Annotated in this window: 218 protein-coding genes, 2 tRNA genes, 1 other RNA gene, 2 pseudogenes, 1 riboswitch and 1 other annotated feature (1 of these 225 only partly in view); of the genes and pseudogenes, 77 read left to right on the forward strand and 146 right to left on the reverse strand. The window is 55.0% G+C overall.

From position 1 onward, the window contains the following. Positions 1-21 precede the first annotated feature (21 nt). On the reverse strand, positions 22-642 hold the full coding sequence (locus ACTJJA_RS07995) for an L-threonylcarbamoyladenylate synthase (protein WP_003856793.1): 621 nt from the start codon (positions 640-642) through the stop codon (positions 22-24). Further along, the gene (gene rnm / locus ACTJJA_RS08000) at positions 639-1520 is read right to left on the reverse strand and encodes an RNase RNM (RefSeq protein ID WP_440667302.1); all 882 of its coding nucleotides are present in this window, start codon (positions 1518-1520) and stop codon (positions 639-641) included. Before rnm ends, ACTJJA_RS07995 begins: the two co-directional genes overlap by 4 nt. Before the next feature lie 139 nt (positions 1521-1659). Here rnm and trpL point away from each other — a divergent pair, with 139 nt between their 5' ends. The 8 genes from trpL (at position 1660) to yedF (ending at position 9942) form a co-directional block, all read left to right on the forward strand. Beyond that, positions 1660-1704, forward strand: coding sequence for a trp operon leader peptide (gene trpL, locus ACTJJA_RS08005; protein ID WP_106993556.1), 45 nt, complete (start codon positions 1660-1662; stop codon positions 1702-1704). Beyond that, positions 1681-1775, forward strand: a sequence feature (Trp leader region). (Overlaps the previous gene by 24 nt.) Before the next feature lie 23 nt (positions 1776-1798). Next, the gene (locus ACTJJA_RS08010) at positions 1799-3361 is read left to right on the forward strand and encodes an anthranilate synthase component 1 (protein ID WP_440667304.1); all 1563 of its coding nucleotides are present in this window, start codon (positions 1799-1801) and stop codon (positions 3359-3361) included. Then, on the forward strand, positions 3361-4956 hold the full coding sequence (trpD, locus tag ACTJJA_RS08015; protein ID WP_089600596.1) for a bifunctional anthranilate synthase glutamate amidotransferase component TrpG/anthranilate phosphoribosyltransferase TrpD: 1596 nt from the start codon (positions 3361-3363) through the stop codon (positions 4954-4956). Before ACTJJA_RS08010 ends, trpD begins: the two co-directional genes overlap by 1 nt. Before the next feature lie 3 nt (positions 4957-4959). Beyond that, a complete protein-coding gene (trpCF, locus tag ACTJJA_RS08020; RefSeq protein WP_440667306.1) occupies positions 4960-6318 on the forward strand; it encodes a bifunctional indole-3-glycerol-phosphate synthase TrpC/phosphoribosylanthranilate isomerase TrpF in 1359 nt (452 codons plus the stop codon). Between the two features lie 10 nt (positions 6319-6328). Continuing rightward, positions 6329-7522, forward strand: a complete 1194-nt coding sequence (gene trpB, locus ACTJJA_RS08025; protein WP_047647557.1) for a tryptophan synthase subunit beta — start codon at positions 6329-6331, stop codon at positions 7520-7522. Continuing rightward, a complete protein-coding gene (gene trpA, locus ACTJJA_RS08030; protein ID WP_440667308.1) occupies positions 7522-8331 on the forward strand; it encodes a tryptophan synthase subunit alpha in 810 nt (269 codons plus the stop codon). Before trpB ends, trpA begins: the two co-directional genes overlap by 1 nt. Before the next feature lie 169 nt (positions 8332-8500). Continuing rightward, the gene (gene yedE / locus ACTJJA_RS08035; protein ID WP_440667310.1) at positions 8501-9712 is read left to right on the forward strand and encodes a selenium metabolism membrane protein YedE/FdhT; all 1212 of its coding nucleotides are present in this window, start codon (positions 8501-8503) and stop codon (positions 9710-9712) included. Then, positions 9709-9942 carry a sulfurtransferase-like selenium metabolism protein YedF gene (yedF, locus tag ACTJJA_RS08040; RefSeq protein ID WP_039030671.1) on the forward strand — a complete coding sequence of 78 codons (234 nt, stop codon included), beginning with the start codon at positions 9709-9711 and terminating at the stop codon, positions 9940-9942. The genes yedE and yedF overlap by 4 nt, the downstream gene beginning before the upstream one ends. Positions 9943-9985: 43 nt before the next feature. On the opposite strand, the gene ompW is transcribed toward yedF, so the two are convergent. Next, positions 9986-10618, reverse strand: a complete 633-nt coding sequence (gene ompW, locus ACTJJA_RS08045) for an outer membrane protein OmpW (protein WP_421510487.1) — start codon at positions 10616-10618, stop codon at positions 9986-9988. Between the two features lie 183 nt (positions 10619-10801). Between ompW and ACTJJA_RS08050 the strand changes: the two are divergent. The 4 genes and pseudogenes from ACTJJA_RS08050 to yciA all read left to right on the forward strand — a co-directional run. After that, positions 10802-10891 (forward strand): annotated as a pseudogene (locus ACTJJA_RS08050) (YkgJ family cysteine cluster protein); the annotation flags it as partial. A gap of 25 nt (positions 10892-10916) precedes the next feature. Next, positions 10917-11660 carry a YciC family protein gene (locus tag ACTJJA_RS08055; RefSeq protein ID WP_010433027.1) on the forward strand — a complete coding sequence of 248 codons (744 nt, stop codon included), beginning with the start codon at positions 10917-10919 and terminating at the stop codon, positions 11658-11660. A 13-nt stretch (positions 11661-11673) separates the two neighbouring features. After that, entirely contained in the window at positions 11674-12213 is a 540-nt protein-coding gene (locus tag ACTJJA_RS08060) for a septation protein A (RefSeq protein ID WP_010433024.1), read from the forward strand. Between the two features lie 96 nt (positions 12214-12309). Further along, positions 12310-12705, forward strand: a complete 396-nt coding sequence (gene yciA / locus ACTJJA_RS08065; RefSeq protein ID WP_089600589.1) for an acyl-CoA thioester hydrolase YciA — start codon at positions 12310-12312, stop codon at positions 12703-12705. Between the two features lie 36 nt (positions 12706-12741). Here the strand turns inward: yciA and tonB are convergent, their stop codons facing one another. After that, positions 12742-13464, reverse strand: coding sequence for a TonB system transport protein TonB (tonB, locus tag ACTJJA_RS08070; protein ID WP_440667722.1), 723 nt, complete (start codon positions 13462-13464; stop codon positions 12742-12744). 221 nt (positions 13465-13685) lie between these two features. On the opposite strand from tonB, the gene ACTJJA_RS08075 reads away from it, so the two are divergent. Continuing rightward, positions 13686-13982, forward strand: a complete 297-nt coding sequence (locus ACTJJA_RS08075) for a YciI family protein (RefSeq protein ID WP_089600585.1) — start codon at positions 13686-13688, stop codon at positions 13980-13982. Positions 13983-14021: 39 nt separating this feature from the next. Here ACTJJA_RS08075 and ACTJJA_RS08080 read toward each other — a convergent pair whose 3' ends face one another. Further along, positions 14022-14975 (reverse strand): bifunctional helix-turn-helix transcriptional regulator/GNAT family N-acetyltransferase, encoded by a 954-nt coding sequence (locus tag ACTJJA_RS08080; RefSeq protein ID WP_440667314.1) that lies wholly within the window; start codon positions 14973-14975, stop codon positions 14022-14024. 418 nt (positions 14976-15393) lie between these two features. Here ACTJJA_RS08080 and ACTJJA_RS08085 point away from each other — a divergent pair, with 418 nt between their 5' ends. Further along, entirely contained in the window at positions 15394-16695 is a 1302-nt protein-coding gene (locus tag ACTJJA_RS08085) for a protein kinase domain-containing protein (protein WP_325839981.1), read from the forward strand. A gap of 167 nt (positions 16696-16862) precedes the next feature. Here the strand turns inward: ACTJJA_RS08085 and ACTJJA_RS08090 are convergent, their stop codons facing one another. The 8 genes from ACTJJA_RS08090 to ACTJJA_RS08125 all read right to left on the reverse strand — a co-directional run bounded on the left by ACTJJA_RS08090 (position 16863) and on the right by ACTJJA_RS08125 (position 23471). Continuing rightward, complete coding sequence (locus tag ACTJJA_RS08090) at positions 16863-17084, reverse strand: DNA-binding transcriptional regulator (RefSeq protein ID WP_325839980.1); 222 nt, start codon at positions 17082-17084, stop codon at positions 16863-16865. A 76-nt stretch (positions 17085-17160) separates the two neighbouring features. Beyond that, positions 17161-18330 (reverse strand): phage late control D family protein, encoded by a 1170-nt coding sequence (locus tag ACTJJA_RS08095; RefSeq protein WP_440667316.1) that lies wholly within the window; start codon positions 18328-18330, stop codon positions 17161-17163. Beyond that, on the reverse strand, positions 18327-18791 hold the full coding sequence (locus ACTJJA_RS08100) for a phage tail protein (protein ID WP_440667318.1): 465 nt from the start codon (positions 18789-18791) through the stop codon (positions 18327-18329). The genes ACTJJA_RS08095 and ACTJJA_RS08100 overlap by 4 nt, the downstream gene beginning before the upstream one ends. 10 nt (positions 18792-18801) lie before the next feature. After that, positions 18802-21252, reverse strand: a complete 2451-nt coding sequence (locus ACTJJA_RS08105; RefSeq protein ID WP_440667320.1) for a phage tail tape measure protein — start codon at positions 21250-21252, stop codon at positions 18802-18804. Next, the gene (locus ACTJJA_RS08110) at positions 21242-21364 is read right to left on the reverse strand and encodes a GpE family phage tail protein (RefSeq protein ID WP_440667322.1); all 123 of its coding nucleotides are present in this window, start codon (positions 21362-21364) and stop codon (positions 21242-21244) included. The genes ACTJJA_RS08105 and ACTJJA_RS08110 overlap by 11 nt, the downstream gene beginning before the upstream one ends. A gap of 32 nt (positions 21365-21396) precedes the next feature. Next, a complete protein-coding gene (locus ACTJJA_RS08115) occupies positions 21397-21690 on the reverse strand; it encodes a phage tail assembly protein (RefSeq protein WP_059288188.1) in 294 nt (97 codons plus the stop codon). A gap of 56 nt (positions 21691-21746) precedes the next feature. Further along, on the reverse strand, positions 21747-22265 hold the full coding sequence (locus ACTJJA_RS08120) for a phage major tail tube protein (RefSeq protein ID WP_062934593.1): 519 nt from the start codon (positions 22263-22265) through the stop codon (positions 21747-21749). A 12-nt stretch (positions 22266-22277) separates the two neighbouring features. Continuing rightward, complete coding sequence (locus tag ACTJJA_RS08125) at positions 22278-23471, reverse strand: phage tail sheath protein (RefSeq protein ID WP_440667325.1); 1194 nt, start codon at positions 23469-23471, stop codon at positions 22278-22280. A gap of 228 nt (positions 23472-23699) precedes the next feature. On the opposite strand from ACTJJA_RS08125, the gene ACTJJA_RS08130 reads away from it, so the two are divergent. Next, positions 23700-23822, forward strand: a complete 123-nt coding sequence (locus tag ACTJJA_RS08130) for a hypothetical protein (protein WP_255303433.1) — start codon at positions 23700-23702, stop codon at positions 23820-23822. Positions 23823-23862: 40 nt separating this feature from the next. Here the strand turns inward: ACTJJA_RS08130 and ACTJJA_RS08135 are convergent, their stop codons facing one another. From ACTJJA_RS08135 to ACTJJA_RS08160, 6 genes are read right to left on the reverse strand one after another with little or no spacing between them, the layout of a single operon-like run. Beyond that, positions 23863-24435, reverse strand: a complete 573-nt coding sequence (locus ACTJJA_RS08135; RefSeq protein WP_440667327.1) for a tail fiber assembly protein — start codon at positions 24433-24435, stop codon at positions 23863-23865. Continuing rightward, the gene (locus ACTJJA_RS08140) at positions 24435-26342 is read right to left on the reverse strand and encodes a phage tail-collar fiber domain-containing protein (protein WP_440667329.1); all 1908 of its coding nucleotides are present in this window, start codon (positions 26340-26342) and stop codon (positions 24435-24437) included. Before ACTJJA_RS08140 ends, ACTJJA_RS08135 begins: the two co-directional genes overlap by 1 nt. Positions 26343-26353: 11 nt before the next feature. Then, positions 26354-26884, reverse strand: a complete 531-nt coding sequence (locus ACTJJA_RS08145; RefSeq protein WP_440667331.1) for a phage tail protein I — start codon at positions 26882-26884, stop codon at positions 26354-26356. Then, positions 26877-27785: a baseplate assembly protein gene (locus ACTJJA_RS08150; RefSeq protein WP_440667333.1), complete on the reverse strand. Its 909-nt coding sequence runs from the start codon at positions 27783-27785 to the stop codon at positions 26877-26879. The genes ACTJJA_RS08145 and ACTJJA_RS08150 overlap by 8 nt, the downstream gene beginning before the upstream one ends. A 5-nt stretch (positions 27786-27790) precedes the next feature. Then, entirely contained in the window at positions 27791-28141 is a 351-nt protein-coding gene (locus ACTJJA_RS08155; protein WP_440667335.1) for a GPW/gp25 family protein, read from the reverse strand. Then, positions 28138-28773 (reverse strand): phage baseplate assembly protein V, encoded by a 636-nt coding sequence (locus ACTJJA_RS08160; protein WP_440667337.1) that lies wholly within the window; start codon positions 28771-28773, stop codon positions 28138-28140. Before ACTJJA_RS08160 ends, ACTJJA_RS08155 begins: the two co-directional genes overlap by 4 nt. Before the next feature lie 83 nt (positions 28774-28856). Between ACTJJA_RS08160 and ACTJJA_RS08165 the strand changes: the two genes are divergently transcribed. Continuing rightward, positions 28857-29927 carry a hypothetical protein gene (locus ACTJJA_RS08165; RefSeq protein ID WP_440667339.1) on the forward strand — a complete coding sequence of 357 codons (1071 nt, stop codon included), beginning with the start codon at positions 28857-28859 and terminating at the stop codon, positions 29925-29927. Positions 29928-29963: 36 nt separating this feature from the next. On the opposite strand, the gene ACTJJA_RS08170 is transcribed toward ACTJJA_RS08165, so the two are convergent. From ACTJJA_RS08170 to ACTJJA_RS08220, 11 genes are all read right to left on the reverse strand, one after another. Beyond that, complete coding sequence (locus ACTJJA_RS08170) at positions 29964-30416, reverse strand: phage virion morphogenesis protein (protein ID WP_440667341.1); 453 nt, start codon at positions 30414-30416, stop codon at positions 29964-29966. Beyond that, positions 30409-30876 (reverse strand): phage tail protein, encoded by a 468-nt coding sequence (locus tag ACTJJA_RS08175; RefSeq protein WP_125392021.1) that lies wholly within the window; start codon positions 30874-30876, stop codon positions 30409-30411. The genes ACTJJA_RS08170 and ACTJJA_RS08175 overlap by 8 nt, the downstream gene beginning before the upstream one ends. Beyond that, entirely contained in the window at positions 30839-31084 is a 246-nt protein-coding gene (lysC, locus tag ACTJJA_RS08180) for an Rz1-like lysis system protein LysC (protein WP_230201716.1), read from the reverse strand. The genes ACTJJA_RS08175 and lysC overlap by 38 nt, the downstream gene beginning before the upstream one ends. Further along, positions 30972-31397 (reverse strand): Rz-like lysis system protein LysB, encoded by a 426-nt coding sequence (gene lysB / locus ACTJJA_RS08185; RefSeq protein WP_354021785.1) that lies wholly within the window; start codon positions 31395-31397, stop codon positions 30972-30974. The genes lysC and lysB overlap by 113 nt, the downstream gene beginning before the upstream one ends. Further along, a complete protein-coding gene (locus tag ACTJJA_RS08190) occupies positions 31394-31903 on the reverse strand; it encodes a lysozyme (protein WP_440667344.1) in 510 nt (169 codons plus the stop codon). Before ACTJJA_RS08190 ends, lysB begins: the two co-directional genes overlap by 4 nt. After that, positions 31887-32108, reverse strand: coding sequence for a primosomal protein (locus ACTJJA_RS08195; protein WP_395014816.1), 222 nt, complete (start codon positions 32106-32108; stop codon positions 31887-31889). The genes ACTJJA_RS08190 and ACTJJA_RS08195 overlap by 17 nt, the downstream gene beginning before the upstream one ends. Beyond that, on the reverse strand, positions 32099-32302 hold the full coding sequence (locus ACTJJA_RS08200; protein ID WP_440667346.1) for a tail protein X: 204 nt from the start codon (positions 32300-32302) through the stop codon (positions 32099-32101). The genes ACTJJA_RS08195 and ACTJJA_RS08200 overlap by 10 nt, the downstream gene beginning before the upstream one ends. Then, the gene (locus tag ACTJJA_RS08205; protein WP_440667347.1) at positions 32302-32808 is read right to left on the reverse strand and encodes a head completion/stabilization protein; all 507 of its coding nucleotides are present in this window, start codon (positions 32806-32808) and stop codon (positions 32302-32304) included. The genes ACTJJA_RS08200 and ACTJJA_RS08205 overlap by 1 nt, the downstream gene beginning before the upstream one ends. A 99-nt stretch (positions 32809-32907) precedes the next feature. Next, a complete protein-coding gene (locus ACTJJA_RS08210; RefSeq protein ID WP_088126651.1) occupies positions 32908-33663 on the reverse strand; it encodes a terminase endonuclease subunit in 756 nt (251 codons plus the stop codon). A 3-nt stretch (positions 33664-33666) separates the two neighbouring features. After that, positions 33667-34734, reverse strand: a complete 1068-nt coding sequence (locus ACTJJA_RS08215) for a phage major capsid protein, P2 family (RefSeq protein ID WP_440667350.1) — start codon at positions 34732-34734, stop codon at positions 33667-33669. Positions 34735-34789: 55 nt separating this feature from the next. Next, on the reverse strand, positions 34790-35644 hold the full coding sequence (locus tag ACTJJA_RS08220; RefSeq protein ID WP_440667352.1) for a GPO family capsid scaffolding protein: 855 nt from the start codon (positions 35642-35644) through the stop codon (positions 34790-34792). Positions 35645-35811: 167 nt separating this feature from the next. Here ACTJJA_RS08220 and ACTJJA_RS08225 point away from each other — a divergent pair, with 167 nt between their 5' ends. Together ACTJJA_RS08225 and ACTJJA_RS08230 are read left to right on the forward strand one after the other, a co-directional pair. Further along, the gene (locus tag ACTJJA_RS08225) at positions 35812-37581 is read left to right on the forward strand and encodes a terminase ATPase subunit family protein (RefSeq protein WP_440667354.1); all 1770 of its coding nucleotides are present in this window, start codon (positions 35812-35814) and stop codon (positions 37579-37581) included. Position 37582: 1 nt separating this feature from the next. Continuing rightward, a complete protein-coding gene (locus ACTJJA_RS08230; protein WP_325840578.1) occupies positions 37583-38584 on the forward strand; it encodes a phage portal protein in 1002 nt (333 codons plus the stop codon). Positions 38585-38631: 47 nt separating this feature from the next. Here ACTJJA_RS08230 and ACTJJA_RS08235 read toward each other — a convergent pair whose 3' ends face one another. From ACTJJA_RS08235 to ACTJJA_RS08270, 8 genes are all read right to left on the reverse strand, one after another. Continuing rightward, positions 38632-39333, reverse strand: coding sequence for a retron Ec48 family effector membrane protein (locus tag ACTJJA_RS08235; RefSeq protein ID WP_325840579.1), 702 nt, complete (start codon positions 39331-39333; stop codon positions 38632-38634). Further along, positions 39330-40514, reverse strand: coding sequence for a reverse transcriptase family protein (locus ACTJJA_RS08240; RefSeq protein ID WP_325840580.1), 1185 nt, complete (start codon positions 40512-40514; stop codon positions 39330-39332). The genes ACTJJA_RS08235 and ACTJJA_RS08240 overlap by 4 nt, the downstream gene beginning before the upstream one ends. A 478-nt stretch (positions 40515-40992) precedes the next feature. Then, complete coding sequence (locus ACTJJA_RS08245; RefSeq protein WP_325840581.1) at positions 40993-41250, reverse strand: hypothetical protein; 258 nt, start codon at positions 41248-41250, stop codon at positions 40993-40995. A gap of 208 nt (positions 41251-41458) precedes the next feature. Further along, positions 41459-43771 (reverse strand): replication endonuclease, encoded by a 2313-nt coding sequence (locus ACTJJA_RS08250; RefSeq protein ID WP_440667357.1) that lies wholly within the window; start codon positions 43769-43771, stop codon positions 41459-41461. A 1-nt stretch (position 43772) separates the two neighbouring features. Next, on the reverse strand, positions 43773-44036 hold the full coding sequence (locus ACTJJA_RS08255) for a DUF5405 family protein (RefSeq protein WP_029883439.1): 264 nt from the start codon (positions 44034-44036) through the stop codon (positions 43773-43775). Positions 44037-44058: 22 nt separating this feature from the next. Then, a complete protein-coding gene (locus ACTJJA_RS08260; protein ID WP_045268999.1) occupies positions 44059-44277 on the reverse strand; it encodes a DUF2732 family protein in 219 nt (72 codons plus the stop codon). A 66-nt stretch (positions 44278-44343) separates the two neighbouring features. Then, on the reverse strand, positions 44344-44844 hold the full coding sequence (locus tag ACTJJA_RS08265) for a hypothetical protein (protein WP_029883441.1): 501 nt from the start codon (positions 44842-44844) through the stop codon (positions 44344-44346). Continuing rightward, complete coding sequence (locus tag ACTJJA_RS08270) at positions 44841-45011, reverse strand: hypothetical protein (protein WP_169810063.1); 171 nt, start codon at positions 45009-45011, stop codon at positions 44841-44843. The genes ACTJJA_RS08265 and ACTJJA_RS08270 overlap by 4 nt, the downstream gene beginning before the upstream one ends. Positions 45012-45108: 97 nt before the next feature. On the opposite strand from ACTJJA_RS08270, the gene ACTJJA_RS08275 reads away from it, so the two are divergent. Further along, complete coding sequence (locus tag ACTJJA_RS08275; protein WP_000184654.1) at positions 45109-45297, forward strand: hypothetical protein; 189 nt, start codon at positions 45109-45111, stop codon at positions 45295-45297. 2 nt (positions 45298-45299) lie between these two features. Here the strand turns inward: ACTJJA_RS08275 and ACTJJA_RS08280 are convergent, their stop codons facing one another. Continuing rightward, complete coding sequence (locus ACTJJA_RS08280; protein ID WP_000042568.1) at positions 45300-45539, reverse strand: hypothetical protein; 240 nt, start codon at positions 45537-45539, stop codon at positions 45300-45302. Between the two features lie 41 nt (positions 45540-45580). Next, positions 45581-45859, reverse strand: coding sequence for a regulatory phage cox family protein (locus ACTJJA_RS08285; protein WP_032665605.1), 279 nt, complete (start codon positions 45857-45859; stop codon positions 45581-45583). A gap of 119 nt (positions 45860-45978) precedes the next feature. Here ACTJJA_RS08285 and ACTJJA_RS08290 point away from each other — a divergent pair, with 119 nt between their 5' ends. Then, positions 45979-46278 (forward strand): helix-turn-helix domain-containing protein, encoded by a 300-nt coding sequence (locus ACTJJA_RS08290; RefSeq protein WP_032665606.1) that lies wholly within the window; start codon positions 45979-45981, stop codon positions 46276-46278. A 96-nt stretch (positions 46279-46374) separates the two neighbouring features. After that, the gene (locus ACTJJA_RS08295) at positions 46375-47385 is read left to right on the forward strand and encodes a phage integrase (protein ID WP_440667362.1); all 1011 of its coding nucleotides are present in this window, start codon (positions 46375-46377) and stop codon (positions 47383-47385) included. Positions 47386-47494: 109 nt separating this feature from the next. Here ACTJJA_RS08295 and leuE read toward each other — a convergent pair whose 3' ends face one another. The 3 genes from leuE to ACTJJA_RS08310 all read right to left on the reverse strand — a co-directional run bounded on the left by leuE (position 47495) and on the right by ACTJJA_RS08310 (position 48911). Continuing rightward, positions 47495-48130: a leucine efflux protein LeuE gene (leuE, locus tag ACTJJA_RS08300; RefSeq protein WP_109081352.1), complete on the reverse strand. Its 636-nt coding sequence runs from the start codon at positions 48128-48130 to the stop codon at positions 47495-47497. A gap of 69 nt (positions 48131-48199) precedes the next feature. Beyond that, a complete protein-coding gene (locus ACTJJA_RS08305) occupies positions 48200-48610 on the reverse strand; it encodes an Exc2 family lipoprotein (protein ID WP_421510495.1) in 411 nt (136 codons plus the stop codon). 127 nt (positions 48611-48737) lie between these two features. After that, positions 48738-48911, reverse strand: a complete 174-nt coding sequence (locus ACTJJA_RS08310; protein ID WP_017384232.1) for a YciY family protein — start codon at positions 48909-48911, stop codon at positions 48738-48740. Between the two features lie 143 nt (positions 48912-49054). Between ACTJJA_RS08310 and cls the strand changes: the two genes are divergently transcribed. Together cls and ACTJJA_RS08320 are read left to right on the forward strand one after the other, a co-directional pair. Further along, positions 49055-50515 carry a cardiolipin synthase gene (gene cls, locus ACTJJA_RS08315; protein ID WP_089599052.1) on the forward strand — a complete coding sequence of 487 codons (1461 nt, stop codon included), beginning with the start codon at positions 49055-49057 and terminating at the stop codon, positions 50513-50515. A 32-nt stretch (positions 50516-50547) separates the two neighbouring features. After that, positions 50548-50877 carry an HI1450 family dsDNA-mimic protein gene (locus ACTJJA_RS08320; protein WP_006810881.1) on the forward strand — a complete coding sequence of 110 codons (330 nt, stop codon included), beginning with the start codon at positions 50548-50550 and terminating at the stop codon, positions 50875-50877. A 31-nt stretch (positions 50878-50908) separates the two neighbouring features. Here the strand turns inward: ACTJJA_RS08320 and ACTJJA_RS08325 are convergent, their stop codons facing one another. From ACTJJA_RS08325 to ACTJJA_RS08355, 7 genes are all read right to left on the reverse strand, one after another. Further along, positions 50909-51778, reverse strand: coding sequence for an ion transporter (locus tag ACTJJA_RS08325; protein ID WP_182400729.1), 870 nt, complete (start codon positions 51776-51778; stop codon positions 50909-50911). Positions 51779-51792: 14 nt separating this feature from the next. Further along, positions 51793-52797, reverse strand: coding sequence for a murein tripeptide/oligopeptide ABC transporter ATP-binding protein OppF (gene oppF / locus ACTJJA_RS08330; RefSeq protein ID WP_440667366.1), 1005 nt, complete (start codon positions 52795-52797; stop codon positions 51793-51795). Next, positions 52794-53807 carry an ABC transporter ATP-binding protein gene (locus tag ACTJJA_RS08335; RefSeq protein ID WP_214605235.1) on the reverse strand — a complete coding sequence of 338 codons (1014 nt, stop codon included), beginning with the start codon at positions 53805-53807 and terminating at the stop codon, positions 52794-52796. Before ACTJJA_RS08335 ends, oppF begins: the two co-directional genes overlap by 4 nt. 11 nt (positions 53808-53818) lie before the next feature. Continuing rightward, complete coding sequence (gene oppC / locus ACTJJA_RS08340) at positions 53819-54727, reverse strand: oligopeptide ABC transporter permease OppC (RefSeq protein ID WP_014884161.1); 909 nt, start codon at positions 54725-54727, stop codon at positions 53819-53821. Between the two features lie 12 nt (positions 54728-54739). Further along, positions 54740-55660 (reverse strand): oligopeptide ABC transporter permease OppB, encoded by a 921-nt coding sequence (oppB, locus tag ACTJJA_RS08345; RefSeq protein WP_089599049.1) that lies wholly within the window; start codon positions 55658-55660, stop codon positions 54740-54742. Between the two features lie 84 nt (positions 55661-55744). Then, the gene (oppA, locus tag ACTJJA_RS08350) at positions 55745-57373 is read right to left on the reverse strand and encodes an oligopeptide ABC transporter substrate-binding protein OppA (protein ID WP_126545988.1); all 1629 of its coding nucleotides are present in this window, start codon (positions 57371-57373) and stop codon (positions 55745-55747) included. A gap of 772 nt (positions 57374-58145) precedes the next feature. Next, complete coding sequence (locus ACTJJA_RS08355; protein WP_256459347.1) at positions 58146-58793, reverse strand: YchE family NAAT transporter; 648 nt, start codon at positions 58791-58793, stop codon at positions 58146-58148. A 478-nt stretch (positions 58794-59271) separates the two neighbouring features. Between ACTJJA_RS08355 and adhE the strand changes: the two genes are divergently transcribed. Continuing rightward, entirely contained in the window at positions 59272-61950 is a 2679-nt protein-coding gene (gene adhE, locus ACTJJA_RS08360; protein WP_440667370.1) for a bifunctional acetaldehyde-CoA/alcohol dehydrogenase, read from the forward strand. A gap of 75 nt (positions 61951-62025) precedes the next feature. On the opposite strand, the gene tdk is transcribed toward adhE, so the two are convergent. Next, positions 62026-62640, reverse strand: a complete 615-nt coding sequence (gene tdk / locus ACTJJA_RS08365; RefSeq protein WP_010432994.1) for a thymidine kinase — start codon at positions 62638-62640, stop codon at positions 62026-62028. A gap of 550 nt (positions 62641-63190) precedes the next feature. On the opposite strand from tdk, the gene hns reads away from it, so the two are divergent. Next, a complete protein-coding gene (gene hns / locus ACTJJA_RS08370) occupies positions 63191-63604 on the forward strand; it encodes a histone-like nucleoid-structuring protein H-NS (protein ID WP_003856724.1) in 414 nt (137 codons plus the stop codon). Between the two features lie 205 nt (positions 63605-63809). Here the strand turns inward: hns and galU are convergent, their stop codons facing one another. The 3 genes from galU to rssA form a co-directional block, all read right to left on the reverse strand. Further along, the gene (galU, locus tag ACTJJA_RS08375; protein ID WP_100166113.1) at positions 63810-64718 is read right to left on the reverse strand and encodes a UTP--glucose-1-phosphate uridylyltransferase GalU; all 909 of its coding nucleotides are present in this window, start codon (positions 64716-64718) and stop codon (positions 63810-63812) included. 199 nt (positions 64719-64917) lie between these two features. Beyond that, positions 64918-65931, reverse strand: a complete 1014-nt coding sequence (rssB, locus tag ACTJJA_RS08380; protein ID WP_042716774.1) for a two-component system response regulator RssB — start codon at positions 65929-65931, stop codon at positions 64918-64920. A gap of 92 nt (positions 65932-66023) precedes the next feature. Next, complete coding sequence (gene rssA, locus ACTJJA_RS08385) at positions 66024-66926, reverse strand: patatin-like phospholipase RssA (protein WP_440667373.1); 903 nt, start codon at positions 66924-66926, stop codon at positions 66024-66026. Positions 66927-67039: 113 nt separating this feature from the next. Here rssA and ACTJJA_RS08390 point away from each other — a divergent pair, with 113 nt between their 5' ends. The 5 genes from ACTJJA_RS08390 to ACTJJA_RS08410 all read left to right on the forward strand — a co-directional run bounded on the left by ACTJJA_RS08390 (position 67040) and on the right by ACTJJA_RS08410 (position 68927). Continuing rightward, positions 67040-67498 (forward strand): YchJ family protein, encoded by a 459-nt coding sequence (locus ACTJJA_RS08390; protein ID WP_440667375.1) that lies wholly within the window; start codon positions 67040-67042, stop codon positions 67496-67498. Positions 67499-67546: 48 nt separating this feature from the next. Next, positions 67547-68389 carry a formyltetrahydrofolate deformylase gene (purU, locus tag ACTJJA_RS08395; RefSeq protein WP_010432980.1) on the forward strand — a complete coding sequence of 281 codons (843 nt, stop codon included), beginning with the start codon at positions 67547-67549 and terminating at the stop codon, positions 68387-68389. Positions 68390-68546: 157 nt separating this feature from the next. After that, a tRNA-Tyr gene (locus ACTJJA_RS08400) sits at positions 68547-68631 on the forward strand. A 35-nt stretch (positions 68632-68666) separates the two neighbouring features. Then, a tRNA-Tyr gene (locus tag ACTJJA_RS08405) sits at positions 68667-68751 on the forward strand. A 45-nt stretch (positions 68752-68796) separates the two neighbouring features. Then, a non-coding RNA gene (locus tag ACTJJA_RS08410) (RtT sRNA) lies at positions 68797-68927 on the forward strand. A gap of 84 nt (positions 68928-69011) precedes the next feature. Here the strand turns inward: ACTJJA_RS08410 and ACTJJA_RS08415 are convergent. After that, positions 69012-69455, reverse strand: coding sequence for an Lrp/AsnC family transcriptional regulator (locus tag ACTJJA_RS08415; RefSeq protein WP_440667377.1), 444 nt, complete (start codon positions 69453-69455; stop codon positions 69012-69014). 107 nt (positions 69456-69562) lie between these two features. On the opposite strand from ACTJJA_RS08415, the gene ACTJJA_RS08420 reads away from it, so the two are divergent. Further along, the gene (locus ACTJJA_RS08420; protein WP_440667379.1) at positions 69563-70459 is read left to right on the forward strand and encodes a DMT family transporter; all 897 of its coding nucleotides are present in this window, start codon (positions 69563-69565) and stop codon (positions 70457-70459) included. Here ACTJJA_RS08420 and narI read toward each other — a convergent pair. From narI to ACTJJA_RS08445, 5 genes are all read right to left on the reverse strand, one after another. Next, entirely contained in the window at positions 70456-71133 is a 678-nt protein-coding gene (narI, locus tag ACTJJA_RS08425) for a respiratory nitrate reductase subunit gamma (protein ID WP_010432973.1), read from the reverse strand. The two genes, ACTJJA_RS08420 and narI, sit on opposite strands and share 4 nt — an antisense overlap. Further along, entirely contained in the window at positions 71133-71843 is a 711-nt protein-coding gene (gene narJ / locus ACTJJA_RS08430) for a nitrate reductase molybdenum cofactor assembly chaperone (protein WP_440667382.1), read from the reverse strand. Before narJ ends, narI begins: the two co-directional genes overlap by 1 nt. Continuing rightward, the gene (gene narH / locus ACTJJA_RS08435; RefSeq protein ID WP_431138645.1) at positions 71840-73375 is read right to left on the reverse strand and encodes a nitrate reductase subunit beta; all 1536 of its coding nucleotides are present in this window, start codon (positions 73373-73375) and stop codon (positions 71840-71842) included. Before narH ends, narJ begins: the two co-directional genes overlap by 4 nt. Further along, positions 73372-77115, reverse strand: a complete 3744-nt coding sequence (locus tag ACTJJA_RS08440; RefSeq protein ID WP_440667384.1) for a nitrate reductase subunit alpha — start codon at positions 77113-77115, stop codon at positions 73372-73374. Before ACTJJA_RS08440 ends, narH begins: the two co-directional genes overlap by 4 nt. Before the next feature lie 381 nt (positions 77116-77496). Further along, on the reverse strand, positions 77497-78894 hold the full coding sequence (locus ACTJJA_RS08445; RefSeq protein ID WP_440667386.1) for a NarK family nitrate/nitrite MFS transporter: 1398 nt from the start codon (positions 78892-78894) through the stop codon (positions 77497-77499). A gap of 309 nt (positions 78895-79203) precedes the next feature. Between ACTJJA_RS08445 and narX the strand changes: the two genes are divergently transcribed. Continuing rightward, positions 79204-81000 (forward strand): nitrate/nitrite two-component system sensor histidine kinase NarX, encoded by a 1797-nt coding sequence (gene narX, locus ACTJJA_RS08450; protein WP_440667388.1) that lies wholly within the window; start codon positions 79204-79206, stop codon positions 80998-81000. Continuing rightward, complete coding sequence (gene narL / locus ACTJJA_RS08455) at positions 80993-81643, forward strand: two-component system response regulator NarL (protein WP_028018756.1); 651 nt, start codon at positions 80993-80995, stop codon at positions 81641-81643. Before narX ends, narL begins: the two co-directional genes overlap by 8 nt. A gap of 1 nt (position 81644) precedes the next feature. On the opposite strand, the gene ACTJJA_RS08460 is transcribed toward narL, so the two are convergent. The 7 genes from ACTJJA_RS08460 to nasR form a co-directional block, all read right to left on the reverse strand. Next, a complete protein-coding gene (locus ACTJJA_RS08460) occupies positions 81645-83051 on the reverse strand; it encodes a YchO/YchP family invasin (protein ID WP_440667390.1) in 1407 nt (468 codons plus the stop codon). 75 nt (positions 83052-83126) lie between these two features. Continuing rightward, complete coding sequence (locus tag ACTJJA_RS08465; protein ID WP_440667392.1) at positions 83127-85625, reverse strand: nitrate reductase; 2499 nt, start codon at positions 85623-85625, stop codon at positions 83127-83129. Beyond that, positions 85622-89608: a nitrite reductase large subunit NirB gene (gene nirB / locus ACTJJA_RS08470; RefSeq protein ID WP_440667394.1), complete on the reverse strand. Its 3987-nt coding sequence runs from the start codon at positions 89606-89608 to the stop codon at positions 85622-85624. Before nirB ends, ACTJJA_RS08465 begins: the two co-directional genes overlap by 4 nt. A 13-nt stretch (positions 89609-89621) precedes the next feature. Further along, complete coding sequence (locus ACTJJA_RS08475; RefSeq protein ID WP_042715167.1) at positions 89622-90410, reverse strand: ABC transporter ATP-binding protein; 789 nt, start codon at positions 90408-90410, stop codon at positions 89622-89624. 9 nt (positions 90411-90419) lie between these two features. Further along, positions 90420-91298 (reverse strand): nitrate ABC transporter permease, encoded by an 879-nt coding sequence (gene ntrB, locus ACTJJA_RS08480; RefSeq protein ID WP_440667396.1) that lies wholly within the window; start codon positions 91296-91298, stop codon positions 90420-90422. Positions 91299-91300: 2 nt separating this feature from the next. Next, positions 91301-92548 carry a CmpA/NrtA family ABC transporter substrate-binding protein gene (locus tag ACTJJA_RS08485; RefSeq protein ID WP_440667398.1) on the reverse strand — a complete coding sequence of 416 codons (1248 nt, stop codon included), beginning with the start codon at positions 92546-92548 and terminating at the stop codon, positions 91301-91303. Positions 92549-92775: 227 nt separating this feature from the next. After that, the gene (nasR, locus tag ACTJJA_RS08490) at positions 92776-93960 is read right to left on the reverse strand and encodes a nitrate regulatory protein NasR (RefSeq protein ID WP_440667400.1); all 1185 of its coding nucleotides are present in this window, start codon (positions 93958-93960) and stop codon (positions 92776-92778) included. A 73-nt stretch (positions 93961-94033) separates the two neighbouring features. On the opposite strand from nasR, the gene ACTJJA_RS08495 reads away from it, so the two are divergent. The 3 genes from ACTJJA_RS08495 (at position 94034) to ACTJJA_RS08505 (ending at position 96712) form a co-directional block, all read left to right on the forward strand. Continuing rightward, positions 94034-94387 (forward strand): DsrE/DsrF/TusD sulfur relay family protein, encoded by a 354-nt coding sequence (locus ACTJJA_RS08495; protein WP_431643490.1) that lies wholly within the window; start codon positions 94034-94036, stop codon positions 94385-94387. 106 nt (positions 94388-94493) lie between these two features. Next, positions 94494-96278 carry a methyl-accepting chemotaxis protein gene (locus tag ACTJJA_RS08500; RefSeq protein ID WP_440667403.1) on the forward strand — a complete coding sequence of 595 codons (1785 nt, stop codon included), beginning with the start codon at positions 94494-94496 and terminating at the stop codon, positions 96276-96278. A gap of 194 nt (positions 96279-96472) precedes the next feature. After that, positions 96473-96712, forward strand: a complete 240-nt coding sequence (locus ACTJJA_RS08505; RefSeq protein ID WP_010432930.1) for a DUF1883 domain-containing protein — start codon at positions 96473-96475, stop codon at positions 96710-96712. 29 nt (positions 96713-96741) lie between these two features. On the opposite strand, the gene ACTJJA_RS08510 is transcribed toward ACTJJA_RS08505, so the two are convergent. Both ACTJJA_RS08510 and chaB read right to left on the reverse strand, forming a co-directional pair. Continuing rightward, on the reverse strand, positions 96742-97437 hold the full coding sequence (locus ACTJJA_RS08510; protein ID WP_029485130.1) for a gamma-glutamylcyclotransferase: 696 nt from the start codon (positions 97435-97437) through the stop codon (positions 96742-96744). Positions 97438-97614: 177 nt separating this feature from the next. After that, complete coding sequence (gene chaB / locus ACTJJA_RS08515) at positions 97615-97845, reverse strand: putative cation transport regulator ChaB (RefSeq protein ID WP_440667406.1); 231 nt, start codon at positions 97843-97845, stop codon at positions 97615-97617. A 270-nt stretch (positions 97846-98115) separates the two neighbouring features. On the opposite strand from chaB, the gene chaA reads away from it, so the two are divergent. After that, positions 98116-99216, forward strand: coding sequence for a sodium-potassium/proton antiporter ChaA (gene chaA, locus ACTJJA_RS08520; RefSeq protein ID WP_010432924.1), 1101 nt, complete (start codon positions 98116-98118; stop codon positions 99214-99216). 115 nt (positions 99217-99331) lie between these two features. On the opposite strand, the gene kdsA is transcribed toward chaA, so the two are convergent. The 6 genes and pseudogenes from kdsA to hemA form a co-directional block, all read right to left on the reverse strand. Beyond that, positions 99332-100186: a 3-deoxy-8-phosphooctulonate synthase gene (gene kdsA / locus ACTJJA_RS08525; protein WP_029741601.1), complete on the reverse strand. Its 855-nt coding sequence runs from the start codon at positions 100184-100186 to the stop codon at positions 99332-99334. A gap of 36 nt (positions 100187-100222) precedes the next feature. After that, entirely contained in the window at positions 100223-101032 is an 810-nt protein-coding gene (gene sirB1 / locus ACTJJA_RS08530; protein WP_089599489.1) for an invasion regulator SirB1, read from the reverse strand. Between the two features lie 14 nt (positions 101033-101046). After that, a pseudogene (locus ACTJJA_RS08535) lies at positions 101047-101190 on the reverse strand (siroheme synthase); the annotation flags it as partial. Further along, positions 101166-101996: a peptide chain release factor N(5)-glutamine methyltransferase gene (gene prmC, locus ACTJJA_RS08540; RefSeq protein WP_440667408.1), complete on the reverse strand. Its 831-nt coding sequence runs from the start codon at positions 101994-101996 to the stop codon at positions 101166-101168. The gene prmC and the pseudogene ACTJJA_RS08535, both read right to left, overlap by 25 nt. Further along, entirely contained in the window at positions 101996-103078 is a 1083-nt protein-coding gene (prfA, locus tag ACTJJA_RS08545; protein WP_100166092.1) for a peptide chain release factor 1, read from the reverse strand. Before prfA ends, prmC begins: the two co-directional genes overlap by 1 nt. Before the next feature lie 41 nt (positions 103079-103119). Next, positions 103120-104376, reverse strand: coding sequence for a glutamyl-tRNA reductase (hemA, locus tag ACTJJA_RS08550; protein ID WP_010432912.1), 1257 nt, complete (start codon positions 104374-104376; stop codon positions 103120-103122). Between the two features lie 201 nt (positions 104377-104577). Between hemA and lolB the strand changes: the two genes are divergently transcribed. The 4 genes from lolB to dauA all read left to right on the forward strand — a co-directional run bounded on the left by lolB (position 104578) and on the right by dauA (position 108932). Beyond that, on the forward strand, positions 104578-105189 hold the full coding sequence (lolB, locus tag ACTJJA_RS08555) for a lipoprotein insertase outer membrane protein LolB (RefSeq protein ID WP_440667411.1): 612 nt from the start codon (positions 104578-104580) through the stop codon (positions 105187-105189). Beyond that, complete coding sequence (gene ispE, locus ACTJJA_RS08560) at positions 105186-106055, forward strand: 4-(cytidine 5'-diphospho)-2-C-methyl-D-erythritol kinase (protein WP_440667413.1); 870 nt, start codon at positions 105186-105188, stop codon at positions 106053-106055. The genes lolB and ispE overlap by 4 nt, the downstream gene beginning before the upstream one ends. Before the next feature lie 125 nt (positions 106056-106180). Beyond that, on the forward strand, positions 106181-107128 hold the full coding sequence (gene prs / locus ACTJJA_RS08565) for a ribose-phosphate diphosphokinase (RefSeq protein WP_003856663.1): 948 nt from the start codon (positions 106181-106183) through the stop codon (positions 107126-107128). A 124-nt stretch (positions 107129-107252) separates the two neighbouring features. Beyond that, positions 107253-108932 (forward strand): C4-dicarboxylic acid transporter DauA, encoded by a 1680-nt coding sequence (gene dauA, locus ACTJJA_RS08570; RefSeq protein ID WP_440667415.1) that lies wholly within the window; start codon positions 107253-107255, stop codon positions 108930-108932. Here the strand turns inward: dauA and ACTJJA_RS08575 are convergent. Together ACTJJA_RS08575 and ychH are read right to left on the reverse strand one after the other, a co-directional pair. Continuing rightward, positions 108918-109976 carry a MerR family transcriptional regulator gene (locus ACTJJA_RS08575; RefSeq protein ID WP_421510518.1) on the reverse strand — a complete coding sequence of 353 codons (1059 nt, stop codon included), beginning with the start codon at positions 109974-109976 and terminating at the stop codon, positions 108918-108920. The genes dauA and ACTJJA_RS08575 overlap by 15 nt on opposite strands. Before the next feature lie 120 nt (positions 109977-110096). Then, entirely contained in the window at positions 110097-110372 is a 276-nt protein-coding gene (gene ychH / locus ACTJJA_RS08580; protein WP_042713911.1) for a stress-induced protein YchH, read from the reverse strand. A 274-nt stretch (positions 110373-110646) separates the two neighbouring features. On the opposite strand from ychH, the gene pth reads away from it, so the two are divergent. Next, a complete protein-coding gene (gene pth / locus ACTJJA_RS08585) occupies positions 110647-111231 on the forward strand; it encodes an aminoacyl-tRNA hydrolase (protein ID WP_023336005.1) in 585 nt (194 codons plus the stop codon). Positions 111232-111357: 126 nt separating this feature from the next. Then, positions 111358-112452: a redox-regulated ATPase YchF gene (ychF, locus tag ACTJJA_RS08590; RefSeq protein ID WP_010432886.1), complete on the forward strand. Its 1095-nt coding sequence runs from the start codon at positions 111358-111360 to the stop codon at positions 112450-112452. 61 nt (positions 112453-112513) lie between these two features. Here ychF and ACTJJA_RS08595 read toward each other — a convergent pair whose 3' ends face one another. The 22 genes from ACTJJA_RS08595 to ACTJJA_RS08700 form a co-directional block, all read right to left on the reverse strand. Beyond that, positions 112514-112939, reverse strand: coding sequence for a hypothetical protein (locus tag ACTJJA_RS08595; RefSeq protein WP_023336006.1), 426 nt, complete (start codon positions 112937-112939; stop codon positions 112514-112516). A 14-nt stretch (positions 112940-112953) separates the two neighbouring features. After that, positions 112954-117318, reverse strand: a complete 4365-nt coding sequence (locus tag ACTJJA_RS08600) for an RHS repeat-associated core domain-containing protein (protein ID WP_440667419.1) — start codon at positions 117316-117318, stop codon at positions 112954-112956. Between the two features lie 3 nt (positions 117319-117321). Then, positions 117322-117762 (reverse strand): DcrB-related protein, encoded by a 441-nt coding sequence (locus ACTJJA_RS08605; RefSeq protein WP_440667421.1) that lies wholly within the window; start codon positions 117760-117762, stop codon positions 117322-117324. A gap of 75 nt (positions 117763-117837) precedes the next feature. After that, complete coding sequence (locus ACTJJA_RS08610; protein WP_440667423.1) at positions 117838-119760, reverse strand: type VI secretion system Vgr family protein; 1923 nt, start codon at positions 119758-119760, stop codon at positions 117838-117840. A gap of 65 nt (positions 119761-119825) precedes the next feature. Continuing rightward, on the reverse strand, positions 119826-120260 hold the full coding sequence (locus ACTJJA_RS08615; RefSeq protein WP_440667425.1) for a hypothetical protein: 435 nt from the start codon (positions 120258-120260) through the stop codon (positions 119826-119828). A 74-nt stretch (positions 120261-120334) separates the two neighbouring features. After that, positions 120335-122263 carry a type VI secretion system Vgr family protein gene (locus ACTJJA_RS08620; protein ID WP_440667427.1) on the reverse strand — a complete coding sequence of 643 codons (1929 nt, stop codon included), beginning with the start codon at positions 122261-122263 and terminating at the stop codon, positions 120335-120337. A gap of 105 nt (positions 122264-122368) precedes the next feature. After that, a complete protein-coding gene (gene tri1 / locus ACTJJA_RS08625) occupies positions 122369-123439 on the reverse strand; it encodes an ADP-ribosylarginine hydrolase Tri1 (protein WP_440667429.1) in 1071 nt (356 codons plus the stop codon). After that, positions 123420-123875, reverse strand: a complete 456-nt coding sequence (locus ACTJJA_RS08630) for a hypothetical protein (protein ID WP_440667431.1) — start codon at positions 123873-123875, stop codon at positions 123420-123422. Before ACTJJA_RS08630 ends, tri1 begins: the two co-directional genes overlap by 20 nt. Positions 123876-123907: 32 nt before the next feature. Next, positions 123908-124633: an ankyrin repeat domain-containing protein gene (locus tag ACTJJA_RS08635; RefSeq protein ID WP_256350462.1), complete on the reverse strand. Its 726-nt coding sequence runs from the start codon at positions 124631-124633 to the stop codon at positions 123908-123910. Between the two features lie 35 nt (positions 124634-124668). Continuing rightward, positions 124669-126087 carry a phospholipase gene (locus ACTJJA_RS08640; protein WP_440667433.1) on the reverse strand — a complete coding sequence of 473 codons (1419 nt, stop codon included), beginning with the start codon at positions 126085-126087 and terminating at the stop codon, positions 124669-124671. 32 nt (positions 126088-126119) lie between these two features. Beyond that, positions 126120-127538, reverse strand: a complete 1419-nt coding sequence (locus ACTJJA_RS08645) for a serine/threonine protein kinase (RefSeq protein ID WP_440667435.1) — start codon at positions 127536-127538, stop codon at positions 126120-126122. Between the two features lie 24 nt (positions 127539-127562). Further along, positions 127563-130178 carry a type VI secretion system ATPase TssH gene (tssH, locus tag ACTJJA_RS08650; RefSeq protein WP_440667437.1) on the reverse strand — a complete coding sequence of 872 codons (2616 nt, stop codon included), beginning with the start codon at positions 130176-130178 and terminating at the stop codon, positions 127563-127565. Between the two features lie 38 nt (positions 130179-130216). After that, positions 130217-131260, reverse strand: a complete 1044-nt coding sequence (gene tssG / locus ACTJJA_RS08655) for a type VI secretion system baseplate subunit TssG (RefSeq protein ID WP_440667438.1) — start codon at positions 131258-131260, stop codon at positions 130217-130219. Beyond that, positions 131257-133128: a type VI secretion system baseplate subunit TssF gene (gene tssF, locus ACTJJA_RS08660; RefSeq protein ID WP_421510534.1), complete on the reverse strand. Its 1872-nt coding sequence runs from the start codon at positions 133126-133128 to the stop codon at positions 131257-131259. Before tssF ends, tssG begins: the two co-directional genes overlap by 4 nt. A gap of 2 nt (positions 133129-133130) precedes the next feature. After that, on the reverse strand, positions 133131-133694 hold the full coding sequence (tssE, locus tag ACTJJA_RS08665) for a type VI secretion system baseplate subunit TssE (RefSeq protein WP_010432861.1): 564 nt from the start codon (positions 133692-133694) through the stop codon (positions 133131-133133). Further along, positions 133687-134499, reverse strand: coding sequence for a type VI secretion system accessory protein TagJ (locus tag ACTJJA_RS08670; RefSeq protein ID WP_440667440.1), 813 nt, complete (start codon positions 134497-134499; stop codon positions 133687-133689). Before ACTJJA_RS08670 ends, tssE begins: the two co-directional genes overlap by 8 nt. A gap of 9 nt (positions 134500-134508) precedes the next feature. Then, on the reverse strand, positions 134509-135495 hold the full coding sequence (locus ACTJJA_RS08675; protein WP_010432854.1) for a hypothetical protein: 987 nt from the start codon (positions 135493-135495) through the stop codon (positions 134509-134511). A gap of 16 nt (positions 135496-135511) precedes the next feature. After that, entirely contained in the window at positions 135512-136309 is a 798-nt protein-coding gene (locus ACTJJA_RS08680) for a PP2C family protein-serine/threonine phosphatase (RefSeq protein WP_042714629.1), read from the reverse strand. Beyond that, positions 136306-138069, reverse strand: coding sequence for a type VI secretion system-associated FHA domain protein TagH (tagH, locus tag ACTJJA_RS08685; RefSeq protein ID WP_440667442.1), 1764 nt, complete (start codon positions 138067-138069; stop codon positions 136306-136308). The genes ACTJJA_RS08680 and tagH overlap by 4 nt, the downstream gene beginning before the upstream one ends. Positions 138070-138150: 81 nt before the next feature. After that, positions 138151-138558, reverse strand: coding sequence for a putative T6SS immunity periplasmic lipoprotein (locus tag ACTJJA_RS08690; protein WP_440667444.1), 408 nt, complete (start codon positions 138556-138558; stop codon positions 138151-138153). Continuing rightward, positions 138549-139091: a hypothetical protein gene (locus tag ACTJJA_RS08695; RefSeq protein WP_440667446.1), complete on the reverse strand. Its 543-nt coding sequence runs from the start codon at positions 139089-139091 to the stop codon at positions 138549-138551. The genes ACTJJA_RS08690 and ACTJJA_RS08695 overlap by 10 nt, the downstream gene beginning before the upstream one ends. 57 nt (positions 139092-139148) lie before the next feature. Beyond that, complete coding sequence (locus ACTJJA_RS08700) at positions 139149-139631, reverse strand: Hcp family type VI secretion system effector (protein WP_010432842.1); 483 nt, start codon at positions 139629-139631, stop codon at positions 139149-139151. A gap of 272 nt (positions 139632-139903) precedes the next feature. On the opposite strand from ACTJJA_RS08700, the gene ACTJJA_RS08705 reads away from it, so the two are divergent. Next, entirely contained in the window at positions 139904-140119 is a 216-nt protein-coding gene (locus tag ACTJJA_RS08705; protein WP_440667448.1) for a hypothetical protein, read from the forward strand. Positions 140120-140312: 193 nt separating this feature from the next. On the opposite strand, the gene ACTJJA_RS08710 is transcribed toward ACTJJA_RS08705, so the two are convergent. The 10 genes from ACTJJA_RS08710 to ACTJJA_RS08755 all read right to left on the reverse strand — a co-directional run bounded on the left by ACTJJA_RS08710 (position 140313) and on the right by ACTJJA_RS08755 (position 152213). Beyond that, on the reverse strand, positions 140313-140978 hold the full coding sequence (locus ACTJJA_RS08710) for a hypothetical protein (protein ID WP_440667449.1): 666 nt from the start codon (positions 140976-140978) through the stop codon (positions 140313-140315). Positions 140979-141075: 97 nt separating this feature from the next. After that, the gene (tssC, locus tag ACTJJA_RS08715) at positions 141076-142575 is read right to left on the reverse strand and encodes a type VI secretion system contractile sheath large subunit (protein ID WP_028018712.1); all 1500 of its coding nucleotides are present in this window, start codon (positions 142573-142575) and stop codon (positions 141076-141078) included. A 3-nt stretch (positions 142576-142578) separates the two neighbouring features. Beyond that, positions 142579-143103 (reverse strand): type VI secretion system contractile sheath small subunit, encoded by a 525-nt coding sequence (gene tssB / locus ACTJJA_RS08720; RefSeq protein ID WP_010432827.1) that lies wholly within the window; start codon positions 143101-143103, stop codon positions 142579-142581. Positions 143104-143178: 75 nt separating this feature from the next. Then, positions 143179-144195 carry a type VI secretion system protein TssA gene (tssA, locus tag ACTJJA_RS08725; RefSeq protein WP_440667452.1) on the reverse strand — a complete coding sequence of 339 codons (1017 nt, stop codon included), beginning with the start codon at positions 144193-144195 and terminating at the stop codon, positions 143179-143181. A gap of 11 nt (positions 144196-144206) precedes the next feature. Then, positions 144207-144923 (reverse strand): type VI secretion system-associated protein TagF, encoded by a 717-nt coding sequence (gene tagF, locus ACTJJA_RS08730; RefSeq protein ID WP_010432823.1) that lies wholly within the window; start codon positions 144921-144923, stop codon positions 144207-144209. A 16-nt stretch (positions 144924-144939) separates the two neighbouring features. Beyond that, the gene (gene tssM / locus ACTJJA_RS08735) at positions 144940-148560 is read right to left on the reverse strand and encodes a type VI secretion system membrane subunit TssM (protein ID WP_440667455.1); all 3621 of its coding nucleotides are present in this window, start codon (positions 148558-148560) and stop codon (positions 144940-144942) included. 2 nt (positions 148561-148562) lie between these two features. Then, positions 148563-149801, reverse strand: a complete 1239-nt coding sequence (locus tag ACTJJA_RS08740) for a DotU family type VI secretion system protein (protein WP_089601490.1) — start codon at positions 149799-149801, stop codon at positions 148563-148565. A 17-nt stretch (positions 149802-149818) separates the two neighbouring features. Next, positions 149819-151162, reverse strand: coding sequence for a type VI secretion system baseplate subunit TssK (gene tssK, locus ACTJJA_RS08745; protein WP_420984640.1), 1344 nt, complete (start codon positions 151160-151162; stop codon positions 149819-149821). Positions 151163-151190: 28 nt separating this feature from the next. Further along, the gene (gene tssJ, locus ACTJJA_RS08750; protein WP_010432816.1) at positions 151191-151694 is read right to left on the reverse strand and encodes a type VI secretion system lipoprotein TssJ; all 504 of its coding nucleotides are present in this window, start codon (positions 151692-151694) and stop codon (positions 151191-151193) included. 24 nt (positions 151695-151718) lie between these two features. Beyond that, a complete protein-coding gene (locus ACTJJA_RS08755) occupies positions 151719-152213 on the reverse strand; it encodes a hypothetical protein (protein WP_010432813.1) in 495 nt (164 codons plus the stop codon). A 1002-nt stretch (positions 152214-153215) separates the two neighbouring features. Here ACTJJA_RS08755 and ACTJJA_RS08760 point away from each other — a divergent pair. Continuing rightward, a complete protein-coding gene (locus ACTJJA_RS08760; RefSeq protein WP_440667458.1) occupies positions 153216-155504 on the forward strand; it encodes an FdhF/YdeP family oxidoreductase in 2289 nt (762 codons plus the stop codon). A gap of 23 nt (positions 155505-155527) precedes the next feature. Next, a complete protein-coding gene (locus tag ACTJJA_RS08765; protein ID WP_440667460.1) occupies positions 155528-156424 on the forward strand; it encodes a LysR family transcriptional regulator in 897 nt (298 codons plus the stop codon). On the opposite strand, the gene ACTJJA_RS08770 is transcribed toward ACTJJA_RS08765, so the two are convergent. Both ACTJJA_RS08770 and ACTJJA_RS08775 read right to left on the reverse strand, forming a co-directional pair. Further along, positions 156403-157161, reverse strand: a complete 759-nt coding sequence (locus ACTJJA_RS08770; protein ID WP_440667462.1) for a phosphate/phosphite/phosphonate ABC transporter substrate-binding protein — start codon at positions 157159-157161, stop codon at positions 156403-156405. The genes ACTJJA_RS08765 and ACTJJA_RS08770 overlap by 22 nt on opposite strands. Further along, entirely contained in the window at positions 157154-158110 is a 957-nt protein-coding gene (locus ACTJJA_RS08775; RefSeq protein ID WP_440667464.1) for a fatty acid desaturase, read from the reverse strand. The genes ACTJJA_RS08770 and ACTJJA_RS08775 overlap by 8 nt, the downstream gene beginning before the upstream one ends. A gap of 156 nt (positions 158111-158266) precedes the next feature. Between ACTJJA_RS08775 and ACTJJA_RS08780 the strand changes: the two genes are divergently transcribed. From ACTJJA_RS08780 to ACTJJA_RS08795, 4 genes are all read left to right on the forward strand, one after another. Beyond that, positions 158267-159247, forward strand: coding sequence for a GlxA family transcriptional regulator (locus ACTJJA_RS08780; protein WP_440667466.1), 981 nt, complete (start codon positions 158267-158269; stop codon positions 159245-159247). 78 nt (positions 159248-159325) lie between these two features. Further along, positions 159326-160336: a type I glyceraldehyde-3-phosphate dehydrogenase gene (gene gap, locus ACTJJA_RS08785; protein ID WP_440667468.1), complete on the forward strand. Its 1011-nt coding sequence runs from the start codon at positions 159326-159328 to the stop codon at positions 160334-160336. A 281-nt stretch (positions 160337-160617) separates the two neighbouring features. Continuing rightward, entirely contained in the window at positions 160618-161322 is a 705-nt protein-coding gene (locus ACTJJA_RS08790; RefSeq protein WP_440667470.1) for a hypothetical protein, read from the forward strand. Positions 161323-161530: 208 nt separating this feature from the next. Then, a complete protein-coding gene (locus ACTJJA_RS08795) occupies positions 161531-162010 on the forward strand; it encodes an Hcp family type VI secretion system effector (RefSeq protein WP_218400947.1) in 480 nt (159 codons plus the stop codon). A 48-nt stretch (positions 162011-162058) separates the two neighbouring features. On the opposite strand, the gene ACTJJA_RS08800 is transcribed toward ACTJJA_RS08795, so the two are convergent. Next, positions 162059-163246, reverse strand: a complete 1188-nt coding sequence (locus ACTJJA_RS08800) for an MFS transporter (protein WP_089601478.1) — start codon at positions 163244-163246, stop codon at positions 162059-162061. 115 nt (positions 163247-163361) lie between these two features. Here ACTJJA_RS08800 and ACTJJA_RS08805 point away from each other — a divergent pair, with 115 nt between their 5' ends. Continuing rightward, the gene (locus ACTJJA_RS08805; RefSeq protein WP_440667473.1) at positions 163362-164318 is read left to right on the forward strand and encodes an AraC family transcriptional regulator; all 957 of its coding nucleotides are present in this window, start codon (positions 163362-163364) and stop codon (positions 164316-164318) included. 13 nt (positions 164319-164331) lie between these two features. Here ACTJJA_RS08805 and ACTJJA_RS08810 read toward each other — a convergent pair whose 3' ends face one another. Beyond that, a complete protein-coding gene (locus tag ACTJJA_RS08810) occupies positions 164332-165711 on the reverse strand; it encodes a carbohydrate porin (RefSeq protein WP_440667475.1) in 1380 nt (459 codons plus the stop codon). Positions 165712-165805: 94 nt separating this feature from the next. Then, entirely contained in the window at positions 165806-167164 is a 1359-nt protein-coding gene (locus tag ACTJJA_RS08815; RefSeq protein WP_440667477.1) for a glycoside-pentoside-hexuronide (GPH):cation symporter, read from the reverse strand. 366 nt (positions 167165-167530) lie between these two features. Between ACTJJA_RS08815 and ACTJJA_RS08820 the strand changes: the two genes are divergently transcribed. Next, positions 167531-169216 carry an alpha,alpha-trehalase gene (locus tag ACTJJA_RS08820; RefSeq protein WP_440667479.1) on the forward strand — a complete coding sequence of 562 codons (1686 nt, stop codon included), beginning with the start codon at positions 167531-167533 and terminating at the stop codon, positions 169214-169216. An 81-nt stretch (positions 169217-169297) separates the two neighbouring features. On the opposite strand, the gene ACTJJA_RS08825 is transcribed toward ACTJJA_RS08820, so the two are convergent. Both ACTJJA_RS08825 and ACTJJA_RS08830 read right to left on the reverse strand, forming a co-directional pair. Continuing rightward, positions 169298-171400, reverse strand: a complete 2103-nt coding sequence (locus ACTJJA_RS08825; RefSeq protein WP_440667481.1) for a TonB-dependent siderophore receptor — start codon at positions 171398-171400, stop codon at positions 169298-169300. A gap of 115 nt (positions 171401-171515) precedes the next feature. Beyond that, positions 171516-171770: a GlsB/YeaQ/YmgE family stress response membrane protein gene (locus tag ACTJJA_RS08830; protein ID WP_010432765.1), complete on the reverse strand. Its 255-nt coding sequence runs from the start codon at positions 171768-171770 to the stop codon at positions 171516-171518. Between the two features lie 206 nt (positions 171771-171976). Here ACTJJA_RS08830 and ycgR point away from each other — a divergent pair, with 206 nt between their 5' ends. After that, on the forward strand, positions 171977-172708 hold the full coding sequence (gene ycgR / locus ACTJJA_RS08835) for a flagellar brake protein YcgR (protein ID WP_440667483.1): 732 nt from the start codon (positions 171977-171979) through the stop codon (positions 172706-172708). A 35-nt stretch (positions 172709-172743) separates the two neighbouring features. Here ycgR and emtA read toward each other — a convergent pair whose 3' ends face one another. Then, entirely contained in the window at positions 172744-173355 is a 612-nt protein-coding gene (gene emtA / locus ACTJJA_RS08840) for a membrane-bound lytic murein transglycosylase EmtA (RefSeq protein ID WP_010432759.1), read from the reverse strand. A gap of 107 nt (positions 173356-173462) precedes the next feature. Between emtA and ldcA the strand changes: the two genes are divergently transcribed. Then, complete coding sequence (gene ldcA, locus ACTJJA_RS08845; RefSeq protein WP_109081398.1) at positions 173463-174377, forward strand: muramoyltetrapeptide carboxypeptidase; 915 nt, start codon at positions 173463-173465, stop codon at positions 174375-174377. A 97-nt stretch (positions 174378-174474) separates the two neighbouring features. Continuing rightward, the gene (locus ACTJJA_RS08850; protein ID WP_010432754.1) at positions 174475-176208 is read left to right on the forward strand and encodes a potassium/proton antiporter; all 1734 of its coding nucleotides are present in this window, start codon (positions 174475-174477) and stop codon (positions 176206-176208) included. 96 nt (positions 176209-176304) lie between these two features. On the opposite strand, the gene dadX is transcribed toward ACTJJA_RS08850, so the two are convergent. Then, positions 176305-177375: a catabolic alanine racemase DadX gene (dadX, locus tag ACTJJA_RS08855; RefSeq protein ID WP_440667486.1), complete on the reverse strand. Its 1071-nt coding sequence runs from the start codon at positions 177373-177375 to the stop codon at positions 176305-176307. Positions 177376-177384: 9 nt separating this feature from the next. Next, positions 177385-178683 (reverse strand): D-amino acid dehydrogenase, encoded by a 1299-nt coding sequence (locus tag ACTJJA_RS08860; protein WP_010432747.1) that lies wholly within the window; start codon positions 178681-178683, stop codon positions 177385-177387. A 322-nt stretch (positions 178684-179005) separates the two neighbouring features. Here ACTJJA_RS08860 and ACTJJA_RS08865 point away from each other — a divergent pair, with 322 nt between their 5' ends. Beyond that, complete coding sequence (locus ACTJJA_RS08865) at positions 179006-180538, forward strand: SpoVR family protein (protein WP_089601462.1); 1533 nt, start codon at positions 179006-179008, stop codon at positions 180536-180538. A gap of 106 nt (positions 180539-180644) precedes the next feature. On the opposite strand, the gene fadR is transcribed toward ACTJJA_RS08865, so the two are convergent. Beyond that, positions 180645-181364, reverse strand: a complete 720-nt coding sequence (fadR, locus tag ACTJJA_RS08870; protein WP_010432738.1) for a fatty acid metabolism transcriptional regulator FadR — start codon at positions 181362-181364, stop codon at positions 180645-180647. A gap of 201 nt (positions 181365-181565) precedes the next feature. Here fadR and nhaB point away from each other — a divergent pair, with 201 nt between their 5' ends. Further along, entirely contained in the window at positions 181566-183104 is a 1539-nt protein-coding gene (gene nhaB / locus ACTJJA_RS08875) for a Na(+)/H(+) antiporter NhaB (RefSeq protein ID WP_237844203.1), read from the forward strand. Positions 183105-183247: 143 nt separating this feature from the next. Beyond that, the gene (gene dsbB, locus ACTJJA_RS08880; protein WP_089598221.1) at positions 183248-183778 is read left to right on the forward strand and encodes a disulfide bond formation protein DsbB; all 531 of its coding nucleotides are present in this window, start codon (positions 183248-183250) and stop codon (positions 183776-183778) included. A gap of 115 nt (positions 183779-183893) precedes the next feature. Here dsbB and ACTJJA_RS08885 read toward each other — a convergent pair whose 3' ends face one another. The 3 genes from ACTJJA_RS08885 to ACTJJA_RS08895 form a co-directional block, all read right to left on the reverse strand. After that, positions 183894-184334: a YcgN family cysteine cluster protein gene (locus ACTJJA_RS08885; protein ID WP_089598220.1), complete on the reverse strand. Its 441-nt coding sequence runs from the start codon at positions 184332-184334 to the stop codon at positions 183894-183896. Positions 184335-184427: 93 nt separating this feature from the next. Continuing rightward, entirely contained in the window at positions 184428-185087 is a 660-nt protein-coding gene (locus tag ACTJJA_RS08890; RefSeq protein ID WP_010432726.1) for a fumarylacetoacetate hydrolase family protein, read from the reverse strand. Between the two features lie 47 nt (positions 185088-185134). Further along, on the reverse strand, positions 185135-185410 hold the full coding sequence (locus tag ACTJJA_RS08895) for a YcgL domain-containing protein (protein WP_440667490.1): 276 nt from the start codon (positions 185408-185410) through the stop codon (positions 185135-185137). Positions 185411-185533: 123 nt separating this feature from the next. Here ACTJJA_RS08895 and minC point away from each other — a divergent pair, with 123 nt between their 5' ends. The 3 genes from minC to minE are packed head-to-tail and all read left to right on the forward strand — an operon-like array spanning position 185534 to position 187350. Beyond that, a complete protein-coding gene (gene minC / locus ACTJJA_RS08900; protein ID WP_010432720.1) occupies positions 185534-186241 on the forward strand; it encodes a septum site-determining protein MinC in 708 nt (235 codons plus the stop codon). Between the two features lie 23 nt (positions 186242-186264). Next, positions 186265-187077, forward strand: a complete 813-nt coding sequence (minD, locus tag ACTJJA_RS08905) for a septum site-determining protein MinD (protein ID WP_089598218.1) — start codon at positions 186265-186267, stop codon at positions 187075-187077. Between the two features lie 3 nt (positions 187078-187080). Beyond that, positions 187081-187350 (forward strand): cell division topological specificity factor MinE, encoded by a 270-nt coding sequence (gene minE / locus ACTJJA_RS08910; RefSeq protein WP_010432714.1) that lies wholly within the window; start codon positions 187081-187083, stop codon positions 187348-187350. A gap of 73 nt (positions 187351-187423) precedes the next feature. On the opposite strand, the gene rnd is transcribed toward minE, so the two are convergent. The 5 genes from rnd to ACTJJA_RS08935 form a co-directional block, all read right to left on the reverse strand. After that, the gene (gene rnd, locus ACTJJA_RS08915; protein ID WP_440667724.1) at positions 187424-188539 is read right to left on the reverse strand and encodes a ribonuclease D; all 1116 of its coding nucleotides are present in this window, start codon (positions 188537-188539) and stop codon (positions 187424-187426) included. Between the two features lie 83 nt (positions 188540-188622). Beyond that, on the reverse strand, positions 188623-190308 hold the full coding sequence (fadD, locus tag ACTJJA_RS08920) for a long-chain-fatty-acid--CoA ligase FadD (RefSeq protein WP_440667493.1): 1686 nt from the start codon (positions 190306-190308) through the stop codon (positions 188623-188625). 203 nt (positions 190309-190511) lie between these two features. Continuing rightward, positions 190512-191093 carry a Slp family lipoprotein gene (locus ACTJJA_RS08925; protein WP_010432706.1) on the reverse strand — a complete coding sequence of 194 codons (582 nt, stop codon included), beginning with the start codon at positions 191091-191093 and terminating at the stop codon, positions 190512-190514. Positions 191094-191130: 37 nt separating this feature from the next. Further along, positions 191131-191826, reverse strand: coding sequence for a tRNA (adenosine(37)-N6)-threonylcarbamoyltransferase complex dimerization subunit type 1 TsaB (tsaB, locus tag ACTJJA_RS08930; protein ID WP_182400773.1), 696 nt, complete (start codon positions 191824-191826; stop codon positions 191131-191133). A 66-nt stretch (positions 191827-191892) separates the two neighbouring features. Beyond that, positions 191893-193803, reverse strand: a complete 1911-nt coding sequence (locus ACTJJA_RS08935; RefSeq protein WP_100166045.1) for an ATP-dependent DNA helicase — start codon at positions 193801-193803, stop codon at positions 191893-191895. Positions 193804-193936: 133 nt separating this feature from the next. Between ACTJJA_RS08935 and ACTJJA_RS08940 the strand changes: the two genes are divergently transcribed. Continuing rightward, on the forward strand, positions 193937-194281 hold the full coding sequence (locus tag ACTJJA_RS08940; RefSeq protein WP_440667496.1) for a RidA family protein: 345 nt from the start codon (positions 193937-193939) through the stop codon (positions 194279-194281). A 6-nt stretch (positions 194282-194287) separates the two neighbouring features. Here the strand turns inward: ACTJJA_RS08940 and ACTJJA_RS08945 are convergent, their stop codons facing one another. Next, complete coding sequence (locus ACTJJA_RS08945; RefSeq protein ID WP_440667498.1) at positions 194288-194479, reverse strand: YoaH family protein; 192 nt, start codon at positions 194477-194479, stop codon at positions 194288-194290. A 61-nt stretch (positions 194480-194540) separates the two neighbouring features. Between ACTJJA_RS08945 and pabB the strand changes: the two genes are divergently transcribed. From pabB to ACTJJA_RS08965, 4 genes are all read left to right on the forward strand, one after another. Beyond that, positions 194541-195869, forward strand: a complete 1329-nt coding sequence (gene pabB, locus ACTJJA_RS08950; protein ID WP_440667501.1) for an aminodeoxychorismate synthase component 1 — start codon at positions 194541-194543, stop codon at positions 195867-195869. A gap of 3 nt (positions 195870-195872) precedes the next feature. Then, positions 195873-196451, forward strand: a complete 579-nt coding sequence (locus tag ACTJJA_RS08955; RefSeq protein WP_440667503.1) for a CoA pyrophosphatase — start codon at positions 195873-195875, stop codon at positions 196449-196451. 184 nt (positions 196452-196635) lie between these two features. After that, entirely contained in the window at positions 196636-198000 is a 1365-nt protein-coding gene (gene sdaA, locus ACTJJA_RS08960) for an L-serine ammonia-lyase (protein ID WP_440667505.1), read from the forward strand. A gap of 130 nt (positions 198001-198130) precedes the next feature. Further along, the gene (locus ACTJJA_RS08965; protein WP_440667506.1) at positions 198131-199729 is read left to right on the forward strand and encodes an EAL domain-containing protein; all 1599 of its coding nucleotides are present in this window, start codon (positions 198131-198133) and stop codon (positions 199727-199729) included. Between the two features lie 6 nt (positions 199730-199735). Here ACTJJA_RS08965 and yoaE read toward each other — a convergent pair whose 3' ends face one another. After that, positions 199736-201295, reverse strand: coding sequence for a CNNM family cation transport protein YoaE (gene yoaE / locus ACTJJA_RS08970; RefSeq protein ID WP_010432680.1), 1560 nt, complete (start codon positions 201293-201295; stop codon positions 199736-199738). Next, entirely contained in the window at positions 201283-201492 is a 210-nt protein-coding gene (locus tag ACTJJA_RS08975; protein ID WP_371317566.1) for a protein YoaL, read from the reverse strand. Before ACTJJA_RS08975 ends, yoaE begins: the two co-directional genes overlap by 13 nt. Before the next feature lie 264 nt (positions 201493-201756). Between ACTJJA_RS08975 and manX the strand changes: the two genes are divergently transcribed. The 5 genes from manX to mntP all read left to right on the forward strand — a co-directional run bounded on the left by manX (position 201757) and on the right by mntP (position 205909). Then, positions 201757-202719: a PTS mannose transporter subunit IIAB gene (gene manX / locus ACTJJA_RS08980; RefSeq protein ID WP_010432678.1), complete on the forward strand. Its 963-nt coding sequence runs from the start codon at positions 201757-201759 to the stop codon at positions 202717-202719. A gap of 47 nt (positions 202720-202766) precedes the next feature. After that, complete coding sequence (gene manY, locus ACTJJA_RS08985; protein ID WP_008500490.1) at positions 202767-203567, forward strand: PTS mannose transporter subunit IIC; 801 nt, start codon at positions 202767-202769, stop codon at positions 203565-203567. Between the two features lie 12 nt (positions 203568-203579). After that, positions 203580-204431, forward strand: a complete 852-nt coding sequence (locus tag ACTJJA_RS08990) for a PTS mannose transporter subunit IID (RefSeq protein WP_006810994.1) — start codon at positions 203580-203582, stop codon at positions 204429-204431. A 54-nt stretch (positions 204432-204485) separates the two neighbouring features. Then, positions 204486-204944 carry a DUF986 family protein gene (locus tag ACTJJA_RS08995; RefSeq protein ID WP_089598210.1) on the forward strand — a complete coding sequence of 153 codons (459 nt, stop codon included), beginning with the start codon at positions 204486-204488 and terminating at the stop codon, positions 204942-204944. Between the two features lie 198 nt (positions 204945-205142). Further along, positions 205143-205333, forward strand: a riboswitch (yybP-ykoY riboswitch). 9 nt (positions 205334-205342) lie between these two features. Beyond that, the gene (gene mntP / locus ACTJJA_RS09000; RefSeq protein ID WP_010432671.1) at positions 205343-205909 is read left to right on the forward strand and encodes a manganese efflux pump MntP; all 567 of its coding nucleotides are present in this window, start codon (positions 205343-205345) and stop codon (positions 205907-205909) included. Here the strand turns inward: mntP and rlmA are convergent. The 7 genes from rlmA to mgrB form a co-directional block, all read right to left on the reverse strand. After that, positions 205906-206721 (reverse strand): 23S rRNA (guanine(745)-N(1))-methyltransferase, encoded by an 816-nt coding sequence (gene rlmA / locus ACTJJA_RS09005; RefSeq protein ID WP_440667510.1) that lies wholly within the window; start codon positions 206719-206721, stop codon positions 205906-205908. The two genes, mntP and rlmA, sit on opposite strands and share 4 nt — an antisense overlap. A gap of 68 nt (positions 206722-206789) precedes the next feature. Next, positions 206790-208490, reverse strand: coding sequence for a peptidoglycan glycosyltransferase FtsI (ftsI, locus tag ACTJJA_RS09010; RefSeq protein WP_249218130.1), 1701 nt, complete (start codon positions 208488-208490; stop codon positions 206790-206792). Positions 208491-208726: 236 nt separating this feature from the next. Then, positions 208727-208936 (reverse strand): transcription antiterminator/RNA stability regulator CspE, encoded by a 210-nt coding sequence (gene cspE, locus ACTJJA_RS09015; protein WP_001062678.1) that lies wholly within the window; start codon positions 208934-208936, stop codon positions 208727-208729. A 12-nt stretch (positions 208937-208948) separates the two neighbouring features. Continuing rightward, entirely contained in the window at positions 208949-209092 is a 144-nt protein-coding gene (locus ACTJJA_RS09020; RefSeq protein WP_052302290.1) for a DUF2627 domain-containing protein, read from the reverse strand. A gap of 526 nt (positions 209093-209618) precedes the next feature. Then, positions 209619-210608: an MBL fold metallo-hydrolase gene (locus ACTJJA_RS09025; RefSeq protein WP_440667513.1), complete on the reverse strand. Its 990-nt coding sequence runs from the start codon at positions 210606-210608 to the stop codon at positions 209619-209621. Between the two features lie 23 nt (positions 210609-210631). Then, positions 210632-210922: a YebO family protein gene (locus ACTJJA_RS09030; RefSeq protein WP_010432660.1), complete on the reverse strand. Its 291-nt coding sequence runs from the start codon at positions 210920-210922 to the stop codon at positions 210632-210634. A 74-nt stretch (positions 210923-210996) separates the two neighbouring features. Next, a complete protein-coding gene (gene mgrB, locus ACTJJA_RS09035; RefSeq protein WP_089598207.1) occupies positions 210997-211140 on the reverse strand; it encodes a PhoP/PhoQ regulator MgrB in 144 nt (47 codons plus the stop codon). Between the two features lie 159 nt (positions 211141-211299). Here mgrB and ACTJJA_RS09040 point away from each other — a divergent pair, with 159 nt between their 5' ends. Then, positions 211300-211539, forward strand: coding sequence for a YobH family protein (locus ACTJJA_RS09040; RefSeq protein ID WP_440667726.1), 240 nt, complete (start codon positions 211300-211302; stop codon positions 211537-211539). Between the two features lie 64 nt (positions 211540-211603). Here the strand turns inward: ACTJJA_RS09040 and kdgR are convergent, their stop codons facing one another. Then, positions 211604-212395, reverse strand: coding sequence for a DNA-binding transcriptional regulator KdgR (kdgR, locus tag ACTJJA_RS09045; protein ID WP_010432655.1), 792 nt, complete (start codon positions 212393-212395; stop codon positions 211604-211606). A 178-nt stretch (positions 212396-212573) separates the two neighbouring features. Between kdgR and ACTJJA_RS09050 the strand changes: the two genes are divergently transcribed. Continuing rightward, entirely contained in the window at positions 212574-213947 is a 1374-nt protein-coding gene (locus ACTJJA_RS09050; RefSeq protein WP_440667516.1) for an MFS transporter, read from the forward strand. A gap of 51 nt (positions 213948-213998) precedes the next feature. Here ACTJJA_RS09050 and htpX read toward each other — a convergent pair whose 3' ends face one another. From htpX to ACTJJA_RS09070, 4 genes are all read right to left on the reverse strand, one after another. Continuing rightward, complete coding sequence (gene htpX / locus ACTJJA_RS09055; RefSeq protein WP_010432647.1) at positions 213999-214880, reverse strand: protease HtpX; 882 nt, start codon at positions 214878-214880, stop codon at positions 213999-214001. A 192-nt stretch (positions 214881-215072) separates the two neighbouring features. After that, a complete protein-coding gene (gene prc / locus ACTJJA_RS09060; RefSeq protein WP_440667518.1) occupies positions 215073-217121 on the reverse strand; it encodes a carboxy terminal-processing peptidase in 2049 nt (682 codons plus the stop codon). A 19-nt stretch (positions 217122-217140) separates the two neighbouring features. Further along, positions 217141-217827 carry an RNA chaperone ProQ gene (proQ, locus tag ACTJJA_RS09065; protein ID WP_042717984.1) on the reverse strand — a complete coding sequence of 229 codons (687 nt, stop codon included), beginning with the start codon at positions 217825-217827 and terminating at the stop codon, positions 217141-217143. Between the two features lie 96 nt (positions 217828-217923). Continuing rightward, entirely contained in the window at positions 217924-218421 is a 498-nt protein-coding gene (locus tag ACTJJA_RS09070) for a GAF domain-containing protein (RefSeq protein ID WP_010432639.1), read from the reverse strand. Between the two features lie 132 nt (positions 218422-218553). Here ACTJJA_RS09070 and yebS point away from each other — a divergent pair, with 132 nt between their 5' ends. The 4 genes from yebS (at position 218554) to ACTJJA_RS09090 (ending at position 224303) form a co-directional block, all read left to right on the forward strand. Beyond that, the gene (yebS, locus tag ACTJJA_RS09075; protein WP_440667521.1) at positions 218554-219837 is read left to right on the forward strand and encodes a membrane integrity lipid transport subunit YebS; all 1284 of its coding nucleotides are present in this window, start codon (positions 218554-218556) and stop codon (positions 219835-219837) included. Beyond that, a complete protein-coding gene (locus ACTJJA_RS09080) occupies positions 219806-222439 on the forward strand; it encodes an MlaD family protein (RefSeq protein WP_440667523.1) in 2634 nt (877 codons plus the stop codon). The genes yebS and ACTJJA_RS09080 overlap by 32 nt, the downstream gene beginning before the upstream one ends. Before the next feature lie 56 nt (positions 222440-222495). Then, positions 222496-223959, forward strand: a complete 1464-nt coding sequence (gene rsmF, locus ACTJJA_RS09085; protein ID WP_440667525.1) for a 16S rRNA (cytosine(1407)-C(5))-methyltransferase RsmF — start codon at positions 222496-222498, stop codon at positions 223957-223959. A 104-nt stretch (positions 223960-224063) separates the two neighbouring features. Next, positions 224064-224303, forward strand: a complete 240-nt coding sequence (locus ACTJJA_RS09090; RefSeq protein ID WP_042717979.1) for a YebV family protein — start codon at positions 224064-224066, stop codon at positions 224301-224303. Between the two features lie 34 nt (positions 224304-224337). On the opposite strand, the gene pphA is transcribed toward ACTJJA_RS09090, so the two are convergent. The 3 genes from pphA to copD form a co-directional block, all read right to left on the reverse strand. After that, on the reverse strand, positions 224338-224976 hold the full coding sequence (gene pphA, locus ACTJJA_RS09095) for a protein-serine/threonine phosphatase (RefSeq protein ID WP_440667527.1): 639 nt from the start codon (positions 224974-224976) through the stop codon (positions 224338-224340). A gap of 463 nt (positions 224977-225439) precedes the next feature. Continuing rightward, positions 225440-225778 (reverse strand): YebY family protein, encoded by a 339-nt coding sequence (locus tag ACTJJA_RS09100; protein ID WP_010432621.1) that lies wholly within the window; start codon positions 225776-225778, stop codon positions 225440-225442. Positions 225779-225794: 16 nt separating this feature from the next. Then, positions 225795-226604, reverse strand: partial view of a copper homeostasis membrane protein CopD gene (copD, locus tag ACTJJA_RS09105; protein ID WP_440667530.1) — the 3' portion only. It continues 60 nt past the right edge of the window; the window shows 810 of its 870 coding nt (coding positions 61-870); its start codon lies beyond the right edge, outside the window; its stop codon occupies positions 225795-225797.

Raw genomic sequence — 226604 nt, forward strand, 5'->3', positions numbered from 1 at the left:
GTAGTATATCTGCTTACACCTTTACAAGAAAGGCTTAACATCACCCACGCCTTCACGAATCACTTCCGGCGCATCTTCGGTTAAGTCGACCACCGTGGTCGGCTGCTGGCCAAGATAGCCGCCGTGAATAATCAGCTCAACCACCTTCTCCAGACGATCTTTGATCTCTTCCGGGTCGGACTCGGTAAACTCACTTCCCGGCAGCATCAGCGAGGTGGAGAGCATCGGTTCGCCGAGGGTTTCCAGCAGCGCCTGCGCAATCGGATTCGATGGCACGCGCATGCCGATGGTTTTGCGTTTTTCCTGCAGCAGACGGCGCGGCACTTCCTTTGTCCCTTTCAGGATGAAGGTGTAGTTACCCGGCGTGTTGTTCTTAATCAGGCGAAACGCCACGTTATCAACATACGCGTAGGTCGACAGCTCAGAGAGATCGCGACACATCAGGGTAAAGTTATGGCCGTCCGGCAACTGGCGAATACGACAAATACGCTCCATCGCCCCTTTATCTTCAATTTTGCAGCCCAGCGCGTAGCCTGAATCGGTCGGGTAGACAATGACGCCGCCTTTGCGGACGATCTCCACGGCCTGGTTAATCAGACGTGGCTGCGGGTTATCAGGATGGATATAGAAAAACTGACTCATACTTCCCTCTCTTCAATTTGCTGCGGCTGTTCCCAGAGCTGCCAGACCGGCTGAACGCCAGCAGGCAACCAGAGCTTGCGCCCCAGTTCAATCCAGGCGCAGGGCTGATGGAAATCAGACCCTTGTGACCCAAGCAGGCCAAACTGGCGGGCATAGGTCGCGAGCTGTGCGCGCTCATTGGGCGCCTGCTGACACTGGGCGACTTCCATCGCCTCACCGCCACATTCGGCAAAGTGTGCCAGCAGTCTTTTCAGCCATTTAGCGGAAAGATTATACCGTCCCGGATGGGCCAGCACGGCCTTACCGCCAGAATGATGAATCACATCAATAGCTTGTTTTATTGTACACCACTGTGGCGGAACGTATCCGGTTTTCCCGCGCGCCAGATACCGTTTAAAGACGTCCGCCATGGTCGTTGCTTTACCTGCCTCAACCAGAAAACGGGCGAAATGACCGCGCGTCACGGCCCCGCCGTTCGCCAGCTTTTGCGCCCCTTCCAGCGCGCCCGGAATATGCGCCTTTTCCAGACGCTCACCGATCATCTCGGCGCGCTGATTGCGGCGTGTTTTTTGTTCTTGCAAAAACGCACACATTGCCGGATGGTCTATATCGATATTCAGGCCAACAATATGAATTTCGTGGTTTTCCCAGAGGGTTGATATCTCGACGCCGGGTATCAGATTCAGCGTCAGCCCGCTGCGGGCAATTTCGGCGCGCGCCGCCGGAATAGCATCTGTCGTATCGTGATCGGTTATCGCCAGCGTACCGACGCGCATTTCAACGGCGCGATGGACCAGATCTTCGGGTGTCAGCAGGCCGTCAGAGGCCTGAGTATGGCTATGTAAATCATAAATAATGGCGTAGGTGGTATCGCTCAAAGCACTTCCCATAACAGGTTGGAGACATCCGAAACCACCATGATACCGACTTAACGCGAAATTCTGAAATCAAGGGTTGACAACCAGCCATTGAACTAGTTAACTAGTACGCAAGTTCACACGAGAAAGGTATCTGAAAATGACAGCACATTTCACTCTGCACGGTTGGTGGCGCACTTCCTGATCTTCGGGCAGTGTCACACGTCTGCGAAATGCAAACAGATACCCAGCCCGCTACCCAGCGGGCTTTTTTTTGAACAAAAAATGAGAACACTATAATGCAAACAGCCAAACCACACCTCGAACTGCTGACCTGCGAGGCGGCCTATCGTCACAACCCCACCGCACTGTTTCATCAGGTTTGCGGAGCGCGTCCGGCTACCCTACTGCTGGAATCTGCGGATATCGACAGTAAAGACGATCTCAAGAGCCTGCTGCTGGTCGACAGCGCGCTGCGCATTACCGCTTTAGGTGACACTGTCACTATCAAGGCGTTATCAGAGAATGGTGCATCGCTGCTGCCACTGCTGGATGCCGCTCTGCCTTCAGGTATTGAAAATGAACGCCACCCCGAAATGCGCATTCTGCATTTCCCGGCGGTCAGCCAGCTGCTGGACGAAGACGCGCGGCTCTGCTCTCTTTCCGTTTTCGATGCCTTCCGCCTGCTGCAGAATCTTGTCACCGTGCCGGCAGAGGAACGCGAAGCGATGTTCTTTGGCGGGCTGTTTGCTTACGACCTGGTTGCCGGTTTCGAAGATTTGCCGGAAACGGAACAGGGTAACCGCTGCCCGGATTACTGCTTCTATCTGGCTGAAACCCTGCTGGTGATCGACCATCAGAAAAAGTACACCCGCATTCAGGCTAGCCTGTTCACGCCATCCAGCGCGGAGAAAGAACGCCTCGAACACCGTATCGCACAACTGGAACAGCAGATGCGCGAAGCTCCACCTGCGCTGCCGGTGCAGCGGGTGGAGAAAATGACGTGCGACGTTAACCAGACTGACGATCAGTACGGCGCCGTGGTTCGCCAGATGCAAAAGGCGATTCGCGCCGGGGAAATTTTCCAGGTTGTGCCTTCCCGTCGCTTCTCACTGCCCTGCCCGTCACCGCTCGCAGCCTACGACGTGCTGAAAAAGAGCAACCCAAGCCCGTATATGTTCTTCATGCAGGACAATGATTTCACCCTGTTCGGCGCATCCCCGGAAAGCTCCCTGAAGTACGACGCCACCAGCCGTCAGATTGAGATCTACCCGATTGCCGGTACCCGTCCACGTGGACGCCGTGCTGACGGCTCGCTGGATCGCGATTTGGACAGCCGCATTGAACTGGAAATGCGCACCGACCACAAAGAGCTCTCCGAGCACCTGATGCTGGTAGACCTTGCGCGTAACGATCTGGCACGCATTTGTACCCCTGGCAGCCGCTACGTGGCGGACCTGACCAAAGTTGACCGTTACTCCTTCGTCATGCACCTGGTCTCCCGCGTGGTGGGTGAGTTGCGCCACGACCTTGATGTTCTGCACGCCTACCGCGCCTGCATGAACATGGGCACCCTGAGCGGTGCGCCAAAAGTGCGCGCCATGCAGCTGATTGCCGCTGCCGAAGGACGCCGTCGCGGCAGCTACGGCGGAGCGGTGGGCTACTTCACGGCTCACGGTGACCTCGACACCTGCATTGTTATCCGCTCCGCTTATGTTGAAGACGGTATTGCCACCGTCCAGGCGGGTGCCGGGATTGTTCTTGATTCTGTTCCGCAGTCTGAAGCTGACGAAACGCGCAGTAAAGCGCGTGCGGTCCTTCGCGCCATTGCGACTGCACACCACGCACAGGAGATTTTCTGATGGCTGACATTCTGCTGCTCGATAATATCGACTCTTTTACCTATAACCTGGCAGATCAGCTGCGTGCGAATGGTCACAACGTCGTTATCTACCGCAACCACGTACCGGCGCAGACCCTGATTGACCGTCTGGCAACCATGCAAAACCCGGTGCTGATGCTCTCCCCGGGGCCAGGCGCACCGAGCGAAGCGGGCTGTATGCCGGAGCTGCTGACCCGTATGCGCGGCAAGCTGCCGATCGTCGGCATCTGTCTGGGACATCAGGCGATTGTTGAAGCCTACGGCGGCTACGTTGGCCAGGCGGGTGAGATCCTGCACGGCAAAGCCTCCAGTATTGAACATGACGGCCAGGCAATGTTTGCCGGGCTGCCGAATCCGCTCCCGGTTGCGCGCTACCACTCGCTGGTGGGCAGCAATATTCCTGCGGGGCTGACCATTAATGCCTCGTTTGAAGGCATGGTGATGGCGGTACGTCATGATGCGGATCGCGTCTGCGGTATGCAGTTCCACCCGGAATCGATCCTGACCTCCAACGGCGCGCGCCTGCTGGAGCAGACGCTCGACTGGGCGTTACAGAAGCTGGAGCAGACCAACACCCTGCAGCCGATTCTGGAAAAACTGTATCAGGCGCAGACCCTGAGCCAGCAGGAGAGCCACCAGCTCTTCTCCGCCGTGGTTCGCGGCGAGCTGAAGCCTGAACAGCTGGCGGCTGCGCTGGTGAGCATGAAAGTGCGCGGCGAAAGCCCGCAGGAGATCGCCGGTGCCGCCACGGCCCTGCTGGAAAATGCCGCCCCGTTCCCGCGCCCGGACTATCAGTTTGCCGATATCGTTGGGACCGGCGGTGACGGCAGCAACAGCATCAACATCTCTACGGCCAGCGCCTTTGTCGCCGCGGCGTGTGGGCTGAAAGTGGCGAAGCATGGTAATCGCAGTGTCTCCAGCCGGTCAGGCTCTTCCGATCTGCTCGCCGCGTTTGGCATTAACCTGGATATGAAAGCAGAGCGTTCTCGTGAAGCGCTGGATGACCTGGGCGTCTGCTTCCTGTTTGCGCCGAAGTATCACACCGGTTTCCGCCATGCGATGCCAGTGCGACAGCAGCTTAAAACCCGCACGCTGTTTAACGTGCTCGGCCCGCTGATCAACCCGGCCCATCCACCGCTGGCGCTGATTGGCGTTTATAGCCCGGAACTGGTTCTGCCGATTGCTGAGACACTGCGCGTGCTGGGCTACAAACGTGCCGCCGTGGTGCACAGCGGCGGTATGGATGAAGTATCGCTGCATGCACCGACGCTGGTTGCCGAACTGAACAACGGTGAAATTATGAGTTACCAGCTTGAGGCTGCTGACTTCGGCTTAGCGCCGTATCGCCAGGAAGCGCTGGCAGGCGGTACGCCGGAAGAAAACCGTGACATTCTCACGCGCTTATTACAAGGTAAAGGAGAGGTTGCCCACGAGGCCGCCGTGGCTGCCAACGTCGCTATGCTGATGCGTTTGCACGGTGAGGAAGACCTGAAGGCCAACGTTCAAAAAGTTCTGGACGTACTGCGCTCCGGTGCAGCTTACGATCGCGTTACCGCACTTGCGGCAAGAGGGTAAAGAATGCAGACCGTTTTAGCGAAAATCGTTGCCGATAAGGCCATCTGGGTAGAAGCCCGCAAGCAACAGCAGCCGCTTGCCAGCTTCCAGAATGACGTCGTACCAAGCCAACGACGTTTCTATGATGCCCTGCAGGGTGCGCGCACCGCGTTTATTCTAGAGTGCAAAAAAGCGTCCCCGTCGAAAGGCGTTATTCGTGACGATTTTGACCCGGCGCGTATTGCCGGTATTTATAAGCATCATGCGTCCGCCATCTCCGTGCTGACGGATGAAAAATATTTCCAGGGCAGCTTCGATTTTCTGCCGATCGTCAGCGGCATCGCGCCGCAGCCGATCCTGTGCAAAGACTTTATTATCGATCCGTATCAGATCTGGCTGGCGCGTTTCTACCAGGCCGATGCCTGTCTGCTGATGCTCTCGGTGCTTGACGACGAGCAGTATCGCCAGCTCTCCGCCGTCGCGCACAGCCTGAACATGGGCGTGCTGACCGAAGTGAGCAACGAAGAAGAGCTTGAGCGCGCGATTGCGCTGGAAGCCAAAGTGGTCGGCATTAACAACCGCGATCTGCGCGACCTGTCCATTGACCTGAACCGCACGCGCCAGCTGGCACCGCGTCTCGGGTCTGGCGTCACGGTCATCAGCGAATCCGGCATTAACAGCTACGCCCAGGTGCGCGAGCTAAGCCACTTCGCCAACGGTTTCCTGATTGGCTCCGCCATGATGGAGCATGACGATCTCAACGCGGCTGTGCGTCGCGTGCTGCTGGGTGAAAACAAGGTCTGCGGCTTAACCCGCGAACAGGATGCCCAGGCCGCGTACGAAGCCGGGGCGATTTATGGCGGGCTGATCTTTGTCGATTCGTCCCCTCGCGCGGTCAGCGAAGAGCAGGCGCGCAAGGTCATCTCAGCGGCTCCGCTCAGCTACGTGGGCGTTTTCCGCAATGCAGATAGTGAAGACGTTGCGGCAAAAGCCGAGGCGTTATCCCTGAGCGCGGTGCAGCTTCACGGCAGCGAAGATCAGGCGTATATCGATGCCCTGCGCGCCGCGCTGGCGCCTCAGGTTCAGATTTGGAAAGCGCAAAGCGTCGGCGAGACCCTGCCCGCACGTAACCTTAACCATGTGGATAAATACGTGCTCGATAACGGCCAGGGCGGCACCGGCCAGCGTTTTGACTGGTCACTGCTGAGCGGCGAAAAGCTGGACAACGCTCTACTGGCGGGTGGATTAAGCCCGGATAACTGCGTAGAAGCCGCCAAAACCGGCTGCGCAGGCCTCGATTTCAATTCAGGCGTAGAGTCCCAACCGGGTATTAAAGATGCCAACAAACTGGCCTCGGTTTTTAAAACTCTGCGTGCATATTAAGGAAGAGAAGATGACGACATTACTAAACCCGTATTTTGGTGAGTTCGGCGGGATGTACGTCCCGCAAATCCTGATGCCCGCGCTGCGCCAGCTGGAAGAAGCCTTTGTCAGCGCGCAGAAAGATCCGGCGTTTCAGGCGGAATTTACCGACCTGCTGAAGAATTACGCCGGTCGTCCGACCGCGCTGACCAAATGCCGCAACCTGACGGAAGGCACCAAAACCACGCTTTATCTGAAGCGTGAAGACCTGCTGCACGGCGGTGCGCATAAAACTAACCAGGTGCTGGGCCAGGCGCTGCTCGCGAAGCGTATGGGTAAAACCGAAATCATCGCTGAAACTGGCGCAGGTCAGCACGGCGTGGCCTCTGCGCTTGCCAGCGCCCTGCTCGGCCTGAAATGCCGAATCTATATGGGGGCGAAAGACGTTGAGCGTCAGTCTCCGAACGTCTTCCGTATGCGCCTGATGGGGGCAGAAGTGATCCCGGTACACAGCGGTTCCGCCACGCTCAAAGATGCCTGTAACGAAGCGCTGCGCGACTGGTCTGGCAGCTACGACACCGCGCACTACATGCTCGGCACAGCCGCAGGTCCGCACCCGTTCCCGACTATCGTGCGCGAATTCCAGCGCATGATTGGTGAAGAGACCAAAGCGCAAATCCTTGAGAAAGAGGGTCGCCTGCCGGATGCGGTGATCGCCTGTGTTGGCGGCGGGTCTAACGCCATCGGCATGTTTGCTGATTTCATTGACGACACCAGCGTTGGTCTGATTGGCGTCGAGCCTGCCGGTCACGGGATTGAATCCGGTGAGCACGGCGCGCCGCTGAAGCACGGTCGCGTAGGGATCTACTTCGGGATGAAATCCCCGATGATGCAAACCGATGAGGGCCAGATTGAAGAGTCATACTCTATCTCTGCGGGCCTCGACTTCCCGTCCGTTGGCCCACAGCATGCGTTTCTGAACAGCACCGGGCGCGCGGACTATGTCTCCATTACCGATGACGAAGCGCTGGAAGCCTTTAAAACGTTGTGCCGCAGCGAAGGGATCATCCCGGCGCTGGAGTCTTCACATGCCCTGGCGCATGCGCTGAAAATGATTAAAGAGAACCCGGAAAAAGAACAGCTGCTGGTGGTGAACCTTTCCGGTCGCGGTGACAAAGACATCTTCACCGTTCACGATATTCTGAAAGCACGAGGGGAAATCTGATGGAACGCTACGATAACATATTTGCAGAGCTGAAGTCCCGCCAGGAAGGCGCGTTCGTTCCCTTCGTCACCCTTGGCGACCCGGGTCCTGAGCAGTCGCTGAAGATTATCGATACCCTGATTGAAGCCGGTGCCGACGCGCTTGAGCTGGGTATTCCGTTCTCTGACCCGCTGGCGGATGGTCCGACCATCCAGAATGCGACGCTGCGCGCATTTGCCTCCGGCGTGACGCCAACCCAGTGTTTCGAGATGCTGGCGGCGATCCGCCAGAAGCACCCGACCATTCCGATCGGCCTGCTGATGTACGCCAACCTGGTCTTTAACCGCGGTATTGATGAGTTCTATGCCGAGTGCGCGCGCGTGGGCGTCGACTCCGTGCTGGTAGCAGACGTGCCGGTTGAGGAGTCTGCCCCATTCCGCCAGGCAGCGATGCGCCATAACGTTGCGCCGATTTTCATCTGCCCGCCGAACGCCGACGACGAACTGCTGCGCCAGATTGCTTCTTACGGACGCGGGTATACCTACCTGCTCTCCCGCGCGGGTGTCACCGGCGCCGAGAATAAAGCGGCGTTGCCTCTGCATCATCTGGTGGAAAAGCTGGCTGAATACCATGCCGCGCCTCCGTTACAGGGCTTTGGTATTTCATCCCCGGATCAGGTTGCTGCCGCAATCGATGCGAAGGCCGCCGGGGCGATTTCCGGTTCCGCCATCGTAAAAATCATCGAGAAAAACGTGGATAAGCCAGAGCAGATGCTGGCCGAGCTCAAAACCTTCGTGACAGAGATGAAAGCGGCAACGCGTAAAGCATGATGCACTCCCCGTCTGGCGCGACTGCCAGACGGTTCCCCTTTTACCCCTGTCGAGTTACGTCAAAATTGATCGCGTCGATATTCTCGGTGCGAATGACTTTTCAAACCCTGCCGTAAGCGTATGATTCGGTTTCTTTCTGTTTATACCTTCTGAGTTCAGAGGCTTACACATGTCATGGCAACATTTCAAACAGACTTACCTGGTTAAGTTCTGGTCACCTGTACCGGCCGTTATCGCGGCAGGTATTCTCTCTACTTATTATTTTGGCATTACCGGCACCTTCTGGGCCGTTACCGGGGAATTTACCCGCTGGGGCGGACAGCTGCTGCAGCTGGCTGGCATCCACGCTGAAGAGTGGGGCTACTTTAAGCTCATTCACCTGGACGGTACCCCGCTCACCCGCATTGACGGGATGATGATTATCGGGATGTTCGGCGGCTGCTTCGCGGCGGCGCTGTGGGCTAACAACGTGAAGCTGCGCATGCCGAAAAGCCGTATCCGCGTCCTGCAGGCGGTAGCCGGTGGGATTATCGCAGGGTTTGGCGCGCGTCTGGCGATGGGCTGTAATCTGGCGGCGTTCTTCACCGGGATCCCACAGTTTTCGCTGCACGCCTGGTTTTTTGCCGTGGCAACCGCAATTGGCTCTTACTTTGGCGCAAAATTCACGCTTCTGCCGTTTTTCCGCATTCCGGTAAAAATGACCAAAGTTAGCGCCGCATCGCCATTAACGCAAAAACCCACTCAGGCCCGCCGCCGTTTTCGTCTGGGTATGCTGGTCTTTTTCGCCACGATCGCATGGGCACTGTGTACTGCGCTGAATCAGCCAAAACTGGGGCTGGCAATGCTGTTCGGCGTTGGCTTTGGTTTGCTGATTGAGCGCGCGCAAATCTGCTTTACCTCGGCGTTTCGCGACATGTGGATCACCGGACGCACCATGATGGCCAAAGCCATTATTGCCGGGATGGCCGTGAGCGCGATCGGCATCTTCAGCTATGTTCAGCTTGGCGTAGAGCCGAAAATCATGTGGGCTGGCCCTAACGCGGTTATCGGCGGGCTGCTGTTTGGCTTTGGCATTGTGCTGGCGGGCGGCTGTGAGACTGGCTGGATGTATCGCGCCGTCGAAGGTCAGGTGCATTACTGGTGGGTGGGACTTGGGAATGTGATTGGCTCCACCCTCCTGGCCTACTACTGGGATGATATGTCACCCGTACTGGCGACGAACTGGGACAAGGTTAATCTGCTGAACACCTTTGGCCCACTCGGTGGGCTCGTGGTGACCTATGCCCTGCTGCTGCTCGCCTTTTTACTGGTTATTGCACAGGAGAAACGCTTCTTCCGTCGTGCCACCGTCAAAACTGCAACGCAGGAGAATGCTGCATGAAAGAGATCGTGCCTGACTATCGCCTCGATATGGTGGGTGAACCTTGCCCTTACCCGGCTGTCGCCACGCTTGAAGCAATGCCGCAGCTTAAGAAAGGTGAAATTCTGGAAGTGGTGAGCGATTGCCCGCAGTCGATCAATAACATTCCGCTGGATGCCAAAAACCACGGCTATACCGTGCTGGATATTCAGCAGGATGGACCAACGATTCGTTATTTGATTCAGAAGTAGTAAATGATATGCGCCCCGGACGGGGCGCATTGAACAGCAGGAATTAGAAACGATAACCCGCAGAGAACATAAATACCCACGGATCGAGGCGAGTGCTGATGCTTTGCTGCTGACCGCCCGCTTTGAAGCGCACATCGGTATCGATATCCATATACCAGACGGAGGCGTTGATTAACCAGTCGCGGTTAATCAGATAATCCAGACCTACCTGCCCTGCCATCCCCCACGAGTCTTTCAGGCTAAGGTCAGTCAGACCAGCTTCTTTACCGGTATCGTTAAACTTCTCATCAAAGAAGGTCGTGTAGTTCACACCCGCGCCAATGTACGGGCGCACCTTGCTGCTGGCATCACCAAAGTACCACTGCGCCATCAACGTCGGCGGCAGATGGTGCACCGTGGCGATATCGCCGGTCGGCCCAAGGCCAACGCGATGACGGAACGGCGTTGCGGCCAAAAGCTCAACGCCGATGTTTTCTGTCGCCATATAGGTAAAGGTCAAACCTAACTGGGTGTTATTGCTGACGTTAAAGCCGCCCATTCCCAGTACGCTATCGGAACCTTCAGTTGGGCGAACCGTTGCCGAACCGGCTCGAATAAAAAATTCGCCTGCTTCATGCGCATACGCGCCACCAGAGAGACTGCTTAATATAAGGGCTGCCACCGCTAATTTTTTCATATCCGCTCCATCGTTGTGGTTTTAAGTGCGGATGAGAATATACTCACAAAAGAGTATTAAGTGATCTATCACAGATCACATTAAAACCAGTAAGTTAACATTCATTGATCTGGGTTAATTTTTGATAATCAAACTTAACCCGCCAGGTGGGTTCTACATCAAATTTTAGTGATGAGCGAAAAATTACTGCCGCTTTACAAAGATATGCTTTTCCATACAAGCCTTGATGCTGCCACGGCACTCTTATCCGGTGTACAATTGCCGGCTAATTAACACCTGCAATACTCAAGGAGAGTGCATGTCTATCACGGCGAAGTCCGTCTACCGTGACACGGGAAATTTTTTCCGCAATCAGTTCATTACCTTTTTACTGATCGCGTTGCTATGCGCCTTTATCACGGTGGTGCTTGGTCATGCGTTCTCACCGAGTGAAGAACAGATTGCCAGCCTGAGCCAGGGCGACCATCTTGCCGATAGCGTGGGGTTATTTGAACTGGTGCAAAACATGACGCCGGAGCAACAGCAAATCCTGCTGCGGGCGTCCGCGGCATCGACATTTTCAGGTTTGATCGGTAATGCTGTTCTGGCGGGCGGCGTGCTGCTGATGATTCAGCTCGTTTCGGCGGGTCATCGCGTCAGTGCCCTACGCGCCATTGGCGCCAGCGCGCCAGTGCTCCCTAAGCTGTTCATCGTCATCTTTTTAACCACGCTGCTGGTACAAATGGGGATTATGCTGGTCGTGGTGCCGGGTGTATTACTGGCTATCGTGCTCTCTTTCGCGCCGGTAATGATTGTGCAGGATAAGATGGGTATCTTTACTGCGATGCGCAGCAGCATCAGACTGGCGTGGGCGAACATGCGTCTGGTGGCACCTGCTGTGATCGGCTGGCTCCTTGCCAAAACGCTACTGTTATTATTTGCACCGAATTTTGCCGTGTTAACGCCGAACGTTGGCGCGGTCGTTGCTAATACGCTGAGCAACCTGATATCAGCAGTTCTGCTGGTCTACTTGTTCCGCCTGTATATGTTAATTCGTCAGTAATTGGGATCGTAGAATGAAGCAGTTTCTTGATTTTTTACCGCTGGTCGTCTTTTTTGCGTTTTACAAGCTGTACGACATTTATGCCGGAACGACGGCGCTGATTATTGCTACCGCTATCGTGCTGATTTACAGCTGGGTGCGTTACCGCAAAGTTGAAAAAATGGCGCTGATCACCTTCATTATGGTGGCTGTATTTGGTGGCCTGACGTTGTTCTTCCACAATGATGAATTCATCAAATGGAAGGTCACGGTGATTTACGCGCTGTTTGCCGGTGCGTTGTTGATCAGCCAGTGGGTAATGAAAAAGCCGTTGATCCAGCGCATGCTGGGCAAAGAGCTTACGCTGCCGCAAGAGGTGTGGTCCCGTCTGAATGTCGCCTGGGCGGTGTTCTTTATTCTCTGCGGCCTCGCCAATATCTACATTGCTTTCTGGCTACCGCAGAACATCTGGGTCAACTTTAAGGTCTTTGGGCTGACCGCGTTGACGCTTATCTTCACGCTGTTGAGCGGTGTCTATATCTATCGACACATGCCTCAGGACGACAAGCACTGATCCTCACGCCCGGAACATGCGCGTTCCGGGCTATTTTCTCCCGTTAAAAATCATAGTAGCATCCCGCCTGAAGTCTTCAGTTACGAGTTTAAAACAATGACAACAAATGACGCCCCTCAGGGCGAACTGGTTTTACGCACACTGGCAATGCCCGCGGACACGAATGCCAATGGCGATATTTTCGGCGGCTGGCTAATGTCGCAGATGGATATGGGTGGGGCAATTTTAGCAAAAGAGATTGCGCACGGGCGGGTGGTGACTGTCCGGGTGGACGGCATGACCTTCCTGCGCCCGGTCGCGGTGGGGGATGTGGTGTGCTGTTACGCGCGCTGCGTGAAACGCGGCAACACGTCAATTTCCATCAACATTGAAGTATGGGTGAAAAAGGTCTCTTCCGAACCGATTGGACAGCGTTACAAAGCCACGGAAGCGCTGTTTATTTATGTGGCGGTCGATAACGCGGGTAAACCGCGTCAGCTCCCTCAAACCTGATTGTCAGACAAAAAAGCCTCCTTACGGAGGCTTTTTTCATTCCATCTGCGCCCCGCCGTTCAGGCGGAAAACAATATTCACTATCAATCCACTGCCCGGCTTACCGGCTTCATAGCGCCATTTACGCATCGCTGCCTTTACATCACGCTCAAACATATTTGAGGGCTGTGCAGAGAGGATTTGCACATTGTCAACGCGGCCATCTGAGGTCACGTCAAACTTCACCCGCACGCGCCCTTCAATACGGAGCGCCTGAGCACGCGCCGGATAGGTAGGCTGGTTGCGGCTGAGCGCCCTTGGCCCCGCAGGCGCTGTAACGGTCGGCTTCGTGGCCGTTGCGGTGTTGTTCATCACCGGACGCGAAGGAGCAGTATTCTCTGCCGGCTGCGTTGGTCGCGTCTCGACCGGGCGTACTTCGCGTTTCGGACGCTCTTCGACTTTCTTCACCGGTTTTGGCTTCGGCTTAGGTTTCGGCTTAGGCTCCGGTTTGTGGATCACCACCGGCGCTTCCTTCGGAGGTTCCGGGACAGGCTCGGGTTCAGGTTCAGGTTCCACAACCGGCTGTGGCGGCGGAGGCGCAACCTGCGGCGGCTCAAGATCCGCTGGCGAAACCATGGTCACGGAAATTGGCTGCGCGGGCGCTGGCATTTCAATAACCTGATGAACCGAGGTATAGAGTAAACCCGCCACAACGGCACCGTGAATCACGACAGAAAGCAGCGTCGGCCAGGGAAAGCGGCGAGGTAAATCAAGGGTCATCGAAGTCATAATCATCAACGTTAAAAAACCGAACCCTGATTTTAAATGCAAATAGCAATCATATTCAATAAGACACTTTGTCTAAGCGCAATTAAAGCGCCAGAGCGGCGAAAAAAGGGGCATTTAGATCAGGGATTTAACATTGTTTTTATCTTTACATTGCAGTCATTTGCCCTTTCACATAACGTAACTGGCACTTTTAATGGTTAAGGAGCTTCGCCGTGCTTTATGTGATTTACTCTGAAGATGTCGCTGAATCCCTGGAAAAACGCCAGTCTGTTCGCCCTGCCCACCTGGCACGCCTACAGCTGCTGCAGGATGAAGGCCGCTTATTGACCGCGGGGCCTATGCCTGCGGTAGACAGCAACGATCCTGGCGCCGCGGGTTTTTCTGGCTCTACGGTCATTGCCGAGTTTGAATCTCTGGAAGCGGCAACCGCCTGGGCTGACGCCGATCCGTATGTGGCTGCCGGTGTGTACGAAAAAGTCACGGTGCGCCCGTACAAAAAAGTCTTTTGATGCCTCAAGGCTCCGCAAGGAGCCTTTTTTATCGCACCGTTAAACCTGTTTGAACCGGGTGAACTGCTGTTCAATGATACGACTGCCCCACTGATCGCCTTCCCACTCTTTCGCTAGCGTAAAGCCAAAGGATTCGTAAAGACGTCGGGCTGCGGTCAATTTATTGAACGTCCAGAGATGCACGGCTGAAAACCCCTCGCTGTCGCAAAACGTCATGGCCTCGCTCAACAGTTTTTTGCCAACCCCATGACCCCGGCAGCCATCGTCCAGAATAAACCAGCGCAGATGCGCCTCACCCGGCTCTAAATCTTCGCCATCAATGGCGACAGACCCTACAATTCTGCCGTTCATCACGGCTAGCCAAACCTGGTTGCACGGCTTCTCGAGGCGTCCGCTAAATTCAGCAAGCCCCGCAGCAACTTTGGCTTCAAAGAAGCTGCCAAAATTATGCTCGCGTGCGTAATAGCTGCCGTGCATTTCCGTGATGCGGCCAATCATGCCGGGAAGGTAACCTGAAACAATCACTGGGGCCGTAGGCTGTCGCTCAGCGCCGCTCTCCCGGCAGGCCAGCAGCGCGTTGGCGTAGAGCGACAGTCCCTGAGAAATGGTTTCCTGCTGTATGGGATCCAGTGATTGTATCGCTGAAATGACCCGTTCACTCCCGTAGGCATTAATCTGCTCAACGGTCTTGCGCCCCTTTGCAGTCAGCCGGAGACTTTTGGCCCTGGCATCTTGCGCAGAAACACCCTCCTCCAGTTCGCCTGCAGAAATAAGGCGCGACAGCATCCGGCTGACGCTGGATTTTTCCAGACCCAACAACCGCACCAGCTGACCTGCGGTCATCTCCTTATGCAGCTCAATTTCCACGAGGGTGTGTACGGCCGAGGGCGAGTAATGCGTAGAGGCCAGCGTGGAGGCCATAAAGCCCAGCTCTCTGACCATCAGACGTGACGCAACGCGAATGTCGCTAACTACAGGGGGTTCAGTATGCATTATTTTCTCCGTCATTTGGTTGTACTATACAACCAAATGGCGGAGCATTGTCAAGGATATTAAAAGGCTCCCTCAGGAGCTTTTTTATAACGTCTCAAACTATTGAAATAAAAGGATTTATTTCAGTTCACGTCCACATATCGACCACATCGATACTAAAAGCCCTGCTTATGCAGGGCTTTTGTTTTGACTTCCACTGATATGTAAGAACAAATTTTGAAAGGAACGAGGATACAGCTGACTGCCAACGAGGAGCGGAATCTTACAGCTGTAATTTATCTCACAATAACCTATCAAAACGTATACCGCAGGAATCCCGATTCAATCTGCCATACATTCGTATCCTAAAAATTTGATAATTTGTGAGATAATAATGAACTGCTAAAGGAACTTCATTTACATCACTATGGGACAGAAAATGGTTGGTAGCGTGTGGAATGACAAAATAGATGCGAAGAATGCTGGCTGGATAGCGGATGGTGACAAGAAAAGTGGTGGCCAAGGCGAGGCATGGCCAGCTGTTCGTTCTGACATTAGAGCATTTTTAAAAGTCTTGAAAAGTCAGAAAGACTCTGAACGACGAGCTCGTATGTATCGGGAAGCAGTTGCTCTCTATACCTATGAACACGAAGGAATTCCATCACTTATAGAAAGTAATTGCCATCTTTATAAACAAATGGAATACAAGCTATATTTGGTTACAGAATTGGTTCAAGGTCCAACATTACGTGAGTATATTGAGAAAAATGGGACTATGCCATTTCAACAGGCGGTTGATATGACAGATCGCCTCTTGGATATAGTCGAATACTATCATTCCCGAGATGGCATCCACCGAGATATAAAACCAGATAATATTATACTGCGTAATAGTAATCCGGCAGATGCAGTATTGGTAGATTTCGGTCTAGCTTGGCAACCTCAAGATGAGGACGCTCATGCTACTTCTGATAGCCAAGAGCTAGGTAATCGTTTCTTGCGGCTTAATGAGCTTGCGCCAGACAGTCCTAATAAACGAGATCCTCGAAGCGATATTACCTTTGTAGTAGGTATTTTATTTTACGTATTAACAGGAAAAAACCCGAATGTTTTAGAAGAATCTGAGACTGGACGTCGACCTCATCAACGTGAAGGAGTATCTGAAAGCATTCATGCCGCTACTAATAGTTGGGCACTTTCAATGCTTGCATTGTTTGACCGTGGATTTTCACCACTATTAAATAGCAGATTTCAAACAGCACAAGAATTAAGACAGGAGTTGAAGAGAATGAGCGGAGATAAGCCACCATTAGAGGATGATGAGATTCTTTTAGAAATAAAAAAGAGGTTGGAGGCGCAAGGAGCTGAAATAAATAAGACATATTTCAGTAAAATAAAGGAGGCTGTAAGAGAAATAATTATAGTTCGGAATAAGATCGTAGAAGAGATCGGAGATCACCTGTCCGGAGTTGAAACTGGATACTATAAATATGAACCCCGTCACTCTTGGTTAAACATAGGATTTGATACCCCGGGAACTTCGTATCCTCGTTTCCGACCTACATTCGACTTTCAAATTATTGCTGATGAACTCAGCATTTCTGTGTTTTCAGAAGACCGGGAAGGCGTTGCTCAAGTTATCTGGCGCACACCTGTTACAAACTCTGATTTTGGTGATGTCTTCCGCAATAAAATCAAAGAGATTTTTGTTGCTGGCTTGCGCGCAATTTTTAGTCAATAGCTTGTGACCATTGATGTCAATTTTTCCATAATGCTTTAAAGAGTTATGATGATTATCTGCTTATCAATTAACACATAGTAGGGTTTGTGGGATACGCCTCTGGCACCTTACCGGCCTTCACTAGTTTAAACGATAAAAGGTCCCGCATTTGCGGGACTTTCTTTTGGTCACATCCAGTGGATTTGTTGCTGACCTGATTGCGTCGGGTGCGGCGGCACTGGCACTACCTTACCCGGTGAAACGATAAAACGCGAAAGAGTTTCGGTCGTGACAAACGTGCAACTACAGTTGATGTTTGTGCACTGGTGATACCGCTCTTTGGTCGTGTCAGTAAAGTAGCGGCTTGTGCGAGCGTGAGCGGCGAAATGGCATTTTGGACAGTGAAACATGGCAAGCACCTCATTTAATTTCCGATTCGTTAATTTTACTCAATTTATTCTTATATAACAAATGGTTAAATAAATATCACTGCGTTAACTCTTCGCTTTCGTACTCCACATCCGAAACCTTAACCTCAAGCTCTAAGCCCGTTGTGTACCCGTTCCCGTTGAGGTTATGCACCACCCGGCTGATTATCCACGCCTGATCATCTATGACGCGCTTAAACCCTTTCACCGCGATCGGCGTTTCAGGAAATAAATCTGCCCGGCCAATAGCCAGCGAGATTGAAAACTCCGCAACGCCGCGCTGCAGCTTGTCCCACTTTGCCTGAGCGGCGCGCATGGCCTGCGCCTTTGTTGCGTATATGGTCGTCAGCTCCAGCACGTTGTCAGACTCCCCGACCATGTACTCGCCCTCGCGTGCTTCCTGCTCTTTTTTGGCTTTTGCCTTTGCCGGTGCTTTGGTCGCTTTGGGATGCTGCAGCGCGCGCAGGTGCTTTTCTTTGGGCTTACGCTTAAGCTTGACCTTTTGCTTTTGCGGCTTCGGGTCTCTGGTGTGCAGCCATTTGGCCGTAACGCCGGTGTAGGCTTCGCGGTCAGCAATCGCAAACTGGTGCCGGTCGCCGTCGCCGCGTTCAAGTGTCATACGCGGAATGGGCTTCCCGCTGGCCGTCTTACCGCTTCCGGCTTTCAGAAATAACAGATTCCCCGCTTTTACCGAAACCGCCGCACCGTTCCGGTCAGCCAGACGGGACAGAAACACCGCGTCGGATTCCTGAGTCTGGTCAATGTGAGGGACGGGGATCGCTTTCAGCGTGTCGGCCACGCTGACCTCCAGCTTATTGCGCGCCGCGATTGTCTCAACAATGACGCCGAGCGTGGTGTCATGCCATGACTGTTCCCGGCGGGAATTGAGCGACCCGCGAAAATCAGCGCTGCGCCCCCGGATGGTCAGCGTATCAGGCGCGCCCCGGTGCTCGATTTCATCGACCGTAAAGGTGCCTTTTTTTATCAAGGCGCTACCCTGCCAGCCCAGCCACAGCGTTAACGTTGCGCCGCGCGGAGGCATAGCGATTTGACCGTCGGTATCATCGAGCTCGATGTCGAGCTGGTCGGCCTCGAATCCGCGATTGTCCGTCATGGTCAGGCTGATTAGCCGGTCGCTGAAATCCTGCGTAATATCTTCGTTATCCTGCTTGAGCATAAACGCCGGGGCAATCTTTGCACCGGCCTGAATATTCATACCCGTAATCATCCCGCCAGCCCTCCCAGCCAGTTAACGGCAGACGTCACCAGATTGTCGGCCTGCGTTTTCAGGTCGCCGTAAATCGCCGCGAGCGACTCATCGACCCGTTTCAGCGACAGGCTAAACTCGATTTTTCTGGCCGCGCCGTCGCTGAATAATTCGCTGTGCGTGTGGGTCACTTTATCGATGACATACATGCCGTGGATCATGCCCGTTCCGTCAATCAGCGGCCACGCCCTGCCTTCGTCGGCCATCAGCTCGATGGCGGTCAGTGACAGACGGCCGCCGGTGATTTCCGGGTACAGCACGCCCGACAGTGTGCGCGAGGTTTCCCCCTCCCCGAGAAACTGATAAGCCGGGGGTTTGCCGATGCGGTCATTTGACGCCCAGCGGTACTCTTTCGAATACTGCATTGACTGATGTGGCAGCGTGCGGCGCTCAAACACAAATAAACCTAACACCATTAACATGCTTTAGCCCTCATCCATCGTGACGCATACTTGAGCGCTGACGCGCACGGTTTTGCTGGTCGAGTCTTTCGACGGCTTCGCGGAGCTGCCGGTCAAGGTCTGTACCCGGTGCGATGCCACCATGTAGGGTGATGTTATATTCTGGTTTGCTCTGATCTACGTAGGTCTTCCCGGCAGGAACCGGCACCGGGTGATACCACTGAGAATCGCCAAAGAACGAGGCTGGTTTGATACTGGACTCTTTACCTGAACCCGTTGCCGCATTGGCTTTTGCGGCTTTCTGGTCAAGGTCGCTCGACTCTTTATTGATAACCCCGAGTTTCTCCAACAGCCAGTTAACGCCGCCGCGCAGTTTGTTGAAACTATTAAGCGGTAACATCAGCGCGTCGGCCAGTGCCTTACCGAACAACACCCCCGCATTTTTACAGCTATCGAGCGTCTCCTGCGTTGCCTTAACCGGCGCTATCAGGTCAGTGAACCACTGCCAGACCCCGCGCAGTTTTTCGATGATGGAATCAAACACCGGCGCGAGCGGCGAGAAGATTTCAGCCACCGGCGCAAAGGCCGCTCTAAGCCCCTCCACCACACCCGAAAAGAATGCGCTTATTGGCTCCCAGTATTTACGGATAAGCAGCGCCCCGGCCACAAATGCCGCAACCACAGCCACAACCGGCCAGGTAACAGCAACGAGCACAGAGACAATGGCACTCCCCATTGCGGCCAACGTTGTACCGAGAAAACCAGCAGCTGCGATAATCGCGTTTATGCCTGTAATAACAGGCCATGCTATCAGGCCAATCCCGCCGAGCACCCCAATCAGCGCAAGCCCACCGGCGACAAGGCTAAACAGTGTTTGTGTCAGTTCAGGGTTCGCTTTCGCCCAGGCGGAAACCTTACCAAGCCACTCCGTCGCGGAAACCGTCAGGCGGCGCAATGCTGAATTTTCTTTGTCGAAAACCTCAATCTGCAGGTCTTCCCATGCTGACTGCAGGTTTTTCAGATCGCCGTCGAGGTTGTCCGTCTGTATTTTCGCAATGAGCTCTGTCGTGCCTTTAGAATCACGTATGGTCTGGCGTTTCTTATCGAGCGAGCCATCACCGGCAGCGGCGACGAGTTTAATCGCCCCCTTCATTGCCTCCTCACCAAAGATGACTTTCAGGTATTCGCCCTGCTCCGCCGTACCGAGCTTGTTTTTCGCAAAGGACTTGTGAATATCTTTGAGGATTTTCTCGACCGGCAGCATGTTCCCTTTGCCGTCGCGGGTTTTCACGCCTAATTCTGAAATCGCCTCAACAGCCTTACCCATAGGAGCCTGCAGACGGTTGAAAATGGCACTCGCGCCCGTACCGGCCATGGAGCCTTTAATCCCGTTATCCGCCAGAATGCCGAGCATGGCGGTCGTGTCTTCGATGCTCGCACCTGCAGCCTCAGCAATTGGCGCAACATATTTCATCGCCTCGCCCAGCTCGACGAGGCCGGTGTTTGATGACGTAAATCCTTTCGTCATCACATCCGCGACGCGCTCAATCTCGGTGGTCGGCAGGTTAAATGCCGACTGCATGTTAGTGATAATGTCGGCGGCTTCTGCGATATCCACGTCGGCCGCGAGGCTCAGGTTTACGGTCGAACCGGTCGCAGCCAGCACGTCATCGGCGTTATAGCCCGAGCGTGCGAGCGTGGTCTGGGTGCGCGCTACATCACCCGGCGAAAAGGCGGTTGTCGCACCGATATCACGCGCCTGTTGACGAATGGCCGCGAGCTTATCGTCGCCCTTATCGAGCCCGAGGATCGCCTGCGTGCCTGACATCTGCTTATCAAAACCGATACCCGGCGCAATAAAGCGTGACGCACCATAAAGCCCGGCGGTCGCCACCCCGACGCCCACCATCCCGGCATTACGCGCACCGGCGGCGAGCTGTTGCCCGGATTCATAGCGGCTTTTTACCGCGCTGAGTCTGGCCTGTTGCTGACTGACGCGCGCCAGTGCATCACGTTGCCGGTTAAGCTGCGCGGTTGTTTCGCTGATGCTGGATTTCAGACGGCGCTCATCCGCCGACAGCGTGCGGGTGTTTATGCCAGCCTGCGCGAGCTCGGTGCGCTGGCGCTGTACCGACTGCCTGAGCCCGTTATATTTGAGCTGCAGGTCAGCGGCGGATTTCTTTGCCGCCTCCATCGCGCGCGCCTGCGCGTTAGTGGGGTTTTCGGTGTTTTTAAACTGGACGGCCAGTGCTGCGGCCTCCTGTTTCGCTTTGTTAAGCGACTGACCGGTCACGGCAAGCTGTGCGCTCGCTTTCCTGAATCCGTCAATTCGGGACGCCTGCGCATTCAGATCGCGCAGGGTGTTTTGAGAAGTGCGGATATCGCCAGCAAGGGATTTACTGGCGTTCTGGATAGCTTTGAGCGGTCGGCTTGCCCGGTCTACTGCGTTAAGCAGCACCTCAAGTCTGACGTTATTGCTCATGGTGGTTTCCGCTTCGCTGCAGCGCCTTATCGCGCCATGTGATGAGCTCGGTCACGCTTAGGGAATAAAGCTCTGATGGCTGCCAGTGAAAAATCACCGCGATATCCGCCATCAGGTCATCGACCGAAAGGTTGTCGGGGAATTTCAGCGAGCCGAAGATGGCGACAAAAAACCAACCACCTTACCGGCGAACAAAATCAGGTCTGATGCTTCCAGACGCGTGACCTCATGCTCGGTGAGTGCCGGGTACGTCATGCGCGGCAGCACCTTAATCAGCGCGTCAACGTCAGAGTTAGCCAGCGAGGCCAGACTCACGCCGCGCAGGGTTCCCGCGTTGGGTTTTGTGACCGTAACCTGCTCGATTTTCTGCTCACCGCGCATGATGGGGTTATCGAGGATCACAATGTTCGGGTTTTCGGTTTCGTTGATGTTTTCCATGATGTTTCTCTCGTCAAAGTTAAATGACCGGCCAGCATTGCCGACCGGTTAAGGGGTTACAGGCCAATCGCCTTACGGTGTTCCGCCAGACGGTCGACGCCGTCGACTTTCATCACCATGTTGATGACGTCAATCTCGATGACCTCTTTGCCGTCAATCGTGAGCTGGTAGTACGCGCACTCGGTCGACATTTTGGTCGTGCCGCTTTCGCCCTGTTTGTTTTCGCCGCCGTCGTACTCTTTGTGACGGCCACGCATGACCACCTCAACGGCAGAAATTGCGCCGGTGTCATCGCGCTGGTATGAGCCGGTGAAGCGCAGCGGGACGGTGTCCGCACCCGGTGACGCGTACTGCGCCCACAGTTCGACGTCAGGCAGACCGCCCAGCGTCCACTCAAGCGACAGCGCATCGTCATCGAGGCCAAGGTCAATCGACACCGAGCCCGGCATCCCGCCGCCGCGATATTTCTCAAGCTTGCGGGTCAGCTTTGGCAGGGTGACGGATTCAACAACGCCCATGTAGCTGAGACCGTCGTTAAACATATTCAGGTATTTCAGTTTGCGTGGTAACGCCATGCTCTGGGCTCCTTAGCTGTTGACCGAGTCTGACAGGTTCGCCAGATAGGTATCGGTGATGCGCTGGCGCAGGGTCAGGTTTTCCAGCGGCGGGACGGGGGTGTAGTCGTAATCGATATACAGTTTCCCCGCCTTGAGCGTTTCCACGCTGTTTGACTCCGGGTCGTACCAGCAGGAGCCATCAACGATATAGCCGTTGTTTTTCAGCTCGCGGAATTTCGCATTCATACCGGCGACGATGTCGCGGATAAGCGTTGCGGTGACGGGTTTATCAATCGCCCACGCGTGCGCCTCCGCCATCGTGTCGGCAAGCACCTGCGCCGTGCGGGTGTAGTTTTCAAACAGGAAAAGCGGGTCATCTGAGCAGGTACGGTTGCCCCAGAATTTAAAGCCGTCATTTCGGATCAGCGTGGTGACACCGGCCTGATTAAGCAGGTTTGCGTCGGTGGCTTTCTCCTGTAAATCCCACGAGACCGAGGCGCTGACGCCGGTGACGCCATTCACGCCGACGTTAGACAGCGTTTTGTGCCAGCCGGTCTCCTGGTCGATTTTGGCGCGCAGGCCGAGCGCGCGGGCGGTCGCCCATGCAATATCGGTATCGTTCGCCGAGGTGTCCCATGCCAGAAAATCAGGGTGAATGACCATCAGTTCGCGCTGGCTGAAATTCTCGCGGTAGGCAGTGGCTTCAGAAATGGTCTTGCAGCCCCATGCGCTGATATAGCCAAACGCGCGCAGGCTCTGACAGGTCGCCGCGAGCGCGGTCGCCACTTCCTGAGTATCCAGCCCCGGCACGCCGAGAATACGCGGCTTAACGCCGGTGACGGTTTTTGCAGCCAGCAGCGCCTTAAGCCCGGTGTATTTGCCGTTTTCGTCGGTGGTGCCAATGATGTTGGAAATGGTCTCTTTCTGCGCCGCTTCCGGGTTTTCCGGGTCGTCGGTACCTTCGGCAACGCGCACAACCACAACGACCGGCTTGCACTGGTCGGCAATGGCCTGCAGGGATTTTGACAGGGTGCCAAGTTTACCGGCTTTACCGATGGCGTTTTGCACGCTGGTAATCAGCACCGGCTCATTGAGTGGAAATGTCTTTTCGTCAGCATCGCTGGCCGTGCAGACCATGCCGATGATGGCCGTCGATACGGTGGAAATGGTGCGCGTGCCATCATTAATCTCGATGACCTCGACGCCGTGATGATAGTCGCTCATCCGTTTAACTCCGTGGTTAAGGGGTGCAGCTATTTTCTGTTGTGTAAGAGGCGTGCGAAACGTAATGCCGTTGGAGGAGTGACAGCACAACGGGCAGCGAGCGGTCGGGGCGTGCGGGAAAGATGATTGATCGTTTTCAGCGATCAATCAGGGGGAATCGATCGCTGATAACCATTATCAATGAAGGGATATTGTCGCTATCGTTGCGCCATTAACGAGGGAGCGAGAATGACGATTTTACTCTGGATTGTTGGTGGTCTGACTGCATGGTGTCTCTTTGGCTTTTGCTGGCTCAGACTGTTTGCCGGTGATGAAACAGAAAATGACTATGAAGAATGCCCCTATGACTAAACCCGCTTAACGCGGGTTTTTTATATCTGTCAGAAACCTTTCACACCGGGAGTGCAGGCCATTCAATATCCGGCGCGGCATCAGGGGAAACCCGGCTAAGATAAACACGGTACTTTTTCCACACCGTCAACATGCTGACCTCATTCTCGCTCGCCTCCCCCAAATCGACAGCATCCTGTAATGTTTCAATCGTGAGCGTAGCTTCCTGCATCAGCCGTTTTTTTTCACCTTCAGCAAATGACACCGCTGCGGCGCGTTCTGCCGCCGTGTCTTTCTCCCAGCGTTCGCCACCCCAGCGCATATAGTTTCCGTCAGGGACAATGGTCGTCACGTCGGCAGGTAAAGCACCGGGCGAGGCGATATAAACGCGCTCGCCTGTTTCTTTGCTGTAGAGCGTTTGATTTCGGTAGTCCTCGACCAGCGCCCACGTTGTTCCGTTGAATACAGCGACCTTTCCCTCCGGCACGTCGGGCGGTGCAATATTGGTGCAGTCTGCCGGTAGACCCGTATTAGCCGGTATATAGGCATCACCCGCGCCAATAAACTCCCGGGTGTCTGCGCGGAGGTTATAAATTCGGATAGTGCGGTCTTTACCAGAAAATTTAAAAGCCATTATGCGAGCCTCACGATGTAGTTATAAGCAATGTTTTTAACGGTGTTCTCTGCGTTACCGGTGGCGGCAACGGTGATGGTGTGGGTGTGTGACCCCATAACAACCGAGTGAGTGTGCGAACCTACGGCCACCGTATGCGTGTGAGCCCCTACGGCTACCGTATGCGCATGCGCGCCAGCGCTGGCCGCCGTGCCTGAAATGGTATGAGTATGCGCACCCGCACTCGTCGTAGGCGGACCATTTGGATTGTTATTCTGTGCGTTATTAAACTCATTACGATCCACATATCGGCCAGCACCAGCCCCCCCGCTGCCAACCCACACAGGGACGGAGTGGTTATGAGCACCCGCGCTTGCTGCTGTACCGGAAATACTGTGCGTATGTGCGCCCGTGCTGTTTGATGACTTTGTTCCGTAGTCAAAGGCGCTGGTCGTTTTCGTCCCGTAATCGAATGCGCTGGTCGTTTTAGTGCCGAGATCGGTTGATGAAGCCGATGCACCGTGGGCGTGCGACTTAACGCCGTCCAGCTCCTGTGACAGCACTGCGCGTCCGCTTGCGGGTTTCCCCTTAATCGTCCAGCTGCGCATATCCGGGATGACGCCAGACGGATAGGCTGCCGCCAGAAGTGGATATGCCGCTTTATCAAAGGATTGCCCTGCCATAATGGCGTAACCGGATGGCACCGTATCAGACGGCCATGGAATCGGCGCACCTACCGGGTAATTGTTATATCCATCATGATGAATAAGTTTCCAGCCCTTAAAAACGCCAGCTGTGACAGCGGCAAAACCAATGACATTGCCATTAAAATCAATCCCAATGACGGTGTTATAGCCCTGAGTATTAGAGTGTGCGGCGTTGATGTATTGCTTCCACGCATGGCCGCCGGGCATGCCATTTTTTACAGAGGAGCCGTTAAAAAAGCCGCTTCGCGTCCTTAAATCAACAGCGACATCGGCAAATGATTCAGCATAGGTATTCAGCCCAGCCCCTTTTGGCACGCGCCCTTCAGCATTTTCATTAGCAGACTTAGCGGCATCAAACGCAGCCTTAACGGCTTTCGGTGTCGCAGCCAGCGTCTCCGACGTGCTGTCGGTCGCGCTGCTGAGCTGGACGATGCCCTTTTGCGCCGTGGTGGCGTCCTGAGCCGTGTACTTACCTTTCGCAAGGTCATACGCCGCCTTAACCGCTTTTGGCGTCGCTGCGACGCTCTCAGACGTGCTGTCGGTCGCGCTACTGAGCTGGACGATACCCTTTTGCGCCGTGGTGGCGTCCTGAGCCGTATATTTACCTTTCGCAAGGTCATACGCCGTCTTAACCGCTTTCGGCGTCGCTGCGACGCTTTCAGACGTGCTGTCGGTCGCATTGCTTAGCTGAGTGAAGCCCTTTGCGGTGAGCGTGGCGTCAGGATGGCGGCGGGACTGCTCATGCTCCGCAATTTTGTCGTCGACGTAGTCCTGCGTTGCCATCACCGTTGAGGTATCAATCGTCAGCTCGACTGACTCGATGTCGCTCACCATGATAACCATACGCACGGTCTGCGCGCGGCCTGACCCCTCCGCCAGCGCTGGCTTGTAGCTTTCGGCCATATTGCCGACCGCAATCAGCGTGCCGGTGTCATCATAGAGCCCGAGCTCGCGCATCCAGAAACCGCCAGTCTCCGGCGGGATAAGCAGCTCCGCCACGACATAATTTTTGTTCTTTTTGTCCTGGCTGATTTTGTTCAGCGCGTGACGCCAGACCTCTTTGACGAGTTTTGTCTGGTTCGGGTCAGGCACCGGCAGCGTGCCGCCACCGTCACCCACGGCCATCGCCGTCAGGTTCACCTTTTTCCCGTTCGGGAGGGTCGCTGCAGCCAGTTTGATTGCACCGGCTTTGGTGATGACCGTTTTGTATTTCACTGTCATTGTGCTCTCACTTATCCGGGGTAAACCGTGATGATGTCGCCGTCATAGGACAGAGCGCCGGTGTAGAGGTAGCCGGGGATATCCTGAATAATATTGAGGCCAATTAAATGGCGGCTGGCTGGCTTTGCATCGGCGATAAGCCGCTCCATTTCGTAATACATTTCCTCGGTGATGCCAGTCTCCAGCACGCCGATATCGAGGCGAAATGTGCCGGGCGGGTCGTTTGTCTCCCACCATTCAGAGACGTTAATCAGGTAGCCGAGCGGCTCCACCACGCGACGCACTGCGCCAATCGTTCCCTTGTGCGCATGGATAAACCACGCCGCGCGGATCACTTCCCGCTTTGTGTCCTCCGGCCAGCTCTCATCCCACCGGTCGACGGAAAACGCCCACGCCAGCCACGGCAGCAGGTTTGCCAGGCAGTCGTCAGGGCTCCAGAGACGGCGCAGGGGAACGGGCGTATTTTCGATTTCTGCGCAGGCGCGCGCGGCGGCAACCTCAAGCGGTGACGAGCCCACCGGCAACAGTCGGGTGTCATTCATCGTTGCCCCTGATGGTCACGCTGTACTCGGTGCACCATGACGCCTGAGTGTCATCGAGCACGATGTCGGCCACCGGCGCGGCCAGCTCGACGCGCTGCACCCCCTCGACGTGAAGCGCCGCATAGATGGCAGATTTACGGATGTCACGCCCGAGCCGGTGCTGCGCGCTGATATATGCCTGTAGCTTTGCTTTTGCCGCACTGAGCACCGGCTCACTTTCTGGACCGGGGTAAAGGTAAAGCGACGCGGTGATTTTATAGTCGACAATTTTTGCTGACTGCACGGTCACGCGGTCGGCAACCGGCCGGACGTCCTCGTCGTTAAGCGCAGTGCGCACAATGGCGAGCAGCTCGTCAGAGGCCACGCCGTTATTTTCACGCGACAGCACCGACACGGTAACGCACGCGGGTTCGGGACTGATGACGGAAATATCCGCGACACGCCCGTCGGCGCTGCGGCCATGAAACTGATATGCGCCGGTTGAGCCTGCGGTACTTAGCCCCTCAGGGGCTTGCTGGATACGCAGGCGATAGTCAGTGTCCGATTCCATCACGGCTGGCGTTGGCGGAAACGTCGTGTCGTCTGCCGGGGTAATAACGAGTCGTGGGACGTTGGAATTTGCCCCTATCTGGTCGAGGTCGCTCCCGGCAGCGTAAGCCAGCATGACCGCACGCGCGGCCTCGTTGACGCGCTGTCGCCAGATAACTTCCCGGTAGGCGTTTTCCTGCAGCAGCTTAACAATCGGCTCTGATTCGAGCGTCAGGGTGCGCGCGACGGCCTCCTGCTGTTCCTCAGGATAAAGCGAGACGAGCGTCGCCTTACGCTCTGCGAGGATGCTCTCATAGTCCAGCACTTCCACGACTTCGGGCGCGGCGAGCTGGTTCAGGTCAACAATTGCCATAGCGTTTAACTCAGTGGAATGGTGAGGGAAAAGGGCTGGCCGTTGGCCGCGCGCGTGCCGGTGATGTCGACATACAGGCCGCCGTCATCCTCCGACCGCTCAAAGGTGATGCTCGTCAGGCTGACGCGCGGCTCCCATTTCTGGATCGCGGAATAACACGCGGCCATAATCTGCAGGCGCAGCGCCGGGGTCTGCGGCTGGTCAATCAGTGCTGACAGGAGCGAGCCGTATTCACGGCGCATGATGCGCGAGCCAACCGGCGTAACCAGAATGTCGCGCACGCTTTTCCTGATGTGCTCGACCTCAGAGATACTGAGGCCGGTCTGGCTGTTCATTCCCAGATAACGCACCGTCATTTAGTGCCCTCCGTCCAGCTTCCGCCCCGTTCTACGCCGCCGTGGTCGTGATCATCCACCTGCACGCCGTTTGAGGTAAATGTCCCGCCGGTGTGTTCGATGTTCCCGGACATCTTCCCGCCTTTCTGTACTTCGAGCGTGCCGGTCGTCAGCTTGTTGGTACACACCACCTCGGGCGTATCGAGCGTGATGCGGGTCGAGGCTTTCACCAGTACCACCGGCACGGTGGCCGTAATGGAATCCGACGCGGTGACGTCGGCAGTTTTGATACCGGATACGGTGAGCGCGCCGCTTTCGGGCTCGTACTCGATAACCGCCCCGTCAGGAAAGGCGACATGAATCGCATCGGGTGAGGCCGAGGGCGCGGGATGGTCATCCGAGAAAATGCCCGGCAGCACAAAGGCCGTATCGAGCTCGCCGCCGATGGCCAGCAATAACACCTGCTCACCGACCGAGGGAGCCCACCACACGCGAGAACGACCGGCGCGACAGGTTAGCCAGTTAAGCCAGGTGGTTTCCATGCCACCGGTCTGGACACGACAAAGCCCCTTTTCTGCGTCGACTTCACTAATAATCCCTGTCCGGATTAGATTACGCACAATTCGCAAGATGTCATTGAGTTCAGTTTTCATTCGAGCATAATGTAATACTCTAACAATGATTTAAACTTACTGTCGTTTTGTCATTCTCTAAACAACGTAACGGGCAATCCTCAATGACAACCAAATTTTTTGAAACCCCACGAATTCAGCAAATGATACGTGAATACATTCTCGCAATTGATTCAACAGATGCACCAAGTGACTTCGATAGAGATAGGAACGCTCTAATTAAGGAGTCCCTAAATATGTTCTTAAAAGAACCAGATCGTTGGGATTGCGAGGCATCTTTTAATATTAAACACATTGGTGACATGATTTCTAATGAGCTAGAAGACAGAATACTTTCACCTCAAACACTAAATATTATGTTCACCTCCTGCTTCCGAATTATTGTTGAACCTAGCATATTTACTGGAATGACAGAAAGCCCATTTAGCACTATAAAACAAATTAAAGACTTTGGCATTCATAGATATAACGAATTTGATGACAGAAGCCAAGGGCAACTCGATTACGCACTTAGAGAAATGCCATTAAATATTGTCAAAAATGCATTCAGCGACACAGATATAAGTACTTATGATCAATTCATTAAAAAATTCAAATCAGCGCAAGAATTCGCAAGGGATTGGGAGGAATATATAGAGGAGAAAAACAAACAAATAAAGGACATTAAATCAACTCTTGAAGGATATGAGAGTGCTTTCAATTTTGTAGGTTTATATGAAGGTTTTAGTTCATTAGGTAAGCAAAAGAGTAAAGAGATCTTCTGGTCTAGATTATTGCTGCTTGCACTTGCAGTTGCAATCCCCTGCCCATTACTCATTGAAATTTTTTCAACAATAAAAATCACCACCGCCACAAGTTTAATCGACAAACTCATTTCCTTTATTCCATTTTTCTCTCTCACTTTCATTTTTATTTATTATTTTAGGGTTGCCTTAACAAATCACACATCACTGAAAGCACAGACACTACAGATTGACCTCAGAAAAAGTCTTTGCCAGTTTATCCAAAGTTATGCGGATTACTCAAAAAAAATAAAAGACTCCAATGGTAATTCGCTTGCAAAGTTTGAAGATGTTATATTTTCTAATATTATGCCGAGCCAAGAGAAAATACCGTCAACATTTGATGGAGTTGAACAAATAGCATCACTAATTGCAGCAGTAAAACCAAAGTAAGAAAATAAGACTTGGTGGGATAACCCACCAAGTAACTCACTGATTTTTAATATATTTAACAACTAATATTTCAATGAGATGTTTCTCTGCTTGACTAATTCCAAGCAACTGGCGCTCTGCGTACTGCACGTCACGACTGTGAGGGTTTGGCCGATCTTTTAGACCATGCTGATGAATCCGTGCAATACGCTGGACTTTGCCGGTAAATTCCACCACGGCACTGTTTTCACGGCCACTGGCTTTCATGTACCGGCTCGTGCGGAGTTTCTGGAACATCGCCCGTTTAATCCGCCCGGCCTTAGCCCTGAGAGGCTGACGCTTTCGCGCCTGATACGGTGAGCCGTCCGGTGCTTTTTGCTGTTTGATCCGTTGCTGTTGCGACTTGCGCAGCTCCTTTGCAATGTCACCGGCAAGCTTGCGACGCCCTGCGGGTGACAGGGCAGCAAGCAGCCCGGCGAGCTGGTTGTCAAAAGGCTTAAAGTCACTCATCCCATTTGCTCACCAGTTCGCCGTTAATATAGAGCTCTTTCGGCCGAGTGACCGGCTCAGGCAGCGGAGGCTCAGGGGCATAGCTGACATGCAGCGCGCCGTTTTCCTCTTTGATGAGGGTGCGCTCGGTGAGCTGCAGGCTGATGCTGATATCGACACTGTCCTCGTCGTTTAAATCCATCTGGAAACGGTAGCCCTTTTTGCGCCCGTCATCGAGCGTGCAGATATCCGGCTGATGCTCACGCAGCCACGCGGCCACCGGCACGAAAATCAAATCAGGGTCGCCAACAAAATCACACACGATCACATTCAGGGTGTAAATTTTCTCGTGGGACAGGGAAGCCGCGAGCCGCGCATCGATATTCCCCTCGTCGGCAAAAATGCGCATCATCTCGGGATTGGTTTTAAGCTGCGGGACGGCGTCAATTAACGCCTTGCGCAGGCTGATTGCTTTCTTCATCGAGTTTATCCTGACAGTCTTTGACGGTTTCAATCTGCAGCGCGCAGGCGGCGAGCGCGTGCTCAAGCCTGCGGATATCTGCACTCAGGTCGCCATTAACGACCGGATCGCTTTCCGGCATCGGGCAATAACTCACCTTCGGGCAGGCGCTGTAAACAATGACCGGCGGAGGCGCAACCGGCGCGGGTGTGCAGCCTGCGCACAACATCAGGCAGCCTGTCGCTATACCAGCGGCGTAACGTTTCATTCTCATTTATCAGCCTTGTAATGGTTTCTTCCCGCCGCACGGCCATTGCACCGGCGGCGATTAACTCACCGCGTAAAGTGACCTGCGCGGTTTCGTTTTTCCTGGCAATTCCCTGCGAAACGGAAAGCTGATTTTTCAGCATCCCAATCACATTTTTCTGTTCAACTGCCACCTTGTTTGCCCGTTCAAAGGAGCGCATCAGGTTGCCGTTTTCATGGCGCTGCCAGAGCACAACCGCCATCAGCGCGGCCAGTAAAAACAACATCACTTTCATTGAATCCCCCTGATGCAGTAGGCACGCTCACGCGCGCGGCGGTTTTCCAGCCCTTTATTGATTGAGCCATTCACATAAACCCAACGGGTGAGCTGGTCGCACGCCTGCCACCATTGATGACGCTTGATGTACGAGACCAGCGTTGAGCGGCAGGCCGCGCCGGTTCCCACGTTGAATGAGAAGCTGACCAGCGCATCGTAAACCTGTTGCGGCATTTCCACCGGCGCGCAGACCGCGAGACGCTTCTCGACGTTCAGCACATCCGCGACAAGGTTCGCCGCCGCCTGACGTTCGGTGATTTCCCCTTTCGGCACGACGCCTGCAGTGTGGCCGATGCCTGACGTCCACACTCCCGCGCTGCACTGGTAAGGCGTCAGGCGACAGCCTTCGAGGTCGGCAATCAGCGCCAGCCCCTCGGGCGAGGTGTTAAGCAGACGAAAGTCAGGCATCAGCGCTGCCAGCGCCAGCACGGCGGCCACACTGCACTTTTTAACGATTGATTTCACGAATAGCCCCTTTATCGAGTCCGAGAGACGTCAGATAGAGATAGGTTTTGCGCTTAAACCAGTAGTTCGTCAGCGCGGTAAAAATGGCGCATCCGCCGCCCACGTAAAGCGCCATCTTTTCGGGTGAAATTGCCCCGAGATACGCCAGCGCAACGGCCATCCAGTAGGCGATAAACGTGGTGATTTTTTCCATGCTCAGTCCCATAGATTCACCGTTTCGGTTCTGGCCGCGCTGTCGGTCTCGGGCAGCTCAATTGCCGTGCCGTGCGGCAGAATGACGCCGAGCTCAGACAGGCCGGGATTAGCCTCTAAGACGGTTTCGACCACACCCCCGGTGCGCCCGTAGTACCGCATACAAATCGCGTCGAGGGTGTCCCCCTGCAGCGCATACGCTTTCATCAGATTTGCCCCACAATACAGCGCGCTTTATCCTGGATACGCGCCACTGACCAGCGCATATCGCGCCACATCTCATCGATAGTGTTGTCGATACTGTCGGCCTTTTTGTCACCTTTGGCGGTCGCATCCACGCCGCGAAAGCGCTCATAGAGCGTGGCTGTCGTCATAGCACACACGGCGTTGAAGTAGTGGAAAACGCGCACGCTCTCGCCGTCGAGCAGGTCGGTCGGGACATCCGCCAGCGTGGCGTGACCGGCTTCAAGCTGACGCTCGCGCCATTCGCTCAGCTCCGCATTCGTCTCCGCGATGGCGGTCTTAATCGCGCGGCGCAGGCGCACGGGGGAAACGGTCTGCTCTAAACGCATTTCCTCCCGCACGCGCTTCGGATCCACGTCAGGAAAAAACGGGGTATTTTTGATTACCGGCTCGCTCACGCCCGGTGGCGGTATCACCACGCCCGGCACATCCTGCGGCTCTTGTTTTGGCTCAATAATCAGCGTCGTCATGACAACCTCGGGTAATAGGTGGGCGGTGGACGCCGTTCGCAGTCAGGGTAAGGAATACCCGCATTGAACGGCGTGCCGCCCGGCTCGGGGAGCGCTCGGTTAACCTGCGGCTTTTGCCGCCTTTGGTGGACGCCCGCGCCGTGCCGCCGGTTTAGCGGCAGGTTTGCGCGTGCGCGGTTTAGTCTTTTGGGTTTTCGGGGCGGGTTCAGGTTTTGGCCTGAGCTGACGTTCTAACTGCTCGATATCCTTTTTCACCCCGATAGTGCTTTCTAACTGGATCGCACGCTGCAGGTGCGCCAGCGCCTCGGGCAGTTGCTTCGCATCACGCAGCACGTAGCCGGTGATTTTGTGCAGCTTCGCACGCACGATATCGGGCATATCCGCGCGCTCCGTCAGCGCAATGGTGTCGAGCAGGTTCGCCAGTTCGACCGGCTGTTTTGCAGCGAGCAGGCGCTGCGCGGCGAGCGTGACCTCTTCGGCCAGCAGGCACGGCGTCGGACGGCGACCGACCGGCATGGTGAGGCCGTAGGTCATGGCGTAACGGGCAATCTCCAGCGCCCCGGCGATATCGTCAGCATCGAGACGCCACAGCATGACCGTCATGACGATGTCATCCTGCGCCCCTTTACCACTTTCGAGGACGCCAGCCACCCACGGCAGATAGAACGGCAACAGCTCGCGTTTTTTCGCGGCTTTACGCTCTTTTGAACTGATTTGTTTTAGCGTGCGGTTGTCTGCGGCCAGCTTAACGAGCATCTGCTCATAGGCAGTTGCATTGCGCAGCGGGACAGCATCCCGCTGCGCAGTTTCGGAGGCCGAGACCCGCATCATGTGACGCGCTGCGGGACTCGTCATGGCTTACTCTCCGCTTTCCGGTGCTGCAGGTGCGGTGAAGTCACCGAGTGTAATGTTTTCAATCAGGCACCCGGCGGCGTAGGCCTCGACTACATAGTCAATATTCATTGACTCGTAGTTTTCAATGCGGTCTTTCTGAGGCTTTTCGACGATGCTGCGGCGGTGTGCGTCGTCCATGAAGTAAATCGACAGGTTATCGAGACGCGTCACCATCAGGGCATTAGCCGGGAAGTAAGGCACGCGCACGGCTGGCAGGTTGCCAATACGCTTCTGGCTGATGATGATGTCAGCGGCCAGCGACTCGGTGTTTGCCTGCTCTTTGTTGACGATCGGGAAATATTTATCCGCCATCAGCTTACGCCCGGTGATGACAACCAGCTCCGGGTCATCCTGATAAATCTCGTCAATCAGATTGCCGGTGGCATCCATGACCAGCGCGTCGAGGTTCGCATAGTCGCCGTTTTTACCCACGCGGATCACTTCAGAAATCACCGCACCTTCCTCGTCGGTAATTTTTGACATCACGCGCGCTGGCGCTTCGTTGCGGTACTTCTGCAGCCAGCCGGTCGCCACATCCTGCAGCATCGGATTTTTCGCACGGTCTGATGTGTCTGCGCGCTTAATACCGTTGAAACCGGCCATGATGAAATCAAGCGACTGACGTTTGATAATTGCGTCACGGATACGGGTCTGGAAGTCCTGGAATCGCGCCCACAGGTCAAGCTGTTTGTAGCGGATATGGAAGTCAAAGTTAATCTGCGCACACTCGTATTTGTTGGACTCCAGCGCAGTGAAATCAGCGGTTTTACGCTCATCGTCACCGGCGGTGTCGGCAGTGCTGGCAATCGTACCGTTAACGCCGACCCCGACTTTTTCGCCTTTCAGCTCGTCGACCGGCACGATGTTGATTTTGGTCAGAAACGCGGATGACATCTGCAGGGTCGTCATCAGGGTTTGGGTGACCGACGGTTCGACGGTGAATTTCTTTGCCACGTCATCGGTGGAAACGCCGTTCAGCTCCGCGACGCGGGACAGGTAGGCATTGAATTTGAAGCGAGTATCTTTACGCATGGTTTTTCCTGTTCAGGTAATAGGTATCAGGCCGGGAAGCACACCCGGCGGGTTATCAGCAGTTGGTCAGCAGCTCGTCGCCCGTGCCACCTTTTGATAGCTCGCGGCGCGGCTGGCGCTGGCTTTCGGTGTTATCGAGGGAGTTTTTGAGTTCATTAAACGCCTGAGCGCTTTCATCGGCCTTGCTGGTCACGTCCTGCTTAAGCTTCGTCAGTTCGGTTTCCAGCTCGGTGACGCGCTGGTCAGTGGCGGTGAGATTGGTTTGAACCAGCTCGGTGACGGTGGTGACAGCCTCATGCACATCTGCGAGACGTGCATCATCGCTGGCCTGTTTGCGGCTGAAGATGGCCTTAACCTTGTCGGTCAGGCTGTTGAGCATGGTGTCGGGAACGTCCTCAAACTCCAGCTCAGCCAGTGAGGCGACAGAAAAAACGTCGTCCGGCTGGTCTTTTTTACCGGCAAGCGGGTTCTGCGCGGCGCGGCTGCAGAATTCGAGGTATTCGGTACCGAGGCTTGCCGGGTCATCGGTGACGGCCAGGCCAACGAGGTAGCACTTGCCGCTGTTGGCAAAGTTCGGGCGGATCTCCATCGAGGTGTAAACCTTCTGCCCGGCCTTAACCATGCCGACCAGCTCGTCGAGCGGCTGGATTTTGCCATACAGCGCTTTTTTGCCATCGAGCGCAGAGCCATCCCTGATAATCTCCGCCTTAAGCTCGGTTACATCGCCATAACGTTTAAAGAGGCTGTCAGGCATCAGCCCCCGGATATGTTCGAGGTTAATGCGGCAGCCATAGACGCGCGGGTCGAACGTGTCGGCCATATCCTGAATATCATCGCCGCTGATGACGCGGCCATCGCAGGTGTCACCCTCGACGCCGATGCGAAACCATTTAGAAACTTTCTTTGCCATTGTTCAGGTGTCCTGATGTTGGGTTTTCGGGTCAGGGTTAGTTTCCCGACTCTGCCTCGTATCAGCCACCGCTTACGATCTGATTAGATCTGACACAACAGTCACTTAGCGCGAATCCCCCCCTATTTCCTTAGCCTTGCCGCGTCACACCAAAAAATGAGGCAAGCATGACCATTTCAACTGACCTTTCTTTGTTAAATGACCCGCGACGAAAGGCGCGGCTGTTGTACTGGCAGGGGTTCGCCGTGCCGCAAATCTGCGACATGCTGCTGCTCAAGCGCCCGACCGTGCAGAGCTGGAAACAGCGTGATGGATGGGAGGAAACCGCGCCGATTAACCGCGTGGAATCGACGTTAGAGGCGCGGCTTATTCAGCTCTACGCAAAGCCAGACCTGACCGCGCATGACTTCAAAGTTGCTGATTTTCTGTCGCGCCAGATGGAGCGGCTCGCACGCGTGAACCGCTACGGCCAGACCGGAAACGAGGTGGATTTAAACCCCAATATCGCCAGCCGTAACAAAGGGGATCGCAAAAAGCCGAAACGTAATTTCTTCAGTGATGAAGCGATTGAAAAGCTGGAAGAGATTTTCTTCGACCAGTCGTTTGACTATCAGCTCCGCTGGCATAAAGCGGGATTAGAGCACCGCATCCGCCACATCCTAAAATCCCGCCAGATTGGCGCGACGTTCTACTTTGCGCGTGAGTCACTCCTGCGCGCGCTTAAGACCGGGCAAAACCAGATATTTTTGTCGGCCAGTAAAACGCAGGCTTACGTGTTCCGTAAGTACATCATCGCCTTTGCCCGTCTGGTTGATGTCGATCTGTCAGGCGATCCGATCGTCATCGGCAACAATGGCGCTGAGCTGATTTTTCTCGGGACCAATTCCAACACTGCGCAGAGTCACAACGGGGATTTGTACGTCGATGAAATTTTCTGGATACCCAATTTCCAGAAGCTGCGCAAAGTCGCCTCGGGCATGGCCTCGCAGTCGCACCTGCGCACCACCTATTTTTCGACCCCGTCGACGCTGGCGCACGGCGCTTACCCGTTCTGGTCAGGCGAGCTGTTTAACCGTGGCCGCAGCAACCGCGACGAACGTGTCGACATCGATATCAGTCATCAGGCGCTTGCCAGTGGAGTGCTGTGCGGTGATGGACAGTGGCGGCAGATTGTCACCATTGAGGACGCGCTCGCCGGTGGCTGCACCCTGTTTAACCTCAACCAGCTTAAGCAGGAAAACAGCGCGGATGATTTCCGTAACCTGTTTATGTGCGAGTTTGTCGACGATAAGGCGTCGGTATTCCCGTTCGAGGAGCTGCAGCGCTGCATGGTCGATGCGATGGAAGAATGGGAGGACTTCGAGCCGTTCGCCGACCGTCCGTTTAACTGGCGACCGGTCTGGATTGGCTATGACCCGTCACACACCGGCGACAGCGCCGGGTGCGCGGTACTGGCTCCGCCGCTGGTCGCCGGTGGCAAGTTCCGCATCCTTGAGCGTCACCAGTGGAAAGGCATGGACTTTGCCGCGCAGGCCGAGGCCATCCGGGCGCTGACCGAGAAATACACCGTTGACTATATCGGCATTGATGCGACCGGCATCGGCCAAGGTGTTTACCAGCTCGTGCGCTCATTCTTCCCGGCGGCGCGTGCCATCCGCTACACGCCGGAAATGAAAACCGCGATGGTGCTGAAAGCGAAAGACACCATCAGGCGTGGGTGTCTGGAATATGACGCCGGTGCAACCGACATCACTCAGTCATTTATGGCCATCCGCAAAACCATGACCAGCAGTGGCCGCAGCGCCACCTACGAAGCCAGCCGCAGTGAAGAGGCCAGCCACGCGGATATCGCGTGGGCGACCATGCACGCCCTGTTAAACGAGCCGCTTTCCGCAGGTAGCGGTATGCACTCAAACTCTATTCTGGAAATTTATTAAAATGGCAAAACATAAACCTACCCAGCAGGCAGTCAGCAAGCCGCAAAAGATGGAGGCGTTCACCTTTGGTGAGCCCTCCGCCGTCATGGATCGCCGCGACATCCTCGACTATGTCGAGTGTATTCATAACGGGAAATGGTATGAGCCGCCGGTCAACTTCTCGGGGCTGGCAAAAAGCCTGCGCGCCGCCGTGCACCACAGCTCACCGATTTACGTGAAGCGTAACATTCTGGCGAGCACCTACATCCCTCACCCGCTGTTGTCGCGTCAGGATTTCAGCCGCTTTGTGCTTGATTATCTTGTCTTTGCGAATGGCTATCTTGAAAAGCGATTGAGCGTCACTGGGCAACTCCTGAATCTGGAAACCTCGCCAGCGAAATACACCCGCCGTGGCGTCGAGGATGACGTTTACTGGTATGTGTCGAACTTCACGCACCCGCACGAATTTGCGCCGGGCTCGGTGTTCCACCTTCTTGAGCCGGACATCAATCAGGAGCTTTACGGGATGCCGGAATATTTAAGCGCACTCAACTCCGCCTGGCTGAATGAATCCGCCACGCTGTTTCGTCGCAAGTATTACCAGAACGGCGCACACGCGGGGTACATCATGTATGTCACCGACGCGGCACAAAGCAGCACCGACGTCGAGTCACTACGTGATGCAATGCGTAATTCAAAAGGGCTTGGGAATTTTAAGAATCTGTTTTTCTACGCTCCCAACGGAAAACCGGACGGCATCAAGATCGTGCCACTGAGTGAAGTCGCCACGAAAGATGACTTTTTCAATATCAAAAAGGTGAGCGCCGCTGACCTGCTTGATGCGCATCGTGTGCCGTTCCAGCTGATGGGCGGCAAGCCCGAGAATATCGGCTCATTAGGGGATGTCGAGAAGGTGGCGCGGGTGTTTGTGCGTAACGAGCTGACACCGCTGCAGGAGCGATTTAAAGAGATTAACGACTGGTTAGGGATGGAGGTTATAAAATTCAATGATTACATACTTTAGTTAACATATTCATTGCCGGGTGGTGGAAGAACCCCACCCCATCTTAATCAGGTATAACTTCTTTTGATTTTACTTAACTCAACCACTTGATAGCCAAATGACAAATTAATCGTATCTATATATTCCAACACCTGCCCTTCGATTTCGATAAATATATTTTTTGGGCCACTATTAATACAGACACCAATTTCACCAAGTGCCATTATCATTTTCCTCTGATGTGTTTTATATTTATAATCTTTGTTCTCATCAGTAATGTGTGAATTTGCCTCCTCAATTACAGCCTGAATATTTGCTATCACATTCAAATAGGTTGAGGAAACCGAAATATCCCCTCCTTTCGCCATTGGGAACATTACTTTGTACCATCTAAAAAAATTAACCCCTTCTGGATATATTCTCGTTCGTTTGGAAAGCTCAGCACTTGCAAACTCTCGGAACATGGTTAAGTGAGTTGTATAATTACTATTATTGTTATTCTTAACTCCAGAATAATAAGTCATCAAGGCTATTATAACGCCAAAAACAGTTACGAAGGTTGTCATTAACCATCCAAAAGCTTGAGCCCAAAGAGTAATCCCTGACATTTTTTTTGCAAAAGTATCCAGACATTGACTGCTCATGCAAAAATCGTTTTCAAATAGTTTTTGCTCAACTATCGTCAAATAGACTGATATGGCAGAAAAAACCATAAAGGCAGAGGTGGAAATAATCACCACATAAATTAAAACTTTTAATTTAGCATTCATATCGGACGGACCTTGCTCAACCGAACTCTAAAGCCTTCCACTACCTCATCAAATGCATCTGAACGGGTAAAAATAATCATTTTATACAAAGTTAAATTATATTTTCGTTTATACCAATGCTTACCATTATTACCGTTGAAAAAAGAAATCTCGAGACTGTTAACTGCGGCCTCAACCACTGCCACATCACGTTTTGATGGCATTGGTTTGATAGCCAGAAGTTGCTGTTTAAATTGCTCATATTTTTCGTGACCAACGCGGCCAAGCTTATGAACTCTCCCCATGCAACGATTAAATTCCTTCCTGTATGCAATACTTGTCTTTGTATTATTTTTTATTGATAGCTGCTTTAGGTTATGCAAGGATGCTCTAATTCTTTTAACTTCATCACTTGGTAGGCGTGGAGATTTATAATCGATTCTCAAACCATGTATTTTTATTGGCTCTGATGAACAATGAAATATTTTAGTTTTTCGTTTATTTATGGGCAAGTCATGTTCCGAAAGCATATTTTCAATATGATTTAGTATTTGAGAAAAATCATAATCGTTTATTTTCGATGATACAGTAATATCGTCGACTAGCCTAGTGTAAACTAAATTTTTCCTTAAGGCTCGTTGAACGATATCGCCTTCTCGCTCATAGAGGCAAAGAGTTGCAATGTAACTCGATGTTAATGCCCCTTGGACAATAAAATCACCTTTACAGCATAAGGTCGTCAAATACTTCAACGCTTCATCCTTGATGTTCAATACATTCTCTAAAACATCACTAACAAGATCTTTATGAATATTGTCGAAGAAATTGCTTATATCAACCTTTAATACTGTTTTTGCACCACAATGAGCTTTTGCGCAAGATACATAATCACGTTTGATATGGCTATTAAGACCATCATTTTTCCCTGGGACAGAACCATATAAAAAACAAGGAAAAACTACCAACTCCTTGAAAATTCTTTTATTCACCCTAGATTGTAATAGCCTCATTTTAGGGTGAAGAGAATACACAATCCTCTTGCTTCCATCCGCCTTTGGGAGTTCTTTCAAGACATACTTCTCTTCATCAGGGAGCCCTGCTATTTCATTCAGTTGATCGACTGAAACAGACAGGGTTTGCGCAAGCTTGGAGAGCGAGGTGATAGGAGCTTTTGATTTGCTGTAAGGTTTTAATTTATCCATAATTTCACCAAACAAAGTTACGTACGGTCTACCCATGCTCAAGGGTGGGACAACAAGGATGTTTACATCAACAATCGTCAGCAGCAGCCAGTGTTATCTTTTCGACCGTACGTAATGTCGTCGGCTACGGCATCGCCGTGGGTGGCGATGGTGGGGCCATACCGATAGGTCCATAAAGGACGCTTTTTTTCTTTAAAAAAAGCTTTATCTGACGATATAAATATGTTGATTGCCACATACTAAGCGGAACGCTAGTGCTTGAATAATATTGCCCTCTTTTTTTTTAGATTTCAACTATATCTTATTGAAAATGTACTTTTCACCTGCGCGCAATGCTATCCCCGCCTCGCCTGCCCGCTTAACGGGTCGCTTTTAATGCAAGTGCATCAGGAGCCCCGAGCCGCGCCTGCGCTGGCGCTTGCTCGCAAACGCTGGAATCAAAAATGAATGCAAACTCATGCACCTGATGCATGCACCACTAGAAAAGTGAAAAATTTGGGTCAAATTCCTCGCTTTTTACCTCTACTTTTTTCATTGAGGCCAGAAAATTCATACCATCATTTAGCGATACCGGTCGCTCGTACTCAATCATAAAAACACCATCAAAAGTGCGCCCCAGCCAGTACCCGCCGCCGTACTCTTTAGGCCGCTGAAAGAAAACCCACCCTCCGGGACGGTAATGCTCTAAGGTCTCACCCCGATAGACCACCTGAAAATCCAAGTCATGACCCGCCATAGCCCCTCCGCACAAATACTGTATGCACATACAGTATTTGTAGCAGATATACAGGCGAAATGCTAACGCCTCGCAGGGCTCGTTGTTCAACACCACCGGCACTGAAAGTAAGTTTCAGCACCGGTGCTGTTCTTACGGTCGCCGTGGTGGGCGACATTCAAGCATGTTTACCGATGTGATCACATATGATTTCGGATTACTGATGTAGCTATATTGATGATGGTTGTTTCTCACTACTCTCCTCCTGCATTGAAAACCCCGGCCACCCGTCAGCTGCTGCGTATTTGAATTTTTTATCGCCATAAATCACCGTTGCCCCACGCGCTAGCGCATCGAGCTCCCACCGTTCCGGGGTAATGCCCTCCTGAGCTAAATCGAAACGAATATTTGCGACGCGATCCCTTTCAGGCTTTGTCATCCTGGAGGATGGCGCTTGCTCGCTGGTTTTGAGCGGCGCATTGCTTCTTTGCTGCCGATGTTTCCGCGGTGCGCCAGCTTTTAACGCCCCGTTAAGCACCTTCACGACGTCCGGCTCATTCCAGCTGGTAACCCCGCGTTCAATCAGGTTTAACACCGCTGCGGCTTGCTCAGACGGCGTAGAGGTCATAACTGGATCGCCACCGCCGGTGGGCTTTCCACAGTTATTGACAGGACTCCGAGGCGCGGCAGAGCCGCTTTTTAAGGTCAAAGGCTCAACGGCCAAAACCTTTGGCACGATTCGCCATTCGGCTGTACGGGTTACATGGACACGGTGAGCCCCGAGGTGAGGGGCATAAATCCCGACAATCCTCTCGATATCTTCCTCATAGTCGTTGACCTCATCCGTCACCTTACGGGCAACCCTTACGGCCTGAGCATCACGCGGCATGTTTGCCCCACCCTGCGCGATGATATACCGCTCAAAGTCCCCTTCATCTGCAGCAGCTCGCGCGGCTTCAACCCTCTCGTCAAACTCGCTGGCAATACTCACCCCGCGCGGCAGCTTGCGCAGTTCGCGGTAAGCGCCCATCGTCGGGAGACCAATCGGTTTAAACTGCGGGATGCGCCATGTAGACGCCCATGCGGTGACAGCTGCGGCCGTATCTTTCAGGGACTTGCCGGTGTCGTGGTCGAGTTGGCCGTCGAGCGCGTAGCCATCAATATTTTTGGCAATGTATTTAGCGATATAACCCGCTGCGCCGCCCCGATTAAGATGACGAGACTCAAAGCGCTGTTTTGCCGCTCCCTTTTCGTGTCCGTCCTCTTTGAGGGCATAACGACGCATGATTTCGTTAATGGCTTTACGCTGACCGGGTTTGCAAAACAGCATCATGTGCCAGTGAGGCGTACCGTCGTGGTGCGGTTCGACAACGCGCATCCCGTACACCTCTAAATCGTTATCTTTGAACGCGGTACGCATCAGGCTCCAGATTCGGCAGAGATAGCGCTGGCCGTCTTTGGGTGTGAATGCGGTTTCGTTCCAGCCGTGATTGAGCTGCACCGTTTTGGTTTCGCCTTTGCCGACCTGTCGGGTCGGATGATATTTCGAGGGTGTGGTCAGGGTGATAAACATCCCCACATCACCGGTGTTGGCCGCGTAGCGCTCAATCCCGGCGATGGTGTTCATCAGCTCCATGCGGCGTATCTCAGGATTTGAAATACTCCCCATGACCTTGCTGATGAGGTCGATACGCTCGCCGGTTACTTTGTTTTCGAGCTCGCAGGATTTCAGGTATTCGAGATTAGCCTGGCGGCGCGCGTGAACATCGCGGATCGCTATTTTGCTTGCGTAAGGTGAACGGTCTTTGTTGACCTCACCTGCTGCGATGAGCAGCGCCTCGCGCCAGCGCATCCGCTGCGCCTTGAGCTGGTTGACCCACCACTCGTCCTTAATCAGTCGTGAAATAGCGGAAAAGGCCATGCGGATCGTCATCTGACCCTTAAGGTATTTTTTCCAGTACATCGGGGTGATGTTTAATGCGCGAGCAATACCGGCCACTTGCCCGTATAGGTGCGACTGGGCTTCATCGGTGAAAAGTGTCTCTTTCCCGCCGTAAGCCTCCGCCCATGCGTCGCTTAACTCCTCGTATTTGATCCAGAGCTGAGAGGCAATTCTGGCCGCAAATTTCCTGAGCGCTTTGTCATTCATATCTGGTAAGCGCGCATACTGGTCGCGCTCGGACAGAAACCCAATCGAGGCGGTTTCATTCATCCCGCACAGCTCATTAACACGCTCAAGACGTGGCAGCAGCTTGCGCTCAAACGTGTTTTTAAGGAAAGACAGCCCACCTAAAGGGCTCTTTTTACGGCGGATGAAGTTATAACGCGATGTAAACAGCGTTTGCAGGAAAAACGGCAGACGGTCAATCCGGTTTAAAACACCTTGCACCTGACGGAGTTCGGCACGTGTAAGGGGTCTGTCGCGGCCAATGGCCTCTTTGGTGACGTTATTCCAGGGATAAGCACCAACGAATGAATCACTGGTGCCCTTCAAAAATGGTGGTGGCGAGGGGGCAACACGCCCCCGAGGTTCGTTGGACATATTATTTAAAAGCGTCCAGACATTGCTTCCCCATGCGTTCAATCCGAGCTTCCAAAGCTGAGAAGCCGGTAAGATCGCTGGTCAAAAGATCATGCAAAACCAAGCCTGAGATAAGCTTAGGGATAGTTGGGTAGTAACCCACAACGTCCAACCATTCCTTACCTTCATTCTTCCCGGATGTAGCGGTCTTTTTTTCCTGCAAAATGAATTGATAGCGGTCACTGGTGATGACGTATTGGTTATTAATCTCGATGCGTATGCTCATTTTTGCTTCCTGTTAACAGTGGTTAACCAGCTCTACCGAAAATTGAGTTGTGTAACTTTTCCGACTCCTGGCCTAATAACTCGATAATCTCGGTGCGATTAAGTTCTGACTTACTGATGTACGCGATAAGCCCATCAAACTGAGAAGAGTAACGGGTCGCCAAGTCGCGCTGTGCCTCGCTTACTGCCTGCGCCAGATGTGCCGAACACATCCCCCGCTGCGCTGTATTTTGTTTTTGCATTTGCCTATCTCCAGACAAAAGGAGCCCCCACGCTGTAAGGCGCGTAATAAAACGAATCCAGATTAATTAATGTAAATACTGCTCAGGTTTTACCGAGGTTAAAATAGTTGGTGCGTACTCAAAAAGGCTGAACAGCTCTCGCAGCGCGCGGAAAAGTTTATCGCGCCAATAACAGCCCTCTTCGTTCAAACGCCAGTGCGGCATCATAAATTCCTGCTCTGTCAGCCCCGCATGAAGAAACAGTGATCGCCTTTGGCTAACGGTCAGGCGGCTGATGAAAGTTGCTTTCGACACGCCAAGTTGGCGGTGCCGGGCGAATGCATTTCTCAATTCATCAAGCGCGCAAACAAGACGCTCACGATCGGCTTCGGTCATTTCCTCTAAGCGCATGACAGAGTGGCGCTGTTTTAATTGAGCGTGGAAACAAACCGTAAGACGCTCCCGCTCCATCATCTGATTGTAAAAATCGCAAGTGTCCTGCCAGCGAGGCTGAGCCAAATACTTGCAGACCAGACCGCGAAGCGCTGTTGGTTGTTTCTGGATCACGTCCAGTGTCATTACCGTCATAACCACAGTCCTCTCTTTTTGACCAGACGGCGAACCTTCTCGATAACGCCCGGCTTACGGGTTCGGATGATTATGCCCTTGCGGCCGCGACCGTGAGTGATGGTGAAGTTGATCGGATTAGGGTTTTCTCTTCGAAGCAACTGTGCAATACAGCGAGGCTCTTTCATAAATTCTCCTTAGGGAGTCGGGTTTTAACCATGCCCGACGCATGGCCTTGTGATAGGATCGAATCGCCAAAAACAAGCCAATCACATGAGGTATTTCATGACTAATCAACAAAATGATGAATTAATTGCCACTCTAAAATCAGCCATTGCATTGGTTAATTCTTCCTCTGATGCGATCTCAAATCGTGAGAAGGCTGAGGAAATCAACAAACTGTCAATCCAGTTGAGAGAGGCAGTTCAATCTAAAATGCCTGTCACGCATAAAAGCTTTTTAGATATCAACTAAGCTCAAATACTGGTGGGGTTTGCCATAACCCCACGTTCTTTTGCTAAAAATTCTAGATACAGACCTGCAATCTCCTCATAGGCAACATCAAGTTCAAAAACTTCTCCCGACGTCAGATGCACCTCAACTTTGTCGGCTGTTTCAGTGCGCTCACGGATAGCGGCCACGCTTTTTAAGTCGATCAGCACCCGCATACCATTAGTGATATGACGAATGCAGCCATGCTTTATTGGTTTTGACATGCAATTTCTCGATTGAATTTGAATGAAATAGATGAATCTAATTACCGTGAAGGTTGCCCTAAGCCGAGCCACATCAACCAACCATCGCGAATCTCTCTAGGACGGCTTTCATATGCCATCTTCATACCGTTGTTCCATGCCGGAAGGTAGACCCAATACTCCCCAGCTCTTCCAGTAGCAGATTGTGGGTCGGTCATTTCAATGATTGGTAATTTGCCTTTCTCAATCATCCCTTTTACGGCCGCCGGGGTTTTACCTATCAGGCGTGCAAACTCCTGATATGGAACTGCGTCAGTTGCGCTCTCTAACGTCTTCTTCATCTGGTACACTTCTCCGTTAGCGTTTTAATTGCTCTTAATGGCTTATAATTGCCTTTAGTGTAACTACGAATGCAAAACAATGGATACCATGAACACAAAATTACGCAATAGGAGTAACTATGTCAATACACGTTTCAGAGAAGCTAAAACTCATGCGGGAGTCAGAGAGGCTAAACCGTAGGGAAGTCAGTGACTTGACTGGCGTTCCTTATAGTTCACTTTCGAGCTATGAAAGCCGCTCCAAAAATGCAGGTGTGGAATCCATAATGAAAATTCTCCAGCACCCTCGTTTCACGAAATACACGATGTGGTTTATGACTGATCAAATAGCACCTGAAGCTGGGCAAATTGCACCGGCTCTCGCGCACTTTGGGCAGCAGACAACAACGTCACCCCACTCAGACCAGAAAACTGGCTAACCATTTACGGCGCTTTTTTGTGCAGCAAATGCACAGTGAGTTTTTGCTATTTAAATCAGGAAATTGAAGTACGCAGTAACATCATCGGGAGGCTTTATGTCTGTTAAAAAGCTCGATGATGGTCGATATGAAGTGGACATTAGACCGAGCGGGCGTAACGGAAAACGCATCCGTCGGAAGTTCGACAAGAAAAGCGAGGCGATGGCTTTTGAAAAGCATACTCAATATAACCATCACTCAAAGGAATGGCTTTCAAAACCAACGGACAAACGCCAATTGTCGGAACTGAAAGAGTTATGGTGGAAGCTGAAAGGTAAACATGAGGAGCACGGTCAATCGTATCTCAGGAAAATTGAGCGTTTCGAAACGATGACCGGAAACCCGTGCGCTTTCCAAATTACCAAGAGCCTGATAACGCAATATTGTGCTCAACGCCGGGGTGAAGGTATTAAGCCAACAACCATCAACCGCGACCTGATCACACTAGGTGGGATGTTCACTACTCTGATTGAGTCAGAATTGTATAACGGTGAACATCCTTTCAGGGGGTTCAAGAAACTGAAAGAGCAGGCAGCCGAAACGGGCTATCTCACTCTTGAAGAAATTGATGCCTTACTTGCCGCGCTAACAGGTGATAATCGTAAAATTGCAGTTTTGTGTTTGAGCACCGGGGTAAGATGGGGAGAAGCGGCACGGTTAAAGGCGGAGAACGTGATTCATAACCGGGTGTCTTTCGTTAAGACGAAAACCAACACACCGCGCACGGTCCCGATCTCTGATGACGTTGCGGCTTACGTAGTCGGCAAAACACGAGGCTTTCTGTTTCCTGAGGCCAGTTATGCTGACTTTAGGCGAACCCTCAAAGAGGTTAAGCCCGATTTACCGGCCGGACAAGCAACACATGCGCTACGACACTCTTTCGCCACGCACTTTATGATTAACGGGGGCAACATCATTACACTTCAGAGGATCTTAGGTCATACGAAAATTGCGCAAACGATGGTCTATGCGCACTTCGCTCCTCAGTACCTGCAGGACGCGATTTCGCTTAACCCGTTGAAGGGTGCAAATGGTGGTCAGAGTGTCCACAATGTGTCCACACCCTAGCCGCTTTTTATGGCTTTTGACTGCTAGTAGTAAAACGTGAAGCCTTGTCTGGCGCGGCTTTCCAGCTACGCCAGACATTAAAAAGGCTCCCTCAGGAGCCTTTCTTCTGTCAATGTAGCGACGCTAATCTCGCCGCAAAGCCGACAAATAATAGTCCTATCAGACCATTTCCCAGCTTCGCCAGTTTCTTTTTGGTTTTCAGGTAGCGGGTGACAAACGCGCCAGAGAAGATCAGGAAGCTCATGTACATAAAGCTAATCAACTCAAGCGTGGTGGCGAGGATCAGGAAAGAGGTTCCGGTGTTTTGCGCATTCACGTCAATAAACTGTACGAAGAATGACACGTAAAACAGAATCGCTTTCGGATTCGTCAGGCTCAATACCAGGGAGCGTTTCATGATTGCGCTGGCAGGCTCGGTTCCACCTTCGTGGGCGTTATTCTGGCGAGTCATAACGGACCACAGCATTTTGCCGCCGAGCCACAGCAGATAAAACGCTCCCAGATAGCGGACAATATTGAACAGCACCGGCGTGGTCTGGATTAAAGCTGCGACCCCTGCCCATGCCAGAAACATCAAAACCGCATCGCCGATAAACACACCGGTCGCGGCGAGATAGCCTTTTTTGACGCCGTGACCAATACCCGTTTTCAATACAAACAGCGTATTCGGACCGGGTACCAGCACAATGAAAAATGCACCGACCACGTACGTCCAGAAATTCAGTACACCAAACTCCGCAAACACCTCTCCCTCCTTTTGCTGAAAAACAACGGGAATATCGCTGCAAAAACGATATTCCCGAAAACTGTCGCGTTATTGTACGCCGTTATAGCCGTCAAGATAAGTCGTGGCCAGTTCGTTGCCGTATAAAATGGCATCCTTCGGCTCCATTTCCGAGGTCCATTTGCTATCACTATTCCCCGTGAAGGCGTGCTCCGTTTTGGCCTCTTCCTTCAACCGATCGCGAATAGCCTGTGCATACTGCTGAGCGTAAGACGGCGGTTGCCCCGCGGCGCGGTCATCTTTCCCCTGCTTATACAGCTCACGAAACTGCGGCACATTGAGACGGTAATTTTGCGAAATACTGGAGGTATAATTTCCGCCCGTAAAATTGGATTGATGCGAGACGAAATAATAGGCATGTCTTTCAGGTGAGGGTTTGTTACTGTTGCAAGCGCTGAGTACAGCGATCCCCATAAGTACCGCGACCACTTTTCCATTCATCCTTTGTTCCTTTTAAATTCATGAGGTTAGGCAAGAGGAGTATATCGCGAAATGAGGTCGGGAAGAGACTGCAAAAAATGATAGTCTTATAAAATCAGCGGGCACCTTGACGGTGCCCTCATGGTTCTCAGATATCCTGGACGGCGAACAGCAACGCGTTGCGGTGTCTGTTTAGTCCACATTTTCTGATAGCGTGGATACGCATATTGCGGCGGGATTGTGCTTCCAGCCAACGAGCCTTACGACGACTCACCTGTCGCAACATACGCCAGCGCCCTACTTCTGTTCTACTGCGCTTCATATCGACAACTCTTTCACTCACAGAGTCGTCATTATAAGCTCAACCCCGTCGCAAACCAGCGCTTTTATCTGCCGTTTTTATTTGCCAGATGAATCCTGATGCGTACACTCATAACAATACGCTTTCAAAAGGATTTTTTACTTATGACAACCTTCTACACCGTGGTGAGTTGGCTGGTCATTCTGGGATACTGGCTGTTAATCGCGGGGGTGACGTTACGCATCCTGATGAAGCGCAGAGCCGTACCTTCTGCCATGGCCTGGCTTCTGATTATTTACATTCTGCCGCTGGTGGGCATTATCGCGTATCTCTCTTTCGGTGAGCTCCATCTGGGTAAACGCCGCGCCGAGCGCGCCCGCGCGATGTGGCCCTCGACGGCGAAATGGCTCAGCGATCTTAAAGCCTGCAAACATATCTTTGCCGAAGAGAACAGCAGCGTCGCCTCTTCATTATTCAAGCTTTGCGAACGCCGCCAGGGCATCGCGGGCGTTAAGGGTAATCAGCTGCAATTAATGACTTCGTCCGACGATGTGATGCAGGCGCTGATCCGCGATATTCAGCTGGCGCGTCATAACATCGAGATGGTTTTTTATATCTGGCAGCCGGGGGGCATGGCGGATCAGGTTGCTGAATCACTGATGGCCGCCGCTCGCCGCGGTATTCACTGCCGCCTGATGCTGGATTCCGCTGGCAGCGTCGCGTTTTTCCGCAGCCCGTGGGCGGGAATGATGCGCAATGCCGGTATAGAAGTGGTTGAGGCGCTGAAGGTTAATCTGCTGCGTGTTTTCCTGCGGCGCATGGATCTTCGCCAGCACCGCAAAATGATTCTGATTGATAACTATATTGCCTACACCGGCAGTATGAACCTGGTCGACCCGCGCTTCTTCAAGCAGGATTCCGGTGTCGGTCAATGGATCGATCTGATGGCGCGAATGGAAGGCCCGGTCGCCACCTCGATGGGGATCGTCTACTCGTGCGACTGGGAAATAGAAACCGGTAAGCGTATTTTACCGCCGCCCCCGGACGGCAATATTATGCCGTTTGAAGAGGCCAGCGGACATACCATTCATACCATTGCCTCCGGGCCGGGTTTCCCGGAAGATCTCATCCACCAGGCATTACTCACGGCGACCTATTCTGCGCGTGAGTATCTGATTATGACGACGCCTTACTTCGTCCCCAGCGACGATCTGCTGCACGCTATTTGTACTGCCGCGCAGCGTGGTGTAGATGTCAGTATTATTATGCCGCGCAAAAACGATTCTCTACTGGTCGGTTGGGCAAGCCGCGCATTCTTTAGCGAACTCCTTGCCGCAGGGGTGAAAATTTATCAGTTTGAAGGCGGACTGTTGCATACCAAGAGCGTGCTGGTGGACGGTGAACTGAGCCTCGTGGGCACAGTTAACCTTGATATGCGCAGCCTGTGGCTTAACTTTGAAATCACCCTCGTGATTGACGATGCCGGATTTGGTGGCGATCTGGCGGCGGTCCAGGATGATTATATCTCCCGCTCGCGCCTGCTGGATGCCAGACTGTGGGTGAAACGCCCTCTCTGGCAGAGAATTGCTGAACGACTGTTTTACTTCTTTAGTCCGTTGCTGTAAAACGTGCCCACGATGTTTAACAGGTAGTCATTATGGAAATGGATCTGAACAATCGCCTGACCGAAGACGAAACGCTCGAGCAGGCCTATGACATTTTTCTCGAACTGGCGGTTGATAACCTCGATCCCGCAGATGTGATCCTCTTTAATCTGCAGTTTGAAGAACGCGGCGGTGCCGAGCTGTTCGACCCTTCAGAAGACTGGGCTGAGCATGTTGATTTTGATCTCAATCCGGACTTCTTTGCTGAAGTGGTGATTGGGCTGGCCGATGAAGATGGCGGTGAAATTAACGACATTTTCGCCCGCGTTCTGCTGTGTCGCGAGAAAGACCACAAGCTGTGCCATATTCTCTGGCGCGAATAATAAAAAAGGCTGCGATGGCAGCCTTTTTTATTTAATCCGGTAATTCACTACCACAGCGGTTACAGAAACGCGCGCTGTGTTCATGCTCACCCTGATGGCAGTTCGAACATTTACGCTGCTGCTTGCGATTCTGAAATGCGCTGCTCATGTGGGTGGTAATCAGTCCCGTCGGGATCGCGATCACCGAATAGCCAATCAAAATCAGGACCGATGCCACAATACGCCCAAGCGGCGTATGCGGTGTGATATCGCCGTAGCCAACGGTTGTAACGGTCACAATGGCCCAGTAGACGGACGCATTGAGCGTCGTAAAGCCATATTTGGGCCCTTCTATTAGATACATCAGCGCGCCAAAAACAATCATGACGATGGCAATAAACGAATAGAACAAAATAAGCTGATGCCGCGCACTGACGATCGCACTCCAGAATACGCGTAATGACGGCATAAAACGCAGTAACTTCAGAATACGTAATACCCGAATCACGCGCATCGCTCGCCAGGCGAAGACATAGCTCAGGCTGATCTCCGGCCAAAGCCACATGACATAGAGCGGCAGGATGGTGGCTAAATCGATAAATCCCCAGAAGCTGAAAACATATCTGGCCGGGTTGGGCCAGGCTATCACTCTGAGGAGATATTCGGCGGTAAAGACCAAGGTAATCGCCAGCTCAAGCCAGACAAAGATATGCCATTCGTCAAACGTCAGGTGGTATTGCGTCCCGGCACCCGATTCAATAAAGATGACAACCACGCTGAGCAGCGCAAATAAACCGCAAAGACCTTCGAAGCGTCGTCCGGATACCGTTTCAGGATCGAATAAAAAATGATAAAGCCGCCGACGGGCTGACGTGAATAAACGCGACACAGTAACCTCGCAAAAAATAAGGGCTGACGTCATGTCAGCCCTTGCGATTATAACGGGTCTACTTTAAGGCAGGAAACCGCATGTCGGAAACTGCCCTCCAGCACCGGTCGTGTTTTTGCACATTCCGGGCCGGCCATTGGACAGCGCGTGCGGAATACGCAGCCGGAGGGCGGATTAATCGGCGAAGGCAGTTCCCCTTCCAGCAGCTGAATAGTTTTATTTTTTTCCAGATCCGGGTCGGGGATCGGCACTGCTGACATCAGCGCTTTGGTATAAGGATGCAGCGGGTTGTGGTACACCTCGTCATAGGTGCCCAGTTCCACCGCGTGCCCCAGATACATCACCAGTACACGGTCTGAAATGTGCTTCACCACGGCCAGATCGTGAGCGATGAAGATCAGCGAGAGTCCCATCTCACGCTGCAGCTTCTGCAGGAGGTTAACCACCTGTGCCTGAATGGACACGTCCAGCGCGGAGACCGGCTCATCACAGATGATCAGCTTCGGTTCCAGGATGAGCGCACGCGCAATGCCAATACGCTGACACTGGCCGCCGGAGAATTCGTGCGGATAGCGGTTGATGAGGTTTGGCAGCAGGCCCACTTTCATCATCATCGCTTTCACACGATCGCGCACTTCCTGACGCGACATCTTCGGATGATAGGTGCGCAGCGGCTCGGCAATAATTTCGCCGATAGTCATACGCGGGTTCAGTGACGCCAGCGGATCCTGGAAAATCATCTGGATATCGCTGCGCACGTCGCGCCACTCGTCCGCTTTCATCCCCAGCAGGTCTTTGCCAAGCCAGGCCACTTTGCCGTCGGTGGCTTTCACCAGACCGATAATGGCACGGGCAAAAGTGGACTTCCCGCAGCCAGACTCACCCACCACGCCCAGCGTTTCGCCCTCGTACAGGCGAAGCGTTACGCCATCAACGGCTTTGAGGGTTTTAGGCGGCTGCCAGAACCACTGTTTGCCGTCTTTGATATCGAAATGGACTTTAAGATCGGCAATTTCGAGCAGCACATTTCTTTTTTCATCTAATGCGTTCATACCAGCTCCTCATGCGACTTAAAGCAGGCGCGCAGGCGGCCTGGTGCAAACTCTTCCAGCGGCGGAGCGCTATTACAAATTTCCATCGCATGCGGACAACGTGGCTGGAATGGACAACCTTTTGGCAAACGCAGCAGGTTTGGCGGGTTACCCGGGATCGTCAGCAGGGATTCACCTTCCGCATCCAGACGCGGTACCGCATTCAGCAGGCCGATAGAATACGGATGTGCAGGCTGATAGAAGACATCACGCGCCTGACCGTACTCCATGGTACGACCGGCATACATCACCAGCACTTTGTCGCAGATACCTGCAACCACGCCCAGGTCATGGGTGATCATGATAATTGCCGTGTTGAATTCCCGCTTAAGCTCGTTCAACAGGGTCATGATCTGTGCCTGAACGGTCACATCCAGCGCAGTGGTCGGCTCATCAGCAATCAGCAGTTTTGGCCGGCAAAGCAACGCCATCGCAATCATCACGCGCTGACGCATACCGCCAGAGAATTCGTGCGGGAACATGCGCATGCGCTTGCGCGCTTCCGGCATTTTTACCGCATCCAGCATTTTTACCGACTCTTCAAAGGCTTCCGCTTTACCCATACCTTTGTGCAGCATCAGCACTTCCATCAGCTGTTCGCCGACGCGCATATACGGGTTTAAAGAGGTCATTGGGTCCTGGAAAATCATCGAAATCTGCTCGGCACGAAGCTTATTCAGCTCGTGTTCCGGCAGGTTGAGGATTTCACGACCGTTGAATTTCGCAGAACCACCTATCACGCCGTTAGACGCCAGCAGCCCCATCAGCGCAAATGCGGTTTGAGATTTACCGGAGCCAGACTCCCCCACGATCCCCAGCGTTTCACCGGCGCGCAGGTTAAAATTAAGGTCGTTTACGGCGGTTACATCACCATCCGGCGTTTTAAAGGTGACACGGAGATCGTTTACATCCAGCAGCAAATTGCTCTGCTGTTGCGCCATTGGCGCAGTGGCCGTTTCAATAATCGTCATGACGGCGCTCCTTAACGGTCTTTCGGGTCGAGGGCATCACGCAGGCCATCGCCGATAAAGTTGAAACAAAACAGGGTGACAACCAGGAAGCCCGCCGGATACAGCAGCAACCACGGTGAAACTTCCATCGAGTTTGCACCGTCACTCAGCAACGCGCCCCAGCTGCTTAGCGGCTCTTGCGTGCCCAGCCCCAGGAAGCTCAGGAAGGATTCAAACAGGATCATGCTCGGCACCAGCAGTGAGGCATACACCACCACCACGCCAAGAACGTTCGGCACAATGTGGCGAACCACGATATTTCTGGTCGATACCCCACCCACCTGTGCCGCTTCGATAAACTCTTTGCGCTTAAGGCTCAGCGTTTGACCACGCACGATACGCGCCATATCGAGCCAGGACACCATCCCGATGGCCACGAAAATCAACAGGATGTTCTGACCAAAGAAGGTCACCAGCAGGATCACGAAGAACATGAACGGGAAGGAGTTGAGGATTTCCAGCAGACGCATCATAACGGAGTCCACTTTCCCGCCAAGATAACCGGAAAGCGATCCGTAGAGCGTGCCGAGGATCACCGCCACCAGCGCGGCAGCAATACCGACCATCAACGAAATGCGGCCACCGATGGCCACGCGCACCAGCAGGTCACGACCGGATGAATCGGTACCGAAATAGTGTCCGGACTCCATATCTGGCGCGCTGGACATCATGCCCCAATCCGTATCGAAATAGGTGAATTGCGACAGCATCGGTGCCAGCGTCACAAACAGAGCAATGATCACCAGGACGACCAGGCTCGCGACGGCAGCACGGTTGTGCATAAAGCGGCGACGCGCATCCTGCCAGAGGCTACGACCTTCGACTTCCAGTTTTTCACTGAAGTTTTCCAGCGCCTCGCTGTTTTTCTTACTCAACATCATGGCGTGCTCCAGTTAGTAACGGATTTTAGGGTCGATAACGGCATACAGCACATCGACAATGGCGTTAAACAGAATGGTCAGCGCACCAACCAAAATCGTCAGGCTCAGCACCAGCGAGTAGTCACGGTTAAGCGCACCGTTAACAAACAGCTGACCAATGCCCGGCAGGCCGTAGATGGTTTCGATAACCATTGACCCCGTAATGATGCCGACAAATGCTGGCCCCAGGTAAGACAGGACGGGTAACAGCGCAGGCTTCAGCGCATGCCGTAAAATAATCCGGCGCATCGGTAAGCCTTTCGCGCGCGCGGTACGGATAAAGTTGGAGTGCAGAACCTCAATCATCGACCCGCGCGTGATACGCGCGATACTGGCGATGTATGCCAACGATAATGCCACCATTGGCAGTATCATGAACTGCAGCGCCCCACCGTTCCACCCGCCGCCCGGCAGCCATTTCAGCGTGATGGCAAATATCATGACCAGCAACGGTGCGACAACGAAGCTTGGGATAACCACCCCGGTCATTGCGACCCCCATGACGGCATAATCCCATTTGGTATTTTGTTTTAAGGCGGCGATAACGCCCGCAGCAACCCCGAGAACGACGGCGAGCAGGAATGCTGCAGCACCCAATTTAGCCGATACCGGGAAGCTTGACGCCACCAGATCGTTAACGGAGTAGTCTTTATATTTGAATGACGGCCCAAAATCCCCGTGTGCCAGCTGCTTCAGATAGTTGAAGTACTGGGTAGAGATAGGATCGTTCAGATGGTATTTCGCTTCAATGTTGGCCATGACTTCTGGCGGCAGCGTACGTTCACCGGTAAAAGGACTTCCCGGTGCAAGACGCATCATGAAGAAGGAAATCGTGATGAGAATAAATAGCGTTGGAATCGCTTCAAGACAGCGACGTAGGATAAATTTCAACATTGCCCGTACCTTCTGGCGTGTGCCTATATTATGTGACGTTGGTTAGACACCGTGGGGCGAGTACCCTCGCCCCACTCATTGCCATTAATGCTTGATAATATAAAGATTCTTAACGGAGATATTATCCAACGGGTCTTTACCGGTATAACCCCCTACCCACGGTTTCACCAGACGGGCGTTCACGTAGTAGTAAACCGGTACGATTGCAGAGTCTTTATCGAGTTGTTCTTCTGATTTCGCGTACAGCTCTGCGCGTTGCGCATCGTCAGTCACTTTCAGCGTATCACCGATAATCTTATCGAAAGCCGGGCTCTTATAGTGTGCAGTGTTATTCGAACTGTCACTGAGCATCGTGTTCAGGAAGGATGTCGGTTCGTTGTAGTCCGCACACCAGCCAGCACGTGCCACGTCGAACGTCCCCTGATGACGGGTATCGAGGAAGGTTTTCCACTCCTGGTTTTCCAGTTTGACGTTCGCACCCAGGTTTTTCTTCCAGATAGACGCGACGGCAATAGCCAGTTTTTTATGCAGATCTGACGTGTTGTACAGCAGGTTAAACGTCAGAGGCTTATCAGCGGTATACCCTGCTTCAGCCAACAGTTTTTTGGCTTCTTCGTTACGTTTTTCCTGGGACCATTTGAACCACTCAGGTTCAACCAGTTTCATACCGTCGGTGTAAGGCGGGGTGTAGCTGTAAGCCGGCAGATCGCCCTGGTTTTTCACCTTGTTAACAATGATATCGCGATCCAGCGCCAGCTTCAGCGCGGTACGAACGCGCACGTCTGTGAACGGTGCTTTCTGGTTGTTGATTTCGTAGTAGTACGTGCACAGGTACGGATCGACGTGAACTTCTTTCGGGATCTCTTTTTTCAGTTTCTGGAACAGTTCAATCGGCATGTTGTTATAGGTCATGTCGATCTCGCCGCTGCGGTAGCGGTTAACGTCTGTCACTTCAGAAGAAATTGGCAGGTAAGTCACCTGATTGATCACGGTTTTCGCGTTGTCCCAATACTGCGGGTTACGCTCCAGAACCATACGTTCGTTGACCACCCAGTCTTTCAGCTTATAAGCACCGTTGGTCACGATATTGGCTGGCTGCGTCCATTTTTCACCAAATTTCTCGACGGCGGATTTTGGTACCGGAGAGACGGACGGGTGAACAAGCAGCTTATAGAAGTACGGAACAGGTTCGCTCAACGTCACTTCAAAGGTATTCGCATCAATGGCTTTTACGCCCAGATCGGTAACAGGTTTTTTGCCTGCGATAATGTCATCAATATTGGCGATGTGACCATACTGCAGATAGCTCGCATACGGAGAGGCGGTATTTGGATTCGCCAGGCGCTGCCAGCTATACACGAAATCTTCGGCGGTGACCGGAGTGCCGTCGGACCATTTAGCATCTTTACGCAGATGGAAGGTCCAGACTTTGAAATCTTTGTTTTCCCATTTCTCTGCCACACCCGGAGCCGGGTGGCCGTCTACGTCAGTGACCAGCAGACCTTCGAACAGATCGCGGTTAACGTTCGACTCAGGAACCCCTTCAATTTTGTGCGGGTCCAGAGACTGAACTTCCGCACCGTTGTTACGCACCAGCGTCTGTTTTTCCGCCAGTTGTACTCCAGCAGGCACATCCGCAGCCATTGCGTTGCCCGCGATTAGCGCAGTTAAAATCCCCGCCGCTATCAGATTTTTTTTTGTGATGATGGTCATTGTGTTGGTACTCCACTCATTATAATTACTGGCCTTCGCCAGCTGTGTAATCCCCTGTTGGGGCCTGTACAGCGCAGGAGTTTTTTTATGCTGCTGCCAGGTTCTTTTTTCTACTTCTTGCTATCACCGACTTTTTTATTACTGACCGCTCGTATGGCCGTCTTGCGTCGATTCTTAACGCGCCGCCCCGTCTGCGACGTGTTATGGATTTCTGAGACGAAAACTATATGAAAATAATTCTCATCTACTTGTTTAATTCTGCAAAATATAAGGCCGGAAAGTATCAAATGGCGCATACGCCCGCCAATACATTTTGCAAATTTGTTAAGCAATTCTCTTTTACGAAGGATACCGTTTCTCTGACAATCGTCTCACTGGACAGCATTTATCAAAAAATGAGTGAATATTCAATAAGATGTAAAAAACCTTCTTTGCGCGCACTTCAATGCGTCGCCTCAGGCAGATTTTGCACAAAAATTTAACAACTGGTTATTATTTAGCACATTCCTCTAGGGGAACATTGAAATTACTAATATCATTTCGGATATCACTCAGCAAGCCCCAGACTATCATGTGAGTAAAATAACAGAGCATTCGAAGGATTTATGTGCAGGCGGGTGGGTAAGAAAGAATTAACTCGTTGAAATACAAGAAAAGAGGATTATTAGTAGAATTTATTATGTCATGTTCACATTTCAACTTTATTTATATGATTTGCTGATAATGACGTAAAAAAAACGGAGCCCCTGGCTCCGTCCTTTCATATGAAGTTTTAATGCAATAACCCAGGGAAAATGCTTTTAATGCCGGTAACGATAAACTCAATACCCAGCGCCATCAGTAGCAGACCCATGATACGGGTAATAACGTTGATGCCTGTTTGCCCTAACAGCCGCACCAGCCAGGGGGCCATGCGGAATACGCCCCAGCAGCAGAGCGCGAAAAGCGCAATCGCCACGGAAAAACCGATCAGGTGCATCAGACTGTGATAGCGCGTCCCCCACACTATCGTCGAGCTAATGGCCCCCGGCCCCGCCATCAGCGGCAAGGCCAACGGAACGACACCGATACTTTCACGGACCGCTGTTTCTGATTTCTCCTGTTTGTTCTGTTTATCCTCGCCCAGCTTACCGCTGATCATCGACATGGCGATGGTGACAACCAGAATCCCGCCCGCAATACGGAAGGAATCAATAGAAATACCGAACAACTGCAGAATGGCGTCGCCCAGGTAAAGCGACGTCAGCAGAATAATCGCTACCGATAAGTTTGCCGTCAGGTTGGTTTTGTTTCTGGCTGCGGCTGTCTGGTAGCTGGTCATACTGATGAAGACAGGGATAATCCCCACTGGGTTCACCAGTGCAAACAAACCAATAAAAAACTTAAAATATGTTGGGAAATCAAAGAGCGTTTGAATCACATTTAGCTCCGCTAATGAGCATGTTCAGGGACAGAAAATATGTCATGATAAAACCGCGCTGAAGATACGCTTTTTTGCAGCATTCTTCACCAGAAATCTGTGCCAAAACGTTATCATTTCATGATGTTAAACATTTGTAGAATCAATGATAGCGTCACTTCTAATAGTTTCGTAATTATTTAACAGTGGAAAATTCGTGCCGAAATAGGCTGCTGAAAGGTATCAGCTTAGGGAAAAATTGATGCAGATCATGATTTCCGTACTCAGAAGTGAGTAATCTGATTACGCCGCCAGGGAGATCACCTATCAAAAAGGTATGATGCTAAGGTAAGGCTCTTTTAGTAAATTAGTGAGCTGGAACGAGAAGTAAGCCCTTGTTTTACTGTGTGTTACGCAAGTGGTATCGGCTCTGTCTATACTGTGTGACGTATCGAGCGCTGGTTTACTAAAAGAGTTTAAACATTATCAGGAGAGCATTATGGCTGTTACTAATATCGCTGAACTGAACGCACTCGTCGAGCGCGTTAAAAAAGCCCAGCGTGAATATGCCAATTTCACCCAAGAACAGGTTGATAAAATCTTCCGCGCAGCCGCACTGGCTGCTGCAGATGCTCGAATCCCTCTCGCTAAAATGGCCGTTGCCGAATCCGGTATGGGTATCGTTGAAGATAAAGTGATCAAAAACCACTTTGCTTCAGAGTATATCTACAACGCCTATAAAGATGAGAAAACCTGTGGCGTGCTGTCTGAAGACGACACCTTCGGTACCATCACTATTGCAGAACCTATCGGCATCATTTGCGGTATCGTTCCAACCACTAACCCAACGTCTACTGCTATCTTCAAATCACTGATCAGCCTGAAGACCCGCAACGCAATCATCTTCTCCCCGCACCCACGTGCGAAAGACGCGACCAACAAAGCAGCAGATATCGTTCTGCAGGCTGCAATTGCCGCTGGCGCACCAAAAGATTTGATTGGCTGGATTGATCAGCCGTCTGTTGAACTGTCCAATGCACTGATGCATCACCCAGACATTAACCTGATTCTGGCGACCGGTGGTCCTGGTATGGTTAAAGCTGCATACAGCTCCGGTAAACCAGCCATCGGCGTAGGCGCAGGTAACACTCCTGTTGTTATCGACGAAACGGCGGATATCAAACGTGCCGTTGCGTCTGTACTGATGTCAAAAACCTTCGACAACGGCGTTATTTGTGCGTCCGAGCAGTCTGTTGTGGTTGTTGATTCCGTGTACGATGCCGTTCGTGAACGTTTCGCAAGCCACGGCGGCTACCTGCTGCAGGGTAAAGAGCTGAAAGCCGTTCAGGACATCATCCTGAAAAATGGCGCACTGAATGCTGCTATCGTAGGTCAACCAGCATATAAAATTGCTGAGCTGGCAGGCTTCTCCGTTCCGGCAACAACCAAGATCCTGATTGGTGAAGTGAAAGTTGTCGATGAAAGCGAACCGTTCGCTCACGAAAAACTGTCCCCTACTCTGGCAATGTACCGTGCGAAAGATTTCGATGACGCGGTAGAGAAAGCAGAGAAACTGGTTGCCATGGGCGGTATCGGTCACACCTCTTGCCTGTACACCGACCAGGATAACCAGCCAGAACGTGTTGCTCACTTCGGTCAGAAGATGAAAACTGCACGTATCCTGATCAACACCCCTGCTTCTCAGGGTGGTATCGGTGACCTGTATAACTTTAAACTCGCACCTTCCCTGACTCTGGGTTGTGGTTCCTGGGGTGGTAACTCCATCTCTGAAAACGTTGGTCCAAAACACCTGATCAACAAGAAAACCGTTGCTAAGCGAGCTGAAAACATGTTGTGGCACAAACTTCCGAAATCTATCTACTTCCGCCGTGGCTCTCTGCCAATCGCGCTGGATGAAGTGATTACTGATGGCCACAAACGTGCGCTCATCGTGACTGACCGTTTCCTGTTCAACAACGGCTACGCAGATCAGATCACCTCAGTACTGAAAGCTTCTGGCGTTGAAACTGAAGTCTTCTTTGAAGTTGAAGCTGACCCAACACTGAGCGTTGTTCGTAAAGGTGCTGAACTGGCAAACTCCTTCAAACCAGATGTGATTATCGCACTGGGTGGCGGTTCCCCAATGGACGCCGCGAAAATCATGTGGGTCATGTACGAGCATCCGGAAACTCACTTCGAAGAACTGGCGCTGCGCTTTATGGATATCCGTAAACGTATCTACAAGTTCCCGAAAATGGGCGTGAAAGCGAAAATGATCGCTGTCACCACCACTTCTGGTACCGGTTCAGAAGTGACGCCGTTTGCGGTTGTAACTGATGATGCAACAGGTCAGAAATACCCACTGGCTGACTACGCGCTGACCCCAGATATGGCTATCGTTGATGCCAACCTGGTGATGGATATGCCGAAATCACTGTGTGCCTTCGGTGGTCTGGATGCCGTGACTCACGCCCTGGAAGCCTATGTGTCTGTACTGGCGTCCGAATTCTCTGACGGTCAGGCTCTGCAAGCTCTGAAACTGCTGAAAGAGAACCTGCCAGCGTCTTACAACGAAGGGTCTAAAAACCCGGTAGCGCGTGAGCGTGTACACAGTGCTGCAACCATCGCTGGTATCGCGTTTGCGAACGCCTTCCTGGGTGTTTGTCACTCAATGGCACACAAACTGGGTTCACAGTTCCACATTCCTCACGGTCTGGCGAACGCTCTGTTAATCAGCAACGTTATCCGTTATAACGCGAACGACAACCCAACCAAGCAGACTGCATTCAGCCAGTACGACCGTCCACAAGCACGTCGTCGTTACGCTGAAATCGCTGACCACCTGGGTCTGAGCGCACCGGGCGACCGCACTGCGGCTAAGATTGAGAAACTGCTGGCATGGCTGGACAGCATCAAAGCTGAGCTGGGTATTCCTAAATCTATCCGTGAAGCAGGCGTTCAGGAAGCTGACTTCCTCGCTCACGTAGATAAGCTGTCTGAAGACGCATTTGATGACCAGTGTACTGGTGCTAACCCGCGCTACCCACTGATCTCCGAGCTGAAACAGATCCTGCTGGATACCTACTACGGTCGCGAGTTCAAAGAAAATGACACTGTCGCGGCAAAAGTTGAAGCGCCTGTTGTTAAAGCTGACAAAAAAGCGAAGAAAAGCGCTTAATTGACAGCCTAATAAAAAACCCGCCAATGGCGGGTTTTTTTATGCCTGCTGATCGGCAAAGAAATCTGTTCTGACCTATTTCCGATTATCGCTCTGGATAGCCGTCAGTGAACCTACAACAAGTGCTTCTTTATAGTGCTTGCGACAGACCGATACATAGCGCTCATTGCCCCCTATAACGACCTGCTCGCCATCCGCGTAGGGTTTACCCGATTGATCGAGACGAAGCACCATACTGGCTTTACGGCCGCAGAAACAGATAGTCTTCAGCTCAACGAGCTTATCCGACCATGCGAGCAAATACTGGCTGCCAGCAAATAACTCGCCGCGAAAATCGGTGCGTAGACCATAACAGAGTACGGGAATATCCAGTTCGTCAACGACTTCAGAAAGCGCATGAACCTGTTCACGCGTCAGGAACTGGCTTTCATCTACCAGAACACAATGGATGGGCTTAGCGGCGTGTTCAGTGCGGATATCATCCAGTAAATCCGTTTGCGGGTTATACAACCTTGCTGGCGACGAAAGTCCTATTCTTGAACTTACCTTCCCTGCACCGAAGCGATCGTCGATTTCAGCGGTGTATACAACGGTGCGCATCCCCCGCTCCTGATAATTGTATGAGGATTGCAGTAACGCCGTCGATTTCCCTGCATTCATTGCCGAATAGTAGAAATAAAGTTGTGCCATTGGCCGAAGAACCCTAATCAATGTGTAATATTCCCGATGAATCATTGTACCATATTTTGTCCCGTCATCAGCGATACACCGCACAGACTATGCCGCTGAACCGGTGATTAACCCTCGGTACTTTTAGAAAATAATGCGTTAAAACATACATTAAACGCTTATCGGGCTGCCAATAAGCAACATATGCAGCCAAACATAACACTTCTTTTTATACTGGAATTTACGTTCATTAAAATTCACTATTTATTAACTATTTTTGTCTTACCCGCGCGTCCCTGAAGTAATACAAAAGGCTGATATTTATCCGCCGCAACTATAATTCCTGAGGGAAATGTCACAAAACCAAACATGCATACCGCTGGTTTTTGCCGTTTGACGTGAAATCATCAGACCAGACAAACGGTGAAATTTAAGTTAGCGTAATTAATAATAGCGCCGACGATTTCGTATTTTTTGAATTCCTTACATTCCCACCTATTGCACAACTCAATTTATCGCTCTATTATTAGGACAACAAACCACCCCCCATTATAAGTTTGAGATTACTACAATGAGCGAAGCACTTAAAATTCTGAACAACATCCGTACTCTTCGTGCGCAGGCAAGAGAATGTACCCTTGAAACGCTTGAAGAAATGCTGGAAAAATTAGAAGTTGTAGTTAATGAGCGTCGTGAAGAAGAAAGCGCAGCTGCTGCTGAAATCGAAGAACGCACTCGTAAACTGCAGCAATATCGCGAAATGCTGATTGCAGATGGTATCGATCCAAACGAATTGCTGAACAGCATGGCTGCGGCGAAAACCGGTACCAAAGCAAAACGCGCTGCTCGTCCGGCTAAATATAGCTACATTGATGAGAACGGCGAAGAGAAAACCTGGACCGGCCAGGGTCGTACTCCAGCTGTTATCAAGAAAGCAATGGATGAGCAGGGTAAACAACTGGATGACTTCCTGATCAAGGATTAATCCGAAACTATTTACAAAAATCCCGCTTAATGCGGGATTTTTTTTACGCGAAATTCCGCTGAGCAACCCTTTACACTCTGTCATATGTCGCCACAGACTATTTAATGTCTTTTACAATCCTTCTCAAGCGGCCACTGAGCCTCGTTATGGGCATAAAAAAACCGGTGGGCATCGCCACACCGGTCTTGTTCAACTGAGTATCAGACTATTTCTTAATACCCACGCTTTCTTTGAGCCAGGCTTTAAATTCTTCGCCCAGGGTATTGTGGCGAATACCATATTCAACGAATGCCTGCATATAACCGAGTTTATTACCGCAGTCATGGCTCTTACCTTTCATATGGTAAGCTTCTACGGTTTCTTTTTCGATCAGCATATCGATACCATCGGTCAGCTGGATTTCATCACCCGCTCCCGGAGGCGTTTTCGCCAGCAGTGGCCAAATCTCAGCACTCAGCACGTAACGACCCACAACCGCCAGATTAGATGGTGCGACGTCCGCTTTCGGTTTCTCAACGACACCTACCATCGGAACGCTTTCGCCTGGCTCCAGATTAACGCCCTTGCAGTCCACAACACCATAGGCGGTAACGTCTTCTACAGGCTCAACCATGATCTGGCTGCTGCCTGTTTCGTCGAAGCGCTTGATCATCTCAGCCAGGTTATCCTGAGACAGATCTGATTCAAATTCGTCCAGAATAACGTCCGGCAGAATAACAGCAACCGGCTCATCACCCACAACCGGGTGTGCACACAGCACAGCATGGCCCAGACCTTTCGCCAGCCCCTGACGAACCTGCATAATGGTGACGTGTGGAGGACAAATAGACTGAACTTCCGCTAACAGCTGGCGCTTAACACGTTTTTCCAGCATCGCTTCGAGTTCAAAACTTGTATCAAAATGGTTTTCGATAGAGTTTTTAGATGAATGCGTAACCAGCACAATCTCAGTAATCCCTGCCGCGATACATTCATTAACGACGTACTGGATTAATGGCTTATCAACTAAAGGCAGCATCTCTTTAGGGATTGCCTTCGTTGCTGGTAACATCCTGGTCCCCAATCCCGCTACCGGGATGACGGCCTTTCTGACTTTCGAATTTAGGGCAGCCATTCAAATTCTCCTGAGCTGTTCAAGTTTTGAACTTTTATGCATTAAATAACGCGTTGAGTATATCAGCCTCAGCCTTTAGTACGGGTCTGAAAAGAACGCGTTGCCGATCAATTAGGATAAATACGCATGAATCTGGCAGCGATAGTAGCACCGCCAACTAAACACTGGAAAAGCAATCTCAAGAATAAAACTCAACTGCTTATTCCGTGGACAACATTAAGCGCAACCGCCCGCCAGCACCCCAAATTTGGCACTGCCAGGAGGAACAGCGATGGCTAATTTGATTGAGGTAAGCCGTCCCCAGTGTTCCCAGCGGTACGCCGTTACTCACCTGAATATGATGCTCCCCCGTATTCAGAGAAGCGTTTAAACCCGCAGAAACAAGAATCAGATTTTTCAGTCCGCTGTGATAATAACCGACGAGAAGAGGAAACTGCCCAGGCAAATTAGCCTGGCGGAAAAGCTGATTTACTTGTTTAAGCAAACTGCCTAACTCAGGAAGCCGTTGTCCCTGATGGGATAACTGCTCCTGCAATAATCCATTAAATAGCGCACGAAGTAACAATGCGGCTAAAACACCATTGTCTCCTGCCCGGGTCACATCCAGACAATAAAAGGCAAGATCGGAATCGGATAACGGCGCAATATCGAGCACCAGACCATGCTGGTCTGCCGCCACAAGTTGTCGATAATTTATCCGGCAATGGGAAAGCGTTTGTTGTACCGGCGGCTGAAGCTCTTGTAACAATTTGGCTGCGGCAAGCGGATTACTGACCAGCGCATCCCAGTCCTGAAACAGGCGTTCTTCTTCTTCAACGCGGGAATTGAACATATTGGGATAAAGGCAAGCGAGCACCGTCTCACGCAGACGGTTCAAATCCTTCACGGGCTTGAGCAGAATATCCTGTACTCCCAGACGTAGTGCTTTCGCGATATCCGCCATATTTTCCGTCGCAGAGATCACCAGCACCGGCATTTGGTTTCCTTCGTTGCGAAGATGCTCAACCAGTTTCAGGCCATTCATTCGCGGCATCGCGATGTCACAGATCATCAAGTCCGGGGCAATAGACGTCATTTTCTCCAGCGCGTCGATGCCGTCCTCGGCAAGAGAAGTATCCGCACCCAGTGAGGATAACCACGAATCCAGCAAAGAGCGGAAAACGGGCTCGTCTTCAACGATTAAAATGTGTTTTCCGACCAATGGCTGCGTCATGGTTCCTCCCCTGGCTGACAGTTACTCAATAGTGGCATGCTATTGGGACTATCGCCTGTCAGATTTTGCTGAAGTAATCAAATAAAAGATGCTTAAAGTGCTGTTCGCACAAATGGCAACAATTCATCTATTTTCTTTTCGACGGCTAAGGCACCCGCTGAAATCGCGGCCTCAGCTCTATGGAAATCAAGGGTAGAGATTTGAGGACAATATGGTTGAATCAGAATATCGGGAGGATCGCCAGCCATACGGTTTCGCTTCAGGCGATTCTCAAGTACCTGAATTGACGTGGTCATGATTTCCAGGGCGGTGGGTGCCGTTACTGCTCGGCGAGTCGCCAGGCGTCCAATTCTTCCGCGCAAACGCGCATGCCAGGCGAGCTTCTCACCTTCGGCATCATCACTTTGAAGATTAACCGGCATGAGGTCTTGCTGCATCAGGTGGGCATCATGTTGCAAGTCCACGGCAATCACAATATCCGCACCCATGGCACGCGTCAGGGAAACAGGGACCGGGTTTACTACCCCGCCATCGACCAGCCAGTAGCCGTTATGTGGCACAGGGGCCATTAATCCCGGCATGCTGCAGGACGCACGGACAGCAAGATGAAGATCGCCTTCGGTAAGCCACAGTTCACGTCCTGTACTGAGGTTCGTGGCCACCGCGCCAAACGGCAACTGACAGTGGGTAAAGTCATCAAGGGGCATAATCTGACGGAACTGATTAAACACGCGCTCGCCGCGCAGCAGGCCGCCACGCTGCCAGGAGAGATCCATCAGGCGCAGCACATCCCAGTAGCTGAAGGAACGTACCCATCTCTCAAGCTCCGGTAGTTTACCGCAGGCATATGCTGACCCGACCAGCGAACCAATCGAACAGCCTGCAACGATATCAACGTCAATACCCATCTGTTTCAAGGCGTTGATAACGCCAATATGCGACCAGCCTCGGGCTGCACCTGAGCCTAACGCCAGTCCAATTTTTACTTTTCTCATTAGCCCTGTTTTACTTCCCCTGGATCCCCAACATAGCGTCAACGCAACAGCTCGGTTAACATAGTGCTACCTAAGCGTTAAACGCCCTTATTTTTTGTTCCAGGAAGAGAATCGTGTCTCAACTCTGCCCCTGTGGTAGCGCTCTGGAGTATAGCCTATGTTGCCAGCGATATCTTACTGGCGAGCAGGTTGCTCCAGACCCGTCACATCTGATGCGTTCGCGGTATACTGCTTTTGTGATCAAAGACGCAGATTATTTAGTCAGGACCTGGCACCCCACTTGCCATGCAGCTGATTTTCAGCAAGACATTGAAGCGGGCTTCGCCAACACCCACTGGCTCGGTCTCACGGTCTTTGATTCAGCCCCCGGTCGTGATGAAAACGAGGGTTACGTGAGTTTTGTTGCCCGTTTTACCGAACAGCACAAACCCGGCGCCATTATTGAACGTTCCCGTTTCTTAAAGGAAAGCGGGCAATGGTATTATATTGACGGAACGCGCCCTCAATTCGGTCGTAACGATCCCTGCCCTTGCGGTTCAGGTAAAAAATTTAAAAAGTGTTGCGGGCAGTAATGCCTGACAACCCAGACTTCGCAAATACACAAACAGGATTTCCCGGCGATGCAATCACTACAACGTAAAGTTCTGCGCACCATCTGTCCCGATCAAAAAGGACTGATCGCACGAATTACCAACATTTGTTACAAACATGAACTGAATATCGTGCAGAACAACGAGTTCGTTGACCACCGTACCGGTCGCTTCTTTATGCGCACCGAGCTCGAAGGTATTTTCAACGACACCACCCTGCTTGCCGATCTGGATAGCGCCCTGCCGGAAGGTTCCGTGCGTGAACTGACGCCTGCTGGCCGTCGTCGCATTGTGATTCTGGTGACCAAAGAGGCACACTGCCTGGGCGACCTGCTGATGAAAGCCAACTACGGCGGTCTTGATGTCGAAATTGCCGCTGTTATCGGCAACCACGAGACGCTGCGTACGCTGGTCGAGCGTTTTGATATTCCGTTCGAACTGGTCAGCCACGAAGGTCATACCCGTGAAGAGCACGACGACCTGATGGCGCAGGCGATTGAAGCGCATAATCCAGATTACGTGGTGCTGGCTAAATATATGCGCGTATTAACGCCATCTTTCGTATCGCGTTTCCCGAATAAGATCATCAACATTCACCACTCGTTCCTTCCTGCCTTTATTGGCGCGCGCCCGTACCACCAGGCGTACGAGCGCGGCGTGAAGATCATCGGTGCGACGGCCCACTATGTGAATGACAACCTGGATGAAGGTCCCATCATCATGCAGGACGTGATTCATGTGGATCACACCTATACCGCGGAAGACATGATGCGCGCTGGGCGCGACGTTGAGAAAAACGTTTTAAGCCGTGCGTTGTATCAGGTGCTTGCCCAACGCGTCTTCGTTTACGGCAACAGAACCATCATTCTTTAATCTTTCGGAAAATGAATTGATTAGCTTTGCACCTTTGCGGATAAAAAGCAGGCAAACAGCGTCATTTCCCTAAAGGAATGCTTTACAGGGGCGTCTCATTTGATATGATGCGCCCCGCTTCCAACAGGAAGCAGGCCAGTAAAAAGCATTACCCCGTGGTGGGGTTCCCGAGCGGCCAAAGGGAGCAGACTGTAAATCTGCCGTCATCGACTTCGAAGGTTCGAATCCTTCCCCCACCACCATCTCTCAGCATTACCTCAAAATTTGAATTACCCCTGGTGGGGTTCCCGAGCGGCCAAAGGGAGCAGACTGTAAATCTGCCGTCATCGACTTCGAAGGTTCGAATCCTTCCCCCACCACCATCACTTTCAAATGACTCCAGATCTTCTGTTCGCACCAGGCATCATGCATTTCCGTGACGGGGAAGGATGAGAAGCTTCGACTAAGGTTCGATTCGAGCGTAGCGAGAAAGCGTTGCCACAGGCAACGACCCGAAGGGCGAGGCGCAACGCGCCGAGTAATCCTTCCCCCACCACCATCACTTCCAAAAATCATAATAAAATCGAACTGAGTCAAGCTTCGTAGGCCGGGTAAGGCGCAGCCGCCACCCGGCAACAGACAGCTACATTGGCGGCAACCGTCGCTTCACCGGCGAGCTTTTCACAATCGACGTATTACACTGCGCATGCTCAGCCAGGCCGTCCAGCAACACATCCAGCTGTTCTATCGACCGTACCACCAGCCTGATCACAAAACAGTCCTCACCCGTGACTTTGTCACTCTCAATGCACTCCGGCATCGCCTGAATGTATTTATCCACCTTATGCAATAACCCCGGCAATGGGCGCACGCGCACCAGCGCCTGCAAGGTGTATCCCAGCGCCGCCAGGTTCACCCGCGCACCATACCCCTGAATCACACCGCGCTCTTCCAGCCTTTTCAGACGTTCTGCCGTGCTGGGTGACGTCAATCCCACACGACCACTCAGCACCTTCAGCGACATGCGCGCATCTTCCACCAGACAAGCCAGAATTTGTCGGTCGATATCATCAAGAAGGCATTCCATCGTTTTCACCTAATTTTAAAAAGTTCTTCACGCATTTAACCTTATATCAGCCCTGTAAAACCCAACAGCGATTTTCGACAATAGGGTCATTAATCAGGAGGTGGATGATGCGTGATTTACAAAAAGGCGTCGGGCAGATGAGCCTGGCGATGTTAATTTCCGGCTCTATCGGCGCGTTTGTTTTACTCTCCGGTCTGCCGGTAACGGAAGTGGTGTTCTGGCGCTGCGTCATCGGCGCGGTTACGCTTTATATATTCGTCCGGTTAAGTCGAAAGCCCTTCAGTCCCCTCACCCGCACCACGCTGCTGCTGGCCATTTTTGGCGGCGTAGCGCTCGTGGTGAACTGGCTGCTGCTGTTTGCAGCCTATGAGCGGATCTCGATTGGCCTGTCTACCGTGGTCTATAACACCCAGCCGTTTATGCTGGTGCTGATGGGGATGCTTTTAGGCGAACGCGTCAGTCTGGTGAAATGGGGTTGGTTGATCCTCGCCTTCGGCGGCGTGGTGATATTGCTTTCCAGCGAGCTGAGCGGCACGCATGGCAGTGAATGGCTCGCAGGTATCGGGCTGGCGCTGGGTGCAGCGTTCTTTTACGCGCTGACTGCCATTATCGCCCGCAAACTGAAATCCGTCGCACCGCAGCATATCGCCTTTATTCAGGTCCTGACAGGGGTGGTGATGCTTCTTCCGCTGGCGCATATGCCTTCCCTTTCGGGCGATTTCCCCTGGACGATCCTGCTGACGCTGGGCATTGTCCATACCGGCATCATGTACCAGTTGCTCTATAGCGCCATTCAGAAACTCCCCACTCCAGTCACCGGCTCGCTGTCGTTTATCTATCCGGTGGTCGCCATTGTTGTTGATAACCTGGTGTTCGGACACTCGCTGAACCTCACACAGCTTGCGGGCGGTGCGCTGATTTTGTTTGCCGCTGCGGGCAACAACCTGGGCTGGGGCGAAAAAAAACCCCGCGAGTGCGGGGTGGGTATCAAAACGGCAAATTAGCGACGGGCGCGCACAATCTGGTATTTGCGCGTCAGGTACTCAACCGGCGCGCTCCAGATATGCACCAGTCGAGAGAACGGGAACAGCACGAACAGCGTCATTCCCAGCACCAGGTGCACGCGGAAGATAAAGGCCACGCCGTCCAGATGCTCAGATGCGCCGCCATGGAAGGTCACCACGGACTGCGCCCAGCCGACCAGCTTCATCATTTCGCTACCGTCCATATGCTGAGCAGAGAACGGAATTGTCAGCAGACCCAGCGCACACTGCACCATCAACAGGGAGAGGATCAGGATGTCCGCAGCGGTCGTGGTGGCACGCACGCGCGGGCTGAACAGACGACGTTTCAGCAGCAGCAGACCACCGACCAGACACATCACGCCGCTGGCACCGCCCGCAAACATCGCCATTTTCTGCTTCACTTCAATCGGCAGCCAGGCTTCGTACATCCAGTGCGGCGTCAGCATGCCCAGGAAGTGACCGGCAAAAATCCCCAGGATCCCGATATGGAACAGGTTAGAGGCGAGGTTCATCCCCTTGCGGTCCAGCATCTGGCTGGAGGCCGCCCGCCAGGTATACTGGCCATAGTCATAACGCAGCCAGCTTCCCACCAGGAATACGGTGCCCGCGATGTACGGGTAAATGTCAAAGAAGAACATATTCAGGAAGTGCATTATTGCCGTCCTCCGTTAGAGATATTCAAATATTGCGGAGCAACAGCCCCGGCAAAACGACGCTGGTGAGCGGAGATTTCAGACTCGCCGCAGTTCTGGTCAGCAAAGAACTTCACCTGCTCTTCTTCCCAGACCGCATCAAGCGCCTGCGGGGTGTCGTCGCGCGCTTCGTCCGCGATTTTTTCCGCTACTTTTTCGCTATCAACGGCGGCATTTGCCAGCTTCACCAGCAGGTCAAAGAGCACCGCATAAGCACTTTCGCGCTGCTGAAGACGCGCGCCAAGCAGCGCCAGGATCGGTGCGATGTCCTGTAAACCGCCCAGCGCCTCTTCTTTTGGCAGCTGCGCCAGATATTCCAGGTACAGCGGCAGGTGGTCTGGCAGTTCGCGGCTGTCGAGCTGCAGGCCGTGCTGCTCGTACTGGGACATCAGGTCGACCATCGCCTGACCACGATCGCGGGATTCACCGTGGACGTGTTCAAACAGCAGCAGAGACGTCGCGCGCCCGCGGTCAAACAGCTGGCTGTAGTCCGCCTGCGCGTCCAGGAGATCGCGCGCTAACAGATCGCGGAGGAAAACGCCCAGCTTCTGGGCATCCGCTTTATCCAGGTTTTTAGATGACGCGAGTGCATCAAAGAGTTCCTGCTGATGCTGCGCAAGCGCAGCATCCGGGTACTCGAGCAGACGCGAAACAATGACGAGTTCAATCATTGGTGCGGCTCCGTTTTGCTGGTCACATCCATGGCGTCGATGCGGCGGCTGTTGAACAGGTTGAATTTGGTGTCTGAGCCGTGGCAACCGTCACCGAAGCTAAAGCCACATCCGTTTTTCTCCGGGAAGGCGTCGCGCGCCTGCTCGCGGTGGCTGCTCGGTACGACGAAACGGTCTTCGTAGTTCGCAATCGCCAGATAGCGGTACATCTCCTGAGCCTGTGCTTCGGTCAGACCCACCTCTTCCAGCGCACGGGTATCGGTAACGCCGTCAACGGTTTCTGCACGCTTGAAGTGACGCATCGCCAGCATACGCTTCAGCGCCAGCAGGACCGGCTGGGTATCGCCTGCGGTCAGCAGATTCGCCAGGTACTGAACCGGAATACGCAGGCTTTCCACGTCCGGCAGAATGCCGTTGCCGCCCAGTTCACCCGCGTCGGCAGCAGACTGAATCGGCGACAGCGGCGGCACGTACCAGACCATCGGCAGCGTGCGGTATTCCGGATGCAGCGGCAGCGCCAGCTTCCAGTCCATTGCCATTTTGTACACCGGAGACTGCTGCGCGGCGTCGATCACGCTCTGCGGCACGCCGTCCTTCAGCGCCTGCTCGATCACCTTCGGATCGTTCGGATCGAGGAACACGTCCAGCTGACGCTGGTACAGATCTTTCTCGTTCTCGGTGCTTGCTGCCGTTTCAATCGCGTCCGCGTCATACAGCAGCACGCCGAGATAGCGAATACGGCCTACGCAGCTTTCTGAACAGACGGTCGGCATACCGGCTTCAATGCGCGGATAGCAGAAGATGCACTTCTCTGACTTGCCGCTCTTCCAGTTGAAGTAGATTTTTTTATACGGACAGCCGGTGATGCACATGCGCCAGCCGCGGCACTTGTCCTGGTCGATCAGGACGATGCCGTCTTCTTCACGCTTGTAGATGGCACCGCTCGGACAGGTCGCCACGCACGCCGGGTTGAGGCAGTGCTCGCACAGACGCGGCAGGTACATCATGAAGGTGTTTTCGAACTGGCCGTACATCGCCTTCTGCATGTTCTCGAAGTTTTTGTCTTTCGACAGCTTCTCGAACTCACCGCCCAGATCGTCTTCCCAGTTTGGACCTTTCTCGATCTTGTTCATACGCTGACCCGTGATCAGCGAGCGAGGACGGGCAATCGGCTGATGTTTACCTTCCGCGGCGTTATGCAGGTTCTGGTAGTCGAAATCGAACGGCTCGTAATAATCGTCGATGCCCGGCAGATGCGGGTTAGCGAAGATTTTTCCCAGAAGCAAAGCGCGGTTGCCCATGCGCGGCTGGATTTTGCCGTTGATTTTGCGGATCCAGCCGCCCTTGTATTTTTCCTGATCTTCCCAGTTGGTCGGGAAGCCGGTGCCCGGCTTGGTTTCCACGTTGTTGAACCAGGCGTATTCGGTGCCTTCGCGGCTGGTCCAGACGTTTTTACAGGTGACTGAGCAGGTATGACAGCCGATGCATTTATCCAGATTCAGCACCATGCCGACTTGTGAACGAATTTTCATTTTACGCTCTCCTGTACCTGGTCATTACCTTCGCCGTCTAACCAGTTAATATTCTTCATCTTACGTACCACCACGAACTCATCGCGGTTAGATCCTACGGTGCCGTAGTAGTTAAAGCCGTAGGCCAGCTGCGCATAGCCACCTATCATATGGGTCGGCTTCGGTGTAATACGGGTGACCGAGTTATGAATACCGCCGCGCTGCTCGGTGATTTCTGAGCCAGGAATGTTCACGATACGTTCCTGCGCGTGGTACATCATGGTCATCCCTGCTGGAACACGCTGGCTAACCACTGCACGAGCGGTCAATGAACCGTTGCTGTTGAAGACTTCGATCCAGTCGTTATCCTCAATCCCCAGATCTTTGGCATCCGCTTCGCTCATCCAGACAATCGGACCGCCGCGTCCCAGCGTCAGCATCAGCAGGTTGTCGCTGTAGGTGGAGTGGATCCCCCACTTCTGGTGCGGCGTCAGGAAGTTCAGCGCTTTCTCCGGATTACCGTTGGACTTCTCGCCCATTACCGCTTTCACCGAACGGGTATCGATTGGCGGACGGTAAACCAGCAAGCTTTCGCCGAAGTCACGCATCCACTGGTGATCCTGATACAGAGACTGACGACCGGTCAGGGTACGCCATGGGATCAGCTCGTGAACGTTGGTGTAACCCGCGTTATAAGAGACGTGCTCATCTTCCAGACCAGACCAGGTCGGGCTGGAGATAATTTTGCGCGGCTGGGCCTGAATATCGCGGAAGCGGATTTTCTCGTCTTCTTTGTTCAGGGCCAGATGCTTGTGGTCGCGACCGGTGATTTCACTCAGTGCTTCCCAGGCTTTTACTGCGACCTGGCCGTTGGTTTCCGGTGCCAGGGTCAGGATCATCTCTGCGGCATCAATCGCCGTATTCAGCATTGGTTGGCCTTTGGCCGGACCGTCTGATTTGGTGTAATTGAGCTTACGCAGCAGGTCCATTTCGCTCTGGGTGTTCCAGGCAATCCCTTTCCCGCCGTTGCCGATTTTCTCCATCAGCGGGCCGATAGAGGTAAAGCGTTCGTAGGTCGCCGGGTAGTCACGTTCAACCGGAATGATGTGCGGCGCCGTCACGCCTGGGATCAGATCGCACTCGCCTTTTTTCCAGTCCTTCACGTCCAGCGGCTGCGCCAGTTCGGCAGCGGAGTCGTGCTGAATGGGCAGCGTCACCACGTCGGTTTCTTTGCCCAGGTGCCCCACGCAGACTTCAGAGAATTTCTCGGCGATGCCTTTGTAGATTTCCCAGTCGCTTTTGGATTCCCACGCCGGGTCAACGGCAGCAGACAGCGGATGAATAAACGGATGCATATCCGAGGTATTCATGTCGTCTTTTTCATACCAGGTTGCAGTAGGTAGAACGATATCGGAGTACAGGCAGGTGCTCGACAGACGGAAATCCAGCGTCACTACCAGATCCAGCTTGCCGTCCAGGCCGTTGTCTTTCCATTCCACTTCTTCAGGCTTCACGCCGCCCTGCTTGCCGAGATCTTTGCCCTGAATACCGTGTTCCGTACCGAGCAGATACTTCAGCATGAACTCGTGACCTTTACCGGAAGAACCCAGCAGGTTTGAGCGCCAGATGAACAGGTTGCGCGGATGGTTTTTACCGTTTTCCGGCTGTTCCGCCGCAAAGCGAATCGAACCTTCCTTCAGCGACTTAACGGTGTAGTCCACCGGTGTCATGCCCGCTTTCTTCGCCGCTTCCGCGATGCGCAGCGGGTTGGTGCCAAGCTGAGGAGCCGACGGCAGCCAGCCCATACGTTCCGCACGCACGTTGAAGTCAATCAGGTGGCCGCTGTAGCGGGATTTATCCGCCATTGGCGACAGCAGTTCCTCTGCGGTAACCGTCTCATAGCGCCACTGGCTGGAGTGGTTATAGAAGTAGGAGGTGCTGTTCATGTGGCGTGCCGGACGCTGCCAGTCGAGGGCAAACGCCAGCGGCTGCCAGCCGGTCTGCGGACGCAGTTTTTCCTGGCCGACGTAGTGCGCCCAGCCGCCGCCGCTCTGCCCCACGCAGCCGCAGAAGATCAGCATGTTAATCAGGCCGCGATAGTTCATATCGAGGTGATACCAGTGGTTCAGACCGGCACCGACGATAATCATGGAGCGACCGTGGGTCTTGTCGGCGTTTTCCGCGAACTCACGCGCGATACGGGTGATCTGCGCGCGCGGCACGCCGGTGATCTGCTCCGCCCATGCCGGAGTGTACGCTTTCACGTCATCGTAATTGCTTGCACAGTTTTCGTCGTTCAGACCGCGCTCCAGGCCGTAGTTCGCCATGGTGAGATCGTAAACGGTGGTGACGAGCGCCGTTGAACCATTGGCGAGCTGAAGACGCTTCACCGGCAGTTTGTGCATCAGAACGTTATTCAGTTCAACCTTGTTGAAATGCTCGGTGCCCTCGCCGCCGAAGTACGGGAAGCCAACGTCAGCGATCTCATCCTGGCTGCCCAGCATGCTCAGGCGCAGTTCGGTCTCTTCGCCTGTGGTGCCGTTACGCTGCTCCAGGTTCCATTTGCCCTTTTCGCCCCAGCGGAAACCGATAGAGCCGTTAGGCGCAATCAGTTCGCCATTGCTGTTACAGGCAACGGTTTTCCACTGCGGGTTATTTTCCTGACCAAGTGAATCCACCAGGTCAGCGGCGCGCAGCATACGACCGGCAGCGTAGTAGCCGTCACGCTCTTCCAGCATCACCAGCATCGGCATGTCGGTGTAGCGACGCACGTAGTCGGTGAAGTACTGGCTCGGCTTGTCCAGGTGGAACTCACGCAGCATGACGTGGCCCATCGCCAGCGCCATCGCCGCATCGGTGCCCTGCTTAGGTGCCAGCCACAGGTCGCACAGCTTGGCGATTTCCGCATAGTCAGGGGTAATCGCAACGGTTTTGGTGCCTTTGTAACGCACTTCGGTAAAGAAGTGGGCATCCGGGGTACGGGTCTGCGGAACGTTAGAGCCCCAGGCCAGAATGTAGCTGGAGTTATACCAGTCGGCGGATTCCGGCACGTCGGTCTGCTCGCCCCAGGTCTGCGGAGACGCAGGCGGCAGGTCGCAGTACCAGTCATAGAAGCTCAGGCAGGTCCCGCCAATCAGGGAGAGATATCGCGCGCCAGATGCATAGGAGACCATCGACATCGCCGGGATTGGCGAGAAGCCCGCCACACGGTCCGGGCCGTAGGTTTTGACGGTGTAGACGTTAGACGCTGCAATCAGTTCGTTCACTTCTTTCCAGGAGGAACGGACAAAGCCACCGCGACCGCGAGCCTGCTTGAAGCTCTTCGCTTTGTCGGTGTCTTCAATGATGGATGCCCATGCATCAACCGGATCGCTGTGCTGGACTTTCGCTTCACGCCACATTTTCATCAGGCGCTTACGCATCAGAGGGTATTTCAGGCGGTTAGCGCTGTAGAGATACCAGGAGTAGCTTGCGCCACGCGGACAGCCGCGCGGTTCATGATTCGGCAGATCGGGACGGGTACGCGGGTAGTCGGTTTGCTGGACTTCCCAGGTCACCAGACCATTCTTGACGAAAATCTTCCAGCTGCACGAACCCGTGCAGTTGACGCCGTGGGTTGAACGGACCACTTTGTCATGCTGCCAGCGCTGGCGATAGCCGTCTTCCCAGTCGCGGTTGGTCTCCAGAAGCTGACCGTGCCCATCGGCAAACGTCTCGCCCTTCTGCTTGAAGTAGCGAAACCGGTCTAAAAATTTGCTCATCGGGTATCTCCTGTGTGGAGCCTGTGGCTCTCTAAATCGACATTGCTGATTTGCTGCGAAGGTAACGCTCTGAAAGCGGGGGAGAATTGATAACGATCAAGAGGGACGGGGTCTCTGAAGGTGGGTGTTACATCAAATACCACCAAAGCGGTATAAATGTAAATTTCTCATCATAATGATTAATATAGAAATTTTATATTTATCGTACAAAAAGCAGGGCTAAATTTAACATCTCAGGTATTAAGGGGTAGACCCCACTGGAAAGCGATGACGATCACAGCGTTACCCGCAGGCTGCCGCTGTAAAGACCATCAGTATGTTGTAACTATTTTCAACGCAAAAAAAACGCGGCCCGAAGGCCGCGCAAACGGATAATCACACTTACTTATTTTTCTTGGTATTACGGCCATATACCAGCCACGTAATCACAACGCAGGCGATATAGAAGACGAGGAATACTTTCATGGCCCCTGCCGGAGAGCCGGTCAGATCCAGTGAGATACCGAACGCTTTCGGGATGAAGAAACCGCCGATTGCGCCAATCGCAGAGATAAAGCCCAGCGCCGCAGCGGTGTCGGTCGCCGCTTCACGCATGGCCTGCTCTTCGGTGCCGCCCTGCGCTTTAACGCGATCCATGGTCAGCTTACGGAAGATGACGGAGATCATCTGGAACGTGGAAGCACTTCCCAGCCCGGCCGTCAGGAACAGCACCATAAACACGCCGAAGAAGGCAATAAAGTTGCCGCCCTGCCCGTTGGCTGGCAGCGTCAGGAACAGCAGCGCGCAGAAAATTGCCATCACCATGAAGTTCACCAGCGTCACGCGCGTCCCGCCCAGACGGTCGGAGATCATCCCGCCAAGAGAACGTGCCAGCGCGCCGACAAATGGACCAAAGAAGGCAAATTGCAGGATCTGCACGTCCGGGAACTGGGTTTTCGACAGCATGGCGAACCCCGCAGAGAACCCGATAAACGAGCCGAACGTTGCCAGATACAACAGCGCCATGACCCAAAGGTGACCGCGTTTCAGGACCGGTAACTGTTCGCTCAGGGATGCCTTCGACGCGGATAAATCGTTCATAAAGAACCAGGCCGCCAGCGTGAAGATCACCAGGAACGGCACCCAAATCCAGGCCGCGTTCTGCAGGAACAGAGAAGAACCATCCGGCTGGGTCACACCACCGCCGCCAAAGGCCGCAAAGATGGAAACCGAAATCGCCAGCGGGGCAATCAGCTGCATCACGCTCACGCCCATGTTCCCCAGACCGCCGTTAATGCCCAGCGCACCACCCTGCTTCGCTTTCGGGAAGAAGAAGCTGATGTTCGCCATGCTGGAGGCAAAGTTCGCGCCCGCAAAACCGCACAGCAGAGAGATGATCACAAACACGCTAAACGGCGTGGAGGTATCCTGCACCGCAAAACCGAGCCACACGCACGGCACGATCATGATGCCGGTACTGAAAGCCGTCCAGCGGCGTCCGCCAAACACCGGCACCATAAACGCGTAAGGCACACGCAGCAACGCACCGGACAGGGACGGCAGCGCGGTCAACATAAACAGCTGATCGGTCGTGAACGTAAAGCCGACTTTTGGCAGGTTTACCGCAACCGCACTAAACAACATCCATACGCAAAACGCTAACAGCAGGCACGGAACGGAAATCCACAGATTACGACTTGCTACACGATGGCCGCGCTGTTGCCAGAACGCCGGATCCTCTGGTCGCCATTCTGTAATAACGGCACCATTTTCCCTGTCGGGAGCGGATGAGTGACTCATAGACACCTCTGATTCTCGAATGATGCTGCAAACATTAGGGTTTTAGGGCGGCGGTAAGTTGATATAAATCAAAGGAAAAGTGCGGGGTTTTGTGGCGAAAAAAAAGTCATTACTCTTAGTGAGTAGGAGTAAGGGGTAAAAAAGATGTGGTTTTTCACGGTGCTGAGCCATCCTGGCTACTCCCTCCCCCTAACCGTTACTCCTCTGGCAATTTAGAGGTAATCCTTTATTGGTATGGGTATACTCCAGGGTATGCACCAGAATAGCGCCATTCCTGCAGTCAGGTCACGTCAGGAGCCCGGCAATACCATGTTAAAAAGATGTCTATCCCCGCTGACGCTGGTTAACCAACTGGCGCTTATTGTCATGCTGTCCACCGCGATCGGTGTAACCGGCATGGCGATTTCCGGCTGGCTGGTCCAGGGCGTACAGGGTAATGCGCATGCCATTAACGAGGCAGGCTCGCTACGCATGCAGAGTTATCGTCTGCTGGCCTCGGTGCCCTTAACGCAGGACGACCAGAAGCTGATCGACGATATGGAGCATACGGCTTTCAGCCCCGAGCTGGAAAGTGCCGCCATTCGCGCTGGTCAGAAATCCCAGCTCAAGGCCCTTCAGGACTACTGGCACACGCAGCTGGAGCCAGGCTTAAAGCAGGCGAACAGCCCCGATGCCGTCGCGCGCGACGTTGCCGGTTTCGTCTCACGCATTGATACGCTGGTCTCTTCTTTCGATCAAACCACCGAATTACGCATTGATCGGGTGGTTATGATCCACCGGGTGATGGCGCTGTTTATGGGCCTGCTGCTGATTTTCACCATCGTCTGGCTGCGCGCAAGGCTGCTGAATCCCTGGAAACAGCTGCTGGCAATGGCACGCGCCGTAACGAACAGAGATTTTACCCAGCGCACGCATATCAGCGGGCGTAACGAGATGGCGATGCTCGGGCAGGCGCTCAACACCATGTCGGAAGAACTGTCTGAAAGCTACGCGGTACTGGAACAGCGGGTTCAGGAAAAAACCGCCGGACTCGAACAGAAAAACGAAATTCTCTCTTTCCTGTGGCAGGCCAACCGCCGTTTGCACATGCAGGTACCGCTGTGCGAGCGCCTCTCGCCGGTGCTGAACGGCCTGCAAAACCTGACGCTGCTGCACGATCTGGAGCTGCGGGTCTACGACGTTGAAGACGAAGAAAATCATCAGGAATTTACCTGTCAGTCTGACATGTCCTGTGATGATAAAGGTTGTCACCTTTGCCCGCGGGGTTTACCACCGCTAACAACGACGGGCACCACGTTGAAGTGGCGTCTGACGGACAGCCACACCCAGTACGGCATTCTGCTGGCTACCCTGCCCGCCGGAAGGCATTTGAGCCACGACCAGCAGCAGCTGGTGGATACCCTGGTGGAACAGCTCACGGCCACGCTGGCGCTCGACAGGCATCAGGAAAAACAGCAGCAGCTGATTGTCATGGAAGAGCGCGCCACCATTGCGCGGGAGCTGCATGACTCCATCGCCCAATCGCTCTCCTGCATGAAGATGCAGGTCAGTTGCCTGCAGATGCAGGACGCGGAGATGCCGGAAAGCAATAAACAGCTCCTGAGCCAGATCCGTAACGAGCTGAACACTTCATGGGTTCAGCTTCGTGAGCTGTTAACCACTTTCCGACTGCAGCTGACGGAGCCGGGCCTTCGCCCCGCGCTGGAGTCCAGCTGTCACGAATTTAGCGCACGACTGGGGTTCCCGGTGAAGCTCGACTACCAGCTTCCGCCGCGTTTTGTCCCCTCCCATCAGGCGATTCATTTGCTGCAGATCGCCCGCGAAGCCCTGAGCAACGTGCTCAAACACGCCAGCGCGACGGCGGTAACAGTAACCGTCAGCCAGCACAATAATCAGGTGAAGCTGACGATTAAGGACGACGGCTGCGGCGTGCCGGAAAATGCCGAAAGAAGCAACCACTATGGTTTAATTATCATGCGAGACCGCGCGCAAAGCCTGCGCGGTGATTGCCAGGTTCGCCGGAGAGACACGGGTGGCACGGAAGTGGTCGTCACCTTTATTCCCGAAAAACCGCTAACAACTGTCCAAGGAGAACACCATGACTAATCAGGAACCGGCATCCATCCTGTTGATCGACGACCATCCCATGCTGCGCACCGGTGTGAAACAGCTGGTCAGCATGGCGCCCGATATTACCGTCGTTGGCGAAGCCAGCAACGGCGAACAGGGTATTGAGCTTGCCGAAGCGCTCGATCCTGATTTGATCCTGCTCGATCTCAACATGCCGGGCATGAACGGTCTGGAGACGCTGGACAAACTGCGCGAAAAATCCCTGTCTGGCCGCGTGGTGGTGTTTAGCGTGTCAAACCATGAAGAAGACGTGGTGACGGCGCTGAAGCGCGGCGCGGACGGCTACCTGCTGAAAGATATGGAGCCGGAAGATCTGCTCAAGGCGCTGCAGCAGGCCGCTGCCGGAGAGATGGTGCTGAGCGAAGCCTTAACGCCGGTACTGGCCGCCAGCCTGCGCGCCAACCGCGCAACCTCGGACCGCGACGTGAGCCAGCTTACCCCGCGCGAACGCGATATTCTGAAGCTGATTGCCCAGGGCCTGCCGAACAAAATGATCGCCCGCCGTCTGGACATCACCGAAAGTACGGTAAAAGTGCACGTGAAGCACATGCTGAAGAAGATGAAGTTAAAGTCCCGCGTCGAAGCCGCCGTGTGGGTCCATCAGGAACGGATTTTTTAACTTACTCATCCGGCAGCAGCTTCCACCGTGGATCGTCGTTGGGTAATGCGACCAGCGGTTGAACCACCGTTAGCGCGATCTCATTGGAAGAGACGCGCTGCCCGTCTTTATCTTCCGCGATCACCGACAACTGCCACTGGTTAGTTGCCCCCTCAGCGTTATCCCATGCGGGCATAATGACGCTCCAGCCGTCGCTGCTGGTACTGTCAGCCGGTGCGGTCAGGCTTAGCGCCTGCGTATCCCCCTGCCAGTGCAGCTGGCGAATACCATGTTTGCTGCGTATTTGCAGCTTCAGCATGACGGTTTCGCCCCCTTTCAGATCCCACGGCGGCGTTGCCAGATAGACCGACAGCGTTTTGCGCTGGCGGAACTCCATGACCGGCAGGTTCTCCCGCTCTGGCGAATCGTAGCGACTGCCGCGCAGCGAACGCGTCACAGCCACTTCGCTGGCGGACAGCTGTTTGACCAGGGGCACGCCAAACCGATAGTTGAGCTTAAGCCCGAGGTTATTCTGGCTGACGCCGCTCTCTCCCTGCTTATGGGCAGCCGTCAGGGTCACCAGCGGAACGGGGGTATAGTTGAGTCCCAGATTGACCGCCATCGGGTTGTGGTAGCCGGTTCCACTGCTAAACAGATCGACGTTATCGCCAAAATACTGTTCAAAACTGACGCTGGTATTCAGATGATGGAACCACGGCAGCCAGGCTTTAGCGGTGATGTCATACCCGCGCGCCATGCGCTGCTCCTGCAGATCCGCGCTGTCGCGCCAGCTGCCGAACGGCTGATAGTAATTCGCCGACAGGCGTAGATTTCTCCCCCACGCTTCTGCCCCCAGCCCGGCGCGCTGCAGGTTTTCCTCAAGCAGGTTATCGTAAAAGGTGTTATAGCCCAGCAGCCAGTCTCCGGCGACCCAACGCTGGCCAATCCCGGCATTGCTCACCAGACCGTCCGTCTGTTGCGTCAGGCCCAGCTGGCTCCAGCTCAGGTAACGATTGTTATCGTTCCAGGGAATGAACCAGCTTCCGCTGCTGCCATTGAAATTGCCCTCATCATCCACCAGCAGATTTACGCTGGCGTTACCCCAGGGGGAAAGCCAGGATTCAATCTGCTCGTTCACTTCCCCGCTCACGACATCCCGTACCTGACCCAGAGCAAACTGCTTCGCCTGCTCGCCTGTCGTCAGGCCGTTGTCGGTCATACTGGCTTCGCCAAAGGCTTTCGCCATTTCAGCAAGGTGCTTTTCGCCCTCGCCTGTCGGGGCTGCCATACCGAGATCGGGTAAGCTGTCGCCGTTATTATCAAACGGATTTTGCGCTTGCTGCATAAAGGAATTCGGCGCGCCGTGAACGGCTCCGGCCAACATAAAGGGGAGTAAAAAAAGCGAACGGAGAGGTGGAGAAAAAGTCATCAATGGCGTAAGTAAAACCCGGTGCTTACGTAAGAACACCGGTTACCTTAACGCGATTTCTCCGCTTTTGCAGCCTTAAGGGGAATTTTCCGGAATTTCCTGAAACATTGTTTTGAGCTCGGGCACGCATGAACCGCAGTTCGTTCCGCAGCGCAAACGTGCCCCCAGCGCCGAAATGGAATCACACCCTCCGGCAATTGCCTCGCGTATCGTGTTTTCCCCGACGCTGAAACAACTACAGATAATGCGCCCCGGATCCACCACCTCCCCCACGCCCTGCCCGTTCAGAAGCGCATGACGTGCAGCAGGCGTTAAGGGGGGCGACTGAAAAGCCGCTTCAATAACCGGGTGCGCCAGCTCCGGTCGCGCGGTTCCTTCCCAGAAGGCGAGCATCAGCTCGCCGTTATGCCAGGCCAGCACGCTGCTGCGCTCGCCGGTCTGCGCAACCTGCAGCTGCCAGCCCCTGCCGCTGGCGTAATCCATGACCCATGGCAGGAACGGTTTATCACCCGCCAGCGTCAGGCGAGTCGCTTTGCGCCACCAGTACACGAAGGACGGGAGTTCCGGTAAGTCACGCGCGTAAAGCTCCCCCTGCCAGCCCGGCTGCCAGGGCAGGATCCTGACCGCGGTTTGTTTACTCTCCGGCTGGCCTGAAACCGGGTCAACGCGGCCTTCCACCAGGGCATTGACCTTCCCCTGACCGGAAAATTGCGCATTCCAGTGCATCGGGAGAAACAGTTCTCCCGCCTTCTGAGCGTCGTTAATATGGATCCGGGCAACCATCACCCCGCGCGGGGAAGCGATTCGCGCCAGCTGCCCCTCGCACACTCCATATCGCGCGGCGTCTGAACGGCAGATGTCAACCAGCGGCTCGGCGATATGCTGCATTAATCGTGAGACGTATCCCGTGCGGGTCATGGTATGCCACTGGTCGCGAATACGGCCGGTGTTGAGCATCAGCGGGTACAGGGCATTGATCCCCGCGGCGGGCAACGATGGGATAACCGGGACAATCCGTCTGTGGGGAAAATGACCGGCGCACCATTGATAAGGCTCCAGCGCATCCCATTCCTCGCGGCTTAGCGTCGCCAGTTCACCCAAATTGAGCGCGCGCTCGCCGTTGTTTTCAAACGCCGTGAGCGCCGCATGTTCACAAAAAATATCCCGCGGATGTTCCCAGGCAAAGGCTTCGCCATAGCCCAGCCTTTTCGCGACCTGGGCAATAATCCACCAGTCCGGCTTTGCCTCGCCCGGCGCGGGCAGAAACGCGCGCTGGCGCGAAATGCGCCGCTCTGAGTTGGTTACCGTACCGTTTTTCTCGCCCCAGCCCAGCGCCGGAAGACGAATATGGGCAAACCGGCTGGTGTCCGTCTCCTGCATCACCTCGGAAACGATCACCAGCGGACAGGCCGCCAGCGCCTGGCACACCGCGTGGCTGTCCGGCAGCGATACGGCGGGGTTAGTGCCCATAATCCACACCGCCTTCACCGCGCCGCGGGCGATGGCGTCAAACAGCTCCACCGCCATCAGGCCTGGCGTCTGCGCCAGCCGCTCGGTTCCCCAGAAACGCGCCACACGCGAGAGATCGTCCGGCTCGAAGTTCATGTGCGCCGCGAGCTGGTTCGCCAGCCCACCCACTTCCCTTCCGCCCATCGCGTTAGGCTGTCCGGTCAGCGAAAACGGGCCGCAGCCCGGACGGTTGAACTTCCCGCTGGCAAGATGGACGTTGATGATAGCGTTGCACTTGTCGCTACCGCTGGTGGACTGGTTGATCCCCATGGTGTAGAGCGTGATGGCGCGAGGTGCCGTCATAAACCAGTCATAAAAAGTGCCGATATCCTGCGGCGAAAGACCGCAAAATGCCGCCACGCGCTCAACGGGCCACTCATCCGCTCCCTGAATCAGGTTCAGCAGACCGACAAATAATCCGGCATCGCTCCCCGGCGCAAGCACCAGATGAAGATCGGCGATATCGCAGGTGGCGGTGCTGCGCGGGTCAATCACCACCACCTTCATCTGCGGATTGCTGTGCTTTGCCTGCACCAGCCGCTGATACAGCACCGGATGGGTCCATGCAGCGTTGGATCCCACCAGCACGACCAGATCGCTGTTTTCCACATCCTCATAGCTGCACGGCACCACGTCTTCGCCGAAGGCGCGCTTGTAGCCGACCACCGCCGAAGACATGCAGAGCCGGGAGTTGGTATCAATGTTTGCCGCGCCGATAAATCCTTTCATCAGCTTGTTGGCAACATAATAGTCCTCGGTTAACAGCTGCCCGGAGGCGTAAAACGCCACGGCCTGCGGCCCCCATTCGTCGATGATCTCCTGGAGTCGCTCGCCTGCCGCCCCCAGCGCCTGCGACCAGCCCACCTCAACACCGTCAACAACGGGGCGCAGCAATCGCCCCTGTAACCCCGTGGTCTCCCCCAGGGCCGATCCCTTCACGCACAGGCGGCCAACGTTCGCAGGATGGGTTTCGTCCCCTCGAACGCTTACCGCTCCGCCTTCCTCGCTGGCGACCACGCCGCAGCCCACCCCGCAGTAGGGGCACGTTGTCCGGGTTTCCGTCATGAGGCCTCCGCACGCATTACCATAGCGTCGTTCCCGACCCATACCTTGCCGTTTTCAATCTTCACCGGCCAGGCGCGTACCGCAGGTTCACCGTTATCCACCTGGCAGCCATCGCGCAGGCGAATACGCTGCTTGTAGAGCGGTGAAATCACCACCGGCTCGCCCGCCGCATCGCCGAGAATGCCGCGTGAAAGCACGTTCGCGCTGCTGCCCGGCTCCCTATCGTCGAGGGCGTAAACCCGCTGTCCGAAACGGAACAGCGCGATCGGTTTGCGGCCAAGACGCGCGCCAATGCCCGCCTGCTCGGGAATATCGTCGATGCCGCAGATTTCCTGCCAGCGCTTGCTCTCATCCGACGGCGCGGCGTTCACCGCGGTGCGGAACAGCGCCAGACGATTGGGATCGCTGAGCGTGGTTTGCCATTCGCACTGATACGTCTCCACCACACGGGCCATCTCCTGCTCCAGATCGTGGGCGATACCCAGGCTGTCGTTGACGATCACCTCGCGCAGATAATCGAGGCCGCCTTCCAGGTTGTCCATCCAGGTACTGGTACGCTGCAGGCGATCCGCCGTGCGGATGTAGAACATCAGGAAACGGTCAACGGTGCGGATCAGCGTTTCATCGTCCAGATCGCTGGCAAAAAGGTCCGCATGGCGCGGCTTCATCCCGCCGTTGCCGCACAGATAGAGGTTCCAGCCCTTGTCGGTGGCAATCACCCCCACGTCTTTGCTCTGCGCCTCCGCGCATTCGCGGGTGCAGCCGGAAACCGCCATTTTGATCTTGTGCGGGGCGCGCAGCCCCTTGTACCGGTGTTCCAGTCTGACCGCGAGACGGGTGGAGTCCTGCACGCCGTAGCGACACCAGGTCGACCCGACGCAGGATTTCACCGTGCGCAGGGATTTCCCGTAGGCGTGTCCGGTTTCAAACCCGGCTTCCACCAGCGCCTGCCAGATCTCCGGCAGCTGTTCCAGGGTGGCGCCAAACAGGTCGATACGCTGCCCGCCGGTGATTTTGCTGTAAAGGTCATAGCGTTTCGCAATCTGGCCGATGGCGATCAGCCCGTCTGCCGTCACTTCCCCGGCGGGCATGCGCGGCACGATGGAATAAGTACCGTCCTTCTGGATATTGGCGAAGTAGCGGTCGTTGGTATCCTGCAGCGGCAGATGTGCCGGTTTCAGCAGATACTCGTTCCAGCAGGAGGCAAGCACCGACCCCACCAGCGGCTTGCAGATCTCACATCCGTGCCCCTGCCCGTAGCGGCTAATCAGCTGGTCAAAGGTGCGAATATGGTTAACGCGCACCAGATGGTAAATATCCTGGCGCGAGTACGGGAAGTGTTCGCAGATATCCTTTTTCACCTCCACGCCCTGCGCCGCCAGCTGGAACTCCATCACCTGCTTCACCAGCGCGCTGCAGCCCCCGCAGCCAGTCGCCGCTTTGGTGCACTGCTTGATGGCGCCGATATCCGTTGCCCCCGCACTCACCGCCTGGCAGATATCGCCTTTGCTGACGTTATGACAGGAGCAGATTTGCGCGCTTTCCGGCAGCGCCGCCACGCCGAGCGCTTTTGGCGCACTGCCCGTCGACGCGGGTAATATCAGCGTTTCCGGCTCTTTTGGCAGGGCTATCCCGTTGAGCATCATCTGCACCAGCGTGGCGTATTCGCTGGCGTCACCCACCAGCACGCCGCCGAGCAGCGTTTTGCCGTCGTGGCTGACCACGATTTTCTTGTAGATTTGCTGCGGACCGTGCGTCCACTGGTAGCTCAGCGCCCCCGGTGTGCGCCCGTGAGCATCGCCGAACGAGGCCACGTCCACACCGAGCAGCTTGAGTTTGGTGCTCATATCCGCCCCGGTGAAGGTTTTCTCCTCACCCACCAGCGCGGCGGCGGCCACCCGCGCCATCTTATAGCCGGGCGCGACCAGACCGAAGATTTTCCCCTCCCACAGGGCGCATTCGCCGATGGCCAGCACGTCCGGATCGGAGGTCCGGCAGCCGTCGTCAATGCAGATCCCGCCGCGTTCGCCGATAGCCAGCCCGCTACTGCGCGCCAGCGCGTCCTGCGGACGAATACCGGCAGAAAAGACCACCATGTCCGTTTCCAGCTGTTCGCCATCGGCAAAGCGCAGCACCAGTCCGCCGTCCGCGGTGGCAATCTCCGTCGTCGCTCTACTGGTGTGAACGCCTACGCCCAGCGCCTCGATTTTCCTGCGCAGCATCGCCGCGCCGTCGTTGTCGAGCTGCACCGCCATCAGATTGGGCGCAAACTCAACCACGTGGGTTTCCAGCCCGAGTTGCTTCAGGGCGTTCGCCGCCTCCAGCCCCAGCAGGCCGCCGCCAATCACCACGCCGCGACGCGAGCCCTTTGCATGCGCGGCAATATTATCGAGATCGTCGAGGGTGCGATAAACAAAGCAGCCCGGCAGATCGTTGCCCGGAACCGGCGGGACGAACGGATAAGAGCCGGTCGCCAGCACCAGCTTGTCCCAGTGGGTCTCATGTCCGCCGGCGGTACGCACCACGTGCGCGTCGCGGTCGATGGCGACAATCTGCTGCGACAGGCGCAGCTCAATGCCGCTGTCGGCAAAGAAATCCCCTTTCACCAGCGAGAGCGACTCTGCGCTGCGCCCGCCAAAATATTCCGACAGATGCACGCGGTCATAGGCGGCATAGCGCTCCTCGCCAAAGACAACGATCTGATACTGCTGATGCAAATTGCGGTTAACGCAGTCTTCGAGGAAATGATGGCCGACCATACCGTGCCCAACCACCACCAGAGTAGGTTTTGTCATAGCGTTCTGTCCTGCAACCTGCGGTTGCGTAGTGAAACGATCGAACAGCCAGTCCGCGTGAGCGGGCGCAGCCGTTGCCAGTAAATCGGTAAATGTTGCCGCACTGCGGCAGTCGCCCATCAGCAGCACACCTGCCAGCGCCCCCTGATGGATCAGTAAACGACGATAGTGACGGGTCAGCGGATCCCATGCGCTCCAGACCACATCGCCCTCCTGCTCTGCCGCGCGACCGAGGCTGAACAACTCCACGCCGGTCACCTTGAGGCGCACGCCGTTGTCGGTGAGGGTAAACGGCACAGTAACGTCCCCGGCCAGCCGCGCGGCGAGGATATCCGCCTGCACCATGCAGGGGGCGACCAGGCCGAACGTCTGGCCGTCAATTTCGCAGCACTCGCCAATGGCGTAGACGTTCGGTGCGGAGGTCTGCATCTGGTGATCCACCACGATGCCGCGCGCACAGCGAATGCCGCTGGCGTGCGCCAGCGCAACGTTCGGCTGCACGCCGGTCGCCAGCACCACGCGCGCGGCGGCGATGCTGTGCCCATTGAGAAGCGACACGCTATTGCCGTTAATTGCCGCGATGCCTGAGGAAAGCTCGCAGCGCACCCCCCGCGCCGCCAGCGCCTCTTCCAGCAACATGCCCGCCTGCTGGTCCAGCTGTTGCTCCATTAGCCACGGACCACGATGAACAACAGTGACGTCGTCACCAGAACGCGCTAACGCTGCCGCCGTCTCAACCCCGAGCACGCCGCCCCCCAGCACCACCGCCGGACCGGCGATGGCCTGAATGGCCCGGATATCCTCCAGAGTACGGAACGTGAATACGTGCGGCGCATCGCCGCCGGGGATGGGCGGAATAAAGGGCGTTGACCCGGTGGCGAACACCAGCGCATCCCAGCCCAGCGTTCGGGCGGTGGTTTGTACTTCCCGCGTATCCACGTTCACGGCAATCGCCTTTTCGCCCCGCAGCACCGTCACGCCGCGCGCCTGGTACCACTCATCATCCTGAAGGCAGATGCCCGCCGCCGCTTTTTCACCGCCCAGCACCGGCGAAAGCTGGATGCGGTTATAGGCATGCTCCGGCTCGTCACCGATGACGGTGATAGCGAAATGACCGGCAGCACGCCCGGTGAGCGAGGCAGTCAGCCGCGTGGCCGCCATGCCATTACCGATAATGACCAGTCGCATCAAGGCCCCCTCGCTACGCCGCTTTCGGCTGCTTTTCATAGAGGAAATGCAGGATCTGCTGGCGCATGTGGTGATAGCGGCTGTCGTCCGCCAGCTGCACCCGGTTGCGCGGGCGCGGCAGGTCAACGCGCAGGATTTCGCCCACGGTGGCCGCCGGGCCGTTGGTCATCATCAGCACGCGATCGGACAGCAGCACCGCCTCGTCCACGTCGTGGGTAATGAGCACGATGGTGGTGTTGAGTGCCTGCTGGATCTGCATCACCGAGTCCTGCAGGTGGGCGCGCGTCAGCGCGTCAAGCGCCCCGAAGGGTTCATCCATCAGCAGCACTTTCGGCTTCATCGCCAGCGCGCGGGCAATGCCGACGCGCTGCTTCATGCCGCCGGAGATCTCCCCCGGGCGTTTGTGCAGCGCGTGCCCCATCTGGACGCGATCAAGGTTGTGCTCAATCCACTCTTTACGCTCGGCCTTGCTCATGGTGCGACGGAAAACCTGATCCACCGCCAGCGCCACGTTGTCGAAGCAGGTCAGCCACGGCAGCAGGGAGTGGTTCTGAAACACCACCGCGCGCTCGGGCCCTGGCCCGGCAATTTCACGGTTATCGCAAATCAGCCCCCCTTCCGTTGGCAGCGTAATCCCTGCGATGAGGTTCAGCAGCGTCGATTTGCCGCAGCCGGAATGGCCGATCAGACTGACGGTTTCGCCCTCGTGGATATCAAAAGAGACGTTTTGCAGCGCCAGAAACTCGCCGCTGGCGGTGGAAAAACGCTGGCTCACGGCCTGGACCTGAATTAATGGTTTCATGTTCGCTCCTTATTTTTCCTGCCAGCTAAAGCGACGGGCGATCAGCATCAGCCCCTGCTCCAGCAGCAACCCGACCACGCCAATGATGACGATGGCGATGAGAATGTTTTCGACGTTGAGGTTGTTCCACTCGTTCCAGATCCAGAAGCCAATGCCCAGCCCGCCGGTCAGCATCTCGGCGGCGACGATCACCAGCCAGGCGATGCCAATGGAAAGGCGCACCCCGGTCAGCACCGCAGGCAGTACCGCCGGGAAGAGGATGCGGCGCATGATCGTCCACTCGGAGAGCTGCAGCACGCGGGCCACGTTGAGGTAATCCTGCGGAATGCGGCGCACGCCCTCGGCGGTGTTGATCACCATCGGCCAGATGGAGCAGATAAAAATGGTCCAGCTCGACGCGGGCTCCGCTTTCTGGAACAGCAATAAACCAATAGGCAGCCAGGCCAGCGGGCTAACCGGGCGCAGCAGCGCAATCAGCGGGTTGAACATGCGCGAGAAAAAAGTAAAACGCCCAATCAGAAAACCGAGCGGAATACCCGCCAGCGCTGCCAGCCCAAAGCCGATGGCGACGCGCTGCAATGAGGCCAGCACGTTCCAGCCGATGCCCATATCGTTTGGCCCGTCGCGGTAGAACGGGTCGGCAAACAGGGTGATGGCCGAATCCAGGGTGCTCAGCGGCGTCGGGAAGCCTTTGCTGTTGATGGCCGCCAGCTGCCAGAGCACCACCAGCAGTCCCAGGCCCAGCAACGCCGGAATGATGCGCTGGAGAAGGTCGTTAATCCGACGCGCAAATGCCGGGGTGCGACGGCGAACCTGCACGGGAGGCAGGGGGATGACTTCCCCACTCACGGGTGTCTCTTGTGATGTCGTCTTTTGCAGATGCTGCATAATCAGGCCCCTTTACGATGAATGGCGAAGCGGTTGGCGTATCCTTCCGGGTCGGTACCGTTCCAGACGGTGCCGTCCATCAGTGTGCTGTTGCGTAGTGGTGATGCCGGTGCGGTAATGCCCCCCACCGCGGTGGCAGCGTCCTGCCAGGTTGCGGTCTGGTTAATCCGTTGCGCGATGCCCGCGTAGTCCGACGCGGCTTTGAGCAACCCCCAGCGACGGAACTGGGTTAAGAACCACATGCCGTCAGAGAGATACGGATAGCTGACGGCCCCCTCGTTGAAGAAGCGGATCGGGTGCGCGTCCTGCCAGCGCTGGCCCAGGCCGTTGTCGTACTCGCCCAGCATCCGTCCGGTGAGGTACTGCTCTTTGCAGTTGAGCCAGGCGCGGCGGGAGAGGATCCGCGCGGTCTCGCGTTTGTTTTCCGGGGAGGCGTCGATCCAGCGCGCGGCCTCCATCACGGCGCTCACCAGCGCCCGGGCGGTATGCGGATTCCTCTCCACCCAGTCGCGGCGAGTGCCGAGGATTTTTTCCGGATGGTCGGCCCAGATGGACTGCGACGTGGCGGCGGTGAAGCCGATGCGGTCGTTAATCGCCCGCGCGTTCCACGGCTCGCCGACGCAAAAGCCCACCATGTTGCCAATGCGCATGTTCATCACCATCTGCGGCGGCGGCACCACCACGGTCCGGATATCGTCGAAGGGGTTAATGCCCGCACTGGCCAGCCAGTAGTAGAGCCACATGGCGTGCGTCCCGGTCGGGAAGGTGTGCGCGAAGGTGTAGGTACCAGGCGCGTGCTGCCCAATCAGCTTTTTTAGCCCGTCGAGATCGTGAACGCCCTTCTCCGCCAGATCGCTGGAGAGCGTGATGGCCTGACCGTTCTGGTTAAGGGTCATCAGGTTCGCCATCTGCTGTGGCTTGCCGGCGATGCCCAGTTCCAGCCCATACAGCAGGCCGTAGAGAATGTGTGCGGCATCCAGCTCGCCCGCCACCAGCTTGTCGCGCACCGCCGCCCAGCTCGCCTCTTTGGTGGGCACGATGGTAATACCGTATTTTTTATCAAATCCTTTCAGCGCCGCGATAACCACCGGGGCACAGTCGGTCAGCGGGATAAACCCGATGCGCACCGTTTCCTGCTCCGGTTTATCCGAGCCTGCCGCCCACGCGGCCTGCATGACACCCGGTAACAGCATTGCGCCACTCGCCAGCATGCTGGCCTGCAAAAACCGCCGTCTCGACAAATCCGCCATGACCACTCCTGAAAAAAGCCAAAAAAAAAGCGCCCGCCGTGCCGAAGCACCGCTGGACGCCTTTATCCCGAAGACGCATGCACCGCCGTTGGCGCATCGTCGAAAATGGTTAAACAGATAATGCAAAGGGAATGCCAGGTTTTAAGGCCCTGCTTTCGGGGCGTTAACCTGATAGCTGTCGCGTTAGCGCACCTCAATCAGGCATTAAATGCCCATTGATTGTGCAACTACTCCTTTGGCGTTAACTGCCACAGATTCTTTACTGTGAGCAGTGCGCGCGCGATATCGACCATGCGCTGGTTCTTGTCCATCGCCATTTTGCGCAGTGCCGTCCACGCCTGTTCCTCACTCATGCTTTGATGCGTCATCAGCACGCTTTTGGCTTTATCAATGGTCTTACGCTCCTCCAGCGTGTCGCGGAGTGATGCCAGTTGACGGGAGAGCTGGTCTATCTCTCGCGCCTGCTGGCGAACCAGCTGCAGCAAGGGTTTATCCGGGTAAAGCGCAAGAGGATCGTCATGCTCTTCGCCACTCATCGTGACTTCACCGGACGCCTGAATCGCGTCATCCACCGCCACCATCAGATCGGCAATCACCATTTCTTCAAGCGTGCGCAGATGTTCAAGACGCGAGGTTTGCAGGGCAAACCAGTTCAGCGCGGTATTGCCATTATCAGCGGCGGGCTGACGGGTGCAGGCAACGCGCCGGAGTTGCTCTGTTTCTCGATCGGGCTGGCAGTTGTGGGCAAAGGTGTTCTGCACCTCAGCGTGGCTGTGGGATAAAAAGATCTCAAAACAGGCCTGCTGCCCGTCAATCCTGTCTACCAGCCGCTGGCGGGTTTCATCAGTGAAAAAACCCTGCGTGAAGCCTATCGCCCCGAGTGCCCGCTCTTGCCCCACCAGTTCTTTGCCCTGCATCAGGCTATAAAGGGCGACAAAACGGCCCGCGATTTGCGGATCGTCAATGCTGTCATTGAGTTGCGGTACGATACTGAGCAGATGGCGAAGCATCCGGCAGTAATGATCCATTGCCTGAGGTGCCGTTATGCTTTGGCTGTCTATCCCGTCACGCAGCAAAGGCAGTGTTTCCAGGCTGAGTAACGCACAGGCGATGCGCTCACAAACGCCGCTCCCCGTGACCGGGAATTGTGCTTTCAGCATGGCCTGCAGCGCAGTGAGGTTTTCATCCACCAGCCCGCGACTGGCTTTGCATTCGGGGGCATACAGCTTACCCTGAGAGCAGAGCCAGACGTTGGATGCCCCGCGCTCGCACTGGAGCATATGCACAAGGCGGCTGATGCCGTTAACCAGCACGCCCAACGCAGCCAGCCTGCCGAGCTGCTCCCGGCGAAGGAATGTCGCGCGCTGGAACCACTCGGTTGCCGCGGGTGAACTGTCCGCCATTAATGTCATGCTTACTCTCCCGGGTAGCGAATCTCCCGGAGAGTTAAGCAATATTCGTGCCTTTCAAACAACAGGAGTCAACATGCAGAAGATTGTGATCGTCGCCAACGGTGCGGCCTACGGCAGCGAATCCCTTTTCAACAGCCTGCGACTGGCGATAGCGCTGCGCGAGAAAGAGAGCGCGCCCGAGCTGCGCCTTTTTTTGATGTCGGACGCCGTCACCGCAGGACTGAAGGGACAAAAACCCGCCGAGGGCTACAACATCCAGCAGATGCTGGAGATCCTGACCGCGCAAAATGTGCCGGTCAAACTGTGTAAGACCTGCACCGACGGGCGCGGTATCACCGGGCTACCGCTGATTGATGGCGTCGAGATTGGGACGCTGGTTGAGCTGGCCGACTGGACCCTGACCGCAGATAAAGTATTAACTTTTTAATAATAAACCCGTAAAAATATTATTTTCTTATGGACGCGGTTTCAGCATCAAGTTTACCTGCGCGGCTGCCGATAGGCATGGAAACAACACAGCAGGTATTTCACTTATGTTCAGATCCATTCGTGCCCGTATTATTGCCGCGACGACAGGTTGCCTGATCGTCGCCCTTCTTCTCAATACCGTCATTAATTTCCAGGTTACGCGCCAGGATAACCAGCAGTCGCAGCGCGATATTCTGACCAGCACCAGCGCCAGCCATAACATGGCGATTGCAGACTGGGTTAAAAGCAAAATGACGGTCATCGCCTCCGCGCACACCGTTGCGCTGAATGACGATCCGGTTCCGGTATTCAAACAGCTTGCACAGGCGGGTGGCTTCACCAACGTCTATGTCGGCTACGCCAGCAAAACGGCGAAGTTCTCCGACCCGGCGGGCGTCCCGGCAGATTATGACCCCACGATCCGTCCCTGGTATCAGCAGGTGGTGAGTACTGATGGCCCGGTCGTGACCGCCCCGTACGTGGACGCGGGCACCGGGAAACTGGTGGTGACCTTTGCGGTGCCGGTGAAGGAGAACGGTGCGCTGAAGGCGGTTGTGGCAGGCGACGTGGCGATGGACAGCGTGGTGGCTAACGTACGTGGTATTCACCCGACTCCTGCCAGCAGCGGGTTACTCCTTGATAGCGATGGCACGGTGATTGCGGCCAGCGATCCGGCGCTCACGCTCAAGCCATTCGCTGAAACCATCAAAGGGACCGATTTTGCGGCACTGAAAAGCGGTAGCCTGGTTGAGGGGACGTTCAACGGCAGCGAAAAAACCTTCGCGGCGACCGCCGTGCCGGGCACGCACTGGATGTTGGCTGTGGCGCTCGATAACAACGATGCCACCTCCGGTATGCGCTCGCTGCTGAAAGCCTCTGCGCTGTCGCTGGTGATCCTCGCCCTGCTGAGCGGCGCGATTGTTCATTTCCTGATCGCCCGCCTGTTGAAACGTTTGTCCGATATTCGCGACGCCATGCATAACATCGCTAACGGCACCAATGACCTGTCGCAGCGCCTGCCGGACAGCGGTGATGACGAAGTGGCGCAAATTGCCCAGGCGTTCAACGCGTTTAGCGATAAGCTCTCGGTCGTGATGGTCCAGTTGCGCGACGCCAGCGCCTCGGTGAAAAATGCGGCGCAGGAAATTGCAGCCGGTAACCAGGATCTCTCCGGGCGCACTGAGCAAGCGGCGTCAAGCCTTCGCGAAACCGCCAGCGCCGTCGAAGAGATCACCGCCTCCGTCACCCAGTCAAATGAATCTGCGGCAGAAGCGAACGAGCAGGCAAGCAAAGCCTCTGCTGCAGCGTCGCGCGGGGGTGAAGTGGTTTCTCAGGCAATCAGCACTATGCAGTCGATTGAGGTGGCCTCGGCGAAGATTGGCGATATCACCAGCGTCATCGACGGCATTGCCTTCCAGACCAACATTCTTGCGCTGAACGCCTCGGTCGAAGCGGCGCGCGCGGGCGAACAGGGCCGCGGCTTTGCGGTGGTGGCTGGAGAAGTGCGTAACCTCGCCAGCCGTAGCGCTCAGGCGGCGAAAGAGATCAAATCGCTTATCGATTCCACAACCGACAGCGTGGCAACGGGTTCGCGTTATGTGCATCTGGCCGGAGAAAGCATGGATGAAATCCGCTCCAGCATCGGTAGCGTCTCGGGGATTATGCGTGAAATCTCGATTGCCACCAGCGAGCAGATGAAAGGTATTCACGAGATCAACCACGCGGTAACGCATCTGGACAGAATGGTGCAGCAGAACGCCGAACTGGTGGTGCAGTCTGCCGCAGCGGCCAGCGCGCTGCAGAGTCAGGCGGGCGACCTTGCTGAAACCGCCGGCCATTTCCGCATTTAATTTTCTTCTGGCGCGGGTTAATCGGGTAAAACACGCGCCAGCTGAATGCTTTCAGGAATTTTGTCATTTTTGTTTAAACGTTATGCCATTTTTTGATCAAAATCATCATCCTTCCCCCTCCCCTTTGGTGTTATGCAATGAGTAAATTGTGAACAATATCACGCTCGGGATGGGCAAAATCGACGGGGTAAAAAATGGCACTGGTGAAGACAAGTTTGAAACTGTTTGGCGGGGATACGGTCGTGGTACGTTGCTCAGAACGCTGCCGCATTCATCTCATGAGTTCAAAAGCGCAGAAGCAATCGCAGGCGGATATTCTGACGGTGCAGGATGACAAGGCGTGGCTGACCGTGCCTTATACCGGCACCTGGGATGTCCTGATTGACAGCCACAGTCAGTCACTGGAGCATTCGGTCAGCTACGTTGCCGCATAAATGAACGCCCGGTTTAGCCGGGCGTTTTTTCAGGCAAACCCCGGACGTAGCGGGTTATTAAGCAGGTTCCCTTCCAGCAGCGCTTTCACCTTCATGACCAGCTCATTCAAACATTCGTCCTGCATACCCAGACGCGTCAGTTCCTGATCGAGTGAAAACAGATATTGCGCGTTGGTACCCAGCGGCCCGCTGGCCGCGGCAATCAAGGGCGCGATCACCTGCGTACGGGTATCCGCTTCATACAGCGGGTGGCGCGGATCCATAATAAATACCAGCGCATTGACGGTGCGTCCGTCATCCAGTTCCAGCTTGCACCAGCTTGGCATATAGCAGCCGGTGATCATCTCGCGCTTCCAGAGCAGCGTCAGTTCGTCTTCCAGCGTGGCATCCGGCAGGCGGTACGCCACGCCCGTGGTGCGCCCGCCCTCTTTCAGTGCAAGCATGCGTCCCGGCTGGCACGCGCTGCCGCGTCCGGCCGTCAGGCGCAGACAAAACGCGCGGTGCCAGCCAGGCAACGTTCCCGTTGCCGATTCGACAAATTCGAGAGCCGGGTTCCACATCAGAGAACCATAGCCAAAAATCCATACCGGGCCATCATCCGGGCGGCAGGCAAGCGTGGCAGCAAGTGACGCCGCCCGTTGTTCAGCTGACCAGAGAAGCGATTCCTCAATAGCACCAAATGCCGTCTTACAATCTGCCTTCATTAAGAAATCACGCGTTAACACATTACACCTCCGCCACTGCATGCTTCCTTGCGACAACTGTAATTCGCCTTCCCGGCATTCTATGCTGGTCATTTTGCCAGCAGTTAAATAACGATAAGCAATTAGCGGACCAGTTGCAATACAACGGAAGTTGAACCGCCTGAAAAGTCAAAATGCAGGCAGCTTATTATTTTGCGGCTATTTCTTTTTGTGCCATTTATCATCGTCGCCTTTCTCGTATTCATGTTTTACGGCGGCCCAGGCGACCTTGTGCGCCGTCTCTTCACGGCTGGCATCATCCCGGCGATCGTCCTTATCTTTGTATTGATCCCAGGCGCTGTTAAAGGCTTTTTTGTAGATATCCTGCGCGTGGGCAGGAAGGACGTGCTGCACGCTATCGGGTAACTCGCGTTTCGTTTTGTATGGCATCGAAAACCTCTCTTTTTGCTAAAGAGATAAGTGTGGTTGAGGATGCTCGCGCCTGCCAGCTTGATTTCATTTATGCTTAATTAGCTAATCTAATTAACTGTAATACAGTACAATTTTATGGATAACTGCTCTTTATGTGGGTAACAATAAACATTAACATCAAACAGTAAAATTAAGTAAAACTTCAACGGTATTTATCAGATATCTGTTAGTTTAATGCCCTCAAAAATCTATCTATAATTACAAGCACCTGCATTGATGGAGAAGCACATGACAACAACACACGAGGCGGTTAAGACCCGCCACAAGGAGACGTCGCTCATTTTCCCGGTTCTGGCACTGGCTGTGCTGCTCTTCTGGGGAAGCAGTCAGTCACTGCCAGTGGTGGTTGGTATCAATATTCTTGCGCTGGTCGGTATCTTAACCAGCGCCTTTAGCGTGGTTCGTCATGCGGACGTATTAGCCCACCGTCTGGGTGAGCCGTACGGTTCGTTAATTCTCAGCCTTTCCGTTGTTATTCTCGAAGTCAGCCTGATTTCCGCGCTCATGGCCACCGGCGATGCCGCGCCGACGCTGATGCGCGACACGCTCTACTCGATCATTATGATTGTGACGGGCGGCCTGGTGGGCTTCTCTCTGCTGCTGGGCGGCCGCAAGTTCGCGACCCAGTATATGAACCTGTTCGGCATTAAACAGTATCTTATCGCCCTCTTCCCGCTGGCCATCATCGTGCTGGTGTTCCCGATGGCGCTGCCGGGTGCAAATTTCTCTACCGGTCAGGCGCTGCTGGTCGCACTCATTTCCGCCGCCATGTACGGCGTGTTCCTGTTGATTCAGACGAAAACGCACCAGAGCCTGTTTGTGTATGAGCATGAAGACGACGGCGACGATGATGACCCGCACCACGGTAAGCCGTCGGCCCACAGCAGCGCGTGGCATACGGTTTGGCTGATCGTGCATCTGATTGCGGTGATTGCCGTCACCAAGATGAACGCCAACCCGCTGGAGACGCTGTTAACCGAGCTGAACGCGCCGGTGGCGTTTACGGGCTTCCTGGTGGCGCTGCTGATCCTGTCCCCTGAAGGGCTGGGCGCGCTGAAAGCGGTGTTGAATAATCAGGTGCAGCGCGCAATGAACCTGTTCTTCGGCTCCGTACTGGCGACGATTTCACTTACCGTTCCGGTGGTAACGCTGATTGCCTTTATGACGGGCAACGAGCTGCAGTTTGCGCTGGGTGCGCCGGAGATGATTGTGATGGTGGCCTCATTGCTGCTGTGCCAGATTTCGTTCTCCACCGGACGCACCAACGTGCTGAACGGCGCGGCGCATATGGCCTTGTTTATTGCGTACCTGATGACGATTTTTGCGTAGCCTTTTTGCCCAGCGGCGCTTCGCTTGCAGGGCCTACGGGTTTTGTAGGCCGGGTAAGCGAAGCGCCACCCGGCAATATGCCCCATAAAAAAACCCGCCGAAGCGGGTTTTTTTATTAGTTGCTGGTATCCAGCTCGTCGAAGCTCTTCACCAGATCGTCAATCGCTTTAATCTGTTTCAGGAACGGCTCCAGCTTATCCAGCGGCAGTGCGGAAGGACCATCGCATTTCGCGTTAGCCGGATCCGGGTGCGCTTCAATGAACAGGCCTGCCAGTCCGGTCGCCATACCGGCACGCGCCAGCTCGGTAACCTGGGCACGACGGCCGCCAGAGGCGGCGCCAAACGGGTCGCGGCACTGCAGAGCGTGCGTCACGTCGAAAATCACCGGAGACTGGCCGGAGACGTTCTTCATCACGCTAAAGCCCAGCATATCCACTACCAGGTTGTCGTAACCGAAGTTTGCGCCACGGTCACACAGGATCACCTTGTCGTTGCCACCTTCAATGAACTTATCGACGATGTTACCCATCTGCCCAGGGCTCACGAACTGCGGTTTCTTCACGTTGATAACAGCACCGGTTTTCGCCATCGCCGCAACCAGGTCGGTCTGACGCGCCAGAAATGCCGGAAGCTGAATCACGTCTACCACGTCAGCCACAGGCTGCGCCTGAGAGGCTTCATGCACGTCGGTGATCACTTTCACGCCAAAGGTCTGCTTCAGCTCCTGGAAAATCTTCATCCCTTCTTCCAGGCCCGGGCCACGGTAAGAGTTGATGGAGGAGCGGTTGGCTTTATCAAAAGAGGCCTTAAACACGTACGGGATGCCCAGCTTCTGGGTCACTGTCACGTAGTGCTCGCAGATACGCATGGCGAGATCGCGGGATTCCAGCACGTTCATGCCCCCAAACAGCACGAACGGCAGGTCGTTTGCTACCTTGATATCACCAATGCTAACCACTTTTTGTTTCATAGGATCGCCTTATTCAGGTGTGAATCGGAATTAAGATTAATGCAGTGTAATTTGTTTGTGCGAGATCGCGTTGATCTGCGCACGAATCATTTCGCTAATCGGGTCTTCCGGACATTGCTCGACGAAATAATTCAAATCACTTAGCGCCACGTGCTCGCAATCGAGCTGCGCATAAATCAGGCCGCGGTCGCGAATTTCGTACGGATCTTCCGGGTTGAACTGCAGCAGCACTTCGCTGGCACGCAGCGCCAGCTCCATTTGACGCTCTTCCATTAGCGCAGACTTCAAAGTGTCCAGCAGCTTGCGGATCACTTCGGCGTTATCCGCCTCGTCGAGATCTTCGTTGAAAAGCTCGGCCACCGGGCTGATATTGCCTTTCAGCCACACGTCCAGCGTGTGCTCATCCAGCGTGTCACCGTTGAAGGGATTAATGAGCCACATCTCGCCGTCCAGCCACTCCGCACGCAGTATCATCTGCGTCGGGAAAATGACCGGCACCAGCGGAATATCCAGACGATGGGCGACCCACAGCAAAATGGATCCCAGCGCGACGGCGCTGCCCTGACGATTCTTCAAGACCTGGTCCAGCCATAATGCATCTGACAGGCGATACACGCCACGCGTGTCGCAGAAACCCCATTCGCCGTAGAAAAGCTCTAGCAGCTTCTCTAATTGCCAGTCCTGCGGACGCGCCTGACTGATCTCCTCCCGTGCCAGGCTGACCAGATTCTCCAGCTCCGCGTGGACGTACTGCGACGTAAAATCATCGCGAATCATTTCAGAAATCAGGATCATGCCTTCACACAGCGGCACTTTGTTAAATTCGAAATCGGCTAAGGACCTCATGACTTACCCCAGTAACGACTGCGCGTACAATGACGTCCAGACGCGATAAAACTCAAAACGATGTAGATGATAACGCCAAACCACTTTTCAGTCAGCCATGCGCCTTTATCAGTTAATGGCAGATAGCGGTGATTCATACCCACTGTCCCAGCGTCAGACGTTCATTGCCGCCGTAATCGCGGCAGGTTGCCACTGCGCGATAACCCGCATTTGTGAACAGCGCGCGCACCGCGTTCCCTTGCGTCCAGCCATGTTCCACCAGCAACCAGCCACCGGGAAGCAAATATTGTCGTGACGTTGTCACAATGTGATCAAGATCGGCTAAGCCTTCATTGGCCGCGACCAGCGCAGTCAGTGGTTCGAAACGAACATCGCCCTGCGCTAGGTGCGGGTCATGTTCGTCGATGTAAGGCGGGTTGCTGACAATCAGCGCAAATAAGCGATTCTCCAGCGCGGTAAACCAGCTACTTTGCAGTACCGTCACGTTGCCGAGCTCAAGACGTTCCACGTTACGCTGCGCCAGCGTCACCGCGTCTGGCATCACATCCACCGCCGTTACTGTGCAATCGGGCCGCTCAGTGGCGAGCGCGAGCGCAATAGCGCCTGTGCCAGTACCGAGATCGAGAATGCTACAGGCCGTGGTGGGTAAACGCGCCAGCGCTTGCTCCACCAGACACTCAGTGTCAGGACGTGGGATCAGCGTTGCCGCCGAGACGTACAGCGGTAACGACCAGAACTCACGTTCGCCGACAAGGTGCGCCACCGGCTCGCCCGTCTTACGGCGGGCAAGCAGCGCGGCGAGCTGCGCTTCCTGCTCGGCGGTCAGCAGCGTCTCACCAAAAGCCAGCAGGTACGTGCGGGATTTACCCGTCACATGCTCAAGCAATATTTCGGCGTCGCGTTTCGGGCTTTCGCTTTCTGAAAGCTCACTGACCGCCTCACGTAACCAGCGCTGAAAATCCATTATTCCTGCTCGGACAGTGCCGCCAGCTGGTCGGCCTGGTATTCCTGCACGATAGGCTCAATCAGCATATCGAGCTTACCTTCCATTGCTTCATCCAGACGGTACAGCGTCAGGTTGATGCGGTGGTCTGTCACGCGGCCCTGCGGGAAGTTATAGGTACGGTTACGATCGCTGCGATCGCCGCTGCCCAGCAGGTTACGACGCGTAGACGCTTCCGCCTGCTGACGCTTCGCCACTTCGGCGGCGCGGATACGTGCACCCAGTACAGACAACGCTTTGGCTTTGTTTTTGTGCTGGGAACGTTCGTCCTGACACTCCACCACAATACCGGTTGGCAGGTGGGTAATACGGATCGCGGAGTCGGTGGTGTTAACGTGCTGACCGCCCGCCCCGGAGGAGCGGAACGTATCAATTCGCAAATCCGCCGGATTGATGTCCGGCAGTTCGGCTTCCGGCAGTTCCGGCATCACCGCAACCGTACAGGCTGAGGTGTGAATACGTCCCTGAGATTCTGTCGCAGGCACGCGCTGCACGCGGTGACCGCCGGATTCAAACTTAAGACGACCGTACACGCCGTCGCCGCTAATCTTGGCGATAACTTCTTTAAAGCCACCATGTTCGCCTTCGTTGGCACTCATGATCTCTACGCGCCAGCGACGCGCTTCGGCGTAACGGCTGTACATACGGAACAAGTCACCAGCAAACAGCGCAGCTTCGTCACCGCCGGTACCGGCGCGCACTTCCACAAACGCGTTACGCTCATCGTCCGGATCTTTCGGCAGCAGAAGCACCTGGAGTTGTTGTTCCATCTCTTCAGAACGCGCTTTTGCGTCCTGCAGCTCTTCCTGCGCCATCTCGCGCATTTCAGGATCGTCGAGCATCATCTGCGCGGTTTCAATATCTTCCTGAACCTGTCGCCAGTCGGTAAAGCATTTAGACACATCACTCAACTGCGCATATTCACGCGACAGTGCGCGAAAACGTTCCTGGTCTGCGATGGTCCCGGCATCACCGAGCAGCGCCTGTACTTCCTCATGGCGCTCATGCAGAGCTTCCAGTTTAGCGACGATAGAAGGCTTCATAGGCGTAAGTGCACCTTGTAATAGAAAATGGGTGTAGGGCGCTATTCCAGCCCGAGGCTGTTGCGCAGAATAGTCAGGCGTTCATCATCCCCGTCACGGGCAGCCTGCTGGAGAGATTTGGTTGGTGCATGGATCAGGCGGTTGGTCAGTTTCCACGCCAGATCCTGCATGATTGCATTTGCGTCACCGCCCTGTTCCAGGGCCGCTAACGCTTTGGCTGTCAGGTCATCACGCACCTGTTCAGCCTGCCCGCGGTACTCGCGGATGGTCTCGCTGACGCTTTGCGCGCGCAGCCAGGCCATAAACTCGCTGGTTTCCTGCTCAACAATGGTTTCCGCCTGCACCGCTGCCGCTTTACGCTGGGCAAGGTTGTGCGAAATGATGCTTTGCAGGTCATCCACGCTGTAGAGATAGGCGTTCGCCAGTTTGCCCACTTCGGGTTCAACATCACGCGGGACGGCAATATCTACCAGCAGCATCGGCTGATTACGGCGGGATTTCAGCGCACGCTCCACCATCCCTTTACCGATAATCGGCAGCGGGCTGGCGGTAGAACTGATAATAATATCCGCCTCTTTCAGGCGCTCATCGATGTCGCTCAGCGCAACGACCTCTGCGCCCACTTCGTCCGCGAGCACCTGCGCACGCTCGCGGGTGCGGTTGGCGATAATCATCTTTTTCACTTTATGCTCGCGCAGATGGCGCGCCACAAGTTCGATGGTTTCGCCCGCGCCCACCAGCAGCACGGTGACGGTCGACAGGGATTCAAAGATTTGACGAGCGAGGGTACAGGCCGCGAAAGCAACAGAAACCGCACTGGCACCAATGTCGGTTTCGGTTCGCACTCGCTTTGCCACGGAGAACGACTTCTGGAACATACGCTCCAGCTCGCTGGCCTTCAGATGCCCTTTTTGCGAATCTGCAAACGCCTTTTTCACCTGCCCAAGAATTTGCGGTTCGCCCAGTACCAGCGAATCCAGCCCGCTGGCCACGCGCATGAGATGGCTGACCGCATCGTTGTCCTGATGCCAGTACAGGCTATTGCGCAGTTCTTCTTCGTTGAGGTTGTGGTAGTCGCATAACCAGCGGATCAACGCCTCGTGCAGGTTATCCTGCTCTTCCACGCTGAGATACAGCTCGGTACGGTTGCACGTCGAGAGCACCACGCCACCCTGCACCATCGGTTGTGCAAGCAGGCTATCCAGCGCCAGGTCGAGCGTATCCGGCGAAAACGTCACGCGTTCTCGCAGTGAAACCGGGGCTGTTTTGTGGTTGATGCCGAGTGCTAATAGGGTCATGTTGAGCGGGAGTAGTACCAGCGTTAATAAGGTTAGCAGAACGCATCATACAGGATGCGCGAGATCAATAAAAGGGAGTGCCCCCTTTCGGAGTAATAGGTTACACAACGCTTTGAGATAATTTGAACGTAGACGGTAGCACTGTGGGACGCTAGCATTAACAGTTATAACTGCAACGTATCTCAAGGATTTGTCCTCATTATGACCCGACTGATTCGCCTGCTGCCGCTGGCGGCACTGGTTCTGACCGCATGTACCGTCACCCAACCAAAAGGCCCGGGCAAAAGCCCTGATTCACCGCAGTGGCGTCAGCACCAGCAGGACGTCCGTAATTTGAGCCAGTACCAGACCCGCGGCGCTTTCGCTTATCTCTCTGACGAGCAAAAGGTTTATGCACGTTTCTTCTGGCAGCAAACGGGTCAGGACAACTATCGCCTGCTGCTGTTAAATCCGCTGGGCAGCACCGAACTGGAGCTTATCGCCAAACCGGGCGAAGCGCAGATCACCGATAATAAAGGCCAGCACTACACCGCGACAGACGCCGAAGAGATGATTGGCAAGCTGACGGGGATGCCTATCCCGCTGAACAGCCTGCGCCAGTGGATCCTCGGTCTGCCGGGTGAGGCAACAGACTACCAGCTTGACGATCAATACCGTCTCAGCCAGGTGAACTACACTCAAAATGGCAAGACGTGGAAAGTGGTGTACAGCGCCTATGACAGCAAGAGTAAACCGTCGTTGCCGACGAATATGGAGCTGACGCAAGGCAGCCAGCGCATTAAGCTGAAAATGGACAACTGGATCGTTAAATGATGACCCACTGGCCCTCTCCGGCAAAACTGAACCTGTTTTTATACATCACCGGCCAGCGTGCTGACGGTTATCACACCCTGCAGACGCTGTTTCAGTTTATTGATTATGGCGACACGATCGCCATTGAGCTGCGCCAGGATGGACGGATTTGCCTGCTGACGCCCGTTGAAGGTGTGGAGCATGAGGACAACCTGATCGTGCGCGCCGCGCGCCTTCTGATGAAAGCCGCAGCGGAATCAGGTCGTCTGCCCTCAGGAAGCGGTGCGGATATCCGTATCGAGAAGCGTCTGCCGATGGGCGGCGGGCTGGGCGGTGGCTCATCTAACGCCGCGACCGTACTGGTTGCGCTGAATCATCTCTGGGGCTGCGGGCTGTCAAAGGACGAACTGGCAACCTTAGGCTTGACGCTGGGGGCTGATGTCCCGGTGTTTGTTCGCGGTCATGCGGCTTTTGCCGAGGGCGTAGGCGAGATCCTCACGCCAGTCGACCCGCCGGAAAAATGGTATCTGGTTGCCCACCCTGGCGTGAGCATACCAACGCCGGTCATCTTTAAAGATCCTGACCTGAAAAGAAATACCCCGGAACGGTCAATAGAAACGTTATTAAATTGTGAATTCAGCAACGATTGCGAGGATATCGCAAGAAAACGTTTTCGCGAGGTTGATGCGGTGCTTTCCTGGCTGTTAGAATACGCGCCGTCGCGCCTTACGGGTACAGGGGCCTGTGTCTTTGCTGAATTTGACACCGAATCCGCCGCTCGTCAGGTGCTTGAGCAAGCGCCGGTTTGGCTGCATGGTTTTGTAGCACGCGGGATGAACACCTCCCCCCTACAGCAGACCATACTGGCGCAGACTGAGTTTCGGTGACAACGTCACCCTGTTCCAGACGTTGCATCGCGCTCTTTAATACACCGCCTGGATAGCATTTGCCTGGCCCGCACAGTTTGCGGCGAACGCTATCCACCACTGGACGCATGCCTGAGGTTCTTCTCGTGCCTGATATGAAGCTTTTTGCTGGTAACGCCACCCCGGAACTAGCACAACGTATTGCCAACCGCCTGTACACTTCCCTCGGCGACGCCGCCGTAGGTCGCTTTAGCGACGGCGAAGTCAGCGTACAAATTAACGAAAATGTACGCGGTGGTGATATTTTCATCATCCAGTCCACCTGTGCTCCAACAAACGACAACCTGATGGAACTGGTTGTTATGGTCGACGCCCTGCGTCGCGCTTCAGCAGGCCGTATCACTGCTGTAATCCCTTACTTCGGCTATGCCCGTCAGGACCGTCGCGTCCGTTCCGCACGTGTGCCAATCACCGCTAAAGTTGTCGCTGACTTCCTGTCCAGCGTCGGTGTTGACCGCGTACTGACCGTTGACCTGCACGCAGAGCAGATCCAGGGCTTCTTCGACGTCCCGGTTGATAACGTATTCGGCAGCCCAATCCTGCTGGAAGACATGCTGCAGCTGAACCTGGACAACCCAATCGTGGTTTCTCCGGACATCGGCGGCGTGGTACGTGCCCGTGCTATCGCTAAGCTGCTGAACGATACCGACATGGCGATCATCGACAAACGTCGTCCGCGCGCTAACGTTTCTCAGGTGATGCACATCATCGGTGACGTTGCTGGCCGCGACTGCGTGCTGGTTGACGACATGATCGATACCGGCGGTACGCTGTGTAAAGCCGCTGAAGCGCTGAAAGAGCGTGGTGCCAAGCGCGTGTTCGCTTACGCGACCCACCCGATCTTCTCCGGTAACGCGGTAAACAACCTGCGCAACTCCGTCATTGACGAAGTGGTGGTATGCGATACCATCCCTCTGAGCGACGAGATCAAGGCACTGCCAAACGTGCGTACCCTGACCCTGTCCGGGATGCTGGCCGAAGCGATTCGTCGTATCAGCAACGAAGAATCCATCTCAGCAATGTTCGAACACTAATCGAACACGGCCAAAAAACCCGCTGCGGCGGGTTTTTTTGTCTCTGGGTTTTATTTGTATGATTAATGCCTCCTTCACCTGCCATTGATATGACAGATGATGCGCATACGGATGATAGATAATTGTGAAAAACGTAACTTCCTCACATGTTCTGCCCTTTCGCGCCCTCATCGACGCCTGCTGGAAAGAGAAGTACACCTCATCACGCTTTGTACGTGACCTGATTGCCGGGATCACCGTCGGCATTATCGCCATCCCGCTGGCGATGGCGCTGGCGATTGGCAGCGGCGTTGCGCCGCAGTACGGTCTGTACACCTCGGCCGTTGCCGGGATCGTCATCGCCCTGACGGGCGGCTCGCGCTTCAGCGTCTCCGGCCCGACCGCCGCCTTTGTGGTGATCCTCTACCCGGTTTCACAGCAGTTTGGTCTGGCAGGCCTGCTGGTCGCCACCCTGATGTCCGGCGTCTTTTTAATTTTGTTTGGCCTGGCCCGTTTTGGCCGCCTGATCGAGTACATACCCCTTTCCGTCACGCTGGGGTTCACATCCGGGATCGGTATCACCATCGGGACGATGCAAATCAAGGATTTCCTCGGCCTGCAAATGACTCACGTCCCTGAACACTATCTGCAAAAAGTGGGCGCGCTGTTTATGGCGTTGCCGACTGCAAACCTGGGCGACGCCGCCATTGGGATTGTGACGCTGGGTACGCTGATCGTCTGGCCTCGTCTGGGGATCCGTCTCCCGGGCCATCTGCCCGCCCTGCTGCTGGGCTGCGCGGTGATGGCTATCGTCAATATGTTCGGTGGTCATGTCGCGACCATCGGCTCGCAGTTCCACTATGTTCTGGCGGACGGTTCACAGGGTAGCGGCATTCCGCAGCTGTTGCCGCAGCTGGTGCTGCCTTGGGACATGCCCGGCTCCAGCTTTACCCTAAGCTGGGATTCCCTGCGAGCTTTGCTTCCCGCCGCATTTTCTATGGCGATGCTGGGGGCGATTGAGTCCCTGCTGTGCGCCGTCGTACTGGACGGTATGACCGGCACCAAACACAAAGCCAACAGCGAGCTGGTCGGTCAGGGATTAGGCAACCTCGTCGCGCCGTTCTTCGGCGGTATTACCGCAACGGCAGCCATCGCCCGTTCTGCTGCCAACGTGCGCGCGGGAGCAACCTCACCCGTTTCGGCGGTTATCCACTCCGTGCTGGTGATCCTCGCCCTGCTCATTCTTGCTCCTTGGCTCTCCTGGCTCCCGCTCTCTGCAATGGCGGCACTGCTGCTGATGGTGGCGTGGAACATGAGCGAGGCGCATAAGGTGGTGAACCTGCTGCGTCGCGCGCCGAAGGACGACATCATCGTGATGCTAATCTGCATGTCGCTGACCGTGCTGTTCGATATGGTTATCGCCATCAGCGTCGGGATCGTGCTGGCTTCCCTGCTGTTTATGCGCCGCATTGCGCAGATGACGCGCCTCTCCCCGGTTAACGTGGAGGTGCCTGATGATGTGCTGGTGCTACGCGTAATTGGCCCGCTGTTCTTCGCTGCGGCGGAAGGCCTGTTCAGCGATCTGGAGTCCCGCATCGCGGGCAAACGGATTGTGGTACTGAAATGGGATGCCGTACCGGTGCTGGACGCCGGCGGGCTGGATGCCTTCCAACGCTTCGTGAAACGTCTGCCGGAAGGCTGTGAGCTGCGGGTGAGTAACCTAGAGTTCCAGCCCCTGCGCACCATGGCGCGTGCGGGCGTGCAGCCCATCCCTGGCCGACTCTCCTTCTACCCTAACCGGGATGCCGCGCTAGCGGACCTGTGAGCCACCTGATGCAGAGAAACGTCTCTGCATCATCACCCCGATAGCCTGCTGGAGCCACCCAAGTACGGCAGGCGTCATCCATGTTCCCTTCATCAGATGCGGCTCCTGCTGCATGGCCACGCGAAACTTTTGCTGGGTCTCCGGGTTCGTACCCGCGTACGACTGGAACAACGCCAGCCAGTTTTCGGCAAGCTTTTGCGCCTCTTCAGAGGTGGGGTCTAGATTTTCCCGCTGCGCCTGGTGCACTTTTGCCACCAGCGGCGGCCACTCCATCATGCGGTCAAAGTAGTGTTTCCGGGTAAAAGCCATCTCTTCGGCAGAGAGATATTTCTCCCAGATAATAAGTTTCGATTCGGCAAACGCCCGCGTAATGTAATCGGTCATCTCCGGCGTAATGCCGGTCTGTGCCTGCATCTGTGGCTCAACGCTGTGCATTTCGTTCAGCCGGGTGAGAAACTCCGGCTTACCCGCTGTGTCCAGCTCCAGGCGTTCCATCCAGCGCGTCGCCAGGTCCATCGCCCGGGCGTCCGTCACGGGTATGTGTTGTTCCAGCAGCATGCTGGCCTCTGCAACCAGCCCTGACCAGATAGCCGCCAGCGCATCCTTCTGCACCGCAAACGGCAGCTGCTGTAACTCTTCTTTGCTAAACCAGCGATCGTACATATTCATTAACTCCAGAGTCTGTAGCCAGGATTCCAGATCGGGAGTCTCATCGGCGGCAAGCCCGGTGCGTAAGTCCATCAGCCTGTCGCGCAGCGTGTTTATGCTGCGCAGCTGTTTATCCAGCAGGCTGATTTGCGCATCGAGGAGTTCCGTTAACGACAGCGACTCCTGTTCCAGAAAATCCCTGATTTCAGCAAGTTCCAGCCCCGCTTTTGCCAGCGCCTGGATCATGTGCAGACGCTGGACATCCGCCAGGTTGTAAAGCCGGTAACCTGCCGCGCTTCTGGCAGAAGGCAGCAACAGCCCTGTTTGCTCATAGTGATGCAATGTTCGTACGGTGATCCCGGCACGTTTCGCCAGTTCACCCACCTGAATCAACATAACTGCTCCTTTTCTTTGCCAGTGGCACCACTCTGGAGCCTTACGTTACGTGAGGGTCAACCCTTGATGCAAAAAAAAACGGCTCCCCAGGGAACCGTTTCGGTGTTCTTCATCGTAGCACTAGCTGTGCTTATGCTGGTCGCGACGACAGCGTTTGTCGTAGTGGCGCACCCACCAGTACTTGTCACACACTTCCTCATGGCCGCTCACGCGAGCCCCCGCCAGCCATAATACCGCACCAATGAAGATGCTCAATATCGCGCCATGCGCGAAGTATTGCGGGAGATCAAACTGTGGTAACTGGTTTAAAATTGAATAACCCACCCCGGCTACCATCACGAACAGCCCCAACCCCATTAGCACGTTACCGAGTATCGAAGCGTTTTTGCGTTTCATGTGTCACCTCCGGAACTTTGGGTTGTCAGGGGAAAAGCCCCTAATCCTTGTGTGTAAAGTATAGACAACGCCCCTTTTATGAGTTGCGTGAATGATCACAATTACAGATAACGCCCAAACAAAAGTTTACAAATAAGGCTTTGAACAGCTTGAAATTCTAATTGTTCAAACCGGAAATTATTCGCATTTCGTTATGATGCTCGCAGAATTTTGTCAAGCGGCGCGCCAGACAGTAAACTACGCGCCAGATCTGGAACCCATTAGGAATTGAATCGTGACGATTAAACTGATTGTCGGCCTCGCCAACCCGGGCGCAGAATATGCGGCCACTCGCCACAACGCCGGGGCATGGTACGTCGATCTGCTGGCCGAGCGGTTACGTGCTCCCCTGCGTGAAGAACCTAAATTCTTCGGCTATACCTCACGTATCAACCTTGCTGGCGCGGATGTTCGCTTACTGGTGCCCACCACCTTTATGAACCTGAGCGGTAAAGCCGTGGCGGCAATGGCAACGTTTTATCGCATCAATCCGGATGAAATTCTGGTGGCTCACGATGAGCTGGATCTCCCGCCTGGCGTAGCAAAATTCAAACTGGGCGGCGGGCACGGCGGCCACAACGGTCTTAAAGATATCATCAGCAAGCTGGGCAATAACCCGAATTTCCACCGTTTGCGCGTCGGAATCGGTCATCCGGGCGATAAAAACAAAGTTGTCGGTTTCGTACTCGGTAAGCCCCCGGTTTCTGAGCAGAAACTGATTGACGAAGCGGTAGACGAAGCGGCGCGCTGCACCGAAATCTGGCTGAAAGACGGGCTAACCAAAGCGACAAACCGCTTACACGCTTTCAAAGCGCAATAATCTGCCCGATCCGGCTTTTTTACCGCGCGTCATGCGGGTTACGTGTATAATAGGCGTAGTTATTTACTTTTCATCAGTCGGTTATCGTTAACGGATTGATTATCAAGATATTAAGGTGATTTAGAAATGGGATTCAAATGCGGTATCGTCGGTCTGCCAAACGTGGGCAAATCCACCCTGTTTAACGCGCTTACCAAAGCGGGTATCGAAGCGGCGAACTTCCCGTTCTGTACCATCGAACCTAACACTGGCGTTGTGCCAATGCCGGATCCGCGTCTGGACCAGCTCGCGGAAATCGTGAAGCCGCAGCGTATTCTGCCGACCACCATGGAGTTCGTGGACATTGCGGGCCTGGTAAAAGGCGCATCCAAAGGTGAAGGCCTGGGTAACCAGTTCCTGACCAACATCCGTGAAACCGAAGCGATCGGCCACGTTGTGCGCTGCTTCGAGAACGACAACATCATCCACGTAAACAACAAAGTGGATCCGGCCGACGACATCGACGTCATCAACACCGAGCTGGCGCTCTCCGATCTCGACACCTGCGAACGCGCGATTCACCGCGTGCAGAAGAAAGCCAAAGGCGGCGACAAAGACGCGAAAGCGGAACTGGCTGCGTTGGAAAAATGTCTGCCACAGCTGGAAAACGCCGGCATGCTGCGCGCGCTGAAAAACCTGACTGAAGAAGACAAAGCGGCAATCAAATACCTGAGCTTCCTGACCCTGAAGCCAACCATGTACATCGCTAACGTTAACGAAGACGGTTTCGAGAACAACCCGTACCTGGACAAAGTGCGTGAAATCGCGGCGGCAGAAGGTTCTGTGGTTGTTGCCGTGTGCGCGGCCGTTGAATCCGATATCGCCGAGCTGGACGATGCCGATCGTGAAGAGTTCATGGCCGAGCTGGGTCTGGAAGAGCCGGGCCTGAACCGCGTGATCCGCGCAGGCTATGAGCTACTGAACCTGCAGACATACTTCACCGCTGGCGTGAAGGAAGTGCGTGCGTGGACCATCCCTGTGGGTGCAACTGCGCCTCAGGCGGCTGGTAAAATCCACACCGACTTCGAGAAAGGCTTTATTCGTGCGCAGACCATCGCGTTTGAAGACTTCATCACCTACAAGGGTGAGCAAGGCGCGAAAGAAGCAGGCAAGATGCGTGCGGAAGGGAAAGATTATATCGTTAAAGATGGCGACGTAATGAACTTCCTGTTTAACGTTTGATTTGTTTTGAATGAAAAAAATCCACGCCAAGGCGTGGATTTTTTTTCATAAATTACCGATTTTACGCCCTCTTGCGCAGATAGAACTCAAGGTATTTTTTAGGTCTATCCTGAAACGCACGCTCTTTGCCGTAGTTATAAGCATCGTTGAAATATTTATACGCTTCATCGAATTGATTCAACTCGTAACAGACCATGCCGAGGTCGATTGATGGTGCAGTGTCTATATCCGATCCACGTGTGCGCAACGTCGTCTCTCCCCATTTCTTCGCCTCATCGTAATCGGCGAGATCAAAATATGCGCTGTACATGCACGCAGAGATCCAGTTGGCAAGTTCCCATTCAAGCTTTGGTTCAGGGAGAGCTTGCCATGCTTTTTGGTATTGCTCTAAAGCCTCGGCGTATTTTTTGTCATCGTGAAACTCGTTTCCTTTTTCAACAAAGGAGTTAATTTCGGATTCAATTTTTGGGTCTTCAAGATCTTTCATGGAACAATGCTCCTTCATTGGAAATATTGGGATTTTTCCTGTGGGCCAATAAAATCAGCGGAATCTTTATATCTATCAGGTAGCAGCGCTCCCTGAGACCGATTGTGGCCATAATATTCAAGCTCATAATTTCTGGAATCTCTCATAAAGGCTCTGACCTCACGAGATTTAGGACCATAGTAGCCACCCTTCTGATTCCAGTATTTAACTGCATCTGTTAAATGAGCCATGTCCGCATCCTGAATACGGTACCATTTACCATCAGTTGAGCTTTTAAATTGCATCCTATCGCCCGTACCACGAATACGTCCTTCTCCTCGCATTCGTGCGATTACTTCACGTCCAGTTTTACTATTTTTTCCCGGGGTTCTTCCCATAAATTTTTTACGGCAACTCAACCCCCACGGATCCACCCACCCCAGCGCATTCGGCGCATACTGGTAAAGGTTTATCCCCCCCGCCAACCCTATCGGGTCCTGCTGCGTAAACCGTCCGCAGTCCGGGTCGTAATACCGGAACAGATTGTAGTGCAGCCCTGTCTCACGGTCCAGGTATTGCCCCTGCATGCGCAGGTTCTGGGAATATCCTGATAGCTGTGTTTCGCTTTCCCGCAACAGCTTGCCCCAGGCGCTGTTCACTCCTTCCCAGCGCACCTGCCCTTCGATATCCGTCATCCGCTCCGGTGTGCCGTTCGGCTGGCAGTGGAACCAGAAAATCTCCGGCGCTTCCACGCCGTCAATACGCGCCAGCGGGTCATAGCTGTCCTGGTCGCTGTAAACGTAGGTGAGCGGCACGTCTCCGTGCACCTCCTGCAGCAGGCGGAACCCTTCCCAGACAAACCGGGTGGTAACCGGCTTGCCGGCTGGCTGACCGCCCAGCATCTGCTGACGCGTTTTGCTGATGCGGCGTCCGAGCGGGTCGTAGCGGAAGCTGACCTGCGTCTGCGGCCTGTTGCGATCCCGCGGCTGGCTAATAACCTCCGTCAGGCGATGTTCGCCGTCATAGCGGTAGTGCCAGCGAGTCTGACCGTTATCTTTCTCCACGGTACGGCCATGGATGTCATAACGCCAGCGAATGCCGTTCAGCTGCGTCAGGCGGTTGTGCGTAACCTTCTCAGCAGAGCCTTCGAGCGGGTTACCGGCAGCGTCCCAGCGCCACTGCTCCTGTCCGGGCAGCGTGCCGTCCTGAACCAGCAGACGCCCGGCGCTGTCGTACTGCCAGCGGTACCAGCTGAACGGGTTATCGTCGCGCTCTTCCCGCACCAGGTTATTGCGGTAATCGTAATCCCAGCGGCGGGACCACCGGCGCGGCGACGGGCGCTGGGCATTGCCGGTAAAGACGTCACGGCGATGCAGTCGCCCAAGACGATCGTATTCGCTGCGGGTGGTCAGCAGCCCTTGCGTGCGGCTGGTCTCACGATGGAGTTCGTCACGGGTAAAATCGGAGACCGACAGCTTATCGAGAGCAATGCTGAGCAGATGCCCACTGCCGTAGTAAAACTGCTTCAGCTCGCGACCATCGGGAAGCGTGACAGAGGTGCGGTTGCCAAGGGCGTCATACTCCCACGCCAGCTCGCCGTGCTCGCCCGCCTCGCGCGTGACGCGACCAAGCGCGTCATAGTCAAAGGCAAGCTCCTGCTCTGCCTCGGTGGTCCACGCGTCGGCTGAAAGCGCAGGGTGCAGCCCAATCCGGCTTAATAGCCCGGACGGGGTATAGTGGTAGCGGGTCTGTCCTTCCGGCGTGGTGCGGGCGACCAGCTGGCCGCTCGCGCTCCAGGCGAAAGCGTGGGTAATGGCTTCGGGATGACCGGCGGCAAAGGTACGCGCTATCGTGCGCCCGCAGGCGTCGTAGCGATACTGCGAGGCCACGCCATCGAGCCCTACCTCTTCCAGCAGCAGAGAGTCTGCACCCCAGCGGAACTGATACGCTTCGCCGTTTTCGTTTTCAAGAGCAACCAGACGCCCTCGGCTGTCCCAGCGGCGACGAACCTCCTCACCCTGAGTATTACGCGTGGCGGTTAAGCGCCCTGCCTCATCGTATCTGAACTCACTTTCTTTACCGTCCGCGCCAGCATGCTTCACCGGCAGGCCACGTTCGTTCCATTTGAGCGACTCCGTCCAGCCTTCCGGACGATCGAGCTGCACCGGGCGCCCTGCGGCGTCGTAGCGGTAACAGGTCTCTTCGCCGTCAGCGCTTATCTCTGCCACCAGCCAGCCCAGCGGATGATAGCGGTAGCGGGTAATACGCCCGGAACAGTCAGTCGCACGAACGATCTGCCCGGCCTCGTTGTACTCCTGATAGCGGCTGTTGCCGGCGGCATCTATCTCTTCAACCACCTGACCAAACTCGTCCCGGCGCAGCTGTGTGGTCTGTCCCATCGGATCCACCACACGCTTCAGCCCGTGATGTTCGTCGTACCAGAACCGGGTGGCGCTGCCGTCGGCTTCAACGATGGCTGACGGCAGCGCGCGGTGCTCAAGCCAGTTCGTTGCGCGGGCATTGCCGTCGGCGTCGATCTCCTGCACCCGGTTGCCCATCTCGTCATAAACGAAGGTAACGGCGTTCCCGAGCGGATCGATGCGGCGGGTCAGGAGCTCGTTGTCATCCCACTCGTAGCGCCAGTTTTCACCGCGCTCGTCAACGTAGCGGACGATCAGATTTTGCGCGTTCCAGTAGTGGCGGCGCGTCTGACCGTCGTAGTGCTCAACGGTCGTCAGCCCGGCGGCTAAATCATAGGTAAAGCGGCAGCCGTCGCCTGTGCTGGTGCGGTTTTCTACCACGCGCCAGTGATCGAATTTTTTCCAGCGGTATTCGCTCTCCAGACCGCCCGGCATCCGGTGCCAGACCATCAGCCCGTGCTCGTTATAACGGTATTCACGCGTCACCACGCCGGAGGCATCCGTCACGCTCGCCAGCTGTCCGCGCGCATCGTAGCCCCACTGCATCAGCGGCCATGTCTGGTTGCCGTCGAAATGGCTGGCAGCGGTCACGCGCTGCGGGAACCGTTCGTCCTCATAGCGCAGGGTGACGTCTATCGCCCGCGGCTCATCGTGAAGACCAACCAACCTGCCGTGCTCGTCCCACGCCGTCAGCAGCGCGTTGCCGTATTCATCACTCAGGGAGGCCAGACGCAGGATTAAGGGGTTCGCCCGGGTCGGTTTGTACAGACGCCACACCGCGCCGTCATCGTCGGCAATCGCCACGTCGCCGCTCTCATTGCGGCGGATAATAATGCCTTCGCTGATGCTGTAAAACGCGCGGTCAACAGGGGGCAGTTCAAAGCTCAGCTCGCGCCCGGTTTCGTCGAACCAGGTGGCGTTGTTTTCTTCCAGCGTCAGATAGCTGTCAAAGGTGGTTGCCCAGCCCAGGCCAAATAGCCCTTCGCGGGTGGTCAGGCTGTTGTAGCTGCGCTGCCAGCGAAGCGGGAAGCGCCCCGGCAGCGAGAAATCAAGCTCGTCATCGTCATTCAGCACCTTCACGCCGGTGGCGGCGTGAACCGGGTGCGAGGAGCCAAACACGGCATTGACGGCCATATCGGCCAGCATCCCGCCGCCCGCCGCCGCCAGTGCGCAGGGCATGTTTTTCAAAATCTTGCCCGGACGGCCGCGGAGCAGGGAGAGCGCAATCATCCCCAGCGCCAGACCCGGCGTTTTGCCGCTTTTGATATCGCGAACCGTGAGCGTGTCGCCGCCGATGATCACGTTCGGGGAGACGTCATCGGAAACGGTCCCTTCGCAGGTGGTGCGATCTTTCGCACGCACCGCAGGCTGGCCGTTAATGAAGACGCTTTTCGAGCCTTCCGCCAGATACTGCGGTCCGGAGTGCTTTTCACACGCCACCTTGTCTTCTTCCAGCGGTGAGGTGCCCGCGGCGGCAGACGCCACGCTCGGCTGCCACATTTCGCTACCAAACTGTCCGGCAGCGGAAAGCAGCATGCCCGCGTAATCGGCAAAGCTGCCCGGAGACTGCGGCTCAGGTGAAGGGGTATCTGCTGGCGTCAGCGTTCCGGCCGCGCGTGCGGCGGGGATCGCATTCGTCAGAACGTTGCTGGAGCCGGTGGTGATTTTACCTGCAGGCGACGGCGGGAAAAGCGCGTTGCCTAACCCCTCAGCGGCGTTGCTGATATCGTCTGTGATCCCCGCCACGTTGGCCAGAACGCCGCCAATGATGCCGCTTAACAGACAGCTGGAGCCAATCGCTGCCACGCCTGCGGCTGCAGCCCCTGCCCCCAGCAATGGCGCTGCGACGGTAGCTGCGGCACCCACCGCCGCGCCGATCACCGCATAAGCGGCACCTTCCGCCACAATGCTGGTGATGTCCGCAAAAATGCTGGAGTGAATAATCTCGTCGCCCTTACGGGCCGCGTTGTTATCGCTCATGCCTTACACAGTCCGGTTGTCGTTTAGCGTCAGGCTCTGCTTAAGCGCGCTCCAGCGCCCCTCATCCTCTTCAGTGAATGCTCTGAGCGCTGAGAGGGTAAAAATCATCAACACCGGTTTGCCCGGCGTCTGCACGGCCAGCTGTTTTTGCCACAGGCGCTGCCCGTTATGGTCAAAGTTGGTTTCAACTTCCAGACCGCTGATATTGCCGTCAGGCCCGGCTTTCGCACCCTGGAACTCGCTCTGAACGACCTCGCCCATCTGAGGGCGCATCACGTCCCACTGGCGGTGGAACTCTTTCTCATAATCGCTGCCATCCGGGATAACGCCGCGGCTGACCACGACGGACAGCCCGCTTTCGTCATCGCGAATAATGTTCATGCTGTTATCCTGCCAGGCAGCAGGAAAAAGGGAAAACGAACCTTCCTGGAGGGTGTATTTCATTGGTGAATCCGCGTCTAAGAATGCTGGAGATTTTTAAGGGCCGTTATGGACAACATGGCGGCAGACAGAAAGCGGTTATTCTTTCGGCGGCGTGAATTTCTCCTGCACCGCCGCATCAATATCCCCTTTATGCCCCGCGCCCGGTGCCGTTGTGCCCGGCTTGGTTCCCGATGTATTCAGGTGCAGCTTTCCGCCCGTCGTGATATGGCCATCCCCTTCAACAAAGAAGTTAAACTCTTTGCCGATCAGGCTAATTTTGCCGTTCGCGTTAAGCTCTATGGCGCTCTCGCCGGAGACAAGTCTCAGCTTTGTTCCGGAAGCGATAACGTACTGCTCCACCGCCGCATCCAGCTTGCCTTTCCCCGTCAGGATCTCGGTTCCACCTTTCACCGCCTGGATCTGATTAGCCTCCACGCGATGCAGCTCGTTTTTCTTAACGTAATGGCTGCGCTCGCCACCGACGCTGTGCGTTTCATCATTCTTAACGCTGGTGTCCATGTTGCGCTCGGCCTGGATCCACACCTGCTCTGCACCTGCCTTGTCCTCAAAGCGCAGGGCGTTGGCGTTGTCGACCGAGCCATCCTTCGTGCGGCTCATGAAGCCCATCTGTGTCGCCGCCGCCGGCAGCGCCCACGGCGGCATGCTCGCGTCGTTGTACACACGACCGGTGATAATCGGACGGTCCGGGTCGCCGTTGATAAAGTCCACCACCACCTCATCGCCGACGCGCGGAATTTGTACCCCGCCGTAGCCCTGGCCCGCCCACGCGCTCGACACGCGCACCCAGCAGGAGCTGGTGTCATCGCCCTTCGCCAGACGGTCCCAGTGGAACTTCACCTTCACGCGACCGTATTTATCCGTCCAGATACTTTCCCCCTGCGGCCCGACCACTTTCGCGGTCTGCGGGCCGTAGGTGCGCGGCCACGCCGTGCTCTGCGCCGGGCGATAAGAGACCGACGCCGGGATGACCGTGAAATCGGTGCGGTGAATGGTTTCACCTTCACCGCTGGCGTAGCGGTTCTCCTCGAAGTGGTATCCGGCCGCCGTCACCAGATACTGGCCGTTATCGCTGAAGAATGGCGCGTTGGTCAGGGTGAAGATGTGGCCCGGCGCAACGCCCGCCGCCGTGGCGGTGGCCTGAATCTGCTGATGCTCCACCTGCCAGCGCTCCTGGCGAATGCGGGCGTAGAACTCCGCATGCCCGGTCTCCACAAAGCGGCCCGGCCAGTCGTAGACGTCAATGCTGCCCGGTTTCGGCGACGCCGGGTTCTGCTGGGCCTGGAACAGCCACGCGTTCGGCTTGCGGAAGTCGTAGTCATCGAGGCTGTAAATGCCCGGTGTGACGCTGTCCTCCAGTGCCCACTGACCGATGCCCTCTTCGTCCGTACTGCCGCCGGACGGCGTCTGGTGATACGGAATCACCTCGTAGCCGCTGAACGGCTGGTGCTGCGTGGCGGCGTCGGTGAGCACCAGGGTATGTTTGTCGGCCTCGTGGCTGAAGTAATACGCTATCCCCTCCAGCTCCATCAGCCGGCTGATGAAGTCCAGGCTCGACTCCTGATACTGCACGCAGTAGTCCCACACCCGGTAGCTGCCGGTGAGTTTGTCCTCCACGTTGACCTGATGCTCTCCCAGCAGGGTCTTCACTATCTGCGGCACCGTCTGCCCCTGGAAGATACGCAGGTTGCGGTCGCGCTTCATTGGCCACAGGTCCGGCTCCACCGTCAGCTGGTACACCGCGTAGCGGGTGCCCGTCAGCTCAACGGCGCTCACCGCCACGCGCGTGACTTTGCCGTTGATATAGCGGGAGCTGAGCAGGTTCTGCGTCGGGATGGTCACCGTGACCGGCTGCCCGAGCAATTTGCTGCGGTCAATGCGCGCATCCGTGCCGAGCAGGGTCAGCGTCAGGGCGAACGACTCGGACATCGCCTCGCGGCCGGAGAGTTTCCAGAAGAGCAGCCCCTCGACCGGGAGCTGAACGGTAATTCGGTTGAGCATAATCGTTATTCCGTAAATGCAACATCTTTGTTTCAGCGGCCACGAAGCAGCGTCAATCGCAACACTTACTTAAGCCACAGGCCTGAAAACATAAGGACACACCCTAACGAGAGAAGGAGTTTAGCGAAGACAAATAAGGGCGGCGCTACGGTGCGTGACATATGGGAGATCTTTTCATAATTGCGAAAATTCATTTTTTTATGCGCGGCCATAACGCCTGAAAATAGAACACACAGCAAAGCGACGGCAAATTTCATGCCCCAGACGCACAGGAGAGACATAGAAATGATGATGGAGTATTTTTTTGCCACCGCGACAGGAAATAATAAAAATGACAGCGCCAGCCATTTCAAAAAGAAACCAATGACAACCGTAGAAAGCAGAACAAGCACCAACATCAGGCCCGTTGTTATCCACTGTTTTTTATCAAAGGCGTTCTTTTCATTCCAGATAACCGCCAGCGTCAGGATCAAAAAGAAAAGGAAGAAAAACCAGTGCATTACAATTTATCCCATCGACAACCCCGGCACCTTACGGTGACGGGGTTGTCGGTTATGTACCAGCCTGAATACGTTTACTTATTAGCGTTGAAAACAAAAAAGCTATCCACTTCCTGCTGGATTGCCGTCTGGTGGGATGCCCCAGGAGGATTGATCGCATTGCTTCCACCGGTAGGATTCAGATGCAGTTCACCGCCAAGCGTGTTTATTTGCGCATTCTGCTTAGCAGTAAAGTTGAAGTTATTGCCAATGATATTAACGCTTCCATCTTTCGATAATTCAATGGCGCTTTCACCACATTCCAGCCTCAGCGTATTACCCGCAGAAAGAATATAGTCGTTAACCACTTTGTCACTGCGACTGTTACCCGTCAGGCACACGACGTCCCCTTTAACGCCCGCTTTCTGATTTTTTACAACCCGTAAGGTTTCATCTTCTCCCACATATTGGGTTCGATTCTTTTCAGTCGAATGGGATTCATCATTTTTGACGTTGATATCCAGGTTGCGTTCGGCCTGGAGCCACACCTGCTCGCCTCCCGCCTTATCCTCAAAGCGCAGGGCGTTTGCATTGTCGACGGAACCGTCTTTCGTCCGGCTCATAAAGCCCATCTGCGTCGCCGCTGCCGGCAGCGCCCACGGCGGCATACTCGCGTCGTTGTACACGCGACCGGTGATAATCGGACGGTCCGGGTCGCCGTTGATAAAGTCCACCACCACCTCATCGCCGACGCGCGGAATTTGCACCCCGCCGTAGCCCTGGCCCGCCCACGCGCTCGACACGCGCACCCAGCAGGAGCTGGTGTCATCGCCCTTCGCAAGCCGGTCCCAATGGAACTTCACCTTCACGCGACCGTATTTGTCCGTCCAGATACTTTCCCCCTGCGGCCCGACCACTTTCGCGGTCTGCGGGCCGTAGGTGCGCGGCCACGCCGTGCTCTGCGCCGGGCGATAAGAGACCGACGCCGGGATGACCGTGAAATCGGTGCGGTGAATGGTTTCACCTTCACCGCTGGCGTAGCGGTTCTCCTCGAAGTGGTATCCGGCCGCCGTCACCAGATACTGGCCGTTATCGCTGAAGAACGGCGCGTTGGTCAGGGTGAAGATGTGGCCCGGCGCAATGCCCGCCGCTGTGGCGGTGGCCTGAATCTGCTGGTGCTCAACCTGCCAGCGCTCCTGGCGAATGCGGGCGTAGAACTCCGCATGCCCGGTCTCGACAAAGCGACCCGGCCAGTCGTACACGTCAATGCTGCCCGGTTTCGGCGATGCCGGGTTCTGCTGGGCCTGGAACAGCCACGCGTTCGGCTTGCGGAAGTCGTAGTCGTCGAGGCTGTAAATGCCCGGCGTCACGCTGTCTTCCAGCGCCCACTGGCCGATGCCCTCTTCGTCGGTACTGCCGCCGGACGGCGTCTGGTGATAAGGAATCACCTCGTAGCCGCTGAACGGCTGATGCTGGGTGGCGGCATCAGTCAGCACCAGGGTGTGTTTATCAGCCTCGTGGCTGAAGTGATAGGCAATCCCCTCCAGCTCCATCAGACGGCTGATGAAGTCCAGGCTCGACTCCTGATACTGCACGCAGTAGTCCCACACCCGGTAGCTGCCGGTGAGCTTATCCTCAACGTTGACCTGATGCTCCCCCAGCAGGGTCTTCACTATCTGCGGCACCGTCTGCCCCTGGAAGATACGCAGGTTGCGGTCGCGCTTCATCGGCCACAGGTCCGGCTCCACCGTCAGCTGGTACACCGCGTAGCGGGTGCCCGTCAGCTCAACGGCGCTCACCGCCACGCGCGTGACTTTGCCGTTGATATAGCGGGAGGTAAGCAGGTTCTGCGTCGGGATGGTCACCGTGACCGGCTGACCGAGCAATTTGCTGCGGTCGATGCGCGCATCCGTGCCGAGCAGGGTCAGCGTCAGCGCAAACGACTCGGACATCGCCTCGCGGCCGGAGAGTTTCCAGAAAAGCAGCCCCTCGACCGGGAGCTGAACGGTAATTCGGTTAAGCATAATCTGTATTCCGTAATGGTTTATGCTGAAAACGTGTTTGAACGTAAAGCTAATTTTGACAAAGTGGTTTTGGATATGCGCCGGTGCTCTTATGCGTCAGAAACGTTAAAGAAAGTTATCCTCAGGTGCACTGTGAAATAGCTCCCCTGCCATGCTGACGAGACGTTCGTGTTGGACCAGTTTATCTTTCCACTTCTGCGGAATACCTGAATAGCCATATAACGCACCGGCCAGTTGACCTGCCGTTGCCGCAACGCTGTCGGCATCATCCGCCAGATTGGCGGCAAGAAGGATCGCATCACGGAAATTATCCGTATGCCATACCGCCCACATTGCGGCCTCAAGCGTATCGATAACATAACCGCTAGAGCGAATCTGGTGACGGGCCTTATGCTTGTACTCACCAGCGTTGACGATCATAACCCTTGCACACAAAGGAAACCGATGAGGCTCGAACGACGCCTCTTTTGGATAACCGCTCATTAAATAATGGAGAATAAGCCCCAGAAACTGGCATGCATTAATGGATTCAACCGCGCCGTGAGTTGCCCGGCTCTGCGCCTGAGATTCAAAATAGATTGCGCGGAGCGATTTTCTGCGAAAGATCGAGACGGGCGCCTGACGAACAATAGCGGCATTCCCAGCGGTATGCTTCTCGGTGTTACCGTACCAGGATGGGCCGATACGCCTGTACTGTTCCAGTGCAAAACGGGTGGTATTACCAATGTCAAAACAACGGCCGTTGCTGCTGTTTGAACCTGTGAGATACCACTTCAGAAGCCATTGCCGCATAACATCGGTATGCATTCTTTTTTCTGAAAGGTAGGTCTGTGCCACACAGATTGCCATTGAAGTATCATCAGTCCATTCCCCAGGTTTTAACTGGAAAGGCCCGCCGCCGAGCATATCATTTATGTGTTCGCTATCTCGGCGCTTAAATTCCAGCGTCGCCCCGACGGCATCACCAACCGCCAGCCCTACGAATGCCCCCAGTGCTTTATCAAGCGAAACACCCTCCGTTGTGACGAGGGGTAATGTTTTATCCCATATCTCAGACGCTGTCGCTTCAGCCGTATCCATCTGCTGTATGGTCTTGCGGATATTTGCCGGCATCAGATTACGGTAGCGATCGGCATAATGGTTAACCACAGCATCGTCACTGTGAAGATCGAGCATTACGCGTCCTTCCGTATTGATGTATCCACAGAGAGTAGATCTTAAGAAACTCTGAAAATATAAACAAAACACTATACAGCCAGACGTTCGAGGCGCCCGCGATATTCAACAACAACGGGAAAAGGATCACCGAGTACCGGAAGGAGATCAGACGAAAAACTTCCTGGCAGAGCGCCAGTCTGCTCGCGAAAGGCTTCCCGGTCAGAAAGCACCATGCCGAGGCAAAGAGCGACAACAGCAACAGGAAATCGAGAATAAAGAAAAGCAGCAGAACGCCGGATCCACCACCAGAAAGCCAGTTTCCTGTCGCACTGAAAGAGGATATATCGGATACAAAGGGGACTCTGTCATGGCGCACGGACTGCGCACAGTAGACCGCAACAGCCAGCGCATCCATCGTTCCCCAGAAAATGAATACCTGCTTTTTAACACTCATCATTGCTCAAGGAAGTGCACTGTTTAACAACATCACTGACTCACCGGTGCAGGAGGCCATTTACCGCCATGCTGAATAAGCGTGTCTTTGATTTCAGTCAGCTTTTGATATTCGTCACTGCCCTCTTTCGCCCGGTTCAGATAACGCTGCAGCTGGTTGGCCATTGTCCAGCCATTATCCGCCTTGATCTCAGCGTTTGCGCCACGCTCCAGCAAAAGCAGGACATGGTCGTAAGAGTGAAAGTCCAGCGCGGCGATCAGCAACGTATTACCCAGTGAATTGGTAATATTGATGTCCGCTCCACCGTCAAGCATCGCCTGCAGCGTATCGGTGTTTTTTGCTTCGAGGGTCTCGAAGATAATCGGTTCCCCAAACGTTTTATCCTTCGCATCCGGCGATAATCCGCCCTCCAGCATCGCCTTTATCCAGACCCCACTGTCCGCTTTCAACACATATTCAGCCGGACTGCTCTCTCCTTTAGGCCTTGGCTGGAGCGGATCTGCCCCCGATTTAACCAGGGCGGTAATAATTTTTAGCTGTTCCGGTGTTTTTTTATCGTTAATTGCGTTCATCACCGCCCAAAACAACAGCGTCATGTCCTCTTTACCGGGTTTATTAAGGTCTGCTTGCGACGCTAATTTAATAACCTCATTCATCTCACCAGCTTCAATTGCACGCGCGACTGCGAGCTGCTGACCACTGAAGTAATTGTCTGGTTTTAAATCCATATTTTGCTTGCACCCCTGAACCATAAACATTAAACAAAGCGCTATCCAGCCAGTAATCAATGATTTCACGCGCGACTCCCGATAATGGCGATGTCTTCAACTTTCTGTTGCTCAATACAGTTAATCGCCTGATCGATGCCATGGCGATCGAGAGCACCTCCCGTTCCCCCCGGAAGGTCGTGTGCAATTCCGGCAGCGTTAGGCATGACGGCAGAAAGCTCTTCTTTGGCTATCAGCGCCGGCACGTGTCCTTTAACCGTTTTGAAATCTTCCCAAAGGTTAACTTCCTGAATTTTCGTCAGCAGTTCACCTTCAACCCGGTAAGCCTGAATATTTTCCGTACTGCCCAACAAACTTCCGCCGTACTTCTCTACGGTACCTGAATTTAGACCGGCCGCATTGAAGGTCCATCCCGGCATACCGCTGGCCATCGCGGTAGCAGACGCTAATCCGCCCCCTAAAGAGTGGCCCGCAATGTCCACTTGTTGACCGGATTTAGAGAGCTGTTCGCCAAGACCCACTGCTCTTTTATAATAATCTGACGCCATTCCGAGCCCTTGCGCACCGTTATTTTTCCAGTCAGCCATGTTCTTCATGGGGAAAAATTCGGGTTGCCGTGACCCTCTGAAAACCAACGTTGGGTTCATATCACGACCAAAAACAGCAGGGTCGGGTTGATATACGCGGGCCAGAAAATCAGGAGAGGCTGTATTGTCGAAAAGTGATTTGCTGTTCAGCCCAAGCTTCTTCAGCGCCGCTGCGTCATTACTAATATCCGTCCACCCCTCCGGCACGCCGGGCGTTGTTTCCAGCGGGTTTACGGTCTTATAAACATTTTCCGCAAGCTTCGCTTTCTCCACGGCAATATTATTCGCCGCTAACCGTTTAGCCGCGATCTGCGCATCCGGGTAGAGACTGTTGCTGCCCTTCGCAATCAGATCCTTACGGGCCTGCCAGCGTTCGGCTTTAGTCATATTCTGCAACTGAGAGGCATAGGTTTTACCGTCTTTGCCCGGCGTCGGCTGGTCAGGCACCTGCGCCGCTTTGGATTTCACCACCTGCGTCGGCAGCTCCGTTGGCGCAGGGCGGGAACCATAGATGCGCACCATCGTTTCGTAACGATCGACGATAGTGCTTACCGGGTACCAGCCCAGTCCGGTGAGCGAGGCGGCCTGCAGCCGCCCCTGTGCATTGATGTAAAAGATTTCCGTTACCGATGACCAGCTGCGAAAACTCTCGTCAATCGCAACGATTCTGCCCATATCAAGATCCTGCGCAATCAGCTTGCGCGTATCGCGCCCGGACTGATAGGGATTCGCACCGGTAATGGTTCGCAGTAAATCGTAGCGCGTGAACAGCGAGCGCAGCGAATTGTCGGGCACCGACATAATCCACTGCCCGGCGACGGACGGGCGGATAATTTTCGCAAAAAGCGCTGGCGAGACGTTCTCGCTGAAAAGATAGACAAACTTAATGTTATACATTCGCTCCGTCCTGTTCCCTGTCCCTGCCTGACTTACGGATTCACCAGCCAGGTGCCCGGCTTGGCAATATCCAGCGTCTGGGTACGCGTTATCCCGTTGCCCTGCAGTTCAATCTTCGCCTCACCGGCTGGCAGCTTGAGCGATGCATAACCGTTCGTCGCCGGACGCAGCGCTTTTGGCTCGCCGTTCACTTTCAGCGTTTCGCCGTCCTGGATACGGATATAGGCCAGCGCAACAGGGCTCGCGACAGGTGGTGGAACCTGTTCCGCTGCCTGCTCGCTAACCTTCGCCGCTTCCGGCTTCACGTCTGGCGTGTTCGCGGCGGTTTCAGTCGGACGCGTCTCTGCCGGTGCTTGCGCCGCCTGCTCGGGCACATCCTGACCGCCGCCGCTAAACAGCATGGCTCCGGCTACAACGCCCACCAGAACGCCAGCGGCAACCATGCCCGGGATCTTGTAGCGGCGCCAGTCAAGCGCCGAAGCTGGCTTCTCTTCCTCTACCGGAACCAGCATGGTGCCGGTTTTTTTGGCGGTCAGCACATCGTTGATACCGGCGACCGGCATCTCAATCAGCGCCGCGAACTCGTCGATAGACTGCGGACGGTCCTCCATGTGCAGCGCCAGCGCGCGGCCAATGGCCTGCAGCAGCGGGATGGAATAACCCTGCGGCATGATTTCCACCAGCGGTTTGCAGGTATCCTGGATGGAACGCACTACGCTTACCGGCGGCGGCGATCCCACAATCAGGGTACGCAGTACGGCACCAAGGGCGTAGATATCCGTCCACGGACCCTGCTCGCTTTCGTTGTCATCGGTGTACTGCTCAATCGGCGCAAAGCCCGGGCGCAGCATGGTTTCCGTTTCGTCAGAGAGGTTACCGATGGTGCGGCGCGCGGAGCCAAAATCGAGCAGCACCGGCAGGCCGTTATCCTGGATCTGAATGTTATCCAGAGAGATATCGCGATGCAGGTAGCCTTCGTCGTGGATGGTCTTGATCGCACCGAACAGCATCGGCAGCGTGCGGCGGATCCACGCCTCGTTGATCAGCTCCGGCTTTTCTTCACGCAGGCGTGAAAGCGTGGTGCCGCTGTAAAACAGCGTCCCCATGTAGGCCGTGTCGTTTTGCACCCAGAAGCGCAGGACGTGCAGCAGATTCGGATGGTTAAAGCGCGCCAGCAGACGGGCTTCCTGAATAAAGCTGTTCAGGCCGGCGGAAAACGCTTTGCCAAAGCGCTCGCTGCGCAGCACGAGGGTCATGTCATCACCGCGCACGGCGAGCGAGGAAGGCATAAATTCTTTGATAGCGATAGTGCGTTCGAGCTGGTGATCCCACGCGCGATAGACAATGCCAAAACCGCCGCCGCCGATCACCTCTTTGATTTCAAACTCGTTGAAGCGGTACCCGACCGGGAGCGCGTTTGGGACAGTCCGATTGTTATCATTATCCGTCATCTTTTACAGTTCTCTTGATGATTATTACGCGGCAAACTGACAGTGAAACTCGCCCTGCTCGCAGGTGACGTGCAGACGTCGGTACTGCTCGTCGCTGCGGCTGGCGGTAAGTAATATCTGGCTCATCTGAGGCAGCAAGGTGTTGGTCAGAATAGCATCTACCATGCGGCCACCGGACTCCACCTCGGTACAGCGCTGAACAATCTGTTCCACCACGCTGTCGTCAAACTCAGAAATAATGCTGTGATTCTCTTCCAGACGGCGCTGAATGCGCTTGAGCTGCAGGCGAACAATCTGCCCCAGCATCTCGTCGCTGAGCGGGTAGTACGGCACCACCAGCAGGCGGCCCAGCAGCGCCGGCGGGAATACCTCCAGCAGCGGCTGGCGCAGGGCGCCGCTTAACGCGTCAGGCTCCGGCATCAGCTCCGGATCGGCGCACATTGCGCTAATCAGGTCGGTGCCGACGTTGGACGTCAGAATAATGATGGTGTTACGGAAATCAATATGGCGCCCTTCGCCGTCCTCCATCCAGCCTTTATCAAAGACCTGGAAGAAGATCTCGTGGACGTCCGGGTGCGCTTTTTCAATTTCGTCCAGCAGCACCACGCTGTAGGGGCGGCGGCGCACGGCCTCGGTCAACACCCCGCCTTCACCATACCCTACGTACCCCGGAGGCGCACCTTTTAAGGTGGAAACGGTGTGCGCTTCCTGGAACTCACTCATGTTGATGGTGATAACGTTCTGCTCGCCGCCGTAGAGGGATTCCGCAAGCGCCAGCGCGGTTTCGGTTTTACCGACGCCGGACGGGCCGCACAGCATAAAGACGCCCACCGGTTTGTTGGGATCGTCGAGCTTCGCTCGCGAGGTTTTCACGCGGCGGGCAATGAGGTCCAGACCTTGACGCTGGCCAATAACGCGCTGGTTCAGCGTGTCGGCAAGGTTCAGCACCGCGTCGATCTCGTTTTTCACCATCCGGCCCAGCGGGATCCCGGTCCAGTCAGAGACCACCGCGGCCACCACGTTTTCATCCACAGCCGCAAACAGCAGCGGTTCATCGCCCTGTAAGGCGTTCAGCGCCTGCTGCTGTTCCGCCAGCTGGCTGCGCAAATCAGCGGTGTCTTCATCGCCCGCCGCGAACAGCGCCGCGCGCAGGCGAATAATCTCCTGCACCAGGCTGCGCTCTTCTTCCCAGCGCTGGGCCAGGGCTTCGCGTTTTGTTTCGTACGCGTCGCGTTCTGCGCGTAACGCCGTTACGCGCTCAGCGTCACCGGCACCGACGCGCGCTTCGCGCTCAGCGATCTCAATTTCCACGTCCAGCGCGGCAAGGTGGCGCAGGCAGTCTTCCAGCTGCGCGGGCGGCGCGCTCTGGCTGACCGCGACGCGGGCGCAGGCGGTGTCGAGCAGCGCAACGGCTTTGTCCGGCAGCTGACGCGCCGGGATGTAGCGATGCGACAGCTTTACCGCCGCGCTGACCGCTTCGTCGAGCAGCAGCACCTGGTGGTGCGTCTCCAGCGGCGATACGGTGCTGCGCAGCATCAGAATGGCTTTCGCTTCGTCCGGCTCATGCACCTGCACCGTCTGGAAACGACGGGTCAGCGCCGGGTCTTTCTCGATGTACTTTTTGTATTCCGCCCAGGTGGTGGCCCCGATGGTGCGCAGCTGACCGCGCGCCAGCGCTGGCTTCAGCAGATTCGCCGCATCGCCGGTCCCCTGCTGGCCGCCTGCGCCAATCAGGGTATGGATCTCATCGATAAACAGAATGATCGGCGTGGCGCTGGACTGTACCTCATTGATTAACGCCTGCAGACGGGCTTCAAACTCGCCTTTCATGCCTGCGCCAGCCTGCAGCATGCCGATATCCAGCAGCCACAGCTGGATATTTTGCAGCGGCTCCGGGACGTCGCCGTCGGCGATACGCAGCGCCAGCCCTTCCACCACCGCCGTTTTGCCGACCCCGGCTTCCCCGGTCAGCAGCGGGTTGTTCTGGCGGCGACGCATCAGGATATCCACCATCTGGCGGATCTCCTCGTCGCGCCCGACAACCGGGTCAATCTTCCCTTCGCGAGCGCGGGCGGTCAGGTCCTGGCCGTACTGGGCCAGCGTCCCCTGCGCAGCCGGTACCGCACCCGCCGGTGCATCGACGGCGGCGGCGGCCTGCTGCGTCTCTTTGCTGTTGGCGCAGATAGCGTCGAACTGCTCAATCAGCACCTCAACGTTCAGGCGGGTGAACTGTGACGAGATGCTTTTCAGCACGTTAGCCAGATTCCAGGTTTTAAGCATGCCGATCAGCAAATGGCCGCCGCGAATACGGCTGACGCCAAACTTCAGCGAGCCGAAGACCCAGGCGCGCTCCACGGCACTGTCGATGTGTTCGGAGAGATCGGAAACGGAACTCGCCCCGCGCGGAAGGACATCCAGCGCCGCAACGATATCGCGCGTCAGCTGCTGTTCATCAAGGGCAAAGTGGCGGATGACCTGCTGCAGATCGCCATCCTGCTGCTGCATCAGCTGATGCAGCCAGTGCACCAGCTCAACATAGGGGTTGCCGCGCAGCTTGCAGAACGCAGTGGCGCTTTCCAGAGAGGTAAATAACAGCGTATCCAGTTTGCCGAAAAGCACGGCACGGCTAATTTCTGACATGTTAGTTTCCATTAACAATAATTCGGTATACGGAAGGATTACCGCTCTGCGCGATACACCAGATCGCCACGCGGGACAGGCTGCGGCTGACGGCCCAGCCAGGTGTTGTAGCCTAATCGCCCATTGCTGCCGAGCGTGGTGCCCTGCACCGCGTCTTCACGCAGGATCACCCGTGTTTCCCATTCAAACTCCACCCCGGCGTACTGACGCACCCAGTCGCGCAGCTCGGTGACCCACGCTTCGCCCGGCAGAAAGCGGTTGTACTCCTCCGCGCTCAGCGGGCCAATGTCGATGCGAAACTTATGTTGCACGTCGCGCACCGCAACGCCGAGAAAGGCGGACTCACCCATGCGCGGCATGCGGCGTCCTGCTCCCAGCTGCGCCTGCTCGCGCGTGGAAAGCGGCATCCACTGCGGCACGTTGCTGACCAGCTTGACCGGCGCTTTAAAATAGTTGCGCAGGATCTTCTCCAGCCCCTCCGGATCCCGCCCGTGACGGGTCAGGTGTCCGGCGTGGGTAAAGCGTGCATGCGAGCTCAGGCTGCCTTTGTTCATCTGCCCCGGCTGCCCCATGCCAATCAGCGACGCCAGGTAGCCCTCAAAGCGCTTGTTATCGGCGCGATCCAGAGAGACCGCCGGTTGCGCATCCGCCCAGGCGCGGTAAAACAGCAGCGCAAGGCGGTGGTGGAACAGATCGGCAAACGCACTGAGGCTGGTGTCCTGATGATGATAAATACGCTCGCGGGCATATTCGGTCATGTGAACCGGCAGCGGGCCGTTCGGGCCAAACAGGCCGAAGCTGAGGATAGAGACCTCGTGCAGCCCGCTTTCCTCCCGCTGACGTACCTGGGCCAGCGTCGACGGCGCAAAACTCATCGACGGCTGCTGGCCGATGCGCAGCGGCTCAAATTTCGGCAGCGGCGCGCGTCCCAGCGGGTAGCGCTCGCCGCCCTGGGCATCAATGCGCCTTAGCAGCTGAAACAGATCGTAGCGCCAGGGCGTCTCGCGGACCCCGCTCCAGAACGTATCCGGCAATCTGGTCAGGCGATGCACGCGCAGCGGTGCAGTGGCAGCGTCACTCATATCAGCGCCCTTTTACCCATACGCGGTGCCCAGTAGCCAATCTCGCCGCGCTGCTGACTCTTCAGGGTGAACTCCGTAAAGCTGTTGATGGACACCAGACGGGCAAAGAGACGCTCCATTACGCTGCCGAAAAGCCACGGGCTGGCGCCGGAAAAGGCGCGCTCATCGACAGTCAGGGTAATGCCGATCCCGCGGGCGAAAACGACCGGACCGGGTTCAGGCACGCGGCGGTGAACCGGCTCCAGCACGCAGTGGCGAACGCCTTCCACCTGACGCGCAACGGGCGTTTCTGCCAGATTGGCGTACAGCCCTAACAGCTGTCGCAGCGCGGCCGCGCCGTCTTCATTTTCGCTGTCCATCAGGCTGAGGTAGTTCATCTGCAGCTGGCTGATGAGCCGCCAGGTGCTGAACCCTTCTGCCAGCGCGGGGCGCGGCGGCGTCGGGCCTTTACGCAGGGTGAGGGATTTCACCGGCATGGAGTCGGCCATAATGAACTGCCCGAGCTCCTGCTGCAGCATCAGCGGCAGGTCGCGGCTGGTGCAGAGCACCTCGGCAGAGATGTAGCGCAGGTTTTCCTGCCACGGCGCGTGCTGTTCATCCACCAGCGAGATAAACACCTCCGAGCCAATATAGCCGGTACGGGTGCCGTAGCGCAGAGCGTGCTCGGACAGTACGCGCTGTTCGCGGCGCAGGGAAAAATAGGCCCCGTAGTTACCCGCATCGCCGCTCCAGGTGCTCCAGAATGGACGAAACGTCTGGTCATCACGCTGGCCGTCGGCGCTGCCATAGATTTTTTTGACCGCGTAAATTTCATAATCCAGCGGACGGATGTTATCCACCACCAGATGGTATTCATGCTGGCCTTCGTTCAGCTTCTGACGCGCCGCGACCTTAGGGAACAGGTTGATGACAGGCGTACAGTGCAGCGCCAGATGGCTGGCATCGACCACGCGCTCCAGCTGTTCATCCGACTTATCCAGCAGAATGAAGATGTCGAAGGCTTTTTCGCCTTCACAGCGTTCGATAAGCTTACTCAGACCGCTGAGGCTGATGAAGCGGAAGCGGGCCGGAAACGCGAAATACTCCTGCAGCAGGCGGTAGCCGTCAAAGTTACGCAGATCGTCCGGAAGCAGCGCCTGGTCAGGCTCAAAGCCTTCCTGGCGCAGCGCGTCAGACGCCAGCAGCTGTCGCTGCGGCTGGGGGCTGACCGTCTGACAGACGATCCCGGCGTGGTGCTCCATCACCAGCTCCAGCAGCTTCAGCGCTTCAATGTCCGGACCGCCGAGGAAGAATTCCAGACGGTCGAAATCCAGGTGCCCGAGGTTTTGCGGGCCGTCGCAGGCGATGCGGATCCGTAAGGCGCTGTTGATCCCCCGCTGGCTCAGCCCCAGCTGCGCGAGCGGCAGATCGGCGGGCACGCCGCCCAGCTCGACCTTGTCGATTTTCAGCGGCAGCAGATTGACCTCGTGCGCCGTGGTATAGCTGCAGGTCACGCCGGTCTTCTTCAGCGCCAGGCTGTCCATCATGGTACCGCGCGGCACAATGAAGCCCTTGCTCAGGTCGCCCCGGCTGCTGTCGGGCTCAATCTCCGCGATCGCCATCGACGGCGTGGGCGCGAGATAGTTAGGCGCAATCATCTCCAGCAGACGCTGGGAGAAGCGCGGAAACTCCGCGTCCATTTTCATCTGCACGCGGGAGGTCAGGAAGGCGAAGCCCTCCATCAGACGTTCGGTATACGGGTCCGCCACTTCGATGCCGCGCATGCCCAGCCGTCCGGCGACTTTTGGGTAGCGTTCGGCAAACTCGGCCCCCATTTCGCGCAGGTAGGCCAGCTCACGGTTGTAGTATTCGAGCAGTTTACTTTCCACGATTACCCCGCATCTTTCAGTTCAAAATGGCCGTTTTCCAGATCGACATCGGTACGAAACAGAAACTCCAGCGGGTACGGCACACACCACAGACGCCCTTTGATCTCGATGGAGAGCACGTTGTGCAGATCCAGCGAGGAGGTATCCGACACGCAGCGGACCTGCAGCCCCTGTGGCAAAATGCGCGGTTCAAAATTGATGATGGCCTCGGTGAGCTTGCGCTGAATATCGTGCCATTCGATATCCGACATTCTTTTCCCGGCCAGCGGTGCGACGCCGAAGTTGACCACCGAGCGGTTCACGTGCGGCAAGGCGCTCAAATCGCCGGAGGCATCGTGGTTGATGGTGTTAAACAGCCACTGCAGATCGCGCAGCACATTGCGGCGCAGGGCGGCGTGGGTGATCAGATTGCTGTTGGCCGACTCGCGTTTTTTTTCCGGGTCGTTATCGGTGAGACGATCCAGCAGCGAGGGCTGCATTTTGTCGCGCGCCCCCACCTTCTCCTGCTTGCTGCGTGCCTGCCAGCCGCTGCGCAGCAGATCGCCTTCGCCAGCGGGATTACTCATCGGCTCCATCCGTCGCAAACGTCACGAGGTTCAGGGAAAGCAGCGGGTATTCGCTTTGTTCGCTCAGCCACGCCTTCTGGCCCCGTCCTTCGTACAGCGTACCGTCAGCGTCAAGCGGTAACCATTCAGTCGTACGCCCGAGCATGACGGCATCCGAAGCGTCTTCAGCAAAGGGATAGCGCGCCGGGATCTGACACACCTGCTCCGTACCGTCGGTCAGGCGCACCAGCGCGTGACGCCAGACCAGATCGGTGACGCTGGCAGGCGCCTGAAAACGGATCTCAGCGATAGCGCTAAACGGCAGCCAGAAATAACGGCCGTTGACGATGGTTTCGCACACCGGGCCGAGGCGGGCATCGCCGTCCATCAGCCAGCCAAACGCCTGCGTCTCATCATTTTCGAGGGTGATCTGACCAGGGTTTGCCTGCGCTGTCTCGAGGGCTTCCAGACGCAGCGCACTGGCGCGTTCCCCCTCCTCGCTCAGCGCCGCGGCCAGGGTTGTCAGCCACGGCCACTGGGTTTCAGGCATGGCCGGACGCGCCTGTCCTGCCATCACCTGCGCGCGCTGCAGCTCGCCCTGAATGGATTGCTCCAGCAGGGTAACGGTAGGCTTCGCCTGGGGCTTCAGCGCCACCCAGCTTTTCAGCTGGGTCAGGGCGCGCGTCCAGTTGCCGCTGAGGATCAGAAACTGCACAAACGCGGCGCGGAGATCGGCATCCGCCGGACGGACTTTGATATCGGCTTCCAGACGACGCAGCGCATCGCTGAGCGGCTCACCCGCCAGGTGTTGATAAAGCGTATTCATCGCCACTCCTTAGTTTGCCGCGCGCCATGCGCCCACTGCCGGATCGCGCAGCTGAGGACGTAGGGTGTCAATCAGGACAATATTCAGCGAGGTACCCGGTGTCACCCACGCGCCCCAGGTCTGTTTGACTTCGGCAATGCGCGCCTGCAGTTTGGCGTCATCACTGGCGATCTCGCGGGAAATCTCTACCGCCACCGTGCCGTTGCTTTTCCAGCCGTTGAGGGCGTTGTCGTAGGGCAGGATCATCCAGCTTTGATCGCTGTTCTGCGTGCTGAACACCATGCGTTCTTTGTTGACGGAGGTGATCAGAGCGTTTTCAGGATCGGCGCTTTTGTTCAGGCCCATGACCGGGAAGCCGTGAATGTAGGTCACCGCCATCTCTTTCTGCTCGCCGTTGCGGGTCTGAGAGATAACGGTATGGCCGCTCAGCCAGCTGCCGTTGCCGCAGCGGGTGGTGTCGGTATCCGGGATGAACAGTGCGGGTGCGGAGGCACCGCCTTCCCAGAATGTACGCAGATGGCAGCCGTCCTGAAGGGTAAACTCCTGCCACGGCGTGCGGTCAGCAGCCACGGTGCGGGCTTCAGCGTTCTGATCCGGCGGCAGCAGCGCGCCGCTGGCGGCGGTACTGGCCGGAGCCGCCTGTTGCTGTTTCACCACCAGCGCCCAATCCTGCGCTTTCCCTGCGGTACCCTCAGCCAGCGTGACGCCCGCCGGATCGTTAAGCGTCCAGCTGAGTTTATTCACTTTGCTGCACTGATGTTCCAGCAGTGAGCCAAGACGCGGCACAAAGTTTTCCAGCACGGAGACGTCTTTCTTACCGTTTGCCACAATACGCAGCGCCACTTCAGGCTTACACCAGCTCTGCGGCGTGTTGTCTTTGATGTTGTCGATCCAGATATCCAGCTTCTGCGCAGGGGACTGCACGATGCGGAAATTCTCAGCCTGCGCGGTGGAGGTCACCGCCAGAAGTGCTAAACCCGATAGCCAAAGTTTCATATCGTTCCTTATGTGTCTAATCAGTTCCGCAGGGAAGAAATTGCGCTGCGTCAGAGAGCGTATGCAGCAAAGTGGTGTCCTGAGGGTCGCCCATCCATACCGCCAGGGCCGTATAGTTGTCCTGAGCATTCCCCTCCTGCTCGCCATTCTTTTGAATGATTTGGTTCATTAAGGTCAGCCACTCCTGCGGCGTATTGACCATATGCAGCGACTGCTTCATTTGTTCTTCGCTGACGCCGTGCCAGAACCCGTCGGTGCAGAGTAAAAAGGCATCGCCGTCTTCCACCTGCACCACGTCGCTGTAGCTCGCTTCCGGCCCACCGTTTTCAATCCCCAGCGCGAGGTACAGCAGGTTGCTGTTGAGATCGTCGGTCTGATGCCCCGCATCCTTCATCTGCTGCACCAGGCTGTGGTCGGTGGTGACATGCCACAGCCAGCCGCGGCGAAACAGATACAGGCGGCTGTCTCCGGCGTGCGCCCAGTAGGCCAGACGGTAATCCCGGTCAATGAACAGGCTCACCAGCGTTGTGCCCATTCGACGGTAATCCTGCACCGCCTGCTGTTCGCTGAGAATGGTGCGGTTCGCCGTTTGCACATAGTCGCGAATATGCTGCGCATTCAGGTGTTTGTCGCCATCAAAGCGGGAAATGATGCTGTTGCGGGCCAGCTCAGCGGCCACTTCACCGCCCGGCAAACCCGCGATGCCGTCACAGACGACAAAGCAGGCTGAACGTTCCCCTATGGTTTCTCCCGTCTGATCCTGGTTGCTGGCGCGCGTCCCCTGGCGGGAGAGAGAAGCCGTTGCGATATTCATTTGTCTTCCGATCCGCTCTGTGAGTCTTTGTACTGATTCACCTCCATGTCGTACGCATGAAGGAAGGCCTCGCCAAACAGGGTGTGGAAGTCATCCTCAATCTCGCCTGCCGTCTCACCGTAGCTGCGAACAAAGTAGTCCCACAGGGCGGCTTTACGGCTGCCCGGCAGCGCCAGACGGGAGGTCATGCCGTTCTGCTTCGCCTGCTCTTCCAGCTGTTCCGGGTTAAAGGACTGCAGCATTGCGGCGATGATGGCGCGAATACCGGAGATCATGCCCAGCTGGTGCGCCTGCAGATCGATCAGCGCGTCGCGCACGGATTTTGTTGGCGGCATAAAGCCCGGCATCGGCGTGCCGAACATCTGGATCAGGACGGTTTTCCCGGTAGGAAGCAGCTTGAACGGGTTGTTGGCATCGTCCAGCACCATGGTCATATCGGCTTTCACGCCGCGCTTGAGGATGGAGCGCGAGGAAAGCAGCGCCACGGTGCCCTGAGAGAACATGCCGAGGATCTGCCCCAGCTGACGCATATTCTCACGGTCAAACTGCGGGACGGGCTGCATTTCGCTCAAGCCCATGCCTTCCAGCAGCGCCTCCAGCAGCTCGCCCTGCAACACGTCGCCTTTCTCGCCGCTGTTCGCAGTGGCGGTTGGGGAGGCAGCGTTATTGACCGGATCGATGCGCAGGCGGCCCTTCGGTGCCTGAGCGCTACTGCGCGCAACGGCCTGCGGGGTCGGCATGGTGAAACCTGCATAATCCGGTCGCGCGGGCTCTTCTTCAACAGCACGCGGGGCCTCCTGCGGCTCAGGGGCGAACAGCGGAGAATCGGCCAGCGCGTCCTCTTCCTGCTCAGGTTCCGGCACTGGGGAAGGCTTCTCGTTAATAATGTCATCCGGATGGGTTAACGGCGCGCCGCCCATCAGCCCGAGCGGGTCGTCATTGCGCGCGGCTGGCGCGCTGGCTTTACCGCCAAACAGGGCCAGCGGATCGAGTTCATCCGCCGCCTCTTCTTTAGGCTCGGCTGGCTTAGTTTCAACCGGCGGCACCAGCGTTGACGGGGTGACGTCGTCAAAAATACTCTCTTTTTTGAACAACGCTTCATCGCTGAACAGCGTGTCCGGGTCAACGTTCTTACGCTCAAGCTTCGGATCGCTGTCGTTGAACATCGCCAGCGGGTCTTCGGCGTTACGCTCCGGCGCAGCAGGCTGGGAGAACGGATCCTGTGATGCCGCAGGCTGAGGTTTTGTGCGGTTGCTTGAGATGCTGTCGGAGATGGAGAACTCCTGCATCAGGCTATCCCAGATCTCCGTTGGCACGGCGGTCGGCTCGCCCTTCCCGCGCGCTGCGGCATTCGCCGGTTTCGGCTGCGACGCTGGTGCTGGCGCGGCTGGACGAACCTGCTGCTGCATGCTGGCCGCCATGCGGCTCACCGGCTGCGTGTCGTGAATAATTTCAGCCACTTCAATGCGGTAGTCATCAATACCCAGAACGTCTCCATCCTGCAGCTCGACCTGACGACCGCGTTCCAGTGGAATATCGTTCAATACCACGCGCGTAACGCTGCCACGGTTAGTGACGCGGCATTCGCCATTGGCGTCAACGTGAACAATGGCCTGCAGACGCGAGATGGTGCGGTCATTGTCCGGCAATACCAGATTGTTATCCGTACCGCGCCCAATGGTGCCGCCCGGGGCGTAAAAATCACAGCTGCTCTGCGGCGGCTGATGACCGGGTTTCGTAGAAATAATCGTGAATCGCATGGCGTATTCCTGCTGGTATGATTAGCGCTCAAACGCTGCCGCTCTCGGGGCGAGAACGGCGGCGTTTGGGGTTAACATATTCTATTCAGTCTGCGTAAGCTTAAACTGGCCTGAGGGACCTTCTTGTAAGGTGAAACGGGCCGCATAGCGAATAGAATCGTTTTTCCCTGACACTTTCAGAGCAACATCATATTCTCCCGCTTGCCACGTAATCCCCGTCCACTGATGACATTGTTGGGTCGTTAACGTCACCTCAGGGCTAAACGTTGACGGCGGCGATATCGCTTTCCATTCATTTCCCGCGCGTTTCATTATGGTGGGTGAATGACTGGTGATAGGCGCGTCTAACCCGGCATTAGCGGGAATAGCAAAGCAGGGTTCGTTGTTCTTTAGCGTAACCGAAAGCGGCTGATATTGTGCCGGATGAGATACACAGGCGCTCACCGTTAATGCGATTGCCACAACACTGAATAACTGTTTCATAACCATACTCGTCGGTCTTTAGGATTTTGAATAAACAACGATAATACCTGCAGGTATTTTTCCTTCAGATCTGGTCCGATAATCCCCTCAAACCCTGCAATATTTCGGAAATCACCCAAGCCGTAATTTATCAGATAATAAAAATCTGAAATGATAGAAGCCTGCTGCTCCATACCAAAGTCCGATAGTTTTTTATCGGAGGGCAGAGAATAATTATAACTTGCTGCCCAACTGAATGCTCCTCGGGTTCGAACATTCATTCCAATCTGATGCTGCAACACATGCACCATCTCGTGAATAAACCAGTGTTTATATCGCGGAACCTCTATCGAGAAGTCATCCCGATAATGCGGCTCGCGAAAATAGAGCTCACCATTGGGGGTCATCGCGACATCTGTGGACTGCATATTAAATGGCAAATAGCTTTTATTATGAACTTTAACTTCAGAATACTTTAATGCGTCACCAAAAACCGAGCGTGCCAATGCTATTTCGCCAATGGTGAGAGGACGGGCGCCTCCTTCCTGCAAACTTGCCATGCTATCTTCCTTCCCGGTTGATAATGGCCGGGGAAAACTCCCCGGCCACATATGCAATTACGCTTCTTTGTTCTCTTTGATGTTCCAGCCAGCGCTGCTTTCAGCACCTTTACCACCGGCAGTGGTCTGCTCCCAGTACTGCTGTTTCACTTTCGCAGCCTGGAATGCGTAGGTCACGCCAACGGTGTCGCCGTTGTCTGCACCGGTGTACTGAACAGAGGTCACCAGGACGTCTTCCAGGGTGATGCGGGTGTATTCAACCTGCTGGCCACCTGCTTTGCAGACGGACAGTTCAACTTTGGTCAGGTGCTTACCGCTTGCGCAGTGTTTCAGGACTGCTGTAGTGGATTTGTCGATCAGCGCGTTAACGTGCAGGTCGTTAAAGTTAACTTTACCGGCACCGCCGCCACCGCCAACGCTCATATTACCCGGCTGGGAAGCGCCCCAGGAGAAGGAGGTAATATCAGTCCAGCCGGTGTGGTTAGAATCTTTTGATTCGCCCGTAACACCCTCGACCTTCAGAAACATATCAATAGCCATAATATCTACTCTTCGTGGATGAACAATATTGCTTTCGAAAAAGCCCTTATATGGCAAACAGGAAAGCATGGGGCTGAATAAAACCGTCCATATTTTACCTCTGCCTCTAGCCTGACGAATTCGAACTTCGTACAGACTCTTCAGAGTGCCTGCAATTGCAACCACCCTAAATTTTGTTAGTCACACTTCATGGTAACTAAGCGCTAGACAATCATTCACTGTATCATCTAGAATATTTTCAATCGTCTATCATTCATTTAAGGCTTCATAACATGAAGAAAACATTGTTATTAATACTTACCATTGTACTTTTGATTATCGCAGTTTTCACAACTGCAGATCTTTTTCAATCAGCCTGGTATGTATTTTCATTAGAAAAAATTACTACAACTTCTGCAGGCTTACTTTTTGGGAAATTAGTTTTCCTACTGGTCATCCTTTTGGCACTTTACTTCTCGCTAAAGTTTTTACGTAAATCAAAGCTTTGACTTTAATTTTTCCGCAAAATAGTAAATGGCGATAGATGCAACTAAAAGAAGGATTAGTAGAGCTGCATTTATCGTTATTTCTAAGGTAGTCACCGACCAATCAAAAACAAAAATATAATAGCCAAGGGTTGAGAAGAAAAGCATAAATGAAACAATAAGCATGAGATAGACTATAACGTACTTTGATGCTCTTTCAAACACGAGTAGCTCCTGCTAAAAATCGGCTAAAAATCTCTTTATCTATAGCACCATGACTCTGTTGGAAATTTATAGCTTCAATAAATGGCTTAACATTATCTTCAACGAGAAAATATAATAAATCTAAATCACCCGCACCACGCAGCTCATAGTAAACATTTTTATTTAATTTTAACAGATCGTATGAGGTATAAACGGAGCGAGAAATTGAAGCCCCTACACTTAACACACCAGTAAGTCCTGCAGAAACAAGAAATCGCGGAACAATTTTTGAAACGAATAGCGTAATTAATTCATTTACGAAAACCATTTTAAAGGCTATACCACCCACTTGCGACCCACCTACTCTTAGGAGGAGTTCCTTAGATTGCTCTTCAGATAAACCAGACAGATAACGTTTGACCACTGTATTGATTAACCGACGCACATCTTCTGATGTAAGCCCTTTTTTGATTAGCGTTAATAACCTAATTTTGTCTGTTTCATTTCGCCACCGATGGTCTGTATCCAGAAAATCTTTGGTTAACATCCATAAGTCTTCTGGGATTGACATAAAACCATCGACCGCGCTGCGAGCGAAAATTTCTGGGCCACTCTGTTTACGCGTATCAAAAATCTTCAACATGCCATCTGCAATTTCTTTTGGTGAACTCGTTCCCAATATTGATTCCTCCTGAAGTTAATGAATGTCGATGGTTTTCTATATGAATTATGCCAATGTAGTTTACTTTGCCGGCCCAATGAGCCGGCAATCATCATCACGCGTCTTTCGTCTTCAGCGACGGCAGTTTAGAAACCAGGCGCAGGGAAACGGTCAGACCCTCCAGCTGGTAGTGTGGACGCAGGAAGAACTTCGCGGCGTAGTAGCCCGGGTTGTCTTCGATTTCCTGCACCTGCACTTCCGCAGCCGCCAGCGGCTTACGGGACTTGGTCTCCTGGGAGGAGTTAGCCGGGTCACCGTCCACGTAGTTCATTACCCAGTCGTTCAGCCAGCGCTCCATCTCTTCGCGCTCGCGGAAGGAGCCGATTTTGTCGCGCACGATGCACTTCAGGTAGTGCGCAAAGCGGCAGCAGGCGAACAGGTACGGCAGGCGAGAGGCCAGACGCGCGTTGGCGGTGGCATCCGGGTCGTGGTATTCGGCCGGTTTTTGCAGAGACTGCGCGCCGATGAAGGCGGCAAAGTCGGAGTTTTTGCGGTGAACCAGCGGCATAAAGCCGTTTTTCGCCAGCTCGGCTTCACGACGATCGCTGATGGCGATCTCGGTCGGGCACTTCATGTCCACGCCGCCGTCATCGCTCGGGAAGGTGTGGCACGGCAGGTTCTCCACCGCCCCACCGGACTCCACGCCGCGAATTGAGGTGCACCAGCCGTACTCTTTGAAGGAGCGGTTGATGTTAGCCGCCATCGCATAGGCGGCGTTCGCCCAGGAGTAGCTGTTGTGGTTCGCGCCGTCGGTCTGCTCTTCAAAGTCAAAGCTGTCCACCGGGTTGGTGCGAATGCCGTACGGCAGACGCGACAGGAAGCGCGGCATCACCAGGCCCAGATAGCGGGCATCTTCGGATTCACGCAGTGAACGCCAGGCCGCGTATTCGGTGTTCTGGAAGATCTTGGTCAGGTCGCGCGGGTTAGCCAGCTCCTGCCAGGATTCCATCTGCATCACGCCCGGTGCGGTACCGGTGATAAACGGACAGTGCGCCGCAGAGCCGATGCGCGCCATTTCACCCAGCAGCTCAACGTCCTGCGGGCTGTGGTCGAAGTAGTAGTCGCCGACGATGCAGCCAAACGGCTCGCCGCCGAACTGACCGTACTCCTGCTCGTAGATTTTCTTGAAGATCGGGCTCTGGTCCCAGCCCACGCCCTTGTAGCGCTTCAGGGTGCGTCCCAGCTCCTGCTTGGAGATGCTCATAAAGCGGATCTTCAGCATCTCGTCAGTTTCAGTGTTGTTCACCAGGTAGCTCAGGCCGCGCCAGGCGCTCTCCAGCTTCTGAAACTCATCGTGGTGAATGATCTGGTTCACCTGCTGCGACAGCTGCTCGTCGATACCGGCAATCAGGTTCTGAATGGTGCGGTAGGTGTCGTTAGAGAAAGTGACGGTGTTTTCCAGCGCCTGCTGCGCCAGGGTTTTAACCGCGCTTTCTACGGCAGAGCGCGCCTGATCGGTTTTCGGGCGGAACTCTTTGTTCAGCAGCGCGCTGAACTCATCCTGGCTGAACGCCTGACCCGCCTGCTGCTCGTGTTGTTGAGTCTGGTTGCTCATCGATTATTCCTCGCTACCTTTCGCGCTTTCGTCATTTTTCGGCAACTGGCTCAGAGATTTGAGCAGCGTCGGATCCTGCAGAATTTTTGCGATCAGCTCTTCTGCACCGTTTTTGCCGTCCATATAGGTCAGCAGGTTAGAGAGCTGGGTACGCGCTTCCAGCAGCTTGTTCAGCGGCTCAACCTTGCGGGCCACCGCATCCGGCAGGAAGTCGTCCATGCTGTCGAAGGTCAGATCAACGTTCAGTTTGCCTTCGCCCGTCAGGGTGTTATCCACGTTAAACGCCACGCGCGGCTTCAGCGCCTTCATGCGTTCATCAAAGTTATCGATGTCGATTTCAAGGAATTTACGCTCATCGACGGCAGGCAGGTTTTCTACCGGTTTACCGACCAGATCGGCCATGACGCCCATCACAAACGGCAGCTGAATTTTACGTTCTGCACCGTAGATCTCTACGTCGTACTCGATCTGGACGCGGGGAGCACGGTTACGTGCGATGAATTTCTGTCCACTGTTACTCATTGCCATGATGTTCTCCATCAAAGATGCGCGGTGAAGGTGAAACGACAGGCTCCATGCCTGTCGTCATAATACCAGGACGCGTTATTCGCGGCGTCCAAAGATGTTTTCCAGTTGGTTAACGCCGTCTGGCGCCAGGTCGCGAATAATGTCCATAAAGTTAAGTTCAGACAGCCGCTGCACCCGCTCAATCATCAGCGGTGCGGGATGGCTCGGTTCGTACTGCGCAAAATACTGTTTCGCTTTTTCCAGCATCAGCTGGGCGTCGGCGCGGCTGGTGACCTGCACGCTGCGCCAGTCGGTGACCTGCTGAACGGGCTGCGTTACCGCCGATTGCTGCTCAACCTGGGGTTCAGCCTGCGCCTCACGGTTCGGCAGCAGCTTGCTGATGTCCGTCACCTGACAGGCGCTGGCGACCAGCCCAACAGTTTTCAGCAGCTGTTCCATCTCCGGTACGCCGCTTTCACCCAGATACCCGGTGAGCAGATCGCGAATGGCCAGCAGCCGTTCGTTAACCACAATGACCGCTGCGGTGCCGGGCTGATCGCCGCGTGCCAGCTCGTCAATCAGCCTTGGGCGGCCGCCGGGATAGTCAGGGCATTCCGTTTTACTGCCGTCGAGCAGCGCCTGCGCGTCCCGAAGCGAAATTTCATCCCCGTTCGAGCGGAGCAGCGAGGCGTTGCGTACCGCGACGGTGAGGTCAGATTTATCGCTCAGCCCGGCGAGGGCGTTGATGCGGTAGAACGGATCGGTTTCGCCGTACTCTTCCAGCAGCGGGTAGAGTTGCTCCCAGTAACGGGTCAGCGCTTCCTGCACCAGTAACAGCCCGTCTGCATAGCCCGCGAGTCCACGGCGACGTGTCCAGGCATGGGTTAATGCCAGCAGGACGCGAAGATCTTTGGTGCGGGTCAGCAGGCTGGTAGCGAATTTTTCTACCGTGTTCCAGTCAGCGGGCTCTGCCGGAATAATGGTGTCGCCAAACTGCTGTTCCGCTTTCCCCTGACTTGCCTGATTCATGATCTGGAAATCAGCGTCATACTCCAGGTTTTCGCCACAGGGTTTGTCGGGGCTTATCGGCGCGAGAAATTCTTCGATATTCATGAGATCCCTGCTTATTCAAACATAGGCGGATAAAGACCGTGACGACCCGGTCGGGCGCCGCCTGCCGGATCGAACAGCAGCGTAAAGAGCTGCCCGGTAAAGTTGCCGCTGTGGACGTGCGTGTAGAGCGGGTAGCCGTCGCAGCGGTTCGTCCACCAGAAGCTGGTCTGACGCAGCGGGTCAAAACACTCTGCTGCCTGCGGCCAGCCCAGCGTGCTTTGGCCGTCATCGTCATAGCCAATCACGTCCAGAATGTCGGATCGCTTTTGTGGCTCAACGGGCTGCGGCGCCGGGATACTCATCAACATCTCGTCAAGCTGTGAGGCGGAAAAACCGTTGCGCACTGCGTGCAGGCCCAGACGACCAAGCTGTTGGTACCAGCTTTCGGCCTGGCCGAGCAGACGCGATGACCATTCGGCCGGACTAAAGCTCAGCTGAATGCAGACCGGGTAGTGGCGACCCACGCTGTCACGTCCCGGCAGCAGGCAGCCCATCTGGATCATCTGGCTGCCCAGCATGGGCGGAACGACAAAATTCCACACCGGGGCTTTCGTAAACTGGCGCTCACCGCTGCGCTGCTCTTCCTGTTGCCAGGCCAGCAGGCCGACCTGAAACCAGTGTGACCACTGGCGCTGAAGGGTGTCAGGAAAGCGACGCTGCAAAAAGTCACCGGCGCTGGGTAATTTGCCATACCAGCTGTAGCGGTTCATCGCAGGGGTATTCGTCATACGGCTGTCCTTGCGGTTATGGGCATGAGAAACGGGGAAGCTGGAACGGATTGCGAATGCTGTTTGGCGCAAACTCCAGCGTGACCTGATGACCGTCGACGTTGAAGGTGGCCTGACGGCTCAGGCTACCCGCGCCAGGACTGGTCCGGGCTTTATCGAAAAAGCGGTTCAGCGCCCAGGATCCGTTAGTCACCAGAGATGCCGTACTGCCGTTTGCCAGACCGAGCTGCATACGCACCTGGTTGGTGCCGCCCGGTCCCGGCCAGTTCATAATCTGCACCGCCTGAGGGCCGTGGCTGTAGCGCAACAGCTGGCCGTCAACGTCCAGCGTCAGGTTCAGAATGGTGTTATCCATCCTCACGGTGCGCACCGTGACCTTATAGGACGGCGTTGTCGCCCCGTTGGCAAAGAAGGCATCGCGGATTGACTGTGCCTGCTGGAACGGGCGCAGCAGCCCTTCGCTGCCCGGCAGGGTTTTACCGTCGATCCCCGGCATAAAGCGCCAGTTCGCCTGGGTGGTGTCGACTTTGTTGGTCAGGTTATCGCGGAAAAAGGTGTCCATCAGCCCGGTGCCGGGTGCAAACATGCGGGCGAGATCGTCAGGCGTCACTTCCGTGCTGGCGCTGCGCACCAGCGGGTAGCGACCGGCAATCGCCTGACGGCAGAAACCGCCCACTTCCACGTTAATGCGTTTACGCACGTTTTCCAGATCGCGTCGCTGGGTATCGCTGCTGGCACCCACGGCCATATTGCTGAACATGGTTTGCAGCCCGCCCGGCAGACGGCCCGCGCTGGCCTGCAGACGGCTAATTGCGTCGCCGCCCGGCGCAGGCATCCCGCTGTTGGCCGCATCCTGAACGGCGGTCAGGTAGCGATACAGCTCGTCCACCTGCTTGAGAAAATCGTCAAACACAATGGTCTTTCCGCCTTTCTCCAGCGGCTGCGCCAGCTCAATCATCGGCGCATAGTGGTCAGTCACCAGCTGCTCCGGTGCCTGTACCGCTACCGCACCCTGCGTTGGCGCCGCATCGTTGTTACTGAACAGCGCCTGCAGCGTGCGGGTAGCACGGTTGCTCTGCGCTTCCGCTTTCCCGGCATCTTCTGGCGCAGGCGCATTGCGCGACAGCGTCAGCACCTGGCTCAGGTTCAGCACCAGACGGCGCAGCGGCGAGTTTGCCCCGGAGAGCAGGCGCGCGGTGTTGATACGCTGGGAGAGATCGGCACTGCTGTTGAGCTGAATGTCGGCGAGAAAGCGATCCCAGTTGGCAATAAAGTCACGCATGTAAAGCTGGCGCACCGCGTTATCGATCTGCTCTTTATCTTCCTGGGCCGTGGTGGCACCTAATACCCAGGCGTCATCTTCATGCAGGGCGGTCGTCACGCTGTCGATTTGGCCGTTAAAGCTTTTCCAGTAGCCGTCCGGGGTATACAGACCCGGCACGCCTTCGCTGACCGGCTTGCCGCTTTTGCGGGAAAAGACCAGCTCGCTCTGCGGGCCGCCAAGATCGGAAAGCGAGACCGGCTTGAGGTTTTCGTCATGCTCCAGCAGGCGCTTCAGACGACCGTATACGCGTGTCGAGAGCGGCTGCTGGTTGATGAGCGCCCTTTCCCGCGCGACCAGGGATTCATCCAGCGCATAGGGTGAAGCCTGAATTTTCGGTTCCAGCAGTTGGGTCAGATGCCATTCAAGCTGCTGAAGCTGCGCCTGAGTGACGTCCTGCGGCAGGTTGCGCTGCAGGTTGAGCATCACCCAGGAATGCAGGAATTTGCCGTCGTAGTGCTTCGGCTGATAGAGCATCTGGTAGGCTTTCAGCGCCTCGTAGCTGTACTCCACGTCGCTGCCGTTGTCGTTACGCAGCCAGGTGGTGATGTGCATTGTCACGGCAGGAAGCAGCATCTGATCCAGCGCTTTCTGATACAGCGACTGCGAGGCATCGCTGACGTCATCCCCACGGTAAAGCCCCATGCGGCGGGAGACCGGCGGGTCGTTAACGTCAAAGGCGTCGCTCTTCGGCAGGTCCACCAGCCCGTTAAGCAGCGGCAACAGCGCAAAGAGATCGCGCTGAGGTTGATTTTGCAGCGCCTTACTCTGCTGTTCCAGCACCGGCACTTTGGCGTCAACCTCTTCCAGATACGCCTTGTTTTTGGCGTAACTGGTCAGCCACAGCCCGCCCAAAATCACCAGCAGGGCCAGCAGCGCCGCGTAACCAGACCAGATCACCGCCCGGTTGCGCAGCTCCCACCAGCGGTTTTCTCCGGCAATGCCCGCTTCCTGGAAAATGACGTTTTGCAGCAGATTCTTGATAAAGAAACTCTGGCCTTTCGCGCCCGGGATGGGGGCTTCTTTGCTGACGGAATCCCAGTTATCGCTTTCGGCCCCTTCCGGCAGAGAGAGCGCGCGGTTAAGCTCGCCCATCACGCGGTCAAACGGCATGCCTTCCTGGGTGCCGCTGGCAAAGTAGATGCCGCGCGGCGAGAATTCGGTTTCAAAGTTTGAACGGGCAAAGACCGTGCTCAGGTAATCCGCCAGCAGCGGGCGCAGCGCAGCGAACTCCTGCGGGAAGAGATAGGCTTCCGCACGGGTTTTGCCGTCGTGCTCCTTGAGCATGGTCTCCGGCAGACCGGCATCCAGGCGCTGCTGGAGCAGAGAAAACTCCTGCTGGAAGTTGCCCATCAGGTCGTAATCCGCGTGTTTGGTCTGCTCCCACGGCAGCGTAAAGCCCCAGATCTGGTCGCGCTGCGCTTTGTCGTAATCGGCAAACCAGGCGCGGAAGCCCTTGAGCAGGTCAGCCTTGGTCACCATCACGTACACCGGGAAGCGGATGCCCAGCTGCTCATGCAGCTCGGAAAGACGCTGGCGCAGGTTCACCGCCTGCTGGCGGGACGCCTCGGCGGACTGCGTGAGCAGGTCGGAAATGCTGATGGTGATGATCACACCGTTGATCGGCTGGCGACGACGATATTTACGCAGCAGGTTGATGAACTCCAGCCATTCCCCGGCGTCCTGAACCTGTTCGCTCTCCTGCGTGGTGTAGCGTCCGGCGGTATCCAGCAGGACAGCCTCGTTGGTGAACCACCAGTCGCAGTTGCGCGTGCCGCCGATGCCCCGCAGCGCGGTTTTACCGAAGCGATCCGCCAGCGGGAACTGCAGCCCGGAGTTGGCCAGCGCGGTGGTTTTCCCGGAGCCCGGCGCGCCGATGATGACGTACCACGGCAGTTGATAGAGATACTGCGTGCTGAAACGCTGCGTCCACTGCGCGCTGTGGCCCGCCTTACTGAAGTGGGCTTTTTTCAGCATCTGCGCGGCTTCGTCGAAACGACCTGCAAGGATCTGCTCCTCGTTATTCAGGCGTTTCTGCGGATCGGCCGCGTCCGCTTTAGTGGTGTTCTCATTGAGCTTGTCCATCAGCTTGTGGTTCAGCCAGGCGTTATACAGCCGAGGCAGAATGTGGCTCTGGGCCCAGATCAGATATACCACCGCGATACTGATAACGCGGTTCTGTTCAGATTCAAGCGGGCGGGTATCCACGATGGACAACAGCGGACCAATCATCCAGATCACCGCCGCGAGCGCCGTTACGCCGAGGAAGCTCCACAGAATGCGATTGGTCAGTATGGAAAGAAGAGTAGTCAGCATCCTTAGTTTCCTTGCGGCAATCCGTTCAGCTCAGCCTGCGTATTTTCAGGCGACACCAGCAGAGTAATTTCCACACGGCGGTTACGGGCGCGGTTTTCAGGCGTAGTGTTTGGTGCCACCGGGTTAATTTCGCCCCGCCCTTCCGCCTTCACGCGTTCAGGCTGCGAGAGGCTTCCCTGCAGCTGTTTTTGCACCGACCGGGCGCGTTCGAGAGAGAGTTCATAGTTGGAGGCAAAGCGCGCGCTGCGGATCGGCACATTGTCGCTGTAGCCCACCACCAGAATTTTGCCGCTGACGTTATTCATCGCCTGCGCAATGCGGTTGATGACCGGCTCATAGCGGTCACGCACCACCGTCGAGGCCGAGGCGAACAGGCCGTCCCCTTTCAGGATCACCACGCTGCGATCCGCTTCATCCTTCACCGCCACCAGACCGGCATCGATTTCAGGCTTCAGGAAGCCGCGCAGGTTCAGTACCGCAGGCAGCTGGCGAGCGGGCTGCTGAATGGAGGTTTCCGGCAGCTGAGACTGATAAATCTTCGCCAGCACCGGGCTGGTGTTATCGCCCAGACGCCAGTTAAGCACGATATAAAACAGACAGGCGATAAACCCGACCAGCGCCACGCAGGCCCAGAGGGGGACCATCGGACGCCACAGCTTGCGCAATACAGGACGATCTTCAGGGTGCACCGAGAGCGGCGGCGCGTAGCTGCCGCGCACGCTGCGGATCATCTGCCACAGTCGCTGTTTGATGGTTTCCAGCTGGGTGCGGCCATTATCCAGCACCCGATAGCGGCCCTCGAAACCGAGCAACAGGCAGTAGTTGATCATCTCCAGCAGCAGGATATGTTCACGCGGGTTCTGTGAAAGGCGCGCCAGCAGCTGGAAAAACTTTTCTCCGCCCCAGGTTTCGTTATGAAACGTGACCAGAAGGCCACTGCTGGACCAGACGCCGCTGCTGCCCCAGGGGGTGAGCGCGGCGGCTTCATCCAGCGCCGTACACAGACAGTAGCGGGCGCCGACGATCACTTCATACGGCAACCCTGCCTGCTGGCATCGCACTTCGAAACGGCGAATTTCGTCGATCAGACGCTGGCGCAACGCCACCTGATCGTCATGAGAAACCGAATGACGGATTTGTGGAATGGCGTTGAGCAGCGGGTTGGCAGCCGCCACCAGCTGATTATTGCCACTGGCTCCGGTAAACACAGCATCACTGCCGGTATCCTGTCGTTCCTGCATATTTAGTGCTCGCTTTATTATTCTGTCGGGCTACGGATGGCCCAAAACTCCATATCGAGACCCGGAAACTCCCCTGCGAGATGCAGAGCGAACGCACCGGACTTATCCATCTCGTGCCACAGCTCACTGCCCTTCTCCAGCTCGAAATAGCTGTAGCCCGCGTGCCACGGTATTTGCGGCGGGGCGACCGGCATGGCGCGCAGCATAATGCCCGGCAGCTGCAGCTGAACCAGATCGCGGATTTTCGAGACCGGTGCCACCTTCATCTGGGCCGGGAAATGGGTTTGCAGGTGTTCGCCCGGCACGTTGGCTTTCACCGCCAGCACGAAGCCGAACTCGCGCACCATGCTGGTCTCCGGCACGGTAGCGATGTTAAGACCATGGGAACGCTCGTTGAGCGGCAGCTGGATGGCGTGATCTTCCATCACCAGCGACAGCCCCTGACGCAGCATCAGCATCAGCTTGCTGAAGCAGACCGCCAGATCGTCATGGTCATACACCGGGAGCACGCTCTCCGCTGTGCGTTGAGAGGTCCAGGTGGCAAGTTCCGTCGCAAACGGCAGCCAGCTGCGCCACAGCGTTTCCGGGTGGATCAGCGGCAGGGTTTTTAAATGGGATATCTCACCAAGATGACGGTTAACCAGCGAAAGCAGCGTGAACTCAATCAGTTCGGAGGTATTAAAGCGGCCGGGCTGGCGCAGACGTCCGCCAATCTGCTGGCTGCGCTGGACCAGTAGCCCATGCAGATCGTTAATCATGCTGTAGATCTGCGGGCTGTTGTTGGCGTTCAGCATCGGCGGAATGTAGCTGTTATCCAGCCGCACGTGGTTGTCGTTGCGTTTTTCGCTCACCAGGGCCACGCCGATGGCGGTCCACTCTGCCGTGAGATCTTTTTCCAGCATCAGGGTTAAACGCAGGCGGCCAAACTGTACCGTGGCATCGCCCACTGACATGGCATTATCGTCTTCGACGTCCTGTTCAAACGCGAGGTAACGCGCCAGCGAGGCCTGCTCTTCACTGAAAATCACCTCTTCGCGTTCGCCGCGGCGAACCGGCAGCGCAAGCACCACCTTCTCATTGGTGAGATTGTCAGGGATCTTCAGCGGCACCGGGCCGTTGCGGCCGTTGCGCACCTGGAAAAACGTGCCGTCAGGCAGTAACCCGCTGCAGTAGCTCAGTGCAATGCAGCCCTGGCGGAGCATCGCGTCGTCCAGCTCAACGTCGAGAAAGCCCCACAGATACGATCGCTGCAGCGCACCCCATTCACGAATGTGGTTCAGCAGGTAACTTTCTGTCCGCTGAAAATGGTGTGGACGCAGGAACATGCCTTCGGTCCAGACGACCTTTTCTGCTTTCGTCATGATGATGTGTTTCCTGTTATGAAGCGCGTTACTGGCTGATGACCCGGATACCGTTCACGTCCAGGAAGACGTTGGCGATGAGTTCATCTGCGGACCATTTCCAGAACTGGTAGAAATGGTTTTCGCCGGGAACAGGCAATGGGATTGAGACGCGCCATTTTTTCCCGTCCAGCGTCTGATATTCCGCCATCACGCCGATATAGCGTGCCTCGGGCGAGCTTTGTCCACTCAGGGTTTTCGAAAGCTGGCCCGGCATCAGGAAGAACACATCGCTGTTAAGCAGATTCGCGCCAAGCGTGGCTGACGCGTTGTTCTGCAGGGAATAGAAGTCGCTGGACATGAAATCCGCATCGGATTTCAGCAGCAACACTCTGACCTTTAATGGCGCAGAATCATTGATTTGGGGGTGAGCCTGAAACTGCAGATTGTAGCGGGAGGGGTCGCTGTGTGAAGACGACGTACAACCACTCAACAGGGTGAAAATCACCGCGAAAAATGCTAACCCGAGCTGATGAAACGTTTTTGTATTCATAAAAAATACGCTCTTGAAACCCGTTTAGTTCAGGATCCAGGTGCCGTTTGCGCTGTCTTTGCAGGCTTTGCTGTTGCCATCGACGTCAACACAGGTTGCTTTCTTACGCGCTTTTGGACGGATCGCCTGTTTACGCACGGTGGCTTCGTACTGGTCGGCCTTGATGACGGCGCGCATTGGTACGTAACCAATCAGCTGTTCGTTCCCTTCGTCGGCAAGCGCCATCCAGAAGTGTTCAACCTGACCCAGCACCACGTAGGTTTTGCCCGTTTCGAGCGTGCGGATCACTTTTCCGCCGTAGTCCGGACGGCTCATCAGGGATGCGGGGTACATGGCGCGATAAGGCTCATTCACCTGGGTGAACTCTGCCGGGGGCAGCACAACATGACGGTGAGTTAAGGTGACGCCGTTAACCTGACTGGTCACGATGGTATCGTCAGTGATCACAGGTTTCTGCGGCGCTTTACAGCCCGCCACCGCCATTACAAACAGAAGTGAAAACAGTACGCGCATTTTCATATGCTTTTCCGTAGCGATATTTCGATGATGGAGATAAGGAGATGAAGTTTGACTTAGGTGCTATTGTTAAAATAGTCAGGATATTTTCGGGGCGTTACTATATTAAAGGCATAGCTACCGCACGAGCCCTTCAGAATAAGGCCCAGCGTCTTCCTGACATATTTTGACAAACGGTAAACAAGTTTACATGAGCTTCGCATCATTTCAATATTTACCGTTACGTAACTGTTGGTAAATGAAGCAGACGATAGATTATAGGATTAATCTTAATAAAAAATTATACATGGACTACCCCCCTTTATTTATTCATCTCAAATCAATGTAAGGTTTTGTTTTATAAAACAAAAACACAAAAGAGAACCACTTTCATTAACGCAATACCGGTATTATCGCCACTACCATAATTAGTAGAATTCGCGTATTGGTGATGTCAAAAGAACATATTGCCGATGAATTATTTGTTGCATTAACAGGGTATGTTTAATATTGCCCGTACTTTACGCTCAGAATGGGCCTATTTCACTGATACCGACCGGAGTTAATTTCACGGCGCAAAATAACTTTATATTTCACGCTATGACAATGTCCCTTTAAGACATAATTATATCTATTAACCATTAAGCCTGAGTTAACTTTCCTGCTATTATCGCCACCGAAAAATGCACGCGATTACCCGCCAGCTGCGAATATTGTCTATTTCCCCCGCTCAGGCGCTTCATTCGAAGTTTTACTGGGGCTACATCCTTGTCTGTTCACCGCCATCTATCTCACCTACCGGGTGATAGATAATATTTATTATTAAAATGATAAAAATTCGTTATAATTTCTTTAAATCTTTAAACATCACAACCTATAAGCCACTGTAATAAAAAGAGTTAAAGAAGCAGCAACTTTCTCTACCGCATGCGCGCAGCCAAACGGTCGTCATTGCTTGCGCTTATTGTCCCCTGCAGTGCTTTTATGGGTTCAGATGTTGTGTGACCGAACAAATCAGGAGTGGGTATGAACACGAAAAGACGCGCAGTTCCCGGTATCAGGCACTATGACGGTCCCGCCGGAGGCTGGGGCGCGTTAAAAGCGACGGCCATCGCAGTACGTACCCAAATGGATACTCTGGACGCTCCCGCGACGCTGCTGCGCACCAACCAGCCGGACGGTTTTGACTGCCCGGGCTGCGCGTGGCCTGATAAGGAACATAAATCGACGTTCCAGTTCTGCGAGAACGGCGCAAAGGCGGTGACCTGGGAAGCCACCAGCAGACGCGTCACCCCCGCGTTTCTGGTGGAAAACAGCGTCGCTTCGCTGCTGGCAAAATCGGACTTTGAGCTGGAAGGCTACGGTCGCCTGACGCATCCCCTGCGCTATGACCGGGCAAGCGATACCTTCCGCCCTGTCGACTGGGACGAGGCGTTTCAGCGTATCGGCGAAGTCTTGCGCGGGCTCGAACCGGACCAGGTCGAGTTCTATACCTCCGGGCGAGCCTCTAACGAAGCGGCATACCTGTTCCAGCTCTTCGCCCGCGAATACGGCACCAATAACTTCCCCGACTGCTCGAATATGTGTCACGAGGCCACCAGCGTCGGCTTGCCGCGATCTATCGGGATCGGGAAAGGTACCGTCTCACTGGACGACTTCGATAAGACCGAACTGGTGATCTCCATCGGCCATAACCCTGGCACCAACCATCCGCGAATGATGGGCACCCTTCATGAGCTGGCACGTCGCAACGTGCCGATTATCGTCTTTAACCCGCTGCGCGAGCGCGCCCTCGAACGTTTTGCGGACCCGCAGAGCGTGATTGAAATGGCGACCTACAGCTCCACGGATATCGCCTCGACCTACTTCCAGGTCAAAGCCGGAGGCGATGCCGCCGCGCTGAAAGGGATTGCTAAACACCTTCTGGAGATGGAGGCCGAACGCGGTGACGTGCTGGATCACGCGTTTATTGCCGAACACACTCAGGGCATTGAGGAGTTCAGCGCCGATATCGCGCAAACCCGCTGGGACGACATTGAGCGCGAGTCGGGCCTGAGCCAGGCGGCACTCAGGAAGGTGGCCGAGGCCTATGCGAAATCGAATGCCACCATCATTACCTACGGGATGGGAATTACCCAGCATAATAAAGGCACGGCAAACGTCCGCCTGATCGCCGACGTGCTGCTGCTGCGTGGGAACATCGGTAAGCCCGGCGCGGGTATCTGCCCTCTGCGCGGCCACTCAAACGTGCAGGGAAACCGGACCGTCGGGATTAGCGAGAAACCCACACCAGCCTTCCTGAACCGTCTGAAGGACGTATTCGGCTTTGAGCCGCCGTCTCACCACGGACACGATGCGGTGCAGGCCACGCAGGCGATGATTGACGGCCGTGCGAAGGCGCTTATCTGCCTCGGCGGCAATTTTGCGGTTGCGATGCCCGATCATGAACGGGGCTTTCCGGCGATGGGTAACCTGGATTTGAGCGTGCACGTCGGTACCAAGCTGAACCGTACCCATCTGCTGGTTGGCAAAGAGACCTTTATTTTCCCGTGTCTCGGCCGCACCGAGCTGGATATTCAGGCCAGTGGTCGTCAGTCCATTACCGTTGAAGATTCCATGTCGATGGTGCACGCCTCGTCCGGCAAGCTGAAACCCGCCTCGCCGTTGCTCCGTTCAGAACCCGCTATCGTGGCGGGCCTGGCGAAAGCCACCCTGCCGGAAACCCATGTGGACTGGCTGACGCTGGTTGAGGATTACGACCGGATCCGCGATCTGATTGAGCAGACCATTCCTGGGTTCGAGAACTATAACGCGCGGATCCGCGTACCCGGCGGCTTCCGCATGCCGCTGCCGCCAACGCAGCGTATCTGGCCGACCGCGACGGGCAAAGCAATGTTCTCGGTATTCGAGGGGGTTCATGAGAACGCCAGCGGTGAAGGCGAGCATGTGCTGCGTCTGATTACGCTGCGCAGCCACGACCAGTACAACACGACCATTTATGCCCTGGACGACCGCTACCGTGGGGTCTTTGGCCGCCGCGACGTGCTGTTTATGAACGAAGACGATATGGCACAGTCAGGGCTGGAACACGGCGACCGCGTGGATATCGAAACCGCCCTGCCCGGCAGCGTTCAGCGCCTGGAGGACATTACCGTGGTGGCGTACAGCATCGCCCCGGGATCCGTCGGGGCATACTACCCGGAGGCTAACGTGCTGGTGCCGCTCGACTATCTCGACAAGGACAGCGGGACGCCGTCGTATAAATCCGTTCCGGTTCGCATCATCCTGCGCTCAAAAGAGATCCGCATGCTGTAAGGCTGTTGGCGCGGAAGATCACGATGGATATTAAACAGTTAAAATACTTAATCGCGCTCGACGAGACCCGCCACTTTGGTAAAGCGGCCTCGCAGTGCAACGTTACCCAGCCGACCCTCTCCATGCGCATCCGCAGCCTGGAAGAGGAGCTGGGGCTGGTGCTGATTGCGCGCGGGCAGCGCTTTGAAGGGTTTACGCCGGAGGGTGAACGCATCCTCGCGTGGGCCCGCTCCCTGCTGGCCGCGCACGACGGATTACAGGCGGAAGCCGCGCTGTGCAAAGGCCAGGTGATAGGCGAATTACGGCTTGGGATGGTGCCGCTGGCAAGTGTGGATCCGATGATCTTCATTCGCCTGCTGACGCAAAAATATCCGGAGCTGACCTACAGCCTCTATTCCATGTCCTCAGCGCAGATTGCCGACGGGGTAAGCCGTAATCAGCTTGAGCTGGGAATTTGCTATCTCAACAGCATCGACACCAGCCTGTTTGACATAATCCAGCTACCACAAACGAAGATGGGCCTGCTGCACGACATTCGCCATTTCCAGCCCGGTCAGGCAACGCTGACCTGGCACGACCTGACGGAATTTCCGCTGGGGTTCCTGACCAAAGGGATGCACTATCGGGCGCATATGGAGGCCAGTTTTAACGCTGCAGGCCTCGATCCGACGGCCGTTTTCGAGAGCGACTCGACGTTCCAGATCATTCAGGCGGTTCAGAGCGGCGTGTGCTGTGCCGTGATGCCGCTGAACAACGGGCTGGAGGCACTGAACAACAATTTCAGGATAGTCCCCATCGCCGAAGCGAACATTGAGGCGCCTGTCGGCCTGATTATGCGCAGGCAGAAACCCGTCTCCTCGCTGGCGCTACGCTGTTTTACCGACGCGCAGGAAATTTATCACGCAGTCAATGAAGCGTAGACCTGGCGCGTCACCACGCTAAAACCGTCAATCAGCACGGCGTCGCAACTTTTCCGGTGTTCCGGCGAACTCACCAGCGCGCGGAGCGCATCGCGAATGGCGTTAAGGGTTTCAGGCGAGGTGTTTTGCGAGGTGATCAGCGGCAGTCCTGGCGTCAGAGGGGTATGGTCAATGACCGCCAGCCCCGCAAGCCGTTCCGGCTCATGGCGCTGCAACAGTACCCAGGTTACGCAGTCGATGGCCGCAATATCCCCCACCCCGCCTTTTACATCAATCAGCGACTGGCGATGGCTGCCGCTGAAAATCACCCGTGAAAAATAGTCATTGACCGTATCAGGTGCCACTCGTCTTCGCAGCGTGTTGTAGCCGGACTGGGAATCCGGCGCATTACACACTACCCGCCGCCCACGGAAGTCGTCAAGGCGCAGGTGTTTATCTTCTTCCCGCACCACCAGCAGGCTGCGGTAAGCGATCCCTTCGCAGCCCGGCGCCGCGTAATGAAAACAGCCGACGACCTGCACGTCCGGCAACTGTGTGACCAGCGGATAACCGCAGGTTTGGCTCAGGATGAGTCCAGGCTGCTGCCAGTGCGCCAGTAAGTCCTCTTCCGGGATGCCCGGCACAAGATCGCCCGCCGGCACACCGCGTGCCAGCAGCAAAGCGTGCACAGCTCGCCACAGCGCGTCGGTATCGGCCCGATTGACGGCATACATCGGAAACGCCAGCAGGTTACTCATGCTCTTCTCGCTTTATCCCCGGATGAACCGTGACGTCCACGGCCTTACCCCAAAACTGTCGCAGCCATTGGCCGTATCCCTTGACCACAAAACCGTGATTCCGCTGCTGATACACCGCCCGGTTTTGCTGGTAGAGCGCCTTCAGACCATACCAGGGCACGCCTGGCAGATCGTGATGCACTGAATGGTAGTTGAGATTCAGGAACAACACCTGCCAGAAGATCCCGGCTTCGTTAATTACCGATCGCGCGAGAGGATCGTCTGCAGCGCGGTGCTCAAGAAAAGAGCGCACTTTGGTGAGCGCCAGCGCGGGATAGCTCACCGCCAGCACAAACCAGACCGGTGAAAAACCAACATGGCGCATCCAGACAAACAACCCCGCCAACAGCACGCCATGCACCAGCCACATCAGCATCGCCCGCAGGTGCCGCTGGCGAAACGCTGCCACGGCCCTTCCCAGCGTCTGAACGATATCCAGCAGCGGAGCCAGTAACAGCCGCCCCAGAAAAGTATTACGCACATGAATAATGCGCTTCTGCCAGGGTGTAAAACGCGCCCAGGTCTGTTCGGTAAAATAGTAGGATTCCGGATCGTCCACCGGTACCGTGAGATGATCGTTGCGGTGATGGGCCAGATGCGAGTCGCGGTACAGGCCATAGGGATACCAGACCGCCAGCGGCAGCGTACCAAAAAGCTGATTTAACCGGGGAAAGCGTGTCGGATGGCCGTGGATCAGCTCATGCTGAAGCGACATATACCACGCGGTAAACCAGACCAGCAGCACCGTGGCAGGCAGCAAACCGAGCGTGTGCCAGTACGCCAGGGTGGTAAACCAGCCGGTATAGATAGCGATAATTAACAGCCAGGTGGGAAGCTCGCTTCGCCACAGAAACCGCTTGGCAAGCTGGTGAATATGTTCTCGCTGTTGCGGGTGTAAATAGTGACTCATTCCTTCCGATGCCGTTCCGCCTGTCATTCTGTGTCCTGACGATCAGGGAAAACGGCTGAAATAACAAAGAACTTAAATCGCTTTGCTTTGCCAGAAATGGCGTTTATGCGCTCTCCGCCTATTGACTTATTTTGTAATAAAGCTACTTTTCAGGACATGAAAAAGATCCTGATTATTGTTCCCGACGGCGGCATGCTGTTTGAAGCCGCCGGTATCGCCGACATTCTGATGCAGGCCAACCGACTGCACCCGGAAGGTCTGTCTCACCCGTGTTACCGCATCATCATCGCCACCACGCAGCCCCATCAGGTGATCCACGGTCAATCCGGATTAAACCTGCTGGCAGATTATCGTCTGCCTGAACTGGATCCGCGTGAACCACTCGATACCATCATCATTACCGGGCGCGGCATGAATGAACTGGAGAGCACCGCCGTGGTGGACTGGCTGCATCTCGCTGCGCCCCATGCGCGGCGTATTGCCTCCATCTGCGGCGGCGCGATGCTGCTTGCGCAGAGCGGTTTGCTTGACGGACGGCGGGCAACCACACACTGGCGTCTGCTGGAAACGATGCAGGCCGCTTATCCGGCCATCAGGGTGGAAGGCGGCCCGATCTACGTTCAGGATGGGCCCATCTGGACCTCCGGCGGGGTCAGTTCCGGTTTCGACCTGACGCTGGCGCTGGTTGAAGACGATTACGGTTTCTCTCTCGCCCGCGACGTGGCGCAGGATATGGTGATGTACCTACGCCGTCCGGGCGGGCAGCTGCAGTTTAGCCGTTATAATTTGCAGCAGTCCGGCACCCAGGGGCCGATTAGCGAACTGCAAAGCTGGATCCTGCAAAACCTGACCACCGATCTCTGCGTTGAGCGCCTGGCGGAAAGAGCGGCGATGAGTCCGCGTAATTTCACCCGCGTATTCACGCGGGATGCAGGGGTCTCTCCGGCCCGCTACGTGACGGAAGCGCGTCTTGCCGCCGCCCGGCAGCTGCTTGAGCAAACCAGCGATCCGCTGGAGCTGATTGCTGAGCAAAGCGGGTTTGGCACCAGCATCAACCTGCGTCGTGTTTTCGAGAAACAGCTTCATCTCACCCCAACGGAATATCGCCAGCGCTTCCACTGCCGCAAGATGGCGTAATGTGATCCATTTTTGTCATTTACGCCATTCAGCCTGACGCCTACAGTGACTCCAGACAACAGAGATAAGGAGTGCATCATGGTTAAGGTCGGTATTAACGGTTTCGGCCGTATCGGACGTAATTTCCTGCGCGCGGCGCTGGGTAACCCGGATCTTCAGATTGTGGCCATTAACGATCTGACGGACAGCCAGACCCTCGCCCATCTGCTCAAATATGATTCCCTGCTCGGCACGCTGCCGGCACCCGTTGAGGCGGCTGACGGCGCATTACAGGTGGATGGACAGCGGATCGCCGTCTTCAGCGAGCGAGATCCGGCAAACATCTCGTGGCGCGACGTCGGGGCGGACGTGGTGATTGAAGCCACCGGTTTCTTCACCGAACGCGAAAAAGCGGCGGTACATATCACCCACGGTGGCGCCAAGCGCGTCATCATCTCTGCACCGGGCAAAAACGATGACCTGACGGTGGTGATGGGTGTGAACCACGAGCTGTACGATCCGGCCCTGCACGCCGTCGTGAGTAACGGGAGTTGTACCACTAACGGACTGGCTCCGGCAGCACAGGTGCTGCATCAGCAGTTTGGTATTGAGCACGGCCTGATGAACACCACGCATGCTTATACCAACAGTCAGGCGCTGCACGACCAGCCGGAGAAAGATCTGCGCGGTGCACGCGCGGCGGCCCTGTCGATTGTGCCTTATTCCAGCGGCGCGGCGAAGGCGTTGGGGAAAGTGATCCCTTCTCTGGACGGTAAGCTGACCGGGTATTCTCTGCGTGTGCCGGTTCCGGTGGTGTCAATTGTGGATTTGACGGTAACGCTGAGCCGTAACGTGACCGCCGACGAGGTGAATGACGCGTTCCGTCAGGCCGCGGCTAGCGGACCACTGAAAGGGATCCTGGGCTACAGCGATGAACCGCTGGTGTCCAGCGATTACCAGGGTGACCCGCGCTCCTCGATTATCGACGGGCTGTCGACGCTGGTGATTGGCGGCAACATGGTCAAAATTCTGGCGTGGTATGACAACGAGTGGGGATTCTCCAACCGCCTGGTGGATCTGGCGGTGCTGATGGATAAGAAAGGGCTGTAAGCCTTGCCTTGATGCCGGGTGGCGCTTGCGCTTACCCGGCCTACACATGATGTCACCCTTCAGTAATATATCCCCAATCCTCGCAGAATATATATTTAAAGATAACCTTAAGTTTATTCAAAACTTTCAAATTCATCACATCAATTATATAAAATCACCGATTAACGTAGATAATAGGTTAGTGGTTATTCTTTATTTTACTTTTAAAAATGCGAGTACGATCACTGTCCTTAGGCGATTCGGTAGATCATGATAAACCCTGCACACAACAGGGGCATATTATGTATTACAGCAAGGAAGTTATAGAAAGAATTGGTTCCGATAAAGATCTGGCATTAAGGCTCGATCGCGCCGTCGCAGGGGTAAAGGATGGTGCCATAGAATATTTAAATAATCTTGGCGATGCGACGACTCGCTTGCTTTATTACACTTCGTGCTTTACAGATAATTATCATGATGTCTGTAAACGATTGAGCATAGAGGACAAGCGATTTGTTGATGGTATTTATCAACTAGTGACACACAGAGATATCATATTTAGAATGATAAGGCTTTATATAGAAACATTGCTAAATGGCAAAAGTGAAGATCGGAAAAGAAATATTCTTGAAAAAGCAATACATTTTACAACGCCCTACTCCATTAAACAGACATCGAAAATCGGTTTACTCTATGCAGTGGCCAAATACATCTGTTATGGTAACAAAATGAATTCCGCCGTACAAAATGCTTTCATTAATAAAATAGCAGGTAAAGGTGCAATAGCTTTATTTGCCCTTAATACCTATAGTCTGGTTCAGCGTGCCGCTGATAGTGCAAATAGGTTAAAAAATAACAGACCGCTTTTTTATCATGCACTATACATGGAACATCTTGAAATGATGTACTTCCTGATTGAACCTGTCATAACGAAATCAGGTTATTTCAATATTAACTCTGCTTCAGACGAAGATATCACTGAAGCCTTAATCAAGATGATGAAATAATGTTAAATTTCATTAAGAGCATGTTAAAATTAATTTTAGATGATGTACTAAGAGATTTACGCGCTTGCGGAGTAGTCATAATTTTTCTTCTTTTATCAATCATTACAGTATCTGTTATTGATGATGATATGATAGCAATTCGAATCATTGGGGTAATTGCACTCGTCGTTTTTTCAATCGCTTTTTTTTACACAGGGAAATAACAAATATGTCTACACCAGCACACATTTGGCTTACTGATGAAAATAATGCTCCCGTTTTAGGCGAGTGTTTAATGCCTACAAGATTGGGTTCTACCGAACTCAAGTCATTTAACCACTCTGTCTGGATCCCTACCTGTTCCAACACGGGAAAACTGACGGGAACGCGGCTTCATGTCCCCATTACTTTTGAAAAAGAAATAGACCGCATCACACCCTATCTTTTCCGTGCAGTATGCACAGGTAAAACGTTCAAATCAGCATTAATCAAAATGTATAAAATTAATGACGCCGGGATCGAGCGTGAATACTTCAATATCATTCTGGAAAACGTCAAGATAACAAGGATCTCACCTTTATTGCACCCGCTAGGTATCGCGAGTGCTCATATGGAAGAAGTCGAACTCCGCTATGAATCGATTGAGTGGAAATATTGCGACGGGAACATCATGTTTAAAGACACCTGGAATGAAAGAGCGGTAGCGTAGAACAATAGACACCCGTTAGGTCCCTCTCCCGCAGGAGAGGGAAAGCACTTAATCCGCTTTTACTTTCACACCCATAAACACAATCACCATTGCCGTCACCAGCAGGAAACCGCTGCCCGCAAACACGCCGCTGGCACCGTTGAGATCGAATACCGCCCCGCCCCCCGCCGCGCCTGCGCTTATCGCCAGCTGAATAGAGGCAACCAGCAAACCGCCTGCACTTTCGGCTTCATCAGGGACGGTGGTTGCCAGCCAGGTTGACCAGCCCACCGGTACCAGGCCAAAGGCAAAGCCCCAAAGCGCAACCAGTAAACCGTCCAGCATCGCCAGATGACCAAACGCGACCATCATCAGCGCCAGTACGCCCATGGCGAATGGTACCAGCGCCAGCGTCAGGCGCAGATTGCGTGCCAGCAGATGTCCGGCAATGGAGGTGCCGACAAAGTTGGCAATACCAAAGCCCAGCAGGATCAGCGAAATCGTCTCTACGCTTGCCTGACCGACGGTCTCCAGGAACGGGCGCAGATAGGTAAAGAAAGCAAAATGGCCGCTGAAAATCAGAATGGTTGCCAGCATACCGCCGATCATCCCCGGACGACGCAGCACCCGGAACAGGGTTCCCAGGCTGCCGCTGCTCTCCGGCTTCATCGACGGCAGGACCCAGACCTGCCACAGCAGAGCCGCCACGCTCGGCACTATGCAGAGAACAAAGACGTTACGCCAGCCAATCAGGCTGCCCAGATAACTTCCCAGCGGCGCCGCGACAACCGTTGCAATGGACACGCTGGAGAAAATCACCGCCAGCGCTTTCGGCACCTTATCGGCAGGTACCAGCCGCATCGCCGTAGCGGTCGACATCGCCCAGAATCCCCCGATAGCAACGCCCAGCAGCAAGCGCCCCATCAGCAAAACGTGCAGGGTTGGCGCAAAGGCCACCAGCAGGCTGGAGATGATTTGCAGCACCGAAAAGAACATCAACACCCAGCGGCGGTCGATACTTTTGGTGGCTGGCGTAATCAGCAAACCGGTGACCAGCGCCACCAGCGCCGTTGCCGTGACGGCCTGCCCGGCCATCCCTTCTGTTACGCCGAGACTGGCAGCCATTGGCGTGAGCAAACTGGCGGGCAGAAACTCCGCCGTGATCAAACCAAATACGCCCAGCCCCAGTGAATAGACCGCTCTCCAGGCGGGTTTTGCAGGCGCTATCGCCTCGCTCGCCGCGACACATGAACTCATCTGTTGATCTCCCGTTATCAAAATGTGACTAATATCGCAAAAGCATAGAGTGTTCCCCATGGACGATCTATGACATATAATCTCCACTTATTGATTATTCGTCCGGAGTTGTGCGATGACCGTTCAGTCACCCGATTTGATCAGCGAGCTTTTACGCGGCATGCGCCTTTCTGGTGTGAAATATCGGCGAATTGAAGCCAGCGCGCCATTTGGTGTGGCGTTCCATCAGGCTCCCGGTAAGGCGCAGTTTCATTTCGTCAGCCACGGCAGCGCGCTGCTGCGTATGGAGAGTGGCGCAACCTTTGAATTGAGCGGTGGCGATGCGCTCTTCATCCCGAACGGCAATGCCCATGCCCTGCTCTCTGACGCGCAGGCTCCTCTCACGCCGGTGAATGCCTTTCCCAGCGAACCTATCTGCAGCTCGGTCTGCGCGATTGCCTGTGAGCCCTGCCCGGACGGCGAGAACACGATTATCTTTAGCGGATGCATGGATTTTGAACTGGGCGGGATGCAGCCGCTGATCAAGGCCATGCCGGAAGTGATGATGGTGAGCAGGCTGATGTCCACCTGGCCCGAGATCCACCCGTTGCTGGCGGCCATGGAGCGGGAATCGATGACCCGACAGGTGGGGTTTGCCGGGATACTGGCGCGTCTGGCAGACGTCGTTGCGGCCTTAATCGTGCGGGGCTGGGTCGAAGCCGGATGCGGCAAAGCCACGGGCTGGGTGCAGGTGCTGCGCGATCCCCGCCTCAGCAGAGCGATATACGCCATGCATCAGCAGCCCGGCCTGAACTGGAGCGTGGCGGATCTGGCCAAAGAAGCGGGCACCTCCCGCTCCGTGTTTGCCGAGCGCTTTCTGTCCGCGACGGGCACGACCCCAGCCAAATATCTCAGCGAACTGCGAATGAGACTGGCTATTCAGTACATTCGTCATGAAAATCAGCCCATCGAAACGGTCGCCCTGCGTCTGGGGTATGGATCGCTGGCGGCATTTAGCCGCGCCTTTAAGCGTATTATCGGCCAGGCGCCGGGCACGCTGCGGGAAGCCAGCCAGACCCTTGACGAGGTCTGACCGGCGTCTGGCATCAGAAGTAATATTTGAAGCGCACGCGTCCGCCGTAACGATCGTCATTTCGGTCGTCGCCGTCATTCGGATGCGCTTCCACCCATGAAGCATACGCGCCCAGGTAAATATTGAAATTCTTCATCTTCATCACATTTGGGAACAGGTATGAAGCATGAATGGTGTGAATATCATAGTCACCGGGATCGGTCACCCAGCAGTCGCCGTCGCAGTCAGCGTCGAAGTTTGCAGTGTTGAAATTGTCGATCTGGTTATGTGCATAGATATAGCCCAGTTCAACATTTCGCCATAAGGCATTCACCCCCGCGGTGAAGTCTTTCTCATCGGTGGCATCCATGTAGGCGGTGTTCAGGTTCGCCACAATACCATCGTCCGGATCCGTTTTTTGTCCGTTCCAGGTCATGGTGAAGCCATAGCCTGTACGGTCAGACTGGTCTATCCATTGTCCTGATGCGTCGCGGTAGCCATAGGCGTTGTTGACGAGATTGCTCTCCATCGCGATGGCCGTCGAGAAGTTGCCATCCTGCCAGGCAATGACCGGACGGACGTAGGCAACGTTTTTATCGTTATCCAGGTCTACGCCGTGATACTGCTGGTCAACAAACAGCGAGCTGCCATCTTCCAGCAGGGTGTTAACCTCAACATACCAGTTACCCAAGGTTTTACTCATGAGGAAGTTACCGCCGCTGTCGCTACGACCGCGTCCCTCTTTCATCATGTAGATGTAGCCGTAGCCATCGCTATACAGATCGTTGGCCGTGTTGCCGGAATATTCGACGAAGGTGTCCTGATTCAGCGGGAACATGTCATAGGCTTCAAAGCGACCGACTTTCACCTTCCAGTCGTTTTCCGTACCGAAGAAGAACACTGCATCATCCAGGTTCATTTTACCCGTCAGGTCAGCCAGCGGCTGTACCGAAAAGCCGGCGAAATTGCCGTTCTCCATCCGCTTATATCCATCGAATCCCAGCAGCAGGCGACCGTTAATATCCCAGCGTTCATGGCTGCCGGGCGCCCAGTCTTTATTGGCTGACGTTTTCATGGAGGTTAAACTGCCGCTCTTGCTGGCCGCGTCCATATTAAATTCAACGTCGCCGTAGAACTTAATATCCCCGTAGCCGGATAACGTCAATTTGGGTGCCGTTTGCGCTGTGGAAGGCTCCGTGGATTCAACCACAACCGGATTCGCGGCCGCCACGGTTTGCTGCTGTTGCTTCAGATCCTGAATTTGCGCTTCCGCCTTTGCCGCCCGCGTTTCCGCCTTTTCGAGGCGCGCCTCCAGTTGCGCCAGTTTATCTTCCAGACGTTGGGTATCTTTTGCTGCCATTGCTCCGGTAGTACAAAACGCACTGATAATGAGTGCAAGGGTTTTTACTTTCATCGACTCCATCCTCGTGAGTTAATCATTATTTCCTGACGGACACAGAGAACCTCGCCGATAATTCATATGAATTATCGGCTTACTACATCAACCATTAAGAATTAGCGAATTCGCCTTTATTTAAATCATTCACCACGCCATTCATGACGTTTTCGTTTAATTTATAAAACTTAATCGAGAACGCGGTGAGTAAATAAAACAGTGACGGGATTAGCGTGAACAGAAGAATGACGCCCTGAACGGCGGATTCCGATTGTACGGTACTGTTTGACTCGTAATTAAACCCGGCGAGAACCCAACCCAGAATGGCACCGCCGACCGCAACACCTAATTTAATCACAAATATATTGGCCGCAACATTCATACCTGTAATACGGCGCTGGGTTTTCCATTCACCATAATTATTTGCGTCGGTAATCATGGACCACTGCAGCGCGCCGTTGCCGCCCTGGACAATCTGAATCAGCACATGGGCAATCAAAGGAATGACCCAGAACTCCAGCGGCAGCCAGAAGCAGGCCACGCCTAATACGGCATTCAGAATATTAATCCAGAACGAGAGTTTGACCTTGCAAAAACGGGTACCGAACGGCTGGGCCAGTACGGAGCCAAACATCGAGGCCAGCATCCCGCCCAGCATAAAGTACGAGATGATGTCAGCCCCTTTATTGAGCACGGTATTCACGTAATAGACCACCGCGCCGCCGCGGATCACCACCGCCACCAGCATCATGAAGTTATAGACAGAGAGAATTCGCCACTGATCGTTACGGAAGAGAATTTTAACGTCACGGGCGATGTTGAGATTCTCCTCTTTGATGGGCTGCACGCGCTCTTTTGTGGTGGCAAAACAGACGATGAACATCAGACAGCCGATCGCGCCAAAGAGCGCCATCGCCACCTGTATGCCGGTCGCCCTGTCGCCCGGGAAGAGGTAGTCCGCCAGGGGCAAAATAAGGGCCGTTCCGAGCGCCCCGCCAATCGGCGTGATGGCAAAGCGCCAGGACTGCAAGGAGAGATTTTCACGCGGATCGGACGTTAGCGCAGCGCCCAGAGAGCAATACGGAATATTTATGGCGGTATACATCAGGGTCATAAATATATATGCCCCGACGGCATAATAAATTTTTCCGGTTTCGGTAAAATTCGGAATGGAATAGACCAGGACGCAACTGACCGCAAAGGGAACGCATATCGCCAGCAGCCAGGGACGGAAGCGACCCCAGCGCGTCGACGTTGCATCGGCTATCGCCCCCATCACCGGGTCGGTAATCGCATCTAATAAACGCACCAGAAGAAACATGGTGCCCATTATGGCCGGCGGTAAGCCATAAATATCGGTATAGTAATACGCCAGAATGGCAACCGATGAGTCAAATACAATATGACTTGCTGCATCTCCCAGGCTATAGCCTATTTTCTCTTTGACCGGTATTTTTTCCGCGACTGACATTGATTCACTCCTTATTGATGAAACCGGTTTCTGCTGTAGCGACAATGTCACCTGAGAACGTCAATGCTATCTATTATGTTTTTTCACCAGGAGCTTATGTTTTTTGCTTTATGTGATCGTGGTAATTAAAACAGAAAATTCGCTGAGGAAATTCTGCGTCACCGGCCGCAATTTATTTTCCTGTACTGTTGAATATTCACAATATCAATATTTCAGCACATCAGCGGGGCATTAAAAACAACGGTAAATCGTCTTGATTTGTACAAAATGCGACGTTCGACACGCGAAGCGCGGAATATTCGTCTACTGTTTTCTGAAGATTGATGACAGCGTGACCGCTGCTCAGCGAAATAAGGAGAAGACCCTATGATAACACCTCAAAAGCTGCGCCCTCGCCTCTTACCTCTTGTTCTGGGCAGTGCGTTGCTCTCGGTTACCGCCGCGGGCAGCGCTGAAGAGATGGCATCTGGCCAAACGAACCCGCCCGATATTTTGCTCGGCCCCCTCTTCAGCGATGTGCAGAGTGCCAAACTGTTTCCCGATCAAAAAACCTTTGCCGATGCGGTCCCCAAAAGCGATCCGCTGACCATTCTCGCCGACTATCGCATGCAGCGTAAGCAGTCGGGCTTTGATTTACGCCATTTCGTTGACGTAAATTTCACGCTTCCGGGTGAAGGCGAAAAATACGTTCCCCCCGCCGGACAAAGCCTTCGCGAGCACATTGATGGGCTGTGGCCTGTGCTGACCCGCACAACGGACAAAGCCAGCAGTAAATGGGATTCACTCCTGCCCTTGCCGAAATCCTACGTCGTGCCCGGGGGACGTTTCCGCGAGGTGTATTACTGGGATAGCTATTTCACCATGCTGGGCCTGGCCGAAAGCGGCCACTGGGATAAAATCAGCGATATGGTGGACAACTTCGCCTATGAAATTGATACCTATGGCCACATCCCCAACGGCAACCGCAGCTACTACCTGAGCCGTTCCCAGCCGCCGTTCTTCTCCCTGATGGTGGAACTGCTGGCAACGCATGATAACGACGCACTGAAAAAATACCGTCCGCAGATGGAAAAAGAGTATGCCTACTGGATGGAAGGCGTCGATGGCCTGCAGCCGGGCCAGGCCAGCAAACGCGTGGTGAAGCTGGATGACGGGACAATCCTCAACCGCTACTGGGATGACCGCGATACCCCACGTCCTGAATCCTGGCTCGATGATGTAAATACCGCTAAAAACAATCCTAACCGCCCGGCAACGGAAATTTACCGCGATCTGCGCTCGGCTGCCGCGTCAGGATGGGACTTTAGCTCCCGCTGGATGGACGATCCGCAAAAGCTTGGCACCATCCGCACCACCAGCATTGTGCCGGTGGATCTTAATGCCCTGATGTTCAAGATGGAGAAGCTGCTGGCACGGGCAAGCCAGGAGGATGGCGATACCGCAGGTGCGAGCAAATATGAGGCGCTGGCCGCCTCACGCCAGAAGGCCATCGAGAGCCATCTGTGGAATGAAAAAGAGGGCTGGTACGCGGATTACGATCTCAAGAGTAAAAAGGTGCGTAATCAGCTCACCGCCGCCTCCCTGTTCCCGCTTTACGTGAAGGCTGCGGCACAGGACCGCGCGGATAAAGTGGCTGCAGCTACCTCTTCACGCCTGCTGAAGCCAGGCGGCATTACGACCACCACCATCAACAGCGGCCAGCAGTGGGATGCGCCAAACGGCTGGGCACCGCTGCAGTGGGTCGCAGCGGAAGGATTGCAGAACTATGGCCAGGACAAAGTGGCGATGGACGTGACCTGGCGCTTCCTGAAAAACGTTCAACACACCTACGACCGCGAGAAGAAGCTGGTGGAGAAGTATGATGTCTCGTCTACCGGCACCGGCGGGGGCGGCGGTGAATATCCGTTGCAGGATGGATTTGGCTGGAGCAACGGCGTGACGCTCAAGATGCTGGACCTGGTTTGTCCGAAAGAGAAACCATGCGACAGCGTACCGGAGAATCAGCCTGCGGCGAATGATGACGCCGCGCCAGCGAAAAGCGCGGCGCAGTAAGGGTATTGCCGGGTGGCGGCTACGCCTTACCCGGCCTACACGGACAACCCCCTCACCCTCAAGGGAGAGGGGTAAAGCTCATCAGAAGCTGTAACTCGCCCCTAGCTGGAACGTCCGGTCACGTCCAATCCAGCAGTTGGTTGCGTCGTAACAGGTCAACGTCTCTTTATTGGTGATGTTTTGCGCGCTGGCTTTAACCGTCAGCCCTTCCAGAGACGGCAGGACTTCGCCCATGCGGTAAGAGGCCGCCAGATCGTACTGCGTGGTGCCCCCGAGTTTGCCCGCATCGTTATTCGGTGAAATTTCCATCGGCCCGGTATAGCGCGCGCCAGCCCCCAGCATCAACCCTTTCAGCGGCGTACTGTCGAAGGTGTAGTCGCCCCACAGGTTAAAGGCATTCTCCGGCACCTGTGTTGGACGCTTGCCCTGGTATTTATCATCTTCGGTATTGATGACGTGGGTGTAAGCGTAGTTCGCAATCAGCGTCAGGTTATCCGTCGGACGGCTGACCGCCGACAGCTCAGCCCCTTTGGATTCCACTTCCCCGGTCTGACGGTAGTTGAGGAAGCCGGGATCGGAGGTGACGACATTTTTCTGGCGAATGTTAAACACCGATGCGGTAAAGGTGGTGGCGTAGTCCGCCAGCAGGTATTTCACCCCACCCTCAAACTGCTTGCTGGTGGTTGGCTTGACGTCTTTGGCGACGAGCGTCCCCTGTGGGGATACCGGCGCAAAGCCTTCGGAATAGCTGATGAACGGCGAAATCCCGTTGTCGAAGGCGTAAAGCGCGCCCAGACGTTTGGTGACCCGATCCTGAGAAACATACGCTTTGTCACCGTTTTGCAGGTAATTCGTGGTCACGGAGCGGTAATCGTCATAGCGCAGGCTGCCCAGCAGGTTTAATCCGCCGAACTCCACCTGATCCTGCAGGTAATAGCCGTTCTGCTGATAGCTCAGACGGTTTTTCTGTGCGGTATACAGCCCCAGCGCGCCTTCATCGATTTGCGCGTGGTCAGGATTGCGCATATCAATACCCGGTGTTGAGGAGGCGTATCGGTAGTGGAAGTGCGAGTTCAGCTTCTGATAGTCAAACCCGGCCAGCAGATGATGTTTCCATTCCCCCAGCGCAACCGTTTTGGTGACCTGGTTGTCGATGTTGAAGCTCTGAAGGTCTTCATCCGTGGTGTAAGCAAAGCGATTGAGTTGATAGACCTCGCTCCCTGGCCCGGTTGAATAGACGCTGCGCTGATGGGTATCCACGTCGAAGTAGCGCGCTTTCTGATTAAAGCCCCAGCCGCTATCAAACTCATGCTCAAAGCTGTAGCCCAGCATCCACTGGCGCTGTTTGAATCCACTCCACTCGTCCCCGGCATAGTCCCGGCGATCGGCGTAGCTCGAGCGCAGATAGGCGAGCGGCAGGGGGTCGGACGGCGACAGGCTCGGCGTATTTTGCGCCAGCGCATCAATGGTGAGGCGCGTTTTGCTGTCCGGCTGCCAGGTCACTGACGGTGCCACGAGGTAGTTTTCGTAGCGCGTGGTGTGCGGCTGGTCGTCATTTTCCGTCGCTTTCCCCAGCAGACGGTAGTTCCAGTCGCTGTCAGCGATTTGTCCGGTTGAGTCGAGGTTGCCCTCTTTCAGGTTACGGGTGCCGGTGTTAAAACCCACCTCGGTACGGGACGCTTGTTGCGGCTTCTTACTTTGAATATTCACCAGACCACCCGGCGAGCCGCCACCGTACAGCACTGAAGAGGGACCTTTCAGAATATCAACGCTCTCAATCAGCAGCGGATCGATGCGCGCTTTGGTGTTACCGGTGACGTTATACGGCAGCTGCAGACCGTTATAGAATTCCTGGTCAACCGTAAACCCGCGGATTTTGTATTCGCTCATGTACGAGGTACTGCCCCTCACCTCGGTCGAGACGCCCGGGGCATAGCGCAGGATTTCATTCACGGAGTTCGCGTGACGCTTTTCTATCTCCTGCTCAGAAAGGGTATTGATCACCTGCGGCGTTTTACTTTCTGCCACCGCCGATTTGGTCGCACTGTTCGTCCATGAAGGAAGCGCGCTGCCCTGCTCTGCGCCCGTGACTACGATAGTCGATTCTTCGGCAAAAGCCTGTGCCTGCAATGCCAGCGCCACGGCTCCTGCCAACGCACATAACGCAAAACGTGAGTTATTCATAATTGTCGTCTTTGTTATAGATAGTACTGGGAACGACAATTATTATCATTTCGATTGGCAAATCAATACGCGGATAAAAAAAACGGCCCTCAGGTGAGAGCCGCTTGTGAACATGTTATGCCCGTCGGAGTAACCGGAATATGCCCAGTACAACGATCGCGCCGACCACCGCGACCAGGAAACTGTGGAGATCGAAACCGCTGATGCTGCCGCCAAAGCCAAACATCGTTGCCAGCCAGCCGCCGACAACCGCCCCGACCACACCGAGTACACAGGTCAGAATAAAGCCGCCACCATCATTTCCCGGCATGATCAATTTGGCGATAGCGCCGGCAATAAGACCAAAGATAATCCAGGCGATGATACCCATAGCGATGCCCTCTTGCAGGTTTAACGCATGCACGGAAAACCTTCCGCGCTGGTGACTTAAGTATAGGTCATCGCCCGAAAATCATTTTCATCTCACCGACTTAAATTACGGCGACCAGTAAAAAAAATCACCGGTTTGTATTAAGTTTCATTTCAGATTGCCGATAACGCAGAGACAGTCTGTCACATATCAAGGAGCAATCTGGCGTGAGTAATTACAGTGAGCAGTTCCTGAAACAAAATCCGCTGGCTGTATTAGGGGTATTACGCGACCTGCAAAAAGGTGAAGTGCCGCTACGCATGCGTTGGTCAAACAATCAGTTTATCAGCAAGATCCTGGACGTGTCGTCCGACCGTCTGATCGTCGACCTGGGCAGCCAGGAGCATGAGAACCGCGCCGCACAGCGGGCGGAAAAAATCTCGGTAATGGCTGAAACCCACGGCGCAAAGGTGGAATTTATTCTGCCGCGACTGGAGCTGAGCGAATATCTGGGGCTGCCTGCTTTTACCACGCCGCTGCCTGATAACCTCTGGTTTGTCCAGCGTCGGGAATATTTCCGCATCAGCGCCCCGCTCCAACCTGCTTATTTTTGTCGGGCAAAAATGCCGGATAAAAAAGAGATCCGCTTCCGCCTTTTTGACCTGTCGTTGGGCGGCATGGGCGCGCTGATGGATACCCCAAAACCTGACGGGCTGGTTGAAGGCATGCGATTCACGCAGATTGAGCTGGATATGGGCGGCTGGGGACGGTTTTATTTCGATGCGCAGCTGATTGCCATCAGCGAGCGTAAAGTGGTGGACAGCAAGAACGAGACCATTTCCACGCCCCGTCTGAGCTTTCGCTTTCTCAACGTGGGGCCGGGTGCAGAGCGCGAGCTTCAGCGCATCATCTTCTCTCTGGAGCGAGAGGCGCGGGAACGGGCGAATAAAGTCTTGTGAGGGGCGTCGGGCAGCGAGGCCGCCCGACAACGGCGTTACATGGCGTCCATCGCTTTCTGTACTTTCCAGATATACCGAGGTGCCTGCGGTGACGGGTGGTTCTTCACTACATGTTCAAAGAACTCGTCTTTGTCCATGTCGTTTATCTCTTCAATCGCCTCTTTACGGTCGGACGAGAAGGTTCTGAGCAGCGCACCGGCACCGTTCACGTAAGAGACCACCAGCGCGTACTGCATCACTTCAGGATCTTCAATACCCTTCAGCACGCCGTGTTCCAGAATGCTCAGGTAAGCTGTTCCCATCGAGATGTTGCGTTCCGGGTTTTTCAGCTCGCTGGTCGACGGTTGACCGCGCCAGCCCATATAGCGGTAGACCTCTTTGCCTGCCGTTGATGCTTTAAGCTGCATCAGCCCCACCGCGTTGGATTTACTGACGAGCGTTGGGTTGCCGCCGGATTCCACGGCAATGATCGCCGTGACCAGTCGCGGGCTCACGCCCCAGGCCTTCCCGGCTTGTTCGCTGATCGGCATCCACTGCATGGCCCGTTTCACCGGCACTTCCGGGTTCCAGGGCGGATTTTGATAATCATGTTTTGAACTACAGCCAGCAAGCAACACAATCAAAAAAGCAAACCATCTCAATTTCACGTCATCTATCCTTATAGCCGGTCATCGCAGTGCGCCGCCTCTTGAAGCAGGCAGCGTATAAGCGGCATGATATAGACAATTAGTTTCTCATTCAGCAAGGAATTGCCATGTCTCAGTTTCATCTCATCGCGCCGTCGGGTTACTGCATCAACCAGGACGCGGCACAGCGGGGCGTTCAGCGCTTACTGGAATCCGGCCATCGGGTAGAAAATCAGACTATTATCCCCCGCCGCCTGCAGCGTTTTGCCGGAACAGAGGCGCAGAGACTGAATGATATCAATAACCTGGTGAACCTGAAGGGCGCTAACCAGATTGTGCTTGCAGTGCGCGGCGGGTATGGCGCGAGCCGATTGCTGGAGAGTATCGACTGGCAAGGCCTGGCAAAACGCCAGCAGCAGGATCCTCTGCTGATTTGTGGACACAGCGATTTCACGGCGATCCAGCTCGGCCTGCTGGCACTGCACAACGTCATTACCTTCAGCGGCCCGATGCTGGCCGGTAACTTCGGCGCGCCGGAGCTGGATGCGTTCACCCAGGAACATTTCTGGCGCGCGCTGCAAAATTCGACCTACAGCGTTGAGTGGCAGGGAAATGGGCCGCACTGGGAATGTGAGGGCCAGCTCTGGGGCGGAAACCTGGCGATGCTGGTGTCGCTGATTGGCACGCCGTGGCTGCCCCAGATTGAGGATGGCATCCTGGTGCTGGAAGATATCAACGAGCATCCGTTCCGCGTCGAGCGCATGCTGCTCCAGCTTTACCATGCGGGCATTCTCGGGCGACAGTCCGCCATCGTGCTCGGCAGCTTTAGCGGCTCGGCACCGAATGACTATGATGCAGGCTACTCCCTTGAGACGATGGTTGATTTCATCCGCTCTCGGCTGGATATTCCGGTGATTACGGGACTGGATTTTGGCCATGAGCAGCAGACCGTTACCCTGCCGCTGGGCGCTCAGGCGACGCTGACGCATAATAATTCAGGCAGTCGGCTGACTCTCAGCGGTCATCCGGTCTTAAAGGCATAAAAAAGCGCTTAAACCGCCTCAATAAAACGCTGTTCCTGTCGTTAATATGTTAGGGTTTTAATAACAGCGTTAACATTGAGGTGGGAGTACGACAACATTGGATGCCGCAGCAATAATCAGCCTTTTCATTCTGGGTTCTGTGCTTGTAACCAGCAGTATTTTATTGAGTTCATTTTCATCGCGTCTCGGCATACCTATTCTTGTTATTTTCCTTGCCATCGGCATGTTGGCTGGCATTGATGGCATCGGCGGTATCCCATTCGATAATTACCCTTTCGCTTACATGGTGAGTAACCTGGCGCTGGCGGTGATCCTGCTGGACGGCGGGATGCGCACCCAGGCGAGTTCTTTCCGCGTCGCCTTAGGGCCTGCACTGTCGCTCGCGACGGTCGGTGTGTTGATTACCTCCGGCCTCACCGGAATGATGGCCGCGTGGCTTTTCCATCTCAATCTCATGGAGGGTTTGCTGATCGGCGCGATTGTCGGTTCAACCGACGCCGCTGCGGTATTTTCCCTGCTTGGCGGTAAAGGGCTAAACGAACGCGTCGGCTCAACGCTTGAGATTGAGTCCGGCAGTAACGATCCGATGGCGGTGTTTCTCACCATCACGCTGATTGAGATGATTCAGCAGCACGAAACCGGATTAAGCTGGATGTTCGCCTGGCATATCCTGCAGCAGTTTGGGCTGGGGATTGTTATCGGCCTGGCGGGGGGATACCTGTTACAGCAGATGATCAACCGCATTTCGCTGCCCGCGGGGCTTTACCCCCTGCTGGCACTGAGCGGCGGGATTCTGATTTTTGCCGTCACCACCGCGCTGGACGGCAGCGGCATTCTCGCCGTCTACCTCTGCGGTTTCCTGATGGGCAACCGGCCGATCCGTAACCGCCATGCCATTTTGCAGAACTTCGACGGCCTGGCGTGGCTGGCGCAGATCGGCATGTTCCTGGTGCTGGGCCTTCTGGTCACGCCATCCGACCTGCTGCCGATCGCCGTTCCGGCGCTGCTGCTTTCTGCGTGGATGATCTTCTTCGCCCGTCCGCTCTCGGTGTTCGCGGGTTTGCTGCCGTTTCGCGGTTTCAACCTGCGCGAACGGGTATTCATCAGTTGGGTGGGCCTGCGCGGCGCGGTGCCGATTATCCTTGCGGTGTTCCCGATGATGGCCGGTCTGGACAACGCGCGGCTGTTCTTTAACGTGGCGTTCTTCGTGGTGCTGATCTCGCTGCTGTTCCAGGGGACGTCGCTCGGGTGGGCGGCGAAAAAGGCCAAAGTGGTGGTGCCGCCCGTTGGCTGGCCGGTCTCCCGCGTGGGGCTGGATATTCACCCGGAAAACCCGTGGGAGCAGTTTGTTTACCAGCTCAGCGCCGACAAATGGTGCGTGGGGGCCTCACTGCGCGATCTGCATATGCCCGCCGAAACGCGCATTGCCGCCTTGTTCCGCGATAATGCCCTTCTGCACCCTACCGGCAGCACCCGCCTGCGCGAAGGCGATATTCTGTGCGTCATCGGCCGCGAGCGCGACCTGCCCGCGCTGGGCAAACTGTTCAGCCAGTCGCCTCCTGTCGCGCTGGACCAGCGGTTCTTCGGCGATTTTATTCTCGAAGCCAGCGCTAAGTTTGCGGATGTGGCGCTGATTTACGGCCTGGATGAGGGGCTTGAGTACCGCGACAAGCAGCAAACGCTGGGCGATATCATTCAGCAACTGCTGGGCGCCGCGCCCGTCGTGGGTGACCAGGTGGAGTTTGCCGGAATGATCTGGACGGTCGCCGAGAAAGAGGATAACGCGGTGCGCAAAGTCGGCGTGAGACCGAGGGAAGAGGACGTGGAGTAGTGTTTTTTTGCCGGGTGGCGCTTACGCTTACCCGGCCTACGTTCGAGGGTTTTGTAGGTCGGGTAAGGCGAAGCCGCCACCCGACACAAACATTCGTTACACCGTCACAACCGGCACTCTCGGTGCCAGCGCGCACATCAATTCATAGCCGACCGTGCCCGCAGCCGAAGCCACATCATCGATTTTAACCTCATTACCCCACAGCTCGACCGGCGATCCGATGCCCGCCTGCGGACAAGGGGTTAAATCTATCGCCATCATATCCATTGAAATGGTCCCTACCGTGCCCGTACGAACACCATCGACCCACACGGGCGTGCCGGTTGGCGCCAGACGCGGATAACCGTCCGCATAACCGCCCGCGACAATCCCGATGCGCTGCTCGCCCGCCGCACGGTAGCGGCTGCCATAGCCTACCGTGTCACCCGTCTTCAGCGTTTGCACGCCAATGATTTCACTGCGCAGGGTCATGACCGGCTTCAGGCCGCTGTTGGCGATATCGTGCCACTGGCCTGAGGGAGACGCGCCGTACAGGACGATACCCGGACGCACCCAGTTATAGTGGGCTTCAGGGTGCCAAAGCGTCGCCGCCGAGTTCGACAGCGAACGTGGGCAATCCAGCCCTTCTGCCGCCTGCTCAATGCGGACCATGGCATCGGAGATACCGTCCGGCTTTTCAGCATCCGCAAAATGCGCCATCAGCGTCATTTCACCGACATTTTTCAGGGCACGCAGCTGCTGCCAGACCGTATGGACCCGCTCAGGCTGGAAGCCCAGGCGGTTCATGCCGCTGTTCACCTTGAGATAGATATCCAGCGGCGCGTGGAGCTTCGCATCCTGAATCGCCTTAATCTGCCAGTTGCTGTGAACGCTGGTGGTCAGACGGTATTTGTCCAGCAGGAGCAGATCGTCGGCGTGGAAAAAACCTTCCAGCAGCAGGATGGGCCCTTTCCAGCCGCGCTCGCGCAGCAGAATCGCCTCTTCCAGATTGAGTAACGCAAAACCGTCGGTTGCGCTAAGGGCGCTCCAGATGCGGTCAATGCCGTGGCCGTAGGCATTTGCCTTCACTACCGACCAGACGCGTGTACCCGGCGCAGCACGGCGAACAATTTGCAGGTTATCCTTCAGGGCCTGCAAATCCAGCTGAGCCAGAATGGGACGGGACATGACGACTCCTTAGTTATGTGCGCCGTGCAAGTGCTGCGGACGCGATGGGGTAAACCCTGATTGATAACGTGCGGCACTTAAATCGTCAAATGGAATTGCTGGCGTGCGGCCAGATATCAGGTCGCTCAGCAGCTGACCCGAGCCGCAGGCCATCGTCCAGCCGAGCGTGCCGTGCCCGGTATTGGTCCACAGGTTTTTATACGGCGTGCGGCCGACAATAGGCGTGCCATCCGGCGTCATGGGGCGCAGACCGGTCCAGAAGGTCGCCTGTTCGACAAAGCCTCCGCGCGGGAAAAGATCGCCTACCACCATTTCCAGCGTTTCACGACGCGGCTGCAGCAGTTCGGTGTTGAAGCCGACGATCTCCGCCATGCCGCCCACACGAATGCGGTTGTCGAAGCGGGTGATCGCGATTTTGTAGGTTTCGTCCAGAATGGTCGACACGGGCGCGCCGCTCTCTTCTTTCACCGGAATGGTCAGCGAATAGCCTTTCAGCGGGTAGACCGGAATATCGAGGATACCTTTCAGCATGGCGGTGGAGTACGAACCAAACGCCATCACGTAGGCATCGGCTTTGATCACCTCTTCGCCACACTTCACGCCGTAAATTTTTTCCCCTTCCGACAGCAGCTTGTCGACAGAGGTGTTAAAGCGGAATTTCACCCCTGCCTGCTCGCACATTTGCGCCAGACGTTGCGTAAAGAGCTGGCAGTCGCCGGTTTCGTCATTCGGCAGGCGCAGGCCGCCCGTGAGTTTATGCGCCACTTCCGCCAGCGCAGGCTCCACCTGCCCCAGCTGGCTGGCCTCCAGCAGCTGATAGGGTACGCCCGCATCTTCCAGCACGGCGATATCGCGGGTGGCGTTTTCGTACTGTTGCTCAGTGCGGAACAGCTGCAGCGTGCCGCCCTGACGGCCTTCGTACTCAATGCCCGTCGAGGCGCGTAAGGCTTTCAGGCAATCACGGCTGTATTCCGCCAGACGCACCATGCGTCCTTTATTTTCCATGTAGTGGCGGGTGTCACAGTTGCGAAGCATCTGCCACATCCACTTCAGCTGGAACTGCGTGCCGTCGAGACTGATCGCCAGCGGCGCGTGGCGCTGGAACATCCACTTAATCGCCTTTAACGGCACGCCGGGCGCTGCCCACGGCGCCGCATAACCCGGAGAGATTTGTCCGGCGTTCGCCGCACTGGTTTCAAGCGCCGGGCCAGATTCACGATCGATAACGGTAACCTCATGCCCCGCCTGACTTAAATACCAGGCGCTGGTTACGCCAACGACACCACTTCCCAGTATGACAACACGCATAGCCACTCCATTATGTGCAAAAGAACAATCTTCTAATTACAGATTGATAACCTAGTTGAAAATATTATTCAACATATGACTTTTTTATGGTGACTTACCTCACACATCCCCCTGTATCAGGGGATAGTGCTAATTTGGGATCTCCTGCTGCGCGTTATTTTTAGCCAGCAGAAAACTCTGCGAGACCCGCTTTTTTTGCCGTATCAAAAACGCGAAATCGCAAAGAAAAAATTTCTGCTTCAGCACGCTTTTTAACGCGTTGATCTATGCTTGAAAGGAGGCTCTCCAGACAGAGAGAGCTCCCAACAACGAGGGCGCGCTAATGGCTACTATTGATTCCATATCCAAGGACAACACACGTCTGAGCGATGGACCCGACTGGACCTTCGAGCTGCTTGATGTCTATCTGGCCGAGATTGACCGGGTAGCAAAACTGTATCGCCTGGATACCTATCCCCATCAAATTGAAGTCATTACGTCCGAACAGATGATGGATGCCTACTCCAGCGTCGGGATGCCGATCAACTATCCGCACTGGTCGTTTGGTAAGAAATTTATTGAAACGGAGCGGCTGTATAAACACGGTCAACAGGGGCTGGCGTATGAAATCGTCATTAACTCCAATCCGTGTATTGCCTATCTGATGGAAGAGAACACCATTACCATGCAGGCGCTGGTGATGGCGCACGCCTGCTACGGGCACAACTCTTTCTTCAAGAACAACTATCTTTTCCGCAGCTGGACGGATGCCAGCTCGATTGTCGATTACCTGATTTTCGCCCGTAAATACATTACCGAATGCGAAGAGCGCTACGGCGTGGATGAAGTGGAAAAACTGCTCGATTCCTGCCACGCGCTGATGAACTACGGCGTTGACCGCTACAAGCGTCCACAAAAAATCTCCTTACAGGAGGAGAAGGCCCGGCAGAAAAGCCGCGAGGAGTATCTGCAAAGCCAGGTGAATATGCTGTGGCGTACCCTGCCGAAGCGTGAGGAGGAGAAAACGGTCGCCGAAGCGCGTCGTTATCCGTCTGAGCCGCAGGAAAACCTGCTCTACTTTATGGAGAAGAACGCCCCGCTGCTGGAGCCGTGGCAGCGCGAGATCCTGCGCATTGTGCGTAAGGTGAGCCAGTATTTCTACCCGCAGAAACAGACGCAGGTGATGAACGAAGGCTGGGCGACCTTCTGGCACTACACCATCCTTAACCACCTGTATGACGAAGGGAAAGTCTCCGAACGCTTTATGATGGAGTTTCTGCACAGCCACACCAACGTGGTGTTCCAGCCTGCTTATAACAGCCCGTGGTACAGCGGCATTAACCCGTATGCCCTTGGCTTTGCGATGTTCCAGGACATCAAGCGCATCTGCCAGTCGCCGACGGAGGAAGACAAATACTGGTTCCCGGACATCGCCGGTTCTGACTGGCTGGAAACGCTGCATTTCGCGATGCGTGACTTTAAGGATGAGAGCTTTATCAGCCAGTTTATGTCGCCGAAGATCATGCGAGACTTCCGTTTCTTCACCGTGCTGGATGATGACCGTAACAACTACCTGGAAATTTCGGCGATCCATAACGAAGAGGGATACCGCGAGATCCGCTCTCGCCTCTCTTCCCAGTACAACCTGAGCAACCTTGAGCCGAACATCCAGGTATGGAATGTGGATTTACGCGGTGACCGCTCCCTGACGCTGCGCTATATCCCGCACAACCGCGCGCCGCTGGATAAAGGGCGTAAAGAGGTGCTGAAGCACGTGCACCGGCTGTGGGGCTTTGACGTGTTGCTTGAACAGCAGAATGAAGACGGCAGCGTGGAGCTGCTGGAGCGGTGCCCGGCGCGGTTGAATACGCTGTAGTTTGCCGGGTGGCGGCTACGCCTTACCCGGCCTACGGGTTTTGTAGGCCCGGTAAGCGAAGCGCCACCGGGCGAAAAAAAACCTCTCATACGAGAGGTTTTTTCTTTTAGCGGGTCTGAATTGCTAAATCGCCCGGGAGCGTTTTCTGCATGCGGTGCCAGATTTCACCGGAATCATGCCCGTAGCGACGCACCGTCTCATAAACCTGATCGTGCAGCCCTTCGGTACAGAGCTTGCTCAGCTTATGGTAGAAACCCAGCGCCAGGCTGCGGGCTTCAGGGTTAGCAAAGTAGTGGCGACCGATACGGGTATAGAGCCCTTTCATCCCGTTCAGGATCAGGCCGTAAATCGGGTTACCGGAGGCAAAGGCCAGGCCGCGGAAGACGTTATAGTCAAGCGTGGCGAAAGCGTCAGCGTGGTCTTCGACCTCGTTCGCGCTGGCCAGTACCGCGAGCGCATCTTCAGGATGCTGACGGAACGCGGTGCGGATAAAGATAGTCGCGATGTTGGTACGCACGGAGAGCAGATTGTCGATCAGCTGCGGCACGCTTTCGTGGTCGAGACGCGCCAGCGTTTCAAGAATGTTCAGCCCGGACGTTTCCCAGAAGTTGTTTACTTTCGTTGGCTTGCCGTGCTGAATCGTCAACCAGCCATCACGTGCCAGACGCTGCAGAACTTCACGCAACGTAGTACGGGTGACGCCAATCAGTTCAGAGAGTTCGCGTTCAGCAGGTAGAATTGATCCCGCAGGGAAACGATTATTCCAGATGCTTTCAATGATGTACTCTTCCGCGAAACCCGCCGGGCTCTGCGCCTTAATGACCATAGTGAGATTTCCATTACACAGCTTTAGCAAATTGGACTCATCATACCAGAGGCTCGCAGAGGCAGATAGCGCAGCAAAGAGAGAAAAGAGGGATCGCCGTTTCATTTTTGTGAAATTTACAATTTGACCTAATGCCCCTCTACGCCACCATTTTTGCGTATACTGATGTTTTGCCTTATTTGACGGGGAAGGACGTCTGTCATGGAAATTTCATTTGGCCGCGCGCTGTGGCGCAACTTTTTAGGCCAGTCACCTGACTGGTACAAACTCATACTTCTGGTATTCCTGGTTGTTAACCCCATCCTGTTTTATGTCAATCCGTTTGTTGCCGGATGGCTACTGGTGGCGGAATTTATCTTCACCCTGGCGATGGCGCTGAAATGCTATCCACTCCTTCCCGGCGGCCTGCTGGCATTTGAAGCGGTGGTGATTGGCATGACCAGCGCGGAGCATGTTAAACAGGAGCTGGCATCCAATCTTGAGGTGCTTCTGCTGCTGATGTTTATGGTGGCTGGCATCTACTTTATGAAGCAGCTACTGCTGTTTATCTTTACCCGGCTGCTGCTGAGCATTCCCTCAAAAACGATCCTGTCGGTGGCGTTTTGTCTCGCGGCAGCGTTCCTTTCGGCCTTCCTTGATGCATTGACGGTGGTGGCTGTGGTGATTAGCGTGGCCGTCGGCTTTTACGGCATTTATCATCGCGTCGCGTCTTCTCGACCCGGTGAGGATTTGCAGGACGATAGCCATGTCGACGCGCATAACCGTGAGGTGCTGGAGCAGTTCCGCGCGTTCCTGCGTAGCCTGATGATGCATGCGGGTGTGGGTACAGCGCTGGGCGGCGTGATGACGATGGTAGGGGAGCCGCAAAACCTGATCATCGCCAAAGCGGCGGGCTGGCATTTCGGCGAATTCTTCCTGCGCATGGCGCCAGTGAGCGTTCCGGTGCTGATCTGCGGCGTCGTCACCTGTATTCTTGTCGAGAAATTCAGCGTCTTTGGCTACGGCGCGAAGTTGCCTGAAACGGTGCGACAGGAGCTGCATACATTTGACGTGCAAAGTCGCCGTCAGCGCACACGCCAGGATACGCTACGCCTGATCGCACAAGGCATCATTGGCGTCTGGCTTATCGCTGCGCTGGCTTTCCATCTTGCTGAGGTGGGGTTAATTGGCCTGTCGGTTATTATTCTCGCCACCACCTTTAGCGGCGTGACCGACGAGCACGCTATCGGCAAAGCCTTTACCGAAGCCCTGCCGTTTACCGCGCTGCTGGCGGTATTCTTTGCGGTAGTGGCGGTGATTATCGATCAGCACCTGTTTGCGCCGATTATTGCCTTTGTATTACAGGCCGCGCCCGACGCCCAGCTTTCGCTGTTTTACCTGTTTAACGGTTTGCTCTCCTCCATTTCCGATAACGTTTTTGTCGGCACGGTTTATATCAACGAAGCGAAAGCAGCCATGGAGCAAGGCGTTATCAGCGCTCAACAATTTGAGCTGCTGGCGGTGGCGATCAACACCGGCACCAACCTCCCTTCCGTGGCGACACCTAACGGCCAGGCCGCATTCCTGTTCCTGCTGACCTCAGCGCTTGCGCCACTCATACGACTTTCTTATGGAAGAATGGTCTGGATGGCCCTGCCCTATACGCTGGTACTGACGATTGTGGGTTTGCTTTGCGTCAAAATTACCCTCATTCCTTATACGCACTGGCTGATACAAGCGGGTATACTTGCCGCACATTAAGATGTGTAAATCGGGCAGTTCGCTGCCCGTTTGCCTTTTCGCATGATAAACATCCAATTACGTTTTATTTCGTCAGGTACAGGTGGCGCGGAAAACGAATTCGTTTACACTGCGCTTTCTAAGCATGTTCCAGGGAAATGATTATGTTGAGATTTTTAAACCAGTGCTCTCGCGGTCGCGGAGCGTGGTTGTTAATGGCCCTGACCGCCTTTGCGCTGGAAATGGTCGCGTTGTGGTTCCAGCATGTGATGGGGTTGAAGCCCTGCGTGCTGTGTATCTACGAACGTTGCGCATTGTTCGGCATTATGGGCGCGGGTCTGGTGGGCGCGATTGCCCCGAAATCACCGCTACGCTATGCCGGTATCGCTATCTGGCTGTACAGTGCCTGGAAGGGAATTGAACTCTCCTGGGAGCACACCATGATGCAGCTGCATCCGTCACCGTTTATGACCTGTGATTTTGCCGCCCGCTTCCCAAGCTGGCTGCCGCTGGATAAGTGGCTGCCGCAGGTGTTTGTGGCGTCCGGCGACTGTTCTGTGCGTCAGTGGGAATTCCTGACGCTGGAGATGCCGCAGTGGCTGGTGGGTATTTTTGTGGCCTACTTCGTTGTAGCCCTGCTGGTGCTGATTGCCCAGCCGTTTAAGCCGAAGAAACGCGATTTGTTCGGGCGGTAACTTGCCCGGCGGCGCTTCGCTTGCGCGGGCCTACGGTTTTGTAGGTCGGGTAAGCGTAGCGCCACCCGACACAACAGCGCCCAATAAAAAACCCGCCTCGGCGGGTTTTTTATTATCACCGATTAGGGTGATTCATGATGTGGTCTTCCCAGTCACGCACCTCGGACTCTTTTACCGCAATATGGCGCACGGAAATGCGTTCACCGTGCATCGCCGCTTTAGAGCCGGTCAGCAGCGGATGCCATTTCGGCAGATCTTTTCCTTCCGCCAGCAGGCGATACGCGCAGGTGTGCGGTAACCACTCAAAGGTCGGCAAATTTTCACGGGTTAATTTGATGCAGTCCGGCTCGTACTCGAAGCGGCGTTCGTAGTTGCGGCACTGGCAGGTTTTGATGTTCAGCTGCTTGCAGGCGACGTTAGTGAAATAGATCTCGTCGGAATCCTCATCCATCAGCTTGTGCAGGCAGCACTGTCCGCAGCCGTCGCACAACGACTCCCACTCCGCGTCGGTCATTTCGTCGAGCGTTTTACTTTGCCAGAAAGGGATGTCGTTCATCAGGATGTCCACACGTCAAAAGAAAGCGCACCTTATAACGAGTCTGGCACGTTGATGCAAGTTTTGCCGCCCATTTCGGGCGGCAAGGTGTTTTTACAGCACGCGTGTTTTCAGCGACAGGCCGTTGAAACTGACCTCAAGCTCATCGCCACCGTTGAGCGGGCCGACGCCCTCTGGCGTACCGGTCAGGATCACATCACCCGGTTTCAGGGTGAAGAAGCGGCTCATGTAGGCAATCAGCGGGACGATCTTGTGGATCATGTCGGCCGTAGTGCCCTGCTGGCGAACCTCGCCGTTCACCTTCAGGCTGAGCGGGGTGTCCTGCGGGTCATCAGTAAACTCGCTCACCGGAACAAAACCCGAAATGGGGCAGGAATTATCAAAGCCTTTGGCTTTTTCCCACGGTTGCCCCGCTTTCTTCATCTTGCCCTGCACATCACGCAGGGTGAGATCCAGGGCGACACCGTAACCGGCAATCGCTTTCTGCACATGCTCTTCAGAAGCCTGGCGCAGCGTGGCGCCAATCAGCACCGCCAGCTCCACTTCGTGGTGAACAGAACCCAGCCCTTGCGGTAACGCCAGCGGCTGGCGAATATCGCAGAGTGCGGTTTCGGGCTTAATAAACAGTACCGGCTCTTCTGGCGTCGCGCTGCCCATTTCCTGAATGTGTTTTGCGTAGTTGCTGCCCACGCAGACGACTTTGCTGACGGGATAATCCAGTAATGCACCTTGCCAGTTATGATGTTGATACATGGTCGACCCCTAAACGGTTGATGTGTTGTTCCCGGAAGCGTCCGGGTTTATTTCTTTCCGTTCACCTCAAGATGCTGTTTTAATAAATTCTCGGGTGGTGGCGGAAGCTGTAAATAATAGCCTTGCTCGGTTAATGCCACTTTCACTTTTTCCAGATCGGCATTCACCAGCGTCTTACGCCCGTCAAGCGGCAGCAGCATCGCCAGCTGAGGGCGGCCAAAGTTTTTCATTAATTCTTCAGGCACGCGCGAAAAATCGTCTTTCTTTTCGACATAAAGATAGGTCTGGTCACGGCTTGTACTTCTATAGATCACACAAAACATGTTTTTACTCTGAATTAATGGGTGGTTGCTTGCCTCAATATACTCCTGACTATAACATGCCTGATACTCTTCGGAATATCGCAGCGAGTTGTTGCGGTTAATAGCAAATTGAGTAAGGCCAGGATGTCAAACACGCCCATCGAGCTTAAAGGCAGTAGCTTCACCTTATCAGTGGTTCATTTGCATGATGCAAAACCCGAGGTTATTCGTCAGGCGTTAGAAGATAAAATCGCGCAGGCACCCGCCTTTCTGAAACATGCCCCCGTTGTCGTCAATGTGAGCGGTCTGGATGCCCCGGTTAACTGGAAACTTCTCCAGCAGGCGGTTTCATCCACCGGGCTGCGTATTGTCGGCATTAGCGGCTGTAAAGATGCTGAACTGAAAGCCGAGATTGACCGGGCAGGGCTACCGCTTCTGACCGAAGGCAAAGAAAAAGCCCCTCGTTCGGCCCCAGCGGCAGTGCAGACGCCCCCTCCCCCGGTTCAAAACGTTACACCTGTCACAAAAACGCGATTGATTGATGTGCCGGTTCGTTCCGGTCAGCGAATTTATGCGCCAAACTGTGATCTAATTGTTACAAGCCACGTCAGTGCTGGCGCTGAACTGATTGCGGATGGCAATATTCACGTCTACGGTATGATGCGTGGGCGTGCGCTCGCGGGCGCAAGTGGCGATCGGGAAGCACAAATTTTTTGTAGTCACCTGACGGCGGAACTGGTGTCCATCGCAGGTGAATATTGGCTGAGCGACAAGATCCCAGCCGAATTTTATGGCAAAGCGGCTCGTCTGCTGCTGGCAGACGACGCGTTGACCGTTCAACCGTTGAATTGATCCCTTTTTAACAAGGAATTTCTATGGCACGCATTATTGTTGTTACTTCGGGTAAAGGAGGCGTTGGCAAGACCACCTCCAGCGCGGCCATCGCTACTGGTTTGGCCCAGAAGGGAAAGAAAACCGTCGTTATCGATTTCGATATCGGCCTGCGTAACCTGGACCTGATCATGGGTTGTGAGCGTCGCGTCGTGTATGACTTCGTAAACGTCATCCAGGGCGATGCCACGCTTAACCAGGCGCTGATTAAAGACAAGCGCACCGAGAACCTCTACATTCTTCCGGCGTCTCAGACCCGTGACAAAGACGCGCTGACCCGCGAAGGCGTGGAAAAGGTGCTCGACGATCTGAAAAAGATGGAGTTCGACTTCGTCGTCTGTGACTCCCCTGCCGGTATCGAAACCGGTGCGCTGATGGCGCTCTATTTCGCGGATGAAGCCATTATCACCACAAACCCTGAAGTCTCGTCCGTGCGTGACTCAGACCGAATTCTCGGTATCCTCGCCTCTAAATCCCGCCGTGCGGAAAATGGTCAGGAACCGATCAAAGAGCACCTGCTGCTGACCCGTTACAACCCGGGCCGCGTGAACAAAGGTGACATGCTGAGCATGGAAGACGTGCTGGAGATCCTGCGCATCAAACTGGTTGGCGTTATCCCGGAAGATCAGTCCGTGTTACGCGCCTCTAACCAGGGTGAGCCAGTGATTCTGGATACGATGGCAGATGCAGGTAAAGCTTACGCCGATACCGTTGACCGTCTGCTGGGAGAAGAACGTCCTTTCCGCTTCATTGAAGAAGAGAAGAAAGGTTTCCTCAAACGCCTGTTCGGAGGATAAGTTATGGCATTACTGGACTTTTTTCTCTCGCGGAAAAAAAGCACCGCCAACATCGCAAAAGAACGTCTGCAAATTATCGTTGCGGAGCGTCGTCGTAGCGACGCCGAGCCTCACTACCTGCCGCAGCTGCGCAAGGACATCCTGGAAGTGATCTGTAAGTACGTGCAGATTGACCCGGAGATGGTCACCGTACAGCTGGAGCAAAAAGACGGGGATATTTCGATTCTGGAGCTGAACGTTACGCTCCCGGAAGCGGAAGAGTCGCGTCCGTAGGTTTGTGATTTCGTAGCCCCGGTAAGCGCAGCGCCACCGGGGGAATATGCCGGGTATATCGCCCGGCATATTTTTATCGCGGATAACCTTCCAGCAGCGTATTCAGGCGATCGGCCATCAATTCCCCGCGCCAGCCCGCCATCAGCTCCGGCAGCCCATTCTGCGGCTTCAGCTTCCAGTGCCAGTTCAGCAACTGGTTAATCTGACGGCGTGACGCCAGCAGTTCCGCACTCAGTTTGCTTTCTGCTGCCACAGCCTGCACCAGCGCTTTGATATCCTTAAACGCCTTGCGATAGCCCGGCATATCCATCAGATTCAGCAGCGGTTCCGGCAGGTCTTCATCCGCCGTTTGCTGTGCCTGCGCCACCAGCGCGAGCAGGGTTTTGCCGTGGAAACGAATTTCGCTACCCGAAAGCCCAATGCTGTCCAGTTCACCCATGCTGCCCGGCATGTAGCGCGCGACCGCCCACAGATGCTCTTCACGCACCACAAAGTTCACGGCCAGATCGCGCTCGCGCGCTTTGCGCAAACGCCAGTCCGCTAACAGCTGCAGGCACGCCAGCTGACGCGTGCGAAGCTGCCAGGCGTTTGTGATATCGCGCCAGGCCTCTTTCGGGTCGACCACTTCCTGACGACGCTGCTGGGTCATCCGGCACTCATCCAGCGCAGCAGACAGCCAGCCGGAGGCTTCTGCCTCCTTCATCAGCTGTCCGGCAATCGGCAGCAGGTAGAAGACGTCTGCCGCCGCATATTCCAGCTGACGCTCGGTCAGCGGGCGCGCCAGCCAGTCGGTACGGGATTCGCTTTTGTCCAGCGTCAGGCCGGTGTATTCCTCAACCATGGCAGCAAAGCCCCATGAGAGCGGACGCCCGCTGAACGCCGCGAGGATCTGCGTATCAATGAGCGGCTGCGGCATGATGCCAAAGGTATTCATAAACACTTCCAGATCTTCACTGCCCGCATGCAGGAATTTGGTCACGGCCGTATCCAGCAGCAGATCGCGCATCGGTGCCCAGTCGGTAATACCGAGCGGGTCAATCAGCGAGACATGTTTGCCGTCGTACATCTGAATCAGGCCCAGCTGCGGATAATAGGTTCTCGTACGGACAAACTCGGTATCCAGGGCGATAGCGGGATAGTCGCGCGTCACTTCGCACAGCGAAGCCAGCTCGTCGTTGGTCGTGATCATCTGGTAATTCAAATCATTTTCTCTTTTGTTTGCGCCCATAAAAAACGCCGGCTTAACCGGCGTCTGGGCGATTAACGTGAAGCTCAGGCCTTATTGTCTACTTTGGCACGGGCTTCGTCACGTAATTCTCGTCGTAATATCTTCCCGACGTTGGATTTTGGCAGTTCATCGCGGAATTCCACCAGCTTCGGCACCTTGTAGCCCGTCAACTGACGACGGCAGAAGGTTATCAGCTCTTCCTCATTCAGCGAAGGATCTTTCTTGACCACAAATATCTTCACCGCTTCACCGCTGCTGCCGGAAGGGACGCCCACAGCCGCCACTTCGAGCACGCCGTTGTGCTGCATAACCACATCTTCGATTTCGTTCGGGTAGACGTTAAAGCCGGAGACCAGGATCATGTCTTTCTTACGATCGACAATGCGCAGGAAACCTTCGTCGTCCATCACGGCGATATCGCCGGTATGCAGCCAGCCGTCTTTGATGATCTCGTCCGTAGCATCCGGACGTTGCCAGTAGCCCAGCATCACCTGCGGCCCTCTTACGCACAGCTCGCCTGGCTCACCATGAGGCACTTCGTTATCCTCATCATCCACCAGCTTTGCTTCGGTCGACGGAACAGGCAGGCCAATGCTGCCGCTGTGGTAGTCAATGTCGTGCGGGTTCACGCTCACCAGCGGCGCGCACTCCGTCAGACCATAGCCTTCCAGCAGATACTGACCGGTCAGCTTCACCCAGCGCTCGGCGACCGCCTGCTGAACGGGCATCCCGCCGCCTGCGGAGAGGTGCAGCGTGGAGAAATCCAGCTGCTGGAACTCTTTATTATTGAGCAGCGCATTAAACAGGGTATTCACCCCCGTCATGGCGGTGAACGGATATTTCGCCAGCTCTTTCACCAGGCCCGGGATATCGCGCGGATTGGTGATAAGGATGTTCTGACCACCCAGCTCAATAAACAGCAGGCAGTTCATGGTCAGCGCAAAGATGTGATACAGCGGAAGCGCGGTGATCACCACCTCTTTGCCCGGATGCAGCAGAGGCCCGTATGTGGCGTTCACCTGTTCAAGGTTCGCCAGCATGTTCCGGTGCGTCAACATCGCGCCTTTCGCCACGCCGGTGGTGCCACCGGTATACTGCAGGAAGGCGAGATCTTCTGATACCACTTCAGGCTTGACGTATTGCATACGGTAGCCCGCGTGCAGCGCACGGCGGAAGGAAATAGCGTCCGGCAGGTGATATTTTGGTACCAGCCGCTTCACGTATTTAACGACAAAGTTAACCAGCGTGCCTTTGGCCGTGGAAAGCTGATCGCCCATGCGCGTCAGGATGACGTGTTTTACCTGGGTTCTGTCGACCACTTTTTCCAGCGTGTGGGCAAAGTTCGAGACAATGACAATTGCGACCGCACCGCTGTCGTTCAACTGATGCTCAAGTTCACGCGGGGTATACAGCGGGTTCACGTTGACGACAATCATCCCGGCCCGCAGGATGCCGAACAGCGCTACCGGGTATTGCAGCAGGTTTGGCATCATCAGCGCGACGCGGTCCCCTTTTTGCAGTCCCAGCCCTTCCTGTAAATACGCCGCAAACGCCCGGCTACGCTCTTCCAGCTTACGGAAGGTCATCACTTCGCCCATGTTCACAAACGCAGGCTGGTCAGCGTAACGCCGCACCGAGTGTTCAAATAATTCAACCAGGGATTGATAACGGTCAGGATTGATCTCCGCAGGCACATCTGCGGGATACCGGTTAAGCCAAACCTTTTTCAATGCATCACCTCTGAAATGAGTATTCGTCGTCATCACAGCCCCGATAATAAACAGTTTGTTAACATTATATTAACTCAGCGTACCAGTTTATTAATTGTTCAGATTGCAGGTTGCGAAGCGCGTCACTCTTTTTTTTCATTTTATCCGTAAAAAAACAGAGACAGCGGCTGAGCCGCTGTCTCTTTCCTAATAATAACAGTTAGTTACTCAGTTACGATCGTTTGAACCTGCGCCGGGCCCGGGTTATACCAGCCCCAGCCGGGGTAACCATAACGGTAAGGATGAGGACCCCACATCCACGGATCGATCGGCTGTGGCGGCATGACGACCTGCTGGGCAATACGCCAGCGTTTGTAGCCGGTCACCTGCATAGTCATAAATTTATACGGCGTGCTGCCGATTTTGCCCTGCACCGAACCGGTAATCGGCCCAACAACGGTCACCAGTTGCCCACGGAAATCGACCGGGTCAAGGAAACCGCTGACGTCTGCATAAATGCGCCCGCGCGAGGCCTCCCCCAGAACGGGGCGAGCACCGCTGTCCAGCGGCACCGTCGCAATTTCCAGACGGGTTTTACCCTGCTGGTTAAAGACCTCGATCACCTTGCCGCCGAAGCGTGATTCCTGGCCAACATACAGCTCAGGCGCATTCATAACGCGCACCAGATCCTGCTGTGGCGTTGGGCTACTGCCCTTAATCGCATCAGGAACGGTTACGCAACCGCTCAGTGCTGTGGCAACAACGCCTGCCATTAAAAGGCGAACAACTTTAGTTTGAACCGCCATGATGCGACTCCTTTTTCTCAGTTCCTGTTACTGAGATTCACTCGCGGCCTGGAAGTTTCTTCCACGCAACGGTGTTTCGTAAATAAACCGGCTCAGCCTGTTCAACGGCGACGGTTTTTCCTTTCGCGAACAGCTGACAGGCAATGGGAAGCATATCTTCGGCGGCAGGCAGAAGCATATTGCCGTCAACCAGCGTTACGCCGGTGTCGTTCCCCATTTCCGGCCATGCCGGCCAGCCCGTCCCTACCGTCGCCCACTCGCCTGAGAGCTGCTTAAGGCGTTCGGTGACGGCTTCAGGCGTCAACACGGCTTCCGTCTCTTCACCGTGCCAGACGCCGTTTTCATCACGAGTATATTCAGCCCAGTAAACTTCGCCCATGCGGGCATCAATGGCCGCCAGCACGCGGGTTGCGCCAGTCATGCGCCAGGCACCCTGCGCCATGGTGGCGAGGGTAGAGACGCCGATCATCGGCAGTTCAGCGCCCAGCGCCAGCCCCTGGGCAATGCCAATCCCGATACGCACGCCCGTAAAGCTGCCAGGGCCACGGCCAAAGGCCAGCGCATCGAGGTCGGTTAAGGAGGTGTTGCCCTGGGTTAACATGGCTTTTACCAGGGGCAGAATACGTTGGGTGTGTTCCCGTGGGCACTCTTCAAAATGAGCAGAAACAGCACCGTCGTTCAACAGAGCGACAGAGCAAGCCTCTGTCGCGGTATCAATAGCCAGAATTCGCATCAGTCGTCGCGCTCTCGCAAGGGTCAGTCACAAAATGGCGCGCATCTTAGCACATTCCGGGGCGAATTACTCCGCCGTTGGGTTTGCCAGGAAACGCACCGCGCGTTTTATGTCCCGCGTCCGCGGCGCGGGCGGCAGGCTGGCGAGGAAGGTGGCGCCGTAAGGGCGCATCACCAGTCGGTTATCACAGATCACCAGCACGCCGCGATCGGTTACGTCGCGGATCAAACGCCCTACCCCTTGCTTGAGGGTAATCACCGCGTCCGGCAGCTGGACCTCATCAAACGGATCGCCTCCGCGCAAACGGCAATCTTCCATCCGCGCCTTCAGCAGCGGATCGTCCGGGGAGGTAAACGGCAGTTTGTCGATGATGACCAGCGAGAGGGTATCGCCGCGCACGTCGACCCCTTCCCAGAAGCTGCTGGTCGCCACCAGCAGGGCATTACCGGCGGAAACAAACTGCTGTAACAGCTGGCCTTTGCTGGTTTCGCCCTGCAGCAGAACCGGCAGCGTCATGGTGGCGCGGAACTGCTCGGCGAGGTCACGCATCATGGCGTGAGAGGTGCAGAGCATAAAGCAGCGGCCGTTGTTGGCCTCAATCATCGGTTTTAACATCGCCGCCAGATGGCGCGCCGCGCCCGGCTGGTTCGGCAGCGGCAGATTACGGGGAACGCAGAGCAGCGCCTGTTTTTCGTAATCGAACGGGCTGGGCAGGAGCAGCGATTCCGCCTCCTCAATGCCAAGACGTTCCGTGAAGTGATGCAGATCGTCATTTACCGACAGGGTTGCCGAAGTGAAGATCCAGCTTCCCGGCTTTTGCGCCATCACCTCTTTAAATTTATCCGCCACCGTCAGCGGCGTGAGCGCCAGCGTGAAATGCCGCGAGGTGCACTCATACCAGTAGCTGAACCCCGGCTGGTTAATCTCTTTCAGCCGTTTGAGCCGCCCACGATAAAGCGTGGCGCGTTCAAACGCCGCATCTAACAGCGCGGAGCGTCCAAGCGAGAGTTTCGCCACGTCGTAGCAGAGTTCCAGGGCGTCATCGAGCAGCAGCAGCGCGCGCTGGATATTTTTGTCCGCCAGCAGTTCGCGCAGGTTACCGCGATAGCCCGGCTCGCCAAGCTGTAAGCGGAAATCCTGCGCGCTCTGCGCCAGGCGGTCGGCGCACTTCTGCAACTGCTGGGTATCTTTTAATTCGGTGCGATAGGCGATGGTGAAATCTTTCGCCAGGTCCTGAAGCTGGCGGCTGGAGAGCGACTGGCCGAAATACTGGCTGGCGATATCCGGAAGCTGGTGCGCTTCATCGAAGATCATCACGTCAGCCTCGGGGATCAGCTCGCCGAAACCGCTGTCTTTAACCACCATATCCGCGAGAAACAGGTGATGGTTTACCACCACGACGTCGGCGTCCATGGCAGTTTTGCGTGCCTTAACCACAAAGCAGTCTTTATACAGCGGGCAGTCGCTGCCGAGGCAGTTATCGTTGGTGCTGGTCACCAGCGGCCAGGCTGGAGAGTCTTCCGGCACGCTCGCGCAGGTGCTGATGTCCCCCTCTTCGGTCTGGTTCGCCCATGACCGAAGGATAATGACGTCGCTCAGCGTCTGTACCGGCAGATCGCCGCCCGCCAGCGCCTGCTGTTCGAGACGCTCAAGGCAAAGGTAGTTTGAACGCCCTTTCAGCAGAGCCAGACGCCCTTTGTATTTCAGCGCTTTCGCCACCGTGGGCAAATCGCGGCTGTAGAGCTGATCCTGCAGCGCCTTCGATCCTGTGGAAATAATCACCTTCTTCTTCGCGCGCAGCGCCGGAGCAAGGTAAGCATAGGTTTTACCCGTGCCGGTTCCGGCTTCGACCACCAGCGGCTGCGCCTTATCGATAGCGTGCGCAACGGCGTGCGCCATCTGACGCTGAGGTTCACGGGGTTTGAAGCCGGGGATAGCCTGCGCTAATTGACCTTCAGGGGAAAAATCGTCTGCCACGGTGCTCTCTCACTGTATTTTTGCACAGGGATTATGTCAGCCCATCCTTTCATGTGCCACCCCAAATAGTGACGACAGATGCACAATATGGCAGTCTTGCCGCCTGAATACGCAAAATAACGAGGAAACGTTTATGACGATTGTGCGCATTGATGCCGAAGCCCGCTGGTCTGATGTGGTGATCCATAACCAGACGCTCTACTACACCGGCGTACCGGCTAACCTGGACGCGGATGCGTTCGAGCAGACAGCGAACACCCTGGCTCAGATTGACGCGGCGCTGGAAAAACAGGGCAGCGACAAATCGCGCATTCTGGATGCGACGATTTTCCTGGCAAACAAGGACGATTTCGCGGCGATGAACAAAGCCTGGGATGCGTGGGTGGTGGCGGGTCACGCGCCTGTACGCTGCACCGTACAGGCCACGCTGATGAAACCGGAATACAAGGTCGAGATCAAGATTATCGCGGCGGTGTAAGCCCGATTACTCTTCTTGATCTTCCTCTTCATCTTCGAATCGCGCCACAATCCGCTCGCCGGAATGACTGGCGCGAATCTCCTGAGCGACAACGGTAATCGCCTGTCCGCTGCTCATTCCCTGGGACATCAGTTCCTGGATACGTTCAACCGCTTTCTGCTGCTGTTCATGGCTCAGAGAAGGTAATCCTGCAAACATCGTCAACTCCTGCTAAATTATTCGCGCTAATTATTTCACGCTGCCCGGTAGTATGCCATACATGAACATGCGCTTCCCCACTGTTATTACCCTGCCCTGGCGTGCTGATGCCGCTGAGTTCTGGTTTGCTCGCCTGAGCCACCTTCCGTTTGCGATGCTGCTGCACTCCGGCCATGCGGATCACCCCTATAGCCGGTTTGATATTGTCGTGGCCGACCCGGTCAAGACGCTGACAACCGATGACCTGTCGTTAACGGACGATCCGCTGGTGCAGCTTCAGCAAGCCATTAACGCGCTGGGCTTATCTGCCACCCCGAACCCGGACCTGCCTTTTCAGGGGGGCGCGCTGGGCCTGTTTGGTTACGATCTGGGTCGCCGTTTCGAAACGCTGCCTGATCTTGCTCAGGATGATATTCCGCTGCCCGATATGGCGGTGGGGCTTTACGACTGGGCATTAATCGTCGATCACCACAGGCAGATGGTGTCTCTCTTAAGCCATGCTGACGTGAATGCGCGCCTGGCCTGGCTGGACGCTCAGGAGCCTGTAACATCGGTTGATTTCCAGCTAACCTCCGACTGGCGTTCAAATATGAGCGCAGCGGAGTATGCCGAAAAATTCGCGCGCGTTCAGGCGTATCTGCACAGCGGTGACTGCTACCAGGTCAACCTCGCCCAACGTTTCCAGGCGACATACCGGGGAGATGAGTGGCAGGCGTTTACCCGTCTTAATGCCAGCAATAAGGCGCCCTTCAGCGCGTTTGTGCGTCTGGAACAGGGAGCGGTCCTCAGCCTGTCGCCCGAGCGTTTTATTCATCTGGCCGAGGGCACGATTCAAACCCGTCCGATCAAAGGCACGCTGCCCCGCCTTGCCGATCCGGCAGCTGACCGTCAGCAGGCCGAAAAACTGGCCGCATCGCCAAAAGACCGCGCCGAGAATCTGATGATTGTGGATTTAATGCGCAACGATATTGGCCGGGTCGCGGTGCCGGGCAGCGTCCGCGTGCCTGAACTGTTCGTCGTCGAGCCTTTTCCGGCGGTGCATCATCTTGTCAGCACTGTCACCGCACAGCTGCCCGCCTCGCGCACAGCCTGCGATCTGCTCCGCGCCGCGTTTCCGGGAGGCTCCATCACCGGCGCCCCCAAAGTGCGGGCGATGGAAATTATCGATGAACTGGAGCCGCACCGCCGCAACGCCTGGTGCGGCAGCATCGGCTATGTGAGCCTTTGCGGGACCATGGATACCAGTATCACTATCCGCACGCTAACCGCCTGCGACGGGAATCTGTACTGTTCCGCAGGGGGCGGCATTGTGGCCGACAGCCAGGTCGATGCGGAATATCAGGAAACCTTTGATAAAGTTAACCGTATCCTTAAACAACTGGAGACCTGACGGGTGGAAAAAGAGAACCTGACGCTGGATGATTTTTTGTCGCGCTTTCAGCTTTTGCGACCTGCGGTGAACCGTGAAGCGCTGAATCAACGTCAGGCGGCGGTGCTGATCCCGGTGGTGCGGCGCGAACAGCCGGGCCTGCTGCTCACCCAGCGATCGCCGCATATGCGTAAACATGCCGGTCAGGTCGCCTTTCCGGGCGGCGCAGTGGATAGCACCGATGCGTCGCTGATTGCCGCCGCGCTGCGGGAAGCACAGGAAGAGGTCGCGATTCCACCGGAAGCCGTCGAGATCGTTGGCGTATTACCCCCTGTCGACAGCATCACCGGTTTTCAGGTCACCCCGGTGGTCGGCATTATTCCCCCCGATCTTCAGTATCACGCCAGCGTCGATGAAGTCTCTGCGGTGTTTGAAATGCCGCTGGAAGAAGCCCTCCGACTGAGCCGTTATCACCCGCTGGATATTCAGCGTCGTGGACATGACCATCGGGTGTGGTTGTCCTGGTATCAGCATTATTTTGTCTGGGGCATGACGGCGGGCATCATTCGTGAGCTGGCGTTGCAGATCGGCCTGAAACCTTGACTATACTTTACATTCCACCCTTTTCTGGCAGGTTTGCGATCGCTGTCGCGCTATTAGCAAAACCATCGTTAACCATTAGTTTAATTCATGTGAATAGTTAAGCCGAGGTTGGTGTTCCCTCTTACACTATGCGCAGTTATAACATCGTTACTGGAACCCCGGTAACCCTGTCAGGAGTGTAAAAGTGATTAGTATATTCGACATGTTCAAAGTGGGGATTGGTCCGTCTTCTTCCCACACTGTAGGGCCGATGAAGGCCGGTAAACAGTTCGTCGATGATCTGGTCGAAAAAGGATTACTGGAAAGCGTTACCCGAGTTGCCGTAGACGTCTACGGTTCGCTGTCATTAACGGGTAAAGGCCACCACACCGATATCGCCATTATTATGGGTCTGGCAGGTAATATGCCGGACACCGTTGATATTGATGCCATTCCGGCATTTATCCGCGACGTGGAAACGCGCGGTCGCCTGCTGTTGGCTAACGGCCAGCACGAAGTGGATTTCCCACAGGATGACGGCATGCGTTTTCGCAGCGACAACCTGCCGCTGCATGAGAACGGCATGACCATCCATGCGTGGAACGGCGAAAAAGAGATCTACAGCAAAACCTACTACTCCATCGGCGGCGGTTTTATCGTTGATGAAGAACATTTTGGCAAAGACAGCGTAGGCGACGTTAACGTGCCCTACCCGTTCAAATCTGCTACCGAGATGTTGGGCTACTGCAAAGAGACCGGCCTGTCACTTTCCGGCATGGTGATGCAGAACGAACTGGCGCTGCACAGCAAGAAAGAGATTGAAGACTATTTTGCAAACGTCTGGCAAACCATGCGTGCCTGTATCGATCGCGGGATGAATACCGAAGGCGTATTGCCGGGTCCACTTCGCGTGCCGCGCCGTGCCTCCGCGCTGCGCCGTATGCTGGTGACGACGGACAAGTTCTCTAACGATCCGATGAACGTAGTCGACTGGGTGAACATGTTTGCCCTGGCCGTGAACGAAGAGAACGCCGCCGGTGGCCGCGTCGTGACGGCGCCAACCAACGGTGCATGCGGTATTGTGCCAGCGGTACTGGCCTACTATGACCACTTTATCGAACCGGTGACGGCGGATATCTACATCCGTTACTTCCTGGCGTCGGGTGCGATCGGTGCGCTGTACAAGATGAACGCCTCAATTTCTGGCGCGGAAGTGGGCTGTCAGGGTGAAGTGGGCGTAGCCTGCTCCATGGCGGCGGCTGGCCTCGCGGAACTGCTGGGTGCAAGCCCTGAGCAGGTGTGCGTGGCGGCTGAAATCGGCATGGAGCATAACCTGGGGCTGACCTGTGACCCGGTAGCAGGCCAGGTGCAGGTGCCTTGCATCGAGCGTAACGCCATTGCGTCGGTGAAAGCGATCAACGCCTCCCGTATGGCGATGCGTCGTACCAGCGAACCTCGCGTTTCACTGGATAAAGTGATCGAAACCATGTACGAAACCGGCAAGGACATGAACGCCAAATACCGTGAAACCTCACGAGGCGGCCTGGCCATTAAGGTTCAGTGCGACTAATACTTTCCTTCGCCCATCTGCAACGGATGGGCGAATTTTAACGTCACGCCTCGTCTCATTATGTAATCCCCACTACACTTTCTCTGTTGCGTCCGGCTTTTGGGGCTGGTGGCTTACAGAGCGACCGTTCATGCAAAAAGCACAAGCGATCATTAAAGATTATCGCCGAAAACGCGTTATCGTCTGTGTCACGGTTGCGCTCCTTACGCTCATCCTGACGTTGGGCATTCGGTTTATTTCGCAGCGTAACGTCAATCAGGAGCGCATCCAGAATTTTGCCGACCATACGGTACACTCCCTCGAAAAAGTGCTGCTTTCACTGGAAAACCGACGCGATGTGCTACAGGCCCAGGTTGGACAGCCCTGCAGCCAGGCACAACTGGTATTACGCAAACAGGCGGCCATTCTGCAGACCGTCCGCTCAATTGCCCTGATTAAAGATGGACTTCTCTACTGCTCGAGTATTTTCGGTTCACGCAGCGTGCCTGCAAGCACGTTCCTGCCGATTTTTCCCGCGCAAGAACCCCGGCTGGTATTGTCGACCGACCAGTGGTTGCTGAAGGGCAGCCCGATCCTCATTCAGTGGTATCCGGCCTCAGGTGACGGCGAAGACGGGGTGATGGAGGTTGTCAATATCGACCTTCTCACCAGAATGATCCTTGAACCGCAGCGACCACTGATTACCGATGTGGGTTTGTCCGTCGGTAATCATTACCTGCGCTACGGTCAGCAGGTTACGGATACCCTGACCTTTGATGATGGCAATGTGCTTCTGTCGCTGGCATCAACGCGCTACCCCTTCAGCATTACCGTGAGCGGGCCGGGTCCAGGCTCAATAGCACTCAAAAATCTGCCGACACAATTACCGCTGGCACTGATGTTGAGCTTGCTGCTGGGCTACATTGCCTGGCTGGCCACCGCGCGTCGAATGAGCTTTACATGGGAAATAAACATGGGGCTTGCGGCGCGGGAATTTGAGCTGTTTTGCCAACCTCTGGTCAATGCCCGCACCCAGGAATGCGTCGGCGTTGAGATCCTGCTGCGCTGGAATAACCCTCGTCAGGGGTGGATCTCGCCGGACGTATTTATTCCTTTGGCAGAAGAACACAACCTGATTATTCCGCTCACCCGCTATGTCATCACCGAAACGGTACGTCAGATAGGCTATTTCCCGGCCACGTCCGATTTTCATATCGGTATTAACGTGGCCGCCAGCCACTTCCGCCACGCCGCCCTGCTGCAGGATCTGAATCAATCGTGGTTCAGTGCAAACCCGGCCCTGCAACTGGTGGTTGAGCTTACGGAGCGCGATGCCCTGAGGGACGTGGATTACCGCATAGTGCGCGAGCTGCATCGAAAAGGCGTTAAGCTCGCCATTGATGATTTTGGCACCGGCAACAGTTCACTCTCCTGGCTCGAAAAGCTCCATCCTGACGTGCTGAAAATTGATAAATCCTTTACCACCGCCATCGGGACCGATGCCGTAAACTCAACGGTGACGGATATCATTATTGCGCTGGGCCAGCGGCTGAATATTGAACTGGTGGCAGAAGGGGTAGAAACCGAGGAGCAGTCGCGGTATTTGCGTCGCCACGGGGTGCATATTCTGCAGGGATATTTCTTTGCGCGGCCAATGCCGCTGCGGGAGTTTCCGAAATGGCTGGCGGGAAGTACTCCCCCGCCAGCGCATCACAATGGACACATCGTGCCCTTAATGCCGTTACGCTAAAAAAGTTTACTCTTCTTCGTCGTGTGCAGATTGCTCTTTAACAATACGCACCATATCAACGCGATAGTCGTTGGCTTCGACAATGGTGATATGCAACGGCGGCAGTTCAATCACATCGCCGATACGCGGGATCTGACCGTTAACCGAAATCACAAGCCCTGCCACGGTGGCAATGTCTTCTTCATCGTTAATGACATTTTCCAGCCCCAGCGTGTGCGAGAGCGCGTGCAGGTCAGTGGTACCTTTGACCAACCAACCTTCGCCGTCCGCAACGATTTCCGGCGTTTCGTCGGCATCCGGGAATTCCCCCGCAATCGCTTCCAGTACGTCCAGCGGCGTGACAAGACCCTGAACCACGCCAAATTCGTTGGTGACGATAACGAAGCTACCGCGTGCGCGACGCAGCACGCCCAGCAGGTTGATGGGATCCAGCGTTTCCGGAACGACAATCGCAGGCGACGAAGCCGCAATGGCTTCCACGTTGACGCCCTCTTCCAGCGCCACCAGCATCTCTTTGGCACGGACCACGCCGATGATTTCATCCAGTTCGCCACGGCACACCGGGAACAGACTGTGCGGTGAAGAGAGGAGCTGCTGACGAATCTCGTCAACGCTCAGGTTGGCATCCACCCAGCTGATTTCACCGCGCGGGGTCATTATCCCACGCAAGGAACGGGAGGCCAGGGAGAGCACGCCGTTGATCATGTAGCGCTCTTCTTCAACAAATGCCCCTTCAGGGACCGGAACCGGGTTACGGCTCTCGCTATCAGACTGCACGCTCACCTGGCGACGACCGCCCATCAGGCGCAGAATCGCGTCAGCGGTACGGGCGCGCAGCGGCTGGTTTGACTGCTGCTTAATGAAGTTGCGGCGCGCAATCTGGTTAAACAGCTCAATGATGATTGAGAAACCAATCGCGGCGTACAGGTAGCCTTTCGGAATATGGAAGCCAAAGCCTTCTGCCACCAGGCTGAGACCAATCATCAGCAGGAAGCTCAGACACAGCACGACAACCGTTGGGTGCTGGTTCACGAAACGCGTCAGCGGTTTCGACGCCAGCAGCATCACCGCCATCGCAATGACGACAGCCGCCATCATCACCGGCAGGTGGTTCACCATACCGACTGCGGTAATAACCGCGTCCAGCGAGAAGACCGCGTCAAGCACGACAATTTGCAGTACCACGACCCAGAAGCTGGCATAGCCCTTGCCATGACCATCATCATGCTGCCGGTTTTCAAGCCGTTCGTGTAGCTCTGTCGTCGCTTTGAAGAGCAGGAATATCCCCCCGATCAGCATGATCAAGTCACGGCCGGAGAAGGTGTAATCCATCACGGAGAACAGTGGCTTAGTCAGCGTGACCATCCACGAGATGACGGACAGCAAGCCCAGTCGCATGATCAATGCCAGGGACAGACCAATCAGACGTGCTTTATCACGCTGTTTTGGCGGAAGTTTGTCTGCAAGGATGGCGATAAACACCAGGTTATCAATACCGAGAACGATCTCAAGTACGACCAGCGTGAGCAATCCTACCCAGATTGACGGGTCCATTAAGAATTCCATGACAAGCTCCTGCTAAAGGAATGACAAAACGGTGCCCCACTCAATGTGGGCAAAACAGAGGCAAACAGAGACGAGATCTGGCGAGGATCGCCGGCGAAAAAGGCGCGGAATGGCCTGGTAGATGACTGACGTCGGTGACGGTCCATATAGCGGGCTGTAGCCCTGTACTCCTGAACAATTAAACGGAGGCTAAACATATCAGAGATAACAGGTTTTACGCAAAGATTTACGTTCCTTTGCAAAAACGCAATAAGACTAAATTTGTGTTGAGAATTTTCTGTATTGCGAAAGCTAAATTACGGATCTTCATCACATAAATTATTTTTTCACTGTCTAAAATAATTCGCGGAAGTCTTAGTTAATTTAACTCTAACCCTTATCTGAATCGATTCGGTTCGCCAATACGATTCTCAGTACGTCTGCCCGACAGGCGTATTAATGATAATAAAAGGAGGTAGCAAGTGACCATTGCTATTGTCATAGGCACACATGGTTGGGCTGCTGAGCAGCTACTCAAGACGGCAGAGATGCTGTTGGGCGAGCAGGAAAACGTCGGCTGGATCGATTTCGTTCCCGGTGAAAACGCCGAGACGCTGATAGAGAAGTACAACGCTCAACTCGCGAAGCTGGATACCAGCAAAGGCGTGCTGTTTCTCGTCGATACATGGGGCGGCAGCCCGTTTAATGCTGCCAGCCGCATTGTCGTCGATAAAGAGCACTATGAAGTTGTCGCCGGGGTGAATATCCCGATGCTGGTGGAAACCTTCATGGCGCGCGACGACAACCCGAGCTTCGATGAGCTTGTGGCCCTGGCGGTGGAAACCGGGCGTGAAGGCGTTAAGGCGCTGAAAGCGCAACCGGTTGAAAAACCCGCCCCGGTCGCGGCGGCACCGAAAGCTGCAGCCCCAGCGAAACCGATGGGCCCGAACGATTATATGGTCATCGGGCTTGCGCGTATTGATGACCGCTTAATCCACGGCCAGGTGGCGACACGCTGGACCAAAGAGACCAACGTTCGCCGCATCATCGTCGTCAGTGACGAAGTGGCTGCGGATACCGTACGTAAAACCCTTCTGACTCAGGTTGCCCCTCCAGGCGTTACCGCGCACGTGGTGGATGTGGCCAAGATGATCCGCGTCTACAATAACCCGAAATATGCGGGCGAGCGCGTGATGCTTCTGTTCACTAACCCAACAGACGTCGAGCGCATTGTTGAAGGCGGCGTGAAAATCACCTCCGTTAACATTGGTGGTATGGCTTTCCGTCAGGGCAAAACGCAGGTCAACAACGCGATTTCGGTTGATGAAAAAGATATTGAGGCATTCAACAAGCTGAATGCGCGCGGTATTGAGCTGGAAGCCCGTAAGGTTTCCACGGATCAGAAACTGAAAATGATGGATTTGATCGGCAAAGTTGGGAAATAAGCCCGCGCCGGTTTTTCACATAAAGCTTATGCAATAGGAGAAGTACAATGGAGATTACCACTCTTCAGATTGTGCTGGTGTTCGTCGTCGCATGTATTGCGGGTATGGAATCCGTACTTGATGAATTTCAGTTCCACCGTCCGCTGGTGGCCTGTACGTTGATCGGTGCCGTTCTCGGTGATATGAAAACCGGTATCATCATCGGTGGTACCCTGGAAATGATCGCCCTCGGCTGGATGAACATCGGTGCAGCGGTTGCGCCCGATGCCGCGCTGGCGTCGATTATCTCAACCGTTCTGGTTATTGCTGGTCATCAAAGTATTGGTGCTGGTATCGCCCTGGCGATCCCACTGGCTGCAGCAGGCCAGGTTCTGACCATTATCGTGCGTACCATCACCGTTGCCTTCCAGCACGCGGCGGATAAGGCGGCCGAAAACGGCAACCTGACGGCGCTATCCTGGATCCACGTGTCGTCCCTGTTCCTGCAGGCGATGCGTATTGCGATCCCGGCGGTTATCGTGGCGATCTCTGTCGGTACGAGTGAAGTCCAGAGCATGCTGAACGCCATTCCAGAAGTGGTCACCGGCGGTCTGAACATCGCAGGCGGCATGATCGTAGTTGTCGGTTACGCGATGGTCATCAACATGATGCGCGCAGGCTACCTGATGCCGTTCTTCTACCTCGGCTTCGTGACCGCAGCCTTCACCAACTTCAACCTGGTTGCTCTGGGTGTGATTGGTGCAGTGATGGCGATTCTCTACATCCAGCTCAGCCCGAAATATAACCGCGTCGCGGGTGCCCCAGCGCAGGCTGCTGGTAACAACGATCTCGATAACGAACTGGACTAGCAGGTGAGCGAAATGGTTGATATGACAAAAACTACCACTGAGAAAAAACTCACTCCGGGTGATATTCGTGGCGTGTTCATTCGTTCTAACCTGTTCCAGGGTTCATGGAACTTCGAACGTATGCAGGCGCTGGGCTTCTGCTTCTCCATGGTACCGGCAATCAAACGCCTGTATCCGGAAAATAACGAAGCACGTCGTCAGGCGATTAAGCGTCACCTGGAATTCTTCAACACCCATCCTTACGTTGCGGCCCCCGTACTGGGCGTAACGCTGGCGATGGAAGAGCAGCGTGCGAACGGCGCAGAGATTGACGATGGTGCCATCAACGGTATCAAAGTCGGCCTGATGGGCCCGCTGGCCGGTGTCGGTGACCCGATCTTCTGGGGCACCGTTCGTCCGGTCTTCGCGGCACTGGGTGCCGGTATCGCGATGAGCGGCAGTCTACTTGGCCCACTGCTGTTCTTCATCCTCTTCAACGCAGTACGCCTGCTGACCCGTTACTACGGCGTGGCTTACGGCTACCGTAAAGGGGTAGACATCGTTAAGGACATGGGCGGCGGCTTCCTGCAGAAACTGACCGAGGGGGCGTCAATCCTCGGCCTGTTTGTGATGGGGGCACTGGTTAACAAGTGGACGCACGTAAACATCCCGCTGGTGGTCTCGACCATCACCGGTCAGGATGGTCAGACGCGTGTGACTACCGTGCAGACGATTCTGGACCAGCTGATGCCGGGCCTGGTCCCGCTGCTGCTGACCTTCGCCTGTATGTGGCTGCTGCGTAAGAAAGTGAACCCGCTGTGGATCATCGTTGGCTTCTTCGTCATCGGTATCGCGGGCTACGCTGTCGGTCTGCTGGGCCTGTAAGTTTCAATGCTATACGCCGGGGGCTTGCCCCCGGTCTTTTTATCTGGAGGATGAATGACTGTCACGGACATCGTACTGGTTTTGTTTATTGTTGCCCTTATGGCTTACGCGATCTATGACGAGTTCATCATGCCCCGCCGCCACGGCGAGACGCTGCTTTCCCTTCCTCTTCTGCGACGCGGGCGCGTTGATGGATTCATCTTCGCGGGCCTGATCGTCATTCTGATCTACAACAACGTGACCAGCAACGGTGCACTATTAACCACATGGTTATTATGTGCGCTGGCATTAATGGCGATTTACCTGTTCTGGATCCGCTCGCCAAAAATCATTTTTAAAAAACACGGATTCTTCTTCGCCAATGTCTGGATAGAATATAACCGCATTAAAGAGATGAATTTATCCGAAGATGGTGTGTTGGTGATGCAATTAGAACAGCGTCGTCTGCTGATTCGGGTCAAGAATATTGATGACCTTGAAAAGATCTCCAGATTACTCCTTAAAACTCAATAGCTTATTATTATAGCATCGGCTATAAAGTACGATATTCGCGTGCAGACAATATAGCCGTTGCTATATCCCCCCATCATCTTAACTTATATTTATTAACGATATTTTCACGCATAAATCTAAATGAAAATCGTTATCAGAAAAGCAGCTAAATTAAGCCTGCTTCGTTGTTGTTTTATATTCTCAAAATATGTTAAGGTTGCGCCCGTCGTTGGGGAGTAGCCGATTTCCTGTTCTCAGGAAATGTACGTGTCAACATACTCGTTGAAAAACGTGGCGCGTACGGATCGCTTTCAGCACATTTAAGGTGTGTTGCGATCAGGCGAGACCATAGATACATCAACTGCTGTTTACTGGGGGCAGTGATGTGTCATATGGATATCCCCGGTCTGGACGCTGTTATGAACATCTCCGCTACGATCCTCCTTGCTTTTGGCATGTCCATGGACGCATTTGCTGCTTCCATCGGTAAAGGCGCCACGCTCCACAAACCTAAATTTTCAGAAGCCCTGCGTACCGGCCTGATTTTTGGTGCTATCGAAACGCTAACGCCGCTTATTGGCTGGGGTCTGGGGATGCTCGCCAGCCAGTTCGTGCTGGAGTGGAACCACTGGATTGCATTCGTCCTGCTAGTGTTCCTGGGGGGGAGAATGGTCATCGAAGGTTTTCGCGGTAATAGCGATGAGGATGATGAGCCACAGCATCGCCACGGCTTCTGGCTGCTGGTCACTACGGCGATTGCCACCAGCCTCGATGCTATGGCGGTCGGTGTCGGTCTGGCATTCCTGCAGGTCAATATTATTGCAACTGCACTGGCCATCGGCTGCGCTACGTTGATTATGTCAACGCTGGGGATGATGGTGGGTCGGTTTATCGGCCCGCTGCTGGGCAAGCGAGCCGAAATTTTAGGCGGTATCGTGTTAATCGGTATTGGCGCTCAAATCCTCTGGGCGCATTTCGCCGGTTAAACCTCACGCTGCCAGACGTGGATACTGAAATCAGTCTGGCAGCGAAAAACGGTCTGCTTTGATAACGTTTCCCACACATCTGGTTTTGCCCGCCACGCGAACGGCGTCATCTGCAGCAACGCTACTGCCTCCTCCCCTTTGAGCTCCATTTCATACGCCACAGTGTGTTCCTGTTGCAGTATAAAACCCGGCAGCTGTTCAGAGTGAGGCGCGTGCAAACGCACTTCGTCGTAAATCAGCCCTTTCAATTCCATCAGGTGCCGTGGTCCTGGCGTGACGGTAATCACCCAGCCACCCGGTTTCACTACACGCGCCAGCTCTTCCGCTTTGCAGGGCGCATAAATGCGGATAATGGCGTCCATGCTGGCGTCGTCAAACGGCAGCCTGTGGCTGGAGGCCACACAAAACGTCACGGCTGAATAGCGTTTTGCCGCCGCGCGAATCGCCACTTTTGCCACGTCTAGGCCAAAAGTCTCTGCGCCCTTCTCGCGGGCAATCTCTGCAAACGTTGCCGTGTAGTAGCCTTCGCCACAGCCGATATCCAGCACAGCGGTGGCATTATCAGGCAGGTGATGCGCCAGTACCTGTGCCACGGTATCGCGAAGCGGCTGGTAATGCCCTGCATCCAGAAACGCACGGCGCGCCTGCATCATCTCTGCACTATCACCCGGGTCGCGGGAGCGCTTGTGCTGCACAGGGAGAAGATTCACGTACCCTTCCCTGGCCATATCAAACTGATGTCCCTGCGGACAGGTAAAGCTTTTCTCTGAACGCAGCAGATGCGCATGGCAAAGGGGACAACTGAAGGACATGACAACTCCGGGGGCATAAACTAAAGGGCGAAGTGTACCGCTATTCGCCCGTCTTATAAACGCCCGGGTTAACGCATGACGATGAGGTGGTCAGAATCCGCCGGTAGACCATCCGGTCTCACATTCTCCAGACGCAGCACGTTGCCCATAATTTCGCTGAACACCGGCGCGGAGACGGCACCGCCGTAGTAGGCGCCGTTTTGAGGATCGTTGATGACCACCACCAGCGCAAAGCGCGGATCGCTGGCAGGCGCAACGCCAGCAGTATAGGCGACATATTTATCGACATATTTCCCGCTGTCATCAATCTTCTTCGCTGTCCCGGTTTTCACCGCCACACGATAATCACGTACTGCGGCCTTAACACCGCCGCCACCCGGCAGCGCAACGCTTTCCATCATATGTTCGACTTCATGCGCAATCGCCTCTGACATCACCCGGCGCCCCATAACGGGAGGGTCAATACGGGTAATAGAGAGTGGACGCTCAAGACCAAAGCTACCGATAGTGGCGTAAACATGCGCCAGTTGAAGCGGCGTCACCATCAGGCCATAGCCGAATGCAAACGTCGCCCTGTCGAGCTGGCTCCAGAATTTACGCTGTGGCAATAGCCCCGCACTTTCCCCCGTTAAGCCAAGGCCAGTGTTTGTGCCGAAACCAAAGTTTCGGTAGGTATCAATGAGGTGCTGGACCGGCATCGCAAGAGAGAGGCGTGACACGCCCGTATCGCTCGATTTTTGCAGAATACCGGTCATCGTCAGTTCAGGGTAGTAACCCACATCGCGGATACGGTGCCCGTCAAGCATGTACGGGTGGGTGTCAATCACGCTGTCCGGCTGCACCAGCCCCTGCTGCAGCGCCGTCATCAGCACCAGCGGTTTGACGGTCGAACCCGGTTCGAAGGTATCGCTGATCGCACGATTACGGAAATCGTTTAACGTCGCCCCTTCGCGATTATTAGGGTTAAAATCCGGATAGCTTGCCATCGCAAGAATTTCGCCCGTCTGGATATTGATTAATACCGACGCCCCCGACTCGGCTTTATTCCACGCCACCGCATTATCGAGCGCATCTTCGGTGATAGTTTGCAGACGCTCATCAATACTCAGCTGAATGTTATGGGCAGGCACGGGTGCCACTTCCGTCAGGTTTTCAACCACGTGCCCATAGCGGTCTTCCCTCACCTGTCGGACGCCAGGCTTGCCCATCAACTGGGTATTGAAACTTTTCTCAACACCTTCAATTCCTTGTCCATCGATATTGGTAAAGCCAATAAGATTGGCCGCCACATGTCCCGCAGGGTAAAAGCGGCGGGATTCATCGCGTAGATTAATGCCCGGCAGATTGAGTTTGTCTATCCACTGCGCCTGTGAAGGATCGACCTGACGGGCCAGGTAAATAAACCGTCCCTGCGGATTGCTGTTTATTCGCGACGACAGCGTGCTCAGAGAGAGATGCAGCGCATTGGCCAGCGCCTGCCAGCGGTCGTCAAACCCTACGCCACCTTTTGCCAGTACCGTTTTAGGATCGGCCCATACCGCACGGACAGGCACACTCACCGCCAACGGCCTTCCCTCGCGATCCACGATCATTCCGCGCGGGGCATCAATGGCGACCTCACGCAGCGAGCGCATGTCCTCCTGCTTAACCAGATTGTCAGGTTTAACGATTTGCAGCCAGGCCACCCGCCCCAGCAAAAAAGCCAGACTGCAAAAAATAGCAAAACAAAGCAGAGCAAAACGCGCCGGAGTAAAGTTTCCGGTGGTCATTATGGTTTTCTTTTTCACCTGAGCCTCAGGGCTGTTGATCAACGCCCTGATTTAACGGGAAAAACCGATCTGAAGGAGAGGAAACAATGCTAATAACCTCGTAGCTTTGCAACAAGTTACTAACAAGAAGAGGAATGGTAATATTTTGAAAGATAACAGAATAAAAAAGCCCCGCGATACGCGAGGCTTTATATCTGAGATTGAAGCGCCAGGCACTTCAGTCAGCAGTGGTTCGATCAGATAGCAGTTACGTTAACTGCAGCTGGGCCTTTCTGGCCATCCTGAATTTCGAACTCAACGTTCTGGCCTTCAGCCAGAGTTTTGAAGCCATTACCCTGGATTGCAGAGAAGTGTACGAACACATCTTTGCTGCCATCAGCAGGAGTAATGAAACCAAAACCTTTAGACTCGTTGAACCACTTAACTTGACCTTTAATCTTTGCCATTTGCAAAATTCCTTAGAGTGTTTTCTTAGCCCGCAGGCTTGACTGAGATAAAACTGAGACATTACTGCATGAGGCACTAATATAAGGTTCGGCAGAGAAGCGGTATTCAACGACAACGTGTTTACTCAGGACTTCTTTACTGAAAATGCCACACATAAACAGAACTGTACCTCGTTTGACCCAAAACGTGTTATCACACACAACGATTAATATGGCAAGCCATTTTTAAACGTGTCTCGATCCGCCGCACAAATTCAAACACTGCCCTGGTATGATCTGCACACTTATGCGCAACGATCATGGACAACGTCTGTTCTTTACACCGCCACTGCGCTATTACCGCAAGCGCTGTTATCTAAGACTTTTTTACCATAGACCATACATTTCTTGCCGTCCAGATAGAGGAACAACTTTCTTTAGAACATTGATTGAGTTAGAACATTTTGTGAAAACTTATGCTCAAATCATTCCAACGCGTCGGTAATGGACAGTGCATATTTGGTGTTAATAAACATACTGACACTGCATTAAAAATCACCAGTGAATAAAGAATATGATGCACCAAAATAATGAAATTTTTATGACTCTGCCTCAAAACAAGGCAAGCAAAACGTTTCGATAAAAATAAAACAATCCTGAAGGGCTATAAATACAAAATATATGCAACTATTGCGCGCAGTGTTTAAAAGGATAAATATTCGCCAATTTTCAGTATCCTGAAGGAATTATTAACCGGTGCTACATTATTCAGTGCCTGAGTTAACGCATGGACTGGTTCATCAAGGGATTCATCTGCCAGTTCAAACACGCCCCAATGGATGGGAAAGGCCAGGGGTTGGCCGAGCTGCTGCCATAACGCCACGGCAGATTGCGGGTCCATGTGATGGACCGCCATGAACCATTCTGGTGCATACGCGCCAATCGGCAACGCGGCGGCGTCAATTTTACCCAGACGTTCGGGTATCGTTAACAGCTCCGGCGAATAGCCCGTATCACCGCTGAACCAAAAGCGGTGCTTTCGTCCCTCAAAGACCCAACCACACCATAATGAACGATTCCGATTCCAGGGGGTACGCATACTCCAGTGCTGCGCCGGAACGGCTGTCAGGGTAATTCCCTGCCAGGTTATGCTCTGCCACCAGTCGAGTTGTACGATGTACCTGGCTCCGCGACGGCGAAACCAGTCTGCCAGACCTAAGGGAACAAACAGCATTACGTCTGGAAAACGTTTCAGGATTCGGCGAATGGTTGCATCGTCGAGATGATCGTAGTGATTATGAGAGATAACCACTGCATCAAGCTGCACAAGTTGTTCAACAGACAGTGCAGGAGGTGTTTTGCGCACCGGTCCTGCAAAAGGAAGCGGAGAAGCGCGTCGCGAAAAGACAGGGTCGGTAAGAATGGTGTTGCCATCCATCTGCACCAGCAGACTCGCGTGTCCAAGCCACCAGACCCCGTCGCCTTGTGGCTGTTTCAGCTCAACAGGTTGCCACCACTGGCGTATGAAATCGTCATATCCCAGCGCAGGCGGTTTAGGTAAACCTGCCGCTTTCCGCGCCTTTCGCCAGCGCTCAACATCGCCGGGCTGATGTCCTACAGGTGCAGTATTGCGAAAGCCATTCGGCGTGTGATGGATCCGGGAGGGGTCATACCAGGGATTTTTCCAGACCACGGCCACCTCCCGCGAGCAACAGGTTATCGTTCGGCCACCAGACGGATAAAGTCGTCTTCGTCTTCTTTGTCTGCGACGACCGCTTCTTTAGGGGCTTCTTTCTCTTCTGGTTCGTTAGCTTCGCACAGACGGCGCAGCAGCGCATTTTGGCGCTTTTGCTGATCGAGCAGCGCTTCAAGCAACTCGATTTGCTCGTTCGTGCGCGAGCTGGCACGGTTGACGAAAAACCAAATGACCAGTCCAGCGACCAGAATAACCAACGAGACCATCAGGGATGCCAGATTTAGCAGCCCTGAATTCATTAACTCACCCATTTCACCACCTCAATAAAAACGTCCATTTTACCACTGGCGCGAAGGAAGGAAATGACCTTAGGAAAAAATGCGTCTTACCACGGAATAAACTTGTTGATTGCGCAAACGCCGCTAAAAAACTGTACATCCTGATCGCACATCACGTTGATAGTCTGTGTCCACAGCACCACACATGCCACCAACACGATAACCAGAATTACCCAGCGTATTTTTTTCACTCCACTCTCCGTTTTATGACCCGAGGCAGCCAGGTTATCACGGCTATCTTAAACAGCGTCTAACTGTACCCTCATCAAACTCTTTTCGGAATCGTGCACTTGTTTCACTGAGTAAACAGGTTAGGCTAAATGCATGACAACAACGATAAAGAGGCAATGATGCATTTAATCATTCGAACTATTATTGCACTGGCCGTTCTCTGGACTGGCCTTCTGTTAACCGGATATGGCGTGCTTGTGGGGAGCACCGAAAACGCCGCAGGTTTAGGTATCAAGTGTAAATATCTGACAGCCCAGGGCATGAGTTCTGCGCAGTACATCCACTCGGACAGTGGGATCATCGGTTTGACCAACTGCCCCGTCCTGCGTAAATCGTCCGTTGTAATTGATAACGGCTAAATATCGCTGAACCGCATCCATGAAAAACGCCGCAAATGCGGCGTTTTTTTTATCCCTGCCGGGGTTAAAACGGATAATCGTTATAGCCCATCTGCTCAGAGATTTTACGCGCGGCAGTATGAAGAATAGCCACGTACTCATGCAGGCGTTCTTCGGAGAAGCGCAGCGTCGGGAACGAGATACTCAGGCCAGCAATAACAACACCGAAGCGGTCGAACACAGGAACGCCAATGCAGCGCAGCCCTTCTTCCTGTTCTTCGTTATCTTCACCGTAACCCTGCTCACGCACTTTATCCAACACCGCTAATAGTTCATCGGTGGTGGTGATGGTACGCTCCGTGCTGCGTTTGTATTCCACGCCAGAGAGGATCTGTTCCACCTCTTCACGGTCGCGCCATGCCAGCAGTACTTTACCAATGGCGGTACTGTAGAGCGGGTTCCGGCGACCAATGCGCGAATACATGCGCAGGTTATACATGGAATCAATTTTATGGATGTAAACAATGCTGTCCTCATCCAGTGCGCCAAGGTGAACAGTTTCTTTTGTCAGGCGAGAAAGTTCGCGCATCTGAATATCCGCACTGCGGATCAGATCAACGTTTTGCAGGGCACGGGCACCCAATTCGAACAGCTTCAGCGTCAGCGAGTATTTTTCAGATTCGCCTTCCTGCGCAACATAGCCCAGTGACTTCATGGTTTGCAAAAAGCGATAAACGGTGCTTTTCGACATCATCACACGCTGCGACAACTCTGTAATACCAATTTCACGCTCTTCTCCGAGCGCCTGTAAGATGCCAAACACCTTCAGCACGGAAGAAACAGAATCTGGCTGCTTATCCAAATCTGCAATTGCCATTTATCACCTCATGGAGAGTGTTTTATAAAAATCAGAACCGGTTTTTATTATAAATTCCCGTCATGCTAGCTGCAATCAATCCTCGTTTACTTCGTTACAAATCTGCGACATAAAACGGAATTAACGGTGCTAAAATAGTTACCCTGAGAATAATTTCCTACCGAGCTATTCACCCAAAATGCAAAAAATCCTTTCCGATGGTCTGCCTTTGCCCCAGCGTTACGGCGCTATTGCGACGATTATCATCGGTATTTCCATGGCCGTTCTCGACGGTGCCATTGCTAACGTTGCTCTGCCAACGATTGCCAGCGATCTGCAGGCTTCCCCCGCCAGTTCTATCTGGATCGTCAACGCTTATCAGATAGCCATTGTGGTTTCGCTGCTCTCATTCTCTTTTCTGGGCGACATGTTCGGCTATCGCCGGGTTTATCAGTGCGGGCTGGTGGTTTTTACCCTGACGTCACTTTTTTGCGCCCTTTCAGATTCGCTTCACACCCTGACGATAGCCCGTATTGCCCAGGGTTTTGGCGGCGCGGCGCTGATGAGCGTCAACACCGCGCTGATCCGCTTAATCTACCCTCAGCGCCATTTAGGACGCGGTATGGGGATCAACTCTTTTATTGTCGCGGTCTCTTCTGCCGCCGGACCGACTATTGCGGCGGCCATTCTTTCAGTCGCCTCCTGGCAATGGCTTTTTGCCATCAACGTGCCTCTCGGCATCATCGCAATCGTCTTTGCCCTGCGCTATCTCCCTGGTAATGGCCCGAAAAGCACCATGCCCCGCTTTGATCTGCCCAGTGCGGTAATGAATGCCCTGACCTTTGGCCTGCTGATCACTGCTCTGAGCGGGTTTGCCCAGGGTCAGTCGTTAGCGCTTACCGGCGCAGAACTTGCCGCTCTGCTGGTTGTAGGCTTCTTCTTTGTGCGTCGCCAGCTTGCACTGCCGGTACCCTTGTTGCCGGTAGACCTGCTGCGTATCCCCCTTTTTTCACTGTCTATTTGCACCTCGATCTGCTCGTTCTGTGCCCAGATGCTGGCGCTGGTTTCCCTGCCCTTCTTCCTGCAGAGTGTGGTCGGTCGTTCTGAGGTTGAAACCGGGCTGCTGTTAACGCCATGGCCGCTGGCGACGATGGTGATGGCGCCGCTGGCCGGGTATTTGATCGAACGCGTGCATGCCGGACTGCTGGGCGCAATCGGGCTGGCGGTGATGGCTACCGGCTTGTTTGCCCTGGCTCTGCTTCCCTCATCGCCTACGGATCTGGATATCATCTGGCGCATGATCTTGTGCGGTGCGGGTTTTGGTCTGTTCCAGTCTCCGAACAACCACACCATTATCACTTCCGCACCGCGCCATCGCAGCGGGGGAGCCAGCGGCATGCTCGGCACGGCGCGCCTACTGGGTCAAAGCACCGGTGCTGCACTGGTTGCGCTGATGTTTAACCTTGCCGGGCAGAACGGTAACCACGTCGCGCTCCTGACCGCAGGGTCCCTGGCTACCCTCGCGGCCATAATCAGCGGACTTCGGGTCACCCAGCCCGGCGTGAAGGCATAAAAAAAGCCGGGCGGAGTACTCTCCTGCCCGGCTTTATTCGGTGTTTTCGCGTTACTTAAGGTATTCGCCACTGCGCAGCGCTTCAATACGTTTATCGAGCGGCGGGTGAGACATAAACAGCTCACTGAGCGATTTCGATTTACCGTTAATGCAGAAGGCCATCATGCTGTTCGCTTCCTGCGGCTCGTAGCTGGTCTTCAGACGCTGCAGCGCAGCAATCATCTTCTCACGCCCTACCAGTTTTGCAGAGCCTGCATCCGCGTGGAATTCACGGTGACGTGAGAACCACATGGTAATGATGCTTGCCAGAATACCGAACACCAGCTCAAGTACCATCGAAACAGCGAAATAGATCAGCGGGTTTCCGTTGCTCTCTTCACCTTCGTCGCGGTTGCCCCCCATAAAGCCTGCCGCGATTTGCGCCAGGATACGAGAGATGAAGATCACGAAGGTGTTCACCACGCCCTGAATCAGGGTCATGGTCACCATATCACCGTTCGCGATATGGCTGATTTCGTGAGCGATAACCGCTTCGGCTTCGTCACGGCTCATGTTCTGCAGCAGACCGGTGCTGACGGCAACCAGAGACGCATCACGACGAGCCCCCGTTGCGAAGGCGTTAATGTCCGGCGCATGGTAAATTGCAACCTGAGGCATCGCGATGCCTGCCTGCTTTGACTGCTGAGCCACCGTGTTCATCAGCCACTGTTCCATATCGTTACGTGGCTGCTCGATAACTTCTCCACCGACTGATTTCAGCGCCATCCACTTCGACATCAGCAGTGAGATGAATGAGCCACCAAAACCAAACAGCAGCGCCATAATCAACAGACCCTGAACGCTGCTCGACTGAATTCCTGTCAGGCTTAGCACCAGCCCGAATACCACCATAACCGCCAGGTTGGTGAGCAGGAAGAGCGCGATTCGCATCATAATTTTCTTTTAACCTCTGTTTAACAAAACGCACTATGCGATTACCCACATCGTATGGGTATTGTGGCTATTTTCAAGGATTCGAGGGGTGTAAGTCACCAGAAAGACACAACTTTACACAATTGAAGATCAGCTTGACGAGAGGAAGCAGAACTAAAAAAACAGGCACAATCTCTTGTGCCTGTTGAGGGGTTATTTTGCAGGTGTCGGTTGCACCGCGGGTTTCTCTTTCTCCAGATTCGCCAGGTCGAGAGCGATATGCACCGTCTCGTCCAGATACGGATCCGGCTCCTGGTAATCTTTTGGCAGATCGTCCAGTTTTTTGAGCAGAGGCTTACCTTCACGTTTGAAGCGATCGTTGATACGCGCCAGACGCGTTGCGTCATCTTCATTGTTCTCTTTTTCACGCTGAGCGTAATTGAGAGAAACAATGTTCCGTTTCGCCTTCAGGGCATTGAAACGTGCAATGTCCTTCAGGATGTACTGGAATTCAGGATCTTTCGCGATGCGTTCGTTATGGTCTTTCAACAACGCAGGACCAAACTGAGTCATGTCGCCAGATTTCACGAACGTCGCAGCATTGATGCTATCCCACGGCAACGCGTTATCTTCAAACTTCTCGCCCGTTTCGGTCTCTTCGGTGCCCGTTGGCATCATGATATCCGGCGTCACGCCCTTACGCTGCGTACTGCCACCGTTCACGCGGTAAAACTTTTGAATGGTGTACTGAACGGAGCCCAGTGCAGGCCATTCCGGGCGCAGCATCTGATCGTAAATACGGTTCAGAGAACGGTACTGCTGAACGGTGCCTTTACCAAAGGTCGGCTCACCGACGATAAGCGCACGGCCATAGTCCTGCATTGCCGCGGCAAAGATCTCAGAAGCAGACGCACTGAAGCGATCGACTAACACCACCAGCGGGCCTTTGTAATAGACCACACCATCGGTATCGGCATCTTCACGCACTTTACCGTTGTTATCACGAACCTGAACAACCGGGCCGGACGGAATAAACAGACCCGACAGGGAAACCGCCTCGGTCAGCGCCCCACCGCCGTTGCTGCGCAGATCGATGATCACGCTGCTGACGTTCTGTTTTTCCAGCTTCTGCAGCTGCACTTTCACGTCGTCGGTCAGACCCACGTAGAAGCCAGGGATATCCAGAACACCGACTTTCTCTTTACCGACGGTTTTCACCGACATTTTGACGGCACGGTCTTCAAGACGAATGCGTTCGCGCGTCAGGGTAACGATACGGGTTTTCGTCCCTTTCCCCGCTGGCAGAATTTCCAGGCGGACTTTGCTCCCTTTCGGCCCTTTAATCAGCGCAACCACATCGTCCAGACGCCAGCCGATTACATCGACCATGTTCTGTCCGGTTTGACCAACACCGACAATGCGATCGCCTACGCTAATCGCTTTGCTTTTGGAGGCAGGGCCACCTGCCACCATGGAGTTGATCAGGGTATAGTCATCGTCCATCTGCAACACTGCGCCAATACCTTCCAGAGACAGGCTCATTTCAGTATTAAACTGCTCGGTATTTCGCGGAGAGAGATAGTTGGTATGCGGGTCAATTTCGTGGGCGAACGCCGTCATGGCCAGTGAGAAAACATCTTCACTGTTGGTCTGCGCCAGACGTCGGATGGCAAATTTGTAGCGACGGTTTAAGGTCTCACGAATTTCTTTCTCGTCTTTGCCGGTGAGCTTGAGGCTCAGTTCGTCATATTTAACTTTTCCGTCCCACAGCGCATTCAGCTCGGCTTCGTCTTTCGGCCATGGCGCTTTGCTGCGATCCAGATTAAAGGTGTCGTTGCCGGTAAAGTCCATTGGACGTTCCAGCACTTTCAGCGCGTATTGATAACGTTCAAAACGACGCTTTTGCGATAAATTATACAGATCGTAGAACAGATCCAGCTTACCGGAGCGCAGTTCGTCACCCACGTCGGATTTACGTTTAGCGAACTGTTCGACGTCGCTGGCCAGCAATACGTTATGGCTGTAATCCAGCAAGTTCAGATAACGGTCGAAGATTTTGGCCGAAAAGGCCTGATCGAGATCGAACTGACGATAGTGCGAACGAGTGAAGCGCGACGTCACGCGCTCACTCACCGTCGCGTGCTGCGTCTCTTCCTTCAATACCGGAATTTGATCAACACGCGTAATATCGTCCACAGCGAAGGCGTGACCTGTTATAGCAAACAGGCCCGCCAGCGCGGTGAGCTTAAAAAAAGTGTTCATGCCAGGCTTGGCCTCCGTTTCAGAACAACAAGTGTTCTGCGCGTACTATCATTGACATACCAGAAGTCAGCTGTACACGAACGCCGTCTTTGGTGATTTCCAGTACGGTGGCGTCCATCGCATTGTTACCCGCTTTGACCTTCAGAGCCTGACCGACGCTCAGTGCGTTAATGTCAGAAACTGGGGTATGGCGCTGCTCTTCACGAGGCGCGCGTGGGGCTTTAGCTGCTGGCTTGTCTGCACGCGGTTTGCGATCGTTATTCTCATTGCGGCGCGGTGCAGGACGCGGTTTACGCTCGCGACGAGGCGCATCTTCCTGACCATTTGCCGCAGCGGCTTCGCGTTTTTTCGCTTGCTGTTCGGCACGCTGTGCCTGAACGCGTGCTTTGGCTTCTTCCAGCTGCTTGCGCGCATGTTCAACGTGCTGCTCGTCCAGTTCGCCGCAAGGGTTGCCGTCGAGATCAACACGGGTTGCACCCGGTTTGATACCGTACAGGTAACGCCAGCTAGACGTATAAAGACGTAAGGCAGAGCGAAGCTGCGTTTTGCTGAGATTCATCTCACCTTCAACACGCGCGACCAGATCCTGAAAGATACCGACTTTCAGAGGACGAGCCTCACCTTCAGCGCTGAAGCACTGAGGAAAACGCTCGGCCAGAAATGCGATAACTTCTTTACTGCTATTCAACTTAGGTTGATTTTCCATGAAATTTCCTGATTACAACGGACGTTGCCAACTCGCGCAGGCATGAACAGGCGACATTATAATGACGCTATCAGTAATTGCTACGTTATCCGTTGATTATCCTGCGACGCTCGCAAAGAATTTTTGATAATCGGTTGCTGCCAGAACGTTTTCGAGATTCGCCGCCAGCTCGCGCAGGCCCTGCTCGTCTTCAGACGTAAAGCGACTGAAAGCCGTACTGTCGATGTCCAGAACGCCAATAATCTGATTTTTTACCACCAGCGGCAGTACGATTTCAGAATTACTTGCCGCATCACAGGCAATGTGGCCGTCGAAAGCGTGAACATCCTCCACGCGCTGAACCTGGTTGGTGGCCACCGCGGTACCGCATACGCCGCGTCCGACCGGAATACGCACACAGGCCAGTTTTCCCTGGAAAGGCCCCAGCACCAGTGTTTCACCTTCAAGAAGGTAAAAACCGGCCCAGTTAACCTCGGTCAACCGTTCAAACAATAATGCACTTGTATTTGCCAGAGTGGCTAAGAAGCTGGTTTCACCTGCCATCAATGCCTTAAAATCGCGGTTGAGATCCGCGTAGAATTCTGTTTTGCTCATTCTTCAATCACTTAGTTGTCTTACAAAATTACCGCATAGCCTATTAAAATAAGCATTAAATGCGCTCATGCTCAAGATGAATCAATTCATGAGTTAATATAACTTTCAACAATACACTTTTGTGCGCAGCTGATGGCCTTAAAAACAACCAAAATTACGCCGACAAAGAAGATCACTATCCATACGGTAAGTGAAGCCCTGCCTCGTGCACATTATCAGCGTTGCCCGCAGTGCGATACGCTTTTTATGTTGCCGAAGATGAAATCGCACCAAAGTGCGTTTTGTCACTGCTGTGACGCCAAAATCCGCGACGGGCGGGACTGGTCGTTGACCCGTCTGGCAGCCATGGCCGTGACGATGCTCTTGCTTATGCCCTTTGCCTGGAGCGAGCCGCTGCTGAAACTTTATCTGCTCGGCGTGCGTATTGATGCCAACGTGCTGCAAGGGATCTGGCAGATGACGCGCCAGGGCGATCCCCTGACCGCCGCAATGGTGCTGTTTTGTACCGTCGGTGCGCCGCTGGTTCTGGTCGCCGCCATCGCCTATCTGTGGCTTGGTAACATTCTTGGGATGAATCTGCGCCCCGTGTTGCTGATGCTCGATAAGCTGAAAGAGTGGGTCATGCTGGACATCTACCTGGTCGGGGTCGGTGTGGCGTCAATTAAAGTGCAGGACTACGCATTTTTGCAGCCCGGCGTTGGGCTGTTCGCCTTCATCTGCCTGGTATTGCTCAGTATTCTGACGCTGATCCATCTGAACGTAGAGCAGCTTTGGGAGCGTTTTTATCCCCAGCGCCCGGCCTCGCGTCCGGATGAAAACCTGCGCGTCTGTTTAGGTTGCCACTATACCGGCTTGCCGGATACACGGGGACGCTGCCCGCGATGCCATATTCCGCTCAGGCTGAGGCGCAACAACAGCCTGCAAAAATGCTGGGCAGCGTTGATTGCTTCCATGGTATTCCTGATCCCGGCTAACATGCTGCCGATTTCAATCATTTACGTGAATGGCGCGCGCCAGGAAGACACCATCCTTTCAGGGATTATCTCCCTCGCCCACAGCAACGTGGGCGTGGCGGCCATTGTGTTTATCGCCAGTATCCTGGTGCCGTTCACCAAAGTGGTGGTGATGTTTACGTTACTTATCAGCATCCATTTTAAATGCGAACAGGGCCTGCGCACACGCATCCTGCTTCTGCGGTTTGTTACCTGGATTGGTCGCTGGTCGATGTTGGATCTGTTCGTGATTTCGTTGATGATGTCGCTCATCAATCGCGATCAGCTGCTTGCTTTTACAATGGGACCCGCAGCTTTTTATTTCGGCTCTGCGGTGATATTGACTATTCTTGCTGTGGAATGGCTGGATAGCCGCTTACTTTGGGATGCACATGAGTCAGGAAACGCCCGCTTCGCCGACTGAAGCGAGAATTAAAACAAAACGCCGCATTTCGCCATTCTGGTTGCTGCCCGTCATCGCCCTGATGATCGCGGGCTGGCTTATCTGGACGAGCTATGAAGATCGCGGAAGTACTGTCACCATTGACTTCCAGACCGCCGACGGTATCGTCGCCGGACGCACCCCTGTTCGCTTCCAGGGGGTGGAAGTCGGTACAGTCCAGGACATCACGCTGGGAAAAGGGCTGAACAAAATTCAGGTGCGAGTCAGTATCAAATCTGACATGCAGGATGCTCTGCGCAGCGAAACGCAGTTCTGGCTGGTGACGCCGAAAGCCTCTCTCGCCGGTGTGTCGGGGCTGGATGCGCTGGTTGGCGGTAACTATATCGGCATGATGCCGGGGAAAGGCGAGCCGCAGGATCACTTTGTGGCGCTCGATACGCAGCCAAAGTACCGACTCAATAACGGCGACCTGATGATCCACCTGCAGGCACCTGACCTGGGTTCACTGAACAGCGGTTCGCTGGTTTACTTCCGCAAAATTCCGGTGGGTCGCGTTTACGATTACGCCATCAACCCGAACAAACAGGGTGTGACCATTGACGTGCTGATCGATCGCCGCTTCACTAACCTGGTGAAAAAAGGCAGCCGCTTCTGGAATGTGTCCGGCGTGGATGCGGACGTCAGCCTGAGCGGTGCAAAAGTGAAGCTGGAAAGCCTGGCGGCGCTGGTGAATGGCGCTATCGCCTTCGATTCCCCGGAAGGGTCCAGCCCTGCCAAAGCCGATGACACCTTTGGACTGTACGCCGACCTGGCCCACAGCCAGCGCGGTGTGATCGTGAAACTTGCCCTGCCCGACGCCAAGGGGCTGAAAGCCGGTTCGACTCCGCTGATGTATCAAGGGCTTGAGGTCGGACAGCTGACGAAGATGACGCTCAATCCCGGCGGTTCGGTAACCGGTGAGATGACCGTTGATCCGAGCGTGGTCGATCTCCTGCGAGAAAAAACGCGTATTGAGATGCGCAGTCCAAAACTGTCGCTGAGTGATGCCAGCATCAGTAGCCTGCTCACGGGCACGACCTTTGAACTTATCCCCGGAGAGGGGCAGCCCAGCAACAGTTTTGTTATTGCCCCGGCGGACAAAGCGCTGCTGCAAAAACCCGGCGTTGTGACCGTTACGCTTAATGCCCCGGAAAGTTACGGCATCGAAGCCGGTCAGCCGCTGATCTTACATGGCGTGCAGGTGGGCCAGGTGCTGGAACGCACCCTGTCGGAAAAAGGGGTCACCTTCTCGGCCGCTATCGATCCGCAGTACAGCGATTTGGTGCATGGTGACAGCAAGTTCGTGGTGAACAGCCGTGTCGATGTGAAGGTCGGTCTGGACGGCGTTGAGTTTCTCGGCGCCAGCGCCAGCGAATGGGTCAACGGCGGGATCCGCATTCTGCCGGGCAATAAAGGCCCCGTGCGGGAGAGTTATCCCCTGTATGCCAATCTGGACAAGGCGATAGAAAACAGCCTGAGCGATCTGCCGACCACCACGCTGACGCTCAGCGCCGAGACGCTGCCAGACGTGCAGGCCGGTTCAGTTGTGCTGTATCGCAAGTTTGAGGTCGGGGAAGTGATCACCGTACGTCCGCACGCGGACGCCTTTGATATCGAACTGCATATCAAGCCGGAATACCGCAAGCTGCTCACCGCAAATAGCGTGTTCTGGGCGGAAGGCGGCGCGAAGGTCCAGCTTAACGGCAGCGGATTAACCGTGCAGGCCTCTCCTCTTTCCCGCGCACTGCGCGGTGCGATTAGCTTCGATAATCTGCCCGGTGCGGGCGGCGATATGCGCAAGGGGGATAAGCGTATCCTCTTCCCGTCTGAGACCGCGGCGCGTGCCGTAGGCGGACAGATTACCCTCCATGCCTTCGATGCGGGGAAACTGGCTGAGGGAATGCCTATTCGCTATCTGGGCATTGATATCGGGCAGATCCAGAAGCTAACGCTGATCACATCGCGCAATGAAGTGCAGGCCACCGCCGTGCTCTATCCGGAGTATGTGCAGACCTTCGCCCGTGCGGGCTCACGTTTCTCCGTTGTCACGCCGCAGATTTCTGCCGCAGGCGTTGAGCATCTCGACACGATTTTGCAGCCCTACATCAACGTTGAAGCCGGTCGAGGCAAAGCCCGTCGTGACTTTGAACTGCAGGAAGCGACGATTACCGACTCGCGCTACCTTGATGGCCTGAGCATTGTGGTCGAAGTCCCGGAAGCCGGTGGACTGTCCATCGGTACACCGGTGCTGTTCCGCGGTATTGAAGTCGGCACCGTGACGGGCCTGACGCTGGGTACCCTTTCGGACCGCGTGATGGTCGCGCTGCGCATTAGCGATCGCTACCAGCACCTGGTACGCAACAACTCCGTATTCTGGCTGGCCTCCGGCTATTCACTGGACTTTGGCCTGACGGGCGGCGTGGTGAAAACCGGTACCTTTAACCAGTTCATACGCGGCGGTATCGCCTTCGCAACGCCACCGGGTACACCGCTGGCACCGAAAGCCCAGCCGGGTAAACACTTCCTGCTACTTGAAAGTGAACCCAAAGAGTGGCGCGAATGGGGAACCGCCCTGCCGCGTTAATCTGAAAGGCTCCGGTGTCAACGCGCCGGAGCCTTTATGCTACACTGCGCGCCTGAATGTTTCCCTGTGGTGTGCCCGTGGCTCAAAACTCCGTATTTCTTCCTGAACAATTCCTGGCGCAGATGCGCGAGGCGCTTCCTTCTCATCTTTCCTTGGATGATTTTATCGCCGCGTGCCAGCGTCCGTTGCGTCGTAGCATCCGCATCAATACGCTCAAAATCAGCGTGGCCGATTTTCTGACGCTGGTGTCGCCGTATGGCTGGCAACTTACGCCGGTGCCATGGTGTGAAGAGGGTTTCTGGATCGAGCGCGACGACGAGGACGCTTTACCGCTGGGCAGCACCGCTGAACACCTGAGCGGACTCTTTTATATTCAGGAAGCGAGTTCGATGCTGCCAGTTGCCGCCCTGTTCGCTGAGGGTAACGCGCCCGAACGCGTGATGGATGTCGCCGCCGCACCCGGCTCAAAAACCACGCAGATTGCCGCACGCATGGGCAACCGCGGGGCAATTCTCGCCAACGAGTTTTCCGCCAGCCGCGTAAAGGTGCTCCACGCCAATATCAGCCGCTGCGGTATCCATAACGTGGCCCTGACGCATTTTGACGGTCGCGTATTCGGTGCCGCCTTGCCGGAGGCATTCGATGCCATTCTGTTGGATGCTCCCTGCTCCGGCGAGGGCGTGGTGCGCAAAGATCCTGATGCACTCAAAAACTGGTCGGTGGAAAGCAACCTGGATATCGCTGCCACGCAGCGCGAGCTGATTGAGAGTGCGTTTCACGCGTTGCGTCCTGGCGGCACGCTGGTCTACTCAACGTGCACCTTAAACCGCGATGAGAACGAAGAGGTTTGTCTGTGGTTGAAAGCGCAATACCCGGATGCGGTCGAGTTCTTGCCCCTTAATGACTTATTCCCCACGGCACATGAGGCGGCCACGCCCGACGGTTTTCTCCACGTGTTCCCACAAATTTACGACTGCGAAGGGTTCTTTGTCGCACGTCTGCGTAAAACGCAGGCGGTGGCTCCCCTGCCAATACCAAAATTCAAAGTCGGTAATTTCCCGTTTGCGCCGCTTAAAGGTCGCGATGCCGCGCAGCTTGAAGCCGCCGCCAACAAGGTTGGGCTGGTCTGGGACGAGAGTTTGCACCTCTGGATACGTGATAAAGAGATATGGCTGTTCCCGGCACACATTGAGCCGCTTATCGGTAAAGTCCGCTTTTCCCGTATCGGTATCCGCCTGGCGGAAGTACACAACAAAGGGTACCGCTGGCAGCACGAGGCGGTTATTGCGCTGGCGGGTAGCGACAACACCTTTGAGTTGACGCATCAGGAAGCCGAAGAGTGGTATCGCGGCCGTGATGTTTACCCTGAGAGCACCCCGTCGCAGGATGAGGTCATTGTCACGTATCAGGGGTTCCCGCTGGGGCTGGCGAAAAAGATCGGGTCACGGCTGAAAAATAATTATCCGCGCGAGCTGGTTCGTGATGGTCGCTTGTTTACAGGTAACACTCGCACCGACTAAAAAAGCGCATTTTTTTACTGGCGATTTTGCTCTCCTTGTCTAGGCTAAAAAATGGATGCCCGTACTGGTCATACCAGATTTTTGCAACGAACCCGGAGAGCACTATGACGAAAACCAGCGTGCGTATTGGCGCTTTTGAAATCGACGACGCAGAATTGCGCGGCGAAGCACAAGGCGATCGAACGTTAAGTATTCCCTGCAAATCCGACCCGGATTTGTGCATGCAACTGGATGCCTGGGATGCCGACACCAGCGTCCCGGCTATCCTTGATGGAGAACACTCAGTCCTTTACCGCGAGCATTACGACCGTAACACCGATGCCTGGGTCTTGCGTCTTGCCTGACCTAAAGTGAACCCGCCCGAAGGCGGGTTATTTATTACTGCAGCTGAACCAGCGTAAGGAAGCCATCGAACACCGCACCGGTGTCGATATAGTGCAGATTGTTAAAGTCATAGCGTTTATCCAGTGGCGTATGACCGAACCAGAAATGATCCGCCCCCTGGATCCCCTGCCCTTTACCCACCATAAACCCCATTAAACGGTCACGATCCCACAGCACACGCTGCAGGCTCACCGGTTTGTTCCAGACGTACGCCTCTGCCGGATAATCCGCGTGGGCGACAACATTCAGACCGTTCACACAGGTTATTTCAATAATATGCGGTAAGTCCCGACACGCTTCGAGTAACGTTAGTGCGTGTGTTTTGTCCTGGAGCGTTGAAAACCAACTACCGCCATTCATCGTCCAGAGAGCAAAATCATTACTTTCAAGTGCATCCAGCGCCATTTGTTCATGATTCCCGCGCACTGCCCGAAACCATTTTTCATGCAGAAGCTGTAAACACTTCACACTATCGGGACCGCGATCGATGATATCCCCTACGGAAATCAGCAGATCCGCACAGGGATCAAAATGGCGACGTTGCAGTTCGTCCATGAGCCATTGATAGCAGCCATGAATATCGCTAACAACCCAGACGTGACGCCAGTTTTTACCCTCAATTCTCTGATACATAACGCCTCCTTTGAGAAGTATAGCTGCCGCTGAAATTCGCCTGCGCAGGCGTCAGTTACCCGCAGTTGTCTTTCGCCAACTACGCACAAGAATTTAACAAAACAGTCAAAAAGGGCTGGACTTAGGCCTGCCGTGTTGTGGTATGTTTGAACCAGGCGTACAGGAAGTGTGCTTTCTGCAGAAGCCGATAATTGGATTTTATCGTTTACTTTCATGCAGATAAAAAGAGACCGAATACGATTCCTGTATTCGGTCCAGGGAAATGGCTCTTGGGAGAGAGCCGTGCGCTAAAAGTTGGCATTAATGCAGGCTAAGTCGCCTTGCCTTTTAAGAATAGATGACGACGCCAGGTTTTCCAGTCCACGGTTAAAGTGGCCTGAAAAAAAGCGTCGGAGCATCATTAAACGTAAAAAACCGCAGTGCTTTCGCTAGCATCTGCGGTTTTTTATTGGAAACATTGGCGTTAGCAGAGTTTATCTGCGCGCTCAATAAACGGTGCCAGGCTCATCTTCTGGCCAGGTTTAGCGGGATCGTCAATCTGGATAATGCTAATCGGTTGTCCGTTACTCTTACCGCTGGCAACCTGCTGCTCTGCGGTATCGTTTAACGGGTATTGCACCAGCGTGCTTGGGTTGATCGCGTACAGGGCGTGGCCAGGACGGCAGGTCAGCATCACCTCTTCACGATTGAAGGCCCATTTTTCCTTACCCACCTCAAAACGGCTGACGGTGATCACCTGCGGCGCTGCCAGCGCACTTCCGGTGCAGGCCAACAGTAAAAGAGAAAGTAGTGTCTTTTTCATATGTCTTTAAACCTTGTCAAAAGGGTTCCCAGGTCGCAAACAGACTGACCGTGGCCAGTACCAACGCGCCCAGCACCACTTCTGCCTGTGTCATCCTGATAAAAAGGGTTTGCTCCCATCCGGCATCCGGGCGAAAGCGTGGCACCAGAAAATACCGATTCGCCAGCGCAATTACCACCATCAACGCCACCAGCGCACATTTGAACAACAACATTTTTACGTAGCCCGTCTGCCAGGGCACATTGATGCCGGTAATAAACAGCGCGTTAATGATACCCGTGAATATCACGCCAGCCACGGCATAGTGCCCCACGCGGGAAAAACGCATCATGGTATAGACCGCCGCCGTCTGCCAGCGTCCGCTCGAGAGACGCATACAAAACAGCAGCGGCAGCAATCCGCCAAGCCAGGTTGCCGCGCAGAGGAGATGGATCGCATGATTAAGGCGGTGCAGTGCTCCAGGCGCTCCGTCATCCATTGCCGCATGCCCGACACCCGCCAGCAGGACAAACTGCCCCATCGCAAGCAGAAACAGTCGCGAACCTTTTTGGGGTGCCAGCCACGCGGCACCGGCGGTGATGATGGCCAGAATGATTTGCCACAGCCAGACACCGCCAAACTGCGTCCCCAGCACGCTTCGCCAGATATCCGCACTCAGCACATCAGGCCAGCCGTTGCCCATCATTCCGCCTTGCACCGCAAACATCAGGAGTGCGGTCACCAGGCTGATTAACGCGGCCATTTTCTGCTGCGCCTGAAAGCGTCGCAGCATCAGGCGTTGCAGTGACGACGGCGAAAACCAGACGCTGTAGAGCGCATTGCCAAA

Source organism: Enterobacter sp. 22452 (assembly GCF_052045065.1).
Classification (GTDB): domain Bacteria; phylum Pseudomonadota; class Gammaproteobacteria; order Enterobacterales; family Enterobacteriaceae; genus Enterobacter; species Enterobacter mori.

Excerpts from the sequence above, each read along its gene's own strand:
- ACTJJA_RS07995 (WP_003856793.1), bottom strand. The coding sequence starts at position 642 with ATGAGTCAGTTTTTCTATATCCATCCTGATAACCCGCAGCCACGTCTG.
- ACTJJA_RS08010 (WP_440667304.1), top strand. The coding sequence starts at position 1,799 with ATGCAAACAGCCAAACCACACCTCGAACTGCTGACCTGCGAGGCGGCC.
- trpD (WP_089600596.1), top strand. The coding sequence starts at position 3,361 with ATGGCTGACATTCTGCTGCTCGATAATATCGACTCTTTTACCTATAAC.
- trpCF (WP_440667306.1), top strand. The coding sequence starts at position 4,960 with ATGCAGACCGTTTTAGCGAAAATCGTTGCCGATAAGGCCATCTGGGTA.
- trpB (WP_047647557.1), top strand. The coding sequence starts at position 6,329 with ATGACGACATTACTAAACCCGTATTTTGGTGAGTTCGGCGGGATGTAC.
- trpA (WP_440667308.1), top strand. The coding sequence starts at position 7,522 with ATGGAACGCTACGATAACATATTTGCAGAGCTGAAGTCCCGCCAGGAA.
- yedE (WP_440667310.1), top strand. The coding sequence starts at position 8,501 with ATGTCATGGCAACATTTCAAACAGACTTACCTGGTTAAGTTCTGGTCA.
- yedF (WP_039030671.1), top strand. The coding sequence starts at position 9,709 with ATGAAAGAGATCGTGCCTGACTATCGCCTCGATATGGTGGGTGAACCT.
- ompW (WP_421510487.1), bottom strand. The coding sequence starts at position 10,618 with ATGAAAAAATTAGCGGTGGCAGCCCTTATATTAAGCAGTCTCTCTGGT.
- ACTJJA_RS08055 (WP_010433027.1), top strand. The coding sequence starts at position 10,917 with ATGTCTATCACGGCGAAGTCCGTCTACCGTGACACGGGAAATTTTTTC.
- ACTJJA_RS08060 (WP_010433024.1), top strand. The coding sequence starts at position 11,674 with ATGAAGCAGTTTCTTGATTTTTTACCGCTGGTCGTCTTTTTTGCGTTT.
- yciA (WP_089600589.1), top strand. The coding sequence starts at position 12,310 with ATGACAACAAATGACGCCCCTCAGGGCGAACTGGTTTTACGCACACTG.
- tonB (WP_440667722.1), bottom strand. The coding sequence starts at position 13,464 with ATGACCCTTGATTTACCTCGCCGCTTTCCCTGGCCGACGCTGCTTTCT.
- ACTJJA_RS08080 (WP_440667314.1), bottom strand. The coding sequence starts at position 14,975 with ATGCATACTGAACCCCCTGTAGTTAGCGACATTCGCGTTGCGTCACGT.
- ACTJJA_RS08085 (WP_325839981.1), top strand. The coding sequence starts at position 15,394 with ATGGTTGGTAGCGTGTGGAATGACAAAATAGATGCGAAGAATGCTGGC.
- ACTJJA_RS08090 (WP_325839980.1), bottom strand. The coding sequence starts at position 17,084 with ATGTTTCACTGTCCAAAATGCCATTTCGCCGCTCACGCTCGCACAAGC.
- ACTJJA_RS08095 (WP_440667316.1), bottom strand. The coding sequence starts at position 18,330 with ATGATTACGGGTATGAATATTCAGGCCGGTGCAAAGATTGCCCCGGCG.
- ACTJJA_RS08100 (WP_440667318.1), bottom strand. The coding sequence starts at position 18,791 with ATGTTAATGGTGTTAGGTTTATTTGTGTTTGAGCGCCGCACGCTGCCA.
- ACTJJA_RS08105 (WP_440667320.1), bottom strand. The coding sequence starts at position 21,252 with ATGAGCAATAACGTCAGACTTGAGGTGCTGCTTAACGCAGTAGACCGG.
- ACTJJA_RS08110 (WP_440667322.1), bottom strand. The coding sequence starts at position 21,364 with ATGGCGGATATCGCGGTGATTTTTCACTGGCAGCCATCAGAGCTTTAT.
- ACTJJA_RS08115 (WP_059288188.1), bottom strand. The coding sequence starts at position 21,690 with ATGGAAAACATCAACGAAACCGAAAACCCGAACATTGTGATCCTCGAT.
- ACTJJA_RS08120 (WP_062934593.1), bottom strand. The coding sequence starts at position 22,265 with ATGGCGTTACCACGCAAACTGAAATACCTGAATATGTTTAACGACGGT.
- ACTJJA_RS08125 (WP_440667325.1), bottom strand. The coding sequence starts at position 23,471 with ATGAGCGACTATCATCACGGCGTCGAGGTCATCGAGATTAATGATGGC.
- ACTJJA_RS08130 (WP_255303433.1), top strand. The coding sequence starts at position 23,700 with ATGACGATTTTACTCTGGATTGTTGGTGGTCTGACTGCATGGTGTCTC.
- ACTJJA_RS08135 (WP_440667327.1), bottom strand. The coding sequence starts at position 24,435 with ATGGCTTTTAAATTTTCTGGTAAAGACCGCACTATCCGAATTTATAAC.
- ACTJJA_RS08140 (WP_440667329.1), bottom strand. The coding sequence starts at position 26,342 with ATGACAGTGAAATACAAAACGGTCATCACCAAAGCCGGTGCAATCAAA.
- ACTJJA_RS08145 (WP_440667331.1), bottom strand. The coding sequence starts at position 26,884 with ATGAATGACACCCGACTGTTGCCGGTGGGCTCGTCACCGCTTGAGGTT.
- ACTJJA_RS08150 (WP_440667333.1), bottom strand. The coding sequence starts at position 27,785 with ATGGCAATTGTTGACCTGAACCAGCTCGCCGCGCCCGAAGTCGTGGAA.
- ACTJJA_RS08155 (WP_440667335.1), bottom strand. The coding sequence starts at position 28,141 with ATGACGGTGCGTTATCTGGGAATGAACAGCCAGACCGGCCTCAGTATC.
- ACTJJA_RS08160 (WP_440667337.1), bottom strand. The coding sequence starts at position 28,773 with ATGAAAACTGAACTCAATGACATCTTGCGAATTGTGCGTAATCTAATC.
- ACTJJA_RS08165 (WP_440667339.1), top strand. The coding sequence starts at position 28,857 with ATGACAACCAAATTTTTTGAAACCCCACGAATTCAGCAAATGATACGT.
- ACTJJA_RS08170 (WP_440667341.1), bottom strand. The coding sequence starts at position 30,416 with ATGAGTGACTTTAAGCCTTTTGACAACCAGCTCGCCGGGCTGCTTGCT.
- ACTJJA_RS08175 (WP_125392021.1), bottom strand. The coding sequence starts at position 30,876 with ATGAAGAAAGCAATCAGCCTGCGCAAGGCGTTAATTGACGCCGTCCCG.
- lysC (WP_230201716.1), bottom strand. The coding sequence starts at position 31,084 with ATGTTGTGCGCAGGCTGCACACCCGCGCCGGTTGCGCCTCCGCCGGTC.
- lysB (WP_354021785.1), bottom strand. The coding sequence starts at position 31,397 with ATGAAAGTGATGTTGTTTTTACTGGCCGCGCTGATGGCGGTTGTGCTC.
- ACTJJA_RS08195 (WP_395014816.1), bottom strand. The coding sequence starts at position 32,108 with ATGGGACTGAGCATGGAAAAAATCACCACGTTTATCGCCTACTGGATG.
- ACTJJA_RS08200 (WP_440667346.1), bottom strand. The coding sequence starts at position 32,302 with ATGAAAGCGTATGCGCTGCAGGGGGACACCCTCGACGCGATTTGTATG.
- ACTJJA_RS08205 (WP_440667347.1), bottom strand. The coding sequence starts at position 32,808 with ATGACGACGCTGATTATTGAGCCAAAACAAGAGCCGCAGGATGTGCCG.
- ACTJJA_RS08210 (WP_088126651.1), bottom strand. The coding sequence starts at position 33,663 with ATGACGAGTCCCGCAGCGCGTCACATGATGCGGGTCTCGGCCTCCGAA.
- ACTJJA_RS08215 (WP_440667350.1), bottom strand. The coding sequence starts at position 34,734 with ATGCGTAAAGATACTCGCTTCAAATTCAATGCCTACCTGTCCCGCGTC.
- ACTJJA_RS08220 (WP_440667352.1), bottom strand. The coding sequence starts at position 35,644 with ATGGCAAAGAAAGTTTCTAAATGGTTTCGCATCGGCGTCGAGGGTGAC.
- ACTJJA_RS08225 (WP_440667354.1), top strand. The coding sequence starts at position 35,812 with ATGACCATTTCAACTGACCTTTCTTTGTTAAATGACCCGCGACGAAAG.
- ACTJJA_RS08230 (WP_325840578.1), top strand. The coding sequence starts at position 37,583 with ATGGCAAAACATAAACCTACCCAGCAGGCAGTCAGCAAGCCGCAAAAG.
- ACTJJA_RS08235 (WP_325840579.1), bottom strand. The coding sequence starts at position 39,333 with ATGAATGCTAAATTAAAAGTTTTAATTTATGTGGTGATTATTTCCACC.
- ACTJJA_RS08240 (WP_325840580.1), bottom strand. The coding sequence starts at position 40,514 with ATGGATAAATTAAAACCTTACAGCAAATCAAAAGCTCCTATCACCTCG.
- ACTJJA_RS08245 (WP_325840581.1), bottom strand. The coding sequence starts at position 41,250 with ATGGCGGGTCATGACTTGGATTTTCAGGTGGTCTATCGGGGTGAGACC.
- ACTJJA_RS08250 (WP_440667357.1), bottom strand. The coding sequence starts at position 43,771 with ATGTCCAACGAACCTCGGGGGCGTGTTGCCCCCTCGCCACCACCATTT.
- ACTJJA_RS08255 (WP_029883439.1), bottom strand. The coding sequence starts at position 44,036 with ATGAGCATACGCATCGAGATTAATAACCAATACGTCATCACCAGTGAC.
- ACTJJA_RS08260 (WP_045268999.1), bottom strand. The coding sequence starts at position 44,277 with ATGCAAAAACAAAATACAGCGCAGCGGGGGATGTGTTCGGCACATCTG.
- ACTJJA_RS08265 (WP_029883441.1), bottom strand. The coding sequence starts at position 44,844 with ATGACGGTAATGACACTGGACGTGATCCAGAAACAACCAACAGCGCTT.
- ACTJJA_RS08270 (WP_169810063.1), bottom strand. The coding sequence starts at position 45,011 with ATGAAAGAGCCTCGCTGTATTGCACAGTTGCTTCGAAGAGAAAACCCT.
- ACTJJA_RS08275 (WP_000184654.1), top strand. The coding sequence starts at position 45,109 with ATGACTAATCAACAAAATGATGAATTAATTGCCACTCTAAAATCAGCC.
- ACTJJA_RS08280 (WP_000042568.1), bottom strand. The coding sequence starts at position 45,539 with ATGTCAAAACCAATAAAGCATGGCTGCATTCGTCATATCACTAATGGT.
- ACTJJA_RS08285 (WP_032665605.1), bottom strand. The coding sequence starts at position 45,859 with ATGAAGAAGACGTTAGAGAGCGCAACTGACGCAGTTCCATATCAGGAG.
- ACTJJA_RS08290 (WP_032665606.1), top strand. The coding sequence starts at position 45,979 with ATGTCAATACACGTTTCAGAGAAGCTAAAACTCATGCGGGAGTCAGAG.
- ACTJJA_RS08295 (WP_440667362.1), top strand. The coding sequence starts at position 46,375 with ATGTCTGTTAAAAAGCTCGATGATGGTCGATATGAAGTGGACATTAGA.
- ACTJJA_RS08305 (WP_421510495.1), bottom strand. The coding sequence starts at position 48,610 with ATGAATGGAAAAGTGGTCGCGGTACTTATGGGGATCGCTGTACTCAGC.
- ACTJJA_RS08310 (WP_017384232.1), bottom strand. The coding sequence starts at position 48,911 with ATGAAGCGCAGTAGAACAGAAGTAGGGCGCTGGCGTATGTTGCGACAG.
- cls (WP_089599052.1), top strand. The coding sequence starts at position 49,055 with ATGACAACCTTCTACACCGTGGTGAGTTGGCTGGTCATTCTGGGATAC.
- ACTJJA_RS08320 (WP_006810881.1), top strand. The coding sequence starts at position 50,548 with ATGGAAATGGATCTGAACAATCGCCTGACCGAAGACGAAACGCTCGAG.
- ACTJJA_RS08325 (WP_182400729.1), bottom strand. The coding sequence starts at position 51,778 with ATGACGTCAGCCCTTATTTTTTGCGAGGTTACTGTGTCGCGTTTATTC.
- oppF (WP_440667366.1), bottom strand. The coding sequence starts at position 52,797 with ATGAACGCATTAGATGAAAAAAGAAATGTGCTGCTCGAAATTGCCGAT.
- ACTJJA_RS08335 (WP_214605235.1), bottom strand. The coding sequence starts at position 53,807 with ATGACGATTATTGAAACGGCCACTGCGCCAATGGCGCAACAGCAGAGC.
- oppC (WP_014884161.1), bottom strand. The coding sequence starts at position 54,727 with ATGATGTTGAGTAAGAAAAACAGCGAGGCGCTGGAAAACTTCAGTGAA.
- oppB (WP_089599049.1), bottom strand. The coding sequence starts at position 55,660 with ATGTTGAAATTTATCCTACGTCGCTGTCTTGAAGCGATTCCAACGCTA.
- oppA (WP_126545988.1), bottom strand. The coding sequence starts at position 57,373 with ATGACCATCATCACAAAAAAAAATCTGATAGCGGCGGGGATTTTAACT.
- adhE (WP_440667370.1), top strand. The coding sequence starts at position 59,272 with ATGGCTGTTACTAATATCGCTGAACTGAACGCACTCGTCGAGCGCGTT.
- tdk (WP_010432994.1), bottom strand. The coding sequence starts at position 62,640 with ATGGCACAACTTTATTTCTACTATTCGGCAATGAATGCAGGGAAATCG.
- hns (WP_003856724.1), top strand. The coding sequence starts at position 63,191 with ATGAGCGAAGCACTTAAAATTCTGAACAACATCCGTACTCTTCGTGCG.
- galU (WP_100166113.1), bottom strand. The coding sequence starts at position 64,718 with ATGGCTGCCCTAAATTCGAAAGTCAGAAAGGCCGTCATCCCGGTAGCG.
- rssB (WP_042716774.1), bottom strand. The coding sequence starts at position 65,931 with ATGACGCAGCCATTGGTCGGAAAACACATTTTAATCGTTGAAGACGAG.
- rssA (WP_440667373.1), bottom strand. The coding sequence starts at position 66,926 with ATGAGAAAAGTAAAAATTGGACTGGCGTTAGGCTCAGGTGCAGCCCGA.
- purU (WP_010432980.1), top strand. The coding sequence starts at position 67,547 with ATGCAATCACTACAACGTAAAGTTCTGCGCACCATCTGTCCCGATCAA.
- ACTJJA_RS08415 (WP_440667377.1), bottom strand. The coding sequence starts at position 69,455 with ATGGAATGCCTTCTTGATGATATCGACCGACAAATTCTGGCTTGTCTG.
- ACTJJA_RS08420 (WP_440667379.1), top strand. The coding sequence starts at position 69,563 with ATGCGTGATTTACAAAAAGGCGTCGGGCAGATGAGCCTGGCGATGTTA.
- narI (WP_010432973.1), bottom strand. The coding sequence starts at position 71,133 with ATGCACTTCCTGAATATGTTCTTCTTTGACATTTACCCGTACATCGCG.
- narJ (WP_440667382.1), bottom strand. The coding sequence starts at position 71,843 with ATGATTGAACTCGTCATTGTTTCGCGTCTGCTCGAGTACCCGGATGCT.
- narH (WP_431138645.1), bottom strand. The coding sequence starts at position 73,375 with ATGAAAATTCGTTCACAAGTCGGCATGGTGCTGAATCTGGATAAATGC.
- ACTJJA_RS08440 (WP_440667384.1), bottom strand. The coding sequence starts at position 77,115 with ATGAGCAAATTTTTAGACCGGTTTCGCTACTTCAAGCAGAAGGGCGAG.
- ACTJJA_RS08445 (WP_440667386.1), bottom strand. The coding sequence starts at position 78,894 with ATGAGTCACTCATCCGCTCCCGACAGGGAAAATGGTGCCGTTATTACA.
- narX (WP_440667388.1), top strand. The coding sequence starts at position 79,204 with ATGTTAAAAAGATGTCTATCCCCGCTGACGCTGGTTAACCAACTGGCG.
- narL (WP_028018756.1), top strand. The coding sequence starts at position 80,993 with ATGACTAATCAGGAACCGGCATCCATCCTGTTGATCGACGACCATCCC.
- ACTJJA_RS08460 (WP_440667390.1), bottom strand. The coding sequence starts at position 83,051 with ATGACTTTTTCTCCACCTCTCCGTTCGCTTTTTTTACTCCCCTTTATG.
- ACTJJA_RS08465 (WP_440667392.1), bottom strand. The coding sequence starts at position 85,625 with ATGACGGAAACCCGGACAACGTGCCCCTACTGCGGGGTGGGCTGCGGC.
- nirB (WP_440667394.1), bottom strand. The coding sequence starts at position 89,608 with ATGCGACTGGTCATTATCGGTAATGGCATGGCGGCCACGCGGCTGACT.
- ACTJJA_RS08475 (WP_042715167.1), bottom strand. The coding sequence starts at position 90,410 with ATGAAACCATTAATTCAGGTCCAGGCCGTGAGCCAGCGTTTTTCCACC.
- ntrB (WP_440667396.1), bottom strand. The coding sequence starts at position 91,298 with ATGCAGCATCTGCAAAAGACGACATCACAAGAGACACCCGTGAGTGGG.
- ACTJJA_RS08485 (WP_440667398.1), bottom strand. The coding sequence starts at position 92,548 with ATGGCGGATTTGTCGAGACGGCGGTTTTTGCAGGCCAGCATGCTGGCG.
- nasR (WP_440667400.1), bottom strand. The coding sequence starts at position 93,960 with ATGACATTAATGGCGGACAGTTCACCCGCGGCAACCGAGTGGTTCCAG.
- ACTJJA_RS08495 (WP_431643490.1), top strand. The coding sequence starts at position 94,034 with ATGCAGAAGATTGTGATCGTCGCCAACGGTGCGGCCTACGGCAGCGAA.
- ACTJJA_RS08500 (WP_440667403.1), top strand. The coding sequence starts at position 94,494 with ATGTTCAGATCCATTCGTGCCCGTATTATTGCCGCGACGACAGGTTGC.
- ACTJJA_RS08505 (WP_010432930.1), top strand. The coding sequence starts at position 96,473 with ATGGCACTGGTGAAGACAAGTTTGAAACTGTTTGGCGGGGATACGGTC.
- chaB (WP_440667406.1), bottom strand. The coding sequence starts at position 97,845 with ATGCCATACAAAACGAAACGCGAGTTACCCGATAGCGTGCAGCACGTC.
- chaA (WP_010432924.1), top strand. The coding sequence starts at position 98,116 with ATGACAACAACACACGAGGCGGTTAAGACCCGCCACAAGGAGACGTCG.
- kdsA (WP_029741601.1), bottom strand. The coding sequence starts at position 100,186 with ATGAAACAAAAAGTGGTTAGCATTGGTGATATCAAGGTAGCAAACGAC.
- sirB1 (WP_089599489.1), bottom strand. The coding sequence starts at position 101,032 with ATGAGGTCCTTAGCCGATTTCGAATTTAACAAAGTGCCGCTGTGTGAA.
- prmC (WP_440667408.1), bottom strand. The coding sequence starts at position 101,996 with ATGGATTTTCAGCGCTGGTTACGTGAGGCGGTCAGTGAGCTTTCAGAA.
- prfA (WP_100166092.1), bottom strand. The coding sequence starts at position 103,078 with ATGAAGCCTTCTATCGTCGCTAAACTGGAAGCTCTGCATGAGCGCCAT.
- hemA (WP_010432912.1), bottom strand. The coding sequence starts at position 104,376 with ATGACCCTATTAGCACTCGGCATCAACCACAAAACAGCCCCGGTTTCA.
- lolB (WP_440667411.1), top strand. The coding sequence starts at position 104,578 with ATGACCCGACTGATTCGCCTGCTGCCGCTGGCGGCACTGGTTCTGACC.
- ispE (WP_440667413.1), top strand. The coding sequence starts at position 105,186 with ATGATGACCCACTGGCCCTCTCCGGCAAAACTGAACCTGTTTTTATAC.
- ACTJJA_RS08575 (WP_421510518.1), bottom strand. The coding sequence starts at position 109,976 with ATGTTGATTCAGGTGGGTGAACTGGCGAAACGTGCCGGGATCACCGTA.
- ychH (WP_042713911.1), bottom strand. The coding sequence starts at position 110,372 with ATGAAACGCAAAAACGCTTCGATACTCGGTAACGTGCTAATGGGGTTG.
- ychF (WP_010432886.1), top strand. The coding sequence starts at position 111,358 with ATGGGATTCAAATGCGGTATCGTCGGTCTGCCAAACGTGGGCAAATCC.
- ACTJJA_RS08595 (WP_023336006.1), bottom strand. The coding sequence starts at position 112,939 with ATGAAAGATCTTGAAGACCCAAAAATTGAATCCGAAATTAACTCCTTT.
- ACTJJA_RS08600 (WP_440667419.1), bottom strand. The coding sequence starts at position 117,318 with ATGAGCGATAACAACGCGGCCCGTAAGGGCGACGAGATTATTCACTCC.
- ACTJJA_RS08605 (WP_440667421.1), bottom strand. The coding sequence starts at position 117,762 with ATGAAATACACCCTCCAGGAAGGTTCGTTTTCCCTTTTTCCTGCTGCC.
- ACTJJA_RS08610 (WP_440667423.1), bottom strand. The coding sequence starts at position 119,760 with ATGCTCAACCGAATTACCGTTCAGCTCCCGGTCGAGGGGCTGCTCTTC.
- ACTJJA_RS08615 (WP_440667425.1), bottom strand. The coding sequence starts at position 120,260 with ATGCACTGGTTTTTCTTCCTTTTCTTTTTGATCCTGACGCTGGCGGTT.
- ACTJJA_RS08620 (WP_440667427.1), bottom strand. The coding sequence starts at position 122,263 with ATGCTTAACCGAATTACCGTTCAGCTCCCGGTCGAGGGGCTGCTTTTC.
- tri1 (WP_440667429.1), bottom strand. The coding sequence starts at position 123,439 with ATGCTCGATCTTCACAGTGACGATGCTGTGGTTAACCATTATGCCGAT.
- ACTJJA_RS08630 (WP_440667431.1), bottom strand. The coding sequence starts at position 123,875 with ATGAGTGTTAAAAAGCAGGTATTCATTTTCTGGGGAACGATGGATGCG.
- ACTJJA_RS08635 (WP_256350462.1), bottom strand. The coding sequence starts at position 124,633 with ATGTTTATGGTTCAGGGGTGCAAGCAAAATATGGATTTAAAACCAGAC.
- ACTJJA_RS08640 (WP_440667433.1), bottom strand. The coding sequence starts at position 126,087 with ATGTATAACATTAAGTTTGTCTATCTTTTCAGCGAGAACGTCTCGCCA.
- ACTJJA_RS08645 (WP_440667435.1), bottom strand. The coding sequence starts at position 127,538 with ATGACGGATAATGATAACAATCGGACTGTCCCAAACGCGCTCCCGGTC.
- tssH (WP_440667437.1), bottom strand. The coding sequence starts at position 130,178 with ATGTCAGAAATTAGCCGTGCCGTGCTTTTCGGCAAACTGGATACGCTG.
- tssG (WP_440667438.1), bottom strand. The coding sequence starts at position 131,260 with ATGAGTGACGCTGCCACTGCACCGCTGCGCGTGCATCGCCTGACCAGA.
- tssE (WP_010432861.1), bottom strand. The coding sequence starts at position 133,694 with ATGAGTAATCCCGCTGGCGAAGGCGATCTGCTGCGCAGCGGCTGGCAG.
- ACTJJA_RS08670 (WP_440667440.1), bottom strand. The coding sequence starts at position 134,499 with ATGAATACGCTTTATCAACACCTGGCGGGTGAGCCGCTCAGCGATGCG.
- ACTJJA_RS08675 (WP_010432854.1), bottom strand. The coding sequence starts at position 135,495 with ATGAAACTTTGGCTATCGGGTTTAGCACTTCTGGCGGTGACCTCCACC.
- ACTJJA_RS08680 (WP_042714629.1), bottom strand. The coding sequence starts at position 136,309 with ATGAATATCGCAACGGCTTCTCTCTCCCGCCAGGGGACGCGCGCCAGC.
- tagH (WP_440667442.1), bottom strand. The coding sequence starts at position 138,069 with ATGCGATTCACGATTATTTCTACGAAACCCGGTCATCAGCCGCCGCAG.
- ACTJJA_RS08690 (WP_440667444.1), bottom strand. The coding sequence starts at position 138,558 with ATGGTTATGAAACAGTTATTCAGTGTTGTGGCAATCGCATTAACGGTG.
- ACTJJA_RS08695 (WP_440667446.1), bottom strand. The coding sequence starts at position 139,091 with ATGGCAAGTTTGCAGGAAGGAGGCGCCCGTCCTCTCACCATTGGCGAA.
- ACTJJA_RS08700 (WP_010432842.1), bottom strand. The coding sequence starts at position 139,631 with ATGGCTATTGATATGTTTCTGAAGGTCGAGGGTGTTACGGGCGAATCA.
- ACTJJA_RS08705 (WP_440667448.1), top strand. The coding sequence starts at position 139,904 with ATGAAGAAAACATTGTTATTAATACTTACCATTGTACTTTTGATTATC.
- tssC (WP_028018712.1), bottom strand. The coding sequence starts at position 142,575 with ATGAGCAACCAGACTCAACAACACGAGCAGCAGGCGGGTCAGGCGTTC.
- tssB (WP_010432827.1), bottom strand. The coding sequence starts at position 143,103 with ATGGCAATGAGTAACAGTGGACAGAAATTCATCGCACGTAACCGTGCT.
- tssA (WP_440667452.1), bottom strand. The coding sequence starts at position 144,195 with ATGAATATCGAAGAATTTCTCGCGCCGATAAGCCCCGACAAACCCTGT.
- tagF (WP_010432823.1), bottom strand. The coding sequence starts at position 144,923 with ATGACGAATACCCCTGCGATGAACCGCTACAGCTGGTATGGCAAATTA.
- tssM (WP_440667455.1), bottom strand. The coding sequence starts at position 148,560 with ATGCTGACTACTCTTCTTTCCATACTGACCAATCGCATTCTGTGGAGC.
- ACTJJA_RS08740 (WP_089601490.1), bottom strand. The coding sequence starts at position 149,801 with ATGCAGGAACGACAGGATACCGGCAGTGATGCTGTGTTTACCGGAGCC.
- tssK (WP_420984640.1), bottom strand. The coding sequence starts at position 151,162 with ATGACGAAAGCAGAAAAGGTCGTCTGGACCGAAGGCATGTTCCTGCGT.
- tssJ (WP_010432816.1), bottom strand. The coding sequence starts at position 151,694 with ATGAATACAAAAACGTTTCATCAGCTCGGGTTAGCATTTTTCGCGGTG.
- ACTJJA_RS08755 (WP_010432813.1), bottom strand. The coding sequence starts at position 152,213 with ATGAAAATGCGCGTACTGTTTTCACTTCTGTTTGTAATGGCGGTGGCG.
- ACTJJA_RS08760 (WP_440667458.1), top strand. The coding sequence starts at position 153,216 with ATGAACACGAAAAGACGCGCAGTTCCCGGTATCAGGCACTATGACGGT.
- ACTJJA_RS08765 (WP_440667460.1), top strand. The coding sequence starts at position 155,528 with ATGGATATTAAACAGTTAAAATACTTAATCGCGCTCGACGAGACCCGC.
- ACTJJA_RS08770 (WP_440667462.1), bottom strand. The coding sequence starts at position 157,161 with ATGAGTAACCTGCTGGCGTTTCCGATGTATGCCGTCAATCGGGCCGAT.
- ACTJJA_RS08775 (WP_440667464.1), bottom strand. The coding sequence starts at position 158,110 with ATGAGTCACTATTTACACCCGCAACAGCGAGAACATATTCACCAGCTT.
- ACTJJA_RS08780 (WP_440667466.1), top strand. The coding sequence starts at position 158,267 with ATGAAAAAGATCCTGATTATTGTTCCCGACGGCGGCATGCTGTTTGAA.
- gap (WP_440667468.1), top strand. The coding sequence starts at position 159,326 with ATGGTTAAGGTCGGTATTAACGGTTTCGGCCGTATCGGACGTAATTTC.
- ACTJJA_RS08790 (WP_440667470.1), top strand. The coding sequence starts at position 160,618 with ATGTATTACAGCAAGGAAGTTATAGAAAGAATTGGTTCCGATAAAGAT.
- ACTJJA_RS08795 (WP_218400947.1), top strand. The coding sequence starts at position 161,531 with ATGTCTACACCAGCACACATTTGGCTTACTGATGAAAATAATGCTCCC.
- ACTJJA_RS08800 (WP_089601478.1), bottom strand. The coding sequence starts at position 163,246 with ATGAGTTCATGTGTCGCGGCGAGCGAGGCGATAGCGCCTGCAAAACCC.
- ACTJJA_RS08805 (WP_440667473.1), top strand. The coding sequence starts at position 163,362 with ATGACCGTTCAGTCACCCGATTTGATCAGCGAGCTTTTACGCGGCATG.
- ACTJJA_RS08810 (WP_440667475.1), bottom strand. The coding sequence starts at position 165,711 with ATGAAAGTAAAAACCCTTGCACTCATTATCAGTGCGTTTTGTACTACC.
- ACTJJA_RS08815 (WP_440667477.1), bottom strand. The coding sequence starts at position 167,164 with ATGTCAGTCGCGGAAAAAATACCGGTCAAAGAGAAAATAGGCTATAGC.
- ACTJJA_RS08820 (WP_440667479.1), top strand. The coding sequence starts at position 167,531 with ATGATAACACCTCAAAAGCTGCGCCCTCGCCTCTTACCTCTTGTTCTG.
- ACTJJA_RS08825 (WP_440667481.1), bottom strand. The coding sequence starts at position 171,400 with ATGAATAACTCACGTTTTGCGTTATGTGCGTTGGCAGGAGCCGTGGCG.
- ACTJJA_RS08830 (WP_010432765.1), bottom strand. The coding sequence starts at position 171,770 with ATGGGTATCATCGCCTGGATTATCTTTGGTCTTATTGCCGGCGCTATC.
- ldcA (WP_109081398.1), top strand. The coding sequence starts at position 173,463 with ATGTCTCAGTTTCATCTCATCGCGCCGTCGGGTTACTGCATCAACCAG.
- dadX (WP_440667486.1), bottom strand. The coding sequence starts at position 177,375 with ATGTCCCGTCCCATTCTGGCTCAGCTGGATTTGCAGGCCCTGAAGGAT.
- ACTJJA_RS08860 (WP_010432747.1), bottom strand. The coding sequence starts at position 178,683 with ATGCGTGTTGTCATACTGGGAAGTGGTGTCGTTGGCGTAACCAGCGCC.
- ACTJJA_RS08865 (WP_089601462.1), top strand. The coding sequence starts at position 179,006 with ATGGCTACTATTGATTCCATATCCAAGGACAACACACGTCTGAGCGAT.
- fadR (WP_010432738.1), bottom strand. The coding sequence starts at position 181,364 with ATGGTCATTAAGGCGCAGAGCCCGGCGGGTTTCGCGGAAGAGTACATC.
- nhaB (WP_237844203.1), top strand. The coding sequence starts at position 181,566 with ATGGAAATTTCATTTGGCCGCGCGCTGTGGCGCAACTTTTTAGGCCAG.
- dsbB (WP_089598221.1), top strand. The coding sequence starts at position 183,248 with ATGTTGAGATTTTTAAACCAGTGCTCTCGCGGTCGCGGAGCGTGGTTG.
- ACTJJA_RS08885 (WP_089598220.1), bottom strand. The coding sequence starts at position 184,334 with ATGAACGACATCCCTTTCTGGCAAAGTAAAACGCTCGACGAAATGACC.
- ACTJJA_RS08890 (WP_010432726.1), bottom strand. The coding sequence starts at position 185,087 with ATGTATCAACATCATAACTGGCAAGGTGCATTACTGGATTATCCCGTC.
- ACTJJA_RS08895 (WP_440667490.1), bottom strand. The coding sequence starts at position 185,410 with ATGTTTTGTGTGATCTATAGAAGTACAAGCCGTGACCAGACCTATCTT.
- minC (WP_010432720.1), top strand. The coding sequence starts at position 185,534 with ATGTCAAACACGCCCATCGAGCTTAAAGGCAGTAGCTTCACCTTATCA.
- minD (WP_089598218.1), top strand. The coding sequence starts at position 186,265 with ATGGCACGCATTATTGTTGTTACTTCGGGTAAAGGAGGCGTTGGCAAG.
- minE (WP_010432714.1), top strand. The coding sequence starts at position 187,081 with ATGGCATTACTGGACTTTTTTCTCTCGCGGAAAAAAAGCACCGCCAAC.
- rnd (WP_440667724.1), bottom strand. The coding sequence starts at position 188,539 with ATGATCACGACCAACGACGAGCTGGCTTCGCTGTGCGAAGTGACGCGC.
- ACTJJA_RS08925 (WP_010432706.1), bottom strand. The coding sequence starts at position 191,093 with ATGGCGGTTCAAACTAAAGTTGTTCGCCTTTTAATGGCAGGCGTTGTT.
- tsaB (WP_182400773.1), bottom strand. The coding sequence starts at position 191,826 with ATGCGAATTCTGGCTATTGATACCGCGACAGAGGCTTGCTCTGTCGCT.
- ACTJJA_RS08940 (WP_440667496.1), top strand. The coding sequence starts at position 193,937 with ATGACGATTGTGCGCATTGATGCCGAAGCCCGCTGGTCTGATGTGGTG.
- ACTJJA_RS08945 (WP_440667498.1), bottom strand. The coding sequence starts at position 194,479 with ATGTTTGCAGGATTACCTTCTCTGAGCCATGAACAGCAGCAGAAAGCG.
- pabB (WP_440667501.1), top strand. The coding sequence starts at position 194,541 with ATGAACATGCGCTTCCCCACTGTTATTACCCTGCCCTGGCGTGCTGAT.
- ACTJJA_RS08965 (WP_440667506.1), top strand. The coding sequence starts at position 198,131 with ATGCAAAAAGCACAAGCGATCATTAAAGATTATCGCCGAAAACGCGTT.
- yoaE (WP_010432680.1), bottom strand. The coding sequence starts at position 201,295 with ATGGAATTCTTAATGGACCCGTCAATCTGGGTAGGATTGCTCACGCTG.
- ACTJJA_RS08975 (WP_371317566.1), bottom strand. The coding sequence starts at position 201,492 with ATGTTTAGCCTCCGTTTAATTGTTCAGGAGTACAGGGCTACAGCCCGC.
- manY (WP_008500490.1), top strand. The coding sequence starts at position 202,767 with ATGGAGATTACCACTCTTCAGATTGTGCTGGTGTTCGTCGTCGCATGT.
- ACTJJA_RS08990 (WP_006810994.1), top strand. The coding sequence starts at position 203,580 with ATGGTTGATATGACAAAAACTACCACTGAGAAAAAACTCACTCCGGGT.
- ACTJJA_RS08995 (WP_089598210.1), top strand. The coding sequence starts at position 204,486 with ATGACTGTCACGGACATCGTACTGGTTTTGTTTATTGTTGCCCTTATG.
- mntP (WP_010432671.1), top strand. The coding sequence starts at position 205,343 with ATGAACATCTCCGCTACGATCCTCCTTGCTTTTGGCATGTCCATGGAC.
- rlmA (WP_440667510.1), bottom strand. The coding sequence starts at position 206,721 with ATGTCCTTCAGTTGTCCCCTTTGCCATGCGCATCTGCTGCGTTCAGAG.
- ftsI (WP_249218130.1), bottom strand. The coding sequence starts at position 208,490 with ATGACCACCGGAAACTTTACTCCGGCGCGTTTTGCTCTGCTTTGTTTT.
- cspE (WP_001062678.1), bottom strand. The coding sequence starts at position 208,936 with ATGGCAAAGATTAAAGGTCAAGTTAAGTGGTTCAACGAGTCTAAAGGT.
- ACTJJA_RS09020 (WP_052302290.1), bottom strand. The coding sequence starts at position 209,092 with ATGTGTGGCATTTTCAGTAAAGAAGTCCTGAGTAAACACGTTGTCGTT.
- ACTJJA_RS09030 (WP_010432660.1), bottom strand. The coding sequence starts at position 210,922 with ATGGGTGAGTTAATGAATTCAGGGCTGCTAAATCTGGCATCCCTGATG.
- ACTJJA_RS09040 (WP_440667726.1), top strand. The coding sequence starts at position 211,300 with ATGCATTTAATCATTCGAACTATTATTGCACTGGCCGTTCTCTGGACT.
- kdgR (WP_010432655.1), bottom strand. The coding sequence starts at position 212,395 with ATGGCAATTGCAGATTTGGATAAGCAGCCAGATTCTGTTTCTTCCGTG.
- ACTJJA_RS09050 (WP_440667516.1), top strand. The coding sequence starts at position 212,574 with ATGCAAAAAATCCTTTCCGATGGTCTGCCTTTGCCCCAGCGTTACGGC.
- htpX (WP_010432647.1), bottom strand. The coding sequence starts at position 214,880 with ATGATGCGAATCGCGCTCTTCCTGCTCACCAACCTGGCGGTTATGGTG.
- prc (WP_440667518.1), bottom strand. The coding sequence starts at position 217,121 with ATGAACACTTTTTTTAAGCTCACCGCGCTGGCGGGCCTGTTTGCTATA.
- proQ (WP_042717984.1), bottom strand. The coding sequence starts at position 217,827 with ATGGAAAATCAACCTAAGTTGAATAGCAGTAAAGAAGTTATCGCATTT.
- ACTJJA_RS09070 (WP_010432639.1), bottom strand. The coding sequence starts at position 218,421 with ATGAGCAAAACAGAATTCTACGCGGATCTCAACCGCGATTTTAAGGCA.
- yebS (WP_440667521.1), top strand. The coding sequence starts at position 218,554 with ATGGCCTTAAAAACAACCAAAATTACGCCGACAAAGAAGATCACTATC.
- ACTJJA_RS09080 (WP_440667523.1), top strand. The coding sequence starts at position 219,806 with ATGAGTCAGGAAACGCCCGCTTCGCCGACTGAAGCGAGAATTAAAACA.
- rsmF (WP_440667525.1), top strand. The coding sequence starts at position 222,496 with ATGTTTCCCTGTGGTGTGCCCGTGGCTCAAAACTCCGTATTTCTTCCT.
- ACTJJA_RS09090 (WP_042717979.1), top strand. The coding sequence starts at position 224,064 with ATGACGAAAACCAGCGTGCGTATTGGCGCTTTTGAAATCGACGACGCA.
- pphA (WP_440667527.1), bottom strand. The coding sequence starts at position 224,976 with ATGTATCAGAGAATTGAGGGTAAAAACTGGCGTCACGTCTGGGTTGTT.
- ACTJJA_RS09100 (WP_010432621.1), bottom strand. The coding sequence starts at position 225,778 with ATGAAAAAGACACTACTTTCTCTTTTACTGTTGGCCTGCACCGGAAGT.